Here is a 181251-nt window from a genome sequence, read left to right as displayed (position 1 = left end):
AAGCGCAGCGAATTCTTTGGGGGAGAATTTAAGAACGGTATCAAGAGCCTGACTCAGCAACATAAAAAAATCCGTAATCTCAGAGAGATTACGGATTCTTACACAGCGACAGGATCGTTCAAGTGATCCTTAACTGATCGGCATTACCGCCGCAGGGCGAGGGTTTTTCGTGAATCGACAGTGGCTCAGTAGAAATCGCAGGACGCCAATTCCGCCTGCTGCAGCCAGACCGGCTTATCGCTGGTTTTTGACCAGACGCGGTGCAGGTAGCTGTAAAAACGCCCGCGGTCGCTGCGGAACAGCATCACCGGCAGGGCCAAAATGCCCGCGATAACCACTGCGCTGCGGCGCAGGAGAATCCGATGCAATGAATAAGCGTGATAGGTAGTAGACATGCGAACCTCCTTAAAAACGCCTGCCGTTGATTTGTCAGGGAAAACGGCGTCGGCGTATCAAATGAACAATCGGTAATTTGGTAACTGAGCAAAATTTTAGCGCACTTGATGAAAGTTTACTACTCATCCGACCACTAAATCGCACAAAAAATCGCTAATCGCCGCAGCGATCCGTAATTTTGTTACAGCTAGGTTAATTTTTAACTTACCCCGGGTTACATTGTGGTTATTATCCGGGTTATTATTTCCCGCTTACGCCCGTTCTCCCTCCCCCATCAGGGGCAATCTCGCCACCGGCCTGATGGTTGAAATGCTGAATTTCCGCTGCAATTTCAGCCATTTTTATACTTTTTTTACACCCACCCGCGCGATTTTTTCATCTTCTTTCTACCCCTCTCCCTACACTGCCTCTATCAAAAACAACACCTCTGGAGGTGTCCCGTGAGTTTCAGCGTTATTGGTGGTGCGCTGTTGGTTCTGCTGCTGTTGGCCTATTTGGTCTACGCCCTGTTTAACGCGGAGGATTTCTGATGGCGGCTTCAGCCTTTTTACTGATCGCCAGCTTCCTGCTGGTGCTTCTGCTGCTAGCCCGGCCGCTGGGCGGCTTTATGGCGCGCCTGATCGAAGGTGAGCCGTTGCCTGCGCTGCGCGGGGTAGAAGTCGGCGTCTGGCGCGCCTGCGGCATCCGCGCCACCGAGATGAACTGGTGGCAGTACGCGCTGGCGATCCTGGCGTTCAACCTGCTCGGCCTGGCGCTGTTGTTCGCCCTGCTGATGACGCAGGGCTCGCTGCCGCTCAACCCGCAAGGCTTCCCGGGCCTCTCCTGGGATCTGGCGCTCAACACCGCCGTCAGCTTCGTCACCAACACCAACTGGCAGGCCTACAGCGGCGAAAGCGCCCTCAGCTATTTCAGCCAGATGGCCGGGCTGGCGGTGCAGAACTTCGTCTCCGCCTCCACCGGCATCGCCGTGGCCTTTGCGCTGATCCGCGCCTTTACCCGCCGCGCCGGCAACACCGTCGGCAACGCCTGGGCCGATCTGTTCCGCATCACGCTGTATGTGCTGCTGCCGATCGCGCTGCTGATCGCCCTGTTCTTCGTCAGCCAGGGCACGCTGCAAAACTTCCTGCCTTACCTGCACGTCACCACGCTCGAAGGCGCGCAGCAGACGCTGCCGATGGGGCCGGTGGCCTCGCAGGAAGCGATCAAAATGCTCGGCACCAACGGCGGCGGCTTCTTCGGCGCCAACTCGGCGCACCCGTTCGAGAACCCGACCGTGCTGACCAACTTCGTGCAGATGCTGGCCATCTTCCTGATCCCCTGCGCACTGTGCTTCTCCTTCGGCCAGTTGGCCGGTGAAAACCGCCAGGGCCATGCGCTGATCTGGGCGATGGCGCTGATCTTCGTGGTGGCGGTGGTCGTGGTGATGTACGCCGAACTGGCGGGCAACCCGCACCTGAGCGCGCTGGGCGCCGACAGCAATATCAATATGGAAGGCAAAGAGTCGCGCTTCGGCATTCTTGCCACCAGCCTGTTCTCGGTGGTGACCACCGCCGCGTCCTGCGGGGCGGTTAACGCCATGCACGACTCCTTCACCGCGCTGGGTGGCATGGTGCCGATGTGGCTGATGCAGATCGGTGAGGTGGTGTTCGGCGGCGTCGGCTCCGGCCTGTACGGCATGCTGCTGTTCGTGCTGCTGACGGTGTTTATCGCCGGTCTGATGATCGGCCGCACCCCGGAATATCTGGGCAAGAAAATCGACGTTTACGACATGAAGATGACCGCGCTGGCGATCCTGGTCACGCCGACGCTGGTGTTGCTGGGCAGCGCGCTGGCCATCGGCACCGACGCGGGCCGCGCCGGCATCCTCAACCCGGGCGCCCACGGCTTCAGCGAAGTGCTGTACGCCCTGTCCTCCGCCGCCAACAACAACGGCAGCGCCTTCGCCGGGTTGAGCGTCAATACGCCGTTCTACAACCTGCTGTTGGCCTTCGCCATGTTTGTCGGCCGCTTCGGGGTGATCCTGCCGGTGCTGGCGATCGCCGGTTCGCTGAGCGCCAAACAACGCCAGCCGGCGGGCAACGGCACCCTGCCGACCTATGGGCCGCTGTTTATCGGCCTGCTGATCGGCACCGTGTTGCTGGTGGGCGCGCTGACCTTCGTGCCGGCGCTGGCGCTGGGTCCGGTGGCCGAGCATTTGCAGCTTTGGTTGGCAAACTAACAGACGTCACAGAGAGAGAATAAGAGATGACTCGCAAACAACGCGCGCTGTTTGAACCGGCCCTGGTGCGCACCGCGCTGATCGATGCGGTGAAAAAACTGGACCCTCGCGTTCAATGGCGCAACCCGGTGATGTTCGTGGTGTATATCGGCAGCATTCTGACCACCGCCATCTGGCTGGCGATCCTCACCGGCCAAACCGACGGCGCCGCCGCCTTTACCGGCAGCGTCTCCCTGTGGCTGTGGTTCACCGTGCTGTTCGCCAACTTCGCGGAAGCGCTGGCCGAAGGGCGCAGCAAGGCCCAGGCGGAAAGCCTGAAGGGCACCAAGAAAACCAGCTGGGCGAAAAAGCTGGCCGGCCCGCGCCGCGACGGTGCCACGGAGAAAGTGGCCGCCGACAGCCTGCGCAAGGGCGATATCGTGCTGGTGGAAGCCGGCGACACCATCCCGTGCGACGGCGAAGTGCTGGAAGGCGGCGCCTCGGTAGATGAAAGCGCCATCACCGGTGAATCCGCGCCGGTGATCCGCGAGTCCGGCGGCGACTTCTCCTCGGTCACCGGCGGCACCCGCGTGCTGTCCGACTGGCTGGTGGTGCAGTGCAGCGTCAACCCGGGGGAAACCTTCCTCGATCGCATGATCGCCATGGTGGAAGGCGCCAAACGCCGCAAAACGCCGAACGAGATCGCACTGACTATCCTGCTGGTGGCGCTGACCATCGTGTTCGTCCTGGCCACCGCCACCCTGTTCCCGTTCTCGCAATACAGCGTGGAAGCGGCCGGCAGCGGCAGCGTGGTCACCATCACCGTGCTGGTCGCGCTGCTGGTCTGTCTGATCCCCACCACCATCGGTGGCCTGCTGTCCGCCATCGGCGTGGCCGGGATGAGCCGCATGCTCGGCGCCAACGTGATCGCCACCAGCGGCCGCGCGGTGGAAGCCGCCGGCGACGTGGACGTGCTGCTGCTGGATAAAACCGGCACCATCACGCTGGGCAACCGCCAGGCTTCGGAGTTCCTGCCGGCGCCGGGCGTGAAAGAGCAAGAGCTGGCGGATGCCGCGCAGCTGGCCTCACTGGCGGACGAAACGCCGGAAGGCCGCAGCATCGTGGTGTTGGCCAAACAGCGATTCAACCTGCGCGAACGCGATCTGCAGGCGCTGAACGCCACCTTCGTGCCCTTCTCCGCCCAGACCCGCATGAGCGGCGTCAACGTGCAGGAGCGCATGATCCGCAAAGGCGCAGTGGATGCCATTCGCCGTCACGTCGAATCCAATCAGGGGCACTTCCCGCGGGCGGTGGACGATCTGGTGGAAAGCGTGGCGCGCACCGGCGGTACACCGCTGGTGGTGGCGGAAGGCGCCCGGGTGCTGGGCGTGGTGGCGCTGAAGGATATCGTCAAGGGCGGCATCAAGGAACGCTTCAATGAGCTGCGCAAGATGGGCATCAAAACGGTGATGATCACCGGCGATAACCCGCTGACCGCGGCGGCGATCGCCGCCGAAGCCGGGGTGGACGACTTCCTGTCGGAAGCCACGCCGGAAGCCAAGCTGGCGCTGATCCGCCAGTACCAGGCGGAAGGCCGCCTGGTGGCGATGACCGGCGACGGCACCAACGACGCCCCGGCGCTGGCGCAGGCCGATGTGGCGGTGGCGATGAACTCCGGCACCCAGGCCGCCAAAGAGGCGGGCAACATGGTCGATCTGGATTCCAACCCGACCAAGCTGATCGAAGTGGTGCACATCGGCAAACAGATGCTGATGACGCGCGGCTCGCTGACCACCTTCAGCATCGCCAACGACGTGGCCAAATACTTCGCCATCATTCCGGCGGCATTCGCGGCCACCTATCCACAGCTGAACGCACTGAACGTGATGCATCTGCATTCCCCGGCCTCCGCCATCATGTCGGCGGTGATCTTCAACGCCCTGGTGATCGTGTTCCTGATCCCGCTGGCGCTGAAAGGGGTGAGCTACAAACCGATGAGCGCCGCGGCCCTGCTGCGCCGCAACCTGTGGTTGTACGGGGTCGGCGGCCTGCTGGTGCCGTTCGTCGGCATCAAACTGATCGACCTGATCCTGGTCGCGCTGCACGTCGCCGGTTAACCATTGAGGGAAATGAACATGACTTATTTACGACCTGCGCTGGTGATGCTGATCCTGCTGACGCTGATCACCGGCATCGCCTATCCGCTGCTGACCACCGGGCTGGCGCAGCTGCTGTTTCCGGGTGCGGCCAACGGTTCGCTGCTGTACCGGGGCGACAAGGCGGTCGGCTCCGCGCTGATCGGCCAGAACTTCACGCGCGCCGACTATTTCTGGGGCCGCCCATCGGCCACCGGCGATTCGGCCTATAATCCACTGGCCTCTGCCGGCAGCAACCTGGCGGCCACCAACCCGGCACTAGATAAGGCTATCGCCGAGCGCGCAGCACAGCTGCGCCAGGCCAACCCTGCGATGAGCGGCCCGATCCCGGTCGATCTGCTGACCGCCTCCGGCAGCGGGTTGGATCCGCAAATCTCGAGCGCCGCCGCACAGTATCAGCTGGCACGGGTCGCGGCGGCACGGCATCTGCCGCCGGAACAGATCGCCAAACTGATCGAAGACAACACCGATCGGGCCACGCCCAACTTCATGGGGGAATCGGTGGTGAACGTACTGAAGCTGAACCTGGCGCTGGATGCGTTGAAGTAACGCGCCGTATTCAGCATAGTGATAGGGTTCGGCATGCCGAACCCCTTTTTGCTTGGTAACACAAGGAATTGTCATGGTCGAAGAAGAGCAGCAGCGCCCCGATCCCGATAGCCTGCTGGCGATGGCCAATGAAAAACCGCGCGGCCGATTGAAGGTATTCTTCGGCGCCTGCGCCGGCGTCGGCAAAACCTACGCCATGCTGCAGGAAGCCCAGCGTTTGCGCGCTCAGGGGCTGGACGTGCTGGTCGGCGTGGTGGAAACCCACGGCCGCAGCGAGACCGCCGCCCTGCTCGACGGCCTGACGCTGCTGCCGCAAAAACGCATCCAGCATCGCGGCCGGCTGGTGCATGAATTCGATCTCGACGCCGCGCTGGCGCGCCACCCGGCGCTGGTGCTGATGGATGAACTGGCGCACAGCAACGCTCACGGTTCGCGCCACCCCAAACGCTGGCAGGATGTGGAAGAGCTGCTGGATGCCGGCATCGACGTGCTGACAACCGTCAACGTACAGCATCTGGAAAGCCTGAACGACGTAGTGGGCGGCGTGACCGGCGTGCGGGTGCGTGAAACGGTGCCCGACCACGTGTTTGACGAGGCCAGCGAAGTGGTGCTGGTCGATCTGCCGCCGGACGATCTGCGCCGGCGGCTGCACGAAGGCAAAGTGTATATTCCCGGCCAGGCCGAGCGCGCCATCGAGCACTTCTTCCGCAAAGGCAACCTGATCGCCCTGCGTGAGCTGGCGCTGCGCCGCACCGCCGATCGGGTCGATGACCAAATGCGCGAGTTTCGCGACACCCAGGGGCGCGAGAAAGTGTGGCACACCCGCGACAGCATTCTGCTGTGCGTCGGCCACAACAGCGGCAACGAAAAGCTGGTGCGCATCGCCGCCCGGCTGGCGGCGCGGCTCGGCTGCCACTGGCATGCGGTCTATGTGGAAACCCCCAAGCTGCACCGGCTGCCGGAAAACCAGCGCCGCGCCATTCTGCGCGCGCTGCGGCTGGCGCAGGAACTGGGGGCAGAAACCGCCACGCTGGCCGATCCGTCCGAAGAGCGCGCGGTGCTGCGCTATGCCCGCGAGCATAACCTCGGCAAAATCATCATCGGCCGCCGCAGCGAGCAGCGCTGGAAGCTGCGCGGCAGCTTCGCCGATCGCCTCGGCCGGCTGGGCCCGGATCTCGATCTGGTGATCGTGGCGCTGGAGAGCGACACCGCACAACCGCCGCCGGGCAAGGAGCACGACGGCCGCAGCTTCAATGATAAATGGCGCATGCAGCTGCGCGGTTGCGTGGTCGCGGTGGCGCTGTGCGCGCTGATTACCCTGCTCTCGCAGTGGCTGCTGCCGGGCTTCGATCAGGCCAACCTGGTGATGGTTTATCTGCTCGGCGTGGCGATCGTCGCGCTGTTCTTCGGCCGCTGGCCGTCGGTGCTGGCGGCGGTGATCAACGTCGCCAGTTTCGATCTGTTCTTCGTCCAGCCCGAATGGTCGTTCGCCGTCAGCGACATGCAGTATCTGCTGACCTTCGGCGTGATGCTCGCCGTCGGCATCATCATCGGCAACCTGACCGCCGGGGTGCGTTATCAGGCCCGGGTGGCGCGCTACCGCGAGCAGCGGGCGCGCCACCTGTACGAAATGTCGCGCGGGCTGAGCCGCGCGCTGACCGTGGCCGACATCGCCAACACCAGCCGCCACTTCCTCTCCAGCAGTTTCCAGGCGAAAACCGTGCTGCTGCTGCCGCAGGAAGACGGCCGCCTGCAACAGATGGTCGGCGAGGAAGGTGGGCTGCTGTCGGTAGACGAGGCCATCGCACGCTGGAGCTTCGACAAAGGCCTGCCGGCCGGCGCCGGCACCGACACCCTGCCCGGAGTGCCTTACCAGCTGCTGCCGCTCAATACCCCCAAGCAGACCTTCGGCCTGCTGGCGATCGAACCCAACAACCTGCGCCAGCTGATGGTGCCGGAACAGCAGCGGCTGCTGCAGACCTTCGCGGTGCTGATCGCCAGCGCGCTGGAGCGGCTGCACCTGGCGCGCAGCGCCGAAGAAGCCAAGCTGGACGCCGAGCGCGAACAGCTGCGCAACTCGTTGCTGGCGGCGCTGTCGCACGATCTGCGCACGCCGCTGACCGTGCTGTTCGGCCAGGCGGAAATTCTCACGCTGGATCTGGCGGCCGAAGGCTCCAATCACGCCACCCAGGCCAGCCAGATCCGCCAGCAGGTGCTGAGCACCACCCGGCTGGTGAACAACCTGCTGGATATGGCGCGCATCCAGTCCGGCGGTTTCAGCCTGCGCAAAGAGTGGCAGTCGCTGGAAGAGATCGTCGGCGCCTCGCTGCACATGCTGGAGCCGCTGCTCAGCCAGCATCCTATCGTGGTCGAACTGCCGCCGGAACAGATCCTGGTCAACTGCGACGGCAGCCTGCTGGAGCGGGTGTTCACCAACCTGTTGGAAAACGCCAATAAATACGCCGGCGCCGAGGCCACCATCGGCATTCGCGCCCGCACGCTGCCCGAGTGGCTGGAAGTCGAGGTCTGGGATAACGGCCCCGGCATCCCCACCGATCAGCTGCAGCTGATTTTCGACAAGTTTTCACGCGGCAATAAAGAGTCGGCGATCCCCGGCGTCGGCTTGGGATTAGCGATTTGCCGTGCCATTATTGAAGTGCATGATGGCCGCATCTGGGCGGAAAACGGCGCCAACGGCGGCGCCAGCTTCCGCTTCGTGCTGCCGCTGGAAAAACCGCCCGAGATCGACGGCGACGCCTTCGATCTGTAATCAACGCAGGGGAAACGTGAGCATAACGCCAACCAACATTCTGATTGTTGAAGATGAAAAAGAGATCCGCCGCTTCGTGCGCACCGCACTGGAGAGCGAAGGCCTGCGGGTATTTGAAAGTGAAACGCTGCAGCGCGGGTTGATTGAAGCCGGCACGCGCAAACCGGATCTGATCATTCTTGATTTGGGCTTGCCGGACGGCGACGGGCTGAGTTACATCCGCGATCTGCGGCAGTGGAGCGCCATTCCGGTGATCGTGCTGTCGGCGCGCAACGCCGAAGAGGACAAAATCGCCGCGCTGGACGCCGGCGCCGACGACTACCTCAGCAAACCGTTCGGCATCGGCGAGCTGCTGGCGCGGGTACGGGTCGCGCTGCGTCGCCACTCCGCCAGCCAACAGGAAAGCCCGCTGATAAGCTTTTCGGAAATCACCGTCGATCTGGTGAATCGCCGGGTACTGCGCAACGACGAAGATCTGCATCTGACGCCGATCGAGTTTCGCCTGTTGTCGGAGCTGCTGGCCAACGCCGGCAAAGTGATCACCCAACGCCAGCTGTTGAGCCACGTCTGGGGGCCGAACTACGTGGAGCACAGCCACTATCTGCGCATCTACATGGGCCACCTGCGGCAGAAGCTCGAAGCCGATCCGGCCCGGCCCAAACACCTGCTGACCGAAACCGGCGTCGGCTATCGCTTCATGCCTTAACCCCGGCGGGCGCGGTTTGCCGCGCCTTTACGCCGCCGGCCCCTTCTTCAATCCGACCATAAATTCTTTAAACGCATCGCGCAGCGGAGCAAACACCGGGTGTTTGCGGTTTTCGATCATCACTTCGGAGAACAACTTCAAGCCTACGGCGAAGGCCGCGCTCTGCTCGGGGCCGAAGTTCAGATCGTCACGCGCCCGGATGCGCTCGACGATATCGAGAATATCGTCGTGGTTGGTCACTTCAAAACTCAGCGGCGCTTTCTCTACGGGATTGCCCTGGCGATCGCTCAGGGCTTCAACGGTAATAGTAAAACGGTGGCCGGGCATCAGATCTTCTCCTGCTGCGTGGGTTGAATATGCATTTCGCTTTCGATCGCCGCCACGGCGGTCAGCAACGCGGCGTTGATGCGCTCCACCTGCTGCGGCGTGAGATCGGCGCGCATCACGTTGCCGCGCAGCAGGCTGCGCAGGCGGTTCATGGCGTCGTAGATGCCTTCCGCCAGATTGCCGTGCCGATGATGCTCGCGGCCGGCGCCCGCCAGACGCGCCAGAATGACGTCAACCACCTGTTGATGCTTTTGCAGCTCGCCCTCGCCCGCGGCAGTGATGCGGTAGCTTTTGCGGCCGTTGCCGGTGGTGAGCGGCTCAAGGAAATCCTGCTCTTCCAGCAGCGTCAGCGTGGGGTAAATCACCCCCGGGCTCGGCACGTACAGGCCGGATGACGCCTCCTCAATCGCCTTGATCAGCTCATAGCCGTGGCTGGGCTTGCGCGCCACCAGCGCCAGCAGTACCAGACGCAGATCGCCGTGCTCGAACAGACGGTGACGCCCGCCCCGGCCGCCGCGCCCACCCCGGCCGTGCTCTTCGCCTTCGCCGCCGAAGTGATGGCGTCCACCGCGATGACGGCGGCCCTCTTCGCATTCATGATGGTGGTGATGCCGGTGTAAACCTAATCGATGAAACATAGGGTGATACCTCGCTTTAACAGTGAACATCAATACGAGGTTGTTTAGATATATCTAAACAGCGTCGATAACGCTAATCTAGATCGATATATCTAAATGCGCAAGCGTGCGCCGATAAAAAGATATATCTAAATTGCAGGCATATAAAAAGCGCTGTAAAAACAGCGCTTTTTATCAATCAAGAAAAGCGATTACTTGGCGGAGGCCAGCACTTCGCTGACGATCTCGACCGCTTCGTGCTCGATTTTCTCGCGGTGTTCCGCCCCGAGGAAGCTCTCGCAGTAGATCTTGTATGCGTCTTCGGTACCGGAAGGACGGGCCGCGAACCAGCCGTTGTCGGTCATCACTTTCAGGCCGCCAATCGACGCGCCGTTGCCCGGTGCCGCAGTCAGACGGGCGGTGATCGGGTCGCCCGCCAGGGTATTGGCCTTGACCATCTCCGGCGACAGCTTGGACAGCGCCGCTTTTTGCGCCGCAGTCGCTGGCGCCTGGATGCGGTTGTAGCTTGGCGCACCGAAGCGTTTGGCCAGATCGTCATAGTGATGCTGCGGGTTTTCACCGGTTACCGCGGTGATTTCAGCCGCCAGCAGGCACATGATGATACCGTCTTTGTCCGTCGACCACGGTTTGCCGTTGAAGCGCAGGAACGAGGCCCCGGCGCTCTCTTCGCCGCCGAAGCCCAGGCTACCGTCGAACAGGCCGTCCACGAACCACTTGAAGCCGACCGGCACTTCCACCAGCTTGCGGCCCAGGTCGGCCACCACGCGGTCGATCATCGCGCTGGACACCAGCGTTTTACCGACTGCGACATCAGCGCCCCACTGTGGGCGATGCTGGAACAGGTAGTTGATGGCTACCGCCAGATAGTGGTTCGGGTTCATCAGGCCCTTCGGCGTGACGATGCCGTGGCGGTCGTAATCCGGATCGTTGGCGAACGCCAGATCGAATTTGTCACGCAGCGCCAGCAGGCCGGCCATAGCCGACTCGGACGAACAGTCCATGCGGATAATGCCGTCGTGGTCCAGGTGCATAAAGCGGAAGGTCTGATCGATGGAATCGTTCACCAGCGTCAGATCCAGCTTGTAGTGCTCCGCCACGCGCTGCCAATAGGCGATACCGGAACCGCCAAGCGGATCCACGCCCAGTTTCAGGCCGGCGCGTTGGATGGCCGGCATGTCGACCACCTCAACCAGGCCTTCGACATAAGGCTGCACCAGGTCTTTGGCGTGCAGGTGGCCGCTGTTCCAGGCCTTGTCCAGCGACTGGCGCTGAACGCCTTTCAACTGTTGCGCCAGCAGTTCGTTGGCGCGCTTTTCGATCACCGACGTCAGGTTGGTGTCGGCCGGGCCGCCGTTCGGCGGGTTGTACTTGATGCCGCCGTCTTCCGGTGGGTTATGGGACGGCGTAATGACGATGCCGTCGGCCTGCGCGCCGCCGCGGCGGTTGTGGCACAGAATGGCGTGCGATACCGCCGGCGTTGGCGTGAAGCCGTTGTTTTCCTGCACGATCACATCGACGCCGTTGGCGGTCAGCACTTCCAGCACGGAAATGAAGGCCGGCTCGGACAGCGCATGGGTGTCTTTGCCCACGTAGCACGGGCCGGTGGTGCCCTGCTGATGACGAACTTCGGCGATCGCCTGAGCGATGGCGAGGATGTGCGCTTCGTTGAAGCTGTGGCGCTGCGCGCTGCCGCGGTGGCCGGAGGTGCCAAACTTCACCGCATGTGCGGGATTGCCGGCTTCCGGTTGCAGCACATAGTACTGCGACGTCAGCTGGGCTACGTTGATCAGATCGCTTTGGCGGGCGGGCTGCCCGGCACGTGGATTATTCGCCATCGACATATCTCCCTCATCCCTGTCGGTGACCGGGCAAATACGTCGCGCACGGCCATCATGACGGGCTGTTCGCTAAATTAGACGGTACCGCAAACTTTCTCGATCAGTTCCGCCGGGAACTGCATGGCCTGCATGATGTGTTCGATCATGCTGCGTTTGCGGCCGGTATTGGTATTGGTGATCACCCAGTAAGGGGTGCCCGGTACATGCTTCGGCTTGGTATGCGTGCCGTTGGCCAGCAGGGTCTGCTGATCGCCGGCGAAATAGGTACGGGTACGGCCGGTCAACGCCTCGGTGGCGGCGGCGAAACCGGCGGCATCGAGGGTATACAGCGTGGACAGCACCAGCATGAAACGGTTGACCGCTTTGTTCTGCTCGGCATATTCATCCGACAACAGCAGCTCGCGCATGGCGCGCACGCGATCGCGCGGACGCTGCGCCGGCGCCGTTTTTTCCAGCTCGACGGACTGCGGCGCACTGGCGGCAGGCAACGCGCGCACCGGTTGCCCGGCGGTGAATTTCAACATGCGGCGTAAAATATCGGACGCGCTTTCACCGATGTGTTGCGTGTGGCTGGCAATATAACGGTAAAGCTCTTCGTCGACTTCAATAGTTTTCATCTTTATCCAATACTGTTTTTTCTACTTAGAACCTGAAGCCAGATCCTGCATTCAAGCCATGGGATTATAAGGTTAAAAGCGCTGGGGCGAACACAACAATGTGCCTCCGGACGGAAAATGCAGACTAATACCTATAGCCGGCACTGCCAAGCCCGCGCCGCGAAAATTCCGCATGATTCATCGTGCGATTCAATCATGATACCCTAATCTGAATCTCTCTCAGTATGAACTTCGCCATGAAATTACATTATCAACTGCTGGCCGCCGAGTCAGACGCGCTGCCGGTGCTGCTGATCCACGGGCTGTTCGGCAATCTGGACAACCTGGGCGTGCTGGCGCGCGATCTGCATAAACAGCACACGGTGATCAAGGTCGATCTGCGCAACCACGGCCTCTCCCCGCGCGCCGACGACATGAACTACCCCGCCATGGCGCAGGATCTGCTGGCGCTGCTCGACGAACTGCAGCTGGAGAAAGCGATCGTCATCGGCCATTCGATGGGCGGCAAAGCGGCGATGGCGCTGACCGCCATCGCGCCCGAGCGCGTCGCCAGGCTGATCGTCATCGACGTCGCGCCGGTGAATTACCAGACCCGCCGCCACGACGAGATCTTCGCCGCGCTGAAGGCCGTCAGCGCCGCCGGCATCACCCAGCGCCAGGCGGCTGCCCAGCTGATGCGCGACTACCTGCAGGAAGAAGGCGTGATCCAGTTCCTGCTGAAGTCCTTCCACAACGGCGAATGGCGCTTCAACCTGCCGGTGCTGATCGAACGCTACGAAGACATCACCGGCTGGCAGGAAGTCCCGGCCTGGCCGCACCCGACCCTGTTCATTCGCGGCGGCCTGTCGCCGTACGTGCAGGACAGCTACCGTGCAGCCATCGCCCGCCAGTTCCCGCAGGCCCGCGCGCACGTCGTCGCCGGCACCGGCCATTGGGTGCACGCCGAAAAACCGGAAGCGGTGCTGCGCGCCATTCACCGTTTCCTCGACGAAGCCTGAAAAACGCACTCACCTGGCGAAAAAACGCGCTAAAGATAACGGCTTAGCGCGTTTAGCCCGCAGTTAGGCATTGTCGTCGCTCCATCTGCTGGGGTAATATGGCGCGCTATAATTTTGCCACCGCGCCAGCGCGTTCGCGAACGCCGGTTCGGGGGTGAATTTGGGTTAGGGTTTATTGGCCCGAAGTGTGTTAACCGATGCCTCCGGAAGCGTGCGAGCGCTTTTTGATGCAAACTCCCTTGCAGTACCGCTACCTATGGCAAAAGAACAAACGGATCGCACGACGCTGGATCTGTTCGCAGATGAACGCCGTCCGGGGCGCCCGAAAACCAACCCGCTTTCCCGCGATGAACAGCTTAGAATCAATAAGCGCAATCAGTTACGGCGCGATAAAGTACGTGGATTGCGGCGCGTAGAGCTGAAAATCAACGCGGATGCGGTGGACGCCCTGAACAAACTGGCGGAACAGCGCAACATCAGCCGCAGCGAACTCATCGAGCAGATGCTGTTGGCACAACTGGCGGAAGAACAGCCGGAACATTGATCTCTTCGGCCGCACGCGCGGCGCGGCGTTAAGGACAACGCCGGATCGACCACGCTTTTCTTCATTCTCCGGCATCGCATAAATGCGATAAAACCCCGGCGCCACTTTCTGGCATGATACGCATTTACCGGTAAGAGACTGCGCCTGTCGGCGCCCGCCCCGGAGGCGAAAGGCTCTTGCCATGGCATCATTTTAATCGGCGTCAGCGGCGGCAGTGCCGGCGTCGAGTAATGCAATTACTTGAATTTAAAGGTTATACGCGATATGGCTACTGTAGGCATTTTCTTTGGCAGCGACACTGGCAATACCGAAAACATTGCCAAAATGATCCAGAAAATTCTCCAGAAACAGTTTGGCGACGACGTCTCTGAAGTGCATGACATCGCTAAAAGCAGCAAAGAAGACCTGGAAGGGTTCGATATCCTGCTGCTGGGTATCCCGACCTGGTACTACGGTGAAGCGCAGTGTGACTGGGATGATTTCTTCCCAACGCTGGAAGAAGTCGACTTCAACGGCAAACTGGTGGCGCTGTTCGGCTGCGGCGACCAGGAAGACTACGCGGAATACTTCTGTGACGCGATGGGTACCATCCGCGACATCATCGAACCGCGTGGCGCGGCCATCGTGGGCCACTGGCCGACCAAAGGCTACCACTTCGAGGCCTCCAAAGGCCTGGCGGACGACGATCACTTCATCGGTCTGGCGATCGACGAAGACCGCCAGCCTGAACTGACCAACGAGCGCGTGGACGCCTGGGTCAAACAAATCGTCGAAGAGCTGAGCCTGGCCGATATCGTCGGCTAAGCCCCGGCACTGGCGAAAGGTTGAACAAAGGCCCTGTAAAGTGCATAGTGTGCCCACAGGGCCGTCATCGGCAGCAGGGATTGCTGCGATAGAAGCTACAGATTTGTAACTTCCCACCCCGTCACGGTAGACTGAGATATCGGTTTATCCCATCCATCAAGGCGTTGCATGCAAAACATGCAATAGTGCAATTATATCTTTGTTAACAACCGGCGGTTTCCATTTAGTACAACCGGTTCTATAATGAGACGCATTAACTCTTTGTGCCGACCGATGCCACAGGCGAGTACGCCTCAACTTGATTAGCATAGTAACAGGACTGAATTCGCATGACCGACAACAACATCGCATTGAAGAAGGCCGGCTTAAAAGTCACGCTTCCGCGACTCAAAATCCTGGAAGTACTGCAAAATCCGGAATGCCATCACGTCAGTGCGGAAGATTTGTACAAAAAACTGATTGATATGGGCGAAGAGATCGGGCTGGCAACGGTTTATCGCGTACTGAACCAGTTTGACGATGCGGGCATTGTGACACGTCACAATTTCGAAGGCGGCAAGTCCGTGTTCGAGCTGACCCAACAGCATCACCACGATCACCTGATTTGCCTGGACTGCGGCAAAGTGATCGAATTCAGCGACGAATCCATCGAAGTGCGGCAGCGTGACATCGCCAAGCAGCACGGCATCAAGCTCACCAACCACAGCCTGTACCTGTACGGCCACTGTGAAACCGGTGACTGTCGCGAAGACGAAACGCTGCACGACAAGAAATAAGCCTGACCGGCTATGAAAAACCGCCTCACACCGAGGCGGTTTTTTTATGCCTGCCGTGCAAAGGGCAAAAAAATCCCCGGACAAGCCGGGGGAAAATCATGTCATGAAATATCACAATTGCAGCGGCACTGCTACTCCACGTACTACTCTCACTACAACGTCCGCCCTACGCCGACACGCGCGGGCGAACGCATTCCCCCTTCGTTATACGGCCGCCGCCAGGGCAGCAGGCCGTTGCACCGGGCTTAGACCTTCTCGGCGCGGCTGTAGCGCTTGCCGTCCGGGCTAACCGAACGCACCTGCACCTCACCGGACACCGCAGGCTTGGCCTTGGCGTCATAGCGCTGCCACTGCTTGCCGCCGTCGGTGGAGTACTCGATGCCCAATCCCGGCAGCGCGATATTCGCCTCCAGCTTGCCGCCCGCTACGCGTGCGCCCGGCACCGGCAGACGGTAAGCGACGCCACCTTTGTCCAGCTTGGCCAGTTCACGCTGCCCCAGGATATTGGCGAAGCGCAGCCAGTCTTTCTCCAGCGTCTTGGTATCGACAAAGTGGGTTTCCCCGCCTTTGTATTCGCGGCCGGCGCGGTAGTCCTGCTCCCAACCGGCGCGGTGCCAGGCGCGTTCAGCCACCGACAGCGCGCGTGGGAAAATCATGTATTCCATCTGCGGATCGGTGCGCTGGGTTTCGCTCCACAGCTGAGCGGACAGCCCGTAGGCGCCCGGCCACGGCTTATCGCTCTTGGCGTTGAAGTGGTTGCCGTCGCGGTCGACTGAAGTTTCCGCGTTCTGCGGCATGTTATCCGGCGCGAAGCTGAACACCTTGCGCTCGTCGCTGAAGCGGGTGCCCCAGTAGTAACCGCGCTCGTCCGGGTTCACCTCGTAAGGGAAGTCCATGTAGACGTAGTCCGGGTTGGAAACCACCACTTCATACCCTTTGTTGGCCCAGTCGTTGACGCTATCGAAACCGCCCCAGTACAGGGTATCCCAGAAGTTGACGCCCACGCGCGAGGTGGCGAACGCCTTCGCGTTCTCGGCGTCTTTCAGGCCATCCTGCCAGGCCTGCATTCTGTCGATGCCGTGCGCCTTCACCAGCTTGCTGACCTCTTGGCCGAAGTAGCTCGGCAGGTGCTCCATGTCGGCCACCTTGCCTTCTTTGATCATCGTCTGGCACACCTGCGACTTGGCCCACGGTTTGTCTTCGTTGCTCTGATCGATGATGCCTTTGCCCGGCTCCGGTTTCGCCTTGTCGGTGTAGCCGGCGCCCAGGCGAATGTTTTTCGCTTCGTCGCCGCCGAAGTGCCAGGTCTTGATCGGCTGGCCGGCCTCTTTATGCATCTGGGCGATCTCGCCGATCACCTTGTCGACAAAACGCTGGGAAGAATCCAGGCACGGGTTCAGGTAGCTCTGGCGGTTAAAGAACTGCACGGAGGTGGTGTTGGAGGTATCGGTCGGATCCACCAGGCGGAATTCGTTGGCCTCCTGCTCTTTCCCGGCGGCATGCAGCTTTTTATAGCGCGCTTCCATCGAGACCACCGCGGCGCGGGCGTGTGCCGGCATGTCGATCTCCGGGATCACCTCAATCTGGCGCGCCTGGGCGTATTTGATGATGTCGATATAGTCCTGACGGCTGAAGAAGCCGCCGTAGACGTCCGGCCCCTGGCCGTACTGCGGCAGCAGGCAGGTGGTTTCGCTCAGATCGTGGCAGCGCTGGCCGCCGACCTCCGTCAGCTCAGGCAAACCGGGGATCTCGATGCGCCAGCCTTCGTCATCGCTCAGGTGGAAGTGGAATTTGTTGAGCTTGTAGGCCGCCATTTGATCCAACAGGCGCAGCACCGCGTCCTTCTTATGGAAGTTGCGCGCTACGTCGAGGAAAATGCCGCGATACTGGAAGCGCGGCGCATCGCTGGCGTCCAGCGTGGCGATCTTGCCGCTGCCGTCGCTCGGCACTAACGACAAGATCGACTGCAGCCCGTAGAACACCCCGGCCTGATCGAAGCCGATCACCCGCGCCTCTTTCTTGCCGATTTTCAGCTCATAGGCGCCCGGCACCGCCATCGCGCCTTTAAACTTGCCCGGCTGGATGTCGGTCTTGATCGGATAGCCGTTGGCCTGAACCGGCACACCCAGCAGCGCGAAGCGCTGATTGACGACGTCCGCCGCCGGCTTGACCAGCGTGCTCAGATCCGGCGATACCCCTTTGCGCAAATCGACGTCCTGCGCGTGAACCTTCACCTGCATCGGCGTCGGCACGATCTGGCCGCGCAGCGCGCCGGCAGGCAGCGTCTGCAGATCGGCATTGCTGACAAAGCGCGAAGCCGGCGTCATCAGAATGTTTTTGTCGTCCTTGGTGCGCTTCCACTGGTCGCCGGTGAACGGCGCCACAAACTGGTCCAGGTTTTCGGTGTCGGTATTCGCCAGCATTTTCGGCTTGGCGTCGCCGGACGTGGCATACCAGCGCGGCAGGAAGTCGTTTCTGAACAGCTGCCAATATTCGGCGACCACCGGGATTTCCACCGCCTTACCGGCCGGGAAGCCGCTGAATTTGGCGGTCGGCTCCAGCTTGTACAGATCGCCGGTGAGGTGAGCAATCTTGAACTGGTCGTTGTCTACCCGCAGGGTCTGGCGCGGGCTGTGGAAATAGATGACCCAGTCTTTACCGTCGATCGCCTGGCCGTCGTTGCTGAGGGTGAACAACACCCGGTTGCATGAGGCCCAGTCGGCGCCCAGCGCCGCGCAATCCACGCCGTTTTCGCCGGCGCGGTTATCCAGCATTTTTACGTTCAGCTTCAGCTGGCTCAGCTGATCCACCAGCTGTTGATCGGCCATGGCGTTTCCCATGCCGCCCAGAAATCCCATCGTTGCCGTCAACGCGGCTAATGCGCTCAGTTTGAATGCGTTCATGTTCTTGTCCTTCTTAATTATTGTTATCGCGAATTTCTTGCCACAGCTTGCCGCACTTGGCGTCGTAAGCCTGACCGTTACCGCTGTGCACCGCCATAATGCAGTTCTGATAATCCATCACCCGCACCGTTTCCTGCGCGGCGAACTGCTGGTGCTGCTTCTCTTGTTTCAGCACGTTCAGCACCGCCTTACAGGGTTGCAGACGCTCCGGCGAACCTTCGGCGGTGTTGATACAGGCGCTGTAAGCCTGCTTCAATTTGGCGTCTTCCGGCGGTGCGGCGGGTTGCGCACAGGCGCTCAAGGCCGCGGCGGCCGCCAACATCAGCATGATTTTTTTCATCGTTGAATTCCCTTAACTGCCCCCGGCGGCGAGGCCGGGGAACGCATCAGAAGATGGTGAATGGCGCGATGACCATGAACTTGACGTCTTTCTCGTCCTGGAAGATGTTGCCGTAACCGCCGCCCCAGCTCGGGATGTTGGTGTGGTTGTCATACTGGGTGTAGTGCAGCTTGATCAGGGTGCCCTTGGCGCGCCCTTCCTGGATGGTGTACATCGCGTCCAGGCTCCAGGCGCTCTCCTTCAGGCGCTGGCTCTGATCGTAGATCGGGTTGGTGCTCGGCTTGGCGTCCCAGGCGTAAACGTAGGAGCCGCCGACCGCCATGCCCGGCAGGTTCCAGTTGCTGAGGTCATACATCACGCCGGCGTACACCGCTTTCTCACCGTTGGCGTTAAAGTCGGAGCGGTTATCCCACCACACGTCCAGACGACCGTTGGACGAGGCGTAGGTCGGGGTCATGCGCTGCAGGAAGAAGCCCTGGTTGCCTTCCGCCTTGACCATGGTGCCTTCCAGACGCCAGTTGAACTGCCCGGTGGTGTAACCGAAGGTCAGCGCCTGCAGCCAGGCCAAGCCGTCGTAGATGCTGTTCGGATCGTTCTTGTCGCTGATGCGGTCTTCCGCACCGTAGAACTGGTAACTGGTGGTCAGCGGGTTGCCGAGCACATCGAATTTGTAAGACGCCTTGGTGAAGTATTGATTCACATAACCCTGCGCCTGGCCGAAGGCGGCTTCCAGTACCAGATCGTTTTTGAAATCGTACTTGGCGCCCAGCGAGTGCAGGTAGGAGACGCGCGTTTTCTTATCGTTCTGGCGGAAGTCGTCCATCTCGATATGCCACGGCGCCTTGTATTTATCGGTCCACATGTAGGAGAAGCTCAACGCACCGGCGTCGCCGTAGTCGAACTTGGCGCCGGCTTCGGCCCCCTGATAGGTGCCCGGCATAAAGCTCCAGTGCGGCGCCAGCAGGGTTTGGCCGCTCGGCTGAATATAGCCGGCGCGCGCCCAGACCGGGCCGTATTTGAATTTGGCGGCGGCTTTGTACAGGCTAACGCCGCCTTTGTCACCGGAATAGTCTTCGTCGTAGGTACGGTTTTTCGAGGAGAACGCGATCTCGTTCGGGTGGCCGCTGGCGCTGGATTCTGCCAGCTCGATGGCGGTAAAGGCGCCGACGTCCAGACCGAACATGTCCCAGGCGTAGCCCGAAGCGAAATCCAGGCTCAGGTTGGCGGTGGAGTGCGACAGGTTGGTGGTGTATTGGTTGTAATCCTTGCTGTCCGGATTGAGATCTTTACGGTCGCGCTCACGTTGCCAGTAATAAATGCCGCCGGTCAGCGTGGAATCATCGATAAACCCTGCGGCTTTCGCCTCAGGCGCCATGGCAAACCCTGTTCCCAACAGCGCGCCCGCGACTGCGAGCGCCAGCGTTTTACGCTGAGCACCGTGCGTACCCATATTGAAATTCCTCTTTGACTTAACTTAAAAGTTGCAGCCGCCTGTGTTCACCACTGCCCTGCACGACTGCCAATAAAAAACCCGAACGGGTAAAAAATATTGCCGACGAGATGTTATTCCCACAGCACTAATTGCTACAGATAGACTATTTTTCGCGACGCGAATTATCAAATGAAAAATGAGGGAGATTTGTCAAAGTATGACAAGGAGCACATATCAGTGAGAATTTGTTACGCTGGTGATCATAGAGGGTGTCGAATAAAAAATTCAATTAAATCAGAATAAATTGAGATACAAGGTCAACCAGAGACGATTAATGGTTTCAGCCTGGCTAAATTCGTCAGTCAGACGATAAAAATTGAGAGCGCTCTCCAAATGAAATTAATTCGCATCACGAATATATAAGAAAAAATGAAGACTAATAGGACTAATATAAGAGAACTAATGGGTTAATGCGTCGCCATTAATTAAACGCATCCCGGATAAAATGAGAGAGGAATAGATCGCGAGCTGAGCGCAGGCATAAAAAAGCGCGGCTTAAAGCCGCGCTGATTCATTAATTTTCGAGGCGAATAAGATTAGCCTTCGATTTTCGCCCAGGTGTCACGCAGGCCGACGGTGCGGTTAAACACCAGATGCTCGGCCGACGAGTGACGGTTGTCGGCGCAGAAGTAACCTTCACGCTCGAACTGATAGGCTTTCTCCGGCTGTGCAGCCGCCAGGCTCGGCTCGACGAAGCCGTGCTTGATGACCAGCGATTCCGGGTTGATGGTGGAGAGGAAGTCCTCCGCCGCGCCCGGATTAGGCACGCTGAACAGGCGATCGTACAGGCGAATTTCCGCCGGCAGCGCGTGCGCCGCTGACACCCAGTGGATCACGCCCTTCACCTTGCGGCCGTCGGCAGGATCTTTGCTCAGCGTTTCCGCATCGTAGCTGCAGAAGATGGTGGTGATCTCGCCCGCTTCGTCCTTCTCGACGCGCTCGGCCTTGATCACGTACGCATTGCGCAGACGCACTTCCTTGCCCAGCACCAGACGCTTGTACTGCTTGTTGGCTTCTTCGCGGAAGTCGGCGCGATCGATATAGATCTCGCGGCTGAACGGCACATCGCGGCTGCCCATTTCCGGCTTGTTCGGGTGGTTAGGCATGGTGACCATTTCCACCGCATCGCCCATGTTCTCGATGACGATTTTCACCGGATCCAGCACCGCCATGGCGCGCGGCGCGTTCTCGTTCAGATCGTCGCGGATGCAGGATTCCAGCGCCACCATCTCGACGTTGTTGTCTTGCTTGGTCACGCCGATGCGCAGGCAGAACTCACGAATCGAGGCGGCGGTATAACCGCGACGGCGCAGTCCGGAGACGGTCGGCATACGCGGATCGTCCCAGCCTTCGACGATCTTCTCGGCCACCAGCTGGTGCAGCTTGCGCTTCGACATGATGGCGTATTCGAGGTTGAGACGCGAAAACTCGTACTGACGCGGGTGGCAAGGAATGGTGATGTTATCCAGCACCCAGTCATACAGACGGCGGTTATCCTGGAATTCCAGGGTGCACAGCGAATGGGTGATCCCTTCCAGCGCATCGGAAATGCAGTGGGTGAAATCGTACATCGGATAGATGCACCATTTATTGCCGGTCTGGTGGTGTTCGGCGAACTTGATGCGGTACAGCACCGGATCGCGCATCACGATAAACGGCGAAGCCATATCGATCTTGGCGCGCAGGCAGGCGGCGCCTTCGGCGAACTCGCCGTTGCGCATCTTCTCGAACAGCGCCAGGTTCTCTTCCACGCTGCGGCCGCGGTACGGGCTGTCTTTGCCCGGCGCGGTCAGGGTGCCGCGATATTCACGGATCTGCTCCGGCGACAGCTCATCGACGTAGGCCAGGCCCTTGGTGATCAGCTCAACCGCATACTGGTGCAGCTGATCGAAATAGTCTGAGGAGTAACGAACGTTGCCGCTCCACTCAAAGCCCAGCCACTCCACGTCGTGCTTGATTGACTCCACGAACTCGATGTCTTCTTTCACCGGGTTGGTGTCATCGAAACGCAGGTTGCACTGGCCCTGATAGTCCTTGGCGATGCCGAAGTTCAGGCAGATGGACTTGGCGTGGCCGATATGCAGATAGCCGTTAGGCTCCGGCGGGAAGCGGGTATGTACCGACGTGTGTTTCCCCGACGCCAGATCTTCATCGACGATCTGACGGATAAAATTGGTTGGGCGGGCTTCAGCCTCACTCATTTCACTGTTCCTCAATGCAAAGCGCTACACATAACCGCCTATGATCCAACAAGCCACGTCTGGAAACAACCGTTTGTTTCACGAAAAATGCGGCGCGTTGCACCGTCGGCGCGCAGCGCACCGCCGTGGGGCAAAACGGAATAAAAAAAGCGGGAAGAGATCGCTCTCTTCCCGCCAAGTCGGGGCAAACTCCGCCATGATGCGTGGCCGGCCCCCGGCACTACTCAGGTAAAAACGGTCTTACTTTTGGATCTCGTACAGCTTGGTCTGACCGGCGACGACAGAGCCGCTGGCCAGCGCCGCCAGGCCGGCGTAGTCGTCAGAGTTGCTGACCACCACCGGGCTTATCATCGAACGCGCGTTGGCGTTCAGATAATCCAGATCCAGTTCCAGAATCGGTTGACCGGCTTTCACTTCCGCGCCCTCTTCCACCAGGCGTTTGAAGCCCTGGCCTTCCAGCGCGACGGTGTCGATCCCCATGTGCACCACGATCTCGGCGCCCTTGTCGGTTTCCAGGCAGAACGCGTGGTTGGTATTGAAGATTTTCACCACGGTGCCGTCCGCCGGCGCCACGACGATGTTGTCGGTCGGGCGAATCGCCAGGCCGTCACCTACCGCCTTGCTGGCGAAAGCTTCGTCCGGCACCTGATCGAGCGCCACGACTTCACCGGTCACCGGCGCCACCAGCGTTTCAAACGCGACTTTCGGTGCGTTCGGTACCGCCTGCGGTTTGGCTTCCGCAGCAGGAGCCGCCGCCGGGGCCGCCGCTGCCGCTACCGGGCCGGCTGCAATCACGTTGCGCATTGCGCTGGCGATAAGTTCAGCACGGGTGCCGACGATCACTTGCACGCTCTGCTTGTTCAGACGGATAACGCCGGATGCGCCGAGGCGTTTCGCCAATGCGTCGTTCACCAGCGCGGAGTCTTTCACGTTCAAACGCAGGCGAGTGATGCAGGCATCGATGCCGGTCAGGTTGTCGGAACCGCCGATCGCGCCGACGTAGCGACGGGCCAGCGTGGTAGTTTCGTTCTCGTCTTTACCGGCGTTGCTGTTGACGTTGACGTCATAACCGTCGGTTTCGTCACCGGCAACCGCCAGCTCGCGACCCGGGGTCATCAGGTTGAACTTATTGATGGTGAAGCGGAACACCACATAGTAGATAACGAAGAACACCAGCCCCTGCGGGATCAGCATGTACCAGTGGGTCGCCAACGGGTTGCGCGACGACAGCACCATATCCACCAAACCGGCGCTGAAGCCGAAACCGGCAATCCAGTGCATGCTGGCGGCGATGAAGACGGAAATCCCGGTCAAGATCGCGTGAAGCACATACAGCACCGGCGCCACAAACATGAAGGAGAATTCCAGCGGTTCGGTGATGCCGGTAAAGAAGGCAGCGAATGCCCCCGCCATCATGATCCCCAGCACTTTCGCCTTATTCTCAGGGCGCGCGCAGTGATAGATAGCCAGCGCTGCGCCCGGCAGACCAAACATCATGATCGGGAAGAAGCCCGCCTGATAACGGCCGGTGATGCCGACGACCGCTTTACCGGCTTCGATCGACTGCTGGCCGCCAAGGAAGTTAGGGATATCGTTGATGCCGGCCACGTCGAACCAGAACACCGAGTTCAGCGCGTGGTGCAGGCCGACCGGGATCAGCAGACGGTTGAAGAAGGCATAGATGCCCGCGCCGACGGAGCCCAATTTCTGGATGTGTTCGCCGAAGCTCACCAGAGCGCCGAACACCACTGGCCAGACATACATCAGGATGTAAGCGACCAGGATCATCAGGAAGGAAATGAGGATCGGCACCAGACGGCGGCCGCTGAAGAACGACAGCGCCTTAGGCAGCTCGACGCCGCTGAAGCGGTTGTACACTTCGGCGGAGATGATACCCACCAGAATACCGACGAACTGGTTTTCAATTTTGCCGAACGCGGCAGGCACCTGGTCGAGGGGGATCTTCTGAATCATCGACACGGCGGCCGGTGAACAGAGGGTGGTCAGCACCAGGAAACCAACGAAGCCGGTCAGTGCGGCAGAGCCGTCCTTGTCTTTGGACATGCCGTAGGCCACACCGATGGCGAACAGCACGGCCATATGATCGATAATGGCTGAACCGGATTTGATAAATAATGCGGCAAGCGCGTTGTCGCCGCCCCAACCAACAGGGTCAATCCAGTACCCGACGCCCATCAAGATGGCGGCGGCAGGCAGCGTGGCGACCGGCACCATCAGCGCCCGTCCCACCTTTTGCAAATAACTAAGAATGTTCACCTTTTCCCCCTATGTTGTCCGCGGACGGACCCTATTAGTAGTTTATTTGGATCTCTCACTACCTTTTTAGAAACAATGCTTGGCACGTATCACTCATGCCGAGTGTAAAAAATTTATTTTGTATCGCAAATTAAAACCTCCCTTTTTGTGATAAATATCACCAAAAAGTAGTCTTTCCCTCCCAGATTGCTGGCCATCACACAAAACTTATTTTATCATTCAAAAAATCAACCGGACGGACGATTCACGCGAGAATCATAAAGCTGGGTTACGCTTAGGACTCCCGCAGGCCCGTACAGTATAGCTTTAGTTTACTTATCCCAAGAGGTGTTAGATGAGACTTATCCCACTGAAAGATACCGCACAAGTCGGCAAATGGGCCGCGCGTCATATCGTTCAACGCATCAACGCATTCAAGCCAACCGCAGAGCGCCCGTTTGTCCTCGGCCTTCCCACCGGCGGCACGCCGCTGGAAGCCTACAAACATCTGATTGCGATGCACAAAGCAGGTGAAGTAAGCTTTAAGCATGTTGTGACTTTCAACATGGACGAGTACGTTGGCCTGCCGCAGGAACACCCGGAAAGCTACCACACCTTCATGTACCGCAACTTCTTTGACCACGTTGATATCCCTCGTGAAAATATCAACCTGCTGAACGGCAACGCCGCGGATGTCGACGCCGAGTGCCGCCAGTACGAAGAGAAGATCAAGTCTTACGGCAAAATTAACCTGTTCATGGGCGGCGTGGGCATCGACGGCCATATCGCGTTCAACGAGCCGGCTTCGTCCCTGGCTTCACGCACCCGCATCAAAACGCTGACCGAAGACACCCGCATCGCCAACTCGCGCTTCTTCGGCGGCGACGTCAGCCTGGTGCCGAAATATGCGCTGACCGTCGGCGTGGGCACGCTGCTGGACGCGGAAGAAGTGATGATCCTGGTGACCGGCCACGCCAAGGCGCAGGCGCTGGAAGCCGCGGTGGAAGGCAACATCAACCACATGTGGACCATCAGCTGCCTGCAGCTGCACGCCAAAGCGGTGGTGGTGTGCGACGAGCCGGCCACCATGGAGCTGAAAGTCAAAACCGTCAAATATTTCCGCGAGTTAGAAGCGGAAAGCGTGAAAAGTCTTTAATCTTTGCAGGGGGCTACGATGTTCGCTTTAACCCACGGCCGAATCTATACCGGCCACGACGTACTTGATGACCATGCAGTCATTATCGCTGATGGGCTGATCGAGAGAGTCTGCCCGGCGGCTGAATTGCCCGCCGGCATCGAAACGCGCGACCTGGGTGGCGCCATCCTGGCCCCCGGGCTTATCGACGTGCAGCTGAACGGCTGCGGCGGCGTCCAGTTCAACGATTCGCTGGAAGCGATTTCGGAAGAAACGCTGGAGATCATGCAGCGCGCCAACGAGAAATCCGGCTGCACCAGCTATCTGCCGACGCTGATCACCAGCAGCGACGCATTCATGAAGCACAGCGTCGACGTGATGCGCGCTTATCTGAAAAAGCACCAAAACCAGGCGCTGGGCCTGCACCTGGAAGGGCCGTACCTCAGCCCGGTGAAAAAAGGCACCCATAACCCGGCGTTCATTCGCAAGCCAACTCAGGACATGATCGATTACCTGTGCGCCAACGCCGACGTGATCACCAAGGTGACGCTGGCGCCGGAAATGGTTGAGCCGCACGTTATCGAGCAGCTGACCAAGGCCGGCATCGTGGTCTCCGCCGGCCACTCGAACGCCACCTACGATCAGGCGCGCACCGGCTTCGCCGCCGGCATCAGCTTCGCCACCCACCTGTACAACGCCATGCCGTATATCACCGGCCGCGAACCGGGGCTGATGGGGGCGATCTTCGATACGCCGGAGGTCTATACCGGCATCATCGCCGACGGCCATCACGTGGCCTGGGCGAGTATCCGTAACGCCAAACGCCTGAAAGGTGATAAATTGGTATTGGTCACCGACGCGACCGCGCCGGCAGGTGCAGATATTGACCAATTTATTTTCGCCGGTAAAACAATATACTATCGGGATGGGCTGTGCGTGGATGAGAACGGTACCCTGAGCGGTTCCGCACTGACCATGATCGAAGCGGTGCAAAACAGCGTCGAGCATGTCGGCATCGCGCTGGACGAAGCGCTGCGCATGGCGACGCTGTATCCGGCGCGCGCCATCGGCGTCGAGCAGCGTCTGGGCACCATCGAAGCCGGCAAGGTGGCTAACCTGACCGCCTTCACCCGTGATTTCAAGATCACCAAAACGCTCGTTAACGGTAACGAGGTTTAATTCAATGAACAGCGAGTAACATTATTGATGAGCACTGGCGGACAAGCACAAATAGGGAACGTTGACTTAGTCAAACAGCTTAACGGCGCGGCAGTTTACCGCCTGATCGACCAGCAGGGCCCGATCTCGCGCATTCAAATTGCCGAACTCAGCCAGCTTGCCCCCGCCAGCGTCACCAAAATTACTCGCCAGCTGCTGGAGCGCGGGCTGATCAAAGAAGTCGATCAGCAAGCCTCCACCGGCGGCCGCCGCGCGATCTCCATCGTGTCGGAAACCCGTCATTTCCATACCGTCGCGGTACGTCTCGGCCGCCACGACGCCACCATCACCCTGTATGACATGAGCGGTAAATCGCTCAGCGAAGAACACTATCCGCTGCCGGAACGCACCCAGGAAACGCTGGAAAATGCGCTGTTCGCCGCCATCGCCCAATTCATCGAAGCAAACCAGCGCCGCCTGCGCGAGCTGATCGCCATCGCGGTGATCCTGCCCGGCCTGGTGGATCCGGCGCTGGGCGTGGTGCGCTACATGCCGCACATCAGCGTCAGCAACTGGGCACTGGTCGACAACCTGCAGCAGCGCTTCAACGTCACCAGCTTCGTCGGCCACGACATCCGCAGCCTGGCGCTGGCGGAGCACTACTTCGGCGCTACCCGCGACTGCGAAGACTCTATTCTGGTGCGCCTGCACCGCGGCACCGGCGCCGGCATCATCGTCAACGGGCAGATTTTTCTCGGCAATAACGGCAACGTCGGCGAAATCGGCCATATCCAAATCGATCCGCTGGGTGAACGCTGCCACTGCGGCAACTTCGGCTGCCTGGAAACCGTAGCCGCCAACGCGGCGATCGAACAGCGCGTGCGCCAGCTGCTGAGCCAGGGCTACCCGAGCAAACTGACGCTGGAAGACTGCGGCATCAACGCCATCTGCAAGGCCGCCAACCGCGGCGATCTGCTGGCCAGCGAAGTGATCGAACACGTCGGCCGCTATCTGGGCAAGGCGGTGGCCATCGCCATCAACCTGTTCAATCCGCAGAAGGTGGTGATCGCCGGTGAGATCACCGAAGCGGACAAGGTGCTGCTGCCGGCGATCCAGAGCTGCATCAATACCCAGGTGCTGAAGGACTTCCGCAAAAATCTGCCGGTGGTGACCTCCGAACTCAATCATCGCTCGGCGATCGGCGCTTTCGCCCTGGCCAAACGCGCGATGCTCAACGGCGTGCTCTTGCAGCGATTGCTGGAAAGCTGATCCGCCGCTTCTGGCAGGTGTGTTATCGTCACCCCTTGCCTGCCGTAATCATGAGAAACAGCGACAAATGAAAATCAAAAACGTTATATGCGATATCGACGGCGTGCTGCTGCATGACAATACGCCGGTGCCCGGCGCCGATCTGTTCCTGGCGCGCATCCAGGAACAAGGCATGCCGCTGGTGGTGCTGACCAACTACCCGTCACAGACCGCGCAGGATCTGGCGAACCGCTTCGCCGCCGCCGGGCTGGAAGTGCCGGAGAGCGCGTTCTATACCTCGGCGATGGCCACCGCCGATTTCCTGCGCCGCCAGGAAGGCAAAAAAGCCTACGTGGTCGGCGAAGGCGCCCTGATCCATGAGCTGTACAAAGCCGGTTTCACCATCACCGACATCAACCCGGATTTCGTGATCGTCGGTGAAACCCGCTCTTACAACTGGGACATGATGCACAAGGCCGCCTACTTCGTCAGTAACGGCGCACGCTTTATCGCCACCAACCCGGATAGCCACGGCCACGGCTTCTCGCCGGCCTGCGGTGCGCTGTGCGCCCCCATCGAGAAGATCACCGGCCGCAAGCCGTTTTACGTCGGCAAGCCCAGCCCGTGGATCATTCGCGCCGCATTGAACAAAATGCAGGCGCACTCGGAAGAGACGGTGATCGTCGGCGACAACCTGCGCACCGACATTCTGGCGGGCTTCCAGGCCGGTCTGGAAACCGTGCTGGTGCTGTCCGGCGTCTCCACGCTGAGCGACATCGAAACCATGCCGTTCCGCCCGAGCTACGTCTACCCTTCCGTTGCCGATATCACCATCTTCTGATGCATTTATGGCGGCTGCCCGGCCGCCATTATTTCTCTCTTCCTGACCGCAGTTTGAATTTAATTCGTTCATGGCCGCAAAAGGTTTCAGCCTGCCTGCGCTAAAAATCCTCATTATAACCTTACGCCCCGCCAATAGCTGATATTGCCGGCCAGCGGAAAACCTTTACCCCTAATTAATGAGGCTACCATGAGCACAAATAACATGATTAATGCCGCCGCCGATGACGCAGCCATTATGCCGACTATCGCCAATAAAAAAATCCTGATGGGTTTTTGGCACAACTGGGCCGCCGGCGCCAGTGACGGCTATCAGCAAGGCCAGTTTGCCAATATGAACCTGACCGACATTCCCGCCGAATACAACGTGGTGGCCGTCGCCTTTATGAAAGGCCAGGGCATCCCAACCTTCAAACCTTACAACCTGTCCGACGCCGAGTTCCGCCGCCAGGTGGGCGTGCTGAACAGCCAGGGCCGCGCGGTGCTGATCTCCCTCGGCGGCGCAGACGCGCATATCGAGCTGAAAACCGGCGACGAAGATAAGCTGAAAGACGAGATTATTCGTCTGGTGGAAGTCTATGGCTTCGACGGCCTGGATATCGATTTGGAACAGGCGGCAATCGGTGCGGCCAATAATAAAACCGTCTTGCCTGCGGCATTGAAAAAAGTAAAAGACTATTACGCCGCGCAGGGGAAAAACTTTATTATCAGCATGGCGCCGGAATTCCCGTATTTACGCACCAACGGCACCTACCTGGATTATATCAACGCCCTCGAAGGCTATTATGACTTTATCGCGCCGCAATATTATAACCAGGGTGGCGACGGTATTTGGGTGGACGAACTCAACGCCTGGATCACGCAGAATAACGACGCCATGAAAGAGGACTTCCTCTACTACCTGACGGAAAGCCTGGTCACCGGCACCCGCGGCTATGCGAAGATCCCGGCGGCGAAATTCGTCATCGGCCTGCCGAGCAACAACGACGCCGCCGCCACCGGCTACGTGATCGATAAACAGGCCGTATATAACGCCTTCTCCCGCCTCGACGCCAAGAACCTGTCGATCAAGGGCCTGATGACCTGGTCAATCAACTGGGACAACGGTAAGAGCAAAGCCGGCGTGGCCTACAACTGGGAATTCAAAACCCGCTACGCGCCGCTGATTCAGGGCGGCGTTACCCCACCGCCGGGAAAACCTAATGCACCGACTGCGCTGACGGTCGCCGAGCTGGGCGCCACCTCGCTGAAGCTGAGCTGGGCCGCCGCCACCGGCGCCTTACCGATCGCCAGTTACACAGTCTACCGCAACGGCACCCCGATCGGCCAGACCGCCGGCCTGTCGCTGGCCGACAGCGGCCTGACCCCGGCCACCCAGTACAGCTACTTCGTTACCGCCACCGACAGCCAGGGCAATACCTCGCTGCCGAGCAGCGCGCTGGCGGTTAAAACCGCCAACGACGGCACGCCACCCGATCCGGGGGCGCCCGAGTGGCAGAACAACCACAGCTACAAAGCCGGCGACGTGGTGAGTTATAAAGGCAAGAAATACACCTGTATCCAGGCGCACACCTCCAACGCCGGCTGGACGCCGGACGCCGCCTTCACCCTGTGGCAGCTCATCGCCTAATCGCTAATCGATTGCCGGCCAAACCGGCCGGCAATCCCGTCATCACGCTAAAAATTGCATAATCGTTAAATTTTCCCGCCAATAACTGAAAATCCGTTAAAAATCGCAGCCACGCAAACAACTATTTCTCAGCGTATGGCTAAAACACTTGCATCTCCTGCAGCTTTAGGCGCATTTTCATAACCACAGCGCAGCAAAACCGCGTTATCGCTGATGAATCGGCAATGCTGCCCATAACAGTAAAAAACAACATCACAGTCATGAAAGCCCGTTAGGAGAGTTGTATGTGTTCTATTTTCGGTGTGCTCGATCTGAAGTCCGATCCCGTTGAACTGCGTAAGAACGCGCTGGAGCTGTCGCGTCTGATGCGCCACCGCGGCCCGGATTGGTCCGGCGTTTACGCCAGCGACAAAGCCATTTTGGCCCACGAACGCCTGTCGATCGTCGACGTCAACAACGGCGCTCAACCGCTGTACAACGCCGCGCACACCCACGTTCTGGCGGTCAACGGCGAAATTTACAACCACCAGGCGCTGCGCCAACAGCTGAGCGACCGCTACGCGTTCCAGACCGGGTCCGACTGTGAAGTGATCCTGGCGCTGTACCAGGAGAAAGGCCCGGATTTCCTCGACGATCTGCAAGGCATGTTCGCCTTCGCCCTGTATGACACCGAAAAAGACGCTTACCTGATCGGCCGCGATCACCTGGGCATCATCCCGCTGTACATGGGCCACGATGAGCACGGCAACCTGTACGTCGCTTCGGAAATGAAAGCGCTGGTGCCGGTGTGCCGCACCATCAAGGAATTCCCGGCCGGCAGCTACCTGTGGAGCCAGGACGGTGAGATCCGCGAATACTATCGCCGCGATTGGTTCGATTACGACAGCGTCAAAGACAACGTGACCGACGCCGCCGCCTTGCGCACCGCGCTGGAAGAGTCGGTGAAAAGCCACCTGATGTCCGACGTGCCTTACGGCGTGCTGCTGTCGGGCGGGCTGGACTCCTCGGTCATCTCGGCGATCACCAAGAAGTACGCCGCGCGCCGCGTGGAAGATCAGGAACGCAGCGAAGCCTGGTGGCCGCAGCTGCACTCCTTCGCCGTCGGTCTGGAAGGCTCGCCGGATCTGCGCGCCGCGCAGGAGGTCGCCAACCATCTGGGCACCGTGCACCATGAGATCCACTTCACCGTGCAGGAAGGCCTGGACGCCATCCGCGACGTGATTTACCACATCGAAACCTATGACGTCACCACCATTCGCGCCTCGACGCCAATGTACCTGATGTCACGCAAAATCAAGGCGATGGGCATCAAGATGGTGCTTTCCGGCGAAGGCGCGGACGAAGTGTTCGGCGGCTACCTTTACTTCCATAAGGCGCCGGACGCCCGCGAATTCCACGAAGAGACCGTGCGCAAGCTGCTGGCGCTGCATATGTTCGACTGCGCGCGCGCCAACAAGGCGATGTCCGCCTGGGGCGTTGAGGCCCGCGTGCCGTTCCTGGACAAGAAATTCCTCGACGTGGCGATGCGCATCAACCCGAAAGATAAAATGTGCGGCAACGGAAAATGGAAAAACACATCGTCCGCGAATGTTTCGAGTCCTATTTGCCGGCCAGCGTGGCCTGGCGCCAAAAAGAGCAGTTCTCCGACGGCGTCGGCTACAGCTGGATCGACACGCTAAAAGAGGTCGCTGCGCAGCAAATCAGCGATCAACAGCTCGAAACCGCGCGTTTCCGCTTCCCGTACAACACGCCGACCTCGAAAGAAGGCTACCTGTACCGCGAGATCTTCGAGGAGCTGTTCCCGCTGCCGAGCGCCGCCGAATGCGTGCCGGGCGGCCCGTCCGTCGCCTGTTCGTCCGCCAAGGCCATCGAATGGGACGAATCGTTCAAGAAGATGGACGATCCTTCCGGCCGCGCCGTCGGCGTGCACCAGGCCGCCTATAAATAATCGCGCGGCGTTTTCCCCAAGGCGGGCCTTTTGGCCCGCCTTTTTGTTGCCTTTTCCCCCCGCCAACTGCCTGAATTGCCGATTTTATCGCCATAATGTTCACAACCCAGACAAACGGCGCTTCCCGGCACTTTTTCGGGAAAAAACTTGTTGACGCAAATCGGTCATATACGCATAATGCGCCCCGCAACGCCGATGAAGGCAAAGCAAAAAAAGAGGGCTACGTAGCTCAGCTGGTTAGAGCACATCACTCATAATGATGGGGTCACAGGTTCGAATCCCGTCGTAGCCACCATCTCTTTTTTGCATTGCGGGAGTGGCGAAATTGGTAGACGCACCAGATTTAGGTTCTGGCGCCGCAAGGTGTGCGAGTTCAAGTCTCGCCTCCCGCACCATTTCTCTTCATCGTCGGCGCAGTATGTTGATGGGGTATCGCCAAGCGGTAAGGCACCGGTTTTTGATACCGGCATTCCCTGGTTCGAATCCAGGTACCCCAGCCATAACAAACTGCTTGCAAATCAAAGAAGTAAAAAGTAACATCGGCTACGTAGCTCAGCTGGTTAGAGCACATCACTCATAATGATGGGGTCACAGGTTCAAATCCCGTCGTAGCCACCATAATTGGGGTGTCGCCAAGCGGTAAGGCTCTGGTTTCTGATACCAGCATACCCAGGTTCGAATCCTGGCACCCCAGCCATATTTAGAAAAGCCCGCTTCGGCGGGCTTTTTGCTGTCTGGCGTTCAGTCAATCCTAACGGGCCCAGCCGCAGCTGAGCCCTGTCGGTTACAATCCCAACGCGTACTTCAACGCATGCTCTTTCAGCTTGCCCGCCCGCTGCGCGGCCATCAGCGCCAGATTGCGCGCGACGTTCAGCGGCGCCAGGTTATTGCTGAAAGCCGCATAGAACAGATCCATCCCGCTCTGCATCAGCAGATTGTCGGTACGGCGGCGGCGCTGATAACGCAGCAGTACCGCCTCGCTGCTCCAGTCCTCTCCCTGCTCCCGCGCATCGCTCAATACGTTCAGCAAGGCATCTACGTCGCGATACCCCAGATTGACGCCCTGCCCCGCCAGCGGATTGATGGTATGCGCCGCATCCCCCAGCAGTGCCAGCCCCGGCAGCACGTAGCGCTGCGCATGACGCCGCGTCAGCGGGAACGAACCGGCGGCGTGCACCTTGACCGGGCCCAGTCGCGCCGGGAAAGCGGCGGCGATCTCACGCTCCAGCTGCGCCGGCGGCATCGCCTGCAGCTGGCGAATGCGCTGCGGGCTGTCATACCACACCAGCGACGCCCAGCTGTCGTACAGCGGCAGGAAGGCGCGCGGCCCAGACGGGAAGAAACGCTGCCAGGTCACATCCTGCTGCGGCGCGCCGGTATCGACGGTGATCAACATGCACGCCTGACGATACTGCCAGCCGTTGGTGCCGATCGCCGCCAGCTTGCGCACCTGCGAGTTGGCGCCGTCGGCGCCGACAACCAGGCGCGCCTGCAGCATCTCGCCGCCGTCCAGCGTCAGCTGCCAGGCATTGTCCGCCCGCTGCAGCGATTGCAGCCTGGCGGGGCATAGCAGCGTCAGGTTGGCGCACTGCGCGAACTGCTGCCACAGCGCCAGCTGCAGAATGCGGTTTTCCACCATAAAGCCCAGCTCGGGCAGCCCCAGGGACACCGCGTCGAACGCCACGCGCGACGACGCCCATTCCCAGGTCTCCAGCCGGCGATACGGCGCTGTGCGCATCGCCGTCACGGCCTGCCAGGCGCCGAGCTGTTTCAGCAGCCCCACCGAGGTGCAGCCGATAGCGGAAATGCGCAGATCCGGCGGGCTTTGCGCCTCGAACGCCTGCGGCGCCTGATGTTCCAGCAACGCCACCGACCAGCCCGCCTGCGCCAGCCCCAGGGCCGCCGCCGCGCCGACCATGCCGCCGCCCACCACCACCGCGTCATACCGATTTTGAGATGTCTTCATATTGGCTATGTTTTCTGTGTGAATGCTCGCCATCCCACCCGGCATGGCGTTTTGCGCAGTGTACCGGATTTTCGCTCCGGCTTCAGGTCGCGTGCCATTTTCCCCCGCGCTGGTCACAACGGCGGCAAATGATTACAATACGCGCCCTGCATGTCGCGTAACGCAACTTTCGCTCCGCACTGAGTAATGGCAAGTCAATGACGAAAAAACTACATATCAAAACCTGGGGCTGCCAGATGAATGAGTATGATTCATCGAAAATGGCCGACCTGTTGAACAGCACGCACGGCTTCGAGTGGACCGAAAACGCCGAAGAGGCGGACGTGCTGCTGCTGAACACCTGCTCGATCCGTGAAAAAGCGCAGGAGAAAGTTTTCGCCATGCTGGGGCGCTGGCGCTTGCTGAAAGAAAAGAACCCGTCTGTCATCATCGGCGTCGGCGGTTGCGTGGCCTCGCAAGAAGGCGAACTGATCCGCAGCCGCGCGCCCTGCGTCGACGTGGTCTTCGGCCCGCAGACCCTGCACCGCCTACCGGAAATGATCAATCACGTTCAGGGCACCCGCAGCCCGGTGGTCGACATCAGCTTCCCGGAGATCGAAAAGTTCGACCGTCTGCCGGAACCGCGCGCCGAAGGCCCGACCGCATTCGTGTCGATCATGGAAGGCTGCAACAAATACTGCACCTTCTGCGTGGTGCCTTACACCCGCGGTGAAGAAGTGAGCCGCCCGAGCGACGACGTGCTGTTCGAAATCGCCCAACTGGCGGCGCAGGGCGTGCGCGAGGTCAACCTGCTCGGCCAAAACGTCAACGCTTACCGCGGCGCCACGCATGACGGCGAGATCTGTTCGTTCGCCGAACTGCTGCGCCTGGTGGCGGCCATCGACGGCATCGATCGCATTCGCTTCACCACCAGCCACCCTATCGAGTTCACCGATGACATCATCGCGGTGTACGAAGACACGCCGGAGCTGGTCAGCTTCCTGCATCTGCCGGTGCAGAGCGGTTCGGACCGCATCCTGACCATGATGAAACGCGCGCACACCGCGCTGGAGTACAAGGCGATTATCGGCAAGCTGCGCAAGGCGCGGCCGGCCATTCAGCTCAGCTCCGATTTCATCGTCGGTTTCCCGGGCGAAAGCCAGGCCGACTTCGAACAGACCATGAACCTGATCGCCGACGTCAATTTCGACGTCAGCTTCAGCTTCATCTATTCGTCGCGCCCGGGCACCCCGGCGGCGGACATGGTCGACGACGTCAGCGAAGAAGAGAAAAAACAGCGGCTGTATATTCTGCAGGATCGCATCAACCAGCAGGCGCTGCAGTTCAGCCGCCGCATGCTCGGCACCGTCCAGCGCATTCTGGTGGAGGGCACCTCGCGCAAAAGCGTGATGGAGTTGGCCGGGCGCACGGAGTGCAACCGTGTGGTAAACTTCGAGGGCACGCCCGACATGATCGGCCAGTTCGTCGACGTGGAAATTACCGAGGTGCTGACCAACACCCTGCGCGGCGCAGTGGTGCGCACCGAACAGCAGATGGATCTGCGCGTACATGAATCCCCGCAGTCGGTGATCGCCCGTACCCGCAAAGAAAACGCGCTGGGCGTCGGCATTTACCAGCCTTGACGCCGCGGCGGCCGCCTTATCGCCGCCCATTCGCGCTACTCCTTACCGTTTCTCCGCCGGGCGCCCGCGCCCGGTGATTTTCTTTTTTATTTTTTTATTGTTGAAGAGGCGACATAACATGCAACTCCCACACTGCCCGAAGTGCAACTCCGAATACACCTACCAGGACAATGCCCTGTTCATCTGCCCTGAGTGCGCCCACGAGTGGAGTGACAGCGCCCCGGCGGAAGATCAGGACGCGCTGATCGTCAAAGACGCCAACGGCAATCTGCTGGCGGACGGCGATGCGGTCACCGTGATCAAAGACCTGAAGGTCAAAGGCAGCTCCTCGATGCTGAAGATCGGCACCAAGGTGAAAAACATTCGCCTGGTCGAAGGCGATCACAACATCGACTGCAAAATCGACGGCTTCGGCCCGATGAAGCTGAAATCCGAGTTCGTGAAAAAGAACTGATTCACGGCGGCCTTGTTCTGTGATGACGCGGCGGGCTTTGCGCCCCGCCGCGTTTTTTCCTTATCTTCCCTTGAATTCCGCCGATGGCGCACAGATAGATCAGCGGTAAACTTGCGCCGTTGCGGCGCACCATGAATAATTCAAGAAAGAGAGTATTCAGGCTCGTCCTGAACGCGCGCGTCCCGAACGCGCTATGTGACATCAACCAGGCCCGATGTGACCTAGAGGAATAGTTTGAACGTCGCAACACAAGAAATTTTGTTAGAGCCCGCAGACAATAAGCGTTTGCTCAGCCTGTGCGGCCCGTTTGATGACAACATCAAGCAACTCGAGCGCCGATTGGGCATTGAAATCAATCGCCGCGACAACCGTTTCAAGCTGGTCGGCAAAAACCTGTGCGTGGTTGCCGCCGCCGATATCCTGCGCCATCTGTACGTGGATACCGCGCCGATTCGCGGCGTGATCCCGGATATCGACCCAGAGCAAATCCACCTGGCTATCAAAGAGAGCCGGGTGTTGGAACAGGTGGCCGACAGCGTGCCGGATTATGGCAAGGCGGTCACCATTAAAACCAAGCGCGGCATGGTGAAACCGCGTACGCCTAACCAGGCGCAGTACATCGCCAACATTCTCGATCACGACATCACCTTCGGCATCGGCCCGGCGGGCACCGGCAAAACCTACCTGGCGGTCGCCGCCGCGGTGGATGCGTTGGAGCGCCAGGAAATTCGCCGCATTTTGCTGACACGCCCTGCGGTCGAAGCCGGCGAAAAACTGGGCTTCCTGCCCGGCGATCTGAGCCAGAAGGTCGATCCTTACCTGCGCCCGCTGTACGACGCCCTGTTCGAGATGCTGGGCTTCGAGCGCGTGGAGAAGCTCATCGAGCGCAACGTGATCGAAGTCGCGCCGCTGGCCTATATGCGCGGCCGTACGCTGAACGACGCCTTTATCATTCTGGATGAGAGCCAGAACACCACCATCGAACAGATGAAGATGTTCCTGACGCGCATCGGCTTCAACTCGAAGGCGGTCATCACCGGCGACGTCACCCAGATCGACCTGCCGCGCAACCAGAAATCCGGCCTGCGCCACGCGGTGGAAGTGCTGTCGGACGTGGAAGAACTGAGCTTCAACTTCTTCCACAGCGAAGACGTGGTGCGCCATCCGGTGGTGGCCCGCGTAGTCATCGCCTATGAGGCCTGGGAAGCGGCCGAACAGAAACGCAAAGACGCGATTGCCGAACAACGTAAGCGCGAGGCGCTCGCCGCCTCCGAGCAGGAGACACCATGAGTCAGGTGATTTTGGATCTGCAGATTGCCTGTGAAAGCGGCGACGGCCTGCCGGATGAGGCCACCTTCCAGCGCTGGCTGGAAGGCGTGCTGCCGCAATTTCAGGAAGAGGCCGAGGTGACCGTGCGTCTGGTGGACGAAGCGGAAAGCCACGAGCTGAACCTGACCTACCGCGGCAAAGACAAGCCGACCAACGTGCTCTCTTTCCCGTTCGAGGCCCCGCCGGGCATCGAGCTGCCGCTGCTTGGCGATCTGATCATCTGCCGCCAGGTGGTTGAACAGGAAGCGATTGAGCAAGGCAAGGCGCTGGAGGCCCACTGGGCGCATATGGTTGTCCATGGCAGTCTTCATCTGCTAGGGTATGACCACATCGAAGACGATGAAGCCGAAGAAATGGAGTCTTTGGAAACCGAAATCATGCACGGACTGGGTTATCCTGATCCGTACCTGGCGGAAAAAGACCCCGTCTGACGTCAGCCGTTTACCCTACAGCCCCCATGCGGGGCTGTCGCTGACGCCCCTTAACTCTGACATGAGTGACAGTAACGAAAACGCCATGAGCGACGACCATTCACAAAGCAATGACAGCCCCAGTCCCAAGAAGGGGTTCTTTACTCTTATCCTTAACCAGCTGTTCCACGGCGAACCCAAAAACCGTGGCGATCTGGTCGAGCTGATCCGTGATTCCGAACAAAACGACCTGATCGATCCCGATACCCGCGACATGCTGGAAGGCGTGATGGATATCGCCGAACAGCGCGTGCGCGACATCATGATCCCCCGCTCCCAGATGGTGACGCTCAAGCGCAACCAGACGCTGGAAGAGTGCCTGGACGTGATTATCGACTCCGCCCACTCGCGCTTCCCGGTGATCAGCGAAGACAAAGATCACATCGAAGGCATCCTGATGGCCAAGGATCTGCTGCCGTTCATGCGCGCAGACTCCGAGCCGTTCAGCATCGACAAGGTGCTGCGCACCGCGGTGGTGGTGCCGGAAAGCAAGCGCGTCGACCGGATGCTGAAAGAGTTCCGCTCCCAGCGCTATCACATGGCGATTGTCATTGACGAATTCGGCGGCGTATCCGGCCTGGTCACCATCGAAGACATTCTGGAACTGATCGTCGGCGAGATCGAAGACGAATACGACGACGAAGACGATCTAGATATCCGCCAGCTCAGCCGCCACATGTACACCGTGCGCGCGCTGGCCCCGATCGAAGACTTCAACGACGCCTTCGGCACCCATTTCAGCGACGACGAGGTCGATACCATCGGCGGTCTGGTGATGCAGGCCTTCGGTCACCTGCCGGCGCGCGGGGAAACCATTGAAATCGAAGGTTACCTATTTAAAGTTGCCATGGCCGACAGTCGACGTATTATCCAGGTTCATGTAAAAATTCCGGACGATTCTCCACCACCGAAACTGGAAGATTAAATCCAACATGGCTAAAGCCTCATTACTTGAACGCCAACGGGTTCGCGCCCTGCTGGCGCTGTTGTCAGGTGCCGGCGGGACGCTGGCGTTCTCGCCCTACGACTTCTGGCCCGCGGCCATCGTCTCCCTGTTCGGCCTGCTGGCCGTTACCCTCAATCGCACCACCAAACAGTCTGCCCTGCTCGGCTTTGTCTGGGGCTTCGGGCTGTTCGGCAGCGGCATCAACTGGGTGTATGTCAGCATCGCCGATTTCGGCGGCATGCCTTTCGCCGTCAACGTCTTCCTGGTGGTGCTGCTCGCCGCTTACCTGTCGCTGTATACCGGGCTGTTCGCCGGGCTGCTGACGCGCCTGTGGCCGGCCACCCGCTGGTGGCGGCTGGCCATCGCCGCGCCGGCGCTGTGGCAGGTGACCGAATTCCTGCGCGGCTGGGTGCTGACCGGCTTCCCGTGGCTGCAGTTCGGCTACAGCCAGATCAACGGCCCGCTGAAGGGCATCGCGCCGCTGCTGGGCGTCGACGCCATCACCTTTGTGCTGATGGCCATCGCCGGCCTGCTGGTGTACGCCGTCAATCAGCGCCGCCTGTCGGCTGCGATCATCGCCGCCGCGCTGCTGCTGTTGCCGTGGCCGCTGCGCCAGCTGCAGTGGTTTACTCCGCAGCCGGAGAAAGCGGTGAACGTCGCCATGGTGCAAGGCAACATCGCCCAGTCGATGAAATGGGATCCGAAAGCGCTGGTCAGCACGCTGCAAACCTATCTGGACGAAACCCGTCCATACGTAGGCAAGGCGCCGATCGTCATCTGGCCGGAGTCCGCCATCCCGGATTATGAAGCCAACCAGAACGGCTTCCTGACCATGATGGACGACCTGATGCGGGCGAAGAACAGCAGCCTGATCACCGGCATCGTCGACGTGCGCGCCACGCCACAGGGCCAGCAGATCTACAACAGCGCCATCGTGCTCGGCGAACCGACGCCGTACAGCTACCCGGCCAAGGATCGCTACAACAAGCACCACCTGGTGCCTTTCGGCGAGTTCGTGCCGCTGGAAACCCTGCTGCGGCCGCTGGCGCCGTTCTTCGATCTGCCGATGTCCTCCTTCAGCCGCGGCGACTACGTGCAGCCGCAGCTCAGCGTGCGCGGGTACAACCTGACGGCGGCCATCTGCTACGAAATCGTCCTGGGCCAGCAGGTACGCGATAACTTCCGCCCGGACACCAATTTCCTGCTGACCATCTCCAACGATGCCTGGTTCGGCCACTCTATCGGCCCGTGGCAGCACTTCCAGATGGCGCGCATGCGGGCGCTGGAGCTCGGCCGGCCGCTGCTGCGCAGCACCAACAACGGCGTTACCGCCGCGGTGGATGCGAACGGCGAGGTGATCGCCGAGATCCCGCAGTTTACCCGTCAGGTGCTCGAAGTGAAGGTCACGCCGACCACCGGCGTCACGCCTTACGCACGCTTCGGCGCCACGCCGCTGTGGGTGATAACCCTGCTGCTGGGCGGCTGGGCGCTGATGTTGGGCCTGCGCCGCAAATAGTCCTTCTCGCCGGGGCGCGCCCGCCGCGCCCCGCGTTCTCGTCACTGTCTCCTCCTTGGTCAGAAAACGCCGTTAAATCAACGCGGCTGGCACACTCCTTGCTTTAACTATGGTGACATCGCGCGCCGATTTACTTTTGCTGACGTTTTGTCGCACCTGTGCACATTTTGGGTGCATTGAGCGCACCACGCGGGGGCGTCAGGGTTTCGTTGCATTGATTTGGTGCGCGCGGCGTCTCAAAAAATGAAACATTTTAGTTTCAAGGTATTCACAATCGGTTATTTTTTAACGGCTATCCGTTCTAAGACTATCTTTATAACTTGAGCAATAAATAGTCGATTTAACCTGACGCTCTTTAGTCAGAGCCACCACAACAGCAAAGGAGTTGGACCATGCAAATGCGTAAATTGGCGTTATCGTTACTGCTGCTCGGTATGGCAGGTAGCGTGGCGCATGCGGAAGACCTGTCCGGTACGCTGAAGAAAATCAAAGACAACGGCGTGATCGTTGTCGGCCACCGCGAATCGTCAGTGCCCTTTTCCTACTACGACAACCAACAAAAAGTTGTGGGCTACTCTCAGGACTACTCCAACCAAATCGTTGAAGCTGTTAAGAAAAAACTTAATGCACCGAATCTGCAGGTGAAAATGCTGCCGATTACCTCGCAGAACCGCATCCCGCTGCTGCAAAACGGCACCTATGACTTCGAGTGCGGCTCCACCACCAATAACCTCGAGCGCCAAAAACAGGCCGCCTTCTCCGACACCATTTTCGTGGTCGGCACCCGTCTGCTGGTGAAAAATGGCTCCGACATCAAAGACTTTAAAGACCTGGCCGGTAAACCGGTGGTGGTCACTTCCGGCACCACCTCCGAAGTGCTGCTGAACAAGCTGAACGACAGCGACAAAATGAACATGCGCATCATCAGCGCCAAAGACCACGGTGACTCCTTCCGCACCCTGGAAAGCGGCCGCGCGGTGGCCTTCATGATGGACGATGCCCTGCTGGCGGGCGAGCGCGCCAAGGCCAAGAAGCCGGATCAGTGGGAAATCATCGGCACGCCGCAGTCGAAAGAAGCCTACGGCTGCATGCTGCGCAAAGACGATCCTGAGTTCAAAAAGCTGGTCGATGACACCATCGCCCAGGCGCAAACCTCCGGTGAAGCGGCCAAGTGGTTTGACAAATGGTTCAAGCAGCCTATTCCACCGAAAAACCTCAACATGAACTTCGAACTGTCGGACGACATGAAACAGCTGTTCAAAGAGCCTAACGACAAAGCGTTGAACTAAATAGAACAAGAGCCGGGGCGGCCGCAGGCCAAACCGGCCCAGTTGATGACTGGGACAGACAGGTATGAGGGGGGCCGTTCCCCTCCCTCATTTTCCCCAACGCGCATCACCGATCTCCGCACACAACAAGCCAGCCAGACTGGCCGCACGGCGATCGGCGCTCATCAAGTCATCAATCTTCGGCGCCCTGCGCCCGTTTACCGGAGTTTGTTATGTCAATAGATTGGAACTGGGGTATCTTCCTGCAGCAGGCCCCGTTTGGGAACACCACTTACCTCGGCTGGATCTGGTCCGGCTTTCAGGTCACCGTGGCCCTCTCCGTCTGTGCATGGATTATCGCTTTCTTCGTCGGTTCGCTGTTCGGTATCTTGCGTACCGTGCCCAACCGCTTTCTTTCCGCCCTCGGCACCTGTTACGTCGAACTGTTCCGCAACGTGCCGCTGATCGTGCAATTCTTTACCTGGTATCTGGTGATCCCCGAGCTGTTGCCGGCCAATATCGGCACCTGGTTTAAAAGCGAGCTGGATCCCAACGTGCAGTTCTTCGTCTCCTCCATGCTCTGCCTGGGGCTGTTTACCGCCGCCCGCGTATGCGAGCAGGTGCGCGCCGCCATTCAGTCCCTGCCGCGCGGCCAGAAAGCCGCCGGGCTGGCGATGGGCCTGACGCTGCCGCAAACCTACCGCTACGTGCTGCTGCCGAACGCCTACCGGGTGATCGTGCCGCCGATGACCTCGGAAATGCTCAACCTGGTCAAAAACTCCGCCATCGCCTCCACCATCGGGCTGGTGGACATGGCCGCGCAGGCCGGCAAGCTGTTGGATTACTCCGCACACGCCTATGAATCCTTTACCGCCATCACGCTGGCTTATATCGGCATCAACGCCGTTATCATGCTGTTTATGCGTCTGGTCGAAAAGAAAGTGCAGTTGCCTGGCAACCTGGGGAGTAAATAATGTACGAATTTGACTGGGCGTCGATCGTCCCAAGCTTCCCTTATTTGCTGCAGGGCATGGTGATCACGCTGAAGATCACCGTGACCGCCATCGTGGTCGGCATTCTGTGGGGTACCGTGCTGGCGGTGATGCGTTTGTCGCCGTTCAAACCGATCAGCTGGTTCGCCACCCTGTACGTCAACCTGTTCCGCTCGGTGCCGCTGGTGATGGTGTTGCTGTGGTTCTATCTGGTGGTTCCAAGCTTATTACAACAGGTTCTAGGGTTATCGCCGAAAACCGATATTCGCCTGATCTCGGCTATGGTAGCCTTTTCCCTGTTTGAAGCGGCCTATTATTCGGAAATCATCCGCGCCGGCATTATCAGCATCTCACGCGGCCAATCCTCCGCCGCGCTGGCGCTGGGCATGACCCATTGGCAATCCATGCGGCTGGTGATCCTGCCGCAGGCGTTTCGCGCCATGGTGCCGCTGCTGCTGACCCAGGGCATCGTACTGTTCCAGGATACCTCGCTGGTTTACGTACTGAGCCTGGCCGACTTCTTCCGCACCGCGTCGACCATCGGCGAACGCGACGGCACCCAGGTTGAAATGATCCTGTTCGCCGGCTTTGTCTATTTTGTTATCAGCCTCGCCGCCTCGGCGCTGGTAAGCTATTTGAAGAAAAGGACTGTTTGATGATATCCCTGAAAAATGTTTCTAAGTGGTACGGTCACTTTCAGGTGTTGACCGATTGCACCACCGAAGTGAAAAAAGGCGAAGTGGTCGTCGTCTGCGGTCCTTCAGGTTCCGGCAAGTCCACCCTGATCAAAACCGTCAACGGCCTCGAGCCGATCCAGCAGGGCGACATCCTGGTGAACGGCACGCCGGTCAACGACAAGAAAACCAACCTGGCGCAGCTGCGTGCCAAGGTCGGCATGGTGTTCCAACACTTCGAGCTGTTCCCGCACCTGTCTATCATCGACAACCTGACGCTGGCGCAGGTGAAAGTGCTCAAGCGCGACAAGACCGCCTCGCGCGAGAAGGGCCTGAAGCTGCTGGAGCGCGTCGGCCTCTCCGCCCATGCCAACAAGTTCCCCGGTCAGCTGTCCGGCGGCCAGCAGCAGCGCGTCGCCATCGCCCGCGCGCTGTGCATGGATCCTATCGCCATGCTGTTCGATGAACCGACCTCGGCGCTCGATCCGGAAATGATCAACGAAGTGCTGGACGTCATGGTCGAACTGGCGAACGAAGGCATGACCATGATGGTGGTGACCCACGAAATGGGCTTCGCCCGTAAGGTGGCGAATCGGGTGATCTTTATGGACGAAGGCAAAATCGTCGAAGACCGCAACAAAGACGATTTCTTCAACAACCCCGAGTCCGAGCGCGCCAAGGACTTCCTGGCCAAGATCCTGCACTGATCGCGCAGTGCCCTAAACCCAAGCGCCCCAAGGGGCGCTTGTTTTTCGGCACCCATGCGCCTGAATGCCTCTCATTGCCGTCTCAACAAAGTTAGGATTTATCTTAAACTCCCCGTCGCGATGACCGTAAATAACGCGCGATCCTGCAGGCTGTCCTACCTTTGATGATTAACTCACCCACCAGAGAGGCTGGCATGATTCAACTGGTACAAGCGGAGTACAGCATCAAATCCGGTTATCCGATTGTTCGACGCACGTTGGAAGACAAGAAGAAACTGATTGAAAAACCGGGTTTCGGGCCTGAGTCCTGTTGCGCCACCATCGAATACCAGCTGCGCGGCAGCACTCGCTATGCCTTTGGCAATAGCCAGATGAAAATGGAGATGCCGCCGGATATCTACACCCATAACTGGGTCAAGCTACATGCCGAAATGGCCGCGCTGGTTGCGGCGATAAGGCGCATCGAACGCTTTGACGCCGATAAGGAGCAGGTGCCGATCACCAACGTGTATATCGAGCTGCGCCCCTGCGAGGCCAACTGCATGCAGGCACTGCAAAATATCTTGCCCGACGGCACTACCGTCTATTACTCCTTCTTGCACCCAACCGAGGTGGAAGAATGGAAACGCAGCGCTCATGAACTCTGCGGTGTCTGAACGCCTTATCCCGTCGCGCAAACGCCCGGCACTAAAAGCGCTTGTTTCTCCCCGGTTTTGATCCGATGCTCGCTGGATAACAAACAGAGGAGAAAGAACATGCCCCGCCCTATTATCATCGATTGCGATCCCGGCCTCGACGACGCCATCGCGCTGGCTATGGCGCTGCGTTCGCCGGAGCTGGACGTCAAAGCCATCACCACCTCCGCCGGCAACCAGACGCCGGAGAAAACCCTGCATAACGCGCTGGGTCTGTTGACCCTGATGCAGCGCGAGGACATACCGGTCGCCGCCGGTGCCGGCGGCCCGCTAATGCGCGAACTGGTGATCGCCGACTATGTCCACGGCAAAACCGGCATGGGCAACACCCACCTGCCGACGCCGACAATCAAGCCCGATCCCCGCGGCGCCGTCGAGCTGATCGCCGACCTGCTGCGCGCCAGCCCGCAGCCGATAACCCTGGTGGTGACCGGCCCAATGACCAACATCGCTCTGCTGTTGGCCCAGCATGCCGAGCTGAAAAACCGCATCGAGCGCATCGTATTTATGGGCGGCGGCATGAACGCCGGCAATACCACGCCGGTCGCGGAGTTCAACATCTTCGTCGATCCCGAAGCCGCCGAAATGGTGCTGAAATCCGGCGTGCCGCTGACCATGGCCGGGCTGAACGTCACCCATCAGGCGCTGGTGTTGCCGCAGGATATCGAGCGCATTCGCCAGATAGACAATCCGGTCGCGAGGCGGTCGCGGAGATGCTCGATTTTTACCTGCCGCTGTACCTCAGCCATCCGCGCGGCCTGCCCGGCGCGGCGATGCACGATCCCTGCACCATCGCCTGGCTGCTGGCGCCGCAGCTGTTTACCGGCGTAGAGCGCTGGGTGGGGGTGGAAACCAAAGGGGAATACACCGTCGGCATGACGGTGGTGGACTATTTCCAGCAAACCGGCAACGCGGCCAACGTGGAAGTGCTGACCGGCATCAACCGCGAAGGCTTTATCGAGCTGCTGGCCGAGCGCGTAGCGCGTTATTGATCCCATCGGGGCGCGCTCGCGCCCCTCATTCAAGTTTTTTGATTTAACTCAGCGAATTTTTGCGCTATCACTGTTCCTGGCTTGCCTCTACCATGCGTTTACACCGACTGACATCGTTACCGATTAGACTTCGCCTGGAGATAAGCCAATGAGCCGCGTACTGGTCCTGAAATCAAGCATTCTGGGTGAATATTCCCAGTCTGGAAAATTAGTCGATTTTTTTGTTGAACAATGGCGTGAAACTCACCCTGAAGACACATTCACCGTGCGCGATTTGGCCAACCCGACCCTGCCGGAGCTGGATGGCGAAGTGATGGCCGGTTTTACCGCCGGCGACAAGCCGCTGACGCCGCACCAGCAAAGCACCCTGGCGCTGTCCGATGAGCTGATTGCCGAACTGAAGTCGCACGACACGCTGATCATCAGCGCCCCAATGTACAACTTCAACATCCCGACGCAGCTGAAGATCTACTTCGATCTGATCGCCCGCGCCGGCCAGACGTTCCGCTATACCTCCGCCGGCGCCGAAGGGCTGGTGACGGGCAAGAAAGCGATCGTCATCTCCAGCCGCGGCGGCATCCACGCCGACACGCCGACGGATCTGATCACGCCGTACGTGAAGCTGTTCCTGGGCTTTATCGGCATCACCGACGTTGAGTTCGTGCTGGCGGAAGGCTTCGCCTACGGCCCGGAAGCGGCAGAGAAAGCCGCCCAGGATAGCCGCATCGCGGTCGCGCAGAAAATCCCGGCCGGCATCGCCGTAGCGGCCAGCGCACCAGCGCAGGCGCAAGCCGCCCCGGTAGCCGTCAGCGGCGGTTTCCTGAGCAACCTGCTGAAGAAACTGTTCCGTTAAACGCCGGCCTTAGCGTTCCCCGCCGCAGCGGGGAACGTCATCAAGGTTCAAACGGCCGGCGCTGGAACTGGTCGTGACCGCATTTCGGGCAGAGCGGCAACACCTCCGGCGTGTAGAACGCCAGGTGGTAATGGCACTGCTCGCACACCAGATTGCCCAGCCCCACCACTTCACCGCTGTGGTAAACGCCGTGGTGGCTGACATCCTTGAACACTTCGCGCCACTCCAGCTGGGTTTTGTCGGTGATATCCGCCAGCTCTTGCCACAGGCTCTCTTTGATCACCCGCATAAACACGCTGTCGGTAAACTCATCCCGGCTTTCCTGATAGCTGCGGGCGAACTCTTCCAGATCGCGTCGCACCGCCTGCGTCACCTGCCGCACTTCGTCGCGGGTCAGATCTTCGGCCTCGTTCAACCGCCGCTCCGCGCTGGCCACCAGTTCGTCGATATCGCGTTCACCGTTTTTCAGGCGTTCGGTCAGCGATGCCACCAATTCGCGGTAATACTGAGCAACCTTGTTCATAGACTCTCCTCGATAAACGCTGCGCCGGACTTGGCTGTAGGGATACCCCTAAGCTACTTGTTCTTATTTTAGCCGTAAATGACTGATGTCACTTGGCAAGACGCGGGATCCGCAGGTTGTGAGCCGCGTCATGGCGGCGTTTTTTTTAAATGCGCCGAGTCAGGCGCTTGGAGTTGTTGCCGGGAGGTCTTATCAGCTATGCTATGCGGATCTACGAATACTAAATGTTCATTGCGTTGCCTCTGACCGGGGCAACGGTTTACACCTACAGGACCACCGGCCGCCATGCAAGAGCAATACCGTCCAGAAGACATAGAATCGAACGTACAGCTTCACTGGCAAGAGAAGCAGACTTTCAAAGTTACCGAAGACGACAGCAAGGAAAAGTACTACTGCCTATCCATGCTGCCTTACCCGTCCGGCCGACTGCACATGGGCCACGTTCGTAACTACACTATCGGCGACGTGATCTCGCGCTATCAGCGCATGCTGGGCAAAAACGTACTGCAGCCGATCGGCTGGGATGCGTTCGGCCTGCCGGCGGAAGGCGCGGCGGTGAAAAACAACACCGCACCGGCCCCGTGGACCTACGACAACATCGAATACATGAAGAACCAGCTGAAACTGCTGGGCTTCGGCTACGACTGGGATCGCGAAATCGCCACCTGCCAGCCGGAATACTACCGCTGGGAACAGTGGTTCTTCACCAAGCTGTATGAAAAAGGCCTGGTCTACAAGAAGACCTCGGCGGTGAACTGGTGCCCGCACGATCTGACCGTGCTGGCCAACGAACAGGTTATCGACGGCTGCTGCTGGCGCTGCGACACCAAGGTCGAGCGTAAAGAGATCCCGCAGTGGTTCATCAAAATCACCGCTTACGCCGATCAGCTGCTGAACGATCTGGACACGCTTGAAAGCTGGCCGGAGCAGGTGAAAACCATGCAGCGCAACTGGATTGGCCGCTCCGAAGGCGTGGAAATCACCTTCGACGTGGCGGACAGCAAAGAGAAGCTGACGGTTTACACCACCCGTCCCGACACCTTCATGGGCGCTACCTACGTGGCGGTCGCCGCGGGCCACCCGCTGGCGCAACAGGGCGCGCGCAATAACCCGGCGCTGACCGACTTCATCGACGAATGCCGCAACACCAAAGTTGCCGAAGCCGAAATGGCGACGATGGAGAAGAAAGGCATGCCGACCGGCCTGTTCGTTGTCCACCCGCTGAGCGGCGAGCAGCTGCCGGTGTGGGTCGCCAACTTCGTGCTGATGGAATACGGCACCGGCGCCGTGATGGCGGTACCGGCGCACGACCAGCGCGACTGGGAATTCGCCACCAAATACGATTTGCCGATCAAACCGGTGATCCTGAACCTCGACGGCAGTCGACCTGACGTGAGCGCCGAAGCGATGACCGACAAAGGCGCGCTGTTCAACTCCGGCGAATTCGACGGCCTGGACAACGAAGCGGGCTTCAACGCCATCGCCGACAAACTGGTCGCCAAGGGCGTAGGCCAGCGCAAGGTCAACTACCGTCTGCGCGATTGGGGCGTCTCCCGTCAGCGTTACTGGGGCGCGCCAATCCCGATGGTGACGTTGGAAGACGGCACCGTGATGCCGACGCCGGAAGATCAGCTGCCGGTGATCCTGCCGGAAGACGTGGTCATGGACGGCATCACCAGCCCGATCAAGGCCGATCCTGAGTGGGCGAAGACCACCGTCGACGGCCAGCCGGCGCTGCGTGAAACCGACACCTTCGACACCTTTATGGAGTCTTCCTGGTACTACGCGCGCTACACCTGCCCGCAGTATGATCAGGGTATGCTGGATCCGGCCGCCGCCAACTACTGGCTGCCGGTCGATCAATATATCGGCGGTATCGAACACGCCATCATGCACCTGATGTACTTCCGCTTCTTCCACAAGCTGATGCGCGATGCAGGCCTGGTGGATTCCGACGAGCCGGCCAAGCGCCTGCTGTGTCAGGGCATGGTGCTGGCCGACGCCTTCTACTACACCGGCAACAGCGGCGAGCGCGTCTGGGTATCTCCGGTTGACGCCACCGTCGAGCGCGACGACAAGGGCCGCATCATCAAGGCTACCGATCCGCAAGGCCGTGAACTGGTCTATGCTGGCATGAGCAAAATGTCGAAGTCGAAGAACAACGGCATCGACCCGCAGGAGATGGTGGAAAAATACGGCGCGGACACCGTGCGTCTGTTCATGATGTTCGCTTCACCGGCAGAAATGACGCTGGAGTGGCAGGAATCCGGCGTGGAAGGGGCTAACCGCTTCCTGAAACGCGTGTGGAAACTGGCCTACGATCACGTGGAAAAAGGCGCGGTACAACCGCTGGACGTAGCGGCGCTGACCGAAGATCAGAAAGCGCTGCGCCGCGATCTGCACAAAACCATCGCCAAGGTAACCGACGATATCGGCCGCCGTCAGACCTTCAACACCGCGATCGCCGCCGTGATGGAGCTGATGAACAAACTGGCCCGCGCGCCGCAGGAGAGCGAGCAGGATCGCGCGCTGCTGCAGGAAGCGCTGCTGGCCGTGGTTCGCATGCTGTACCCGTTCACCCCGCACGTGTGCTTCACCCTGTGGCAGGCGCTGGGCGGCGAAAGCGACGTGGACACCGCGCCATGGCCGGTTGCCGACGAACAAGCGATGGTCGAAGACTCCAAGCTGGTGGTGGTGCAGGTGAACGGCAAGGTTCGCGCTAAAATCACCGTATCTGCCGATGCGACCGAAGAGCAGGTGCGCGCGCGCGCTGCCGAAGAGCATCTGGTGGCTAAATATCTGGACGGCGTCACGATTCGCAAAGTGATCTACGTTCCGGGCAAACTGCTTAACCTGGTTGTGGGTTAACACAAGGAGGAGTTGTGCGACAACGTATTCTGACGCTGTTGCTGGGGTTGGCGGTGCTGGTCACCGCCGGCTGCGGTTTTCACCTGCGTGGCACCACGCAGGTGCCGAATGAAATGAAAACGCTGATCCTGGACAGTTCGGATCCTTACGGCCCGTTGACGCGCGCGGTGCGTGAGCAGCTGCGTCTTAACGAAGTGACTATTGTCAGCGATCCGAAACGTAAAGACGTGCCTTCCCTGCGCATCGTCGGCGCAACGGAAAGCCAGGATACCGCTTCTATCTTCCAGGACGGTAAAACCGCCGAGTACCAGCTGGTGCTGACCGTGCAGGCGCAAGTGCTGATCCCGGGCCATGACCTGTATCCGCTGTCGGTGAAAGTGTTCCGTTCCTTCTTCGATAACCCGCTGACCGCGCTGGCCAAGGACTCCGAACAGGATATCATTCGCCAGGAAATGCGTGAGCAGGCGGCGCAACAGCTGGTGCGCAAACTGCTGACCGTGCATGCGGCGGAAGAAGAGAACCGGCAGAAAGCCGCTGCCGCCGGCGAACGAGCGGCAAGCCAAACCGCACAATGATCCGCATTTATCCGGAACAACTTGCCGCGCAGCTCCGAGAGGGGCTGCGCGCTTGTTATTTATTGAGCGGCAATGAACCGCTGTTGCTGCAGGAAAGCCAGGATTTGCTCCGGCAGGCCGCGCAACAGCAGCAGTTCAGTGAGCACTACAGCATTTCCCTTGACGCCCATACCGACTGGGACGCCATCTTCGGCATCTGCCAGGCGATGAGCCTGTTCGCCAGCCGCCAGACGCTGCTGCTGATCTTCCCGGAAAACGGCCCGACGGCGCCGATCGGCGAACAGCTGACCAAACTCGCCACGCTGCTGCACGAGGATATTCTGCTGATCCTGCGCGGCCCGCGCCTCACCAAAGCGCAGGAAAACAGCGCCTGGTTCAAGGCGCTCAGCCCGCACGGTGCCCTCGTCAGTTGCCAGACGCCGGAACAGGCGCAGCTGCCGCGCTGGGTCGCCACGCGCGCCAAGGCGATGAAGCTGGAGCTGGACGACGCCGCCAATCAGCTGTTGTGCTATTGCTACGAAGGCAACCTGCTGGCGCTGTCGCAGGCGCTGGAGCGGCTGTCGCTGCTGCACCCGGACGGCAAGCTCACGCTGCCGCGCGTCGAACAGGCGGTGAACGACGCCGCCCACTTCACGCCGTTCCACTGGCTGGATGCCCTGCTGGCCGGCAAAAGCAAGCGCGCCTGGCATATCTTGCAGCAGCTGCAGCAAGAGGACGTGGAGCCGGTGATCCTGCTGCGCACTCTGCAACGCGAACTGCTGCTGCTGCTGACGCTGCAGCGCCGCATGGCTTCCGCGCCGCTGCGCACGCTGTTCGATCAGCACAAGGTCTGGCAGAATCGCCGCCCGCTGGTGACCCAGGCGTTGCAACGCCTGTCCGGCCCCCAGCTGCAGCAGGCGGTACAGCTGCTGACGCAAATCGAGCTGACCCTCAAGCAGGACTATGGCCAGTCGGTCTGGCCGGAACTGGAAACCCTGTCGATGCTGCTGTGCGGCAAACCCCTGGCCACGAGTTTTAGCGATGCCCACTAATCCGGAACACCCCACCGTTTTGCACGCGCTGTTCGGCGGCACCTTTGACCCGATCCACTACGGCCACCTGCGGCCGGTGGAAGCGTTGGCCGCCGAAGTGGGCCTGAATCGCGTCACGCTGCTGCCTAACCACGTGCCGCCGCACCGCCCGCAGCCGGAGGCCAATGCGCAGCAGCGCCTGAAGATGGTGGAGCTGGCGATCGCCGGCAACCCGCTGTTTGCGGTCGACGATCGCGAACTGCACCGCACTACTCCCTCCTACACCATCGAGACGTTGGAAACGATTCGTAAAGAGCGTGGCGCCGCCCAGCCGCTGGCGTTTATTATTGGCCAGGACTCGCTGCTGACGCTGCATAAGTGGCACCGCTGGCAGGCGCTGTTGGACGTCTGCCATCTGCTGGTGCTGGCGCGCCCGGGCTATAACGATCGCATGGACACGCCGGAGCTGCAGCAGTGGCTGGAACGCCATCGCACCGCCGACCCGGCGCTGCTCAGCCGTCGCCCACACGGCCATATCTATTTGGCCGATACGCCGGAGCTGGAAATTTCCGCCACCGAGATTCGCCAGCGCCGCCATCAGGGCCTCAACTGCGACGACCTGCTGCCACGCCCGGTGCAGCGCTACATCGAGTTGCAGGGTTTATATCGCTAGCGAAAGGTGCGTGATATACTGCGCCGCTATTTTTCAGGTATCCGCTGAAAACCCCGGAAACCTTAGCTGGCCGGGCAGTCACCAGTTAGCTGGCTTTCAGCGGCAGCCTGCCGAAATCATTATCCGGTTACGCCGCGGCGCGCGCATTTTGCCCGCCGCAGCCGACTGAACAGAACACACCCGAGGGGGAACCTTTGCAAGGTAAAGCGCTCCAAGATTTCGTCATCGATAAAATCGATGACCTGAAAGGCCAAGACATTATCGCTCTGGACGTCCAGGGCAAATCCAGCATCACCGATTGCATGATCATCTGCACCGGCACCTCGACTCGCCACGTGATGTCGATCGCCAGCCACGTGGTGCAGGAATCCCGTGCCGCAGGCATGGAGCTGTACGGCATGAAAGGCCAGGAAGCCTCCGACTGGATCGTGGTCGATCTGGGCGAAGTGATCGTGCACGTGATGCAGGAAGAGAGCCGTCGCCTGTACGAGCTGGAAAAACTCTGGAGCTAAGCGGTGAAACTGCAATTGGTGGCGGTCGGCACCAAAATGCCAGACTGGGTGCAAACCGGCTTTATGGATTACCTGCACCGCTTTCCCAAAGATATGCCGTTTGAGCTGACCGAGATCCCGGCGGGCAAACGCGGCAAAAACGCCGACATCAAGCGCATTCTGGACAAAGAAGGCGAACAGATGCTGGCGGCGGTGGGCAAAGGCAACCGCATCGTTACGCTGGATATCCCAGGCACGCCGTGGGAAACGCCGCAGCTGGCGCAGCAGCTTGAGCGCTGGAAGCAGGATGGCCGTAACGTCAGCTTGCTGATCGGCGGCCCGGAAGGGTTGGCGCCCGCCTGCAAAGCCGCTGCCGAGCAGAGCTGGTCACTTTCTCCGTTGACATTGCCGCATCCTTTGGTGCGCGTCCTGGTGGCCGAAAGCCTCTACCGCGCCTGGAGTATTACTACAAATCATCCTTACCACCGGGAATAGCCGGTGGTGACCGTGACAGAGTGAAATACAGCAGCGGGATGAAAATAGAACGTAACCCTTTTCGCGACTATACGGCTGAATCCGCCCTGTTTGTACGCCGCGCCCTGGTGGCGTTCTTGGTCATCCTGGTGCTGTCCGGCATCCTGATCGCCAACCTGTATAATCTGCAAGTGGTCCGCGTCGAGGATTACCGTACCCGCTCCAACGAAAACCGCATCAAGCTGGTGCCTATCGCGCCCAGCCGCGGCATTATCTACGATCGCAACGGCACCCCGCTGGCACTCAACCGCACCATTTATCAGCTGGAGCTGATGCCGGAGAAGGTTGACGATCTCAAAGCCACGCTGCAGGCGCTGCGCACGGTGGTCGACCTGACCGACGACGACATCACCAATTTCGAAAAAGAGCGCAAGCGTTCGCGCCGTTTCGTCTCCATTCCGGTGAAAACCGCGCTGACTGAAGTGCAGGTCGCCCGCTTTGCGGTCAATCAGTTCCGCTTCCCCGGCGTGGAAGTGAAAGGCTACCAGCGCCGCTACTACCCTTACGGTTCCGCCCTCACCCACGTCACCGGCTACGTCTCGAAGATCAACGACCGCGACGTCGAACGCCTGGACAAAGACGGCAAGCTGGCCAACTACGCCGCGACCCACGACATTGGCAAGCTGGGCATCGAACGCTATTACGAAGACACGCTGCACGGCAAAACCGGCTACGAAGAGGTCGAGGTCAACAACCGCGGCCGGGTGATCCGCCAATTGCACGAGCAGCCGCCTTCCGCCGGTCAGGACGTCTACCTGACGCTCGATCTCAACCTGCAGCGCTATATCGAGCAGCTGCTGGTAGGCAGCCGCGCCGCGGTGGTGGTGAGCGATCCGCGCACCGGCGCCATTCTGGCGATGGTGTCCAACCCGAGCTACGATCCGAACCTGTTCGTGGACGGCATTTCCAGCAAGGACTATCAGGGGCTGCTGAACGATCCGAATCGCCCACTGATCAATCGCGCCACACAGGGGGTTTACCCGCCCGCGTCGACGGTGAAGCCTTACATCGCGGTGTCGGCGCTCAGCGCCGGGGTGATCACCAAGAACACCGTGGTGTTCGATCCCGGCTGGTGGCAACTGCCCGGCTCGGAAAAACGCTTCCGCGACTGGAAAAAATGGGGCCACGGCCGGCTGAACGTCACCAAAGCGCTGGAAGAGTCCGCAGATACCTATTTCTATCAGGTCGCCTATGACATGGGGATCGACCGGCTGTCGACCTGGCTGACCAAATTCGGTTACGGCCAGTACACCGGCATCGATCTGTCCGAAGAGCGCTCCGGCCTGATGCCGACGCGCGAATGGAAGCTGAAGCGCTATAAAAAGCCGTGGTATCAGGGCGACACCATTCCGGTGGGCATCGGCCAGGGTTACTGGACCGCCACGCCGATCCAGATGGCCAAGGCGCTGAACACCCTGATCAACGACGGCACCGTCAAAACGCCGCACCTGCTGCAGAGCACCCGCGTCAACGGCGCGCTGGTGCCGTTCAAACAGGAAGAAGACACGCAGATCGGCGATATTCACTCCGGCTTCTGGGAAATCGCCAAAGACGGCATGTACGGGGTGGCCAACCGTCCGAACGGGACGGCGCGCAAATACTTTGCGGACGCCCCTTACAAAGCCGCGGCGAAATCGGGTACCGCACAGGTATTCGGCTACGAAACTTACAACGCCCATAAACTGGCGGAGCACCTGCGCGATCACAAGCTGATGACCGCCTTCGCGCCGTTCAACAATCCGACGGTGTCGGTCGCCATCATTCTGGAAAACGGCGGCTCCGGTCCGGCGGTGGGCACCATCACCCGCCAGATCCTCGACCATATTCTGCTGGGCGACAACAATACGCAATTGCCAAGCGAAGCCCCGCTGCCGCCTGGCGTAGAAGGTGACTAAGGTAGAACATGACTGAAAGCCAACAAAAAGGCTCGATCTGGACCAAAATCCACATCGACCCGACGTTCCTGCTGCTGATCCTGGCCCTGCTGGTCTACAGCGCCTTCGTGATGTGGAGCGCCAGCGGCCAGGACATCGGCATGATGGAGCGCAAGATCGGGCAGATCGTCATGGGGCTGATCGTGATGGCCGTCATGGCGCAAATCCCGCCGCGCGTATACGAAAGCTGGGCGCCCTATCTGTATATCTTCTGCGTGATTTTGCTGATCCTGGTGGACGCCTTCGGGCAGATCAGTAAAGGCGCGCAGCGCTGGCTGGATCTCGGCGTGGTGCGCTTCCAGCCGTCGGAAATCGCCAAGATCGCCGTGCCGCTGATGGTAGCGCGCTTTATGAACCGCGACGTCTGCCCGCCTTCGCTGAAAAACACCGCCATCGCCCTGGTGCTGATCTTCCTGCCGACGCTGCTGGTGGCCGCGCAGCCGGATCTGGGCACCTCGATCCTGATCGCAGCCTCCGGCCTGTTCGTGCTGTTCCTGTCGGGCATGAGCTGGAAATTGATCGCCGTCGCCGCCGTCGCGCTGGCGGCCTTTATCCCGGTGCTGTGGTTCTTCCTGATGCACGGTTATCAACGCGACCGCGTGATGATGCTGCTCGATCCGGAAAGCGACCCGCTCGGCGCCGGCTACCATATCATTCAATCCAAGATTGCCATCGGCTCCGGCGGCCTGTCCGGCAAGGGCTGGCTGCACGGCACCCAGTCGCAGCTGGAGTTCCTGCCGGAGCGCCATACCGACTTTATCTTCGCCGTGTTGGCCGAAGAGCTGGGGCTGATCGGGGTGTTGGTGCTGCTGACGCTTTACCTGCTGGTGATCATTCGCGGGCTGATGATCGCCGCCAAGGCGCAAACCACCTTCGGCCGCGTGATGGTCGGCGGCTTGATGCTGATTTTGTTCGTTTATGTCTTTGTTAACATCGGTATGGTCAGTGGCATTTTGCCGGTAGTTGGCGTACCTTTGCCTCTGGTCAGTTACGGGGGTTCGGCGCTGATAGTGTTGATGGCCGGTTTCGGCATCATCATGTCGATCCACACGCATCGGAAAATGCTGTCTAAAAGTTTATAAGAGGTGAGTAATGCGTAAGGAATGGCTTTGGATCGGCGTCGCGGCGGTGTTGCTCTCCGCCTGTACCGCCCCGACCACGGAACAGCAGGCGCCACAGCAGCCGTACAACGGCCCGGTGGTGGAAATCGGTGGCGTCGAGCCTCAATATGAACCCTATAACCCTAATAACATGCAGGATTATAAGGTTAATGGCGATACTTACCGCATCGTAAAAGATCCGCAGAACTTCTCGCAGACCGGCCTGGCGGCCTGGTATGGCGAAGAAGCCAACGGCAACACCACCGCGCTGGGCGAGCAGTTCGATCCGAACGGCCTGACCGCGGCGCACCCGACCTTGCCGATCCCTAGCTATGTACGTGTCACCAACCTGGCCAACGGCCGTCAGTTGGTGGTGCGCGTCAACGATCGCGGGCCTTACACCAAGGGCCGCATCATCGATCTGTCGAAAGCCGCCGCCGATCGCCTCAACCTGTCCAACAACACCAAGGTCAAAGTCGATTTCATCAACGTGGCGCCGGACGGTACGCTGAGCGGCCCGGGCACCATCGGCACCATCGTGGCGAAACAGAGCTACGCCCTGCCGGCACGCCCGGATCTCGGCTCCAGCGGCATGGGCACCCCGATCCAACAGGACGTGCCGGTCGCCAGCGGCGCGGCGGTGCGCCCGATCGATAACAGTACCCTGCGCACTGACGACAACAACGCGCCAGCCGCCGGCGGCAACGCAACCGGCGGCCGCAGCGGTTTCCTCGGCGCGCCAAGCGCCGTACCGGCCGGCGTGCTGGAAGGATCAGAACCTGAAGCCACCGCCGTGGCCGCGCCGGTCGCGGCCGGCGCCGCGGCTGCCGGCATGGCTGCCGCGTCTTCCTCCGGCGGCTACGTGGTGCAGGTCGGTGCGCTGAGCAGCGCCGAGCGCGCCCAGAGCTGGCAGCAAAGCCTGAGCCAGCAGTTTGGCGTGCCGGGCAAAGTGGCGGCTAACGGCAACGTTTATCGCGTCCAGCTCGGCCCGTTCAGCAGCCGTCAGCAGGCGGCCCAGCTGCAGCAACGCCTGGCCAGCGAAGCGCAACAACAGTCTTTCGTTACTGCTGCACCCTAAGCGTTAAGCCCGGCGGGCATTCGCGGCTGATAAGCGGTTATTTAGCTGAAACATTTTCTTGCAGCTAAAAGTTCTCTAACCGCAATTAGTCAGATGAATGGGTAATGCCTGCCGGTATCGCATCTGCTATAGTGTGGCTCGTTTTTTAACTTTACTTTCACGGATGTTGTAGTCCCGATCATGAAACAAGTAACTTCTTTTCGCTTAATCAAAAGCATCGCACTCGGCACCGTTATCGCAATGAGCGCAGCCTCCGTTGCACATGCCGATGACGTTAACATCAAAACCATGATCCCAGGTGTCCCGCAGATCGATGCGGAAGCGTACATCCTGATTGATTACAACTCCGGCAAGGTGCTGGCTGAGATGAACGCCGACGCGCGTCGCGATCCGGCCAGTCTGACCAAAATGATGACCAGCTACGTCATCGGCCAGGCGCTGAAAGCGGGCAAAATCGGCCAGGACGATCTGGTGACCGTCGGTCAGGACGCTTGGGCGACCGGCAACCCGGTGTTCAAAGGCTCCTCGCTGATGTTCCTGAAGCCGGGCGATCGCGTGCCGGTCTCCAAACTGACCCGCGGCATCAACCTGCAATCCGGTAACGACGCCTGCGTGGCGATGGCCGACTACGTCGCCGGCAGCCAGGACGCGTTCGTTAACCTGATGAACACCTACGTCAGCAAGCTGGGCCTGCAGAACACCCACTTCCAGACGGTACACGGCCTGGATGCCCAGGGCCAGTACAGCTCGGCGCGCGACATGGCGTTGATCGGCCAGGCGCTGATCCGCGACGTGCCGGAAGAGTACGCGATTTACAAAGAAAAAGAGTTCACCTTCAACAATATCCGCCAGATGAACCGTAACGGTCTGCTGTGGGATAACAGCCTGAACGTCGACGGCATCAAAACCGGCCACACCGACGCGGCGGGTTACAACCTGGTGGCTTCGGCGACCGAAGGCCAGATGCGTCTGATCTCCGCCGTGATGGGCGGCCGCACTTACAAAGGCCGCGAAGCCGAGAGCAAGAAACTGCTGACCTGGGGCTTCCGCTTCTTCGAAACCGTAGCGCCGCTGAAGGTCGGTAAAGAGTTCGCCTCCGAGCCGGTCTGGTTCGGCGATGCCGACCGCGTTGAGCTGGGCGTGGACAAAGACGTCTACCTAACCATCCCGCGCGGCCGCATGAAAGATCTGAAGGCCAGTTACGTGCTGAACACCCCTGAAATTCACGCGCCGCTGGCGAAAAACCAGGTGGTCGGCAGCATCAACTTCCAGCTGGACGGCAAAACCATCGACCAGCGTCCGCTGGTGGTGATGAACGAAGTGAAAGAAGGCGGTTTCTTCAGCCGCATCGTGGACTACATCAAACTGATGTTCCACCACTGGTTCGGTTAACGGTTGAATCGGGCGAAATTGCCCCCATATACTGAATAACATTAACTCCCGCCCCGGCGGGAGTTATAATTTATAGATTAGCTAGCACTCTGGAGCGCACGCACATGCAAAAAACTAAACTGAACGAACTGCTCGAATTCCCTTGCTCGTTTACCTACAAGGTGATGGGCCTGGCGCAGCCTGAGCTGGTTGACCAGGTAGTTGAAGTGGTGCAGCGCCATGCACCGGGCGATTACAACCCGCAGGTTAAGCCAAGCAGCAAAGGCAACTACCACTCCGTTTCCATCACCATTAACGCCACTCACATTGAGCAGGTCGAAACCCTGTACGAAGAGTTGGGCAACATTGAAATTGTTCGCATGGTGCTGTAATTCCAGCATATACCCCTGCTTATCAACCCGGGATGGCGCAGCGTCTTCCCGGGTTGCGCATTTTTGGTCAGCGAAAGGCTGGTCGCAGGCCGGAGCGCCCGGTATAATGGCTTTACCACTTCTGTAACCTGACGATGACTCTTTTGCAACCAGACAAGATCATTTTGCGTCAGCTGGGGTTGCAGCCCTACGCGCCTGTATCCCAAGCCATGCATAACTTCACCGACAGTCGTACCGAGACTACGCCGGACGAACTGTGGCTGGTGCAGCATCACCCGGTCTTCACCCAGGGCCAGGCCGGCAAAGCCGAACACGTGCTGATGCCCGGCGATATCCCGGTGGTCCAGAGCGATCGCGGCGGCCAGGTGACCTACCACGGGCCGGGCCAGCAGGTGATGTACGTGATGGTCGATCTGAAACGCAACAAGGTCGGCGTACGCCAATTGGTTACGGCGATAGAAGATACGGTTATCAACACCCTTGCCCACTTCCGCCTCGAATCGCGCGCCCGTCCCGATGCGCCTGGCGTGTACGTGGGGGAGCAGAAAATCTGTTCGTTGGGTTTGCGGATCCGCAAAGGCAGCTCATTCCACGGCCTGGCCCTGAATGTGGCGATGGATCTCAGCCCCTTCCAACGCATCAACCCTTGCGGTTACGCCGGCATGCAAATGACGCAGGTCAGCGCGCTGGCGCCCGGCGTTGGCATTGAAGACATACACCCAATCCTGGTACAGGAATTTGTTCATTTACTCGGCTACCAGACGGTCGAGCTTCGTAACTGGAACCTGCACGATTATGAGTAAACCAATTCAGATGGAACGCGGCGTCAAATACCGCGATGCTGACAAAATGGCGCTGATCCCGGTCAAAACGGTGGTCACCGAACGGCAGGAGCTGTTGCGTAAACCCGAGTGGATGAAGATCAAACTGCCTGCCGACTCAACGCGCATTCAGGGCATCAAAGCCGCCATGCGTAAAAACGGCCTGCACTCCGTCTGTGAGGAAGCCTCGTGCCCTAACCTGTCCGAGTGTTTCAACCACGGCACCGCCACCTTTATGATCCTCGGCGCCATCTGCACTCGTCGCTGCCCGTTCTGCGACGTGGCCCACGGCCGCCCGATCGCGCCGGACGCCAACGAACCGGAAAAGCTGGCGCAAACCATCGCCGACATGGCGCTGCGCTACGTGGTGATCACCTCGGTTGACCGCGACGATCTGCGCGACGGCGGTGCTCAGCACTTTGCCGACTGCATTTCGGCCATCCGCGCCAAGAGCCCGAACATCAAAATTGAAACGCTGGTGCCGGACTTCCGCGGCCGTATGGACCGCGCGCTGGAAATCCTCACCGCCACGCCGCCGGACGTGTTCAACCACAACCTGGAAAACGTGCCGCGCGTTTATCGCCAGGTGCGCCCGGGCGCCAACTACGAGTGGTCGCTGAAGCTGCTGGAGCGCTTTAAAGAAGCGCACCCGGATATCCCGACCAAATCCGGCCTGATGGTCGGCCTGGGCGAAACCAACGCGGAAATCGTCGAAGTGATGCGCGATCTGCGCCGCCACGGCGTGACCATGCTGACGCTGGGCCAATACCTGCAGCCAAGCCGTCACCACCTGCCGGTGCAGCGCTACGTCAGTCCGGCCGAGTTCGACGAGATGAAAGAAGAAGCGATGGCGATGGGCTTCACCCACGCCGCCTGCGGCCCGTTCGTGCGTTCGTCTTACCACGCCGATCTGCAGGCCAAAGGGATGGAAGTGAAATAACGCGTAATAGTTTGTTACGCTAAAGACGGCGGAAACGCCAAAAAACGGATGTCCGCAAGGCATCCGTTTTTTTATTGCGCGCCGTCAGACGGAATTAAACGTCTTTCTTTTCGACGCTCTGCTGAGCGGACTGGCTCTCGGCGGTGTTGTTGCCGGCGGCCGGCGGCGTGCTGTCGTCGCCCACGGCTTTTTTAAAGCCTTTCAGCGCCGCGCCGAGATCGGCGCCGAGCGTACGCAGTTTGCTGGTGCCGAACAGTAAAATCACCAACACCGCAATCACCAGAAGTTTGGTAATGCTGATACCTTCCATACTCACCTTCTTATCATAGAGCGCTGCGTGAACAGCGAGAAAAACTGACCTTGCCTGCGAATATTTAGCGACTTTCCCCCCGCTCACACAACCGCAACATGTAACAGAGTGAGATCCGTCGCAGGAATGCCACGCCGCCTCACGACGTGAATCCCAGACTATTCTTAGTTTATCACCCGCATGATACGCTGCCGTGATACTTATCAGGGAGATGCCGGATGTATATTGCCCCACCCATTTTCGATGCCCGAAAATCCGGCCTCAGCTTCGCCAAACGCACCTATCTGCCCCGCGTCGCCGGTCTGGGGCTCGGCTTTATCTGCGTTTGCGCCGCACTCTATCCCTTGGCTCCGCCCACGGCGGTCTGGCTATTGCTGGCCTTTCACGGTTTTCTCTGGCCGCATCTCGCCTACCGCCTGGCCTGCCGCGCCAAAGATCCGTTCAAAGCCGAGATCCGCAACCTGCTGATCGACTCCGCCTTCGGCGGTTTCTGGGCGGCGATGATGGCGTTCAACGCGCTGCCGGCGATCGTCATCCTGTCGATGATGAGCATGAACAACATCGCTTCGGCCGGTAAGGCACTGTTTGTCAAAGGGTTGGCGATTCAATTGGCCGCGGCGGCGCTGACCGGCGCGCTGCTCGGTTTCCCGTTCCACCCGCACAGCACGCCGCTGCAAATCTATCTGTGCCTGCCGATGATCTACCTTTACCCGACGCTGCTCGGCCTGGTGACCTACCGCACCGCCAAACGGCTGGCGGAAAAAAAACAGGAGCTGCAACGCATCAGCACCCGCGATGGGCTGACCGGCTTGTACAACCGCCGCCATTGGGAGCATCTGCTGCATCGTCAGTTCGACAGTTGCCGCCGCTACCAGGACAACGCCACGCTGATCCTGATGGATATCGATCGTTTCAAAACCATCAACGATACTTTCGGCCATGCGCTGGGGGATGAGGCCCTGGCGGCGCTGGCGGAAGAGCTGCTGATTGGCTTGCGCAACGTGGATATCGTCGGGCGCTACGGCGGCGACGAGTTTGGCGCGGTGCTGCCGAACACCAGCGCCGAACAGGCGGAAACCGTCCTGCGGCGCATCCAGCAGCGGTTGGATGCCGTTATCTTCAAAGAGGCGCCACAGCTGCGGCTGCAGATCAGCGCCGGTATCGCCAACTACCACCCCGCGCTGGGCGGTTATCTGGACTGGCTGAAAGCGGCCGACGGCGCGCTTTACCGGGCGAAGCAAAATGGCCGCAACCGCCTGGAAACGGCGGTGCCGACGGGCGACTAACTTACTGGTTTAATAACTTGGCAAAATACTTCGGCGCTTCGACAAAGCCTTCTCGCCGGTAAAACGCATGCGCCCGCTCGCGGCGGCTGTGGCAATGGACTTCAAGCCGATCGCAGCCGCGACGGCGCGCCAGCGCCTCGCCCTCTGCCAACAGCCGCCGCCCTACGCCCGCGCCGCGCGCTCGGTCGTCGACGCAAAAATAACTGATGCGGCCAATGTCGCCGGCCAACGCCAGCTGCGGCAGAAAATGCAGCGACAGCACGCCCAGCACCCGCTCGCCCTCCAGGGCCACCAGCAGCGCCTCGTCCGGATGCGCCAGCAGCTGGCGCATTCGCTGCGTCAGAAACGCCTCGGTGCCGGGATAATCCAACGCCGTCATTAATTCGGCGATAGCCTGGCGATCGCTCAGGCGCGCCGTTCTGATTTCCATGGGGTGACCTCGCAGATTGTCGATACTACAAAATAGGCAGCGTTAGGTGTAACATCCACCGGGTACGGCAAAAAAGGCCGTGCGGCACGCTGGAGATGACATTCCTCCCTAACCGCCTTCACAGGCTGATGATGTCTACGTAACCTCTCGGAGAGAGGCGCGTAGCGTTACGCCTGTCTCTTTCCGAGTCCCGTGAATTTCTCTGATTGAAAGGTAGTTGCCCCATGTTGAGCTCTTTACTGGCCGTATTTATCGGCGGCGGCGTCGGCAGCGTTTTGCGCTGGGCGGTAAGCATGAAAATGAATCCGCTGAACGCCCACATTCCGCTCGGTACGCTGATGGTCAATCTGATCGGCGGTTTTATCATCGGCCTGGCGATGGCGATTTTCACCCGCATGACGCATCTGGACCCCACCTGGAAATTACTGATCACCACCGGGTTCTGCGGCGGCCTGACCACCTTCTCCACCTTTTCGCTGGAGGTGGTGTACCTGATGCAGGATGGCCGCTTCGGCTGGGCGCTGGCCAACATGCTGCTCAACCTGGCCGGCTCGCTGGCGATGACGCTGCTGGCTTTCATGCTGGTGATGTGGGTCAACGGGCGCTAAGCCCTTAATGTTTCCTTAATCTTGCATGCGCATAATCTCATCCAGTACTCCTGACTGGATGAGAAACCGCTATGTTTAGCCTGCCGAAAACCGCCGCCGAAGCGATTGCCGTTGCGCTGTGCGTGCTGATCGTCGCCGCCTTTATCAAATCCTACCTGTTCGCTTAAGCGCCTTTTCCCCACAGCACGCGTTCATCTTGCGCCTTTCCGGCCGATTGCACTACAATTGAGAATGAACGTTCACACCCAAAAATGTGAACCCGGCTCACGTGTAGCAAAGGATCGGGCAAATGCTCCCCCCCAACGACAGTAAACAGGCCAAGGTGCAGGCCCGCCGCGATCAGATCGTCGAAGCGGCGAAAACCAGCTTCCGCCGCCACGGCTTCCACGCCGCCAGCATGGCGGAAATCGCCCAGGGCTCGCAGCTCAGCGTCGGGCAAATCTATCGCTATTTCGCCAATAAAGACGCGATTATCGAGGAAATCGTCAACCGCATCATCGCCAGCAAGATGCAGCGGCTGGAAAATCTTGGCGATCACATCAACCTGATCGCCGGCACGCTGGCGGCGCGCACGCTGTTTCAGCAGCCGGGCGAGAGCGAAACCGATCACATGCTGATGCTTGAAGTGACCGCCGAGGCCACGCGCAACCCGGTGGTGGCCAAAATGCTCAGCGATGCGGAAGCGCGGCTGTTTCGCCACGTGTGCCACAACCTGCAGCGGCTGTATCCCCATTTCAGCGCGGAAGAGATCGCCGCGCGGGTGGAGTTTATCGCCGTCATGAGCGAAGGCACCGGTTACCGCATCCTTACCACGCAAAAAGCCGATGCGTCCCTGCTGCGCGATCTGTATCAGCAGGCCATTTCTCACCTGTTCAGGAAACTCTAATCTCCCATGACCAAACACTTAGCCAGACAACATCTGGTGTACGCCGTCGTGCTTGGCCTGTTGGCCGCGCTGGGGCCGCTGTGCACCGATCTCTATCTGCCCGCCCTGCCGGAAATGGCGGGCGAACTGAATACCTCTACCGCCGCCGCGCAGCTCAGCCTGACCGCCGGGCTGCTCGGCCTGGGCGTCGGCCAGCTGATTTTCGGTCCTTACAGCGACAAACTGGGCCGCATGCGCCCGCTGTTGCTGTCGCTGATCCTGCTGCTGGGCGCTTCGCTGTGGTGCGCGCTGGCGCCCACCATCGACCAGTTGCTGATCGCCCGCCTGCTGCAGGGCATCGCCGGCGCCGGTGGCGCGGTGATTTCCCGCGCCATTGCCCGCGATCTGTATGCCGGTCATGAGCTGACCCGCTTCTTCGCCCTGCTGATGCTGGTCAACGGTCTGGCGCCGATCGTCGCGCCGGTGCTGGGCGGCGTTATGCTGCAGGTGATGAACTGGCGCGGCATCTTCGGCGTGCTGGCGGCCATCGCCGTGCTGCTGTTCAGCCTGTCGGCGCTGAAGCTGCGCGAGTCCCTGCCGGCCGAGCGCCGCAGCCAGGGCGGCATTCTGGCGATGCTGATGTCGCTGGGCAGTCTGTTGACCCAACGCTATTTCATGGGCCTGTGTCTGACGCAGGGCTTCGTGATGGCCGGCATGTTCGCCTATATCGGCGCCTCGCCTTTCGTCCTGCAGCAGATCTACGGCCTCAGCCCGCAGATGTTCAGCCTGTGCTTCGCCATTAACGGCGTCGGGCTGATCATTGCGGCGCAGCTGGCCAGCCGCCTCAGTTCGCGTTGGGGGGAGCGTCGCGTGTTGAAGAGCGGGCTAACGCTGGCGGCCGTCGCATCGCTGTTGCTGCTGTTGGCCGCCGCGCTGCATGCGCCGCTGGTGTTGTTGCTGGTGCCGCTGTTCTTTTCGGTGGCGGTGATCGGCATCGTCGGCCCAACCGCCTCTTCGTTGGCCATGCAAAGCCAGGGTGACAAAGCGGGCAGCGCGTCGGCCTTAATCGGCGTGTGCATGTTCGCGCTCGGTGCCTGCGCCGTGCCGCTCACCGGGCTGGGCGGCACGTCCAGCCTGTCGATGGCGCTGACCATCGTCGGCTGCTACGCCGTCGCCATCCTGCTGTTCAGCCTGTTAGGCCGCCGCAGCGAGGCATAACGCGCCCAATAAAAAACCCGCTCAATGAGCGGGTTTTAAGAAATTCAGCTACGCAGCTTAGATAGCAGTAACGTTAGCGGCAGATGGGCCTTTGGCACCGTTCGTGATTTCAAATTCTACACGCTGGCCTTCAGCAAGCGTTTTGAAACCGTTGCTAACGATGGCAGAGAAGTGAACGAAAACGTCCTTGCTACCATCTTCCGGAGTAATGAAACCGAAGCCTTTGGATTCATTAAACCACTTAACGCTACCTTTAATCTTAGACATCAAACTTACCTTTAACGTGAATGAAAGACACAAAACCTGTGTCTATTACAGTACAGCAAGCAGGCAGGATTTTGTCCACCACCGCGATCACAGAAATCCGATAAAGAGTGAAAAAATCCGTGTTGTCCGGTGTAAATTGATTGCACCGGTTGCGATAAGTTACCGTGCCAGGTCAATCCTCTCCACGCGCCGGCGAACAACGAGCGAACGCCCAAACTCGCCCACCGCCCCCAGCGTTGACGCTCCCGCGCAGACGCAATCGCTATGAAATATAACCAGATGGTCTTTTTGCTTCGGCGGCCGCTGCACTAGGGTTAGGGTTTATTTCCCACTATGAGCCAAGCCTATGACCAGCCAGTTGGCAGACAAAATCATCGCCTATCGGCGTGAGCTGCACCAAAACCCGGAGCTTTCCAATCACGAATTCGCCACCACCGCCCGGCTGACGCGCTGGCTGCAAGAAGCGGGCATTCGCCTGCTGCCGCTGGCGCTGAAAACCGGCGTCGTGGCGGAGATCGGCAGCGGCAAGGGGCCGATCATCGCGCTGCGCGGCGACATTGACGCCCTCCCGATCGACGAAATCGCCGACGTGCCCTTCAGCTCGCAAAACCGCGGCGTGATGCACGCCTGCGGCCACGACTTTCATACCTCGGTGATGCTCGGCGCCGCACACCTGCTGAAAGCGCGTGAGGCCGACCTGCCCGGCACGGTACGCCTCTTCTTCCAGCCGGCGGAAGAGACCTTCAACGGCGCCCGACACCTGATCGACGTCGGCGCGCTGGATAACGTCGCCGCGGTGTTTGGCCTGCATAATGCGCCGGAGCTGCCCACCGGCACCTTCGCCACCCGCGCCGGGCCGTTCTACGCCAACGTCGATCGCTTCCAGATCCTCATCACCGGCAAGGGCGCGCACGCCGCCAAACCGGAACAGGGCGTCGACACCATCGTCACCGCCAGCCAGATCGTCGGCGCGCTGCAGACGCTGCCCAGCCGCAGCTTCAGCTCGCTGGAATCGCTGGTGGTGAGCGTAACGCGCATCGAAGGCGGCAATACCTGGAACGTGCTGCCGCAAACCGTGGAGCTGGAAGGCACGGTGCGCACCCACAGCGACGCGGTGCGCCGCCAGGTGCCGGACAAGATTCGCCAGGTGATCGACGGCATAGCCGCCGCGCTGGGTGCGCAGGCCGAACTCCGCTGGCAGCCGGGGCCGCCGGCGGTGATCAATGACCCGCATTGGGCGGCGTTCAGCAAAACCGTCGCCGCCGAGGCCGGCTACCGGGTCGAAGAGGCGGAGTTGCAGATGGGGGGTGAAGATTTCGCGCTGTATCTGCATCACGTGCCGGGCGTATTCGTCAGCATCGGCTCCGCCAGCGAGTTCGGCCTGCATCATCCGCGTTTCAATCCCGATGAACGGGCCCTGTTCCCGGCGGCGCAATATTTCACGCTGCTGGCGGAACGCACGCTGCAACAATTAACCACCGCGCCAGAAAAAGCCCTCAGCAACGCCTGAATAACGGAACATATTATTTCCCCGACGCCGCACATGCCGCGTCGGACCCTATTATTTTTACCCGCCGTGATATTTGCAGTTTTCAACATTTGAATATGCTGTTTTGTTGTTTTACATCCCGCCGCCGCTCATCAATAGTGAACCCATCAGACACCGCGCGCCTCTGCGGCGCATGACAGGATAATCACGATGAGCGACAACGCGAATAATCAACGGCAATTGCGCCTGGGCGCCATTCTGCATGGCGCATCGGGAAATATGTCCGCCTGGCGCCACCCGGACGCCACCGCCGACGCCAGCATTAACCTCGAATTTAATATCGCCTCGGCGAAAAAAGCCGAACAGGGAAAATTCGATTTCGTCTTCGTCGCCGATGGGTTATATATCAACGAAAAATCCATTCCGCATTTTCTTAATCGTTTCGAACCGCTCACCCTGCTGGCCGCGCTGTCCGCCGCCACCGACAAAATCGGCCTGGTGGGCACCCTCTCCACCTCCTACAGCGATCCGTTCACCGTCGCCCGCCAGTTCGCCAGCCTCGATCACCTGAGCAACGGCCGTGCCGGCTGGAACGTGGTGACGTCGCCGCTGGAAGGCTCGGCCAAAAACTTCTCGCGCACAGAACACCCGGAACACAGCCTGCGTTACCGCATCGCCGGCGAGTTTCTCGACGTCGCCAAAGGGCTGTGGGACTCCTGGGAAGACGATGCCTTCGTGCGTAATAAAGCCAGCGGCGAATTCTTCCGCACCGGCAAACTGCACACTCTCAATCACCAGGGGGAGTTCTTCTCGGTACAGGGGCCGCTGAACATCGGCCGCACGCCGCAGGGGCGCCCGATCCTGTTCCAGGCCGGCGCCTCTGAAGACGGCAAACGGCTGGCGGCCCAACACGCCGATGCGATCTTCACCCATCACGACACGCTGGAACAGGCGCAGGATTTCTATCAGGACGTGAAGCGGCAGCTGGTGGAACAGGGGCGCGAACCGGACGATCTTCGCATCTTCCAAGGCGTCAGCGTGATCGTCGGCGACGACGACGCGGACGTCGAGCGCCAGTACCAGGAAACCGCCCGACTGGTCAGCATCGAGAACGCCCTCAACTACCTCGGCCGCTACTTCGAGCATTACGACTTCGCCCGCCATCCGCTGGACGCGCCCTTCCCGGACATCGGCGATCTGGGGCAAAACAGCTTCCGCAGCACCACCGACGCCATCAAGCGCAGCGCCCGCGAGCGCAACCTCACGCTGCGCCAGGTGGCGCTGGAAGCCGCCTCGCCGCGCCCGGTGTTCAGCGGCACGCCGGAAGCGGTGGCGGACGGTCTGCAACGCTGGTTCGACGGCGAAGCCGCCGACGGTTTCATCATCAGCGGCGGTACGCCCAACGCCTTCGGCCACTTCGTCGATCGGGTGGTGCCCGTCCTGCAACAACGTGGCCTGTTCCGCCAGGCGTACCACGGCGACACGCTGCGCGAGCACCTGGGCCTGAAGCGCCCGTTGAACAGATTCACCCAATAATAAGATCGCTTTCAGGGATACCCGCTATGCAGAAAACCGTTACCGCCGCCCTCGTGGCGGCCTTGCTGAGCCTGACCGGCGCCGCACTGGCGGGCACCGGCATCGATTTGCAGGCCAATGAAACCCCGATCCACGCGCCGAAAAACCCGCAGGCGATCGCCAAACTGCCGGCCGATTTCCACTTCGTGAAGCCGGGCCAATTCACCGTCGCGATCGCCGCACTCAACACGCCGCCGCTGGCGCTGTTCGCCGCCGACAACCGGCGACTGATCGGCAGCGAAGTGGATATCGCACAGCTGGTGGCCGACAGCCTGGGCCTAACGCTTAACGTGGTGCAAACCTCGTGGGAAGACTGGCCGCTGGGGGTGGTTTCCGGCAAGTATGACGCGGCCATCACTAACGTCACCGTGACCAAAGAGCGCAAAACCCGCTTCGACTTCGCCACCTACCGCATCGACTCGCTCGGCTTTTATGTCAAAACCGGCGGCAAGATCGCGACGATCAAACAGCCTGCCGATATCGCCGGATTAAAAATTATCGTCGGCTCCGGCACCAATCAGGAAGCCATCTTGCTGGCATGGGACAAGCAGAATCGGCAGCAGGGGCTTAAACCCTTCCAGCCGATCTACGTGACCGACGATGCGGCCGCCACGCTGGCGATCCAATCCGGCCGGGCCGACGCCTACTTCGGGCCGAACGTGCTGGGCGCCTATAAAGCGGCGCTGAACGGCCGCACCCGGCTGGCGGGCACGGTGGAAGGCGGTTGGCCCAAGGCGGCGCACATCGCCGTCACCACCCGTAAAGGCAACGGCCTGGTGCAGGCGGTGAACGAAGCGCTGAACGGCGCGATCCGCGGCGGGCAGTACGATCGGGTGCTCAACCGCTGGGGCGAGAGCGTCGAACGCCTTGCGCAGTCGGAAATCAACCCGCCCGGCCTGGGCGACTAGGAGCGCGCGATGACGCAAGACACCTTCATTCAGACGCTGCCGACCGACCCGCTGATCGCCCCGGTAATCGAGGGGCTGTTCGGCGAATATCGCCAGCGTTACGGCGACTATTTTGGTGACCAGGAACCGGAACCGCTGGATCTGTACGCGCCGCCGCAGGGGGCCTTCATCGTGCTGCTGCGCGCCGGTGCACCGATCGCCATGGGCGCCTTCAAACGCTATGACGCACAAACCGCCGAGCTGAAGCGCATCTGGACGCGGGGCGATCTGCGGCGCCAGGGCCTGGCGCAGCGGGTGTTGCAGCAGCTCGAAACGCTGGCGCTGGCGCAGGGATATCGCCGGCTCTATCTGACCACCGGTTTTCGCCAGCCCGAAGCGGTGGGCCTGTATCTGAGCAACGGGTATCAGCCGCAGTTCGATCCCACCGTCGACAGCGAGGTTTACAGCCGCCCACCCTACGATGGCCGCCTGCCGTTCCGCAAAAGCCTGATTGCAGAGGACGCATGTTGTTGCGCGTCGGAAAGGAAAATCGCCTAAGGCCCCTTTATCTGTATCAGGAGACATGACATGTCCAAACAAGACGTCTTGAAAGTGGTGCCCGCCCGCTATCCGCTGCGGCTGATCGGCGCGCTGTTTTCGCTGTTTATTCTGGCCGCCATCGTGCAATCGGTGGCGGGCAACGCGCGCTGGGAATGGGGCGTGTTCGCCGAGTGGTTCTTCGCGCCGGCGGTGCTGGCGGGGCTGGGGCAAACCCTGCTGCTGACGCTGCTCGGCACGCTGTTCAGCATCCTGTTCGGTACCCTGCTGGCGCTGGCGCGACTGTCGCGCTCTTACCTGTTGGCGTCGCTCGCCTGGGGTTATATCTGGCTGTTTCGCTCGCTGCCGCTGATTCTGGTGCTGATCATCCTGTACAACTTTTCCTACCTGTACGACGCCATCTCGCTGGGCATTCCCTTCACCTCCGTGGTGTTCGCCAGCTATCCGACCATCGACATTCTCGGCCAATTCGCCGTGGCGGTGCTGGGCCTGACGCTGGTGCAGTCTGCCTACACCGCCGAGATCATCCGCGGCGGCATCCTGGGGGTGGATTACGGCCAGCACGAAGCGGCGGCGGCGCTGGGCCTGCCGGGCTATCGCCGCACCTTCCGCATCATTCTGCCGCAGGCGCTGCGCTCCATTATTCCAACCGGCTTCAACGAGATCATCAGCCTGGCGAAAGGCACCTCGATCGTTTACGTGCTGGCGCTGCCGGAGCTGTTTTATACCATTCAGGTTATCTATAACCGCACCCAGCAGGTGATACCGCTGCTGATGGTCGCCACCGTCTGGTATCTGTTCATCACCACCGCGCTGTCGGTGATCCAATACTACATCGAGCGCTATTTCGCCCGAGGCGCGGTGCGCGAACTGCCGCCGACGCCCTGGCAGAAACTGGCCGGCTGGCTAAAACGTTAGGAGACCCGCATGTCTGAAGCCATTGATTATTACGCCTTGCCCGAGCAGCCGGCGCGCAACCTCACCCCGGTGCCGGCGCGCGGCCTGATCGAAATCAGCAACGTCAGCAAGTTCTTCGGCAAACACAAGGCGCTGGACGACGTCAGCCTGACGCTGCAGCCGGGCACCGTCACCGTGATCCTCGGGCCTTCCGGCTCCGGCAAATCGACGCTGCTGCGGGCGATCAACCACCTGGAACGCGTGGACGAAGGCTTTATCCGCATCGACGGCGACTACGTCGGCTATCGCCGCAAGGGCAACCGGCTGTATGAGCTGAAGGAAAAGGCCATCCTTCGGCAACGCATCAACGTCGGCTATGTGTTCCAGAATTTCAACCTGTTCCCGCACCTGACGGTGCTGGAAAACATCATCGAAGCGCCGGTGGTGCACAAGATCCACTCCCGCGAACGGGCGAAAGCGGTAGCCTATGAGCTGCTGGATACCGTCGGGCTGCGCCATAAGGCGGACGCCTACCCGCGCCACCTCTCCGGCGGCCAACAGCAGCGCATCGCCATCGCGCGTGCGCTGGCGCTGAACCCGAAGGTGATCCTGTTCGATGAACCGACCTCCGCGCTCGATCCCGAGCTGGTCGGCGAAGTGCTGGACGTGATAAAGGGATTGGCGGATCTGGGCGTCACGCTGGTGGTGGTCACCCATGAAATCGGCTTTGCGCGCGAAGCGGCGGATCGGGTGGTATTTATGGTCGACGGGCAGATCGTCGAGCAGGGCGACGCCAGGCAAGTGCTGGCTCAGCCGCAGCATCCGCGCACCGTCAACTTTCTCAACAAAGTGCTGTGATCGTCGGGGCGCCGCGGCGCCCCGTGCCCGAGCCGCTTACCGGCCGGCGAAACGCCGTTTCTCGGCGGCGAAATCCAGCGGGCGGATCCCCTGCTGGTTTTTGTCCTCGTCGGTCAGCAACGCCGGCGGAATAAACCAGGTCACCTCGAACAGCAGCCCGTCCGGATCGTGGCCATAAATGCTTTTGTGCACGCCGTGATCCTCTTCCAGCCCGAGAATGCCGCGTTCGGCCAGCTGGTGACGAATGCGCTCCAGCTCCTCCAGGCTGTCCACTTCCCAGGCCAGATGGTACAGCCCGGCCGGTGGCTCATGCTCCGCCGGCGGCTCGTTGTTGGCGCGAAATACCCCGGCACGCTGCTGGCCCAGGTTCTTGCTGAACAGCGCCAAATCGTGATCGTTGTCCGAATCGGCGGCCTGGGTAAACACCGCCCGATCGGGGCTGTCGGACGGCTTGAGCTTGAACCCCAACACCTGATGATAAAAGTCGGCGCTCTGCCGCACGTCGCTGACATACAGCACGGCGTGATTGAGACGTTTGATGCCCATCGCTATTCCTTTTTCGCATTGAATGAAGTCAGCATGAACATAGCATGTGGGGAGAAAGCCGCTAAATGCCGTTATCGCATGACTAAATGCCGCCCGCGCAATCTGTCGCTGCAAGGCATTCCGCGCTATCATAAGCGCTGTATAGAACCCTTTTGTGAGAATAGCGATGAACGGCAAGATAACGACTTTTTTTGAAGACAAAGGCTTCGGCTTTATTACCGACGAGAACGGAGAAAATCGTTATTTTCACGTGATTAAAGTGCAGAACCCGGAGCTGATTAAGAAAAATGCGGCGGTGACCTTCGAACCGACCAACAACACCAAAGGCCCGTCGGCTTATGCGGTCAAAGTGTTGGCGCCCAGCAAATACATCATCATCGCCAACGAAAGAATCAAGATCGCCAGCATCAAGTCTTTCAATACTTTCACCAAGGAAGTGCCGGTCAAAGCCGACGTGGATAAAGAGAACACCGTGCTGTCGGTCGGCCTGCTGATGAACCGCATTCGCCCGCAGTCCGAAGACCAGGCGCAGACCATGCAAACGCTGCGCATGCTGACCATTACCACTTTCCAGAACACCACCCATACCTTCTCCGAGCACGAGATCGATATGGATGAGACCATCAAGGCGCTGAAAAGCCTGTAAGCGCCGGTTGCCCAGCGTCGAGCCCTAGCGGAACAGGATATGCTCGACGCTGTTGCCGTTCACCACGTTGAACGACTCCACCCGATTACGCCCCTGCGATTTGGCGCGATACAGCGCGATATCCGCCATATTCATCAGCTGCTCCAGCGATTTCACCTCGTTCATCGCCAGGCTGGCTACGCCGACGCTGATGGTAATTTTCAACGTTTGTTTGCCTTCCGCCTGCAGTTCCGCCTGCTCCACCAGCCGGCGCAGATGTTCCCCCAGCGCCACGCCCTGTGCCGCCAGCGCGCGCGGCAACATGATGGCGAACTCTTCCCCGCCCAAGCGGCCGAACAGCTGATCGTGGCGCAGCTCGCGCCGCACGATGTGCGCAAACGACGCCAAAACCTGATCGCCGGCGCTGTGGCCGTGCGTATCGTTGATCTGCTTGAAATGGTCGATGTCGATCAGCAGGAGCGACACCGCCTCTTTGGAGCGGTGCTTGTGCTCCAGCAGCTCGCCCGCTTTGCGCGTCATCGCGCTGCGCGCCAGCACCCCGGTCAGAAAATCGTGGTTGGCGCTGTGCTCCAGACGCCGCATCAGCTTGCGGTTGGCGGCGATAGAGCTGGCGAGGATCAGCGGCCCCATCACCAGCATGGCGATGCCCAAGCGGGCGGACATCAGCGTGTCGAGGAAGGCGTTGTGGTTGTTCGGCGTTTCGTACAGCACCAGGTTGGCGGAAATGCTGCTGATCTCGGTCATGCCGGTCAACAGCGTCAGCAACGTCACGGGGAACAGCTGGTAACGCACCGCGCACCACAGCAGTGCCGGGATCGGGAAGGCGATAGCGCCCGGCCCGCCGATATAGACGCTGAATATCAGCGACAGCAGCAGCGCCAGCAGCGGCAGACAGCCTTTCAAACGCCAACGCACCTGTATGCGCAACAGCTGCTTCAGCCGCGGTGCCGCCATCAGCACCGGCAACAGCAGCAAGGTCGTCGAGAACTGCTCGCTGAACCAGGCCAGCCAAGCGACCACCACCGTGTTGTTGTACAGGCTGTCGTTGCGCAGCACCGACAGCGTCGACGCCACCGCCGCACCGGCCAGACTGGCGCTGAACATATAGAGTATCGCCTGGGGTTTGCCCATGCGCCGTTGCGACTGGGGCAGCATCAGCATGATGCCGTAACCGACGGCGATCAGCGACATGTTGCAGGCGTTCAGCCACAGCGCCAGGGACCAGCCTTCGCCGGTGCTGAGATCGGCGGCAACCATGCCTAGATAGGTGGTAAGCCAGCCGAGCGGCGTGGCGTAAACGGGTTTGCGCAGCAGCAGGCCGAGCAGAATCGCATTCACCGGCCAAAATAAAGAAAGCGAACCAATTGGCCGGCTAAGAATACCCACCAGAGAAAGTAAAAAGGCCAGCATGAAAAGATTGATCAGCTGAACCGTCAGAGGCAGGCCATGCCTGGCGTTTATTCTGACGTTCATCGCCTCGCCCATATTTCGCTAATAACCAGAATAATAATGTGCATACTCTCTCGCCCGGCCAGTGAGGGATAGTCAACTCGGATTTCAACCAAAAAAGCCAGACAAATCAATAATAAAAAACGTTAACATTTAATTAACAGACTTTTCTTAGCCTGATGCGACCGCGGCGGGCTCACCCGCATAGCGTCAGCAAATAATGCCGACTCTGCTGTCAGCATAGCGCATAGCGTAATAGGCCGCCGACGGCGTTAATTACATTAATAAGTTTGTGGTTATTGGTCGTTGAATGATGTTTGAATAACTACGCGATTATTTTCCTGCAACTGGGCCGCCCGTGCAATAACAACCCAAAAAAAGCCCGCATAGCGCGGGCTTGCTTGAACAACAGCAAATCGACAGTTACGACACAGCCATACGTTGCATGCCCGTGCTGCCGCGCAGTATAGCGGTGAAAGCTTAAGCAGACCTTAGCAACAAAAAACCCGGCCTAGGAACCGGGAATATTTGTACGAAATGCAGTGTTAGCCCAAGCAGGCTAATAACATTTCGCAGCTTACACGCCAATTGTGCAGAGAAAATGAACGCGGCGTCCGTTCAGTCGCGTCACTGCCCTCTCCGCACGGAAGACCTTACGCCAGTTTGGCGGCAAAACCCGCTACGCGCTGGCCATAGAGCTTGGCGGTCGCCAGATCGCCCGACAGCATCTCATCCACGCCGGCATCCGCCGGGGTCTGCACCAGCAGCCCCACCGAACCGCCCAGGTTATTGACGTCGGTGCGCTGCGCCGATTTGGTGTTGGCCGGCAGCAGCCCCAGGCTGACCCACAGGCCGCCATGTTGCGAAGCCAGCGTCTGCAGCGCGATCAACGTGACCTGCTTGTCGCCGTTCAGGCTGGCGCTGTTGGTAAAGCCGCCAAACACTTTGTCCTGCCACTTGCGGCCGAACCAGGCCTTGGAGCTGGCGTCGGCGAATTTCTTGAACTGCCAGGATGGGCCGCCCATATAGGTCGGCGAACCAAAGATGATGGCGTCCGCCTCATCCAGCGTCTGCCAGGCTTCGTCGCTGATATCACCGTTCTGGTCGATGGCGATCAGTGCCGCCCCGGCGCCTTCCGCCACCACTTTCGCCAAACGCTCGGTATGGCCGTAGCCGGAATGAAACACCACTACTGTCTTCGCCATAGAAATTCTCCACTCATTGCACAAAGGCGCCGACGGCGCCCCTCTCGCGTTCAATCTAATCAAGCGCGCAGCGGCTGAATACCAAATAAAACTGACGGTGTTATTCAAAAAAATGCGTCGAGCCGACGTGAATATTCTACGATAACATCAGGAGGAAAAAGCACGTGAGGGATACGGTAGGGATACGGTGGAGCAACGCCGGAACAACCCGGCATTGCGGAAAGAAAAACGGGAGCTTACAGCTGAGCTAAGAAATATTTGACTAGAACTTTCTTCTTAATGTTCATTATTCCTATCTCTTTGAATGCGGAAAGATACTCTTTTCTCAGTGCTTTAGGCACTCGTCCATAACAAGACTTGGCATCGTTAATGGAAAAACTGACGCAGCGAGAAATAAAATTATTTAAGTAGACGTTCAGCTCTCCATCGGTTTGCGAACGCAAAGCCGGTAGCTTTCTGGCGACGGTTAAATAACCGATGACATGGCGATGGCTTTTCTTGGAGGTCATTACCGAGTCACGACGAAGACGCCGCTTATACAACGACTCTTTCAGGCAAACGATCGTGGACCTCTGTGCCAATAAAATGCTGGTGGTAAATAAATTATCCTCGTGAATGATTCCGGGATAAAACGGATTATCGCGCACTAACTGTATTCTCGACATATACATACAAGGTGAAACGATATAATTATTCAAGCGCCATGACTCTTTAAAAAATGTCTCGCTATCCATGGTCTTATCATACAGGCTGTTGTCCCGAACGTAAGTAGACGAGAATTCGACAGTGAACTCATCATCGTAAAATGTTTCCGCATTGAAGAAGACAATATCGCTATGCGTTGACACCAGCGCCGTTACGCATTTAGAAACCAAAGAGACGTCAAAAATATCATCGCTATCGAGAAAGACGACAAATTCGCCGGTGGCCACGCTCACGCCATTATTTCTGGCGGCAGACTGACCTTGATTCTCTTGGTTAACGACTTTTACATTGGCGTGGTTACGGGTAACTTCCGCTAACAACGCCCCTGTAGCGTCTGTTGAACCGTCGTTGACAACGACGAGCTCGACATTCGGGTAGTCTTGATTAAGAACAGAGTTAACGCACTCGACAATATACTTTTCCGTATTATAACTTGCGATAACAACGCTAACTTTTGGATTCATTTTTGACTCTGCCGTATTTTTTCAATTGTAAACAGCTTATCATAGAAAAGCGCTTTATTAAACCTTAAAAACGATGTAGACCGATGACTGAAAAGCCATAACACCATGATAAATAAGAATGTTAAAAATAATAAAAATCCCAGCAAGATTCTATCGGACGAATTGAAATAAAAATGGAACAAATATCTCCACCGTAAGCTTAGTCGGGAAAAACCAGACTAAGCTTACGCCGATAAATTACGCTTTCTTCAGTATGACTTTCTTAAAATACCCTACTCGATCGCGCAGGAAAACCAATGAAGACATCAAATATACCGCGCCACCAAACAGTGAAGCGCCGATTAACGAGAAGATATTATTGATGGCGAAACCCAGCGGTGAAGTGTGTTGCAGCCAATACAGTGCCGCGCACATGATTCCTGAACAAAATGCGGGGCCGATAAGCCGGGCGAGTACCTCAAAGAGACTCCCCTCCAACAAGCGCATGGTGATAGTCATTGCAGGAATAAAGTTAACGACGTTGGCGAAAAAGTACAGCATAGTCAGCGTAGTGATATCAAACTGTACGCCAATAATAAATGCGCTAATCATTAGCAGCATGCCGAGGATGCCCAGCATCAACAACATTCCCGAACGCCCTTTGGACATCAAAACCGCACCGGTTGAACTGGTCAAGGATTGAACAATCCCGGTCGGCGCCAGCCATAACATAATCGTTGCGCTTAATGCCCATTCGGGGCCAAAGGCGATATTGAAAAAAGGTTCGCGCAGCGTAGCTAAACCGACCATCAAAGGGAATACGATAAACGAAATGACATCTATCGACTTGAGAAATAACTTTTTCACTTCCAGCACGTTATCTTGCTGACGACTCATGATGGGGAACAAGGAGCGCGATGCGATAAACGTCAGATTCTGCAACGGAAACAGCATTATTCTACAGGCTAGAGAGTAGGCGCCAAGAATATTGGCGTTCATAAACCGGCCAATGAACATGCTATCTGCATTGCGGGAAAAGTAATTTACAAAGTTAAAGAGCGTCAGATTACTGCTAAAGGAAAAGATTGTTTTCAGCTCTTTTTTGTTGAAAATTTGCGTTATTTTAGGACGCCACCCGCTTTTCATCCAGAGCAGGCTGGTTGAGATGATCGCCGTCAGCAGGTTTGAAAACACCAGACTGTAAACGCCGGCGCCCATATAAGCCAGGATGATGGCGGCGATAAGCGCCACAATGCCGGCTGAAAGTTCAATCAGTGAAACAATCATGAACTTTGAATTTCTTTCCAACAATGCCAAGTGCGTGGATCCGCTGCTGGCGATCGGAAAAGAGATGGAAAGCAATAATAACATATCCGTTAGGCGCGGCTCTTTAAATGCAGCGGCGATTAATGGCGAAAATAAAGCAATCACGATGGCAATGACTGTGCCCATGGTGATATTAAGGCCAAAAATAGCGTTGGTGGTGCTGTCTTTCAATTCGTTATGTTGAATAATCGCGGCGGATGTGCCCAAATCTCTAATCAAAAGAGAAAAGTTAATCACGACCAGGGCCATTGCCATCAGGCCGAATTCGCTGGGAGGCAACAGTCTCGCCAAAACGAACATACTCATTAACTGAGTAAATACTTTCCCCATCTGCGACAAAGTGATCCACTTTGCATTACTTAATGCGCTCATAAACAATCCTAAAACTCATTTCCCCTGAATCCCGCAGTAATGCCGCATTCATCCTGGGAAAGCTGCCAACCATTAACCTGCTCAAAGCGCGGGTATGCCAAAACGGCAAAAAGTAAAAAAACAACGCCAGCGCCAATACAACTCATTGATATTTATCAGATATCATCAATTTTCATACATAATACTGAGATAGTGTAGACATAGCGTCCCGCCGTTTTCAAGAATTCTGTCGCCACAGCCGGAATTATCAGAATAGGTTGAGAAATCGTGCGACTGTCACAGGCCTTGGCCATGAAAGAATCGCTGGAAAACCGAACGTTTTGCGCAAACCTGACAACCACGCCACCGGCGCTCGCATTGGATAAAAAAAATCCCGCGCAAGGCGGGATAAACTTAACAGGGATGGGGTAATACACTACAGGGAATGGATAACACACAACATCATCGGGTAGAGCTACAGTACCAATCCCAATGTATAGAACTGTCATCCCCGCGTAAGTTTGCTCGGCCAGATGTAACGCCGAATGGGAAATATGACATTTTTCTCAACGCACCACGAACAGACGCGATTCGAAGCCGCCGCTCTTGAAGGTGCCGGTATTGACCCACCCCGGCGGCGAACGGCCGAAGTCCTGATTGAAATCCCCGCCGCTGACCAGCCAGACCCGGCGATGGCCTTTCGATAAAACGCTGAGCTTATCGACATAGGTCTGCGCCGCCCGATCGTGGAAAAAGGTGCCGAAGCCATAGGCATTGGGCTTGCCCGAAATGCCGTTGGGCCTGGCCGGGGTATACAGCAGGGCGCGATAGCCCTTCTTGTTGTAATACACATAGCTCAGGTAGTTGAACATGTTGCTGACCACTACCGCATCGTTAGGCTGATAGTGGCTGTTGATATAGTGCACCATCACCTTGAACTCATCTTTCTCGACCGGGTAGTCGTTACGCACGCCGCAGCCGAACAGCAAGCTGAAAAACAACAGCAAAGAGATCCCGCGCACCCGGCTTTTCGTTCCGGCGATCAGCACGCCCAACACCAGCGGAATGCCGAGCGCGGCGGAATAGAGGTAGCGATCGACAAACAGCGGCGTGCGCCAGGAAATGGCGAATACCAGCGACACCGGGATCAGAATGCCACCAAGCAGCAACAGCGAGAATGTCCTTGGCATCACGCGCCGTTTCAGCAGCAGCGCGCACAACGCGATAAACATCGCCGGCAGCAGCCAGAGAATCGCCGTGGGATAGTTGCTGCCGTCATGGCCGGTGAGAAAACGCCAATACATTGCCGGCAGATCGCCCCAGGAAACCTGAGGGATCCAACCGACGTCGCCGCCGACCCGCAGTTCGGCGATATGCGCCAGCAGATTGAGCAGCACCAGCAGCCAGGGAATGTAGGCCACCCCAATCGCCACATTGGCCAGCCACCACGCCGGCTGCTTGATGTAACGTACGCCTTCTCGGCGGCATGACAGCGCCAACACCACCAGCCAGTGGGCGATCAGCGTGAAAATGGTGAAGTAATGGGTATAAAAGCTCAGCGTCATCAACAACGCATACAGCGCCAGATAGCGGCGGTTATCCGGCGTTTTCAGCCACTTAGCCAGCACCATGGCGGCGGCGATCGCCAGCATCCCCATCAGCGCGTACATGCGCGCCTCCTGGCTGTAACGCACCGCCATCGGCATGATTGCCATCAACCATCCCGCTATCAGCGCCGCCCGCTCGCTGGCCAACCAACGGGTAAAGCGCATCGCCAGCGCTACCGTCGCCACGCCGAACACCAGGCTCAGCGAACGGGCGGCCATGATGCCGTCGCCAAACAGTACCATCCAGGCATGCAGCAACAGATAATAAAGCGGCGGGTGAACGTCGAAGGAAGCGTGGTACAGCAAAGCGCCCACATCATAGCGGCTGGTCAGCACGCTGGAGGCTTCATCACACCAAAAGTACCGATCCGTTAAGGAAATAAACCGCACGATCGCCGAAAACGCCACGATCGCCAACGCGTAATGTTTGTAACTGATGCCCTTTAAGCCGTTGTTGCTCAAAGAGACATTCGAAACCTGTTGCAGTGACATAACCGCATTCCGCCCAAGAGAACCACACAGTGTGGAGACGCAGCGTCATCATTGCCGACGGCGGGTAAATGGCGGGTAAATCAGTACGAAAAAATCGGCACAGTCACCGCGGCGCCGCACGACTCTCAGCGGATTTCAACGCTGATATCCGGGTAGGCCTTCTCGCCGTCGCTGAGGTAATGCCCCAGCGCTCGGTAAGCCATCACGTACAGCACTGCGGCGGCGCACAGGCACAGCAAGGTCACAAGCAGGAATCTGGATTTGCGCACGATAGGCTCCATGGGGAAATTTTCGCCTATTGTAGCGCGGCAAAATAAACGAAAGTTCAATTGCCGGCGGGTCGAGCGCCTCACACTCATTCGGCGAGGCGACTCGTATCATTTCTTCAACATGTAGATAAACGAATCGACGGTTTCGCCGCCGGCGGTGGTGACGCTGACCGCTACCCGTTCATACCCCTCGCCTTCGAACGCATCGAGAGTCGGCCAGTGGTTGACGAGATTCGCTGAACGGAACAGAAAACCTTTCACCCGATTGCCGCTGTTATCCAACACGATGCCTGGGTAGCCCATCTCTGCGCCCCAGCCTTCGTTAAGCAGCGATCCGCCAACGCTGCCTTCTTCCCAGCTGCCGCCGATGGCTTCCATGATGTGCGCGTTGGGTCTGCCCGGCCCCAGGGTGCCGTATACGAATAAGCTTTGCATTTTTCACTCTGCCACTGACTGAAAGTTAGCGCATGAACATAGCACGACGCTCAGCGGCGAGCCAACGGGAGTACGGGTTACGCAGTCGAGTTTTCAAGGGAACGAGTAGGGGGAAGAAAATCAAGGGAGTAATGGCACGCCCTATAGGATTCGAACCTATGACCTACGGCTTAGAAGGCCGTTGCTCTATCCAACTGAGCTAAGGGCGCATTGAGATGCGGCAACCTGCGGCTGCGGGTTGGGATTATACGGTCAGAGGTTAGCGAGTCAATGCCTTTTCATGACGTTACGGCGGCGGCCGTGCTTTATGGCGTTTTTTCCGCCAGCGCCCGCGCGGCGAGGGTTCCCGTCAACCGGGCGCCGCCATGCTGAACCAGGCCGACACCTACGTAAATCGGCGCGCGTTCAGACCACCGCCGCCCATCCTCCCTCCACCGGCAAAGGCGAGCGGACTGCACGACTGCGGCGATGTCGCCCCAATCGGCATGCTCAACCACCCGCGCGTTGCAGGTCGCCGCCACCCTTTCCCCCAGTGTGGCGTCTGGGCGTGCGCTGTTTAAAGAAGCCTGGCTCCCCGATGCCCAAACCAGTAACAGCGTGCAGCCTGCCCAGAAGCAGCCCTTCATGCACATAACTTCCGCCACAGCGCATTCAGGCGTGCCCGCCACGACGGCGCCGCCTCATGCTTGCTGAGCTGATGCAACGCGGTGAGTTGCGCGCTGTCCGCCGGATGCAGTGAAGAATCGAACACCGTTTCCCCCACATGTTTAGGCTCCGTCGGTTGCTCGTCAGGCTGATGATGCAACGGGTAAAGCCGGGTTATCGCTCTCATGATCCTGCCCTCTTTCGCCCTGTGAACAGCCCCAGCGTATCCAAATACAGGTAAAAATGACGTAGAGGATCCTGAGGCCGGCATAAAAAAAGCGTAAATCGGCGTCGGCAACGGCCACGAGGGTGATTCTGCGCCTGACAGCGCGCTCAGCTTCTGCCAGAATAGCGGCATCCCCGCTTTTCTTAATTGATGGATTTCCACACTGATGTCAGCAAAGATTATTGATGGTAAAACGATTGCGCAGCAGGTTAGAAACGAAGTGGCTGAGCAAGTGAAACAACGTCTGGCGGCCGGCAAACGCGCCCCAGGGCTGGCGGTTGTGCTGGTCGGCGAGAACCCGGCTTCGCAAATTTACGTCGCCAGCAAGCGCCGCGCCTGCGATGAAGTCGGCTTCCTTTCCCGCTCCTACGATCTGCCCGCTGCCACCAGTGAAGCCGAGCTGCTGGCGTTGATCGACCAGCTGAACGCCGATGAGGAAATCGACGGTATTCTGGTGCAGCTGCCGCTGCCGGCCGGCATCGATAACGTCAAGGTGCTGGAACGCATCCACCCGGACAAAGACGTCGACGGCTTCCACCCGTACAACGTCGGCCGCCTGTGCCAACGCGCGCCTAAACTGCGCCCGTGCACGCCGCGCGGCATCGTCACCCTGCTGGAGCGTTATAACATCGATACCTACGGCCTGAACGCCGTGGTGGTCGGCGCTTCCAACATCGTCGGCCGCCCGATGAGCATGGAGCTGCTGCTGGCCGGCTGCACCACCACCGTCACCCACCGCTTCACCAAGAATCTGCGTCATCACGTCGAGAACGCCGATCTGCTGGTGGTGGCGGTCGGCAAGCCGGGCTTCATTCCGGGCGACTGGATCAAACCGGGCGCCATCGTGGTGGACGTCGGCATCAACCGTCTGGAAAGCGGTAAAGTGGTGGGCGATGTCGATTTCGACGCCGCCAGCGAGCGCGCCGCCTACATCACCCCAGTGCCGGGTGGCGTCGGCCCGATGACCGTTGCTACACTGATCCAAAATACCTTGCAGGCCTGCGAGGAATATCACGACGTTCAACCTAAATAAGTAAGGCAGTATGGAAATTTTCAATCTGGACAATCATCCCCACGTCGAACTGTGCGATCTGCTGAAGTTCCAGGGCTGGTGTGAAAGCGGCGGCGCCGCCAAAGAAGTCATCGCCGAAGGGCAGGTGAAAGTCGACGGCAAGGTCGAAACCCGCAAACGCTGCAAGATCGTCGCCGATCAGGTGGTGGAATTCAACGGCGGCAAGGTCACGGTTAAACCCTAACCCGCAGCCATAGAAAAAGGCGCTGAATTCAGCGCCTTTTTTGTTTTTCCCTGCGGCCGGATTACTTGCGGCGCCAGGTGGTGCCCTGCGGGCCGTCTTCCAGCACGATGTTCATCTCGTTCAACCGATCGCGGGCAGCATCCGCCAGCGCCCAGTCCTTGGCGGCGCGCGCTTCGTTACGCTGTTTGATCAGCGCTTCGATCTCCGCCACTTCGCCGTCGTCAACCTGAGCGCCCCCTTGCAGGAACTGCTCCGGCTCCTGCTGCAGCAGGCCGAGCACGTTCGCCAGCTTACGCAGTTCCGCCGCCATGCCGTTGGCCGCCGCCATGTCTTCACCCTTGAGGCGGTTAACCTCGCGCGCCAGATCGAACAGCGCCGAGTAGGCTTCCGGGGTGTTGAAGTCGTCGTCCATCGCTTCGCGGAAGCGGGCTTCGAACGCTTCGCCGCCGGCCGGCGCGGCGTCGGCATCGGTGCCGCGCAGCGCGGTATAGAGGCGCTCCAGCGCGGTGCGCGCCTGTTTGAGGTTCTCTTCGCTGTAGTTCAGCTGGCTGCGATAGTGGCCGGACATCAGGAAGTAACGCACCGTCTCCGCATCGTAATGGCCGAGCACGTCGCGAATGGTGAAGAAGTTATCCAGCGATTTGGACATTTTCTCTTTGTCGATCATCACCATGCCGGAGTGCATCCAGTAATTGACGTACGGGCCGTCGTGGGCGCAGCTCGACTGTGCGATCTCGTTCTCGTGATGCGGGAACATCAGATCGGAACCGCCGCCGTGGATATCGAAGTGGGTGCCCAGCTGCTTGCAGTTCATGGCGGAGCATTCGATGTGCCAGCCCGGACGGCCCGGCCCCCACGGCGACTGCCAGCTTGGCTCGCCCGGTTTGGACATCTTCCACAGCACGAAGTCCATCGGGTTGCGCTTCACGTCGTCGATCTCTACGCGCGCGCCGGCCTGAAGCTGATCCAGATCCTGGCGCGACAGCAGCCCGTATTGCGGATCGCTGTCGATGGAGAACATCACGTCACCGTTGCTGGCCACATAGGCGTGATCGCGATCGATCAGGCGCTGGGTGATCTCGATGATCTCGGCGATGTGCTGGGTCGCGCGCGGCTCTTGATCCGGGCGGTCGATCAGCAGCGCGTCGAAGTCGGCGTGCATTTCCGCCAGCATGCGTTCGGTCAGCTGGTCGCAGGTTTCATGATTTTCCGCCGCGCGGCGGATGATTTTGTCGTCCACGTCGGTGACGTTGCGCACGTAGTTCAGCGAATAGCCGAGGTAGCGCAGGTAACGCGCCACCACGTCGAAAGCGACAAAGGTACGACCGTGGCCGATGTGACACAGGTCATAGATGGTTACCCCGCACACGTACATGCCCACTTTCCCGGCATGAATGGGTTTGAATTCCTCTTTTTGACGACTCAGGGTATTAAAAATCTTTAGCATCGGGAGATTCCGTGGTGTGCGTGATAACAAAAAAGATAACCGGGCTTCAGGTTTTCCGCCCGGTAGCGTATTGAAACCTGAAGCCTGATCTATTGCAAGGTTAAGGCCATGCTTTGCTGATTTCACGCGAATAAAATGCGCGAAATTCGGCGGCGGGCGCAATTGTTATAATATAACATAAATGCAATTACCACAGACAGTACGCGGTTGAGCCGCTGCTGACTCGCTGGGGCGGATATGTTATAAGGGCGGTCTGAATGTTCACTCGCTTTACGTGACGTCTCACTTCACCTTGTTAGGATTAAAACTATGGTTACTTTCCACACCAATCACGGCGATATCGTTATCAAGACCTTTGCTGACAAAGCGCCGGTTACCGTTGAAAACTTCCTGAACTACTGCCGCGCCGGTTTCTACGACAACACCATCTTCCACCGTGTGATCAACGGCTTCATGATCCAGGGCGGCGGTTTCGAGCCGGGCATGAACCAGAAAGCGACCAACGCGACCATCAAGAACGAAGCCAACAACGGTCTGAAAAACACCATTGGCACCCTGGCAATGGCGCGCACCAACGATCCACACTCCGCCACCGCACAGTTCTTCATCAACGTGGCTGACAACGACTTCCTGAACTTCCGCGGCGAAAACGTGCAGGGCTGGGGCTACTGCGTGTTTGCTGAAGTGGTTGAAGGCATGGACGTGGTCAACAAGATCAAAGGCGTGAAAACCGGCCGCAGCGGCATGCACCAGGACGTACCGGTAGAAGACGTCGTGATCAACAGCGTGACCGTCAGCGAGTAATCGCGGCTGCATGAGTACGCTGTTCATCGCAGATCTGCACTTGTGCGCACAGGAACCGGCAATCACTGCCGGTTTTCTGCGTTTTTTACGGCGCGAAGCAGTTCACGCCGACGCGCTGTACATCCTCGGCGACCTGTTTGAAGCCTGGATCGGCGACGACGATCCCGAGCCGCTGCACGCGGAGATCGCCGCGGCGCTGAAAGCGCTGCAACAGGCCGGCGTGCCCTGCTACTTCATCCACGGCAACCGCGATTTTCTGCTCGGCAAGCGCTTCGCCCGCGCCAGCGGCATGCAGCTGCTGCCGGAAGAGAAAGTGCTGGAGCTGTACGGCCGCAGGATCCTGATCCTGCACGGCGACACCCTGTGCACCGACGATCAGGCCTATCAGCAATTCCGCCGTAAAGTGCACAACCCGCTGATTCAAAAATTGTTCCTGGCGCTGCCGCTGCGCTGGCGACTGAAGATCGCCGCCAACATGCGCGCCCGCAGCCAGCAATCCAACCAGTACAAGTCGGAAGCCATCATGGACGTCAACCCGCAGGCAGTCGAACAGACGATGCTGCGCCACGACGTGCACTGGATGATCCACGGCCATACCCATCGCCCGGCGGTGCACCGGCTGGCGTTGAGCAACGGCGAAGCCCATCGCGCGGTGCTGGGCGCCTGGCACGTCGAAGGATCGATGGTCAAAGTCAGCGCCGACGCCGTCGAGCTGATCCAATTCCCATTCTGAGCCCCGGACTGGCGCGCGAGTGAAAATTCGCGCTTTCGGCGCTGAAAACCGGCGACGCAACCGTTTTCCTCGCCGTGCGCTCATGGTATGCTCTACGCCCTCATTCGGCCCTCAGCCGACGCCAGACAAATCACAGGAGCCTTACACCCATGGGAGCCAACGCCGCTTCAGCCGCCACTACCGGGGCGAAAATCGCAATTGTAATGGGATCGAAAAGTGACTGGGCCACCATGCAGTTCGCCGCCGAAGTCCTGACCCAGCTCGAAGTCCCCTTCCATGTCGAAGTCGTTTCCGCCCACCGTACGCCGGACAAGCTGTTCAGCTTCGCCGAGCAGGCTACCGCCAACGGCTTTGACGTGATCATCGCCGGCGCCGGCGGTGCGGCGCACCTGCCGGGCATGCTGGCGGCGAAAACCCTGGTGCCGGTGCTGGGTGTGCCGGTGCAAAGCGCCGCGCTGAGCGGCGTAGACAGCCTGTACTCCATCGTACAGATGCCGCGCGGCATTCCGGTGGGCACGCTGGCGATCGGCAAAGCCGGCGCCGCCAACGCCGGGCTGCTGGCGATGCAGATCCTGGCGCTGCACGACGCCGCGCTGGCACAGCGTTTGGCGGACTGGCGTCGGGCGCAGACCGAAGAGGTATTGAACCACCCCGATCCGCGGGAGGACGCATGAAGCCGGTTTGCGTACTGGGCAACGGCCAGCTGGGGCGCATGCTGCGCCAGGCCGGCGAACCGCTGGGCATCGCCGTTTACCCCGTCGGCATCGATGCCGAGCCCGAGGCGGTGCCGTATCAGAACAGCGTCATTACCGCCGAGATCGAACGCTGGCCGGAAACCGCGCTAACGCGCGAGCTGGCGACCCACAGCGCCTTCGTCAACCGCGACATCTTCCCGCGCCTGGCCGATCGCCTGACGCAAAAACAGCTGCTCGACCAGCTCGGCCTGGCGACCGCGCCGTGGCAGCTGCTGGCGAGCGCCGCCGAATGGCCGCAGGTATTCGCTTCGCTGGGCGAGCTGGCGATCGTCAAACGCCGGGTCGGCGGCTATGACGGCCGCGGCCAATGGCGCTTGCGCCCGGGCCAGGAAGCCGAACTGCCGGCCGACGCCTATGGCGAGTGCATCGTCGAGCAAGGCATCAATTTCTCCGGCGAAGTGTCGCTGGTGGGCGCGCGCGGCCACGACGGCCGTTCGGTATTCTACCCGCTGACTCACAACCTACATGAAGACGGCATCCTGCGCACCAGCGTGGCGCTGCCGCAGCCCAACCCGGCGCTGCAGCAACAGGCAGAGCAGATGCTGGCGGCGATCCTGAACGAGCTGAACTACGTCGGCGTGATGGCGATGGAGTGCTTTATCGTCGGCGATCGGCTGCTGATCAACGAACTGGCGCCGCGCGTGCACAACAGCGGCCACTGGACGCAAAACGGCGCGTCCATCAGCCAGTTCGAACTGCATCTGCGCGCCATCCTTGGCCTGCCGTTGCCGCAGCCGGTGGTGAGCACGCCGTCGGTGATGGTCAACCTGATCGGCACCGCCGTCAACGAACAGTGGCTGTCGCTGCCGCTGGTGCATCTGCACTGGTATGAGAAAGAGGTGCGCCCGGGCCGCAAGGTCGGCCATCTCAATCTGAACGACCCGAGCGCCGCCGATCTGCGCCAGGCGCTGCAGGCGCTGGCGCCGCTGCTGCCGGGCGAATACCAAAGCGGGCTGGCCTGGGCACAGCAGAAGCTGGCCTAAAGCGCCGCCGCCAAAAGTAAAAGGGGCTAGCCTTAGGCTAACCCCTTTTTTCATCCCGCTAAGTCAACATCACCCCTCATAACTGCGGAACAGCGCCCGGCCGCGCAGCAGGCGCACGCCCAGCCAGCCGCCGCACAGCGACAGCAGCAGCGCGCTGGCCAGCGGCAACGCCCACCACAGCACCGGCGTCGGCGTCCACGGGAAGTCGAATACCCGGCTCTGCAGCAGCCACAGCGCCGCCTCGGCGCCCACCGCCGCCGCGATGCCCGCCACCAGCCCCAGCAGGGCGAACTCGCACCACAGTGTGCGGCGCAGCAGCCGTTTGCCGGCCCCCAGCGTGCGGTACACCACCAGCTCCTGGCGGCGCTGACGCATGCCGACCTGCACCTGCGCCAGCAGCAGCAGGCCACCGCACAACACCACCAGCACCACCATCACCTCCAGCGCGCGGCTGACCTGCTGCAGCACGCCGCCGACCTGTTTCAGGATCGCGCCGATGTCCAACAGGCTGAGCGTCGGAAACTGGCGGTTGAGCTGGGTCAGCATCTGGCCGTCGCCGTCGTAGCGGAAGCTGGTAAGCCAGGTCTGCGGCTGGCCGTCCAGCGCGCCCGGCGGGAAGATAAAGTAAAAGTTCGGCTTCAGGCTTTCCCAATCCACCTGGCGCAGACTGGTGACCTTGGCGCTGAACGCCTGGGTATCGCCGCTGAAGGTCAGCGTGTCGCCCAGCGTGATCTTCAGCCGCCCGGCAATGCCTTCATCCATCGAGACTTCGCCGCTTTTCGGCGGCCAGCTGCCCGCCACCAGCGGATTATGATCCGGCAGATCGGCCAGCCAGGTCAGGTTCAGCTCGCGGTTCACCGCCTCGCCGCCCGGATCGTCTTCATGCACCCGCTCGGTCGCCAGCTGCTGGTTTATCTCGGTCAGGCGCACCCGGACGATCGGATAATAGGTTTCCGGCTTGATCTGGTGCTGCTGCAGGAAGGTTTTCACCTGCGGCACCTGCGCCTCGGTCATGTTGAGCAAGAAATAGTTCGGGCTGTCCGGCGGCAGCTGTTGCTGCCAGCGTTCGAGCAGATCGCCGCGCAGCACCAACAGCAGCGCCAGCAGCATGAACGACAGCGAAAATGCCGCCAGCTGGCTGATGGTCACCCACGGCTGATGCAGCAGGCGGTTAACCGCCAGCCGCAGCGCCAGGCTCTTGAGCGTGATGCGGCGCAGCAACAGCAGGCTGCCCCAGCCGATGCCGCCCAGCAGCAGCGCCAGCACCGCCATACCGGCCAGGATCGCCCACAGCAGCGTGCTGGCCCCCATCAGCGTCACCAGCAGCGCCACCACGACCGCCGCCGTCACCGGCAGGAAGTAGCGCAGCGGCCAGACGTTGGCCACCACGTCGCGGCGCAGCACCCGCAGCGGTTGGGTAGCCAGCAGCTGACGGTACGGCCGCAGCCCGACCAGCAGTGAAATCAGCACCAGCGCGCCGAGCGCCCACAGCCACGGCCAGGCGCCGGCGGCAGGCAATGCGGCCGGTAACACCGGTTTCAGCAGGCGAATCAACAGCGCTTCGAACGCCAGCCCGATCGCCCCGCCGCACACCGCCGCCAGCGCCATCACCGCCAGCCACTGGCCGACGATCAGCTTACGCAGCGCGCCGTGCCCGGCGCCGAGGGTTTTCAGCACCGCGATCAGATCGTAGCGGCTGCGGCAATAGTGGCTCATCGCCACCGCCACGGCGGCGATCGACAACAGCAGCGTCAGCAGGGCCGACAACAGCAGGAACTGTTGGGATCGCTGCAGCGACTTGCCGAGCGCGCTGCCGGACTCCTGCAGCCCGAACCAGCGCTGATCCGGCGTCAACTGCGGCGTCAGCCGTTCTTCGTAACGTTGAATATCCGGCTCGGCGCCGGCGAACATATAGCGGTAGGTCAGGCGGCTGCCCGGCTGCACCGCGCCGGTCTTATCGACGTCCGCCAGGTTGATCATGATGCGCGGCGCGGTCTGGAACGGGTTGAAGCCGGCGTCCGGCTCCTGAATGATTTCACCGGCGATGCGCAGCGTGGTGTCGCCCACCTCGAGCGAATCCCCGACTTTCACGTTCAGCAGCGCCAGCAGACGCGGTGTCACCAGCACGCTGCCCGGTTCGGGCTTGATGTTGGCCGGGCGCGTTTCCAGCTTGCCGTACAGCGGATAGGCCAGATCGGTGGCTTTCACGTCCGCCAGCTGCGGCCGATCGCCGGCATAGGTCATGGTGGTGAACGACAGCTGACGGCTCAGCTTCAGCCCCTGCTGCTGCGCGTCCAGCAGCCAGCCTTCCGGCACCGGATGCGCGCTGCGCAGCACCCGATCGCCGGCGATAAAGTCGCGGCTCTGTTGACTGAGCCCTTTGTCCATACGATCGCTGATGCTGCCCAGCGCCAGCACGCAAGCCACGGAGAGCGTCAGCGCCAGCCAAACGATCAGCAGCGACGGCGAGCGCCATTCGCGCCAGAACCAGCGCCAGATCATGCTTCCTCCCACAGCTTGCCTTCGCGCAGCCGCAGCCGCCGCTGGCAGCGCGCCGCCAGGGTTTCGTCATGGGTCACCAGGATCAGGGTGGTGTCAAAATCGCGATTGAGGGAAAACAGCAGGTCGGCGATGCGATCGCCGGTCTGACGATCGAGGTTGCCGGTCGGTTCATCGGCGAACAGCACCCGCGGCCGGCCGCTGAAGGCGCGCGCCAGCGCCACGCGCTGCTGCTCGCCGCCGGACAGCTGCGCCGGCAGGTGATCGAGCCGTTTGCCCAATCCCAGCTGTTCCAGCAGCTGCACCGCCTGCTCGCGGCTTTGCCTGTCGCTCTCGCCGCGCAGCAGCGCCGGCAGCTGCACGTTTTCCAGCGCGTTCAGCGTCGGCACCAGCATGAACGACTGAAACACGAAGCCGACGTTCCTGGCGCGCAGCGCGGCGCGGCCCTCTTCGTCCAACGCGGTCAACGACTCGCCAAGCAGGCGCACCTCGCCCTCGCTGCCGTCATCCAGCCCGGCCAAAATGCCCAGCAGGGTCGATTTCCCCGATCCGGATTCGCCGATCAGGGCGATCGTCTGCGCGGGTTTGACAAGCAGCTCGACTCCGGTAAGGATGGTGAGCTGATGCTCACCCTGACCAACGTGTTTACTAAGATGATGAACTTCAAGAACGTTTTCCGCTGGCATCTTCCCTTCCTTTTGCTGTTGGGATTATTCAGTTTACGCGCTGTCGCCGCCGATACCTTGTTGATTTTGGGCGACAGTTTAAGCGCCGGCTACCGCCTGCCGATCGAGCGGGCCTGGCCGACGCTGTTGGCCGAACAGTGGCAGAAAAAACCGGGCGCGCCACAGCTGGTCAACGCCAGCATCAGCGGCGACACCGCCGCACAGGGGCTGGCGCGTCTGCCCGCGCTGCTGAAACAGCATCAGCCGCGCTGGGTGCTGATCGAGCTGGGCGCCAACGACGGCCTGCGCGGTTTCCCGGCGCAGGACGTACAGCGCGATCTCGGCCAGATCATCACACAGGTGCAGCAGGCCGGCGCACAGCCGCTGCTGATGCAGATCCGCATCCCGCCGAACTACGGCCGCCGCTATACCGAAGCGTTCAGCGCCGTTTACCCGGCGCTGGCCAAGCAGTTCAACATTCCGCTGCTGCCGTTCTATATGGAACAGGTGGTGGTGAAGCCGGAATGGATGCAGGATGACGGATTGCACCCCAATGGGGACGCCCAGCCGTTTATCGCCACCTGGATGGCGGAGCGCCTGGAACCGCTAGTAAAACATGAGTCTAACTAAATTAGGGTCGTACACTAGGTAAAGTTATGCAAAAAGCAGTATTGATAACCGGCTGCTCCAGCGGGATTGGACTGATTGCGGCGCAGGATCTGCGCAACCGCGGCTATCGGGTGCTGGCCGCCTGCCGCAAACCGCAGGACGTGGAAAACATGCGCCAGCTCGGGCTGGAAGGCATCGAGCTGGATCTGGACGACAGCGCCAGCGTCGAGCGCGCCGCCGCCGAGGTGATCGCGCTGACCGGTGGCCGCCTGTACGGCCTGTTCAACAACGGCGGCTTCGGCGTTTACGGCCCGCTCAGCCGCATTTCGCGCAGCCAGCTGGAGCGGCAGTTCGCTACCAACCTGTTCGGCACCCACCAGCTGACCCAGCTGCTGTTGCCCGCGATGTTGCCGCACGGCGAAGGGCGCATTATCCAGACCAGTTCGGTGATGGGGCTGGTCTCCAGCGCCGGGCGCGGCGCCTACGCCGCCAGCAAGTTCGCGTTGGAGGCCTGGTCGGACGCGCTGCGCATGGAGCTGCACGGCAGCGGCATTCAGGTCAGCCTGATCGAACCGGGGCCGATTTCTACCCACTTTAGCCAGAACGTCAACCAGGCGCAGAGCGACAAGCCGGTGCACAACCCCGGCATCGCCAAGCGCCTGACGCTGCCGCCGGAGGCCATTCTGCCCAAGCTGCGCCACGCGCTGGAAAGCCCGCGCGCCAAACTGCGCTACCCGGTGACCCTGCTGGCGCACGCCATGAGCGTGCTGCGCCGCATTCTGCCGGGCCGCTGTCTGGATTGGCTGCTGCGCAGCAACGCTTAATTCGCCCGCCGGGGTTGAAGAATGGCGGCGCGCCCCCATCTACACCCCATGGCTCCGCACGATCAGAGAGAAAAAAGATGCTAGCTCAAGCTGTTGTTGATATTAACGAAACTAACCTGCACCAGACGCTGGAACAATCGATGTCCATTCCGGTGCTGTTCTACTTCTGGTCCGAGCGCAGCCAACACTGCCTGCAGCTCACGCCGGTGCTGGACAAGCTGGCGGCGGAATACGCCGGTCAGTTTATTCTGGCCAAGGTGGACTGCGACGCCGAACAGATGATCGCCTCCCAATTCGGGCTGCGCTCCATTCCGACGGTCTACCTGTTCAAAGACGGCCAGCCGGTCGACGGCTTCCAGGGCCCGCAGCCCGAAGAAGCGATCCGCGACTTGCTGCAGCGTTTCCTGCCGAAGGAAGAAGACCTGAAACTGGCGCAGGCGCAGGAACTGCTGGCCGCCGGCAACGCCGCCGAAGCGCTGCCGCTGCTGAAAGACGCCTGGCAGAGTAGCCAACAGCGCAGCGACATCGGCCTGACCCTGGCCGAACCCAGATCGCGCTCAGCCGCAGCGAAGACGCCGAAGCGGTGCTGGCAACCATCCCGCTGCAGGATCGCGATACCCGCTATCAGGGCCTGGTGGCGCAGATTGAACTGTTGAAGCAGGCGGCGGACACGCCGGAAATCCAACAGCTGCAACAGCAGGTGCAGCAGCAGCCGGACAACGTCGAGCTGGCGGTGCAGCTGGCGCTGCAGCTGCATCAGGTCGGGCGTAACGAAGAAGCGCTGGAGCTGCTGATGGGGCATCTGAAGAAAGATCTGGCCGCCGCCAACGGCAACGCGCGCAAGACTCTGATGGACATTCTGGCCGCGCTCGGCACCGGCGACGCGCTGGCCGCTAAGTATCGCCGCCAGCTGTACTCCCTGCTGTACTGATATACCCTTCTTCTTTCCAGCCGCATCGTTATCGGCTGCATGTTCGAACCCCAGTCACTTAGTTATCTAAGCTCCTGGGGTTTGTCACGTTTGCCGCCTGGACGCAACTGGAAATCCATTGGGTATATCTGTTGTCCCAAAGTAAATATTGAAGGGTATCCCCTAAATAGTTCGAGTTGCATCAAGGCGGCAAGTTTGTAAGTCCCCGGGAGCTTACTCAAGTAAGCGAGCGGGGCGCGCAAACGCAGCCAACACAGATGCAGCTTGAAATATGACGGGGATATCAGCGATAGACCCGCACCCCACCTTCCACGCCCGCCGGGCTGAACAACACCTGCCACAGCTGAATGTTGCGCGAACGGAACGCGCCGGCGCAGGCGTTCAGGTAATAAGTGAACATGCGTTCGAAGCGCTCGGAATAGCCGCCGGCCAACTCTGGCCACGCCCGTTTGAAGTTCTCCAGCCAGGCCATCAGCGTGCGATCGTAATCGGCGCCAAAGTTGTGCCAATCCTCCATCACAAAACGCCCTTCGCTGGCCTCGGCGATATGCCGCACCGAAGGCAGGCAGCCGTTGGGGAAGATGTATTTGTCTATCCAGGCGTCGACGTTGAGATCGGTCTGATTGGAACCGATGGTGTGCAGCAGGAACAGGCCATCCGGCTTCAGGTTGCGCGCCGCGACGCTGAAATAGGTCTCATAGTTTTTCGGCCCGACGTGCTCGAACATGCCGACCGATACGATGCGATCGAACTGGCGATCCAGATCGCGGTAGTCCTGCAGCAAGATCTCGACGTCCAGCCCGGCGCAGCGTGCCTGCGCCAGCTTCTGCTGCTCGGCGGAAATGGTCACGCCGTGCACCGAGACGCCGTAGTTTTGCGCCGCAAACTGCGCCAACCCGCCCCAGCCGCAGCCGATATCCAGCAGCGTCATGCCCGGTTTCAGCTGCAGTTTTTCGCAGATCATCCGCAGCTTGGCCTGCTGCGCCTGCTCGAGCGTCTGCGCCTCTTTCCAGTAGCCGCAGGAGTATTGCATGTAAGGATCGAGCATCGCCCGGAACAGGTCGTTGCCGATGTCGTAGTGCTCTTTGCCCACCTGCCAGGCGCGCTTGCGCGATTGGCGGTTGAACAGCCGGGCATAGGCAACGCGCGCGATGTCGCTCAGGCTTTTCGGCAGCCGCTCATCGACGCCGGCCTGCAGAATGCGGGTGAACAGCATGTCCAGCCGTTCGCACTCCCACCAGCCGTCCATATAGCCTTCGCCAAAACCGAGCGAGCCTTCCTGCAAAATGCGTTTGAACAACGCCGGGTTGTGCACCCGGATATCCCAGGCGCGCGGGCCGTTGATGGCGACGCCGGCTTCCGCCAACATCTCCTCCACAATGCGATACCAGCGATCCTTCTTCTGGGCGAGTTCATCAACACTGAGCGAATCCATAACAATCCTTGGCCGAAATGTCATTTCAAAAAGCATAGTCGCAAATAAAAATGACAAATTTTTGACGGTAAATACGGGGGTGTTTTTACTCTAGCCAAGGCGAGCAACATCATGAAATGAATAAAAATTATTGAAATCATGCCATTTAGGCATACTTATCCGCGCCAGCGCGGGCGCGGATAAACCGACGGCGGCTAAGGCAAAATAGAGGTGCCGGCCTGGCCCGCCAGCACCGCGTCGATATCCTGCAGGCCACCGATATGGGCCGTCCGCCCGGTGCGATCGACGAAGCGGCTGACCGCCATGATCTTCGGCCCCATGGCGCCGTCCGCCACCGCCATCGGCGCCAGTTCCTGCGTGGTGGCGCGCCGGATAGCGCGCTGGCGCGGCGTGCCCCACTCCTGGTACACCGCGTCGGCATCGGTGAGGATCACCAGATGATCGGCCCCCACCTGCTCCGCCAACAGCGCCGCAGCCAGATCTTTGTCGATCACCGCTTCGCTGCCCGTCAGCCCATGCTCGCCGGCGATCATCGGGATACCGCCGCCGCCGTTGCAGATCACGATGTGCCGCTGCGACAGCAGCAGCGTGATCGCCTCGATGTCGAGGATCTTTTGCGGCGCCGGCGAAGGCACCACCCGGCGGATGTAGTTGCCGTCCGCCTTCAGCGTCCAGCCGTATTTGGCCTCCAGCGCCTGCCGCTGTTCCGGCGCATACACCGGCCCGATGAACTTGCTCGGCGCCTGATAATCCGCATCCTGCGCATCCACCAGCACCCGCGTCAGCAGCGTGGACACCGGCTGCTGCGGATGGCTGGCGCTCAGCTGCTGCGCCAGCATATAGCCGATCATGCCCTGGCTTTCGGCCACCAGAATATCCAGCGGATAAGGCGGCACATCGCGGTACGCCAGGTTCTGCAACGCCAGCAGCCCCACCTGCGGCCCGTTGCCGTGTACGATGGCAATGCGGTATTTCTGCGCCAGCTTGCCGATGGCGTCGGCGATAAGGGCGATGCTCTTATACTGATTTTCCGCAGAGAGCACGGCTCCGCGCTGCAACAGGGCGTTGCCGCCCAACGCAATGACCAAGGTTTTCATGGTTTGCACCCGTAGTTGAAATCATACCGTCCCGGCCGGATCCGCGATCCGGCCCTCGTGTTCACACCGCGCGCCGCACAGTGCGTTAATCGTCGTCACCCCCAGCCACACGCCCAGCAGCGTGTCCGCTCCCGAGAAGTGCCCCAGGCTCAGCACCGCCGCCACCGCCGCCGATACGCCTTCAGGCGCCCGCAGCCCCTGCGCCAACGCATGCAGCGGCGTGGCGAACAGGCCCTGCTCGGCGTAACGCAGGTAGTGCGCGCTCACCAGCGTGGTCAGCGCGTCCAGCGGTGGCGTCTGGGCGAAAAACGGCGCCAGCCCGCTAACCGGGATGCGGCTGTCGAGGTGGGCGCTCAGCAGCAGGCCGAGCAAGGTGTCGTCGTTGCTCGGCGTCAGCCCCGGCCCCTTGCCCAGCGCCTGGTGCCAGTCGACCGTGTCGCCCCGCAGCCAACGGGAAAAATCCCGCACCAGCGCGGCCGGCTCCGGCGTTAACGGCTGCCTCACCAATCGGCCCAGCTCGCCGTGCAACCCGCACTGCGCCGTGCAGCGCTGCAATACCGCCGTCAGCGGCCGATCGGCAATGGCCGCACGCGGCGCCAGCGCCAGATCCCGCGCCGCCGCGGCGGGCCGCACCAGGAGCGCATCCAACGTGATGCCTGTGGCGGAGAAAGCGCAGCGTCGTACGGACGGCACCACACGCCGCACGCGATCGAAATCCCGCGCGCCGAGCTGCCACCCCATCGGACTCAGGCCGCTGCCGGCGCGGTGCAGCGTCAGCAGCCGTGCGTTTTCCGTCAGGAAATTGATCGCGTTGTTGAAGCTGCCGACGCAGCGCAGCGCGCCGTAATCCTGCGTCGCATGGCGGCTGCCGGCCAACGCGATAATGTCCATATGCGCCTCCGTTCGCTTACGCCGTAATGCCGAGCTTGTCGGCCAGCGCTTCGATCGCTTTCTCGAAGCAGCCGAGCGGTGCACGCACCGTACCGGCGCCAATTTGCCCGACCCCGGCTTCGCGGTGGGCGATGCCGGTGTTGATCAGCGGCGTGATGCCGGTTTCCACCACCCGCCGGGCATCCAGCCCCAGGCAGGCGCCCTGGAAGTCCCAGGTCGGGATCTGCAGCATCATGTTGCGTTCGAGGTAGATTTCCGCCATCTCCTCGGAGATGTCGGTGGCGGCGCTCATGCCGCCGGAAGCCCCGACGAAGCGCGTCACGCCCGGTGCCGCCACCATCGCCGCGCCGCCAATGCCGAAGGTTTCGGTGATCGCGCTGTCGCCGATGTCCGGGTTGGCGTCTGCCTGGCTGAAGCCGGAGAAGAACAGCCCTTCCGGCGTGTTCACCGGCGCGGTGAACCAACGATCGCCCATCCCGCTGATCTTGATGCCGAAATTCTTGCCGTTGCGGGTCATTACCGTGACGATGGTGCCCTGCTCAATCTCCGCCCCGGCGTCCATCGCCGCCTTGCAGTAGGCCATCGCCAGATTGAGGAAGAACTGATCGGTGATGCTGAGGAACTGCATCACCTGCGCCAGCTCCGCCTTATCGCGCGGCAGCAGGCTGATCTCCGGCGCCAGCCTGCGCATCAGCAGCGCCGAGGCCGCGATATTGCGCTGGTGGAATTCGTCCCCCATGCTGATCGCCTGCGCCATCAGCGCGGTCAGATCGATCCCTTCCTCCAGCGTCGCCAGCACCGCTTTCAGCACCGGGGCCAGCGAGTCGCGCATCCAGCGCAGGCGCTGCTGCACGTCCTCGCCGTAGGCGCCGAAGCGCATCACTTTGCCGATGCCTTCGTTCATGTTGCAGTAGGCGTAATTGCCGTGAACGGTGTTCCTGACCACCACCATCGGCATGTGGGCCGAGGTGATGCCGCCCATCGGCCCCACCGCGCTCACGCTGTGGCACGGGATAAACTCGATTTCCCCCTGCGCCAGCAGCGCCAGCGCCTGCTGCTCATCCTGCGCCCAGCCTTCGAACAGGCAGGCACCGATGCAGGCGCCGCGCACCGGGCCGCTCATCTCTTGCCAGGTGACCGGCGGGCCGGCATGCAGCAGCTTGCGCCCTTCGGCCAGCTGCGGGATCAAGCGGTGCGCCAGATCCACATCCTGCCAGTGCGGGCGCGCCTCGCGGATACGGGCGATAACGGCGGCGTTTGCTTGCTCAATCGTTGCGTACATAGCGGTTCCTTACTTTAATTTTTTCAAGATGTTGGCTAATCGTTGATCGCCACCGGCTACCGGCGCCCACTGGTAATGCACCACCGGAATGTCGCTGGTTTGCAGGTCATCGGCGAAGCTGCGCAGCCCGGCGTTGATCACCGCGACGCCGTCCAGCAAGGCCGGCCGTTCGCGTTCGGGTGCGGGTAAGACGGGGGTAATCAGCTGATGCGCCAGCGCGACCGCCGCCGGCAGCGACGGCATCACCGCGATGCCGGCTTCCTGCAGGGTGGCGATTTGCCGCGAGCGCTGCTGCGGATCCTGTTCGGTGCCGGTGACGGTGGCGATTGCCGCCAGCGGGTGGGCCGCGCCGCGCGCCGCGCGCACGTTGGCCACCTCAGCCGCCAGCGACGCCGCCGGATCGTCCTGAGCGCCGAAGCCGATCACCACGTCCAGCAGCAACACGCCAGTCTGCGGCTGCTGCGCCAGGCGGGCGATTTCTTGATTGCGGGCGGTCGGGTCAATCATCGGGTGCGGGCGCCCCTGGGTATAAAAGTCATCGCCCATGTCGATAATGCGATGGCCGTCGGCCACCAGCATGGCGCCGCGCGGGTGTTCGCTATCCACCGGCAGGGACAGTTTTTCCGCCAGCAGCATCGCGCATTCGGCCGCCAGCGTGCCGCCGGCGTACAGCCCGGCGATGTTGCCGCCGGGGACCGCTGGCTGCTGCGCCGCCTGTTGCTGCACGCAGCCCAGCATCGCCGCCAGCCGCGCCGCTTCATCCAGCGTGGCGGCGAACGTGATGTTGCCCTCCTGGCGCACGGCGGACTGCGCGCCGAGGAACAGCGCCACCACCGGCTTGCCGAGCGCTTTCATCTCGTCGATCACCCGTTGGCGCACCTCGGGTGCCGGCGGTTTGGACACGAACGCCAGCACAAGACTCTGCGGATCCGCTGCCAGCATGCGCAGCGCGCTGATGGCGCTGATGCCGCCGATCTCCGCCGTCAAATCCCGCCCGCCGAGGCCAATGGCGTGCGAGATGCCCTGGCCTGCCAGGGTAATTTGCGAAATAAGCTCCTGAATGCCGGTGCCGGAGGCGCCCACTACGCCGATAGAGCCGGCGGGCGCCACGTTGGCGAACGCCAGCGGCGCGCCGGCGATGCAGGCGGTGCCGCAGTCCGGCCCCATCACGATCAGCCCGCGCTCGCGCGCCTTGGTTTTCAGCGCCACTTCCTGCGCCACGCTGACGTTGTCGGAGAACATCATCACGTTGCAGCCGTCTTCCAGCGCGCTATCCGCCAGCTCCGCCGCGTATTCGCCGGCGATCGAGATCAGCGCCAGATTGGCGGCGGGCAGCTTCTGCCTGGCGGTGCGCCAGCTACGTGCCCGCAGCAGTTTTTTGCCGCCCTGGCCCCCCTGCGCAATCGCCTTGAGCGCCGTCTCCAGCGCCGCGCCGATCTCCTCGGCGATCGTCTCGTCGGCGGACTCCGCTTTGATCGCCACGCAAATATCGTTCGGCGTCGCTTCGCTAAACTGCGGGTGCCAGAAACCGGTCACCTCCAATAAGGACTTATTGGCCGGTGTCCCCATCATGACGGATATTTCCTCGACCTTGGGAGATTCACTGAGTTTGCGGGAGATCAACATCAGGCTGACGGAATCCTGAAAGCTCCCCTTTTTAATAAAAGCATGGATCATGGTGATATCCTTAAGACAGCATTTAATAATATCGGCAATATTTCCCGCACCGGCGGTGCGGCGATGCATTGAATCCAGCGAAAAGGTTAATGATCAAGCTACAAATTAAAACCACGCCCAGAGGTGAGTACGGTCACACTTTATCTATTGTTAGAAAAAATAACTTAATCGCCTGAATATTAGTTAATCCAGACGGGAATAATCATTTATAAAAAAACTTCTAACAATGGCGATTTAATTCAACGAATTTTTAATCCAATCGGATAAAACGCATCTGGATCACATTATTCCCCCCCGGTATTTATACATTACAACGCAGAGGCGAATTAAATAAACCGTAGTGATAAAAGGACTGTATATGAAGGTCTCTAAACAACAATTACATCAGCTTATCCAGCAAAAAATTCACGCCGCCGGCCTGAGCCAGGAACACGCCGGCATCGTCGCCGACGTGCTGGTTCATGCCGATGCGCGCGGCATTCATTCTCACGGCGCGGTCAGGGTCGAATACTATTCCGAACGCATCAGCAAAGGCGGCACCAACAATCACCCGCATTTCACCTTTGAAAAAACCGGCCCCTGCAGCGCCATTTTCGACGGCGACAACGGCGCCGGGCACGTGGCGGCCAAGCTGAGCATGGATCGCGCCATCGAGATGGCGAAAGAGAATGGCGTGGCGGTGGTGGGCGTACGCCGCATCGGCCACAGCGGGGCGCTGTCGTACTTCGTGCAGCAGGCGGCGCGCGCCGGCATGGTCGGCATTTCGCTGTGCCAGTCCGATCCGATGGTGGTGCCGTACGGCGGCGCCGAGGTCTACTACGGCACCAACCCCATCGCCTTCTCCGCGCCGGGCGAAGGCGACGAGCTGATCACCTTCGATATGGCCACCACCGTACAGGCCTGGGGCAAAGTGCTGGACGCCCGCTCGCGCAACGCCGCCATCCCGGATACCTGGGCGGTGGACGCCGAGGGTAAGCACACCACCGATCCGTTCGCCGTCAGCGGGCTGCTGCCGATCGCCGGGCCGAAAGGCTACGGCCTGATGATGATGGTCGACGTGCTGTCGGGCATTTTGCTCGGCCTGCCGTTCGGCAAACACGTCAGCTCGATGTATCACGATCTCAGCGCCGGCCGGGAATTGGGCCAATTGCATATCGTTCTGAACCCGGGTTATTTCACCAACGAATCCGCATTCCGTAAAAATATCAGCCAGGTCATGAAAGAATTGAATGCCGTTAAGCCGGCGCCGGGCGTCAGCAAAGTGCTTTATCCAGGGCAGAACAGCCATGCGCGTGAAATGGAAAGCGAGAAAAACGGTATCGAAATCGTCGACGATATTTATCAATACTTAATTTCAAATGCTATTTACCAGCGTTCTTACGACCATAAAGATCCCTTCGCCAGTTAACGCACTCTTATTATCGTGGGCTTTTTACGCCGCGGCTCGCGGTTGATATGTCAGAGCCGGGGAGAAAAAAGAAAACCTTCATCAGCGCGCTCAGCGCAATAGGCCGGCCGGCGGCGAATAGCATCAGCCCTGGCCGCATCGCCGCTGAGACACAACATGCGGGCAGGTAAACATGAAAGACTTCCAACAAGAAATCCGTGATATTTCCGGCTGGTTATCGAAAATCGGCGCCGACCCCAGCGGCGGCATGACGCGTCTGCTTTATACCCCGGAATGGATCGAAGCGCAGCACGCGTTGAAAAACGCCTTCGAGGCCGCCGGGCTGAACACCCATTTTGATGCGGTCGGCAACCTGTTCGGCCGACTGGAGGGCAGCAAATACCCCGACCAGGTGATTCTCTCCGGTTCGCACATCGACACGGTGGTCAACGGCGGCAACCTCGACGGCCAGTTCGGTATCGAAGCCGCCTTCATGGCGATCAAACACCTCAAGGACACCTACGGCCCGCCGCTGCGCAGCCTGGAAGTCATCGCGCTGGCGGAAGAAGAAGGCAGCCGCTTCCCTTATGTGTTCTGGGGCAGCAAGAACATCGTCGGCCTGGCCCGGCGGGAAGACGTGCAACACATTACGGACGCCAAGGGCGTCGGCTTCGTCAACGCCATGCGCGACGCCGGTTTCGATTTCCCTCCGCCGCATCAGCCGCTGCGCAGCGACATCGCGGCCTTCGTCGAGATCCACATCGAGCAGGGCAAGGTGCTGGAAACCGAAGGCAAAACCATCGGCGTGGTGACCAGCATCGTCGGCCAACGGCGTTATGACGTGCGGCTGCAGGGCGAAGCCAACCACGCCGGCACCACCCCGATGAGCTATCGCCGGGATACCGTGCACGCTTTCAGCCGCATCTGCTGCGAATCGATCGCCAAGGCGCGCGCCGAGGGCGATCCGCTGGTGCTGACCTTCGGCAAGGTGGAGCCGAAGCCGAACACCGTCAACGTGGTGCCGGGCTTCACCCACTTCACCCTCGACTGCCGCCACACCGATCAGGCCGCGCTGCTGCGCTTCACACAAGAGATCGAGCAGGATATCCAGCGCATCTGCGCCGAGATGGGCATCGAGGCCGAGATCGATCTGTGGATGGACGAAGCGCCGATCCCGATGAACGAACAGCTGGTGGCCTGCGTCAGCCGCCTGTGCGAAACGCAGCGGCTGAATTACCGCATGATGCATAGCGGCGCCGGGCACGACTCGCAAATCTTCGCCCCGCGCGTGCCGACGGTGATGATGTTCGTGCCGAGCATCGCCGGTATCAGCCATAACCCGGCGGAAAAAACCGCCGTCGCCGATCTGAACGAAGGGGTGAAAATCCTGGCGCAGACGCTGTATCAGCTGGCCTACACCGAACAGGGGGCCGAGGCATGAGCAACGACATCGACCCGCGCTACTGGAAAAAGATCGTCGTCGTGCTCTGTCTGGGCTGGGCGGTGATCTGGATCTATCGCACCGTCCTGACGCCGATCTTCCCCGAGATCCAACAAACCATCGGTGCGCACTCCAATGCGGAAATGGGGCTGATCGCCAGCTTCTACTTCTTCGCCTACACCGGGATGCAGATCCCGGCGGGCATCCTGGTGGACAAATTCGGCAAGAAGGTGGTGCTGATCCCGGGCTTCTGCCTGTTCATCATCGCCACGCTGCTGATCGGCAACGCCACCAGCCTGACCATGGTCTATGCCGGCAGCCTGCTGGCGGGCATGGGCTGCGGCTCTTATTACGGCTCGGCCTACTCCCTGTCGTCGGAGAATATCCCGCTGGAACGCCGTGGCCTGGCGACCGCGGTGATCAACAGCGGCTCGGCGCTCGGCATGGCCATCGGCCTGATCGCCTCCAGCCTGCTGGTGAAAAGCTTCAACATGAACTGGCAGATCATGCTGTTCATCATCACCGGCCTGCTGGTGGTGATGACGCTGGTGTTCGCCGTGGTCATCAAAGGCTCGCAGCCTCAAGCCCCGGCGGCCGTCAGCCAGACCGTTGCGCCGACGGCTGCCGAGCCCGAAGAGGACGGCCAGGCCAGCGGCCTGTTCAGCCTGCGCATGATCTCCGCCTACGCGATGTACTTCGCCACCTGCTACGGCTACTACATGATAGTCACCTGGCTGCCCTCGTTCCTGCAGCAAGAGCGCGGCTTTGAAGGGGTAGCCATCGGCTTCTCCTCCGCCCTGGTGGCGTTCGCGTCGGTGCCGGGCGCGCTGTTCTTCAGCCGCATGTCCGACCGTTTCCGCAACAAGAAGGTGCAGCTGATCATTTTCCTCGAGCTGTGCGCGGCGGTGATGCTGGTTTGCACCGTCATTTCGCCGGACTCCACCATGCTGCTGATCAGCCTGATCCTGTACGGGTTGCTGGGTAAGCTGGCGGTCGATCCGATCATGATCTCCTTCGTCGCCGACAACGCGCCGAAGAAAGGCTATGGCACCAGCTTCGGCGTGTTCAACTTCTTCGGCATGTCCTCGTCGGTGATCGCCCCCTTCCTCACCGGCGTGATCTCCGACAGCACCGGCTCCAAGGTGATGGGCTTTTACATCTCCGCCGCCATCCTGCTGGTGGGCACCGCCATTTTCTTCACCGTCAACGTCTTGATGAAACGCACTACGGCAGCCCGAACGGCCACCGAGGCCTGACGGCGCTTTTTTACCGGGCGCCGCCGCGGCGCCCTTTCAACGATCAGGAGAATCAACGTGGGTTACTTCAACAATCAAACCGGTTATCCAACCGACATTCTGTCAACGCGTGCCATCATCAAACGCGGCAACTATGCGCTGATCCCGCCGAACGGCCTGGTGCGCAACGTCATTCCCGGTTTTGAAAACTGCGACGTCACCATCTTGTCGACGCCGAAACTGGGTGCCACCTTCGTCGATTATCTGGTGACGCTGCACGACTGCGGCCGCAACACCAAAGGCTTTGGCGGCGAAGAGCTCGAAACCTTCGTGTACGTCATCGACGGCGCCATCACCGCTTCCGCCGACGCCACCGACTACCCACTGACCGCCGGCGGCTACCTTTACTGCCCGGCGGGCGTCACGATGCGGTTGGAAAACGCCAACGGCGGCCAATCCAGCCGCCTGTTCCTCTACAAGCGCCGCTATCAGCGCATCAAGGGTTACGAGGCGCACGTGGTCAGCAACAACGTCGCCAACCTGGAGAAGATCCACTACGAGGGCATGAGCGAGGTGATCCTGCAGGATCTGCTGCCGAAAGATCTGGGCTTCGACATGAATATGCACATCCTCTCCTTCGCCCCCGGCGCCAGCCACGGCTACATCGAGACCCACGTGCAGGAGCATGGCGCCTACATTCTCAGCGGTGCCGGCGTGTACAACCTGGACAATGAATGGATGCCGGTGAAGCAAGGCGACTACATCTTCATGGGCGCCTATGTGCAACAGGCGGGCTATGCGGTGGGCCAGGAAACCTTCAGCTACATCTACTCCAAGGACTGCAACCGCGACGTCGAGCCGTAAGCGCTTCGCCGCCAAAACCAAGGCCACCTGCTCGCGCAGCGTGGCCTTCTTTTTTATTTATCCCAATCGCCGGCCGATACGCATCGCGCGGGCGACGTTGGCGGCGCTGCGCTGCAGGTTGAGTTCCCCTTGCGACAGCGCGACCGCCAGCGTGCTCAGGCGCGGCAGAATGCTGAACATCGCATCGATCCCCTGCGCGTGCAGCGCCTCCGCCCCGTCCTCCACCACGCCGGCCAGCGCGATGACCGGCAGGCCATGCGCCCGCGCCAGACGAGCGACGCCGGACAGCGCCTTGCCGCCCAGCGTTTGGCTGTCGATGCGCCCTTCGCCGGTGATCAGCAGATCGGCCTCCGCCAGCGCCTGCTCCAGGCCCAGCGCCGCCATCACGATCTCGATGCCCGGCTTCAGCGTTGCGCCGAGAAACACCTGGCAGGCGATCCCCATGCCGCCCGCCGCCCCGCCGCCGGCGACGTGCCGCACGTCGCGGCCGGTACTCTGGCGGATCACCTCGGCATACTGCGTCAGGCCCTGCTCCAACTGCGCCACCATCGCCGCCGTCGCGCCCTTCTGCGGCCCGAACACCGCCGCCGCGCCGCGCGGCCCCACCAGCGGATTGTCTACGTCGCAGGCGACCTCAATTCGGCACTGCCGCAGGCGCGCATCCAGCGTACTGAGATCGATTCCGCTCAGCGTCGCCAGCTCGCCGCCGCCCCACGGCAGCGCCTTGCCGTCCGGACGGTAGAAGCGCCCGCCCAGCGCCTGCACCATGCCGACGCCGCCATCCACCGTGGCGCTGCCGCCGATGCCGAGGATCAGGTGGCGAATGCCCTGATCCAACGCATGCAGGATCAGTTCGCCGGTGCCGTAGCTGGTCGCCAGCAGCGGGTTACGGCGCTCCGCCGGCGTCAGCATTAACCCGCTGGCCGCCGCCATTTCGATCACCGCCGTCTTGCCGTCGCCGCTGACGCCGTAAAACGCCGCCACCCGTTCCCCCAGCGGCCCCGTGGCGGTCACGCTCACTTTGCGCCCGCCGGTGGCGGCCACCAGCGCGTCCACCGTGCCTTCGCCACCGTCGGCGATCGGCAGGCACACGCACTCGGCATCGGGATAAACCTCGTGAAAGCCGCGCGCGATCGCCCGCGCCGCCCGCTCCGCGCTGACGCTTTCTTTAAATGAATCCGGTGCAATAACAATTTTCATGATGCCTCCTTTATTCGAGACGAAATAAAAAATGGCCATGCCTTCCCCCGCTGAAATAATCAGATGAGAAATGCATGGCGAAATAAAATAAAACTGTTGCCGACTATTTAATGAAGATAATGGGAAGTGTTATTTATTGACCCATTTCGCCGGCACGCTGTAGGTTAATATCGCCCCCAGTATCATCATTGTCGATAAGACGCACATCGCCGCCAAATTGCTGTGGGTCAGCTGTTTGAAATAACCGATGATATAAGGCGAAATAAAACCGCCGATATTGGCGATGGAATTGATGAGCGCAATGCCCGCCGCGGCGCAGGTGCCGGTAAAAATGGCGTTCGGCAGGCTCCAGAACAGCGGCGACGGCACCAGGCTCGACGCCACCGCCACGCACAGCGCCGCCATCACCACGTGCTTGTTGTCCGGGAACAGGCCGATAAAGATCAGCGACACCGCGGCGATGCAGAACGGCACGATGATGTGCCAGCGCCGCTCGCGATGCTTGTCCGAACTGCGCGCGGCCACCAGCATCGCCACCACCGCCAGCATGTACGGCAGCATGGTCAGCAACCCGATATCCATCACCGAGGTCACGCCGGTGTCGCGAATGATGGTCGGAACCCAAAACGCCAGCCCGCCCTGGCCCATCACGGTGCAGAAGCAAATCAGCCACATTTTGGTGAACGCGGACGATCTCAGCATGCTTTTCATCGTCCATTCCTGCCCGCCGGCACCGCCCTGGCGCGGCGCGCTCTGCGCCATATCCTCTTTGATCAGCGCCTTCTCCTGCGGGCTGAGCCACTTGGCGCTCTGATAGGTATTATTCAGGAAACAGAAGATGACGACGGCGATCAGCAGCGCGCGCGGGCCGCTGATAAAGAACAGCCACTGCCAGCCGGAGAGGTTCATCAGGCCGTTCATGTGCTCGATGATCCACCCGCACAGCGGGCCGCCGATGATGTTGCTGACCGGGATGCCACACACGAACAGCGCGGTCATCTTGGCGCGCTGGCTGGACGGGAACCACAGCGTCAGATAGAGGATCACGCCGGGGTAGAAGCCGGCCTCCGCCAGCCCCAGCAGGAAACGCGCCAGGTAGAATTGCCAGGGATTGGTGATAAAGATGCTCAGCATCGAAATCGCCCCCCACACCACCATCAGCAGCGCGATGATCTTTCTGGCGCCGTAGCGGCTCAGCAGAATGTTACTGGGTACCCCGGCGATGATATAGCCGATGAAAAACACCCCGGCGCCCAGCCCGTAAACGGCTTCGGCCATCGAGACATTGCCGTTCAGAATATCGGGCATCATTTGAAATTTCGAAAACGAGATCCCAACCCGATCGAGATAACCGACGATATAGCTCACTAATAAAATGGGCATAATGCGCCAGGCGATTTTTCGATATAAACGGTTTTTGTCAGGGGCGGTAAGAATATCTTTATCAATAACAGCATTATCGGTTGCCATATTCAGTGTCTCCTCGGTTGGCATCCTGCTTTTTACTTTTTATTGTGCTGAATCATTTTTTATTGGATTGGCGGGGACCCTCTTTATTTATCATAAAGAGGGCGTTATTAATGTCGAACATCTCTGATTCTAACGATAAGCCGGCAAATCAAATGCCGGGGGTGCTCTTAGCCGGCCACCCGGTGGTTGCCCATGATTTCCAGCGCCCGCACCAGCGCGGAGTGATCCAGCTCGCCGTCGCCATTGGCGGCGCAGACGTTGAACAGCTCCTGGCAGGTGGCGGTATTCGGCAGGCTGAGCGCCAGCGCCTTCGCGCCCTGCAGCGCCAGGTTGAGATCCTTCTGGTGCAGCGAGATGCGGAACCCCGGCGCGAACGCCCGCTTGATCATCCGCTCACCGTGCACCTCCAGAATGCGCGACGAGGCGAAACCGCCCATCAGGGCTTCGCGCACCCGGGCCGGATCGGCGCCGGCGCGCGAGGCGAAGACCAGCGCCTCGGAGACCGCTTCGATGGTCAACGCCACGATGATCTGGTTGGCGACCTTGCAGGTTTGCCCGTCGCCGTTGCCGCCGATCAGCGTGATGTTCTTGCCCATCAGCGCCAGCAGTGGCTGCACCCGTTCGAAGGTCGCTTCCTCGCCGCCCACCATGATGGTCAGCGTGCCCTGTTTGGCACCCACTTCGCCGCCGGAAACCGGCGCGTCCAGATACTGGGCGCCCAGCTGGTTGATACGCTGCGCGAATCGCTTGGTCTCCAGCGGTGAAATGGAGCTCATGTCCACCACCACTTTGCCGTTCAACTTGCCGGCGGCGCAGCCGCGTTCACCGAACAGCACCTCTTCCACCTGCGGCGTATCCGGCACCATGATAAAGATCACGTCCGCCTCATCCGCCACCTGCTGCGGATCGCGGCAGGCGATGGCCCCTTGCTGCAACAGTGCCGCCGGCACCTCATGCCGGGTGTGGGCGTAAAGCGTGTGCCCACCCGCCAGCAGTTTTTCCGCCATCGGCGCGCCCATGATGCCCAGACCGATAAATCCCACTTTCATTTTCATCTCCTCAAGACAGGTATTTTTTAATCCATGACAGGCCGCTTTCCGTGGTGGTGAGCGGTTTGTATTCACAGCCGATCCAGCCGCGATAACCCATGCGATCCAGCTGCGCGAAGATAAACTCGCAGTTGATTTCACCGGTGCCCGGCTCGTGCCGCCCCGGATTGTCGGCGACCTGAATGTGGTCGATCTTCGCCAGCAGGCGCTCAAGGGTCTGCGTCAGCTCTCCTTCCATGCGCTGCATATGGTAAAGGTCGTACTGCAGATACAGGTTGGGGCTGCCGATCGCCTCGATCAGTTCGATCGCCTGCCGGGAGGTTTGCAGGTAGAACTGCGGCATGTCGTAACGGTTGATCGGTTCGATCAGTAGACGGATATTCTGCCGCGCCAGAGTGTCGGCGGCGTAGCTCAGGTTCTCCTTCACCCGTTCGTCGGTGGCGTGGCGGCCGACGGCGGGATCCGGATTGCCGATCAGGCAGTTGATGCGATCGCAGCCCAGCGCCTGCGCATACTCGATCGCGCGCCCGACGCCGTCGCGGAACTCCGCTTCGCGCCCCGGCAAGCAGGCGATGCCCCGTTCGCCCGCCGCCCAGTCGCCGGCCGGCAGGTTGAACAGCACCTGGCTCAGGCGATGCGCCTCCAGTTCGCTGCGCAGCGCGGCGATCGGGTAGTCATAGGGGAACATATATTCCACCGCGCTGAAGCCCTGCTCCTTCGCCCGGCGGAAGCGCTGCATGAAATCGACTTCGGTGAACAGCATGGACAGGTTGGCTGAAAATTTCGGCATGGTAAGGTTCCTCAACGGTAATCAAAGAAGTTGACCGAGGTCGGCGCGTCTTCCGGTGTTGCCGCCACCGGTTCGAACTCGTTGACGTTATCCAGCTCGGTGCCCATGGAAATATTGGTGACGCGCTCCAGGATGATTTCCACCACCACCGGCACCCGGTGCTGCTGCATCAGCTCCTGGGCCTGACGAAACGCCGGCGCAATCTCTTCCGGTTTGAACACCCGCAGCGCCTTGCAGCCCAGCCCTTCCGCCACCTTGACGTGATCGACGCCGTACTCGCCAATCTCCGCATTGTTAATGTTTTCAAACGACAGCTGCACGCAGTAATCCATGTCGAACCCGCGCTGCGCCTGGCGGATCAGCCCCAGATAGGCGTTGTTCACCAGCACGTGGATATAGGGCAGCTTGAACTGTGCGCCGACCGCCAGCTCTTCAATCATAAATTGGAAATCATAGTCGCCCGACAGCGCGACCACCTTGCGCTGCGGATCGGCGGCGCATACGCCCAGCGCCGCAGGCAGCGTCCAGCCCAGCGGGCCGGCCTGGCCGGCGTTGATCCAGTGACGCGGCTCGAAAACGTGCAGCATTTGCGCGGCGGCGATCTGCGACAGCCCGATGGTGGTGACGTAGCAGGCATCGCGACCAAAGGCGCGGTTCATCTCTTCATACACCCGCTGCGGCTTGACCGGCACGTTGTCGAAGTGGGTTTTGCGCAGCAGCGTTTGCTTGCGCTGCAGACAGGCAGCGCACCAAGCGTCGCGATTCGGCAACTCGCCGCGCTCGAAGCGGCGCTTTGCCGTATCCACCAGCATTTGCAGCGCGATGCGCGCGTCGGAGACGATGCCCAGATCCGGGCAGATCACCCGGCCAATCTGCGTCGGCTCAATATCGATGTGCACCACCTTGCGCCCGGCGGTGTACTTGTCCACCGAGCCGGTGTGGCGGTTGGCCCAGCGGTTGCCGATGCCGAACACCAGATCCGAATCCAGCAGGTTGGCGTTGCCGTAGCGGTGCGAGGTTTGCAGGCCCGCCATGCCCGCCATCAGCGGGTGATCGTCCGGAATGGCGCCCCAGCCCATCAAGGTCGGGATCACCGGCACGTTGCAGATCTCCGCCAGCTGCTGCAGCAAATCCGCCGCGTCGGCGTTGTGAATGCCGCCGCCGGCGATGATCAGCGGTTTTTTCGCCGCGCACAGCAGATCCAGCGCTTTGTCGATCTGCGCCTGGGTGGCCGCCGGCTTATAGGCGGGCAGTGAAGAGTAGGTGTCCGGATCGAACTCGATCTCCGCCATCTGCACGTCGAAAGGCAGGTCGATCAGCACCGGGCCCGGCCGGCCGGAGCGCATCAGGTGGAACGCCTGCTGCAGCACGCGTGGCACCAGCGCCGGTTCCTGCACGGTGACCGCCATCTTGGTCACCGGCTTGGCGATCGATTCGATGTCTACCGCCTGAAAATCTTCTTTGTGCAAACGCGCACGCGGCGCCTGGCCGGTGATGCACAGGATCGGGATCGAATCGGCGGAGGCGGAGTAAAGGCCGGTGATCATGTCGGTGCCCGCCGGGCCGGAGGTGCCGATGCACACGCCGATGTTGCCGGCGGCGGCGCGGGTGTAACCTTCCGCCATGTGCGAGGCCCCTTCCACGTGCCGCGCCAGGTAGTGTTTGATGCCGCCGTGCCGCCGCATCGCATCGTAGAACGGGTTGATCGCCGCGCCGGGCACGCCGAACGCGGTGGTGATCCCTTCTTTTTCCAGCACGTGCATTGCCGCGTCTACCGCTCGCATAATTGCCATGTGATGCTCTCCTTAATTTATTGGAAAGTTTTTCCAACTTAAAATTGCGGTCAAAAAAACCCGTTTGCTCATCAAACGGGGAGTCTTGCTCCGCGCCGGTTCAGTCCGGCGCGCGACGTTTACGCCTTGCTGCGCGATTCGCCCAGCGCGGCGCTGATGTCTCTGGCCACTTCACCCACCAGTTCGCCCAGCTCCTTGAACCGCTCCTTGCCGACCCGCGAACTCGGCCCGGAGATGGAGATGGCGGCGATCACGTTGTTGTTGCGATCGAAAATCGCCGAAGCCAGGCAGTTCAGGCCAAGCGCGTGCTCTTCATCGTCGATGGTGTAGCCCTGCGCCAGCGACTGATGCAGATCCTTGCGCAGCAGGTTCACGCTGGTCAGCGTCTTGGGCGTGTAGGATTGCAGCCCCGAACGCACGATCAGATCCAGCATCTCCTCTTCCGCCAGCGGGTACAGCAGCGCTTTGCCGGCGCCCGAGGCGTGCAGCGGCAAGCGGCTGCCCAGCGGCGCGCACATGCGCACCATCGCCTGGCACTCGCATTGACGAATCAGCACCGCGTCGAAATTGTTGCGGATCGCCAGGTTGGCGGTCTCACCGGACAGCAGCATCAGCCGGCGCATGAACGGCCCGGCCACCGATACCACGTCGCGATCGTTCATGTAAGCGGAACCGACGGTGAACGACTGAATGCCGATATGCCACCAGCCCAGCTGTGGATCCTGAAAGACGAATTCCGATTTCTCCAGCACTTTCAACAATCTGAAGGTGGTGGACAGCGGCAGCTCCAGCTTTTCGGACAGCACGGAAACCGACGAACTCCCTCCGGCGTTGGCCAGGTACTGGAGGATCTCCAGCCCGCGATCCAACGCCTGCGCCCCTTTGGTGGCGCCGGCTTCGGTGGCGGGTCGTCCTTTCCTGCGTAATTCGGTCATTCAAGCTTCCTTTGTCAGTAACGGCATGGGTGACGCTATGATAAACGCCCTGCGCGGCGTGCGGCCAGCGCTATGCCAAAACTATGCGATACGGCTCCGGCAAGCGGCTGACCACGCAGTTGTCGGCACCTGCGCGATCGATGGTGAAAAAGTCGGTGACCTTCGCATAGGCAAACAGCGGATGGTGCCAGACATTGCGGTGATAGTTAATTCCCTGCTTGCCGTTGGTGATAAAGGCGCGCAGCGTGCCGATGGGGATGGTTTCGCCCGGTTCGGCGACGATCACCACGAAGCGTTCGCCGTTCATCGGCACAAAGGCCTGCGACGAGAGCGGATGCTTTTCCAACAGGGAAAAGGTCATCGGCAGATCGCAGGGTTCCGCCCGGTTGATGCTGGCCAGCACCCGGTTGCCGTCGGACACCTCTATCTTGGCGAGATCGTGATAACGCTCGGTTTTTCCGTCATTGATATGAAAGAAACGCGAGCCCTCTATCTGCAATACATCGCCGTAAGGCGCAAAGGCCGCCGGCGTTAATTCTTCGATGACTAAATCCATGTGATTCTCCCAAGCGCATGACCCAGACGGCGATTGAACGGCGATATTTCACCCAACGCCTTCACTCTAGACAGCGCGTGGTGAATTTGACAGCATTTTTTTGGAAAATTTTTCCACAACAAGATCACCCGCACACTTTACGATCGAAGAGCCATATTAGTTGCTTTAAATCAATGAATTAAAAAACCGCCCAATTCATCATCGGGCAAAATGGGGCGGCGCGCGTTCATCGCTATCGGGTGATTCTGTGACCGGGATCGTGGGGTTGGGCTTTACCGCTGCCTATCGCGCCGCAACATCAGTAGATTCTTCTCACCGATAACCGAAAAGGCGGTGTCAGCCAAGGACCCCTCATGCTGGATCACGAAACCATTCGTTCGTTTATCAAAGTTGCCGAGTGCCAAAGTTTCTCCCGCGCGGCGGAGCTGCTGCACAAAACCACCGCCACCATCAGCTACCGCATCAAAACGCTGGAAGAGAGCATCGGCACGCAGCTATTTATCCGCACCACCCGCACCGTCAACCTGACGCCGGCCGGAGAGTATTTGCTGGAGCGCTGCCGCCAGTGGCACACCTGGCTGGACGCCATGCCGGGCGAACTGCGGCAAATCAACGACGGCGTAGAGCACCAGGTGAATATCGTTGTCAACAACCTGCTGTATGACGCCGCCGCCGTGGCCGGGCTGTTGGCCCACCTGCACGCCAAATACCCGTTCACCCAATTTCACATTTCCCGCCAGGTGTACATGGGCGTGTGGGACGCGCTGCTGAATGAGGATTGCCATCTGGCGATCGGGGCGGCGGGCAATGAATCGCTGGAAAACAGCATCAAGGTGCTGCCCCTGGGCAAGATCGATTGGGTGTTCGCCATCGCGCCGACGCACCCGCTGGCCGCCGCCGCCGATCCGCTGAACGAAACGCAGCTGCGCCCTTACGCGGCGATCAACGTCGAAGATACCGCGCGCCATTTGGCCAAGCGCACGGCCTGGCTGCTGTCGGGCCAACAGGAGATCAAGGTACCGGACCTGCGCACCAAGCTGGAGTGCCACCTGCGCGGTCTCGGGATCGGTTTCCTTCCGCGCCAGCTGTGCCAAACTTACCTTGATAGCGGCGAGTTGGTGGCTAAGCAACTCAAATATCCACGCCAGCCCTCTCCCCTGTCGCTGGCCTGGTCCGATGCTCGCGGCGGTGAGGCGGTGCGTACCCTGATCGGCCTGTTCCAGACGCGGGATCCGCTGATCGCGGGTTTGGTCAGCGCCCTGGATTAAGTCGCGGTAACGGTAGGCATTTTTCCGGCGCTGACGTAATATCTGTTTACATATGTCTGACAGGAGGTTTGCATGCTTACTTTTATTCCCATCGTGATCGTCGTCGCACTGATTGTGGTGTTCGCCGGCGTCAAAATTGTGCCGCAGGGGTTCCAATGGACGGTAGAACGCTTCGGCCGCTACACCAAAACGCTGATGCCGGGCCTGAACCTGGTGGTGCCGTTCATGGACCGCATTGGCCGCAAAATCAACATGATGGAGCAGGTGCTGGACATTCCCTCGCAGGAGGTGATTTCCCGCGATAACGCCAACGTCGCCATCGACGCGGTGTGCTTTATCCAGGTGGTCGATCCGGCGCGCGCCGCCTACGAGGTCAGCAACCTCGAACAGGCGATCGTCAACCTGACCATGACCAACTTCCGTACCGTGCTCGGCTCGATGGAGCTGGACGAAATGCTGTCGCAACGAGACAGCATCAACAGCCGCCTGCTGCACATCGTCGATGAAGCGACCAATCCGTGGGGGGTGAAAATCACCCGTATCGAGATCCGCGACGTGCGGCCACCGGCGGAACTGATCGCCTCGATGAACGCCCAGATGAAGGCCGAACGTACCAAGCGCGCCGACATCCTCGAGGCGGAAGGGGTGCGCCAGGCGGCCATTCTGCGCGCCGAGGGGGAGAAACAATCGCAGATCCTGAAGGCCGAGGGCGAACGCCAGTCGGCGTTCCTGCAGGCGGAAGCGCGTGAACGCGCCGCCGAGGCCGAGGCGCGCGCCACCCAGCTGGTGTCCGACGCCATCGCCAGCGGTAACATTCAGGCGGTGAACTACTTCGTGGCGCAGAAATACACCGACGCGCTGCAGAAGATCGGTTCCTCCAACAACAGCAAAGTGGTGATGATGCCGCTGGACGCCAGCAGCCTGCTCGGCTCGATCGGCGGCATTACCGAACTGCTGAAAGAAAGCAAAGGCAAATAATCATGCTCGAACTGATCGCGGCGAATCCGCTGTGGTTTTGGCTCTCCCTCGGGGGCGTGTTGCTGGCGGCGGAAATGCTCGGCGCCGGCGGCTACCTGCTGTGGAGCGGCGTGGCGGCGCTGTTGGTCGGCGCTCTGATCTGGCTGCTGCCGCCGCTCTCCTGGGCGTGGCAGGGCATGATCTTCGCCGTCCTGACCGTCGTCGTCGCCTACCTGTGGTGGTACTGGCTGCGCCGGCGCCCGGCGGCCGCATCCGGCGGTTCGCCGGTGCTCAACCAGCGCAACCGCCAGCTGATCGGCACCCGCGCTACGCTGACGGAGCCGATGCACAACGGTATGGGGCGCATCAATATCGGCGACAGCAGCTGGCGCGCGCAGGCGGCAGAAGATCTGCCCGCCGGCACCGAAGTAGAAGTGGTGGCGGTGGAAGGCGTCACGCTGGTGATCCGCGCCATCAGCCGTTAATTCGAACGACAACACCCCGCCAGGTTGTTGATGATGGGGCACTCCGCCCCCTCGTCGCCCGGGCATTGGTCGGCCAGCGCCAGCAGGCGCTGGCGCATGTCGCCCAGTTCGCTGATGTGCCTTTCGATCTCCGCCACCTTCTGCAGCGTGCGCGCCTTCACGTCCGCGCTGTGGCGAGCCGGATCGTTGAACAGCGCCACCAGCTCGCGGCACTCGTCCAGGTTGAAGCCCACCTGCCGCGCCTGGCGCAGCAGCGTCAGCTCTTCAACGTGCCTGGCGGAATAGTGGCGATAACCGTTATCGCTGCGGATCGGGGCGGTAATCAGCGCTTTCTCTTCGTAAAAACGAATCGTCTTGCTGGTTAGCCCGGTTTTTTTCGCGACGTCGCTAATATTCATTTTCCCTCCTTGACCTTACCCTTGCTGGAAGGTTTAAGCTCCATTCTTAGTGAAAACAGGTCAGGCGGTCAACCTTTAAACACCGCCCTTTAAGCAAGGAGTTCAATCATGTCACACACCACTATGCTGGCATTGCAGGGGCTGTCCTGCATGAACTGCGCGCAGCGGGTGAAAAAAGCCCTGGAAAGCCGCAGCGATGTCGAACAGGCGGACGTTAACGTGCATTACGCCAAAGTGACCGGCGACGCGCCGGACAGCGCGCTGATCGACAGCGTGATCGCCGCCGGCTATCAGGCCGAAGTCGCGCCGCACGCCGATACCGAACTGCAGCTGAGCGGCCTGAGCTGCATGCACTGCGTCGGCACCACCCGCAAGGCGCTGGAAGCGGTGCCGGGCGTGTTCGCCGCCGATGTCGCTATCGACGGCGCGAAAGTATACGGCGATGCCGATCCGCAGGCGCTGATCGCCGCGGTGGAAGATGCCGGCTATCACGCCAGCGTAGCGGGCGCCGTCGCCCCAAAAACTGAGCCGTTGACTGACGCAACACCTTCGTTGCCGGACGTTCAGCCAGCGGCGCAATCTCCCCTTCCGGCAACCGACGGCGCGGACGACAGCGTACAGCTGCTGCTCAGCGGCATGACCTGCGCCAGCTGCGTCAATAAAGTGCAGCAGGCGCTGCAAAGCGTTCCCGGCGTAGAGCATGCGCGCGTCAACCTGGCGGAACGCAGCGCTCTGGTGACCGGCGCCGCCGATGCGCAGGCGCTGGTGGCGGCGGTGGAAAAAGCCGGCTACGGCGCCGAAATGATTCAGGATGAAACCGAACGCCGCGAGCGCCAGCAGCAGACCGCACGCGCCAACATGAAGCGCTTTAGCTGGCAGGCGGCGCTGGGTCTGGCGTTGGGTATCCCACTGATGGCCTGGGGGCTGTTCGGCGGCAGCATGACGCTGACGCCGGAGACCCAGCGACCCTGGCTGCTGGTCGGCGTCATCACCCTGGCAGTGATGGTGTTCGCCGGTGGGCACTTCTACCGCAACGCCTGGCGCGCGCTGATGAACGGCAGCGCCACCATGGACACCCTGGTGGCGCTCGGCACCGGCGCTGCCTGGCTTTACTCGATCGCCGTCAACATTTGGCCCGATTTCTTCCCGATGGAGGCGCGCCACCTCTATTACGAGGCCAGCGCGATGATCATCGGTTTGATCAACCTCGGCCATGCGCTGGAGCAGCGCGCCCGTCAGCGTTCTTCGCAGGCGCTGGAGCGGTTGCTGGATCTGACGCCGCCTACCGCGCGGTTGGTAACCGACGACGGCGAGCGCGATATTCCGCTGGTGGAGGTGCAGCTCGGCATGACGCTGCGGCTGACCACCGGCGATCGCGTGCCGGTCGACGGTGAAATCGTGCAGGGTGAAGTCTGGCTCGATGAAGCGATGCTGACCGGCGAAGCGGTGCCGCAGCAGAAAGGTGCCGGCGATACGGTGCATGCCGGGACGGTGGTCGACGACGGCAGCGTGCTGTTCCGCGCCGCCGCCATCGGCAGCCAAACCACGCTGGCGCGCATCATCAAACTGGTGCGTCAGGCGCAGAGCAGTAAACCGGCGATCGGCCAACTGGCCGACCGCGTCTCGGCGGTGTTCGTGCCGGCGGTGGTGGCGATCGCCCTGTTCAGCGCGGCGATGTGGTACTTCTTCGGCCCGCAGCCGCAGCTGGTCTACACGCTGGTGATCGCCACCACGGTGCTGATCATCGCCTGCCCGTGCGCATTGGGATTGGCGACGCCGATGTCGATCATCTCCGGCGTCGGCCGCGCGGCGGAGTTCGGCGTGCTGGTACGCGACGCCGACGCCCTGCAGCAGGCCAGCCAGCTGGACACCCTGGTGTTCGACAAAACCGGCACCCTGACCGAAGGGAAACCGCAGGTGGTGGAGATCCTGACCTTCAATCAGGTCAGCGAGCAGCAGGCGATCGGCTGGGCCGCCGCGCTGGAGCAAGGTTCCAACCACCCGCTGGCGCGCGCCATCATGGAACGCGCCGCCGGGCAAACGCTGCCGCAGGTCGCGCAGTTCCGCACCCTGCGCGGCGCCGGCGTCAGCGGGGAGATCGACGGCATGCCGGTGCTGCTGGGCAACGCCGCGATGCTGGAGCAGCATCAGGTTGCGACCGCCGAACTGGAAGCGCCGATGCGCGCCCAGGCCGAACGCGGCGTGACGCCGGTGCTGCTGGCCGTTAACGGTAAACCGGCCGCACTGTTCGCCATTCGCGATCCGCTGCGCGAGGACAGCGTCGCGGCGCTGCAGCGCCTGCACCAGCAGGGCTATCAGCTGGTGATGCTGACCGGCGACAACCCGGTGACCGCCAACGCCATCGCCAAAGAGGCCGGCATCGATCGGGTGATTGCCGGGGTGCTGCCGGACGGCAAAGCGGCGGCGATCAAGCAGTTGCAGGCGCAAGGCCAGCGCGTGGCGATGGTCGGCGACGGCATCAACGACGCCCCGGCGCTGGCGCAGGCCGACGTGGGCATCGCGATGGGCGGCGGCAGCGACATCGCCATCGAGACCGCCGCCATCACCCTGATGCGCCACAGCCTGCACGGCGTGGCGGATGCGGTAGCGCTGTCGAAGGCCACGCTGCGCAACATGAAGCAGAACCTGTTCGGCGCCTTTATCTACAATACGCTGGGTATCCCGATCGCCGCCGGCGTGCTCTATCCGCTGACCGGCACGCTGCTCAGCCCGGTAGTGGCGGGCGCGGCGATGGCGCTGTCGTCGATTACCGTAGTCAGCAACGCCAACCGGCTGCTGCGTTTTAAACCCAGGAAGTGATCGCCGGGGCGCCGTCATGGCGCCCCGCTGTTTTCCGGGCTTTCCTGCGCGGCGGATAGCGTTTAGCATGAATGACGATTTTCCCTCGCCTTTCATGCTGAAACGCGCACCCGTTATTCAGGAGCCACGCCGTATGGGTCAACTGTTACGCCGCCTCGCCGCCTTTCTCGGCCTGATCTCGCCCAAACGTTACGCTTATCCGGCGTTGGACATCACTCTGCCGGGCGATCGTCGGCTGCATCTGGTGGGCAGCATCCATATGGGCACCGTCGATATGTCGCCGTTGCCGCCCCGGCTGGCCGCCCGGCTGCAACAGGCCGACGCGCTGATCGTCGAAGCCGATATCACCGATTCCGCCTCACCTTTCGACCACGCCGAGCTGCAGCCGGCGCTGGAACAGCGCCTGTCCGCCGAAGAATATCAACGGCTGCTGGCGCTGTGCCATGAGCTTGGCGCCGATCCAGACGCCTTCGCCACCCTGCCCGGCTGGCAGGTCGCGCTGATGATGCAGGCGCGCCAGGCTCAGCGTCTGGGGCTGCGGGCAGAGTACGGCGTGGACTATCAGCTGCTGCAGGCCGCCCGGGCGCAGGACAAACCGGTGATCGAGCTGGAAGGGGCGCAGCAGCAGCTGGCGATGCTGGAACAGCTGCCGGAAGGCGGCATTGCGCTGCTGCGCGATACGCTGGAGCACTGGCACACCAACGCGCGGCTGCTGCAAACCATGGTGAGCTGGTGGCTGGACGCCAAACCGCGCGGCACGCTGGACACCCTGCCCGCCACCTTCAGCGCCGGGCTGTACGACGTGCTGATGCATCAGCGCAATCGCGACTGGCGGCGTCAGTTGGAGGCGCTGCCGGCCGGGGACTATGTGGTGGCGGTTGGCGCATTGCACCTGTACGGCGAGGATAACCTGCCGGCGATGCTGCAGCCGCAGGGCTAAAAAAGAGGCCAATATCGCTATTGGCCAGTCAAAGAGGAATTTCTTGTATTCTAGTTATACGCATAGCAACCGTGTTAACGGTTACAGTAAACAGGGTAGCAACCCGGTGAATATCTTGGCAACCCGCTTTATGTAACAGCCGCTCAGGTTGCCGGGCAGGTCGGATTTTTGTATTTTTAAAGCTGGCTATCACCCTTCCCCCGCAGGGGACATTCTGGACAACACATCATGACGCCCGCAGTCGTTCTGCTCGAAAAACAAAAGGTCACCTTTACCCTTCATCCGTATCACCACGACAGCGACGAAACTAATTTCGGCGACGAAGCGGTGAGAAAGCTGGGGCTGGATGCCGATCGGGTTTACAAAACCTTGCTGGTGGCGCTGAACGGCGACGCCAAACACCTGGCGGTGGCGGTCACGCCGGTCGCCACCCAGCTGGATCTGAAAAAGGTCGCCCGCGCCCTCGGCGCCAAAAAGGCCGAGATGGCCGATCCGCAGCTGGCGCAGCGCGTCACCGGGTATCTGGTGGGCGGCATCAGCCCGCTGGGACAGAAAAAACGGCTGCCGACGGTGATCGACAGCCCGGCGCAAGCGTTCGCCACCATCTACGTTTCCGGCGGCAAACGCGGGCTGGACATCGAGCTGGCCGCCGCCGATCTGTGCCGCCTGCTGGCCGGCAGCTTCGCCGACATCGCCAAGCGCGACTGACGCCGCGCGCTCAGCGGCACACTACCGTGGCGTCACAGGCCGCCAGCGTCTCGACCAGGCGGTCCTCCAGCGCCTTCACCTCCGCGCCGGGCACCAGATAGTTGTTGCTGATGATGGCGAACGCCAGCGGCCGTCCGGTCGCCGAGTCGACATAGCCGCTGAGCGACGAGACCCCGGTCATGGAACCGCTCTTGGCGTGGGCGCGGCCCGCCGCCGCCGTCTTCACCATGCGGCTCTGCAGCGTACCGCCCACCAGCAACCCCGGCTGGCCCGCGATGGGCAAGGCGTTATACCAGGCGGCAAACCACGGCTGTTTCCTGGCTGCCAGCAGCAGCGTCGTCAGCTGCTGCGCCGTGATTTGGTTCATGCGCGACAGCCCGGAACCGTCTACCTGACGGTACGCGCCGGCCGCGATGCCCTGGCTTCGCACAAACTGGCCGATCGCCTGCAGGCCGGCGGCCCAATCCCCCTTGCCCTGCGTCTTGCGGCCCATCGCCTTGGTCAGTACCTCGCCGTAACCGTTGTTGGACACCTTCAGGAAGGTGACGGCCAGGCGAGAGAGCGGCGGCGAGGTTTTTTCGGCCAGCAACCGGGCATCGGCAGGGGTCACGCCCTCTTCCGCGTTACCGCGCAGCGTGATGCCGTGCGCGCGCAGCGCATGTTGCAATAAGGCGCCGATCACGCGGGCCGGTTGATCGACGGTGATCAATCGCGAGCGGGTCTCCGCCTGCGCGGCGATGGTGCCGCTGACCACGATTCGGTTGCTGCCCGGCTGGCGATCGAACGTCAGTGCGGTGTCGCCGCCGGTGGTGGTGCGGTTGACCAGCGTCACCGCGTCATTGGCGGGATAGAAACCCACCCGCCCTGGCGCACCGGCGCGGGCCCCCGGCTGCACGTCCACCCGCACCACGTTGATATCGCCACCGGGGGTAAAGGCGTAGTTCAGCGCCGAGATCGGCGCGCCGAAAGCGAAGGGTTCGTCGTCCCAGCTCCAGCCGGCGCCGAAGGGCGTTTGATCGAACGCGCTGGCGTCCAGGATCAGCCGCCCATGAATATGGCGAATGCCGCGCTGCGCCAGCGTGGCGGCGAAGGTGTCGAGATCGTCAGGGTGCAACGTCGGATCGCCGCTGCCCTGCAGATAGAGATCCCCCTGCAAGGTGTCGCCGCGCTGCTCGCCGGTGGTCAGCAGCCGGGTTTCAAACCGGTAATCCGCCCCCAGCACGCCGAACGCCGCCAGAGAAGTGAACATCTTCATGTTGGAAGCCGGCGCCAGGCGCTGCTGCGCGTGCGCCTGATACAGCACGGTGCCGCTGTCGGCATCACGCACCATCACGCCGCTCGACGCGCCAACCAGCGCCTTGTCTTGGCCGATGGCCGCCAGCGCCTGGCTGAGCGTTTGCTCATGGCGTTGGCCGGATGACGAACACCCCGCCAGCGCCAGGATGGCGGGCAGCAGCCAGCCTGCGGTTTTCAACATGTCATCTCCCTGCTTGCGTTATCAAAACCAAATTGTTGCTCAGGCTATCATTGGAAGGCGGCGGCGGCGACTTTTGCGTGCGTTTGAAGGAGGATTTCGGCGGGAAAACAGGCGGCCTGCCCATGGGGAGCAGGCCGCTGCGGTGGCGATTAGCGATAAACGATCTCGCCCTTCGGTTCATAAGCCGCCGCATCCAGCGGCGAGTGTTTCTCGATGTACTGCTTGAGCACCTCGGCATCGATAAAACCGGTGTTGACGTAGCTCGGCAGCCCGTCCAGCTTCGGATAGCCGTCGCCGCCCAGCGCGTTGAAGTTCAGCGTCGCCATGCGGTAGGTTTTATCCGCCTGCAGCGGCTGGCCGTTGATCTTCACCTCGCTGACGCCCTTGCCGTCCGCCACCAGGCTGACGTTGGCGAACTGGGCGTAGGCGCCGGAATCCGGCTTCATGTTGGCCACTACCGCCAGGTACTGCTCAACCTCGCGGCCTTTCATATCGACATGCACCAAGGTGTTGCCGAACGGCTGTACCTTGAGCACGTTTTTGTAGGTGATATCGCCGCTTTCAATGGAATCACGCACCCCACCGCCGCTCATCACCGCGAAGTCGGCATCGGCGCGCTCCCTCTGCGCGGCCAACATCACCCGCGCCAGGTTGGTTTGCACGAAGCGCACCTTGCTGCGATCGCCCTCCAGCTTGCCGTTAACGCTGCCGATCTTCACGCTCAGCTGCTCCTTGCCCTTCTCCTGGAACGGCGTCAGCAGCTTCATCATGGTCGGATCTTCCGCGATCTGCTGGGTGTAATACACGCGCTCGCTGGTGCCGTCCGTCTTCTCCACCTTCTTCTTCAGGTTCACCGGGATCAGCTGATAATGCACCAGCTTCAGCTCACCGTTGCGGAATTCGAAGTCGGCGCGGCCCACGTATTTGCCCCACTCATGCGCCTGCACGATCCAGGTGCCGTTCTGGCGATCCGGCGAGCACGGCGTGCCCGGCACATAATCCACCTGCTTACGGTTGTCGCCGGCCATGCACACCGGATCCTGCGAGTGGCCGCCGACGATCATGTCGAGATACCCGGCCGGCAGGCTGCGCGCCATCTCCACGTCGCCCGGCGCGTTGGAGCCGTGTTCGCCGTTGTCATAGTGCCCCATGTGGGTAGCGGCGATGATCACGTCCGGCTTCTCGTCCTTGCGCAATTGCTCCACCACCCGCTTCGCCTCCGGCGCCGGCACGCGGAATTCAATGTCGGTAAAGTACTCTGGGTTGCCCATTTTCGCGGTGTCGTCGGTCGTCAGGCCGATCACCGCGATCTTGATGCCCTGCTTGTCGAACAAGGCGTAAGGCTTGAACAGCCGCTGGCCGGTACTTTTCTGATAGATGTTGGCGGACAGCAGCGGGAAGGTCGCCCATTTTTCCTGCTGGCGCAGTACGCTCAGCGGGTTGTCGAATTCGTGATTGCCGATCGCCATCGCGTCGTACCCCACCAGGTTCATGCCGCGGAAGTCCGGCTCGGCGTCCTGCAGATCCGATTCCGGCACGCCGGTGTTGATATCGCCGCCCGACAGCAGCAACAGGCTGCCGCCCTGCGCCGCCACTTCCTGACGAATGCCGTCCACCAGCGTTTTCTGCGCGCCCAGGCCGTATTCGCCGTGATCGTTCTGCCAGAAGTGACCGTGATGATCGTTGGTGTGCAGAATGGTGATGGCGTAGGTCTTATCCTTTTCCCAGGCACTGGCGGCCCCCGACAGCAACGTCAGGGAAACGGCCAACGCGCATGCGGTGGTTTTCAGCGAAAAACGCATGGCGGATCTCCGTGTATTAAATGGCTTTTATGATGAGGGCGAAATTGTAGCGCGAATTAATGACAGCTGATTTCAAATTTTTGCGATGTGAGTCTGATTATTTCAGATATGGTAAAAATTGCGCGCCCTGCCTAAGATGTCATCTCTGTGCTCAACAACTTATCAGGCTAATAATAATATGACCGACAGTAGCCAAAGCGCGATGCCGCCCGCCAAGGGCAGCGCGGTGAAGGGAACCGCCTTCTCCATCCTTGGCGCCATCAGCGTGTCTCACCTGCTCAACGATATGATCCAGTCGCTGATCCTGGCGATTTACCCGATCCTGCAAGCCGATTTTCACCTCAGCTTCGTACAGATCGGCATGATTACCCTGACCTATCAGCTTACGGCCTCGCTGCTGCAACCGCTGATTGGCTATTACACCGATAAACACCCGCAGCCTTACTCGCTGCCGATCGGCATGGGCTTTACCCTGTCCGGCCTGCTGCTGCTGTCGGTGGCGAACACCTTCCCGCTGGTGCTGCTGGCGGCGGCGCTGGTGGGCACCGGCTCATCGGTGTTCCACCCGGAATCCTCGCGCGTGGCGCGCATGGCCTCCGGCGGCCGGCACGGCCTGGCGCAGTCGCTGTTCCAGGTCGGCGGCAACTTCGGCAGCTCGCTCGGCCCGCTGCTGGCGGCGCTGATCATCGCGCCTTACGGCAAGGGCAACGTCGCCTGGTTCTCGCTGGCGGCGCTGCTGGCGATCGTGGTGTTGCTACAGGTCAGCAAGTGGTATCAACATCAGCACCGGGCAACTAAAGGGCAGCCGAAAAGCCCGTCGCTGCTGAAACCGCTGCCAAAACGTACCGTTGCCTACTCGCTGGGCATCCTGCTGGTGCTGATTTTCTCCAAATACTTCTATCTGGCCAGCATCAGCAGCTATTACACCTTTTATCTGATACATAAGTTCGGCGTTTCGGTGCAGAATGCACAGATTCACCTGTTCGCCTTCCTGTTCGCAGTGGCGGCTGGAACCATTATCGGCGGGCCTCTCGGCGACAAGATAGGGCGTAAATATGGTATTTGGGGCTCCATTCTCGGCGCTGCACCGTTTACCCTTGTTTTACCCTATGCATCCCTGTATTGGACCGGCATTTTGACGGTGATCATCGGGGTTATTCTCGCCTCGGCGTTCTCCGCCATCCTGGTCTATGCGCAGGAGCTGATCCCCGGTAAAGTCGGCATGGTTTCCGGCTTATTCTTCGGTTTTGCTTTCGGTATGGGTGGGTTAGGTGCGGCAGTTCTTGGTTATGTCGCCGATTTGACCAGTATCGAGCTGGTCTACCAAATCTGTGCTTTCCTGCCGCTGATCGGCATTATCACGGCGCTACTGCCCAATATGGAGCATAAAGCGCAATAACCCCGCTGAATGCCCGGATGACATTATTTATTCATCCGGGTTATCCCACGGATAAACCAATGTTATTTGGCTTATCTGACACAAAATCTCCTCATTGCCGCGCCTTAAGTGAAATCCTCTGCTTTTTTACAAAAAAGGCCAAATTAGCCAAGCAAGCCGCGAACAAATGCAATAAACTAAATGTATCTTTTCGTAACTTTGTTGCGTTTCTCCCGTGCCGCGATGCATAGCCAGAAGGAGTATGGATGCATAATTCAACACCGCTCATCACCACCATCGTCGGAGGGTTAGTACTCGCCTTCCTCCTCGGCATGCTGGCGAACCGCCTGCGCATCTCCCCTCTGGTGGGGTATCTGGCCGCAGGGGTGCTCGCCGGCCCGTTCACCCCCGGTTTCGTCGCCGATACCTCACTGGCGCCGGAACTGGCGGAAATCGGCGTTATCCTGTTGATGTTCGGTGTTGGCCTGCACTTCTCTTTGAAAGACCTCCTCGCAGTAAAATCTATCGCCATTCCCGGCGCCGTGGCGCAGATAGCCGTCGCTACCCTGCTCGGTATGGGGCTGTCCAAGCTGCTCGGCTGGGATCTGATCTCCGGTCTGGTGTTCGGCCTCTGCCTCTCCACCGCCAGCACCGTGGTGCTGCTGCGTGCCCTGGAGGAACGGCAGCTGATCGACAGCCAGCGCGGGCAAATCGCCATCGGCTGGCTGATCGTCGAAGATTTGGCGATGGTGCTGACGCTGGTCTTGCTGCCCGCCTTCGGCAATATGCTGGGCAACGACAACGCCAGCAGCAGCCAGCTGCTGATGGAGCTGGCGCTGACCATCGGTAAGGTCATCGCCTTCATCGCGTTGATGATCGTGGTCGGCCGCCGCCTGGTGCCGTGGATCCTGTCGAAAACCGCCAGCACCGGCTCGCGCGAGCTGTTCACCCTGGCGGTGTTGGCGCTGGCGCTCGGCATCGCCTACGGCGCGGTGAAGCTGTTCGACGTCTCCTTCGCGCTGGGCGCCTTCTTCGCCGGCATGGTGCTGAACGAGTCCGAACTGAGCCACCGTGCGGCGCACGACACCCTGCCGCTGCGCGACGCGTTCGCGGTGCTGTTCTTCGTCTCGGTCGGCATGCTGTTCGATCCGATGATCGTGATTAACGAACCGCTGGCGGTGCTGGCGACGCTGGCAATCATCGTGTTCGGCAAATCTGCCGCCGCGTTCCTGCTGGTGAAAATGTTCGGTCATTCCAAGCGCACCGCGCTGACCATTTCCGCCAGCCTGGCGCAGATCGGCGAGTTCGCCTTTATTCTGGCGGGCCTCGGCATCGCGCTCGGCATGATGTCGGAACACGGGCGCAATCTGGTGCTGGCCGGCGCCATTCTGTCCATCATGCTCAACCCGCTGCTGTTCACCCTGCTGGAGCGCTATCTGGCCAAAACCGAAACCATCGAAGAGCAAATTCTCGAAGAGGCGGTGGAAGAAGAGAAGCAGATCCCGGTGGACATGTGCAACCACGCGCTGGTGGTCGGCTATGGCCGTGTCGGCAGCCTGCTGGGCGGCAAACTGGCCGAGGCGGGCATTCCGCTGGTGGTGATCGAGAACTCCCGCCCACGGGTGGAAGCGCTGCGCGAACAGGGCATCAAGACGGTGCTGGGCAACGCCGCCAATCCGGAAGTGATGGATCTGGCGCGGCTCGACTGCGCGCGCTGGCTGCTGCTGACCATACCCAACGGCTATGAGGCCGGCGAGATCGTCGCCTCGGCGCGCGCCAAGCGGCCGAACATCGAGATCATCGCCCGCGCCCACTACGACGACGAAGTGGCCTACATCACCGATCGCGGCGCTAATCAGGTGGTGATGGGCGAACGGGAGATCGCCAACAGCATGCTGAACATCCTGCAGCTGGACACCCTGAGCGAAGAAGAAAAAATGGGCGGCTGTCCGATCTGAAGCGCCACGGCGCACAAAAAAAGGTCCGGCATTGCCGGACCTTTTCTTTTTCAGCGGGTTAACGCTCCCAGTAGGACTCTTCCAGGCTGTCTTCCCGCTCCGGCAGGCCACGGGTGAGGCGCGGCGAATGCTGGTTCAACACCTGGTAGCTGACGCGGTTGGCGTATTTGCACACCTGCGCCAGGGAGGAATAAGTCAGGTAGCTGCGCACGTGCTTGCTGGAATTCGGCACGTTATGGCGGTGATAGCCGTTGGCGGCAATATCGTGCAGCAACGCCGACAGCGCGCCGTCGCCGGCGCCGTTGGTGTTCATGATCCTCTCCGGCCCGCCCATATACGGCGCGATGTGCGAATAAACGCGCAGCGGATTTTCACAGTGTTCACGGCGCATGGCGCGGCTGAATTCGTAGCGGTTGAACTCGGCGATATGCCCCGGCAGCAGCGGGTGCTGGGTCTGGCGCTTGTTGGCCTCTTCGGTGTAGCCCGCCATATACAGGCCGTTCGGCCCGGCGGTGCACAGCACCAGATCCACCCACTCCAGCGCCATGTCCGAGGCGGTCAACGGATCGCTCAGCCCGGTCAGCTCCAGCGCTTCGTCTTCGTTCATCGCCAGAATCGTCACGTTTTCCTTAAGGAAGTCGCGCCACCACTGCGGGTTGTCGGCGATCACGTACTTGGTGCCCAGCGTCAATACCACCGGCACGTCGTGTTTTTTGGCGTATTCGATCGCCTGCAGGGTGGCGGCCTTCATCGGCTCCCCTTCCTTGCAGCGCACCAGATAAGAGCTCAGCACCAGCGCCGACGCGCCGGCGATCACCTCTTCAGGAATGCTTTCCGGGCGCAGCTGGTTCATCTGGCCCGGGTTGATGGCGAAGGTGCGCTCGCCGCTTTCGCCAATCAGCGTGAAACAGCGGCCGATGGCGCCATCAACGCCCTGCAGATAGTTAAGATCGGTACGGCTGGAGGTATTGCACAGGTAACGGTAGGCATAGCTGCCGATTTTCACGTTGCTGCACATCACGCCGAGCAGCACCGAGCGATCGTCCGCCAGCACTGAATAGTTGTGCATGGTATTGCCGATGGTGCCGCCGGCGAACTGATGGGTAACCAGGTTGTTGTCATTCAGTTCCTGATACAGCGCCTCGGCGACGTCGTCTTCGATCACCAGAGAGTGGCCCAGGCTCAGGCCGTAGCGCTGGACAAAAGCGTCGTCCACTTTCGCCTCGATATCCACCAGCGTCTGATCGATGCCGACGATATACGAGGTGCTGATTTCACTTTCGGGCTGGGCCTGCTGCAGAAGCGGATCGCGGGCGCTCACCGGGAAATAGTGTTTGGACTTGCGTTTACCAGGAAATTTCATGTGATTGGCGGTGGTGACGGTTTAACAAGCGGAGAATGTTAACACATCCCCGCCCGATCACGATGCATCTAATATACAGATTATGGATGATTACAGGCGCTGCGCCACCAGCTGCTGCATCATATCGATATGCGCCGGCTCGTCGTTCAACGCCGAGATATATTCAAACTTCTCGCCGCCGGCCTTGAGGAAGATCTCGCGGTTCTGTTCTTTGATCTCTTCCAGCGTTTCCAGGCAGTCCGCCGAGAAACCGGGGCAAATCAGCTGAATGTGCTTCACGCCCTGCGCCGGCAGCCCCTTCAGGGTCTCATCGGTGTACGGCGTCAGCCACGGCTCGCGGCCGAAGCGCGATTGGTACGTCATCATCACGCGTTCCGGCGCCAGCGGCAGCGTGGCGCTCAGCGCACGCAGGGTGTCCTCGCAGCGCTGCGGGTAGTCGTCGCCCAGGCGCGCATAACGTTTGGGAATACCGTGGAACGACAGCACCAGCCGATCCGGCTGGCCGTGCTCGGCGAACGAGCGCTCCACGCTTTGCTGCAGCGCGGCGATGTAGGCCGGGTGTTCGGCGTAATCGCGGATGAAGGCCACAGAAGGCAAACGGCGATAGCCTTTCAGCACCCGCGCCACGCCATCCCATACCGCCGCGCTGGTGGAACAGGAATATTGCGGATAGAGCGGCAGCACCACCAGGTTGGTCACGCCCTGCGCCAGCAGCTTGTCGATGGCTTCCGCCAGGCTCGGCGAGCCGTAGCTCATGCCCAGCTCCACCGGCGTATTCGGCATGCGCGCCGCCAGCGCCCGCTGTTGGCGGCGGCTGTACACCAGCAGCGGCGAGCCCTCTTCCATCCACACCGACTGATACAGCTTCGCCACGCGCGGCGAACGGATCGGCAAGATCGCGCCGTTGAGGATCGGCCACCAGATCAGCGGCGCCGTATCGACCACGCGATCGTCACTGAGGAATTCCTTCAGATAGCGTTTGACCGCCGACGAGGTCGGCGCATCTGGTGTGCCCAGGTTCACCAGCAATACGCCGTGTTTCTCTTGCTTCATCTCAGTTCCCCTCATTTCCTTTCCGGCCGGCATTCCGTTCTGGGTCGGGATGTCAGCAGCCATTAATGCCGGCTATTGTAACGGAAAAGTCCTGCGTCGAAACCGATAACAGCAACAGGCTATGCCTGTGGGCCTTCCCTTTGCGCCAGTTGCCACACCGCCGCCACGTTGCGCGCCGTCACCTGCAGATTGCGATCGGCGTCCGCCAGCGCTTCTTCCAGCGTCACGATGCGGTCGAGCACCGAAAACGCCGCGTCGATGCCGTGTTGATGCACCACCTGGTAATCCGGCGTCAGGCTGCCGGCGATGGCGATCACCGGCACCCCGTGGCGCTTGGCCACCCGCGCCACGCCGATCGGCGTTTTGCCGTGGATCGACTGGCTGTCCAGCCGCCCTTCGCCGGTGATCACCAAATCGGCATCGCGCACCGCCTCATCCAGACGCAGGGTTTCGGTGATGATCTCGATGCCCGGCCGCAAGCGCGCGCTGAGCATGCCGAGCAGCGCCGCCCCCATGCCGCCCGCCGCTCCCGCGCCCGGCTGGGTGAGCACGGCGCGGCCGGTTTCTCGTTCCAGCAGTTCGCCATAGTGATGCAGTGCCGCATCGAGCTGCGCCACCATCTCCGGCGTCGCCCCCTTCTGCGGCCCAAACACCGCCGAGGCGCCCTTTTCGCCGCACAGCGGGTTATCGACGTCGCAGGCGGCGGTTACGCTCACCCGTTGCCAACGCGCATCCAGCCCGGCGAGATCGAGGTGCGCCAGCTGCGCCAGGGCCGCCCCGCCCACCGGCAGCGGCCGGCGATCCTTATCCAGCAACTTCACGCCCAGTGCCTGCATCATCCCGGCGCCGCCGTCGTTGGTGGCGCTACCGCCGATGCCGAGAATGATCGCCTTCACGCCGCGCTCCAGCGCCGCCAGCATCAGTTCGCCGGTGCCGTAACTGGTGGTGATGCGCGGATCGCGCCGGCCGGGCGGCGCCAGATGCAGCCCGGAGGCGGCGGCCATTTCAATCACTGCGGTTTCGCCGTCGCCCAGCAGGCCATAGAACCCCTGCACCGGCTCCCCCAGCGGCCCAGTGACCGTCACCTGGACGATTTCGCCGCCGGTGGCCGCCACCATCGACTCCACCGTGCCTTCGCCGCCGTCCGCCATCGGCAGCTTCACGTAGTGCACCTGCGGATAAATTTGGCGGAATCCCCGCTCGATGGCGTCGGCAACGCCGAGCGCGCTCAGGCTCTCTTTAAAAGAATCCGGGGCAATAACCACTTTTTTCAGCGTTTTCATCACTGTTCCTTATCCCGCCAGGTTAAATACGCCAAACATCAGCGCCGAGATTGCCGCGATGGTGAATCCCACCAGCGTTTCATACGGCAACAGCTTCAGCCGCTCGTGCACCGCCATATTGACGCTGCCGCCGGTGGCGTGGAAGAAGCTGCCGTGCGGCAGGTGATCCAGCACCGTGGCGCCCGCATGGATCATCGCCGCGCCGGCCAGCCCGCTCACACCCAGTTCGAGCAGCGTAGAGCTGAACACCCCGGAAGCCACGGCGGTGCCGGCGGTGGTCGATGCGGTCGCCATCGACATCAGCGCGCCGGACAGCGGCGCCAGCAGCCAGGCCGGCAGCCCGGTATGCGTTAAGCCGTTAATCAAGACATCCTTCAGCGCCGAGTTGGCGATAATACCCGCCAGCGTGCCGGTGCCAAGCAGCATGATCGCCACCGGTGCCATGCGCGACAGGCCGGAGACCATAAAATGATTGCACTGGCGGATACGCCCCATCAGCAGCGCGCCCGCCAACCCGCCGGCCGGCAGCGCGATCAGCGGATCGACGGCGATACCGGCGAGCGGCCGCAGCGACAGCAGCAGGATCGCCACCAGCGGCGCGCTGATCGCCGCAGCGAAGCCCGGCCGCGCCCCTTCGGCATGCTGAGTCAGCTCTTCGGCCATCACTTTGCTGCCTTTATCGCTCAGGCGACGCGCCAGCAGATAGGCCACCACCAGGCCACACAGCCCCGGCACGATGCCGGCCATCATCACCGAAGTGAGCGGCACGTGGAAGTTGTCCGCCGCCGCAATGGTGTTCGGGTTGGGCGACATCACGTTGCCGGCCTTGCCACCGCCGATCATCGCCAGCAGGATCGCCGCGCGCGAAATGCCGGCCTTCTGGGCGATCGACAGCGCGATCGGTGCGACGGTGATCACCGCCACGTCGATAAATACCCCCACCGCCGTCAGGATCAGTGTAGCCACCGCCAGCGCCAGCAGCGCGCGGGTTTCACCCACCTTGCGCACGATGGTTTCGGCGATGGTGTGCGCCGCGCCGGATTCGATCAGCACTCCGGCCAGCACCCCCGCCGCCAGAATGCGCATCACGGCGTTGGTGATGCCCTGCGCCCCGCCGATCATCAGCGTTACGGTCTGCACCAGGTCGGCGCCGCCACACAGCCCGCCCGCCAGCGCGCCGGCGATCATGCCGTAAGCCGGTGGCACCTTGCGTAGAATCAGGACGATGGCGACGGCTAACGCCACCAGCGCCCCCAGCGTGGATACGGTTGTCATTGTTGTTTTCTCCGTGGTTGATGTGCAGGCCAACATATCCCGCGCGCCCGGCGTTGCCCTGAGGGGAAACAACAAAAAATCGCCGGGTGAACAGCGTGGAATTTGTGGGTTGGCACAACTCAGTCGTGCATCAGCATGCCGATATACAACCGCAGAGCGTCGGTTAATTGATTGATTTTCATGCCGGTTATCGCTTCGATGCGCTGCAGGCGATAGCGCAGGGTATTGACGTGGATATGCAGCTGCGCGGCGGTCTGCGTCTGATCACAATTCTGCGAAAAATAGTGGCGCAGCGTGCCGCGCAGCACGCCTTTTTCGTCCTGTTCGCCCAGCGTCCGCCAGGGGCGCCCCAGCTCCTGCGCGCGCCAGTCCTCCCCCAGATCGCACAACAGCGACGGCAGCGGGTAGTCGTGGTAGAACAGCGTGGCGTGACGCAGTTTCAGGCGCTGCGCCATCGCCTGGGTGGCGCGCGCCGTCAGGCTGGAACGGTAGGCGCTCTGCGGATCGTCATAAAAACCGCCGACGATCAAGCGCACCCGAAAGCGGTGTTTGAGTTGGTTTTGCAAACGCTGCGCCTGCTGGCGTTCCAGCTTCAGGCTCCATTCACCCTGCGCCATGCAGGCCGGGTGCAGCAGGGTCATTTCATTGAAGCCGGTAATGGCGATCAACGCATCGCGCTGGGTGGCCTCCAGCTCCGCCAGCAGCTCGCGCAGCAGGTGCGGCTGCGCCTCTTGCAGCTCGACGATCCACACGATGCGCGCCTGGCGCAGATCCAATCCCAGATACGCCGCCATCGCTTGCAGCGACGCGGTGTTCGGCTGCGGCTGCAGCAGCTGGTTCGCCAGCTCCTCCCGGTAGCGTTTTTCCCACTGGTGCTGATCCAGCAGCGCCGCCTGCTCCACCATCAACTCCGCCGCCATCTTCACCAGCTCGGCGTAGGCGCGCACCTCGGCCGGTTCGCCGGAGATGCCGATCACCCCCACCCGCTGGTTGCGAAAGCTGAACGGCAGGTTGATGCCGGGCCGCACACCCTTCAGATGCTCGGCGGTGGCGCGGTCGATTTCCACCACCCGATTCTCGGCCAGCGCCAGCACCGCGCCTTCATGGCGCTGGAACAGGCGCTGCGGGTTGCCGGAGGCGATGATCACACCGTTGCTGTCCATCACGTTGACGGAATGGCTGATGATGCCCATCGCCCGCTGGACGATCTGGCGCGCGGTGGCTTCCGCCAGAAGATTGGTTTGTCTGAGCATGCCCGGCTCCCTGCTGAGGGTGAAAACGCAGGCTTGTTATACGCCATTTGGCGCGGGCGATTAATGGGCACGGCCGCAACAAGCCGCCGCGATCACAATTTAGCGGGAAAACGGCAAAAAAAAACGCCGGGCCACAGGCCCGGCGTCATGCACAATCCGCTTGCGATCAACCGAGGATGGTCGCCAGCTCTGCGCTCACTTCGGCGACCTTGCGGGTGCCGTCGATTTTGCGGTATTGGGTGTTACCCGCTGCCGCTTCTTTGCTGTAGTAAGAGATCAGCGGCGCGGTCATCTGATGGTATTCCACCAGGCGCTTGCGCACGGTCTCTTCCTGATCGTCCTTGCGCGTGGTCAGCTCTTCGCCGGTCACGTCGTCTTTGCCTTCCACCTGCGGCGGATTGAACTTCACGTGGTATACGCGGCCGGACGGCGCGTGCACGCGGCGGCCAACGATGCGGTCAACGATCAGCTCGTCCGGCACGTCGAACTCCAGCACGAAGTCCACGTTGATGCCGGCTTCTTTCATCGCGTCAGCCTGCGGAATGGTGCGTGGGAAACCGTCCAGCAGGAAGCCCTTGCGGCAATCTTCCTGAGCGATGCGCTCTTTGACCAGCGCGATCACCAGCTCATCGGTCACCAGCTTGCCGGCGTCCATGATCTCTTTCGCCTGCTTGCCCAGTTCACTGCCGGCCTTCACGGCTGCGCGCAACATATCACCGGTGGAGATTTGCGGAATGCCGTATTTCTCCATGATGAATTGAGCCTGAGTACCTTTACCAGCGCCCGGAGCGCCCAGCAGAATGATACGCATTGCGTAAATCCCCTTGCTATGTAGTTTTTATAAAATTGCGAAAACGCTCAACGATACCATTTCAGGGGGGGCAGGCTCAAGGCGCGCGAAGGAAATCGATTGCGGAATGTGCAAAAAAACGGGCAAGCAAAAGGCGAGAAAAAGCGGGGAAAAATCGGCAATGCGCCCCTAACGGTGCCGTTAAGGGCGCATATCTTCAGCTTTAGGCGGACAGCAACTTATTCATGCGACGGATGAACAGGTTCGGATCCTCCAGCGTGCCGCGTTCAGCCAGCAGCGCCTGATCCAATAACAGGTCGATCCATTCGGCAAAATGTTCGTTATCGCCCACGTCGGATGCTCGTTTGACCAACGCATGCTCCGGATTAAGCTCGAAAATGTACTTCACCTCCGGCGCCTGCTGGCCGGCGGCGGCGAACAGCTTGGCCATCTGGGTGCTCATTTCGTCGGCGTCGGTTACCACGATCGCCGGCGTATCGGTCAGGCGGTGCGTCAGGCGCACATCCTTCACGCGCTCGCCCAGCAGGGTTTTCACGCGTTCGATGAAGGGTTCCAGCTGCTTCTCGGCGGCCTTCTGCTCTTCGGTTTCATCCGCCAATTTATCCAGCGTTTCATCCGCTTTGCTGACCGACTGGAACGGCTTGCCGTCGAACTCGGTAAGGTAGCTCATCATCCACTCGTCGATGCGATCGGACAGCAGCAACACTTCGATGCCTTTCTTGCGGAACAGCTCCAGGTGTGGGCTGCTCTTGGCGGCGGCGTAGCTGTCGGCGGTGATGTAGTAAATCTTCTCCTGCCCTTCCGCCATGCGGCCGACGTACTCTTCCAGCGACACGGTCTGCGCCGAGCTGTCGCCGTGGGTGGAGGCAAAGCGCAGCAGCTTGGCGATCGCTTCCTGGTTGCCGTTGTCTTCCGCCGGGCCCTCTTTCAGCACCAGACCGAACTGCTGCCAGAATTTCTGGTAGCCTTCGGCGTCGTCTTTGGCCAGCTTATCCAGCATCTGCAGCACGCGCTTGGTCAGCGCGCCGCGCAGGTTTTGCGTCACGCGGCTGTCTTGCAGGATCTCGCGCGACACGTTCAGCGGCAGATCGTTGGAATCGATCAGGCCACGCACGAAGCGCAGGTAGTTCGGCATGAACTGCTCGGCGTCGTCCATGATGAACACGCGCTGCACGTACAGCTTCAGGCCGTGCTTGTGATCGCGGTTCCACATGTCCCACGGCGCCTGCGCCGGGATATACAGCAGGCTGGTGTACTCCTGCTTGCCTTCCACCCGGTTGTGGCTCCAGCTCAGCGGATCGGTGAAGTCGTGGGCGATGTGCTTGTAGAACTCTTTGTACTCTTCATCGGTCACGTCAGCCTTGCTGCGGGTCCACAGGGCCTGCGCCTTGTTGATCTTCTCCCAGGTGACGGTATCGTCTTCTTCGTTTTTGCTTTCGATCTCTACCGGCAAGGCGATGTGATCGGAATATTTGCCGATCACCGAGCGCAGGCGCCAGGCGTCGAGGTACTCATCTTCGCCTTCGCGCAGATGCAGGGTGATTTCGGTGCCGCGGGTCTCTTTGGTGATATCGGCGATGGTGTAGTCGCCTTCGCCGGCGGACTCCCAGAACACGCCTTCGTCATCGGCGGCGCCGGCGGCGCGGGTGCGCACGGTCACTTTGTCCGCCACGATGAACGCCGAGTAGAAACCGACGCCGAACTGGCCGATCAGCTGGCTGTCTTTCGCCTGGTCGGAACCAATGGATTCCAGGAACGCTTTGGTGCCGGACTTGGCGATGGTGCCGAGGTTTTCGATCACTTCTTCGCGGCGCATGCCGATGCCGTTGTCGGCGATGGTCAGGGTGCGCTGCTCTTTATCGAAGGACAAGCGTACGCGCAGCTCGCCGTCGCCGGCGTACAGCTCTGGCGCGGACAGGGCGCGGAAGCGCAGCTTGTCGGCGGCGTCAGAGGCGTTGGAAATCAGCTCGCGCAGGAAAATTTCTTTGTTGGAGTACAGCGAATGGATCATCAAATGAAGCAGCTGTTTTACTTCAGACTGGAACCCGCGGGTTTCTTGACCTTTCATACTCATTGATTACCTCAAAAGACAATGGCTACCAAAATCGAACAATGAGGATCAGATGAGGGTCAGGGTCTTGTTTTTCAAGCGGACGGCGGGAGATTTTTGGCAAAAAAAAGACGGGGCCGTATGGCCCCGTCCGGGAAAACATCAGAACTTGATGGCGTGACGCCCGGCCAGCGAATGCGACAGCGTGGTGCCGTCGACCATTTCCAGCTCACCGCCCACCGGCACGCCATGGGCGATACGGCTGGCGAGCACGCCATACTGGCCGCACATCTCAGCGATGTAGTTGGCGGTCGCTTCCCCTTCCACCGTCGGGTTGGTGGCGAGGATCACTTCGGTGATGCTTTCCTTTTCCAGCCGTTGCTCCAGGCGATCCAGACCGATATCGCCCGGCCCTATGCCGTCCAGCGGCGACAGATGACCCATCAGCACAAAGTAGCGCCCGGCGAACTGGCCGGTCTGCTCGATGGCGTGGATATCCGCCGGGCTTTCCACCACGCAAATCTGGCCGTTTTGCTGACGGCGCGGATTGGCGCAGATGGTGCAGATGTCCTGCTCGGTGAAGGTGCGGCAATCGGCGCAGTGGCCGATCTCCGACATCGCGCGCGTCAACGCCTGCGCCAGGCGCATGCCGCCGCTGCGATCGCGCTGCAGCAGCTGAAACGCCATGCGCTGCGCCGATTTCGGGCCGACGCCCGGCAGGCAGCGCAGCGCCTCCATCAGGGATTCAAGGAGCGGGCTGGTTTGCATCAGAACGGCATCTTGAAGCCAGGCGGCAACTGCATGCCGCTGGAGACGGAAGCCATTTTCTCTTTCTGGGTCTCTTCGATGCGGCGCGCGGCGTCGTTAAACGCGGCGGCGATCAGATCTTCCAGCATGTCTTTGTCGTCTTCCATCAGGCTAGGATCGATCTCCACGCGGCGGCAGTTGTGCGCGCCGTTGATGGTGACTTTCACCAGGCCCGCGCCAGACTCGCCGGTCACTTCCAATTTGGCGACTTCTTCCTGCATCTGCTGCATTTTTTCTTGCATTTGCTGGGCTTGCTTCATCAGGTTGCCCAGACCGCCTTTACCAAACATAGTCGTCTCTCGTCGCTAGGGCCGCGCACCTCGCGCGGCGTTTAAAGGGGGCGGATACTCTCTTCATCCAGATCCGCGTCGAAGAACCGGCACAGCGTCTGAATATGGGTATCCGCAACGATGGACTGGCGCGCCTGCGCCAGCTTTTCTTCATAGATGGCTTGTCGCCACTCCAGCGGGGTGCGCTCCGCCGGATTATCGTCCTCTATCACGGTCAGCTCGATCGGGCTGCCGTACAGCTCACCGAGCGCTTCGGCCAACGTCTTCTGCGCCGAAGGCGAATTCAGATGACGCTGCGAAGACCGCAGATGGAGGCAAATCTTGCCCGCTTCCGGCTGCTGCTTGAAGGCGTTCAACGCCAGCTGCTGCACCAGTTTCGGGATCTTCAGCCTGTCGATTTCCGCCGCCCAGGCGTCGCGCTCCAGCGACTCCACCACCAGCTTGGCGGCCAGCTCTGGCGTTTTCTCGTGCTCCAACGCCGTGCGCAGCGCTTTCGGCGTCGCCAGCGGTTCCGGCGCCGCTTCCGGCTCGGTCTGCGCGCGCCAGCGATAGGCTTCCGGCTTGGCCGGTTTTTCCGGCACCTTCTTCTCTGCCAGACGCTGCTGGCTACGCTCGGTCACGGAAGCCAAACGCCCCAGCGCCGAGTTTGCCGGCCGCGCTATTCCTGGCGCCGCCGGCTCATTCTTTTTTGGTGTGGATGCTCCCTGCTGCCGCTGCAGCTGGGACCGCGCTTTCAACAGCTGGGCGGTGGCATCCGGTAATGGGGTCGATGATTGTCGCGGTGGCGCGGCCGGCTGCCCTAGCGGCGGCGGCGCGTCCTGAAACTGCGGTGGCTGTTGCGCTGCGGCGGCCTGCGGCTGCGCCATCGGCGCCGGCGCGGTCTGCACCAACGCCACCGGCTCCGGGATCACCGCTTTCGGGTGAAACGCCAGCGCGCGCAGCAGGGTCATCTCAACCCCCATGCGGCGATCCGGCGCATAGGCCAGCTCTTTGCGGCCCACCAGCAGCGTCTGGTAGTAAAGTTGCACATCGGCCGGCGGCAAAGTGCGCGCCAGCTCGCGCAGCCGTTGTTCCACGGCCGCGTAGTGGTTGTCGAGCATCGAAGGCAGCAGCTGCACCATCGCAATGCGGTGCAGCAGCGCCAGCGTCTCCACCAGCAGGTTTTCCCAGTCCACGCCGCGCGAAGCGGCCTGCGCGACCTGCGCCATCACCTTTTCGCCGTCGGCGCTGACCAGCGCTTCGAGGATCGCCAGCGGCTGCTCGTCATCGAGCGTGCCGAGCATCTGGCTGACGGTGGCGGCGGTCACCTGCCCCTGCCCCATAGCGATCGCCTGATCGGTCAGGCTCAGCGCATCGCGCATGCTGCCGTCGGCGGCGCGCGCCAGCAGCTGCAGCGCACGGGCGTCGCTGGTGATCTGCTCCGCCGTCAGCACCGTTTCCAGCTGCTGGCGGATCTGATCGACATCCAGCGCCTTGAGGTGGAACTGCAGGCAGCGCGAGAGAATGGTCACCGGCAGCTTTTGCGGATCGGTGGTGGCCAACAGGAATTTGACGTGCGGCGGCGGCTCTTCCAGCGTCTTCAGCAACGCGTTGAAGCTGTGGCGCGAGAGCATGTGCACTTCGTCGATCAGGTAGACCTTGAAGCGGCCGCGCGCCGGCGCGTACTGGACGTTGTCCAGCAGATCGCGGGTATCTTCCACCTTGGTTCGGGAAGCGGCGTCGATCTCGATCAGATCGACGAAGCGCCCCTGCTCGATCTCGCGGCAGTTGTCGCATTGGCCGCACGGCGTGGCGGTGATGCCGGTTTCACAGTTCAGGCCTTTGGCCAGCAGGCGCGCGATGGTGGTTTTCCCCACGCCGCGGGTGCCCGAGAACAGATAGGCGTGATGGATCCGCCCCAGCGAGAGGCCGTTGGCCAGCGCGGTCAGGACATGTTCCTGGCCGACCACGTCTGCGAACGTTTGAGGGCGCCACTTACGGGCGAGAACCTGATAGCTCATTAATACCGGAGAAGTCGAGGAATCTGGAGGGTCATGCTAACACAGCCCCGCGGCGATCCGCGAGGCCGTTGTGCCCAAGGGGCGATGCCGCCTCAATGGCCGGCGAAGTCCACCAGGCAGTAGCAGTCGATGCCCAGCTTGTTCAGACGCGCTTCCCCGCCCAGATCCGGCAGGTTGATGATGAACGCGGCGTCTTTCACTTCACCGCCCAGGCGGCGGATCAGTTTGGTGGTCGCTTCGATGGTGCCGCCGGTCGCCAGCAGATCGTCCACCACCAGCACTTTGTCACCCGTGGTGATGGCGTCGGTGTGGATCTCCAGCTTGTCGGTGCCGTACTCCAGCTCATAGCTTTCGCTGAGCGTGGCGCGCGGCAGTTTGCCCGGTTTACGTACCGGCACGAAACCGACGCCCAATGCCAGCGCGACGGGCGCGCCGAACAGGAAACCACGCGCTTCGGTACCCACCACCTTGGTCACGCCCGCTTCGCGATAGCGCTCAACCAGCAGCTCGATGCTGGCGGCGTAGGCCAACGGGTTTTCCAGCAGGCTGGTCACGTCGCGGAACAGGATGCCCGGCTTCGGATAATCCGGGATGGTTTTGATACTGTCTTTAATAAACTGAAGCTGCTGCGCAGTAGCGGTCATAATTGTTGCCTGATAAAACTGCCTGAAAACCGGCGCGCCGCTCACCCACCGCCCCCGGGTGAAACACACCGGAGAAGAAATGGCAGGCGATCCGCGCACGAAAACGCCCAAATCTATGCAAACTGGCGGACAAATGCAACCGGCGGCGCACAATCAGCGCTGTTTTTGTTGCGACAGGTCAATAACCGGCAGGCGCAGCATAAAGGTCAGCAGAATAACCAGCATCAGCAGCAACAGCCCGCGCACCCACCAGATTTTCACCAGCCACAGCGAACAGGCGAAGGTGAGCACGATCACCAGCACCGCCTTCCATTTCGCCCCCGGCGGCAGCGCGCGATGCTGCTGCCAGTGGCGCAGGTAGGGGCCGAACCAGGAGCGGTGCAGCAGCCAGTGATGAAAGCGCGGCGAAGAGCGGGCGAAGCACCAGGCGGCCAACAGCAGGAACGGCGTGGTCGGCAGCAGCGGCAGCACCACGCCCAACGTCGCCAGCACCACCGCCAGCCAGCCTAAAATGATCAATAACCCACGCGTCATGCGGCTCTTCGCTCCTCAATCGGTTGCCGCCTACTGTAGCATCGGCGCCGCGCCGGCGGAATATGCGTGCGGCGCTTGTTTCACGGCAGGATCGCGGGCAAGCTTACGCCTGTTGAAATCAAGAGGGAGCTTATGTGAGCACTCAGCGTCTATTACAGGTGTTGGCACAACAGATCGCGGCGCTGGCGGCCGAAGTGACCCCGCGCGGCGATGTGCCAATCCCGCAGGCGCGCTTTGACGCCGCCCTGTTCGCCAATCGCGGCACGCGGCTGCGCGACTACCTGGCCGAGGTGGAGAAGAATTTCGCCCAGCTGCAAAGCGCCGCCAACGACAGCCGCACCAGCCAGGTGGCCTTTCTGGCCGAAAAACTGGTGGCTCAGATCGCCGCCCTGCAGCGCGAGCTGGCAACCCAGGCGCTGCGGCGCAAGAACCAGCCGAAAGAAGCCCCCGAGGCCGATCTGTACCACAAGCTGGCAGAGCATCAGGACTACGAACGCCGGCTGATCGGCATGATTCAGGATCGGGAAAGCCTGCTGGGGCGCCAGACCACGCTGGCGGCGCAGCAAAAGCTGCAGCACGAGCTGGCGGCGCTGGAGGGGAGACTGATGCGCTGCCGCCAGGCGCTGGCGCGCATCGAACGCAATATCGAGCGCAAAGAAAACGGTTTTTGAAGATTTATCACAATATTTTAATGATTATTCCCGGTTGCGCGCCGGGTTCACTATACTCTGCCGGTACACGAGTTATTCATCCCATTAATTAATAAAAGCGCAGGTGCTATGTCTCTGGAAAACGCGTCACCCGAACTGCAGCTGGCGGTAGACTTGATTTACCTGCTGGAGTGCAACGAGATCGATCCGGCTACCGCGCTGGCGGCGCTGGATATCGTCAAACGGGACTATCAGGAAAAGCTGCAGCGCGCCGGCGTCACCTCTCCCTATCTGCCTGCCGGGCAGTAACCCGGGACAGCACCGCTGTCCCTATCGTTTTTCAACGCTTATTAGCCCGCCGTCTGGCCGCCGTCATCCGGCGACAGCGTTCTTTTCACTTCCTGCACTTCGTTGCCCTGCTGGTTATGCAGATACACCTCCAGCTGGTTGAAAGCGATGTCGATGTCGTTTTCCCGACACAAACGATCGATTGAGCGGTTCAGCTCGTCCACGGTGTAGCTGCGATCGCGCAGTTCGCGCACATACAGCCGCAGCTCGTGATCCAGCGTGCTGGCGCCGAAGTTGAGGAAGAACACCTGCGGTTCGGGATCGGTCATCACCCGCGGGTTGTCATGCGCCGCCTGCAGCAGCACCTTTTTCACCTTGTCGAGATCGGAACCGTAAGCCACGCCCACCTTGATCAGCACGCGGGTGATGGTGTCGGACAGTGACCAGTTGATCAACCGCTCGGTGACGAACGCCTTGTTCGGAATGATCACCTCTTTGCGATCGAAGTCGGTAATGGTGGTGGCGCGAATGCGGATCTTGCTGACCGAACCGGAGAAGGTGCCGATGGTGATAGTATCGCCGATGCGGATCGGGCGTTCGAACAGAATGATCAGGCCGGAGACGAAGTTGGCGAAGATTTCCTGCAGGCCGAAGCCCAGCCCGACCGTCAGACCGGCGGCCAGCCATTGCAGTTTGTCCCAGGAGACGCCCAGCGATCCCAGCGCAACCACGGCGCCCACGGCGGTGATCAGGTAAGTGAGCACGGTGGTGATGGCATAGGATGCCCCTTGCCGCAGCTGCAGCCGCGACAGCACCACCACCTCCAGCAAACCGGGCAGGTTGCGGGTGAGCACGTAGGCGACGATCACCGCGGCGATCGCCACCATCATGTTGCCCAGCGTCACCGCCTGCGACACGCTGCTGCCCGCCACGGTGCTGGTGTAATGCCACAGCGTGATGCTGTCCAGGTAAGCGATGACCGTCACCAGATCCGACCAAATGGCGTAGAAGGCGCTGGCGAAGATAGCAAACAGCACCAGGGTGGTCAGACGCAGCGACTGCTGGTTGATCTGATCGAGCGCCAGCGGCGGCTCTTCCACCACGGCTTCACCGCCTTCGGCCCCCTCCTTCGCCACGTTTTGCCGCCGCGCCAACGCGCGCCGGTAGGCCAGACGCCGCGCCGCCACGCTCAGGCCGCGCAGCGCGGTCAGGTACACGATATTCCACAGGAAGAACAGATACAGGCTGTCTATCCAACGGCTGGCCAGCCGCAGCGTGGTATAGAAGTAGCCGGCGAACATCAGCCCCAGCAGGATCAGCGGCGTGGCGGCGAGCGCGGTGACCACCACCAGCCGCACGGCGTGCGAGCCCTTTTCACGCCAGCTGTCGCGGCACAGCGGGAACACCAGCACCGTGAGCAGCGCCAGCGTCAACATCACCACGATCTGGCCGATGACGTCTTCCACCAGGCGCAGCGGCGCTTTTTCGCCCAAGACCGACCAGAAGATCAGCGGCTGCAGCGCCAGCCCCAGCCGCAGCGTCTGGCGGCGGTAATGCGCGCACAGGTTGGCGCCGAAGTTGAAATGCCGCTCGGCGATGCCGCCCGGTTTCAGCATGCGGTAGCTGAAGCCGAACACCATCCATGACAGCGCCAGCTGCTGCGACAGCGCCCAGATAAAGTCGCTGATGCCTAAGTCCGCGCGATACATCCAGAAACCGACGCCGAGCAGCAGCGCGGCGCCGGGCAACACCTTCAGCAAGGTCAGCGCGATGGCCTTCGGCGTATGCAGCTGGCCATCGCGTTTAAGCTGCCCCACGTCGTTGGCCAGCTTTTGCAGATGGCCGTCGATCAGCCGGTAGCGCCAGCGCAATAGCCCGATCGCCACCAGCATCGGGATCAGGAACACCAGCGCATTCAAACCGCCCTGCAATAACTTGCCGCCATCGAATTTGATATCGAGCCCGGCGAGCTGATCGCGCACCGCCTCCGGCATCGCCTTCAGCCACGCCAGATCGACCGGCTTGTTGCTGTTGACCCAGAAAATCTGCTGGGTCAGCGTATCCTGCAACGAACCGTAGACGCTGGTCAGCTGCTGCTGGTTGATCTGCAGGTTGATCGATAACGACAGCTGGTTGCTGAGCTGCTTGTTCAGCTGATCCAACAGCTCGCGGCGCATGTCGACAATTTCGTTCAGCGCATCGATCACTTCCGGGCCGGCCTTTTCCTTGCTTTCGGCCACCAGCTGATTGATGTAATCCTCCCCCTTGAACAGATCGTCGCGTTGCTGATTGATATCGAACTGCTCCAGCCGCAGATCGGCGATGCGCGTGTCTATATCCGCCAGCAGCGTGCCCTGCGGCAGGCTCTGCTGCTGCTGATACAGAATGCGCGACAGCACCAGGCTGCCCTTCAGCACCTGAATCTGCTCTTTCAGGTTACGTTCCGCCTGCAGACCGCGATCGAGCCAGTTTTTGACCCGAATATTCTGCTGGAACAGGGTGTTGCTCTCTTCGGTGGCGGCGATCAGCTGCTGGCTCAGCTGGCGGTTGACGTCCAGCTGCTTGCTGACCAACTGATCGTGCTGGATATCGGTGGCGTCTTCCGGGTTCTGCGCCTCTTTGGCGGTTTTTTCAGACAGCGTCAGGCGCTTGCTGTTGACGAGCTCCTGCAGCAGCTGCACCGACCGATCCAGCGCGTCGATATGCGCCGTGGTGTAATCGCGCTGTTTTTGCAGCAGATCTTGTAGCGTGGTATTGGCTTCCAGGCTCTTGCGCTGCAGCTCCAGCTGCGCGTTGAGCAGCGCCTGTTCGGTGTTCAGCATCACCTGCTGGCTGTTGCGCAGCGAATCTTGCCCCGGCGTCTGGCCGCTGAGCTGGCTGCGGATCTCCTGCAGACGCTGCGAAGCGGCGTACATGGTGCTCTGCACCCGTTCAGGCTGGGTTTGCAGCGACACCAGTTGGCTGTTGTAGGTGGAGAGGCTCTCCTGCGCGCTTTGCAGCTCGTCGAGCGTTTGATACAGCCGGCTTTCCAGCTGGCGCAGCGACAGCGGCAGCAGCGCGGCGCGCGCGGCCGCGTTGTCCGTCGGCCGCTTCAGCGCATCCAGTTCGGCGGTGACCTGATTGAGCTTCGCCGGCGCCTGCTGCACCTGCTGTTTAAGCTGTGCGGCGTCCTGCCGGTTGCGCTCGATGGCGTCCAGCAGCTCCAGCGTACGGGTTAAATCCTGTTGGGAGAGCTTTTCGACCGGCGTCAGGGCTTTTTGCTTGTTCAGCGTTTCCAGCTGGCTTTGCACTTCGCTGCGCTGCGGCAGATCGCCGTTCAGCGCCGCCTGTGCCGGCAAGCAGCACGCAAAAATCAGGAAAAGAAGTGTCGCGGCGGCGATGCGCCGCCGGCATGCGCCGACAAACGTGAGCGGCGCCAGAGAAGGCAGAGTCAACCAGCGATGCATGATTTGGCTTCGGATCGGTAAAGAAGCCTGAAGATTATCACGATCGCCGGCGGGCAACGAACAACAAAAGCGTTGCCGGTGATGTCCCGTTGTCGCGAAATCAGAAAGTCAGCACTTTCTCCGCCGCCAGCGTCCACTGCGCCAGCTCGACCAGCGTGCCGATCGCCACGCCGTCCGCCAGCGGCAAGCGGCTGACGCCGCGCGCGTCGGCACAGGTCTTGCACAGCTTGACCGGCACCTGCTGCGCGGTGAGGATCTCCAGCATCTGCTGCAGGTGATACCCTTCGTGCGGCTGCTGCCCGGCCAGCCCGGCCACCACCGCGTCGGACATCAGAAACAGCCGCAGATCGAGGCTGCTCTGCTGCTCTTTCATGGCAATGGCCAACCGCAGCGCATTGAACAAGGATTCATGGCCATAGGCGGCGCCATTGGCGATGAGAACGATGGATGACATGAAATCTCTCCTTATAAAGGAAGGCGGTCGGCGTCAGGCGTCGCCGCATCGGGTTTGAGGCGCAAGGTGGGGCAAAACTGCAGCATCTCCAGAAACGCGTCCACCAGCGCTTCGGCTTCGGCCCGCAGATCGAAACTTTCCGGCATAAACAGCCAGTTTTCCATCAGGCCGGTGATATAACCGCGCAGGATGATCGCCGCACGGCGGGTATGTAAATCGGCGGGCAATTGCTCGTGGTGAATGCAGTTATACAGCACCGCTTCAATGCGTTCGTAGCCGGCGAGGTACAACACCTTGCGCGAATCCAGCAGCGGCATCATTTCACCGACAAACTCGCATTTGTGGAATATAATTTCCATCAACGCCCGTCTACGGCCGTCTTCAACCGTAGACGTCAGAATGTAAATCAGAATTTCTCGGATAACCCGCAGTGGATTATCGGGAAACTTTGCCTGATACTCTGTTTCGAGCTGGTCAATTTTCGGCTCGGTAGATTCCCAAACTTCATTAAACAGGTCTACCTTATTCTTGAAGTGCCAGTAGATGGCTCCACGCGTAACCCCGGCAGCGGTGGCAATATCTGTCAGTGACGTTGCAGCAACGCCACGTTCAGAGAACTCTCTCACCGCAGCATCAAGGATTTGCTGTCGGGTTTCTTGCGCCTGCTGTTTGGTTTTTCGTGCCATGGCATTGTTATTTAGGGGGAGTGTGATTTACATACATTCGCGAATGTATGTACCATAGCACGCACATATAATTAACGCAGCAATGGGTTTTAAAGCTTGTGATCCATTGATCATTTTGAAATCGGACACTTGAGGTTTTTCTATGAACAAAAACAGAGGGTTAACGCCTCTGGCGGCCGTTCTGATGCTTTCAGGCAGCTTAGTGCTAACAGGATGTAACGATAAAGAAACCCAACAGCAAGGCGCCCACCAGCAGGCTCCTGAAGTGGGCGTGGTGACCTTGAAGGCCGAGCCTCTCAACATCACTACCGATCTTCCTGGCCGTACCGCTGCGTATCGTATCGCCGAAGTTCGCCCTCAGGTCAGCGGCATCATCCTGAAGCGCAATTTCGTTGAAGGCAGCGATATCAAGGCCGGGACGTCCCTGTACCAAATCGATCCCGCCACCTATCAGGCCAGCTACGACAGCGCAAAAGGCGATTTGGCCAAAGCACAGGCCAGCGCTTCCATCGCGCGCGTGACGGTAAACCGCTACAAGCCATTGCTGGGTACCAGCTACATCAGTAAGCAGGACTACGACAACGCCGTCTCCACGCTGCAGCAGGCGGATGCCGCCGTGGTGGCCGCCAAGGCCGCCGTGGAAACCGCGCGCATCAACCTGGCGTACACCAAGGTGACCTCCCCGATCTCCGGCCGCATCGGCAAATCCGCCGTGACCGAAGGCGCGCTGGTCAGCAACGGCCAGGCGACCGCCCTGTCTACCGTGCAACAGTTGGATCCGATGTATGTCGACGTCACCCAGTCGAGCACCGACTTCCTGCGCCTGAAGCAAGAACTGGCCAGCGGCGCGCTGAAGCAGGAAAACGGCAAGGCCAAGGTGAAACTGATGCTGGAAAACGGCGCTGAATACGCGCAGGAAGGCACGCTGGAATTCTCTGACGTCACCGTCGATGAGACCACCGGCTCCATCACCATTCGCGCCCTGTTCCCTAACCCGAACGATACGCTGTTGCCGGGCATGTTCGTGCGCGCCCGTCTGGACGAAGGCGTGCGCAGCGATGCGCTGCTGGTGCCTCAGCAAGGCGTTACCCGCAACCCGCGCGGCGACGCGACGGCGTTGGTGGTCGGGGCAGACGACAAAGTTGAGCTGCGTACGCTGAAGGCAGACCAGGCGATTGGCGACAAATGGCTGGTTACCGATGGCCTGAAAGCCGGCGATCGCGTGATCGTCTCCGGCCTGATGAAAGTGCATCCGGGCGCGCAGGTAAAAGTGCAGGAAGTTGACACTCAGGCGCAAAAACAGCCGCAGTCTGAAGCGCAGAAGTCATAAAAAGGAGCCTGTAATACATGGCTAAGTTCTTTATAGATCGCCCAATTTTCGCCTGGGTAATCGCCATCATCGTCATGTTGGCGGGGGTGCTTGCAATAATGAAACTGCCTATCGCGCAGTATCCCACTATTGCACCGCCGGCGGTGAGCATTTCCGCCAACTACCCGGGCGCAGATGCCAAAACGGTGCAGGATACCGTCACGCAGATTATCGAACAGAACATGAACGGTATCGATAACCTGATGTACATGTCCTCCACCAGTGATTCCTCTGGTAGCGTCACCATTACCCTGACATTTGATTCCGGCACCGATCCTGACATCGCGCAGGTTCAGGTCCAGAACAAACTGTCGTTGGCCACCCCGTTGCTGCCGCAAGAAGTTCAGCAACAGGGCCTGAAAGTAGAAAAATCCAGCAGCAGCTTCCTGATGGTGGCCGGCTTCGTTTCCGACGATCCGAACATGACTCAGGACGATATTGCGGACTATGTGGCGTCCAATATCAAGGACCCGATCAGCCGTTCGTCCGGCGTGGGTGAAGTGCAGCTGTTCGGTGCCCAGTACGCGATGCGTATCTGGCTGGATCCGAACAAGCTGAACAACTACCAGCTGACGACCACGGACGTAACCTCCGCCATCACCGAGCAGAACAACCAGATCGCCGCTGGCCAGCTGGGCGGCCTGCCGCCGGTGCCGGGGCAGCAGTTGAACGCCTCGATCATCGCGCAGACCCGTCTGACTTCGCCGGAAGAGTTCGGCAAAATCCTGCTGAAGGTGAATACCGACGGTTCCCAGGTGCGCCTGCGCGACGTCGCTCACATCGAGCGCGGCGCGGAAAGCTACGCGGTTACCGCTCGCTATAACGGCAAGCCTGCCGCCGGTCTGGGTATCAAACTGGCTACCGGTGCCAACGCCCTGAACACCGCCAAAGGTGTGAAAGACGAGTTGGCCAAGATGGCGCCATTCTTCCCGCAAGGGATGAAAGTGGTTTATCCGTACGACACCACCCCGTTCGTTAAAATCTCCATCAACGAAGTGGTGAAAACGCTGATCGAAGCCATCATCCTGGTATTCCTGGTGATGTATCTGTTCCTGCAGAACTTCCGCGCGACGCTGATCCCAACCATCGCGGTGCCGGTGGTACTGCTGGGGACCTTTGCGATCCTTGCGGCGTTCGGCTTCTCGATAAACACCCTGACGATGTTCGGCATGGTGTTGGCGATCGGCCTGCTGGTGGATGACGCCATCGTGGTGGTGGAAAACGTCGAGCGCGTCATGTCCGAAGAGGGGCTGCCGCCGAAAGAAGCGACCCGTAAATCGATGGGCCAGATCCAGGGCGCGCTGGTGGGTATCGCCATGGTGCTGTCGGCGGTATTTGTGCCGATGGCGTTCTTCGGCGGTTCAACCGGTGCCATCTATCGCCAGTTCTCGATCACCATCGTGTCCGCGATGGCGCTGTCGGTGCTGGTGGCCTTGATCCTGACGCCGGCGCTGTGCGCCACCATGCTCAAACCGATCCCGAAAGGCGATCACGGGGTTAAAACAGGCTTCTTCGGCTGGTTTAACCGCATGTTCGAGAAGAGCACGCATCACTATACCGACAGCGTGGGCAACATCCTGCGCAGCACCGGCCGCTATCTGATCATCTACCTGCTGATCGTGGTTGGCATGGGCCTGCTGTTCCTGCGCCTGCCTTCCTCGTTCCTGCCGGACGAAGATCAGGGCATCCTGTTGACCATGGTGCAGCTGCCTGCCGGCGCCACCGAGTCCCGCACCAACAAAGTGCTGGAAGAAGTCTCCGACTACTTCCTGAACAAGGAAAAGGACAACGTGGTTTCGGTGTTTACCGTCGCGGGCTTCGGCTTCAACGGTAACGGCCAGAACAACGGCCTGGCATTCGTCAGCCTGAAAGACTGGGGCGAGCGTCCAGGGGCCGGGAACAAGGTCGAAGCGATCGCGGGCCGTGCCATGGGCGCGTTCTCGCAGATTAAAGAAGGCCTGGTGTTCCCGTTCAACCTGCCGGCGATTATCGAACTCGGTACCGCAACCGGCTTCGACTTCGAGCTGATTGACCAGGGCGGCCTGGGGCACGAGAAACTGACCGAAGCACGTAACCAGCTGTTGGGCATGGTTGCTCAACATCCGGACGTGCTGGTTGGCGTGCGCCCGAACGGCCTGGAAGATACGCCGCAGTTCAAACTGATCGTCGATCAGGAGAAAGCCAAGGCGCTGGGCGTCAGCATCACCACCATCAACAGCACGCTGAGCACCGCCCTGGGTGGTTCGTACGTCAACGACTTCATCGACCGCGGTCGTGTGAAGAAAGTGTACGTACAGGCCGAGGCGCCGTTCCGTATGCTGCCGGAAGACATCAACAAATGGTACGTGCGCGGTACGAGCGGCCAGATGGTGCCATTCTCCGCCTTCTCTTCGGCGAAATGGGAATACGGCTCACCGCGTCTGGAACGCTATAACGGCTTGCCGTCGATGGAAATTCTGGGCCAGGCCGCACCGGGCAAGAGTACCGGTGAAGCGATGAACCTGATGGAACAGCTGGCGTCCAAACTGCCAAGCGGCATCGGTTACGACTGGACCGGCATGTCCTATCAGGAACGTCTGTCGGGCAACCAGGCGCCGGCGCTGTACGCCATCTCTATTCTGGTGGTGTTCCTGTGTCTGGCGGCGCTGTATGAAAGCTGGTCCGTGCCGTTCTCGGTCATGCTGGTATTGCCGCTGGGGGTTATCGGTGCGTTGCTGGCCGCGACGATGCGCGGCATGAACAACGACGTGTACTTCCAGGTGGGGCTGCTGACCACCATAGGCCTGTCGGCGAAGAACGCCATCCTGATCGTGGAATTCGCCAAAGACCTGATGGAGAAAGAAGGCAAAGGCCTGATCGAAGCGACGTTGGAAGCGGTGCGTATGCGTCTGCGTCCAATCCTGATGACGTCTCTGGCCTTCATCCTCGGGGTTCTGCCGCTGGTTATCAGCAGCGGTGCAGGCTCCGGCGCACAGAACGCGGTAGGTACCGGCGTAATGGGCGGGATGATCACCGCCACCGTCTTGGCGATCTTCTTCGTACCGGTGTTCTTCGTGGTGGTTCGCCGCCGCTTCAGCAAGAAGAACGAGGACCTGGAACACAGCCATCCGGTAGAGCACCACTGATCGCTCAGTGATGTGAGCTCCACCCGATAATCGAAAAGGCCGCGCATGCGGCCTTTTTCTTTTGCTTCAGTTGCTTAATGCAAACCGTTCTCATTAATTCACTCTTGTGTGCAATTTGCGCTTGATCGTGATGCCAGGTCGGCGCATAATTATTGTTATAGTATAACATTACACGAGAGAGCCATTATGAAACCCGGCATCCACCCCGATTACCGCACCGTGGTCTTCCACGACGTCAGCGCCAATGCCTACTTCAAAGTGGGATCGACCATCAAAACCGATCGCACCATCGAACTGGACGGCGAAAGCTGGCCGTATGTCACCCTCGACGTCTCTTCCGCTTCGCACCCGTATTACACCGGCAAGCAGAAAGACTATTCCAAAGAAGGCAGCACGGCGCGCTTCCAGCAGCGCTTTGGCCGCTTTATCGGCAATAAGTAACAAGGAACCCCCATGCAGGTATTGAGTTCATTGCGTTCGGCGAAAAATCGCCACCCGGATTGCAAAGTCGTGCGTCGTCGTGGCCGCATCTATGTGATCTGTAAAAGCAATCCGCGATTCAAAGCGGTACAGGGACGTAAGAAAAAGCGTTAACTCCAAAGTGTCATCTGTCGCAAAGCCCCGTTGCTGCTCAACGGGGCTTTTTTATGGCGAGAAAGTGCCTGCAAGCCGTCCCCCGCCGGCAGGCGGGGGCGGAGATTACTTCATGCTGCTCAGCAGCGCGTCGACATTGTGCTTGAACGCCTGCTCATAGGTGGCCGCCGGGCCGCCCGCGCGGGAGAGCGCTTCAGGGTACAGCTCGCCGCCCGCCTTGGCACCGGTGGCGGCGGCAATCTGTTTCACCAGCCGCGGATCGGTCTGATTTTCGATAAAGTAAGCGTTAACCTTTTCCTGCTTGATCTGTTTGATCAGGCCCGCCACGTCGCTGGCGCTGGCTTCTGCCTCGGTGGAAAATCCGACCGGGGCAAGGAAGGTGACGCCATACTCTTGCCCAAAGTAGCCAAAAGCATCATGGCTGGTCAGCACCTTACGTTTCTGTGGCGGTACTGCCGCGAACTGGGTTTTGGCCCACAGATCCAGCTTTTGCAGCTGCTGAATATAGTCGGCTCCGCGCTGACGAAAATAGTTGGCATCCTCGGGATCGGCGGCAATCAGGGCATTCATCACGTTGGTAGCGTACTGTACGCCGTTTTTCATGCTGTTCCAGGCGTGAGGATCGGTAATCGGTTTCCCGTCCTCTTCCATCTGACGAGTGCTGATCCCCTGTGAAGCGGTGATCACCTGCCCTTTATAACCCGAGGCGCTGACCAGGCGATCGATCCACCCTTCCAGCCCCAGGCCGCTGACGAACACCACATCAGCCTGAGCCAGCTTCTTGCCGTCCTGCGGCGAGGGCTCGAAGCTGTGCGGATCGCCATCCGGCCCCACCAGCGTGCTGACCTTGACGTGATCGCCGCCCACCTGTTTGACGATATCGCCCAGAATGGAAAAGCTGGCGACGGCGTCAACGGTCTTCGCCATCGCCCATGGGCTGGCCAGCAGAGCAGCGACCGCCAGCGATATAGGTAAACGTTTCATACTTTCTCCTTGCAAATGGCACTTCTCAACGGCGCGCGAAGGCGCAAATGCCTCCGCGCGTTCCAAACAGGATCGAGACGAAAAAGATGACGCTGGCGCTGAGCACGATCGCCGGGCCGGCAGGCAGCGAAGCGTAATAGGACCACACCAGCCCAATCACGCTGGAAAGCGCGCCGATGCCCATCGCCGTCGCCAGCGTCTGCGGCAGATTGCGCGCCCAGAAGCGCGCGCTGGCGGCGGGCAGCATCATCAGCCCCACCGACATCAGGGTGCCGAGGATCTGGAATCCCGCCACCAGATTGACCACCACCAGCGCCAGAAACAGGCCGTGGATCAGCGCCAAGCGGCGCGGCGCGTTGACGCGCAGAAAAGTCACGTCGAAGGATTCAATCACCAACGCACGATACAGCGCCGCCAGCGCCAGCAGCGAAACCGAGGCGATCGCACCGACCATCACCATGGCCTGTGCATCCACCGCCAGAATCGAACCGAACAGCACGTGCAGCAGATCCACGCTGGAACCGCGCAGCGAGACCAGCGTGACTCCCAGCGCCAACGACCCCAGATAGAACCCGGCGAAGCTGGCATCCTCTTTCAGCGGCGTGCGGCGGCTCACCAGGCCGGACAGCATCGCTACCGCCAGCCCGGCAATAAAGCCGCCCACGCCCATCGCCACCAGCGACATGCCGGAGATCAGATAGCCGATCGCCGCGCCCGGCAACACCGCGTGTGACAAGGCATCCCCTACCAGGCTCATGCGGCGCAGCAGCAGAAACACGCCCAGCGGGGCGGCGCTGAGCGACAACGCCAGGCACGCCATGAGCGCGCGGCGCATAAAACCGAAAGAGAGGAAAGGATCGATAAGCGCATGCCACAGCATCATGGCGACACCGCCCGCAGATCCGGCTGCCGTTCAGTGGCGTGATACCTCGGCACCTGCTCCAGCACTCGCTCGGCCGCGCCCCAGTGGCAAGCCTGCGGCGTCAGCAACAGCGCCTGCGGAAAATGCTCGGCAACCATCGACATATCGTGCAGCACGGCGATCACCGTTCTCCCCTGCCGGTGCAGCTGCGCAATCACCTGCAGCAAAATTTGCGTGGTGGCGCTGTCGATGCCGGTAAAAGGCTCATCCAGCAGGATCAGCGGCGCCTGTTGGACCAGCAGGCGTGCAAACAGCACTCGCTGCAGCTGGCCGCCAGACAGCTCGCCCACCGGGCTGTGCGCCAGCGCACTCATGCCAACGTTCGCCAGCGCCTCATTGACCTGGCTCGCCGCACGCTTGTTCATGCCGCCGAACATGCCGCTTTGCGGCCAACAGCCCATCGCCACCAGATCGCTCACCGCGATGGGGAACTGCCGGTCCAGCTCCGCCTGCTGCGGTAAATACGCTCTGCGCGGTGGCTTTCCGCCGCTAAAACTCAGGCTGCCTCCCAACGGCGGCAACAATCCGGCGAAGGTTTTCAGCAGCGTCGACTTACCTGCCCCGTTGACGCCCACCACCGCAGTGAGCGATCCGGCGGTAAACTGCCCGCTCAGCGGCGGGAAAAGCGGCGTGGCCCCATAGCCAATCGCCAGCTGACGCAAGGTAATCATGGCAGCGACACCGCCCAGAAAATGCCGAGCCACAGCAGGGCCAGCAGCGCAACGGCCCCCGCACAGCGCACGGCAGCGGAGGTGGTAAACAGCGAATTCAGTGACGACGCGGCGTCATGTTGTGAAGAGGGAGTCAATGTCGTGATCAACGCGATGAATTAATGGTTATAATATAACATCACACTCACTGCGACGTCTCAAGCTCTGCCGTGCCAATTAATGCAACGGAACGTAACAGCCCCGCGCAGCGCGCTCTCCCCCGCCACGTTCCCCCTTATCAACCTCAGGGATATTCCCGTTCGACAGAAATGTTGGCATAGGGTAAAGAACTGCGGTAAATCGAAAAATTTACCGACGAGGCCGGAAAAGGAGTAAGATAAGCAGATAACATTGCTGTTGGCCGAGATTAATGCTTGTTACCCTTGCCTGTAGCCTGGAAGTGAACGCACTTTCTGTTAAAAAATTAAAGAAAGTGATTAATGACAATATAGCGGAGTTAGTGCCGGCGCTGACCAGCGGACTCAGTTTTTATTCTGAAAGCGCACGCTATGCCGAGGATTCATTAGAAATACTTGATATAGTGCCACAAGGTGACGGCGGTTATTCAATGAGTTATCGCTATAAGTGGGGCATTTTTAATGCCTGTCTGGATATCAACAGCGAGGATATCATCAACGACAGCGTCCGGTTTCGAGTGACGGCGCGGGGTTTAATCTTCGACATCATTGATAACTCACGTCCATCAACTGCGGATGAATTGTAAGTTTACGTAATAACTGCAGGCCAAACGCGAAAAAATGATTTATATTCATTTTACGGGAAGTTTATTTAACCACCGTTAAGCTGCCTCCGTTCATGATGTAAATCAGCTTACTCACATAGTGTTATCACACCGCAATTAAGACTTACGGAGGGGATGATATGGATGAGTATTCGCCTAAGCGACACGACATTGCTCAGCTCAAATTCTTGTGCGAAAATTTGTATGATGAAGGCATCGCGACCCTGGGAGACAGCCACCACGGGTGGGTCAACGATCCGACATCCTCCGTCAACCTGCAGCTTAATGAGTTGATCGAACATATCGCTTCGTTTGTGATGAGTTATAAAATTAAATACATGGACGAATCAGACCTGTCGGAGTTAGTCGAAGAATATCTCGACGATACTTATACGCTGTTCAGCAGCTACGGTATCAATGATTCCGACCTGCGCCGCTGGCAAAAGACCAAGGCGAGATTATTCAGAATGTTCTCAGGAGAGGACATCTGTACGACAATGAAAACTTAGGGGATAATTATTCCCGAGCTATTTTACGGTTATTAAACTAAAAGGCCACCATGACTAAAACCGACTATCTGATGCGTTTACGTAAATGCACCACGATTGATACTCTCGAACGTGTTATTGAGAAAAATAAGTACGAGCTTTCCGATGATGAACTGGAGCTGTTTTACTCAGCGGCCGATCACCGTCTGGCGGAGCTCACCATGAACAAACTGTATGACAAAATCCCCACCTCCGTTTGGAAATATGTCAGGTAATCAGACCCCAACGCGTTGAGCCGATGCTTTTATCGGCTTCAATGTCCACGTTGAATACGTATTTTTCCTATTGACAATGAAATGTTAATTACGTTCATCTTTATCGTTAATAATAAATAGACACACTTCTCTGTTCCTGTTCGGGGTATAACGCGATTAACGCGTGATGACTCTCGCCCCTGCTTTACGGCCACCAGCGTAACGGCCATGCCGCCAACTCCCCTATGCTCCTCGCGGCCACGCCGCCGCACTGCCTCCGGGCGGCGTGATCGCCCCGTAAAATCAGAGCATGCGGCGCAAAATCGCCTGCCGGGCAAAACAGTGGTGTTTAATCACCGCCGCGACGTGCAGCACGATCATGGCCGACAGCGCGATACACGCATAACGGTGCACGGCGAAAAAGAAGCGGTTAACGTCGAGATTTGCAATCGGGCGTGGGAAGTCAATCGCGCCGAAAACGGCAAAGCCGTGCTCTAGCATGAGGAATCCGCTGAGCAGCACCACGAAAATCAGCAGGTAGAATATTTCGTGCAGCAAATGCACCAATCCCTTCTGGTGCCCTTGCAACATATCGCCATAGGGCACCTTCGGCCGGAAAAAGCGCCAGATAAAGCGCGCCGCCATCAGCGGTGTCAGCACCAAGGCCAACGACATATTGGTCACGGAGAAAAAAGCGAAGATGCGCGCATCCGTCATAAAATGCAGCGAATAACCAACGATCATTACGTAGATCATGACCGCGGCAATGCCCCAATGCAGTAACCGACTGAAAAGATCGTAACGGGCAGGTTCGTGTGACATAAAACTCCTTGAAAAGCGGCCATCGCTGGCCGCTTGGCTATCCGATTTACGCTTACTTTTTCAGGATCCAGGCATCCTGCCAGTTGGATCCCACGCCCGGCTCATAATGAGTCGCGCCGCTGTTCCACTGCATGCAGTAACCGCTGTAAGGGAAAGGTTTGCACTGATACACCTTACCGTTCTTCGGCTGCAGCACCGTGGTGCCGGCGGTGTATTTACTCAGCTCGTTCGGGAAGACGAAGTTGTAGTCGCCGTTGCCGCCACCGCCGGTGGAGTCTGCTTCCAGGTTGAAGTTTTCGATATCAGGCTGAATGCTCTGCCCGTTGTCGTTGCTGGCGATCACTTTCAGCATGTGGTGGCCTTCGCTGACGTTGGTCAGCGCGATGGTCAGCGGCTGGCTGGCGTCTTCCAGCGTCTCTTTCACATAGCCTTTCTCCGTCTGGCCGTGATCGTAAACGCGCGCTTCAACCGTCAGCTTGCCTTTGACCTCGGCATTGAAGGTCAGCTGGGCTTTACCGTCCTTGATCTTGGTGCTGGACAGATTGCCGATGCGGATCTCCTCGGTAATGGCCGGCGTTTCTTCCTCATAGGAGATCACTACGCTCTTCATCGGGCTACCCTGCTTGGCGAAGACCGCGTTATGCCGAATACCGGGTTGACGTTGCCTTTGCCGTCTTTCACTCCGGCGCGCACCGTTTTCTGCTCGACGTTGATCTTGGTTGCCAGTGCGTGGCTCCAGCGGTTTTTGTCGGTCAGCGCCTCGCTGTCGATCGCCAGCTCGGTTTTCATCGCCAGCACTTCGCCGCTCGCGTCGAAGAAGCGAGCGATCACTTTATCGCCAACCTGCAGGTTTTTACCGGTGAGGGATCCCTGCAGCTGCTTGCGCCATTCGGATACGACGCCGTCGTCCTCGAAGTTGACGTCAACCACCTGATAGAAACTGTTCACCGTGTCATTGATTTCCCACACGCCGTAAATCACCTGATAGCCGGTTCTCTCCGGCACCACGCACTGGTGCACTTCGCGATCTTTTGGCGCCTGAGCATGGCCATCAACCTCGCAGAACGGCTCTTTTTCGAAAGCCTCGCGCGACAGCGGCTTGTTCACGTCCCAGTCTTGTTTGGTGATGTAGTAACGCCAGTTATTGGTTTTGTGCTTGGCGGTGTGGTACCAGGTGAACGTCTGCGGCCCCGGCTTCATGGTGTTCAACGCCCAGACGTTGACGCCCTGGCGATCCAGCGGTTCGAAGCCATTAACCCCGCCGCTGGCCAGCTGGCCGTCGAGCGGCGTAGCGCCGCCAGGGAAGCCGGAAATCTGCTCAACGCTCTGCGGTTCCCACTGCGCCCGGCCGCAGTCGGTGTTGCTGCCCAGCTTGCACTTGTAGGCGCGGCTTTCGGGAACTTCGATATACCCATGCGACCAGGCGGCCGACGAGGCAGCAAGCGTTGCCATCATCAGGGCGATTTTGGATAATTTCATTACGACTCCAGTTAAATTTATTGGATTCCAACTGAGTGAGAAGAAACTCAAAGAGATGCGGCGATACCGCGAGAGGAATAATAAGTAGAAGCCCTGAACGCCCGGCACTTAGAATGCATTAAAATAATAAAACCTAATACGGCCAAGATATTAAATGGCATGACAAACGTTTAAAATAATCCGGAAATCGCGAAGCGCCGCCGTACGGCGAAAGAAATAAGCGCACCGTTCCTATTCCACAGAGAGAATAACGTGACATTGAAAAATATCGCCGCAGCGGTCTTGGCCTCCCTGCTGCTCTCCGGCTGCCAGCACGCCGCCAAATCGGCCCCTGACGCCGCCGCCCAACGCGACCAGCTGTCGTCGCTGGTCGGCGCCGGCTTGTTTTTGAGAGAGCGTTGCAATCGCGCCGACATCCCGGCCGACGATAAGCTCACGGCGGCGGCGCTGCAGGAAGCAGAGAAAAAAGGGTGGTCGCCGGCGCTCAATCGCGCCCAGTTGCTTGCTGCAGGTCAACGCGTCGCCGCACAGCTGGCGGCCGACGCCACGCCGCTGCAGGAGAAGTGCAGCGAATTCAATCGGTCACTGGCGCCCTTTCTAGCCCAGCTCCGTTAGCCCCCCAGCGGCAGCGCAAACCATTGGCAGGCCACCGCGCCTGCGCCCGCCGTCGCCAGCCCCGGCCCGAAAGGCAGGGGCTGAGTTCCATCACCGCCGCGCCATACGCGCAACAACAGCCACAGCAGGCTGCCGGCTGAAGCAAACAGCAGGATCGACGGCAAAGCGGCATACCCGCCCCAGGCGCCAAGCGCCGCCAACAGTTTAAAATCGCCGTATCCCAGCCCCTCGCGGCCGGTCGCCAGACGAAATGCCCAATACAGCAGCCACAGCGTCAGATAGCCCGCCATCGCGCCGACCACCGCCGCCGGCAAAAAGGCCGGGTGCGCCAGGCAATGCCACAGCAACCCGCCCCACAACAGCGACAGCGTCAGGCAATCCGGCAGGAGTTGGCGCTCGCTGTCAATCGCCGCCAGCGCCAGCAACAACGCAACAAACGCCAGCATGAAAAACCAATCAACCCCGATGCCGAGACGCCAGGCCAGCATGATTCCCATCAGCATCAGAAATAACTCCACCAGTGGATAACGCATGGGAATAGGGCTGCGGCAATAACGACAGCGGCCACGCAACAGCAGCCAACTTAATAGCGGAATATTATCGAACGCCGATAATTGTTTTATGCATGACGGGCAAAATGAACGCGGCCAAACGAGATCAAATCGCTCGGCCTGCGTCGTTTCTATTTCACGCTCAAGCATGATAGGCAGCCGATAAACGACCACGTTAATAAAACTGCCGACGCACAGACTCAACACGGCGCTAAATAACAGCCAGTGTTCATCCGCCGCCGCGTTTAGGGCGAATAGCATGATTTTTCTGATTCCTGATGATTCGTTAGCGTGGGTTACATCGACGGCTGCGTCGTCACCTGCAGCCGGCTGACCTGCACGACGCCCGGCGCCTGCCCCGCGCGCTCCACGGTGAGCGCGAGCACGCGGATACCGTGCTCGCGCTGCAGGGCAGCCAACCACGACAGCAGGCTTTCGAACGGCACGGGCGGCAGCCTCACCCGCATCTCCGCGTCACTTTCCGTCAGGTCGGCGATGGGAATGCGGTACGCTTGCGCGCTCTGCCGCAGCCGCTCCGGCAGTTGCTCGCGCGCAGCGGCGCCCGGCGGCGAGCGAGCCTGCAGTTGCTGGATGACACGTGCCTGCCCCTGCAGCGCCGCCAGCTGTTGTGCGCTTTTCTGCGCCTGTGAAAACTGATACAGGCAATAGCCGCAGGCTACCAACAACAACAGGCTTAACAACACCGCCCGCCGCAACGCCTTATCGTGCCACCCGATATTCATCGCTCACCTCTCACCGTCAGGACCGCCTGGTTGGGTGCGCCGCCTTCGCTGAACGTCATGCTGACCTCGCCATCGTTAATCGGTGCCGGCAGCGGCACGTCGTTTCTGTTCACCGTCACCACCAGACGATCGTCGGCAGCGTCGAAAGCCAGCGCCTGCAGCTGCGGGGGCGCCCATAAAGCGAGTGCCCCGGCCGCGTAGGGCAGCAGCCTGAACAGCTGCGGCGCATTCAGGGCGTCTTGCATACGCCGCACCTGCGCTTTCGCCGCCTGTTCCGCAAACGCCGGCGCGGTCTGGCCAGGCAGCAGGCGCTGAGACAGTACCGCTATCCGGCTCTCGTTCTGCCGGGCCATCTGTTGGTGATGCAAACCGCCCACCAGCAGCGAACCACTGAGCAACAGCAGCGCGCAGACGGTCTTATCGGGCAGGCGACGCGGCCAGCGTACGCTCGGTTTGAAACGCCCCTGCAGCAGCGTGGCGGGGCTGCTCCAGGCCTCTTGCGCCAGTTGCCAGAGCGGATCCTCGTCAATGCGCGCCGCTTCCCAGCCCGCCGGAATCTCCCCGCCGCAGTGCAAACACCAATCCGGCGTCGGCAGCGGAGTGCAATCCCGCCAGGCATCGGGCAGCGACAAGCTCTGCCCATTCCCCGTTCGGATCAGCCAGCGATCGCGCCAGCGCAGCGCGCTGCATTGGCCCGGCAGCGGCAATGCCAGCACGTCGGGCAGCATTTTATCGGCGCGAATGCCGCAGGCGCTCAGGCGCTCGACCCAGCCCTGCATCTGCGCCAGCGCGACGCCGGCGAGGGTGAAATCACGCTGCGCCTTGCCCAGCACCGCCCAGTGCATCTGCTCGGTATCGGTCAACAGCCCGGCCTCGTGGGCGTAGGCCAGCGCCAGTGGCGTCGCCTGCCGGGCCTTGCCCTGGAATGTCGTTTGTCTCAGCACCACATGACGGGCAGGCACCAGTACCACGACCCGGCTGCCCTGCGCCATGGCTGCCAACTCGCCGCCGCCGTCGGTCAGCTCGAGGCGGGCGCCAAAGCGGCAGCGCGTCTCGCCGACGTGGCCCCAGCGTACATCGGCCATCGAGTCCTCGCTCAGCGCGATAAGCAGGATTGTGTTCGCCACCCTTTACCCCTCCCCTCTGTCGAACTGGCGTCCGCTGACCGTGATGCCTGACTGGCCCGGTTGCCACGCGCTGACGAGCCGATAGCGCCCGTCGTTCAGCGTCAGCTGCAGCTGTGCAATCCAGCGGCTGTCATCGAACTTCAATCGCTCGTCGAGATCGTCGTCATCCAAGGCTTGCAGCGCTTTTTCCTGCGACAAAAACGTCAGCGTCTGCCACCCCTGCGGCGGGCGGGCCGCCAGCAACGTCCGCAGCCGTTCTCCGCCCAGGGCGTTCATCAGCATCGCCCGCAGCAGCGGCAACCGGGCCTCATCCACGGCGTCCGGGTTGATCTGCAATTCAGCATCCGGCGCCGCACAAAGCTGCGGCGCGAGGCGCAGGTATAGCTCACGATCGATACCGGCCAGCTCCCGCAGTTCGCTGATATCCCCCATCAGGTACCCTTCGCCATAAGCCCGGGCGACGATCGCATCGGCAATCGCGCCTGCCTGCGCGTCGGCGATGCCCAGGTTGTTCAGTAACAGCATGAATATCCGCCTCTCTTTATTGGAGGGAACCCCCTCGCTATCTCCGACCTCCGTTGGGCCGGCGGCGCGGATCAGGGCGTTTACGTTGAAACAGGCATCGACCCGGCGCAGGCGTATCGCCACTTCCCCCTCTTCGGTACGCATACTGAACGCCGCCCCAGAGGCTCCCCAAGCCTTGCGCTGCTCTCCTGCCTGCCGCCACCGCTGTTGGGCGTAGCTCTCCCCGCCCAACAGCAGCCATTTCGCCCTCAGCCGATCCTGCTGAGACTGGGTGCGCGCCAGCGAACGCTGCCAGTGGTCATTGATATTGACCGCCACGATCGCCATCAGCGACATCATCAGCAGCACCATCAACAGCGCCATACCGCGTTGTTTTTTCATCATGGCCTCGCCGAGGGCAGCGCGATGATGCGCCGTATTTCCCCTAACGCGGGGGTTTCGACGGTGATCTCCACCGCCTGCGGCAGCAGCCCGCCGGCTCGCCAGGCCGTCAACCATTCGCCTTGCCGGTAAAAACGCAGGCGGAACCGCGTCACCTCAGGCAGCAACAGCACGCTGCGCGCCGTCGCCTGCGGGCTGCTCAAATTCGGGTAACTGAGGCGCTCCAGCCGCCCCTGCCGATGGCGATAGGCCACCCGCTCCTGCGTGGCACGCGGCAGCCGGGCCTGCGGATTCGACCAGCCGCTTCGGATCAGCAACAGCTGAAAATCCACGTCTTCCCCCTCCGCCGTCTGCAGCACCGCGAATTCCGGCGCCGCCGGCCTGCGTTTATCACCGATCGGCGCACGCGCCTGTGCATGAGCAAAATCGCGCTCGACGATCGCCAGCGCCCGTTGCAGCTGGGTCAGCTGCGTCGATTTGCGCTGGGTAATTTCGTCGTTTTTCAGCACGCCCCTGAAGACCGCCAGGGCGGTGAGCGACAGCATGGCGAACAGGGCGATGGCCAGCAGCATTTCCACCAGCGTAAAGCCGCGTTGCAAAGCGCGCTTCATGGCAACCCCCGGTAAGCCTGTAACTCCGCCAGCACGTTGCGATCCTGCGGATCGCGCCTGACTTCGATCGCGATCGCCCGCATTCCGGCGTCGCTGGTCTCCTGCCCACGATAACGCCAGTGCCAGGTCTCACCGGCCATCACCGTGGTGCCCGAATGCCAGGCCAGCGTCGGCGGCTGCGGATCGAGCTGCAGCAGCGTCAGCTGGTTGTCCGCTACCCACAGCGCAACGGTCTTGGCTTCGATCTCGCTCAGGCTACGCACCTGGCCGCCGGTGCTGTTGATCAGCGCCAGGCAACCGATGGCGAAGATCATCAAGGCCACCATCACTTCCAGCAGCGTCATGCCCTGCTGGCGTCTCATTTTCCGCGTCATCGCAACGAATGTCCGTCGTTTCAAATACGAAGTAACCGGGCGCCTGCAATCGCCACAGGCACCGCCCCTGCGACAGCACTACGCTGAACGCCGTGGTTTCGCCCCCCGGATACAGCCACACCTGCGGCGGCCGCGCCGCCGCGTCATCGAGCGCGACGGTTTGCCCTTCAACGCTCAGCCACAGCGCGATGCCGTCCGGCAGGGCGTATGCCTCCCGGCTCGCCTGCCCCGCAGCGGCAACGCTGCGCCAACCGCCGCTGCCGAACGCCACGCCATAACTCACCCCTTCGCGCTCGGCCCGCTCGGCGAGGGCATTCAACCAATGGTTCAGCCGCTCCCCCTGCCGTGCCAACGCTTTCTCATCCGCCGGAAAACTCAGCATCACCAGGCCGCTGGTCACCCCCAGCAGCAGCAATACCAGCATGATCTCCAGCAGCGTAAAGCCGCGTATGCGCCTCATGGCGCGTCGGCGTCGGCCACCCAGTTGCCGATATCGTCATCGGTGTCGGCGATGCCGTCCGGCCCCAGAGAAAACACGTCCAGCTTGCCGTGACGCCCCGGATTACGCAGACGATACTCCTGCCCCCAGGGATCTTGCGGCAACCGGCGGATATAACCGTCTTCGGGATAATTTCTCGGGATCGGCGCCAGCGCCGGCCGGGTCACCAGCGCCGCCAGCCCCTGTTCCGCGCTGGGATAACGCCCGTTGTCCAGCTTGTACATATCCAACGCGTTCTCCAACGCGACGATATCGCTGGCGGCCTTTTGCCGATCGGCCTTCTCCTTGTTTCCCATCAGGCTTGGAATAGTCAGGCTGGCCAACAGCCCCAGAATGACGATCACCACCATGATTTCCAGCAGCGTAAACCCTCGCTGCCGCGACCTGCGCATCTTGCTGATATGACTCACTTTACTCTCCATTAACGGCATGATTAGCCGACCATATTATTGAGCTGCAATATCGGCTGCAGGATGGCCAAAATGATAAACAGCACCGAACCGGCCATCGCGATCACCAATAAAGGCTCAAACAGCCCCAGCGCCAGCGTGACTTGCCGGCCGAAGGCCTCCTGCTGCATCGTCGCCGCCCGTTCGAGCATCATGTCCAGCTCACCGCTGCGCTCGCCGGACATGATCATGTGCCGCATCATCGGTGAGAACAGCGCGGTGCCCTCAAGCGACGGCGACAATCCTTCGCCCTCCCGCACCCGCTCCATCGCCGCCAGCAGCCGTTCGCGGGCGGCATCGTTGCCCAACACGCCGGCGCTGATGCGCATCGCCTCCAGCAACGGCACCGCGCTGGCGTTCAAAATGCTCAGCGTTTTGGCGTAGCGCGCCGTGTTCACCGCCAGCGACAGCTTGCCGACCACCGGCAACCGCAGGATGAACGCATGCCAGCGCACGCGCCGCGCCGGATCCCGCAGGCGATAGCGGAACGCGCCAAGGCCCGTCAGCACCGATATCAGCGCCAACGCCCCCCATCGACGCAGCCCGTCGCTGGCGCCGAGCAGCATCCGGGTCGACAGCGGCAAGGTCTGCTTCATATGCACAAACTGTTCGATCACCTTCGGCACCACCGCCGTCAACAGGATCGCCACCACGCCGATTGCCACCGTCGTCAGCACCATCGGGTACACCAGCGCCTGCACGATTTTGTTCTTCATTTGCTGGCGCTGTTCGACGTAGTCGGCCAGCCGTTCCAGCACCGGCGCCAGATGGCCGGAAATCTCACCGGCGGCCACCATGGCACAATAGAGGCGGTCAAAAATCTGCGGATGCTGACCCAGCGCCTGCGCCAGCGGAAAGCCCTCCAGAATGCGCTGCCGCACCTGAGCCAACGCCGCCTGCAGACCTTTTTTCTCCGTTTGCCGCGCCACCGCCATCAGCGCTTCCTCCAGCGGCAGCGCAGCGGACAGCAGCGTCGCCAGCTGCCGGGTCAACAGCGCCACATCGCCGCTGCTCACGCCGCTCATCCAGCGGCCGGCAAACATGCCGGCGAAAGCGGGCCGCCTGCGCGCTTGCACCGCCAGCACCTGCCACCCCTTTTCACGCAGGCGATCGCGGGCGTGGCGCAGAGAGTCCGCCTCCAACACGCCGCGCTGGGCGCGCCCCTCACGATCGCAGGCGCGATAATCAAACTTCATCGCCGTCCCCTTCGCGCGTCACTCGCAGCACTTCCTCCAGGCTGGTCTCCCCGGCGCGCATTTTGGCGATCCCATCCTGGCGCAGCGGCAGATAGCGTTCGGCGGCCAGTTTCGCGATGTCCAGCTCGCCGTCACCGCGATGGATCGCCATGCGCATCGGTTCATCCAGTACCAACAGTTCGTGCAAGCCGATTCGGCCGTGATATCCCTGCCCGCCGCAGGCCTCGCACCCCAACGGGCGCCAGCAGGTCACCGCCGGCGTCGGGGGCAGCCCCAGCAGGCGCCGCTGCGCGTCAGACAACGCATAAGGCTCGCGGCACTGCGGGCACAGCCGGCGCACCAGGCGCTGCGCCAACACGCCGCTGAGCGAACTCGAAAGCAGAAACGGTTCGACCCCCATGTCCCGCAGCCGGGTCACGGCGCCGATCGCCGTGTTGGTATGCAGGGTCGACAGCACCAAATGCCCGGTCAATGAGGCCTGCACCGCAATCTGCGCCGTTTCGCCGTCGCGGATCTCACCGATCAGCACCACGTCGGGATCCTGACGCAGCAGCGCGCGCAGCCCGCGCGCGAAGGTCATGTCCACCTTGGGATTCACCTGCGTCTGCGCAATGCCGGCCAACTCATACTCGACGGGATCTTCGATCGTCATGATGTTGCGCTGTTCATCGTTGATCTGGCTCAGCAGGGTATAGAGCGTGGTGCTCTTGCCGGAGCCGGTCGGCCCGGTGACCAAAATGATGCCGTGCGGCTGGCGGATCAGGCGCAGCAACGCCTGCTGGTGCGCCGGCGCCATGCCCAGGCTGGGCAGTTCGAGCCGCACGCCCTGTTTGTCCAACAGGCGCATGACCACGCGTTCGCCGTGGCTGGCCGGCATCACCGACACCCGCACGTCAATCGCTCGCCCGCCGACCTTCAGCGCCATGCGCCCATCCTGCGGCACGCGCTTCTCGGCGATATCCAGCTTCGACATCACCTTGATGCGCGACACCAGCAGCGCCGCCAGCTTGCGCTGCGGCGCCAAAATCCGCCGCAGCGCGCCGTCGATGCGAAAGCGGATCACCAGCTCACTCTCGTAGGTTTCGATGTGGATATCGGAGGCGCGTTCTTTGATCGCCTCGCTCAGCAAGGCGTTGATCAGGCGGATAATCGGCGCATCGTCCTGTTCGTCCAACAGGTCTTGCTGCTGCGGCAGCTCCTCGGCCAGCGCGTAAAAATCCAGTTCGCCGCCCAGGTCGTCGATCATTTTCTGCGCCTGGCCGCTTTCCTGCTGGTAGTGCGCCACCAGCCGTTGATCAAAAGCCTCCGCCTCCAGCCGGGCCAGCGCCGGCTCGCCGGGCAGGCAGCGGTAGGCCTCCATCAATGCGGCGTGGCTCGTGTCAGGGTGACAATAAATCTGGATACCGTGCTGCCCGTCAACGGCCAGCACGCCATGCTGGCGCGCCCAGGAAAAAGGCAACAGCGGCCCCGCAGAACGGGGCTTCACGGGCGTGCTCCCCGCGAATAAAACGCGTCGATATTTGCAACGGTGGCGAGAAACGCCCGATTGTCGGGAGCCTTCTTATCGCCGGCGATCTCGCCGCGCAGTGCGTCATTCAGCTCACGATCGTCCTGCTGTTCGGCGTCGAACTTGCCTAACTTGCGTTGGCTCTGCCGGGCATATCCCTCGGTGCTGCGAATGATGGTCGGGCGGATAAACAGCATCAAATTACGCTTGCTCGCTTTGGTGGCGGTCGAGCGAAACAGCGCCCCCACCAGCGGGATCTTGCCCAGGATCGGCACGCTGCTCTCCAGCTCCGAGTTGGACTTGTCCAACAGGCCACCCACCACTACGGTTTCGCCGCTGTCCACCAGCACCGTGTTGTTAACCGTGCGGATATTGAAGGTCGCCCCCAGCGAATCCGGCGTAGCGCCGGCGCTGTCGGCAACGCTGGAGACCTCCTGTTCGATCTGCATCAGCACGGACTGGCCCTGGTTGATCTGCGGTTTGACCTTGAGTTTGATCCCCACCGTCTTGCGCGACACGGTATTGAAGACGTTATCGCTATTGGTGGTTTGCGAACCGGTCAGGATCGGCACATCTTGCCCGACGCTGAATTCCGCCTCGGCGTTATCCAGCGTGACGATGCTCGGCGTGGCCAGGATATTATTTTGGTTGTTGCTGGCGATGGCGGTCAGCAATACGCCCCAGTTACCGCTGTAGAAACCGGTCATCAGGCCGTTGGCCTTGCCGAACACGTCGCTCATGCCGTTTTCGAACCCCGCCGACACCCCGGGCATCTGGCCGGCGAACTGCGTGCCACCACCGTATTTGTTGGCCCACTGCACGCCGATGTTCAGCCCCTGCCCATCCTGCACTTCGACGATCACCGCTTCGACCAGCACCTGCGCGCGGCGCACATCGAGCTTGGCGACCACCGCCTCCAGATCGCGCATCACATCCGGCGCGGCGGTGATGATCAGCGCATTGGTCTGCTCATCAGCCTTGATCACCACATTTTTCAGCAGCGCCACGTTGGCGGCGGCGCTCTCCTTCTCATTTTGCAGGCCCGCACTCACGCCGGTCAGCACCTCGACCAGGCTCTGCGCCTTGGCGTATTTGAGAGGGATAACCTGGGTATTGCCCTGGGTGACGCTCTTGTTATCCAGCTGGTCAATCAGTTCTTTGGCGTGTTCGCGGCTCCGATCATCCCCGGCGATCATCACGCTGTTGGTCCGCTCATCCGCCACCAGCCGCAGCGAGCTCGCGCCGGCCGTGCGCCGTTTGCCCTCTTCGCGAAACAGTTCGTTCACCATGCGCGCGATCTCCGGCGCCGCCGCATGCTTCAGCGCGAGAGTTTCGACCCGATTGCCATCGTCCTGATCCATCTCCCTGACGAGCTCGAGCAGGCCATTGACCACGCTGGCCCGGCCGGTGATCAACAACGCGTTTCCCTGCTCGTAATGCGCCACGCTGCCCACGCCGATGCTGTCGTTGAGCTGGCGCAATATCGGCGAAACGTCTTTGGCCGCGATATTGCGCAGCGGTACCACGCGCATCACCACTTCATCCCCTTCGGCGATCGCCTCGCCGCCGTTTTGTGCCAGCGCGGCTCTTTTTCCCTCTTTGGCGGCGATCACCTTCAAGACGTTATTGGGCATGCCGATGACCGTATAGCCATAGACATCCAGCACGTTGAGAAAGAACTGGTAATACTGCTTCTCGTCGAGCTGTTCATAGCTGCGCACCGTGACCTTACCTTTCACCGCCGGATCGATAATGATGGTTTTGCCCAGGTTTTTACTGACCGTATTGATAAATTCCTGAATGTCCGTGCCTTTGAAATTGGCGGAGAATTGCTCCGCGCGCGCCGCGCCAGCCAGCACAATCATGACGGCCACCGCCGCTAACGCGCGCCATAAGCCGGCGCTCCAGCCTGGGCCGGAACGATAAATAAAATGCGTAATCACAATGTCGCCTTATGCTATAAAACACCCCGCGCCGAAACGGCGCGCCGGCTACTCTTTAAACGTCAGCGTGGCGTAATAGCCGTTTTCATCGAGCAGTATTTTATTTTTCACTATCCGCACGATGACGGCATTGCTGCCGGCCAGACGGTCGCCAACGCCATAACCGGTTTGCTTGCCGCCATGCTCGACGATGACCAGGCTTTTTTTGGCGTTATCGCTGAACAGCAAACCCGCTATCTTGCCAAGCGCAGCGGCTTCCGGTGCGTTAGCCAGCAGCTCGGCACCGATCGCCCATTCGCCGACTTTATACCCGTGCGCCTTTTCGCCGTCTTTCGCCGCTTGATAGCGGCCAAACCAGTGCGCGTCATTAATTTTTCCGATGTCCTCTTCCTGAGGAAAGACAATATGGCGCCCCGGCCCGGGCGCGTTTTCACGGCTCGGCTCAACGGGCGCGCCATCCCCGGCCATCATTCGCCATCCCAGCTGAAGCATGAACGCCAGATTCGTCAGAAAAAAAAGAAGCATAAAAAAATCTATCAACCGTTTGCTCACGGCACCCCCGGTTATTCAACGGCGCCAATGCTAAGCGGAAATACCGACCACCATCGCGACGGAAAACAGCAGCGTGATGACCAGAGCCACTTTATAATTCACGGCGTCCAGCCACGTTCGCCGGCGATTATTAACCGATGACGACGGGCATTCCCCCTGCAAATTAGCGGCCGCACGCTCGCAGGCTTGAAAGCTCAACATCACGCCAAATCGGGGAATGGTCTTGATCACCTCGCCAGGAATACCGTGGCGGGAGAGCAAAGAGCGGCATTGGAATATCATCTGATAATAGTTATTGTCGCTGATGGTCTCATGGTTGCAAAACCAGACAGCGCGAATAATGTCGTTCTTCTTATAAATACCGCTCAACAGGCACAGCATGAAGCGCCGCTGTAATTCGGTCATTTCAATGAGCACATTCTCTTTTTTAAACAGCAGCGTTTTTTCATTGTTGTTTAATATTACCAACTCATTTTCCAACAGAGTCTCGTTCAGGGCAATGTTATGTATGTCCATCTCTCGCCTATCAGTTTAATGAAGTTCAAAGGCCCTCTGTGCCATCACCTTTGCACGCATGCGGCGAGATGCATTTTCAATGAAAATTAATGGTTCGCCGTTTCAAGAGCGGCCTCAATTAATCATGCGAAAAACATTCATGCAACTTATTTCTTTAAAATAAACAATATACAATTAATATGGTCACATCACATTACCTTAGATTCATTAAATCATTTAAAAACATGACGATAGCAGGTTTTATAAAATAGCTAAACCACCATTAAATTTGATTAATGATAAAGAAAATAGACATTCACGCATAATAACCCATGTTATTAGTTGCGTGCTAAAAAGGCAGGAGGCGAGGATGTAAAGGGTAACAGAAATACACCTTAAGCTCACATAAAAAACGAGATAAAAATCAGGATTCGATATTACATAAAAACATCGGCGAGTAGGCATTGCTGAACATCAACGTATTCTTGTCTACGCTGCGAATATGATAAAACGTCGATTCATTGCTGAAAAAGTAAGTATACGCCTCTTCCGGCAAGGTATCGCGCGGTGAATAATTCACCTCACCATAGTGGAAACGATAGAAACTGCCTTGCGAGACATAGCTGAAATTAACCCGTCGGTTGACGAAATACTTCTCTTCACCGTCGTTGGCCAGGCCCGACAAGATCATCACGCCCTTATCGCCCGACAAAAAGATGTAGTTTATTTTTAGCGACAGCTGGATGTCATCGTGTGCCGCCTGCGCGTCCAGCGAATTGAAATAATTGAACGTGGCGTTCGCTTCGCAGGAAAAATCACCGAACTCATGATGGCTGCGAACCAGGGAATACACCACGCTGCCAGTCAACACGCACAGGCCGACCAGCGTGGCTGACAAAATATTTAACTTTTTTTCCATGCCCGGATGTACTCGCTCTCACAATTATGCAAAACGGCCGCACTGTCCTTCGTGCATTTGGCGATAAACTGGCGTCCGCTGTCTTCATTGGCATTATGAGAACGGTTAACCTTGGTAATGACAATCTCACCGGGGCGGCAACGCTGGCCATAAAGATCCTTCCTGACCAAGAACTGCAAATAGTCGTCCTGATGATTCTCCAAAAAATGGCCAGCATAGTAGATCGGGCAGCCGTTTACCGTCCCCACGTAAGACAATACCTGCTTCTTTTCACTGTCGCGATGATGTTTGTAATAGATAAAGCACAGCGCCAGAAAAGATAATGGCACGACGATCGATAAGCTGCGCAGCAGAATAAAAAAATAGTGGTGGGTGTTTTTTGACGTTGCGGTCGGCGCAGCCAAGGGAACCGGGGCATCGGCAAGCGGTGGGGGATCGGGTAAATCAATCCGCAGTCGGTCGATCGGTATTATTCTATTGAGTCTATACCCCTTTTTAGAGAGGGTAACGATCAGGCGTTCATTGAAACCGACAGACGTCAATGCCCGCCGCGTCAGGCTGATATATTGATTCAACGTCGCCGAAGAGGCGCTCAGGCCGTGATCGGTCCACACCTGCTGCAACAGCGTATCCCGGCTCACCGCCTCGTGGCCATGCTCAAGCAAACATTTGAATACTCTAGAATTAACGCTGGATAAGAAAACTTCCCGTCCCTTCTTTATACTCTTCAATGAACCGTTTTCAGTGTTAAATGTAATATCTTTATCAATGATATAAATCATGTTCAGCCTGACAGCGCACACGGGTTATTATTTAAACTTATTCAGCGAGTTCGACGACCGCCGCGAAGCGCGGATAGTTTTTTCGCACAGAGAATAAACAATACTAACGCCATCCCAACAGGCGTGCAACTTTAAGAATTTTCCCTATGCCTGCGCCATTATTTGCCCCACAAATAACGATATAAACGCTATTTTTTTCACCGTCATCGGATCTGTTGGCAACCCTATAGGGGGAGAAGGGCAAAAACGGCGCAGAGGAAAAGACGCTCGCTCGCGGCGTACGAAATGACGCTTGTGCAGCTGTCGACAGGAAGAATAACGGGGAAAAACGTTTTTGCGGGCCGCAAATGGGTGGGGACCCTGCCAGCTACATCCCGGCACACACGTCACCTGCTGCGGCTGCTTCCTTCCGGACCTGACCGAGTTCACAAGTTAGTGTTGCGGGAGAACCAACAGGGCCCCCATTGACGGCTTCTGTACTCCGAAGCGGTGGGCATTATCGGCGATGCCCTATCAAATAGCAAGCCAACCGGGACCAACCGCTGTTTTCTTACCCACCTGCGCTGTGGCACACTCTCCGCCTGGGTTTTGACTCGCGCAGGAACAGCAACATGCAACCAGAAGACGCCTCTTTCAGCCAGCGGGTATTCCACATCGTGGCCGCCATTCCTTACGGCAAAGTCACCACCTACGGCGAAGTTGCCCGGCTGGCCGGTTCACCGCGCGCCGCACGTCAGGTCGGCGGCGTGCTGCGGCGTTTGCCGGAAGGCAGCACGCTGCCCTGGCACCGGGTGATCAACCGCCACGGGCAGATATCGCAGCAGGGGGAGGATTTTCAACGGCAGCGGCAGGCATTGCTGGCGGAGGGGATTATTTTCGGCCCGCATAGCACGGTCGATTTCGATCGCTACGGCTGGCGCTGGTAAAACAAAACAGCCTTTGGCCGAAGCGCAAAGGCTGTTGATTTCATCTTGCTGTACCGCAGTAAGATTACTGCATGGCGGTTGGCGCAGCCTGAATCGGCACACCCTGAACCGGAACCAGCAGCAGATCGGCACGGGTGCCGTTGCGGTTGACCACTTCCTGGATGGTGTCGGTAATAAACATCAGTCGCCCGTTGACCGTCACCGCCGCGCTCAGAATGATACGCGCATTCGGTTGGATGTCGGACGGGTTATACGGCAGCGTAAAGCTGAACGGCGCCTGTTGCCCTTCAGTGCGTACCGCGCGCTGTGCAATCACTTTAGACGGCGCATCCGCCAGCGAGGCGTCAGAGAGGGTGACCGTCAGTACCGCGTCCGGCGGCAGCGCAATGCGCTGACGTATATTAACCGAACCTGTCACCGCCGGGCCCTGAATCTGCGTTTGCGCAGCCGCCGGGTTACCGGCCGCCTGTGTAGGCACATCAGCACTCTTTTGCGCGCATCCTGCCAGCGTGATCGTCAGTGCCGCGGCACCGCCTACGATTTGCCAGAGTTTCATGGATCGGTCTCCTTTTTTATTATCAACATGTTGGTGGCTTTCACCACCGCACCTATTAAACTTAGCACAAAACACTGACAAATCCACTTTGCTCCACCTATTAATCACTTAGCCTGTCCAAAGCGCCCACTATTAAGAGCATTCTCATCGGCCCTATAACGCAAGATGTTGACGCCGCGCCGTGATATTCCGCACACTGCGCAAAATGATTATTAGAAAGGTAACAACTTTATGAGCCAGGCATTGCAAAACCTCCTCGATCTGCTGGATCTGGAGAAAATCGAAGAAGGGCTGTTCCGCGGCCAGAGTGAAGATTTGGGGCTGCGCCAGGTGTTCGGCGGGCAGGTGGTCGGCCAGGCGCTGTACGCCGCCAAGCAGACGGTGCCGGACGAACGCAGCGTGCATTCGTTCCACAGCTACTTCCTGCGCCCGGGCGACAGCAGCAAGCCTATCGTTTACGACGTGGAAACCCTGCGCGACGGCAACAGCTTCAGCGCGCGCCGCGTCAGCGCCATCCAGCACGGTAAACCTATCTTCTATATGACCGCCTCCTTCCAGAGCCCGGAGGCGGGTTTCGAGCACCAGAACCTGATGCCGGACGTGCCGCCGCCGGAAGGGCTTCTGTCCGAATCAGAGATCGCCCAGAAGCTGGCGCATATGCTGCCGGAAAAAGTGCGCGAAAAATTTATCGGCCAAAAGCCGATCGAAATGCGCCCGGTGAAATTCCACAACCCGCTGAAAGGCAGCGTGGAAGAACCGCATCGCTACGTCTGGTTCCGCGCCAACGGCAGCATGCCGGACGATCAACGCATCCACCAATACCTGCTGGGCTACGCGTCGGACTTTAACTTCCTGCCGACCGCGCTGCAGCCGCACGGCGTCGGCTTCCTCGAGCCGGGCATGCAGGTGGCCACCATTGACCACTCCATGTGGTTCCATCGCCCGTTCCGCATGGATGACTGGCTGCTGTACGCGGTGGAGAGCTCCTCCGCCTCCGGCGCACGCGGCTTTGTACGCGGCCAAATCTACACCCGCGACGGCGTACTGGTCGCCACCACCGTGCAGGAAGGGGTGATTCGCCAGCGCGACGCCTGATCTGCAGCATAAAGAAAGGGGCGATGTTTCCATCGCCCCTGTCGGCTTCATCATTATTTTAGTCTTTAGCGCACTGCCCTGCTTCGAGTCTTATTGGTTGTAGGCGCTCTCGCCGTGGCTGTTGACGTCCAGCCCCTCGCGTTCCTGCTCTTCCGGTACTCTCAGGCCCACCATCGCGCCCGCAATCTTGAAAGCGATAAAGGCGACGACGCTCGACCACACCAGCGTGATCAGCACGCTCACCAGCTGGATCCAGACCTGATGGCCCATCGTCACCCCTTCGGCGTAGCCGGTGCCGCCCAGTGAAGAGGCGGTGAACACGCCGGTCAGCAGGCAGCCGACGATGCCGCACACCCCGTGCACGCCGAACACGTCGCAGGTGTCGTCCACCTTCAGCCATTTTTTCAGCGTCACGACACCCCACAGGCCGGCGACGCCGCCCACCAGGCCAATGATCAACGCCCCGCCCACGCCCACGGTGCCCGCCGCCGGCGTCACCGCAACCAACCCGGCGATCATGCCGGAGCAGGCGCCCAGCAGCGAAGGCTTGCCGCGCAGCACCCATTCGGCGAATGTCCAGGAGAGAATGGCGCCCGCGGTGGCGACCACGGTATTGAGGAATGCCAGGGCCGCAATGCCGTTGGCCGCGCTGGCGGAGCCGGCGTTAAAGCCGAACCAGCCGATATACAGGATGGACGCTCCGGTAAACACCATCGGCAGGTTGTGCGGTTTGAAGGCCTCTTTACCGAAGCCGGCGCGCTTGCCGATCAGGTAGGCACCAATCAGCCCGGCGCTGGCGGCGTTGATGTGCACTACGGTGCCGCCGGCGAAGTCCAATGCGCCATCGGTGGCCAGGTAGCCGCCGCCCCACACCATGTGCGCGATCGGCAGATAAGACAGCGTGAACCACACAATCGCGAAGATCAGCACCGCCGAGAAGCGAATGCGTTCGGCGAAGCCGCCCACCACCAGCGCGACGGTGATACAGGCGAAGGACGCCTGGAAGGCGACGTGGATCATCTGGCTGATGCTGCCGGTGACGCTGTCGATGCCGATGCCTTTCAGCATCGCCGTTTCAAACCCGCCAAATACCGCATTGCCCTCGCTGAACGCCAGGCTGTAGCCATACAGCACCCACAGCACGCAGACCAGCGCGAAGGTGACGGTGACCTGCGTCAGCATCGACAGCACGTTTTTGCCGCGCAGCAGGCCGCCGTAAAACAGCGCGATGCCCGGCAGCGTCATGAACAGCACCAACGCGGTGCAGATCATCATAAAGGCGTTGTCGGCCTTATCAGCGACCGCCGGGGCGGCCAGGGCCAAAGAAGGAACCAGGGTTACCGAACTCAGGCCCAACATGGATAACAGTCTTTTCATTATCAATCCATCCCCATCACTTAGCTGAGTTCGCGGTTACAGTGCCGATTCGTCGGTTTCGCCGGTGCGAATGCGGATCACGCGTTGCAACTCGGCAACGAAAATTTTGCCGTCGCCGATTTTGCCGGTGTAGGCGGCTTTGCTAATCACATCAACCACTTCATCCAACTGATCGTCAGCGATGGCGATGTCGATTTTGACCTTGGGCAGGAAGTTGACGGTATATTCGGCGCCGCGATACAGCTCGGCGTGCCCCTTCTGGCGGCCAAAGCCCTTCACTTCGGTTACGGTCAACCCCTGAATGCCCACGGAGGACAGAGCCTCGCGCACGTCCTCCAGCTTGAACGGTTTGATTACCACGGTCACCAGCTTCATATTGCCCCTCCACGAATTAAACCCAAACTCACCCCTGGTACGCGTCATATGTAGCAAGGCCTGTGCCAGATTTGATTTTGCATGACGATTCAGCGGATTAGCGGGAACGCGGGCACCATCAGACCGCGGCGCCATACCGATACCCTGAATTGATTAAATATCGCGCACTGATTTGGTGCGCATCGCGTCGAAAAAGTGCAGAAAGGGGGCATGGCGCAGGCGGGTTGCCTGCTTGTGGTGCGTGGGAAAAAAAGAAGGGCCGCGATCGCGGCCCATGCTCAGGCGGGTTGGCTCTCTTCGCGCACCGCTTCCGCCAGCTGCTCGCCCGCCAGCTGCAGCTGGTACATCTGGTAGTAGCGCCCCTGCTGCGCCAGCAGCTGCTGATGGTTGCCCTGCTCTACCGCCTGGCCGCGATGCAGCACCAGGATGGAATCGGCATCGACGATGGTCGACAGCCGGTGGGCGATCACCACCAGCGTGGTGTGCTCGCGGATCGCACGCAGCGCGCGCTGGATCGCCTGTTCGGTGCCCGAGTCGATATTGGCGGTCGCCTCGTCGAGGATCAGGATCTGCGGCGCCTGCACCAAGACCCGCGCCATCGCCAGCAGCTGTTTCTGCCCGACGGACAGGTTATTGCCCTGCTCTCCCAGCCGGGTGTGAATACCCTGCGGGAAGCCGCGCACCAGACTCGCCAGCTGCACCGTTTCCAGCGCCTGCCACACGGCGTCTTCCTCGATGTTGCGCCCCAACGTAACGTTGGCCAGCACCGAATCGGCGATCACCACCGGATCCTGCTGCACCATCGCCACGCCCTGGCGCAGCGTGCGGTGCGACAGGCTGGAGATCGGGCGGCCATCGAGACGCACTTCCCCCTCGCTGACCGGGTAATAGCCCATCAGCAGGTTGGCCAAGGTGCTCTTACCGCTGCCGGTATGCCCAACCAGCGCCACGAAACCGCGCGAAGGCACCGCCAGCGAAATGTGCTGCAGCACCTTTTTGTCCGCGCGGTAAGCGAAGCTCAGATCGGTGATGTCGATGCGGCCACCGGCCAGCGGACGATCGTCGGCGCCGTAACTCTGCTGGCTGCGATCCATCAGCTCGAAAATGCGTTCACCGGCCACCACCGCCTGCTGCAGGATCGACTGCTGCGACGTGAGCTCGATCAGCGGTTCGTTCAGGCGCCCCAGGTAGTTGATGAAGGCATAGAGCACGCCGACGCCAATCACCCCCTCGCCGCTGAAGCCGAACAGCATCAACAGCCCGCACAGCACCAGCGCCGAAAACAGGCTGAGCAGCGGTCGCAGCAGGAAACCGTCGAGCCGCAGGGTCTGCATGCGCGCCAGATAGTGCGACTGACTGGCGGCGCTCATGCGTTCACCGAAGCGCACCTGCTGGCGGAACTGCTGAATCACGCCCATGCCGTTGATCACTTCGTTGAAACCGTCGTTGATGTCCGCCAGATAGCTGCGCACCCGGCGCACGATCGGCGTGCTGTAGTATTGATAGATGCCCATCACCACAAACACCGCCGGGAAGATGCAGACCGCCACCAGCGCCATGCGCCAGTCGAGGCTGAACATCGCCACCAGCATGGCACCGATCAGCGCGGCGCTTTTCAGCACCGTGGAGACCACCATCACGTACAGATCCTTGATCACCTCGGTGTCGTTGGTGACGCGCGAGATCAATTGCCCGACCGGCTGCGTGTCGAAGGCGCTGAGCGGCTGGCGCAGCGCGGCGTCCATCACGTCGGTGCGCAGCCGCTGGACCACCCCCACCGCCGCCTGGTTGAACAGCAGCGCCTGGAAGTAGTGCAGCGCCGCCGCCAGCAGCTCCAGCAGAATGTAAGCCGCCGCCAGCCCACCGACGATCGTCAGCGGCAGTTGCCCTTTGGCGACGTAATTATCGATAAAATAGCTCACCAGGATCGGCCCGGCGACTTCCGCCGCCGCCGCGATCCACAGCATCAGCACCGCCAGCCCCAGCGGTTTGCGGTACGGCGAGCCATAGGCCAGCAGCCGCTTCAGCGTCGGCCACAGCTTTTGCACTTTATTCATCGGCCAACGCCTCCTCGCCGTTTTCCGGCGCTTCATCCAGCGCCGCTTCCAGCTGCTGATAACGGTACATATCGCGATACCAGCCCGGCTGCGCCGCCAGCGCCACCGGATCGCCGCGCTGCGCAACGCCGCCGTGCTGCATCACCAGGATCTCGCTGGCTTCGGTCAAGGCCGACAGCCGGTGCGCGCTGATGATCACCGTGCGATCTTGCCCCCAGCTGCGCAGGTTGTGCAGGATCTGGTGTTCGGTACGGCCGTCCACCGCCGACAGCGCGTCGTCGAGGATCAGGATCTCCGCATCCAGCAGCAGCGCACGCGCAATGGAGATACGCTGTTTCTGCCCGCCCGACAGCATCACGCCGCGTTCGCCCACTTCGGTGTCATAGCCCTGTGGCAGCCGCAGAATGTCCTCATGGACGCTGGCCAACCGCGCCGCCTGTTCGATCTGCGCCTGCGTCGCCCCCGGATGGCCCAGCGCAATGTTGTTCGCCACGGTATCGGAGAACAGGAACGGCGTCTGGCTCACCACCGACAGCCGCGAACGCCAGTCGTCGAGTTTGACCTGCGGCAACGGCAGGCCGTGATAGCGGATCTGCCCTTGGTCGACGTCGAACTGGCGCTGGATCAGCGACAACAGCGTCGACTTGCCGGCGCCGGTCGGCCCGCACAGCCCCAGCATCTGCCCCGGCTTCAGCGTCAGCGCCACGTCATGCAGCGCCGGATGTGGGTTTTCCGGGTAGTGGAACGCGCGGATATCCACGTCCAGCACGCCTCGGCCGGCCGGCAACGCCTGCGGGCCGTCCTGCACCGCCGGCGCCTCGTCGAGCAGGCTGCGGATGCGGCTGTAGGCCGCGCTGCCGCGCTCGACGATGTTGAACATCCAGGCCAGCGCCAGCATCGGCCAGATCATCAGGCCGAGATACATCACAAAGCTGGTCAGCTGCCCGAGCGTCAGCGACCCGTTCACCACCATCCAGCTGCCGCCGCCGATGGCCAGCAGGTTAGAGGCGCCGATGGCGATATAAATGGTCGGATCGAAGCGCGCATCCACCCGCGCCACGTGCATGTTCTTGGCGCCGGTCTGCGCCGCCACCTCGGCAAAGCGGTTGGATTGGTGATCTTCCAGCCCAAAGGCCTTGATCATGCGGATGCTGGTCATGCTTTCCTGCGCCTGATCGTTCAGGCTGGAAAACGCCGCCTGCGCCGATTTAAAGCGCTGGTGCAGCTGGTCGCCGTAATATTTGATGGCGATCGCCATCAGCGGCATCGGGATCAACGCCAGCACCGTCAGCTGCCAGCTGATTTGGGTGCTCATCACCACCAGCACCACCAGCCCCATCACCAGCGAATCCACCAGCGTCAGCACGCCTTCGCCGGCGGCGAACACCACGCGGTCCACGTCGTTGGTGGCGCGCGCCATCAGATCGCCGGTGCGGTGGCGCAGGTAGAACGCCGGGTTTTGCCGGCTGAGCTGGCGGTAAAAGTTTTCGCGCAGCTCGACCGCCAGCTGATAGGAGGCGCCGAACAGCAACACCCGCCACACATAGCGCAGCAGGTAAACGACGATCGCGGTGCCGATCATCAGCCCGAGCCAGGCCATCAGCACGCCGGTAGACATTTGTTTTTCGGTGACGCCGTCCACGATGATGCCGACCAGCTTAGGCGGCAGCAGTTGCAGGATGGCGATGACGATCAGCAGCACCACCGCCCCGAGGTAGCGGCGCCACTCCCGGCGGAAGTACCAGCCGATTTGAGCAAATAATCTCACGCAGTTTGATTCCAGGGTTTTATGGGATTTGTCTCTTTTTCTGCTTCAGCAGAGCAGGATACCACCGTTGAGCCGCCCGTCCGGTGAACTTTTCACTCCGGCACCGGCAGCGCGGTGGTGTATTTGATTTTTTCCATGGCAAAGCTTGAGGTGACATCGATGAGGCCCGGTACGCCGTTCACCAGACGCTTATAAAAGCCGTCATAGCTTTTCATGTCCGCCACTTCGACCTGCATCAGATAGTCGTACTCCCCCGCCATGCGGTAGAACGCCAGCACCTCGGGCATCTGGCTGGTCAGTTGCACAAACGCCTGATACCACTCGCTGCTGTGCTGCTGGGTCTTGATCAGCACGAACGCCGTCAGCCCCAGGCCGAGCTTTTCGTTATCCAGCAGCGCCACCCGGCCGCGGATATAGCCCTCGTCTTCCAGGCGCTTCAGCCGTTTCCAGCACGGCGTCGAGGTCAAATTGACCGCATCGGCCAGCGCCTGCAGCGACTGGGTGCAATCTTGCTGCAGCATGCACAGCAGCTTACGGTCTGTTTTATCTAACATAGCGGCCACCAGGAGAAAAATTTTCTCCCATTAGGCGATTAAACAGGGAAAATGGCAATCCTTTTTTCCTGCCGACAGGCTATGCTACGCCATAAACCAGCCCCCTATTTTGAGGCCAAATCATGACAAACTCTTGGGTAAAATATGCTATCGGTGAAATAGAAGCGGACTTTCAGCGCTCCGCCGATACGCACCTGATTCGCCTGAACCTGCCGGCGTTTCCCGGCATCTGCCTGTATTTGAAGGACGAGAGCACCCACCCGACCGGCAGCCTGAAACACCGCCTGGCGCGCTCGCTGTTCCTTTATGGCCTGTGCAACGGCTGGATCACCGAGAACACCACCATCATCGAGGCCTCTTCCGGCAGCACCGCGGTGTCCGAAGCCTATTTCGCTCGTCTGATCGGCCTGCCGTTCATCGCGGTGATGCCATCCTGCACCGCGCGCCGCAAGGTGGAGCAGATCGCCTTTTACGGCGGCCGCTGTCACTTCGTCGATCACGCCGCCCAGATCTACGCCGCCTCCGAACAGCTGGCGAAAGAGCTGAACGGCCACTATATGGATCAGTTCACCTATGCCGAACGTGCCACCGACTGGCGCGGCAACAACAACATCGCCGACAGCATCTTCCGCCAGATGGCACGCGAACCTTTCCCGGTGCCGAAACACATCGTGATGAGCGCCGGCACCGGCGGCACCTCCGCTACGCTGGGGCGCTACATCCGCTATCAGGGGCACGACACCCAATTGACGGTGGTCGATCCGGAAAATTCGGTGTTCTATGACTGCTTCCACCACGGCGATCGCACCCTGATCGGCAGCTGCGGCAGCCGTATCGAAGGCATCGGCCGCCCGCGCGCCGAGCCGTCGTTCATCCCGTCGGTAGTCGACAACATGCTGCGGGTGCCGGATGCCGCCAGCGTCGCCACCATTCACTGGCTGGAAGGCGTGTTAGGCCGCAAGGTTGGCGCCTCCACCGGCACCAACGTCTGGGGTGCGCTGCAGCTGGCGAAACAGATGCGGGAAAACGGCGAGCAAGGGTCGATCGTCACCCTGCTGTGCGACAGCGGCGAGCGTTATCTGGATACCTATTACAACCCAGAATGGGTCAGCAACAACATCGGCGATCTGCAGCCGTATCTGGCGCAGCTGGCGGATTTGTAACGCCAGGCTCCGGATAAAAAAAAGCCGGGTAGTCATACCCGGCCGGCTGTAAGGAGAACCTCATTCTTCGGGGGAATAGGTG

At 60.4% G+C, this 181251-nt stretch carries 168 protein-coding genes, 6 tRNA genes, 1 other RNA gene, 4 pseudogenes, 1 riboswitch and 1 other annotated feature (1 of these 181 cut by a window edge); of the genes and pseudogenes, 92 read left to right on the top strand and 87 right to left on the bottom strand.

Going from position 1 to position 181251, the window contains the following annotated elements; genetic code table 11:
* Positions 1 to 185 precede the first annotated feature (185 nt).
* Positions 186 to 395: a YbfA family protein gene (locus AC4PR2_RS05390; protein ID WP_004939916.1), complete on the bottom strand. Its 210-nt coding sequence runs from the start codon at positions 393 to 395 to the stop codon at positions 186 to 188.
* A gap of 441 nt (positions 396 to 836) precedes the next feature.
* On the opposite strand from AC4PR2_RS05390, the gene AC4PR2_RS05385 reads away from it, so the two are divergent.
* The 6 genes from AC4PR2_RS05385 to kdpE all read left to right on the top strand — a co-directional run bounded on the left by AC4PR2_RS05385 (position 837) and on the right by kdpE (position 8774).
* Complete coding sequence (locus tag AC4PR2_RS05385; RefSeq protein WP_016928742.1) at positions 837 to 926, top strand: K(+)-transporting ATPase subunit F; 90 nt, start codon at positions 837 to 839, stop codon at positions 924 to 926.
* Entirely contained in the window at positions 926 to 2614 is a 1689-nt protein-coding gene (gene kdpA / locus AC4PR2_RS05380) for a potassium-transporting ATPase subunit KdpA (protein ID WP_443014619.1), read from the top strand. The genes AC4PR2_RS05385 and kdpA overlap by 1 nt, the downstream gene beginning before the upstream one ends.
* A gap of 26 nt (positions 2615 to 2640) precedes the next feature.
* Entirely contained in the window at positions 2641 to 4710 is a 2070-nt protein-coding gene (gene kdpB, locus AC4PR2_RS05375) for a potassium-transporting ATPase subunit KdpB (RefSeq protein ID WP_060440513.1), read from the top strand.
* Positions 4711 to 4728: 18 nt separating this feature from the next.
* The gene (kdpC, locus tag AC4PR2_RS05370) at positions 4729 to 5298 is read left to right on the top strand and encodes a potassium-transporting ATPase subunit KdpC (protein ID WP_087763340.1); all 570 of its coding nucleotides are present in this window, start codon (positions 4729 to 4731) and stop codon (positions 5296 to 5298) included.
* Positions 5299 to 5371: 73 nt separating this feature from the next.
* Complete coding sequence (gene kdpD / locus AC4PR2_RS05365; protein WP_100396175.1) at positions 5372 to 8068, top strand: two-component system sensor histidine kinase KdpD; 2697 nt, start codon at positions 5372 to 5374, stop codon at positions 8066 to 8068.
* 16 nt (positions 8069 to 8084) lie between these two features.
* Positions 8085 to 8774: a two-component system response regulator KdpE gene (gene kdpE / locus AC4PR2_RS05360; RefSeq protein ID WP_492174930.1), complete on the top strand. Its 690-nt coding sequence runs from the start codon at positions 8085 to 8087 to the stop codon at positions 8772 to 8774.
* A gap of 27 nt (positions 8775 to 8801) precedes the next feature.
* Here kdpE and AC4PR2_RS05355 read toward each other — a convergent pair whose 3' ends face one another.
* The 4 genes from AC4PR2_RS05355 to seqA all read right to left on the bottom strand — a co-directional run bounded on the left by AC4PR2_RS05355 (position 8802) and on the right by seqA (position 12194).
* On the bottom strand, positions 8802 to 9101 hold the full coding sequence (locus tag AC4PR2_RS05355; RefSeq protein ID WP_038877504.1) for a DUF3861 domain-containing protein: 300 nt from the start codon (positions 9099 to 9101) through the stop codon (positions 8802 to 8804).
* Positions 9101 to 9739 (bottom strand): PadR family transcriptional regulator, encoded by a 639-nt coding sequence (locus AC4PR2_RS05350; RefSeq protein ID WP_197658184.1) that lies wholly within the window; start codon positions 9737 to 9739, stop codon positions 9101 to 9103. The genes AC4PR2_RS05355 and AC4PR2_RS05350 overlap by 1 nt, the downstream gene beginning before the upstream one ends.
* 191 nt (positions 9740 to 9930) lie before the next feature.
* Positions 9931 to 11574, bottom strand: coding sequence for a phosphoglucomutase (alpha-D-glucose-1,6-bisphosphate-dependent) (pgm, locus tag AC4PR2_RS05345; RefSeq protein WP_055311938.1), 1644 nt, complete (start codon positions 11572 to 11574; stop codon positions 9931 to 9933).
* 77 nt (positions 11575 to 11651) lie between these two features.
* Positions 11652 to 12194 carry a replication initiation negative regulator SeqA gene (gene seqA / locus AC4PR2_RS05340; RefSeq protein ID WP_049201976.1) on the bottom strand — a complete coding sequence of 181 codons (543 nt, stop codon included), beginning with the start codon at positions 12192 to 12194 and terminating at the stop codon, positions 11652 to 11654.
* Positions 12195 to 12418: 224 nt separating this feature from the next.
* On the opposite strand from seqA, the gene ybfF reads away from it, so the two are divergent.
* From ybfF to fur, 4 genes are all read left to right on the top strand, one after another.
* Positions 12419 to 13192, top strand: coding sequence for an esterase (gene ybfF / locus AC4PR2_RS05335; RefSeq protein ID WP_197802568.1), 774 nt, complete (start codon positions 12419 to 12421; stop codon positions 13190 to 13192).
* Between the two features lie 256 nt (positions 13193 to 13448).
* The gene (gene ybfE, locus AC4PR2_RS05330) at positions 13449 to 13736 is read left to right on the top strand and encodes a LexA regulated protein (protein WP_004939936.1); all 288 of its coding nucleotides are present in this window, start codon (positions 13449 to 13451) and stop codon (positions 13734 to 13736) included.
* Between the two features lie 264 nt (positions 13737 to 14000).
* Entirely contained in the window at positions 14001 to 14540 is a 540-nt protein-coding gene (gene fldA, locus AC4PR2_RS05325; RefSeq protein ID WP_025301862.1) for a flavodoxin FldA, read from the top strand.
* A 329-nt stretch (positions 14541 to 14869) separates the two neighbouring features.
* On the top strand, positions 14870 to 15316 hold the full coding sequence (gene fur / locus AC4PR2_RS05320) for a ferric iron uptake transcriptional regulator (RefSeq protein ID WP_019454058.1): 447 nt from the start codon (positions 14870 to 14872) through the stop codon (positions 15314 to 15316).
* 245 nt (positions 15317 to 15561) lie between these two features.
* Here fur and AC4PR2_RS05315 read toward each other — a convergent pair whose 3' ends face one another.
* The 5 genes from AC4PR2_RS05315 to nagE all read right to left on the bottom strand — a co-directional run bounded on the left by AC4PR2_RS05315 (position 15562) and on the right by nagE (position 24529).
* A complete protein-coding gene (locus tag AC4PR2_RS05315; protein ID WP_060423601.1) occupies positions 15562 to 18219 on the bottom strand; it encodes a beta-N-acetylhexosaminidase in 2658 nt (885 codons plus the stop codon).
* 13 nt (positions 18220 to 18232) lie between these two features.
* Positions 18233 to 18559, bottom strand: coding sequence for a ChiQ/YbfN family lipoprotein (chiQ, locus tag AC4PR2_RS05310; RefSeq protein ID WP_004939944.1), 327 nt, complete (start codon positions 18557 to 18559; stop codon positions 18233 to 18235).
* 46 nt (positions 18560 to 18605) lie between these two features.
* Positions 18606 to 20009 carry a chitoporin ChiP gene (gene chiP / locus AC4PR2_RS05305; protein WP_038877490.1) on the bottom strand — a complete coding sequence of 468 codons (1404 nt, stop codon included), beginning with the start codon at positions 20007 to 20009 and terminating at the stop codon, positions 18606 to 18608.
* A 578-nt stretch (positions 20010 to 20587) separates the two neighbouring features.
* Positions 20588 to 22252, bottom strand: coding sequence for a glutamine--tRNA ligase (gene glnS / locus AC4PR2_RS05300; protein WP_060440515.1), 1665 nt, complete (start codon positions 22250 to 22252; stop codon positions 20588 to 20590).
* Positions 22253 to 22492: 240 nt separating this feature from the next.
* Complete coding sequence (nagE, locus tag AC4PR2_RS05295) at positions 22493 to 24529, bottom strand: N-acetylglucosamine-specific PTS transporter subunit IIBC (protein ID WP_060423598.1); 2037 nt, start codon at positions 24527 to 24529, stop codon at positions 22493 to 22495.
* 334 nt (positions 24530 to 24863) lie between these two features.
* Between nagE and nagB the strand changes: the two genes are divergently transcribed.
* The 11 genes and pseudogenes from nagB to AC4PR2_RS05240 all read left to right on the top strand — a co-directional run bounded on the left by nagB (position 24864) and on the right by AC4PR2_RS05240 (position 33164).
* Positions 24864 to 25664, top strand: coding sequence for a glucosamine-6-phosphate deaminase (nagB, locus tag AC4PR2_RS05290; protein WP_004939952.1), 801 nt, complete (start codon positions 24864 to 24866; stop codon positions 25662 to 25664).
* 18 nt (positions 25665 to 25682) lie between these two features.
* Positions 25683 to 26822 (top strand): N-acetylglucosamine-6-phosphate deacetylase, encoded by a 1140-nt coding sequence (gene nagA, locus AC4PR2_RS05285; RefSeq protein WP_197802565.1) that lies wholly within the window; start codon positions 25683 to 25685, stop codon positions 26820 to 26822.
* 27 nt (positions 26823 to 26849) lie between these two features.
* Positions 26850 to 28070: a DNA-binding transcriptional regulator NagC gene (gene nagC, locus AC4PR2_RS05280; protein ID WP_004939956.1), complete on the top strand. Its 1221-nt coding sequence runs from the start codon at positions 26850 to 26852 to the stop codon at positions 28068 to 28070.
* A gap of 67 nt (positions 28071 to 28137) precedes the next feature.
* Positions 28138 to 28890 carry an HAD-IIA family hydrolase gene (locus tag AC4PR2_RS05275; RefSeq protein WP_004939957.1) on the top strand — a complete coding sequence of 251 codons (753 nt, stop codon included), beginning with the start codon at positions 28138 to 28140 and terminating at the stop codon, positions 28888 to 28890.
* A 189-nt stretch (positions 28891 to 29079) separates the two neighbouring features.
* On the top strand, positions 29080 to 30519 hold the full coding sequence (gene chiC, locus AC4PR2_RS05270) for a chitinase ChiC (protein ID WP_147839424.1): 1440 nt from the start codon (positions 29080 to 29082) through the stop codon (positions 30517 to 30519).
* Positions 30520 to 30803: 284 nt separating this feature from the next.
* Positions 30804 to 32467: pseudogene (gene asnB / locus AC4PR2_RS05265) on the top strand (asparagine synthase B).
* Positions 32468 to 32685: 218 nt separating this feature from the next.
* Positions 32686 to 32762, top strand: a tRNA-Met gene (locus tag AC4PR2_RS05260).
* A gap of 15 nt (positions 32763 to 32777) precedes the next feature.
* Positions 32778 to 32862 (top strand) — tRNA-Leu (locus AC4PR2_RS05255).
* Positions 32863 to 32892: 30 nt separating this feature from the next.
* Positions 32893 to 32967, top strand: a tRNA-Gln gene (locus AC4PR2_RS05250).
* A gap of 41 nt (positions 32968 to 33008) precedes the next feature.
* Positions 33009 to 33085, top strand: a tRNA-Met gene (locus AC4PR2_RS05245).
* 4 nt (positions 33086 to 33089) lie between these two features.
* Positions 33090 to 33164, top strand: a tRNA-Gln gene (locus tag AC4PR2_RS05240).
* A gap of 87 nt (positions 33165 to 33251) precedes the next feature.
* On the opposite strand, the gene ubiF is transcribed toward AC4PR2_RS05240, so the two are convergent.
* Complete coding sequence (ubiF, locus tag AC4PR2_RS05235) at positions 33252 to 34433, bottom strand: 3-demethoxyubiquinol 3-hydroxylase (RefSeq protein ID WP_197802563.1); 1182 nt, start codon at positions 34431 to 34433, stop codon at positions 33252 to 33254.
* Between the two features lie 197 nt (positions 34434 to 34630).
* Between ubiF and miaB the strand changes: the two genes are divergently transcribed.
* From miaB to AC4PR2_RS05170, 13 genes and pseudogenes are all read left to right on the top strand, one after another.
* Positions 34631 to 36055 carry a tRNA (N6-isopentenyl adenosine(37)-C2)-methylthiotransferase MiaB gene (miaB, locus tag AC4PR2_RS05230; RefSeq protein WP_492174929.1) on the top strand — a complete coding sequence of 475 codons (1425 nt, stop codon included), beginning with the start codon at positions 34631 to 34633 and terminating at the stop codon, positions 36053 to 36055.
* A gap of 118 nt (positions 36056 to 36173) precedes the next feature.
* The gene (locus AC4PR2_RS05225; RefSeq protein WP_004939967.1) at positions 36174 to 36509 is read left to right on the top strand and encodes a zinc ribbon domain-containing protein YjdM; all 336 of its coding nucleotides are present in this window, start codon (positions 36174 to 36176) and stop codon (positions 36507 to 36509) included.
* 234 nt (positions 36510 to 36743) lie between these two features.
* Positions 36744 to 37799 carry a PhoH family protein gene (locus AC4PR2_RS05220; RefSeq protein ID WP_025301852.1) on the top strand — a complete coding sequence of 352 codons (1056 nt, stop codon included), beginning with the start codon at positions 36744 to 36746 and terminating at the stop codon, positions 37797 to 37799.
* Complete coding sequence (gene ybeY, locus AC4PR2_RS05215) at positions 37796 to 38269, top strand: rRNA maturation RNase YbeY (protein ID WP_033637441.1); 474 nt, start codon at positions 37796 to 37798, stop codon at positions 38267 to 38269. Before AC4PR2_RS05220 ends, ybeY begins: the two co-directional genes overlap by 4 nt.
* 85 nt (positions 38270 to 38354) lie before the next feature.
* A complete protein-coding gene (corC, locus tag AC4PR2_RS05210) occupies positions 38355 to 39233 on the top strand; it encodes a CNNM family magnesium/cobalt transport protein CorC (RefSeq protein WP_025301851.1) in 879 nt (292 codons plus the stop codon).
* A gap of 7 nt (positions 39234 to 39240) precedes the next feature.
* Complete coding sequence (gene lnt / locus AC4PR2_RS05205; RefSeq protein ID WP_060423584.1) at positions 39241 to 40770, top strand: apolipoprotein N-acyltransferase; 1530 nt, start codon at positions 39241 to 39243, stop codon at positions 40768 to 40770.
* Between the two features lie 392 nt (positions 40771 to 41162).
* Complete coding sequence (locus AC4PR2_RS05200) at positions 41163 to 42059, top strand: amino acid ABC transporter substrate-binding protein (RefSeq protein ID WP_492174928.1); 897 nt, start codon at positions 41163 to 41165, stop codon at positions 42057 to 42059.
* 212 nt (positions 42060 to 42271) lie between these two features.
* Entirely contained in the window at positions 42272 to 43012 is a 741-nt protein-coding gene (locus AC4PR2_RS05195; RefSeq protein WP_019454074.1) for an amino acid ABC transporter permease, read from the top strand.
* Positions 43012 to 43686 carry a glutamate/aspartate ABC transporter permease GltK gene (gltK, locus tag AC4PR2_RS05190; RefSeq protein ID WP_004939982.1) on the top strand — a complete coding sequence of 225 codons (675 nt, stop codon included), beginning with the start codon at positions 43012 to 43014 and terminating at the stop codon, positions 43684 to 43686. The genes AC4PR2_RS05195 and gltK overlap by 1 nt, the downstream gene beginning before the upstream one ends.
* Positions 43686 to 44411, top strand: coding sequence for an amino acid ABC transporter ATP-binding protein (locus tag AC4PR2_RS05185; protein ID WP_019454076.1), 726 nt, complete (start codon positions 43686 to 43688; stop codon positions 44409 to 44411). The genes gltK and AC4PR2_RS05185 overlap by 1 nt, the downstream gene beginning before the upstream one ends.
* A gap of 194 nt (positions 44412 to 44605) precedes the next feature.
* Positions 44606 to 45067, top strand: coding sequence for a hypothetical protein (locus AC4PR2_RS05180; protein ID WP_060423582.1), 462 nt, complete (start codon positions 44606 to 44608; stop codon positions 45065 to 45067).
* Positions 45068 to 45166: 99 nt separating this feature from the next.
* Positions 45167 to 46098: pseudogene (gene rihA / locus AC4PR2_RS05175) on the top strand (pyrimidine-specific ribonucleoside hydrolase RihA).
* 148 nt (positions 46099 to 46246) lie between these two features.
* A complete protein-coding gene (locus AC4PR2_RS05170) occupies positions 46247 to 46951 on the top strand; it encodes an NAD(P)H-dependent oxidoreductase (RefSeq protein WP_197802560.1) in 705 nt (234 codons plus the stop codon).
* 40 nt (positions 46952 to 46991) lie between these two features.
* Here the strand turns inward: AC4PR2_RS05170 and AC4PR2_RS05165 are convergent, their stop codons facing one another.
* Entirely contained in the window at positions 46992 to 47474 is a 483-nt protein-coding gene (locus AC4PR2_RS05165; protein WP_025301844.1) for a zinc ribbon-containing protein, read from the bottom strand.
* Positions 47475 to 47759: 285 nt separating this feature from the next.
* Between AC4PR2_RS05165 and leuS the strand changes: the two genes are divergently transcribed.
* The 13 genes from leuS to lipA all read left to right on the top strand — a co-directional run bounded on the left by leuS (position 47760) and on the right by lipA (position 61261).
* Positions 47760 to 50342 carry a leucine--tRNA ligase gene (gene leuS / locus AC4PR2_RS05160; protein ID WP_337046404.1) on the top strand — a complete coding sequence of 861 codons (2583 nt, stop codon included), beginning with the start codon at positions 47760 to 47762 and terminating at the stop codon, positions 50340 to 50342.
* A 14-nt stretch (positions 50343 to 50356) separates the two neighbouring features.
* The gene (gene lptE / locus AC4PR2_RS05155) at positions 50357 to 50917 is read left to right on the top strand and encodes an LPS assembly lipoprotein LptE (RefSeq protein ID WP_060423573.1); all 561 of its coding nucleotides are present in this window, start codon (positions 50357 to 50359) and stop codon (positions 50915 to 50917) included.
* Positions 50914 to 51948, top strand: coding sequence for a DNA polymerase III subunit delta (holA, locus tag AC4PR2_RS05150; RefSeq protein WP_055316089.1), 1035 nt, complete (start codon positions 50914 to 50916; stop codon positions 51946 to 51948). Before lptE ends, holA begins: the two co-directional genes overlap by 4 nt.
* Entirely contained in the window at positions 51938 to 52600 is a 663-nt protein-coding gene (nadD, locus tag AC4PR2_RS05145) for a nicotinate-nucleotide adenylyltransferase (RefSeq protein WP_015376938.1), read from the top strand. Before holA ends, nadD begins: the two co-directional genes overlap by 11 nt.
* A gap of 194 nt (positions 52601 to 52794) precedes the next feature.
* Entirely contained in the window at positions 52795 to 53112 is a 318-nt protein-coding gene (rsfS, locus tag AC4PR2_RS05140; RefSeq protein ID WP_016928774.1) for a ribosome silencing factor, read from the top strand.
* 3 nt (positions 53113 to 53115) lie between these two features.
* Positions 53116 to 53586, top strand: coding sequence for a 23S rRNA (pseudouridine(1915)-N(3))-methyltransferase RlmH (rlmH, locus tag AC4PR2_RS05135; RefSeq protein ID WP_004940002.1), 471 nt, complete (start codon positions 53116 to 53118; stop codon positions 53584 to 53586).
* A 38-nt stretch (positions 53587 to 53624) separates the two neighbouring features.
* Positions 53625 to 55520, top strand: coding sequence for a peptidoglycan DD-transpeptidase MrdA (gene mrdA / locus AC4PR2_RS05130; RefSeq protein WP_038877446.1), 1896 nt, complete (start codon positions 53625 to 53627; stop codon positions 55518 to 55520).
* Between the two features lie 8 nt (positions 55521 to 55528).
* Positions 55529 to 56641 (top strand): peptidoglycan glycosyltransferase MrdB, encoded by a 1113-nt coding sequence (gene mrdB, locus AC4PR2_RS05125; protein ID WP_044031770.1) that lies wholly within the window; start codon positions 55529 to 55531, stop codon positions 56639 to 56641.
* 10 nt (positions 56642 to 56651) lie between these two features.
* The gene (gene rlpA / locus AC4PR2_RS05120) at positions 56652 to 57737 is read left to right on the top strand and encodes an endolytic peptidoglycan transglycosylase RlpA (RefSeq protein WP_337046403.1); all 1086 of its coding nucleotides are present in this window, start codon (positions 56652 to 56654) and stop codon (positions 57735 to 57737) included.
* Between the two features lie 180 nt (positions 57738 to 57917).
* Positions 57918 to 59129: a D-alanyl-D-alanine carboxypeptidase DacA gene (gene dacA, locus AC4PR2_RS05115; RefSeq protein ID WP_004940010.1), complete on the top strand. Its 1212-nt coding sequence runs from the start codon at positions 57918 to 57920 to the stop codon at positions 59127 to 59129.
* Between the two features lie 104 nt (positions 59130 to 59233).
* Positions 59234 to 59500: a DUF493 family protein YbeD gene (gene ybeD / locus AC4PR2_RS05110; RefSeq protein WP_004940012.1), complete on the top strand. Its 267-nt coding sequence runs from the start codon at positions 59234 to 59236 to the stop codon at positions 59498 to 59500.
* Positions 59501 to 59634: 134 nt separating this feature from the next.
* Complete coding sequence (lipB, locus tag AC4PR2_RS05105) at positions 59635 to 60303, top strand: lipoyl(octanoyl) transferase LipB (RefSeq protein ID WP_049199992.1); 669 nt, start codon at positions 59635 to 59637, stop codon at positions 60301 to 60303.
* Positions 60296 to 61261, top strand: a complete 966-nt coding sequence (gene lipA / locus AC4PR2_RS05100; protein WP_025301835.1) for a lipoyl synthase — start codon at positions 60296 to 60298, stop codon at positions 61259 to 61261. The genes lipB and lipA overlap by 8 nt, the downstream gene beginning before the upstream one ends.
* 94 nt (positions 61262 to 61355) lie before the next feature.
* On the opposite strand, the gene tatA is transcribed toward lipA, so the two are convergent.
* A complete protein-coding gene (tatA, locus tag AC4PR2_RS05095) occupies positions 61356 to 61571 on the bottom strand; it encodes a Sec-independent protein translocase subunit TatA (RefSeq protein ID WP_060440524.1) in 216 nt (71 codons plus the stop codon).
* 218 nt (positions 61572 to 61789) lie between these two features.
* Between tatA and AC4PR2_RS05090 the strand changes: the two genes are divergently transcribed.
* On the top strand, positions 61790 to 62857 hold the full coding sequence (locus tag AC4PR2_RS05090; protein WP_060423560.1) for a diguanylate cyclase: 1068 nt from the start codon (positions 61790 to 61792) through the stop codon (positions 62855 to 62857).
* Position 62858: 1 nt separating this feature from the next.
* On the opposite strand, the gene AC4PR2_RS05085 is transcribed toward AC4PR2_RS05090, so the two are convergent.
* Positions 62859 to 63287, bottom strand: a complete 429-nt coding sequence (locus tag AC4PR2_RS05085; RefSeq protein WP_060440525.1) for a GNAT family N-acetyltransferase — start codon at positions 63285 to 63287, stop codon at positions 62859 to 62861.
* Positions 63288 to 63369: 82 nt separating this feature from the next.
* Positions 63370 to 63432, top strand: a riboswitch (Fluoride riboswitch).
* A gap of 79 nt (positions 63433 to 63511) precedes the next feature.
* On the opposite strand from AC4PR2_RS05085, the gene crcB reads away from it, so the two are divergent.
* From crcB to AC4PR2_RS05070, 3 genes are all read left to right on the top strand, one after another.
* The gene (crcB, locus tag AC4PR2_RS05080) at positions 63512 to 63895 is read left to right on the top strand and encodes a fluoride efflux transporter CrcB (RefSeq protein ID WP_004940022.1); all 384 of its coding nucleotides are present in this window, start codon (positions 63512 to 63514) and stop codon (positions 63893 to 63895) included.
* Between the two features lie 289 nt (positions 63896 to 64184).
* Positions 64185 to 64781 (top strand): TetR/AcrR family transcriptional regulator, encoded by a 597-nt coding sequence (locus tag AC4PR2_RS05075; protein ID WP_060423553.1) that lies wholly within the window; start codon positions 64185 to 64187, stop codon positions 64779 to 64781.
* A 6-nt stretch (positions 64782 to 64787) separates the two neighbouring features.
* Entirely contained in the window at positions 64788 to 65978 is a 1191-nt protein-coding gene (locus tag AC4PR2_RS05070) for a Bcr/CflA family efflux MFS transporter (RefSeq protein WP_197802546.1), read from the top strand.
* Between the two features lie 57 nt (positions 65979 to 66035).
* Here AC4PR2_RS05070 and cspE read toward each other — a convergent pair whose 3' ends face one another.
* Complete coding sequence (gene cspE / locus AC4PR2_RS05065) at positions 66036 to 66245, bottom strand: transcription antiterminator/RNA stability regulator CspE (protein WP_004940030.1); 210 nt, start codon at positions 66243 to 66245, stop codon at positions 66036 to 66038.
* Positions 66246 to 66591: 346 nt separating this feature from the next.
* Between cspE and AC4PR2_RS05060 the strand changes: the two genes are divergently transcribed.
* From AC4PR2_RS05060 to AC4PR2_RS05035, 6 genes are all read left to right on the top strand, one after another.
* Positions 66592 to 67755, top strand: coding sequence for an amidohydrolase (locus tag AC4PR2_RS05060; protein WP_197802544.1), 1164 nt, complete (start codon positions 66592 to 66594; stop codon positions 67753 to 67755).
* A gap of 189 nt (positions 67756 to 67944) precedes the next feature.
* A complete protein-coding gene (locus AC4PR2_RS05055; protein ID WP_049199977.1) occupies positions 67945 to 69270 on the top strand; it encodes an LLM class flavin-dependent oxidoreductase in 1326 nt (441 codons plus the stop codon).
* Between the two features lie 26 nt (positions 69271 to 69296).
* Positions 69297 to 70217, top strand: a complete 921-nt coding sequence (locus AC4PR2_RS05050; RefSeq protein WP_049199975.1) for an ABC transporter substrate-binding protein — start codon at positions 69297 to 69299, stop codon at positions 70215 to 70217.
* Between the two features lie 9 nt (positions 70218 to 70226).
* Positions 70227 to 70754 (top strand): GNAT family N-acetyltransferase, encoded by a 528-nt coding sequence (locus AC4PR2_RS05045; RefSeq protein WP_015376925.1) that lies wholly within the window; start codon positions 70227 to 70229, stop codon positions 70752 to 70754.
* Between the two features lie 30 nt (positions 70755 to 70784).
* Positions 70785 to 71672 carry an amino acid ABC transporter permease gene (locus tag AC4PR2_RS05040; RefSeq protein WP_049199974.1) on the top strand — a complete coding sequence of 296 codons (888 nt, stop codon included), beginning with the start codon at positions 70785 to 70787 and terminating at the stop codon, positions 71670 to 71672.
* A 9-nt stretch (positions 71673 to 71681) separates the two neighbouring features.
* Positions 71682 to 72509 carry an amino acid ABC transporter ATP-binding protein gene (locus AC4PR2_RS05035; protein ID WP_015376924.1) on the top strand — a complete coding sequence of 276 codons (828 nt, stop codon included), beginning with the start codon at positions 71682 to 71684 and terminating at the stop codon, positions 72507 to 72509.
* Positions 72510 to 72545: 36 nt separating this feature from the next.
* Here AC4PR2_RS05035 and AC4PR2_RS05030 read toward each other — a convergent pair whose 3' ends face one another.
* Positions 72546 to 73055 carry a VOC family protein gene (locus AC4PR2_RS05030; protein WP_038877409.1) on the bottom strand — a complete coding sequence of 170 codons (510 nt, stop codon included), beginning with the start codon at positions 73053 to 73055 and terminating at the stop codon, positions 72546 to 72548.
* A 166-nt stretch (positions 73056 to 73221) separates the two neighbouring features.
* On the opposite strand from AC4PR2_RS05030, the gene AC4PR2_RS05025 reads away from it, so the two are divergent.
* Positions 73222 to 73701, top strand: coding sequence for a cold-shock protein (locus AC4PR2_RS05025; protein WP_038877408.1), 480 nt, complete (start codon positions 73222 to 73224; stop codon positions 73699 to 73701).
* Between the two features lie 24 nt (positions 73702 to 73725).
* On the opposite strand, the gene AC4PR2_RS05020 is transcribed toward AC4PR2_RS05025, so the two are convergent.
* The 9 genes from AC4PR2_RS05020 to AC4PR2_RS04980 all read right to left on the bottom strand — a co-directional run bounded on the left by AC4PR2_RS05020 (position 73726) and on the right by AC4PR2_RS04980 (position 82815).
* The gene (locus tag AC4PR2_RS05020; RefSeq protein ID WP_038877558.1) at positions 73726 to 75174 is read right to left on the bottom strand and encodes a GGDEF domain-containing protein; all 1449 of its coding nucleotides are present in this window, start codon (positions 75172 to 75174) and stop codon (positions 73726 to 73728) included.
* A 629-nt stretch (positions 75175 to 75803) separates the two neighbouring features.
* Positions 75804 to 76355, bottom strand: a complete 552-nt coding sequence (locus AC4PR2_RS05015) for a flavodoxin family protein (RefSeq protein WP_041033835.1) — start codon at positions 76353 to 76355, stop codon at positions 75804 to 75806.
* Positions 76356 to 76591: 236 nt separating this feature from the next.
* Entirely contained in the window at positions 76592 to 77524 is a 933-nt protein-coding gene (locus AC4PR2_RS05010; RefSeq protein ID WP_197802541.1) for a glycosyltransferase, read from the bottom strand.
* A 237-nt stretch (positions 77525 to 77761) separates the two neighbouring features.
* Positions 77762 to 79201, bottom strand: coding sequence for an oligosaccharide flippase family protein (locus tag AC4PR2_RS05005; protein WP_197802539.1), 1440 nt, complete (start codon positions 79199 to 79201; stop codon positions 77762 to 77764).
* Between the two features lie 545 nt (positions 79202 to 79746).
* Positions 79747 to 81279, bottom strand: a complete 1533-nt coding sequence (locus AC4PR2_RS05000; protein WP_492174927.1) for a glycosyltransferase family 39 protein — start codon at positions 81277 to 81279, stop codon at positions 79747 to 79749.
* Between the two features lie 125 nt (positions 81280 to 81404).
* The gene (locus AC4PR2_RS04995; protein ID WP_016928795.1) at positions 81405 to 81548 is read right to left on the bottom strand and encodes a hypothetical protein; all 144 of its coding nucleotides are present in this window, start codon (positions 81546 to 81548) and stop codon (positions 81405 to 81407) included.
* A gap of 108 nt (positions 81549 to 81656) precedes the next feature.
* A complete protein-coding gene (locus AC4PR2_RS04990; protein ID WP_048322373.1) occupies positions 81657 to 81983 on the bottom strand; it encodes a gamma-glutamylcyclotransferase family protein in 327 nt (108 codons plus the stop codon).
* Positions 81984 to 82115: 132 nt separating this feature from the next.
* Positions 82116 to 82192 (bottom strand) — tRNA-Arg (locus AC4PR2_RS04985).
* A gap of 413 nt (positions 82193 to 82605) precedes the next feature.
* Positions 82606 to 82815, bottom strand: a complete 210-nt coding sequence (locus tag AC4PR2_RS04980; RefSeq protein ID WP_049278728.1) for a hypothetical protein — start codon at positions 82813 to 82815, stop codon at positions 82606 to 82608.
* Positions 82816 to 83020: 205 nt separating this feature from the next.
* On the opposite strand from AC4PR2_RS04980, the gene folD reads away from it, so the two are divergent.
* Together folD and ybcJ are read left to right on the top strand one after the other, a co-directional pair.
* Positions 83021 to 83887, top strand: coding sequence for a bifunctional methylenetetrahydrofolate dehydrogenase/methenyltetrahydrofolate cyclohydrolase FolD (gene folD, locus AC4PR2_RS04975; RefSeq protein ID WP_004940177.1), 867 nt, complete (start codon positions 83021 to 83023; stop codon positions 83885 to 83887).
* A gap of 10 nt (positions 83888 to 83897) precedes the next feature.
* Positions 83898 to 84110 carry a ribosome-associated protein YbcJ gene (gene ybcJ / locus AC4PR2_RS04970; protein ID WP_049278727.1) on the top strand — a complete coding sequence of 71 codons (213 nt, stop codon included), beginning with the start codon at positions 83898 to 83900 and terminating at the stop codon, positions 84108 to 84110.
* Positions 84111 to 84171: 61 nt separating this feature from the next.
* On the opposite strand, the gene cysS is transcribed toward ybcJ, so the two are convergent.
* Entirely contained in the window at positions 84172 to 85557 is a 1386-nt protein-coding gene (gene cysS, locus AC4PR2_RS04965; protein ID WP_038875101.1) for a cysteine--tRNA ligase, read from the bottom strand.
* A 309-nt stretch (positions 85558 to 85866) separates the two neighbouring features.
* Here cysS and ppiB point away from each other — a divergent pair, with 309 nt between their 5' ends.
* The 4 genes from ppiB (at position 85867) to purK (ending at position 88832) form a co-directional block, all read left to right on the top strand.
* Positions 85867 to 86361, top strand: coding sequence for a peptidylprolyl isomerase B (ppiB, locus tag AC4PR2_RS04960; protein WP_004940183.1), 495 nt, complete (start codon positions 85867 to 85869; stop codon positions 86359 to 86361).
* A 10-nt stretch (positions 86362 to 86371) separates the two neighbouring features.
* Entirely contained in the window at positions 86372 to 87094 is a 723-nt protein-coding gene (locus AC4PR2_RS04955) for a UDP-2,3-diacylglucosamine diphosphatase (protein ID WP_060440541.1), read from the top strand.
* A gap of 149 nt (positions 87095 to 87243) precedes the next feature.
* A complete protein-coding gene (gene purE, locus AC4PR2_RS04950; RefSeq protein ID WP_060423515.1) occupies positions 87244 to 87768 on the top strand; it encodes a 5-(carboxyamino)imidazole ribonucleotide mutase in 525 nt (174 codons plus the stop codon).
* Positions 87765 to 88832, top strand: coding sequence for a 5-(carboxyamino)imidazole ribonucleotide synthase (purK, locus tag AC4PR2_RS04945; RefSeq protein ID WP_043146773.1), 1068 nt, complete (start codon positions 87765 to 87767; stop codon positions 88830 to 88832). The genes purE and purK overlap by 4 nt, the downstream gene beginning before the upstream one ends.
* A 69-nt stretch (positions 88833 to 88901) precedes the next feature.
* On the opposite strand, the gene ybbP is transcribed toward purK, so the two are convergent.
* A complete protein-coding gene (ybbP, locus tag AC4PR2_RS04940; RefSeq protein ID WP_492174926.1) occupies positions 88902 to 91334 on the bottom strand; it encodes a putative ABC transporter permease subunit YbbP in 2433 nt (810 codons plus the stop codon).
* Positions 91331 to 92017, bottom strand: a complete 687-nt coding sequence (gene ybbA / locus AC4PR2_RS04935; RefSeq protein ID WP_004940192.1) for a putative ABC transporter ATP-binding protein YbbA — start codon at positions 92015 to 92017, stop codon at positions 91331 to 91333. Before ybbA ends, ybbP begins: the two co-directional genes overlap by 4 nt.
* Here ybbA and tesA point away from each other — a divergent pair.
* From tesA to AC4PR2_RS04920, 3 genes and pseudogenes are all read left to right on the top strand, one after another.
* Positions 91988 to 92626, top strand: coding sequence for a multifunctional acyl-CoA thioesterase I/protease I/lysophospholipase L1 (gene tesA / locus AC4PR2_RS04930; protein WP_164268474.1), 639 nt, complete (start codon positions 91988 to 91990; stop codon positions 92624 to 92626). The two genes, ybbA and tesA, sit on opposite strands and share 30 nt — an antisense overlap.
* A gap of 26 nt (positions 92627 to 92652) precedes the next feature.
* On the top strand, positions 92653 to 93429 hold the full coding sequence (locus tag AC4PR2_RS04925) for an SDR family oxidoreductase (RefSeq protein ID WP_060423505.1): 777 nt from the start codon (positions 92653 to 92655) through the stop codon (positions 93427 to 93429).
* Positions 93430 to 93506: 77 nt separating this feature from the next.
* Positions 93507 to 94360 (top strand): annotated as a pseudogene (locus AC4PR2_RS04920) (co-chaperone YbbN).
* Positions 94361 to 94643: 283 nt separating this feature from the next.
* On the opposite strand, the gene cfa reads toward AC4PR2_RS04920, so the two are convergent.
* From cfa to AC4PR2_RS04895, 5 genes are all read right to left on the bottom strand, one after another.
* Positions 94644 to 95795 carry a cyclopropane fatty acyl phospholipid synthase gene (gene cfa, locus AC4PR2_RS04915; protein WP_049199945.1) on the bottom strand — a complete coding sequence of 384 codons (1152 nt, stop codon included), beginning with the start codon at positions 95793 to 95795 and terminating at the stop codon, positions 94644 to 94646.
* A gap of 194 nt (positions 95796 to 95989) precedes the next feature.
* Complete coding sequence (locus tag AC4PR2_RS04910) at positions 95990 to 96892, bottom strand: carbamate kinase (protein ID WP_047025725.1); 903 nt, start codon at positions 96890 to 96892, stop codon at positions 95990 to 95992.
* A 21-nt stretch (positions 96893 to 96913) separates the two neighbouring features.
* On the bottom strand, positions 96914 to 97783 hold the full coding sequence (locus tag AC4PR2_RS04905; protein ID WP_169318110.1) for an oxamate carbamoyltransferase subunit AllH family protein: 870 nt from the start codon (positions 97781 to 97783) through the stop codon (positions 96914 to 96916).
* 16 nt (positions 97784 to 97799) lie between these two features.
* Entirely contained in the window at positions 97800 to 99065 is a 1266-nt protein-coding gene (locus AC4PR2_RS04900) for a YlbE family protein (RefSeq protein ID WP_055312589.1), read from the bottom strand.
* A 9-nt stretch (positions 99066 to 99074) separates the two neighbouring features.
* On the bottom strand, positions 99075 to 100742 hold the full coding sequence (locus tag AC4PR2_RS04895) for an acyl-CoA synthetase FdrA (protein ID WP_319857533.1): 1668 nt from the start codon (positions 100740 to 100742) through the stop codon (positions 99075 to 99077).
* Between the two features lie 358 nt (positions 100743 to 101100).
* On the opposite strand from AC4PR2_RS04895, the gene allD reads away from it, so the two are divergent.
* From allD to allE, 4 genes are all read left to right on the top strand, one after another.
* A complete protein-coding gene (allD, locus tag AC4PR2_RS04890) occupies positions 101101 to 102150 on the top strand; it encodes an ureidoglycolate dehydrogenase (protein ID WP_015376901.1) in 1050 nt (349 codons plus the stop codon).
* 172 nt (positions 102151 to 102322) lie between these two features.
* Complete coding sequence (allC, locus tag AC4PR2_RS04885) at positions 102323 to 103570, top strand: allantoate deiminase (RefSeq protein WP_047728615.1); 1248 nt, start codon at positions 102323 to 102325, stop codon at positions 103568 to 103570.
* Positions 103567 to 104826, top strand: coding sequence for an MFS transporter (locus tag AC4PR2_RS04880; RefSeq protein ID WP_047728617.1), 1260 nt, complete (start codon positions 103567 to 103569; stop codon positions 104824 to 104826). The genes allC and AC4PR2_RS04880 overlap by 4 nt, the downstream gene beginning before the upstream one ends.
* Positions 104827 to 104883: 57 nt before the next feature.
* The gene (gene allE / locus AC4PR2_RS04875) at positions 104884 to 105669 is read left to right on the top strand and encodes a (S)-ureidoglycine aminohydrolase (RefSeq protein ID WP_063991010.1); all 786 of its coding nucleotides are present in this window, start codon (positions 104884 to 104886) and stop codon (positions 105667 to 105669) included.
* A 57-nt stretch (positions 105670 to 105726) separates the two neighbouring features.
* On the opposite strand, the gene AC4PR2_RS04870 is transcribed toward allE, so the two are convergent.
* The 7 genes from AC4PR2_RS04870 to AC4PR2_RS04840 all read right to left on the bottom strand — a co-directional run bounded on the left by AC4PR2_RS04870 (position 105727) and on the right by AC4PR2_RS04840 (position 113462).
* The gene (locus AC4PR2_RS04870; protein WP_308343052.1) at positions 105727 to 106869 is read right to left on the bottom strand and encodes a glycerate kinase; all 1143 of its coding nucleotides are present in this window, start codon (positions 106867 to 106869) and stop codon (positions 105727 to 105729) included.
* Between the two features lie 129 nt (positions 106870 to 106998).
* On the bottom strand, positions 106999 to 108252 hold the full coding sequence (locus AC4PR2_RS04865; protein ID WP_492174925.1) for an MFS transporter: 1254 nt from the start codon (positions 108250 to 108252) through the stop codon (positions 106999 to 107001).
* Between the two features lie 254 nt (positions 108253 to 108506).
* Positions 108507 to 109388: a 2-hydroxy-3-oxopropionate reductase gene (glxR, locus tag AC4PR2_RS04860; protein ID WP_033647242.1), complete on the bottom strand. Its 882-nt coding sequence runs from the start codon at positions 109386 to 109388 to the stop codon at positions 108507 to 108509.
* Between the two features lie 10 nt (positions 109389 to 109398).
* Positions 109399 to 110178 carry a hydroxypyruvate isomerase gene (gene hyi / locus AC4PR2_RS04855; RefSeq protein WP_060433748.1) on the bottom strand — a complete coding sequence of 260 codons (780 nt, stop codon included), beginning with the start codon at positions 110176 to 110178 and terminating at the stop codon, positions 109399 to 109401.
* An 11-nt stretch (positions 110179 to 110189) separates the two neighbouring features.
* A complete protein-coding gene (gene gcl, locus AC4PR2_RS04850; protein ID WP_033637372.1) occupies positions 110190 to 111971 on the bottom strand; it encodes a glyoxylate carboligase in 1782 nt (593 codons plus the stop codon).
* Positions 111972 to 112090: 119 nt separating this feature from the next.
* On the bottom strand, positions 112091 to 112906 hold the full coding sequence (gene allR / locus AC4PR2_RS04845) for an HTH-type transcriptional repressor AllR (protein ID WP_038875050.1): 816 nt from the start codon (positions 112904 to 112906) through the stop codon (positions 112091 to 112093).
* Positions 112907 to 112976: 70 nt separating this feature from the next.
* Entirely contained in the window at positions 112977 to 113462 is a 486-nt protein-coding gene (locus AC4PR2_RS04840) for an ureidoglycolate lyase (RefSeq protein WP_033647245.1), read from the bottom strand.
* 353 nt (positions 113463 to 113815) lie between these two features.
* On the opposite strand from AC4PR2_RS04840, the gene allS reads away from it, so the two are divergent.
* From allS to AC4PR2_RS04825, 3 genes are all read left to right on the top strand, one after another.
* Positions 113816 to 114730, top strand: a complete 915-nt coding sequence (gene allS, locus AC4PR2_RS04835; protein ID WP_060423483.1) for an HTH-type transcriptional activator AllS — start codon at positions 113816 to 113818, stop codon at positions 114728 to 114730.
* A gap of 72 nt (positions 114731 to 114802) precedes the next feature.
* On the top strand, positions 114803 to 115708 hold the full coding sequence (locus tag AC4PR2_RS04830) for an SPFH domain-containing protein (RefSeq protein ID WP_004940203.1): 906 nt from the start codon (positions 114803 to 114805) through the stop codon (positions 115706 to 115708).
* A 2-nt stretch (positions 115709 to 115710) separates the two neighbouring features.
* Entirely contained in the window at positions 115711 to 116172 is a 462-nt protein-coding gene (locus tag AC4PR2_RS04825; protein ID WP_025301808.1) for an NfeD family protein, read from the top strand.
* Here the strand turns inward: AC4PR2_RS04825 and cueR are convergent.
* The gene (gene cueR, locus AC4PR2_RS04820; RefSeq protein WP_100396200.1) at positions 116169 to 116570 is read right to left on the bottom strand and encodes a Cu(I)-responsive transcriptional regulator; all 402 of its coding nucleotides are present in this window, start codon (positions 116568 to 116570) and stop codon (positions 116169 to 116171) included. The genes AC4PR2_RS04825 and cueR overlap by 4 nt on opposite strands.
* A 108-nt stretch (positions 116571 to 116678) precedes the next feature.
* On the opposite strand from cueR, the gene copA reads away from it, so the two are divergent.
* The 3 genes from copA to ybaK all read left to right on the top strand — a co-directional run bounded on the left by copA (position 116679) and on the right by ybaK (position 121038).
* On the top strand, positions 116679 to 119390 hold the full coding sequence (gene copA, locus AC4PR2_RS04815; RefSeq protein WP_330113337.1) for a copper-exporting P-type ATPase CopA: 2712 nt from the start codon (positions 116679 to 116681) through the stop codon (positions 119388 to 119390).
* Positions 119391 to 119523: 133 nt separating this feature from the next.
* Positions 119524 to 120330 (top strand): TraB/GumN family protein, encoded by an 807-nt coding sequence (locus tag AC4PR2_RS04810; protein ID WP_060440554.1) that lies wholly within the window; start codon positions 119524 to 119526, stop codon positions 120328 to 120330.
* Positions 120331 to 120558: 228 nt separating this feature from the next.
* Positions 120559 to 121038 carry a Cys-tRNA(Pro)/Cys-tRNA(Cys) deacylase YbaK gene (gene ybaK / locus AC4PR2_RS04805; RefSeq protein WP_049272291.1) on the top strand — a complete coding sequence of 160 codons (480 nt, stop codon included), beginning with the start codon at positions 120559 to 120561 and terminating at the stop codon, positions 121036 to 121038.
* 10 nt (positions 121039 to 121048) lie between these two features.
* On the opposite strand, the gene dacB is transcribed toward ybaK, so the two are convergent.
* Both dacB and ushA read right to left on the bottom strand, forming a co-directional pair.
* Positions 121049 to 122515, bottom strand: a complete 1467-nt coding sequence (gene dacB / locus AC4PR2_RS04800) for a D-alanyl-D-alanine carboxypeptidase/D-alanyl-D-alanine endopeptidase (RefSeq protein ID WP_330113336.1) — start codon at positions 122513 to 122515, stop codon at positions 121049 to 121051.
* A 149-nt stretch (positions 122516 to 122664) separates the two neighbouring features.
* Positions 122665 to 124317, bottom strand: a complete 1653-nt coding sequence (ushA, locus tag AC4PR2_RS04795; RefSeq protein ID WP_060423465.1) for a bifunctional UDP-sugar hydrolase/5'-nucleotidase UshA — start codon at positions 124315 to 124317, stop codon at positions 122665 to 122667.
* Between the two features lie 178 nt (positions 124318 to 124495).
* Between ushA and AC4PR2_RS04790 the strand changes: the two genes are divergently transcribed.
* Both AC4PR2_RS04790 and ybaL read left to right on the top strand, forming a co-directional pair.
* Positions 124496 to 125716, top strand: coding sequence for an MFS transporter (locus AC4PR2_RS04790; protein WP_492174924.1), 1221 nt, complete (start codon positions 124496 to 124498; stop codon positions 125714 to 125716).
* Positions 125717 to 125961: 245 nt separating this feature from the next.
* Positions 125962 to 127653 carry a YbaL family putative K(+) efflux transporter gene (gene ybaL / locus AC4PR2_RS04785; protein WP_004940247.1) on the top strand — a complete coding sequence of 564 codons (1692 nt, stop codon included), beginning with the start codon at positions 125962 to 125964 and terminating at the stop codon, positions 127651 to 127653.
* Between the two features lie 58 nt (positions 127654 to 127711).
* Here ybaL and AC4PR2_RS04780 read toward each other — a convergent pair whose 3' ends face one another.
* The 12 genes from AC4PR2_RS04780 to AC4PR2_RS04725 all read right to left on the bottom strand — a co-directional run bounded on the left by AC4PR2_RS04780 (position 127712) and on the right by AC4PR2_RS04725 (position 141016).
* Positions 127712 to 129016 (bottom strand): inosine/guanosine kinase, encoded by a 1305-nt coding sequence (locus tag AC4PR2_RS04780; protein WP_049199930.1) that lies wholly within the window; start codon positions 129014 to 129016, stop codon positions 127712 to 127714.
* A 90-nt stretch (positions 129017 to 129106) separates the two neighbouring features.
* Positions 129107 to 130069, bottom strand: coding sequence for a ferrochelatase (gene hemH / locus AC4PR2_RS04775; RefSeq protein WP_004940253.1), 963 nt, complete (start codon positions 130067 to 130069; stop codon positions 129107 to 129109).
* Between the two features lie 119 nt (positions 130070 to 130188).
* Positions 130189 to 131352: a glycerate kinase gene (locus tag AC4PR2_RS04770; protein ID WP_492174923.1), complete on the bottom strand. Its 1164-nt coding sequence runs from the start codon at positions 131350 to 131352 to the stop codon at positions 130189 to 130191.
* Positions 131353 to 131361: 9 nt separating this feature from the next.
* Positions 131362 to 132627, bottom strand: coding sequence for a GntP family permease (locus AC4PR2_RS04765; RefSeq protein WP_089185576.1), 1266 nt, complete (start codon positions 132625 to 132627; stop codon positions 131362 to 131364).
* A gap of 119 nt (positions 132628 to 132746) precedes the next feature.
* Positions 132747 to 133880 carry a sugar diacid recognition domain-containing protein gene (locus AC4PR2_RS04760; protein WP_492174922.1) on the bottom strand — a complete coding sequence of 378 codons (1134 nt, stop codon included), beginning with the start codon at positions 133878 to 133880 and terminating at the stop codon, positions 132747 to 132749.
* Between the two features lie 166 nt (positions 133881 to 134046).
* Positions 134047 to 134691: an adenylate kinase gene (adk, locus tag AC4PR2_RS04755; protein WP_004940261.1), complete on the bottom strand. Its 645-nt coding sequence runs from the start codon at positions 134689 to 134691 to the stop codon at positions 134047 to 134049.
* A gap of 202 nt (positions 134692 to 134893) precedes the next feature.
* The gene (gene htpG, locus AC4PR2_RS04750; protein WP_049199924.1) at positions 134894 to 136759 is read right to left on the bottom strand and encodes a molecular chaperone HtpG; all 1866 of its coding nucleotides are present in this window, start codon (positions 136757 to 136759) and stop codon (positions 134894 to 134896) included.
* 144 nt (positions 136760 to 136903) lie between these two features.
* Entirely contained in the window at positions 136904 to 137509 is a 606-nt protein-coding gene (recR, locus tag AC4PR2_RS04745) for a recombination mediator RecR (protein WP_025301791.1), read from the bottom strand.
* Positions 137509 to 137838, bottom strand: coding sequence for a YbaB/EbfC family nucleoid-associated protein (locus tag AC4PR2_RS04740; protein WP_025301790.1), 330 nt, complete (start codon positions 137836 to 137838; stop codon positions 137509 to 137511). Before AC4PR2_RS04740 ends, recR begins: the two co-directional genes overlap by 1 nt.
* 41 nt (positions 137839 to 137879) lie before the next feature.
* The gene (dnaX, locus tag AC4PR2_RS04735; RefSeq protein WP_060423453.1) at positions 137880 to 139838 is read right to left on the bottom strand and encodes a DNA polymerase III subunit gamma/tau; all 1959 of its coding nucleotides are present in this window, start codon (positions 139836 to 139838) and stop codon (positions 137880 to 137882) included.
* Positions 138483 to 138547: a sequence feature (DnaX frameshifting element), on the bottom strand. Its footprint overlaps the gene before it by 65 nt.
* A 92-nt stretch (positions 139839 to 139930) precedes the next feature.
* Positions 139931 to 140482, bottom strand: a complete 552-nt coding sequence (gene apt, locus AC4PR2_RS04730) for an adenine phosphoribosyltransferase (RefSeq protein WP_087763293.1) — start codon at positions 140480 to 140482, stop codon at positions 139931 to 139933.
* Positions 140483 to 140635: 153 nt separating this feature from the next.
* Positions 140636 to 141016: a DUF454 family protein gene (locus AC4PR2_RS04725; RefSeq protein WP_159317715.1), complete on the bottom strand. Its 381-nt coding sequence runs from the start codon at positions 141014 to 141016 to the stop codon at positions 140636 to 140638.
* 134 nt (positions 141017 to 141150) lie between these two features.
* Between AC4PR2_RS04725 and priC the strand changes: the two genes are divergently transcribed.
* Positions 141151 to 141687, top strand: coding sequence for a primosomal replication protein PriC (gene priC / locus AC4PR2_RS04720; RefSeq protein ID WP_038875000.1), 537 nt, complete (start codon positions 141151 to 141153; stop codon positions 141685 to 141687).
* Between the two features lie 108 nt (positions 141688 to 141795).
* Positions 141796 to 141975: a pleiotropic regulatory protein RsmS gene (rsmS, locus tag AC4PR2_RS04715; protein WP_016928837.1), complete on the top strand. Its 180-nt coding sequence runs from the start codon at positions 141796 to 141798 to the stop codon at positions 141973 to 141975.
* 41 nt (positions 141976 to 142016) lie between these two features.
* Here rsmS and mscK read toward each other — a convergent pair whose 3' ends face one another.
* The 3 genes from mscK to acrR form a co-directional block, all read right to left on the bottom strand.
* A complete protein-coding gene (gene mscK, locus AC4PR2_RS04710) occupies positions 142017 to 145400 on the bottom strand; it encodes a mechanosensitive channel MscK (RefSeq protein WP_330113333.1) in 3384 nt (1127 codons plus the stop codon).
* A 100-nt stretch (positions 145401 to 145500) separates the two neighbouring features.
* Complete coding sequence (locus AC4PR2_RS04705; RefSeq protein ID WP_033647269.1) at positions 145501 to 145854, bottom strand: DsrE/DsrF/TusD sulfur relay family protein; 354 nt, start codon at positions 145852 to 145854, stop codon at positions 145501 to 145503.
* Positions 145855 to 145865: 11 nt separating this feature from the next.
* Positions 145866 to 146540, bottom strand: a complete 675-nt coding sequence (gene acrR / locus AC4PR2_RS04700; RefSeq protein WP_049235198.1) for a multidrug efflux transporter transcriptional repressor AcrR — start codon at positions 146538 to 146540, stop codon at positions 145866 to 145868.
* Between the two features lie 142 nt (positions 146541 to 146682).
* On the opposite strand from acrR, the gene sdeX reads away from it, so the two are divergent.
* The 4 genes from sdeX to ykgO all read left to right on the top strand — a co-directional run bounded on the left by sdeX (position 146683) and on the right by ykgO (position 151628).
* On the top strand, positions 146683 to 147870 hold the full coding sequence (gene sdeX / locus AC4PR2_RS04695) for a multidrug efflux RND transporter periplasmic adaptor subunit SdeX (protein ID WP_049199912.1): 1188 nt from the start codon (positions 146683 to 146685) through the stop codon (positions 147868 to 147870).
* 17 nt (positions 147871 to 147887) lie between these two features.
* Positions 147888 to 151034, top strand: coding sequence for a multidrug efflux RND transporter permease subunit SdeY (gene sdeY, locus AC4PR2_RS04690; protein WP_060423439.1), 3147 nt, complete (start codon positions 147888 to 147890; stop codon positions 151032 to 151034).
* Positions 151035 to 151220: 186 nt separating this feature from the next.
* Positions 151221 to 151475, top strand: a complete 255-nt coding sequence (locus AC4PR2_RS04685) for a type B 50S ribosomal protein L31 (protein WP_004940303.1) — start codon at positions 151221 to 151223, stop codon at positions 151473 to 151475.
* A 12-nt stretch (positions 151476 to 151487) separates the two neighbouring features.
* Complete coding sequence (ykgO, locus tag AC4PR2_RS04680) at positions 151488 to 151628, top strand: type B 50S ribosomal protein L36 (RefSeq protein ID WP_004940304.1); 141 nt, start codon at positions 151488 to 151490, stop codon at positions 151626 to 151628.
* A gap of 105 nt (positions 151629 to 151733) precedes the next feature.
* Here the strand turns inward: ykgO and AC4PR2_RS04675 are convergent, their stop codons facing one another.
* Genes AC4PR2_RS04675 through AC4PR2_RS04660 form a run of 4 tightly spaced genes read right to left on the bottom strand, consistent with a single transcriptional unit; the run spans position 151734 to position 154342 of the window.
* A complete protein-coding gene (locus AC4PR2_RS04675; RefSeq protein WP_089185570.1) occupies positions 151734 to 152612 on the bottom strand; it encodes a metal ABC transporter substrate-binding protein in 879 nt (292 codons plus the stop codon).
* A gap of 25 nt (positions 152613 to 152637) precedes the next feature.
* Positions 152638 to 153495, bottom strand: a complete 858-nt coding sequence (locus tag AC4PR2_RS04670; RefSeq protein ID WP_038874980.1) for a metal ABC transporter permease — start codon at positions 153493 to 153495, stop codon at positions 152638 to 152640.
* Complete coding sequence (locus AC4PR2_RS04665; RefSeq protein WP_060423430.1) at positions 153492 to 154205, bottom strand: metal ABC transporter ATP-binding protein; 714 nt, start codon at positions 154203 to 154205, stop codon at positions 153492 to 153494. Before AC4PR2_RS04665 ends, AC4PR2_RS04670 begins: the two co-directional genes overlap by 4 nt.
* The gene (locus tag AC4PR2_RS04660) at positions 154202 to 154342 is read right to left on the bottom strand and encodes a hypothetical protein (RefSeq protein ID WP_154292170.1); all 141 of its coding nucleotides are present in this window, start codon (positions 154340 to 154342) and stop codon (positions 154202 to 154204) included. Before AC4PR2_RS04660 ends, AC4PR2_RS04665 begins: the two co-directional genes overlap by 4 nt.
* 272 nt (positions 154343 to 154614) lie before the next feature.
* Between AC4PR2_RS04660 and AC4PR2_RS04655 the strand changes: the two genes are divergently transcribed.
* The 3 genes from AC4PR2_RS04655 (at position 154615) to hha (ending at position 155749) form a co-directional block, all read left to right on the top strand.
* Entirely contained in the window at positions 154615 to 154968 is a 354-nt protein-coding gene (locus AC4PR2_RS04655) for a hypothetical protein (protein WP_060423427.1), read from the top strand.
* Between the two features lie 158 nt (positions 154969 to 155126).
* Positions 155127 to 155495 carry an Hha toxicity modulator TomB gene (gene tomB, locus AC4PR2_RS04650; RefSeq protein ID WP_004940312.1) on the top strand — a complete coding sequence of 123 codons (369 nt, stop codon included), beginning with the start codon at positions 155127 to 155129 and terminating at the stop codon, positions 155493 to 155495.
* A gap of 50 nt (positions 155496 to 155545) precedes the next feature.
* Positions 155546 to 155749 (top strand): hemolysin expression-modulating protein Hha, encoded by a 204-nt coding sequence (gene hha, locus AC4PR2_RS04645; RefSeq protein ID WP_004940313.1) that lies wholly within the window; start codon positions 155546 to 155548, stop codon positions 155747 to 155749.
* Positions 155750 to 156031: 282 nt separating this feature from the next.
* On the opposite strand, the gene AC4PR2_RS04640 is transcribed toward hha, so the two are convergent.
* On the bottom strand, positions 156032 to 156550 hold the full coding sequence (locus AC4PR2_RS04640; RefSeq protein WP_047728667.1) for a cytochrome b: 519 nt from the start codon (positions 156548 to 156550) through the stop codon (positions 156032 to 156034).
* A gap of 52 nt (positions 156551 to 156602) precedes the next feature.
* Positions 156603 to 158029: pseudogene (gene gbpA / locus AC4PR2_RS04635) on the bottom strand (N-acetylglucosamine-binding protein GbpA).
* A 252-nt stretch (positions 158030 to 158281) separates the two neighbouring features.
* Here gbpA and gspS point away from each other — a divergent pair.
* Positions 158282 to 158644: a type II secretion system pilot lipoprotein GspS gene (gene gspS / locus AC4PR2_RS04630; RefSeq protein WP_060423419.1), complete on the top strand. Its 363-nt coding sequence runs from the start codon at positions 158282 to 158284 to the stop codon at positions 158642 to 158644.
* Here the strand turns inward: gspS and AC4PR2_RS04625 are convergent.
* The 16 genes from AC4PR2_RS04625 to ffs form a co-directional block, all read right to left on the bottom strand.
* The gene (locus AC4PR2_RS04625; RefSeq protein ID WP_492174921.1) at positions 158641 to 159456 is read right to left on the bottom strand and encodes a prepilin peptidase; all 816 of its coding nucleotides are present in this window, start codon (positions 159454 to 159456) and stop codon (positions 158641 to 158643) included. The two genes, gspS and AC4PR2_RS04625, sit on opposite strands and share 4 nt — an antisense overlap.
* 35 nt (positions 159457 to 159491) lie before the next feature.
* The gene (locus tag AC4PR2_RS04620) at positions 159492 to 159938 is read right to left on the bottom strand and encodes a type II secretion system protein M (protein WP_225529273.1); all 447 of its coding nucleotides are present in this window, start codon (positions 159936 to 159938) and stop codon (positions 159492 to 159494) included.
* Positions 159935 to 161065 carry a type II secretion system protein GspL gene (gene gspL, locus AC4PR2_RS04615; RefSeq protein ID WP_060423408.1) on the bottom strand — a complete coding sequence of 377 codons (1131 nt, stop codon included), beginning with the start codon at positions 161063 to 161065 and terminating at the stop codon, positions 159935 to 159937. The genes AC4PR2_RS04620 and gspL overlap by 4 nt, the downstream gene beginning before the upstream one ends.
* A 3-nt stretch (positions 161066 to 161068) precedes the next feature.
* Entirely contained in the window at positions 161069 to 161974 is a 906-nt protein-coding gene (gene gspK / locus AC4PR2_RS04610) for a type II secretion system minor pseudopilin GspK (RefSeq protein ID WP_228011772.1), read from the bottom strand.
* Positions 161971 to 162582, bottom strand: a complete 612-nt coding sequence (gene gspJ, locus AC4PR2_RS04605) for a type II secretion system minor pseudopilin GspJ (protein ID WP_060440570.1) — start codon at positions 162580 to 162582, stop codon at positions 161971 to 161973. The genes gspK and gspJ overlap by 4 nt, the downstream gene beginning before the upstream one ends.
* On the bottom strand, positions 162579 to 162926 hold the full coding sequence (gene gspI, locus AC4PR2_RS04600) for a type II secretion system minor pseudopilin GspI (RefSeq protein WP_047728681.1): 348 nt from the start codon (positions 162924 to 162926) through the stop codon (positions 162579 to 162581). Before gspI ends, gspJ begins: the two co-directional genes overlap by 4 nt.
* Positions 162838 to 163416 (bottom strand): prepilin-type N-terminal cleavage/methylation domain-containing protein, encoded by a 579-nt coding sequence (locus AC4PR2_RS04595; protein ID WP_072265458.1) that lies wholly within the window; start codon positions 163414 to 163416, stop codon positions 162838 to 162840. Before AC4PR2_RS04595 ends, gspI begins: the two co-directional genes overlap by 89 nt.
* Positions 163413 to 163847 (bottom strand): type II secretion system major pseudopilin GspG, encoded by a 435-nt coding sequence (gspG, locus tag AC4PR2_RS04590; RefSeq protein ID WP_047730782.1) that lies wholly within the window; start codon positions 163845 to 163847, stop codon positions 163413 to 163415. The genes AC4PR2_RS04595 and gspG overlap by 4 nt, the downstream gene beginning before the upstream one ends.
* Before the next feature lie 41 nt (positions 163848 to 163888).
* The gene (gspF, locus tag AC4PR2_RS04585) at positions 163889 to 165100 is read right to left on the bottom strand and encodes a type II secretion system inner membrane protein GspF (RefSeq protein ID WP_060423402.1); all 1212 of its coding nucleotides are present in this window, start codon (positions 165098 to 165100) and stop codon (positions 163889 to 163891) included.
* Positions 165090 to 166586, bottom strand: a complete 1497-nt coding sequence (gene gspE, locus AC4PR2_RS04580; protein WP_060440571.1) for a type II secretion system ATPase GspE — start codon at positions 166584 to 166586, stop codon at positions 165090 to 165092. The genes gspF and gspE overlap by 11 nt, the downstream gene beginning before the upstream one ends.
* On the bottom strand, positions 166583 to 168472 hold the full coding sequence (gene gspD, locus AC4PR2_RS04575) for a type II secretion system secretin GspD (RefSeq protein ID WP_330113565.1): 1890 nt from the start codon (positions 168470 to 168472) through the stop codon (positions 166583 to 166585). Before gspD ends, gspE begins: the two co-directional genes overlap by 4 nt.
* Before the next feature lie 126 nt (positions 168473 to 168598).
* Positions 168599 to 169102 carry a type II secretion system protein N gene (locus AC4PR2_RS04570; protein WP_072265459.1) on the bottom strand — a complete coding sequence of 168 codons (504 nt, stop codon included), beginning with the start codon at positions 169100 to 169102 and terminating at the stop codon, positions 168599 to 168601.
* A 30-nt stretch (positions 169103 to 169132) separates the two neighbouring features.
* The gene (locus AC4PR2_RS04565) at positions 169133 to 169618 is read right to left on the bottom strand and encodes a winged helix-turn-helix domain-containing protein (protein ID WP_141958125.1); all 486 of its coding nucleotides are present in this window, start codon (positions 169616 to 169618) and stop codon (positions 169133 to 169135) included.
* A 403-nt stretch (positions 169619 to 170021) separates the two neighbouring features.
* Positions 170022 to 170516, bottom strand: coding sequence for a FidL-like protein (locus AC4PR2_RS04560; RefSeq protein ID WP_492174920.1), 495 nt, complete (start codon positions 170514 to 170516; stop codon positions 170022 to 170024).
* Complete coding sequence (locus AC4PR2_RS04555; RefSeq protein ID WP_060423389.1) at positions 170501 to 171298, bottom strand: winged helix-turn-helix domain-containing protein; 798 nt, start codon at positions 171296 to 171298, stop codon at positions 170501 to 170503. Before AC4PR2_RS04555 ends, AC4PR2_RS04560 begins: the two co-directional genes overlap by 16 nt.
* 358 nt (positions 171299 to 171656) lie before the next feature.
* Positions 171657 to 171753: signal recognition particle sRNA small type (ffs, locus tag AC4PR2_RS04550), an RNA gene on the bottom strand.
* A 156-nt stretch (positions 171754 to 171909) separates the two neighbouring features.
* On the opposite strand from ffs, the gene AC4PR2_RS04545 reads away from it, so the two are divergent.
* A complete protein-coding gene (locus AC4PR2_RS04545; protein WP_033642088.1) occupies positions 171910 to 172224 on the top strand; it encodes an MGMT family protein in 315 nt (104 codons plus the stop codon).
* 64 nt (positions 172225 to 172288) lie between these two features.
* On the opposite strand, the gene AC4PR2_RS04540 is transcribed toward AC4PR2_RS04545, so the two are convergent.
* The gene (locus AC4PR2_RS04540; RefSeq protein ID WP_016928846.1) at positions 172289 to 172780 is read right to left on the bottom strand and encodes a YbaY family lipoprotein; all 492 of its coding nucleotides are present in this window, start codon (positions 172778 to 172780) and stop codon (positions 172289 to 172291) included.
* Between the two features lie 231 nt (positions 172781 to 173011).
* Here AC4PR2_RS04540 and tesB point away from each other — a divergent pair, with 231 nt between their 5' ends.
* On the top strand, positions 173012 to 173875 hold the full coding sequence (tesB, locus tag AC4PR2_RS04535; RefSeq protein WP_004940320.1) for an acyl-CoA thioesterase II: 864 nt from the start codon (positions 173012 to 173014) through the stop codon (positions 173873 to 173875).
* Between the two features lie 90 nt (positions 173876 to 173965).
* On the opposite strand, the gene amtB is transcribed toward tesB, so the two are convergent.
* The 5 genes from amtB to AC4PR2_RS04510 form a co-directional block, all read right to left on the bottom strand.
* A complete protein-coding gene (amtB, locus tag AC4PR2_RS04530) occupies positions 173966 to 175252 on the bottom strand; it encodes an ammonium transporter AmtB (protein ID WP_084826745.1) in 1287 nt (428 codons plus the stop codon).
* Between the two features lie 36 nt (positions 175253 to 175288).
* Positions 175289 to 175627, bottom strand: coding sequence for a P-II family nitrogen regulator (glnK, locus tag AC4PR2_RS04525; RefSeq protein WP_492174919.1), 339 nt, complete (start codon positions 175625 to 175627; stop codon positions 175289 to 175291).
* A gap of 278 nt (positions 175628 to 175905) precedes the next feature.
* Positions 175906 to 177684, bottom strand: coding sequence for a multidrug efflux ABC transporter permease/ATP-binding subunit SmdB (smdB, locus tag AC4PR2_RS04520; protein WP_055312256.1), 1779 nt, complete (start codon positions 177682 to 177684; stop codon positions 175906 to 175908).
* Positions 177677 to 179452, bottom strand: a complete 1776-nt coding sequence (gene smdA / locus AC4PR2_RS04515; protein ID WP_060440573.1) for a multidrug efflux ABC transporter permease/ATP-binding subunit SmdA — start codon at positions 179450 to 179452, stop codon at positions 177677 to 177679. Before smdA ends, smdB begins: the two co-directional genes overlap by 8 nt.
* 92 nt (positions 179453 to 179544) lie before the next feature.
* Positions 179545 to 180006 (bottom strand): Lrp/AsnC family transcriptional regulator, encoded by a 462-nt coding sequence (locus tag AC4PR2_RS04510; protein WP_004940330.1) that lies wholly within the window; start codon positions 180004 to 180006, stop codon positions 179545 to 179547.
* A 122-nt stretch (positions 180007 to 180128) separates the two neighbouring features.
* Between AC4PR2_RS04510 and AC4PR2_RS04505 the strand changes: the two genes are divergently transcribed.
* Positions 180129 to 181169, top strand: a complete 1041-nt coding sequence (locus AC4PR2_RS04505) for a PLP-dependent cysteine synthase family protein (RefSeq protein ID WP_015376851.1) — start codon at positions 180129 to 180131, stop codon at positions 181167 to 181169.
* Between the two features lie 60 nt (positions 181170 to 181229).
* On the opposite strand, the gene cof is transcribed toward AC4PR2_RS04505, so the two are convergent.
* A protein-coding gene (cof, locus tag AC4PR2_RS04500) for an HMP-PP phosphatase (protein ID WP_033647299.1) crosses the window boundary here: on the bottom strand, positions 181230 to 181251 show its end. Its footprint extends 803 nt past the window's final position; the window shows 22 of its 825 coding nt (coding positions 804-825); its start codon lies beyond the right edge, outside the window — the gene reads right to left on this strand; it ends in the stop codon at positions 181230 to 181232.

Source organism: Serratia sp. A07 (assembly GCF_058725505.1).
The sequence above is the reverse complement of the archived record's forward strand: the minus strand, read 5'-3'. Positions and strand labels throughout refer to the sequence as shown.

Excerpts from the sequence above, each read along its gene's own strand:
- AC4PR2_RS05390 (WP_004939916.1), bottom strand. The coding sequence starts at position 395 with ATGTCTACTACCTATCACGCTTATTCATTGCATCGGATTCTCCTGCGC.
- kdpA (WP_443014619.1), top strand. The coding sequence starts at position 926 with ATGGCGGCTTCAGCCTTTTTACTGATCGCCAGCTTCCTGCTGGTGCTT.
- kdpB (WP_060440513.1), top strand. The coding sequence starts at position 2,641 with ATGACTCGCAAACAACGCGCGCTGTTTGAACCGGCCCTGGTGCGCACC.
- kdpC (WP_087763340.1), top strand. The coding sequence starts at position 4,729 with ATGACTTATTTACGACCTGCGCTGGTGATGCTGATCCTGCTGACGCTG.
- kdpD (WP_100396175.1), top strand. The coding sequence starts at position 5,372 with ATGGTCGAAGAAGAGCAGCAGCGCCCCGATCCCGATAGCCTGCTGGCG.
- AC4PR2_RS05355 (WP_038877504.1), bottom strand. The coding sequence starts at position 9,101 with ATGCCCGGCCACCGTTTTACTATTACCGTTGAAGCCCTGAGCGATCGC.
- AC4PR2_RS05350 (WP_197658184.1), bottom strand. The coding sequence starts at position 9,739 with ATGTTTCATCGATTAGGTTTACACCGGCATCACCACCATCATGAATGC.
- pgm (WP_055311938.1), bottom strand. The coding sequence starts at position 11,574 with ATGGCGAATAATCCACGTGCCGGGCAGCCCGCCCGCCAAAGCGATCTG.
- seqA (WP_049201976.1), bottom strand. The coding sequence starts at position 12,194 with ATGAAAACTATTGAAGTCGACGAAGAGCTTTACCGTTATATTGCCAGC.
- ybfF (WP_197802568.1), top strand. The coding sequence starts at position 12,419 with ATGAACTTCGCCATGAAATTACATTATCAACTGCTGGCCGCCGAGTCA.
- ybfE (WP_004939936.1), top strand. The coding sequence starts at position 13,449 with ATGGCAAAAGAACAAACGGATCGCACGACGCTGGATCTGTTCGCAGAT.
- fldA (WP_025301862.1), top strand. The coding sequence starts at position 14,001 with ATGGCTACTGTAGGCATTTTCTTTGGCAGCGACACTGGCAATACCGAA.
- fur (WP_019454058.1), top strand. The coding sequence starts at position 14,870 with ATGACCGACAACAACATCGCATTGAAGAAGGCCGGCTTAAAAGTCACG.
- AC4PR2_RS05315 (WP_060423601.1), bottom strand. The coding sequence starts at position 18,219 with ATGAACGCATTCAAACTGAGCGCATTAGCCGCGTTGACGGCAACGATG.
- chiQ (WP_004939944.1), bottom strand. The coding sequence starts at position 18,559 with ATGAAAAAAATCATGCTGATGTTGGCGGCCGCCGCGGCCTTGAGCGCC.
- chiP (WP_038877490.1), bottom strand. The coding sequence starts at position 20,009 with ATGGGTACGCACGGTGCTCAGCGTAAAACGCTGGCGCTCGCAGTCGCG.
- glnS (WP_060440515.1), bottom strand. The coding sequence starts at position 22,252 with ATGAGTGAGGCTGAAGCCCGCCCAACCAATTTTATCCGTCAGATCGTC.
- nagB (WP_004939952.1), top strand. The coding sequence starts at position 24,864 with ATGAGACTTATCCCACTGAAAGATACCGCACAAGTCGGCAAATGGGCC.
- nagA (WP_197802565.1), top strand. The coding sequence starts at position 25,683 with ATGTTCGCTTTAACCCACGGCCGAATCTATACCGGCCACGACGTACTT.
- nagC (WP_004939956.1), top strand. The coding sequence starts at position 26,850 with ATGAGCACTGGCGGACAAGCACAAATAGGGAACGTTGACTTAGTCAAA.
- AC4PR2_RS05275 (WP_004939957.1), top strand. The coding sequence starts at position 28,138 with ATGAAAATCAAAAACGTTATATGCGATATCGACGGCGTGCTGCTGCAT.
- chiC (WP_147839424.1), top strand. The coding sequence starts at position 29,080 with ATGAGCACAAATAACATGATTAATGCCGCCGCCGATGACGCAGCCATT.
- ubiF (WP_197802563.1), bottom strand. The coding sequence starts at position 34,433 with ATGAAGACATCTCAAAATCGGTATGACGCGGTGGTGGTGGGCGGCGGC.
- miaB (WP_492174929.1), top strand. The coding sequence starts at position 34,631 with ATGACGAAAAAACTACATATCAAAACCTGGGGCTGCCAGATGAATGAG.
- AC4PR2_RS05225 (WP_004939967.1), top strand. The coding sequence starts at position 36,174 with ATGCAACTCCCACACTGCCCGAAGTGCAACTCCGAATACACCTACCAG.
- ybeY (WP_033637441.1), top strand. The coding sequence starts at position 37,796 with ATGAGTCAGGTGATTTTGGATCTGCAGATTGCCTGTGAAAGCGGCGAC.
- corC (WP_025301851.1), top strand. The coding sequence starts at position 38,355 with ATGAGCGACGACCATTCACAAAGCAATGACAGCCCCAGTCCCAAGAAG.
- lnt (WP_060423584.1), top strand. The coding sequence starts at position 39,241 with ATGGCTAAAGCCTCATTACTTGAACGCCAACGGGTTCGCGCCCTGCTG.
- AC4PR2_RS05200 (WP_492174928.1), top strand. The coding sequence starts at position 41,163 with ATGCAAATGCGTAAATTGGCGTTATCGTTACTGCTGCTCGGTATGGCA.
- AC4PR2_RS05195 (WP_019454074.1), top strand. The coding sequence starts at position 42,272 with ATGTCAATAGATTGGAACTGGGGTATCTTCCTGCAGCAGGCCCCGTTT.
- gltK (WP_004939982.1), top strand. The coding sequence starts at position 43,012 with ATGTACGAATTTGACTGGGCGTCGATCGTCCCAAGCTTCCCTTATTTG.
- AC4PR2_RS05185 (WP_019454076.1), top strand. The coding sequence starts at position 43,686 with ATGATATCCCTGAAAAATGTTTCTAAGTGGTACGGTCACTTTCAGGTG.
- AC4PR2_RS05180 (WP_060423582.1), top strand. The coding sequence starts at position 44,606 with ATGATTCAACTGGTACAAGCGGAGTACAGCATCAAATCCGGTTATCCG.
- AC4PR2_RS05170 (WP_197802560.1), top strand. The coding sequence starts at position 46,247 with ATGAGCCGCGTACTGGTCCTGAAATCAAGCATTCTGGGTGAATATTCC.
- AC4PR2_RS05165 (WP_025301844.1), bottom strand. The coding sequence starts at position 47,474 with ATGAACAAGGTTGCTCAGTATTACCGCGAATTGGTGGCATCGCTGACC.
- leuS (WP_337046404.1), top strand. The coding sequence starts at position 47,760 with ATGCAAGAGCAATACCGTCCAGAAGACATAGAATCGAACGTACAGCTT.
- holA (WP_055316089.1), top strand. The coding sequence starts at position 50,914 with ATGATCCGCATTTATCCGGAACAACTTGCCGCGCAGCTCCGAGAGGGG.
- nadD (WP_015376938.1), top strand. The coding sequence starts at position 51,938 with ATGCCCACTAATCCGGAACACCCCACCGTTTTGCACGCGCTGTTCGGC.
- mrdA (WP_038877446.1), top strand. The coding sequence starts at position 53,625 with ATGAAAATAGAACGTAACCCTTTTCGCGACTATACGGCTGAATCCGCC.
- mrdB (WP_044031770.1), top strand. The coding sequence starts at position 55,529 with ATGACTGAAAGCCAACAAAAAGGCTCGATCTGGACCAAAATCCACATC.
- rlpA (WP_337046403.1), top strand. The coding sequence starts at position 56,652 with ATGCGTAAGGAATGGCTTTGGATCGGCGTCGCGGCGGTGTTGCTCTCC.
- dacA (WP_004940010.1), top strand. The coding sequence starts at position 57,918 with ATGAAACAAGTAACTTCTTTTCGCTTAATCAAAAGCATCGCACTCGGC.
- ybeD (WP_004940012.1), top strand. The coding sequence starts at position 59,234 with ATGCAAAAAACTAAACTGAACGAACTGCTCGAATTCCCTTGCTCGTTT.
- lipB (WP_049199992.1), top strand. The coding sequence starts at position 59,635 with ATGACTCTTTTGCAACCAGACAAGATCATTTTGCGTCAGCTGGGGTTG.
- lipA (WP_025301835.1), top strand. The coding sequence starts at position 60,296 with ATGAGTAAACCAATTCAGATGGAACGCGGCGTCAAATACCGCGATGCT.
- tatA (WP_060440524.1), bottom strand. The coding sequence starts at position 61,571 with ATGGAAGGTATCAGCATTACCAAACTTCTGGTGATTGCGGTGTTGGTG.
- AC4PR2_RS05090 (WP_060423560.1), top strand. The coding sequence starts at position 61,790 with ATGTATATTGCCCCACCCATTTTCGATGCCCGAAAATCCGGCCTCAGC.
- AC4PR2_RS05085 (WP_060440525.1), bottom strand. The coding sequence starts at position 63,287 with ATGGAAATCAGAACGGCGCGCCTGAGCGATCGCCAGGCTATCGCCGAA.
- crcB (WP_004940022.1), top strand. The coding sequence starts at position 63,512 with ATGTTGAGCTCTTTACTGGCCGTATTTATCGGCGGCGGCGTCGGCAGC.
- AC4PR2_RS05075 (WP_060423553.1), top strand. The coding sequence starts at position 64,185 with ATGCTCCCCCCCAACGACAGTAAACAGGCCAAGGTGCAGGCCCGCCGC.
- AC4PR2_RS05070 (WP_197802546.1), top strand. The coding sequence starts at position 64,788 with ATGACCAAACACTTAGCCAGACAACATCTGGTGTACGCCGTCGTGCTT.
- cspE (WP_004940030.1), bottom strand. The coding sequence starts at position 66,245 with ATGTCTAAGATTAAAGGTAGCGTTAAGTGGTTTAATGAATCCAAAGGC.
- AC4PR2_RS05060 (WP_197802544.1), top strand. The coding sequence starts at position 66,592 with ATGACCAGCCAGTTGGCAGACAAAATCATCGCCTATCGGCGTGAGCTG.
- AC4PR2_RS05055 (WP_049199977.1), top strand. The coding sequence starts at position 67,945 with ATGAGCGACAACGCGAATAATCAACGGCAATTGCGCCTGGGCGCCATT.
- AC4PR2_RS05050 (WP_049199975.1), top strand. The coding sequence starts at position 69,297 with ATGCAGAAAACCGTTACCGCCGCCCTCGTGGCGGCCTTGCTGAGCCTG.
- AC4PR2_RS05045 (WP_015376925.1), top strand. The coding sequence starts at position 70,227 with ATGACGCAAGACACCTTCATTCAGACGCTGCCGACCGACCCGCTGATC.
- AC4PR2_RS05040 (WP_049199974.1), top strand. The coding sequence starts at position 70,785 with ATGTCCAAACAAGACGTCTTGAAAGTGGTGCCCGCCCGCTATCCGCTG.
- AC4PR2_RS05035 (WP_015376924.1), top strand. The coding sequence starts at position 71,682 with ATGTCTGAAGCCATTGATTATTACGCCTTGCCCGAGCAGCCGGCGCGC.
- AC4PR2_RS05030 (WP_038877409.1), bottom strand. The coding sequence starts at position 73,055 with ATGGGCATCAAACGTCTCAATCACGCCGTGCTGTATGTCAGCGACGTG.
- AC4PR2_RS05025 (WP_038877408.1), top strand. The coding sequence starts at position 73,222 with ATGAACGGCAAGATAACGACTTTTTTTGAAGACAAAGGCTTCGGCTTT.
- AC4PR2_RS05020 (WP_038877558.1), bottom strand. The coding sequence starts at position 75,174 with ATGAACGTCAGAATAAACGCCAGGCATGGCCTGCCTCTGACGGTTCAG.
- AC4PR2_RS05015 (WP_041033835.1), bottom strand. The coding sequence starts at position 76,355 with ATGGCGAAGACAGTAGTGGTGTTTCATTCCGGCTACGGCCATACCGAG.
- AC4PR2_RS05010 (WP_197802541.1), bottom strand. The coding sequence starts at position 77,524 with ATGAATCCAAAAGTTAGCGTTGTTATCGCAAGTTATAATACGGAAAAG.
- AC4PR2_RS05005 (WP_197802539.1), bottom strand. The coding sequence starts at position 79,201 with ATGAGCGCATTAAGTAATGCAAAGTGGATCACTTTGTCGCAGATGGGG.
- AC4PR2_RS05000 (WP_492174927.1), bottom strand. The coding sequence starts at position 81,279 with ATGTCACTGCAACAGGTTTCGAATGTCTCTTTGAGCAACAACGGCTTA.
- AC4PR2_RS04990 (WP_048322373.1), bottom strand. The coding sequence starts at position 81,983 with ATGCAAAGCTTATTCGTATACGGCACCCTGGGGCCGGGCAGACCCAAC.
- AC4PR2_RS04980 (WP_049278728.1), bottom strand. The coding sequence starts at position 82,815 with ATGAGAGCGATAACCCGGCTTTACCCGTTGCATCATCAGCCTGACGAG.
- folD (WP_004940177.1), top strand. The coding sequence starts at position 83,021 with ATGTCAGCAAAGATTATTGATGGTAAAACGATTGCGCAGCAGGTTAGA.
- ybcJ (WP_049278727.1), top strand. The coding sequence starts at position 83,898 with ATGGAAATTTTCAATCTGGACAATCATCCCCACGTCGAACTGTGCGAT.
- cysS (WP_038875101.1), bottom strand. The coding sequence starts at position 85,557 with ATGCTAAAGATTTTTAATACCCTGAGTCGTCAAAAAGAGGAATTCAAA.
- ppiB (WP_004940183.1), top strand. The coding sequence starts at position 85,867 with ATGGTTACTTTCCACACCAATCACGGCGATATCGTTATCAAGACCTTT.
- AC4PR2_RS04955 (WP_060440541.1), top strand. The coding sequence starts at position 86,372 with ATGAGTACGCTGTTCATCGCAGATCTGCACTTGTGCGCACAGGAACCG.
- purE (WP_060423515.1), top strand. The coding sequence starts at position 87,244 with ATGGGAGCCAACGCCGCTTCAGCCGCCACTACCGGGGCGAAAATCGCA.
- purK (WP_043146773.1), top strand. The coding sequence starts at position 87,765 with ATGAAGCCGGTTTGCGTACTGGGCAACGGCCAGCTGGGGCGCATGCTG.
- ybbP (WP_492174926.1), bottom strand. The coding sequence starts at position 91,334 with ATGATCTGGCGCTGGTTCTGGCGCGAATGGCGCTCGCCGTCGCTGCTG.
- tesA (WP_164268474.1), top strand. The coding sequence starts at position 91,988 with ATGAACTTCAAGAACGTTTTCCGCTGGCATCTTCCCTTCCTTTTGCTG.
- ybbA (WP_004940192.1), bottom strand. The coding sequence starts at position 92,017 with ATGCCAGCGGAAAACGTTCTTGAAGTTCATCATCTTAGTAAACACGTT.
- AC4PR2_RS04925 (WP_060423505.1), top strand. The coding sequence starts at position 92,653 with ATGCAAAAAGCAGTATTGATAACCGGCTGCTCCAGCGGGATTGGACTG.
- cfa (WP_049199945.1), bottom strand. The coding sequence starts at position 95,795 with ATGGATTCGCTCAGTGTTGATGAACTCGCCCAGAAGAAGGATCGCTGG.
- AC4PR2_RS04910 (WP_047025725.1), bottom strand. The coding sequence starts at position 96,892 with ATGAAAACCTTGGTCATTGCGTTGGGCGGCAACGCCCTGTTGCAGCGC.
- AC4PR2_RS04905 (WP_169318110.1), bottom strand. The coding sequence starts at position 97,783 with ATGGACATTATCGCGTTGGCCGGCAGCCGCCATGCGACGCAGGATTAC.
- AC4PR2_RS04900 (WP_055312589.1), bottom strand. The coding sequence starts at position 99,065 with ATGTACGCAACGATTGAGCAAGCAAACGCCGCCGTTATCGCCCGTATC.
- AC4PR2_RS04895 (WP_319857533.1), bottom strand. The coding sequence starts at position 100,742 with ATGATCCATGCTTTTATTAAAAAGGGGAGCTTTCAGGATTCCGTCAGC.
- allD (WP_015376901.1), top strand. The coding sequence starts at position 101,101 with ATGAAGGTCTCTAAACAACAATTACATCAGCTTATCCAGCAAAAAATT.
- allC (WP_047728615.1), top strand. The coding sequence starts at position 102,323 with ATGAAAGACTTCCAACAAGAAATCCGTGATATTTCCGGCTGGTTATCG.
- AC4PR2_RS04880 (WP_047728617.1), top strand. The coding sequence starts at position 103,567 with ATGAGCAACGACATCGACCCGCGCTACTGGAAAAAGATCGTCGTCGTG.
- AC4PR2_RS04870 (WP_308343052.1), bottom strand. The coding sequence starts at position 106,869 with ATGAAAATTGTTATTGCACCGGATTCATTTAAAGAAAGCGTCAGCGCG.
- AC4PR2_RS04865 (WP_492174925.1), bottom strand. The coding sequence starts at position 108,252 with ATGCCCATTTTATTAGTGAGCTATATCGTCGGTTATCTCGATCGGGTT.
- glxR (WP_033647242.1), bottom strand. The coding sequence starts at position 109,388 with ATGAAAGTGGGATTTATCGGTCTGGGCATCATGGGCGCGCCGATGGCG.
- hyi (WP_060433748.1), bottom strand. The coding sequence starts at position 110,178 with ATGCCGAAATTTTCAGCCAACCTGTCCATGCTGTTCACCGAAGTCGAT.
- gcl (WP_033637372.1), bottom strand. The coding sequence starts at position 111,971 with ATGGCAATTATGCGAGCGGTAGACGCGGCAATGCACGTGCTGGAAAAA.
- allR (WP_038875050.1), bottom strand. The coding sequence starts at position 112,906 with ATGACCGAATTACGCAGGAAAGGACGACCCGCCACCGAAGCCGGCGCC.
- AC4PR2_RS04840 (WP_033647245.1), bottom strand. The coding sequence starts at position 113,462 with ATGGATTTAGTCATCGAAGAATTAACGCCGGCGGCCTTTGCGCCTTAC.
- allS (WP_060423483.1), top strand. The coding sequence starts at position 113,816 with ATGCTGGATCACGAAACCATTCGTTCGTTTATCAAAGTTGCCGAGTGC.
- AC4PR2_RS04830 (WP_004940203.1), top strand. The coding sequence starts at position 114,803 with ATGCTTACTTTTATTCCCATCGTGATCGTCGTCGCACTGATTGTGGTG.
- AC4PR2_RS04825 (WP_025301808.1), top strand. The coding sequence starts at position 115,711 with ATGCTCGAACTGATCGCGGCGAATCCGCTGTGGTTTTGGCTCTCCCTC.
- cueR (WP_100396200.1), bottom strand. The coding sequence starts at position 116,570 with ATGAATATTAGCGACGTCGCGAAAAAAACCGGGCTAACCAGCAAGACG.
- copA (WP_330113337.1), top strand. The coding sequence starts at position 116,679 with ATGTCACACACCACTATGCTGGCATTGCAGGGGCTGTCCTGCATGAAC.
- AC4PR2_RS04810 (WP_060440554.1), top strand. The coding sequence starts at position 119,524 with ATGGGTCAACTGTTACGCCGCCTCGCCGCCTTTCTCGGCCTGATCTCG.
- ybaK (WP_049272291.1), top strand. The coding sequence starts at position 120,559 with ATGACGCCCGCAGTCGTTCTGCTCGAAAAACAAAAGGTCACCTTTACC.
- dacB (WP_330113336.1), bottom strand. The coding sequence starts at position 122,515 with ATGTTGAAAACCGCAGGCTGGCTGCTGCCCGCCATCCTGGCGCTGGCG.
- ushA (WP_060423465.1), bottom strand. The coding sequence starts at position 124,317 with ATGCGTTTTTCGCTGAAAACCACCGCATGCGCGTTGGCCGTTTCCCTG.
- AC4PR2_RS04790 (WP_492174924.1), top strand. The coding sequence starts at position 124,496 with ATGACCGACAGTAGCCAAAGCGCGATGCCGCCCGCCAAGGGCAGCGCG.
- ybaL (WP_004940247.1), top strand. The coding sequence starts at position 125,962 with ATGCATAATTCAACACCGCTCATCACCACCATCGTCGGAGGGTTAGTA.
- AC4PR2_RS04780 (WP_049199930.1), bottom strand. The coding sequence starts at position 129,016 with ATGAAATTTCCTGGTAAACGCAAGTCCAAACACTATTTCCCGGTGAGC.
- hemH (WP_004940253.1), bottom strand. The coding sequence starts at position 130,069 with ATGAAGCAAGAGAAACACGGCGTATTGCTGGTGAACCTGGGCACACCA.
- AC4PR2_RS04770 (WP_492174923.1), bottom strand. The coding sequence starts at position 131,352 with ATGAAAACGCTGAAAAAAGTGGTTATTGCCCCGGATTCTTTTAAAGAG.
- AC4PR2_RS04765 (WP_089185576.1), bottom strand. The coding sequence starts at position 132,627 with ATGACAACCGTATCCACGCTGGGGGCGCTGGTGGCGTTAGCCGTCGCC.
- AC4PR2_RS04760 (WP_492174922.1), bottom strand. The coding sequence starts at position 133,880 with ATGCTCAGACAAACCAATCTTCTGGCGGAAGCCACCGCGCGCCAGATC.
- adk (WP_004940261.1), bottom strand. The coding sequence starts at position 134,691 with ATGCGTATCATTCTGCTGGGCGCTCCGGGCGCTGGTAAAGGTACTCAG.
- htpG (WP_049199924.1), bottom strand. The coding sequence starts at position 136,759 with ATGAAAGGTCAAGAAACCCGCGGGTTCCAGTCTGAAGTAAAACAGCTG.
- recR (WP_025301791.1), bottom strand. The coding sequence starts at position 137,509 with ATGCAAACCAGCCCGCTCCTTGAATCCCTGATGGAGGCGCTGCGCTGC.
- AC4PR2_RS04740 (WP_025301790.1), bottom strand. The coding sequence starts at position 137,838 with ATGTTTGGTAAAGGCGGTCTGGGCAACCTGATGAAGCAAGCCCAGCAA.
- dnaX (WP_060423453.1), bottom strand. The coding sequence starts at position 139,838 with ATGAGCTATCAGGTTCTCGCCCGTAAGTGGCGCCCTCAAACGTTCGCA.
- apt (WP_087763293.1), bottom strand. The coding sequence starts at position 140,482 with ATGACCGCTACTGCGCAGCAGCTTCAGTTTATTAAAGACAGTATCAAA.
- AC4PR2_RS04725 (WP_159317715.1), bottom strand. The coding sequence starts at position 141,016 with ATGACGCGTGGGTTATTGATCATTTTAGGCTGGCTGGCGGTGGTGCTG.
- rsmS (WP_016928837.1), top strand. The coding sequence starts at position 141,796 with ATGTCTCTGGAAAACGCGTCACCCGAACTGCAGCTGGCGGTAGACTTG.
- mscK (WP_330113333.1), bottom strand. The coding sequence starts at position 145,400 with ATGCATCGCTGGTTGACTCTGCCTTCTCTGGCGCCGCTCACGTTTGTC.
- AC4PR2_RS04705 (WP_033647269.1), bottom strand. The coding sequence starts at position 145,854 with ATGTCATCCATCGTTCTCATCGCCAATGGCGCCGCCTATGGCCATGAA.
- acrR (WP_049235198.1), bottom strand. The coding sequence starts at position 146,540 with ATGGCACGAAAAACCAAACAGCAGGCGCAAGAAACCCGACAGCAAATC.
- sdeX (WP_049199912.1), top strand. The coding sequence starts at position 146,683 with ATGAACAAAAACAGAGGGTTAACGCCTCTGGCGGCCGTTCTGATGCTT.
- sdeY (WP_060423439.1), top strand. The coding sequence starts at position 147,888 with ATGGCTAAGTTCTTTATAGATCGCCCAATTTTCGCCTGGGTAATCGCC.
- AC4PR2_RS04685 (WP_004940303.1), top strand. The coding sequence starts at position 151,221 with ATGAAACCCGGCATCCACCCCGATTACCGCACCGTGGTCTTCCACGAC.
- ykgO (WP_004940304.1), top strand. The coding sequence starts at position 151,488 with ATGCAGGTATTGAGTTCATTGCGTTCGGCGAAAAATCGCCACCCGGAT.
- AC4PR2_RS04675 (WP_089185570.1), bottom strand. The coding sequence starts at position 152,612 with ATGAAACGTTTACCTATATCGCTGGCGGTCGCTGCTCTGCTGGCCAGC.
- AC4PR2_RS04670 (WP_038874980.1), bottom strand. The coding sequence starts at position 153,495 with ATGATGCTGTGGCATGCGCTTATCGATCCTTTCCTCTCTTTCGGTTTT.
- AC4PR2_RS04665 (WP_060423430.1), bottom strand. The coding sequence starts at position 154,205 with ATGATTACCTTGCGTCAGCTGGCGATTGGCTATGGGGCCACGCCGCTT.
- AC4PR2_RS04655 (WP_060423427.1), top strand. The coding sequence starts at position 154,615 with ATGCTTGTTACCCTTGCCTGTAGCCTGGAAGTGAACGCACTTTCTGTT.
- tomB (WP_004940312.1), top strand. The coding sequence starts at position 155,127 with ATGGATGAGTATTCGCCTAAGCGACACGACATTGCTCAGCTCAAATTC.
- hha (WP_004940313.1), top strand. The coding sequence starts at position 155,546 with ATGACTAAAACCGACTATCTGATGCGTTTACGTAAATGCACCACGATT.
- AC4PR2_RS04640 (WP_047728667.1), bottom strand. The coding sequence starts at position 156,550 with ATGTCACACGAACCTGCCCGTTACGATCTTTTCAGTCGGTTACTGCAT.
- AC4PR2_RS04625 (WP_492174921.1), bottom strand. The coding sequence starts at position 159,456 with ATGCTATTCGCCCTAAACGCGGCGGCGGATGAACACTGGCTGTTATTT.
- AC4PR2_RS04620 (WP_225529273.1), bottom strand. The coding sequence starts at position 159,938 with ATGAATATCGGGTGGCACGATAAGGCGTTGCGGCGGGCGGTGTTGTTA.
- gspK (WP_228011772.1), bottom strand. The coding sequence starts at position 161,974 with ATGATGAAAAAACAACGCGGTATGGCGCTGTTGATGGTGCTGCTGATG.
- gspJ (WP_060440570.1), bottom strand. The coding sequence starts at position 162,582 with ATGAAGCGCGCTTTGCAACGCGGCTTTACGCTGGTGGAAATGCTGCTG.
- gspI (WP_047728681.1), bottom strand. The coding sequence starts at position 162,926 with ATGACGCTGCTGGAAGTGATGGTGGCCTTGATGATCTTCGCCATCGGT.
- AC4PR2_RS04595 (WP_072265458.1), bottom strand. The coding sequence starts at position 163,416 with ATGAGGCGCATACGCGGCTTTACGCTGCTGGAGATCATGCTGGTATTG.
- gspG (WP_047730782.1), bottom strand. The coding sequence starts at position 163,847 with ATGCGCAGGTCGCGGCAGCGAGGGTTTACGCTGCTGGAAATCATGGTG.
- gspF (WP_060423402.1), bottom strand. The coding sequence starts at position 165,100 with ATGAAGTTTGATTATCGCGCCTGCGATCGTGAGGGGCGCGCCCAGCGC.
- gspD (WP_330113565.1), bottom strand. The coding sequence starts at position 168,472 with ATGATTGTGCTGGCTGGCGCGGCGCGCGCGGAGCAATTCTCCGCCAAT.
- AC4PR2_RS04565 (WP_141958125.1), bottom strand. The coding sequence starts at position 169,618 with ATGGACATACATAACATTGCCCTGAACGAGACTCTGTTGGAAAATGAG.
- AC4PR2_RS04560 (WP_492174920.1), bottom strand. The coding sequence starts at position 170,516 with ATGGAAAAAAAGTTAAATATTTTGTCAGCCACGCTGGTCGGCCTGTGC.
- AC4PR2_RS04555 (WP_060423389.1), bottom strand. The coding sequence starts at position 171,298 with ATGATTTATATCATTGATAAAGATATTACATTTAACACTGAAAACGGT.
- AC4PR2_RS04545 (WP_033642088.1), top strand. The coding sequence starts at position 171,910 with ATGCAACCAGAAGACGCCTCTTTCAGCCAGCGGGTATTCCACATCGTG.
- AC4PR2_RS04540 (WP_016928846.1), bottom strand. The coding sequence starts at position 172,780 with ATGAAACTCTGGCAAATCGTAGGCGGTGCCGCGGCACTGACGATCACG.
- tesB (WP_004940320.1), top strand. The coding sequence starts at position 173,012 with ATGAGCCAGGCATTGCAAAACCTCCTCGATCTGCTGGATCTGGAGAAA.
- amtB (WP_084826745.1), bottom strand. The coding sequence starts at position 175,252 with ATGAAAAGACTGTTATCCATGTTGGGCCTGAGTTCGGTAACCCTGGTT.
- glnK (WP_492174919.1), bottom strand. The coding sequence starts at position 175,627 with ATGAAGCTGGTGACCGTGGTAATCAAACCGTTCAAGCTGGAGGACGTG.
- smdB (WP_055312256.1), bottom strand. The coding sequence starts at position 177,684 with ATGAATAAAGTGCAAAAGCTGTGGCCGACGCTGAAGCGGCTGCTGGCC.
- AC4PR2_RS04510 (WP_004940330.1), bottom strand. The coding sequence starts at position 180,006 with ATGTTAGATAAAACAGACCGTAAGCTGCTGTGCATGCTGCAGCAAGAT.
- AC4PR2_RS04505 (WP_015376851.1), top strand. The coding sequence starts at position 180,129 with ATGACAAACTCTTGGGTAAAATATGCTATCGGTGAAATAGAAGCGGAC.